Source organism: Spongisporangium articulatum, from assembly GCF_044465595.1.
In the GTDB taxonomy this organism is placed as follows: Bacteria; Actinomycetota; Actinomycetes; order Actinomycetales; family Kineosporiaceae; genus Spongisporangium; species Spongisporangium articulatum.
The window spans coordinates 113,012-340,840 of record NZ_JBITLV010000002.1; the positions used below are offsets into that span (position 1 = coordinate 113,012).

199 protein-coding genes, 4 tRNA genes, 1 pseudogene and 2 riboswitches (2 of these 206 only partly in view) are annotated in these 227,829 nt (G+C 72.4%); of the genes and pseudogenes, 116 read left to right on the forward strand and 88 right to left on the reverse strand.

Annotated elements, in window-relative coordinates:
* Positions 1 to 518: the final stretch of an FAD-binding oxidoreductase gene (locus tag ACIB24_RS06720; RefSeq protein ID WP_398277108.1), read on the forward strand. It extends 850 nt beyond the left edge of the window; only the last 518 of its 1,368 coding nucleotides appear in the window; the start codon falls outside the window, past its left edge; the stop codon is at positions 516 to 518.
* Between the two features lie 10 nt (positions 519 to 528).
* Here the strand turns inward: ACIB24_RS06720 and ACIB24_RS06725 are convergent, their stop codons facing one another.
* From ACIB24_RS06725 to clpS, 4 genes are read right to left on the reverse strand one after another with little or no spacing between them, the layout of a single operon-like run.
* A complete protein-coding gene (locus tag ACIB24_RS06725) occupies positions 529 to 1,089 on the reverse strand; it encodes an isochorismatase family protein (RefSeq protein WP_398277111.1) in 561 nt (186 codons plus the stop codon).
* Positions 1,090 to 1,091: 2 nt separating this feature from the next.
* A complete protein-coding gene (locus ACIB24_RS06730) occupies positions 1,092 to 2,387 on the reverse strand; it encodes a nicotinate phosphoribosyltransferase (RefSeq protein WP_398277114.1) in 1,296 nt (431 codons plus the stop codon).
* Positions 2,388 to 2,981 (reverse strand): DUF2017 family protein, encoded by a 594-nt coding sequence (locus ACIB24_RS06735; RefSeq protein ID WP_398277117.1) that lies wholly within the window; start codon positions 2,979 to 2,981, stop codon positions 2,388 to 2,390.
* Entirely contained in the window at positions 2,981 to 3,271 is a 291-nt protein-coding gene (gene clpS / locus ACIB24_RS06740; RefSeq protein WP_398277120.1) for an ATP-dependent Clp protease adapter ClpS, read from the reverse strand. Before clpS ends, ACIB24_RS06735 begins: the two co-directional genes overlap by 1 nt.
* 157 nt (positions 3,272 to 3,428) lie before the next feature.
* On the opposite strand from clpS, the gene ACIB24_RS06745 reads away from it, so the two are divergent.
* From ACIB24_RS06745 to ACIB24_RS06770, 6 genes are all read left to right on the forward strand, one after another.
* The gene (locus tag ACIB24_RS06745; protein WP_398277123.1) at positions 3,429 to 4,274 is read left to right on the forward strand and encodes an MBL fold metallo-hydrolase; all 846 of its coding nucleotides are present in this window, start codon (positions 3,429 to 3,431) and stop codon (positions 4,272 to 4,274) included.
* A gap of 46 nt (positions 4,275 to 4,320) precedes the next feature.
* Positions 4,321 to 5,076, forward strand: coding sequence for a ribonuclease PH (gene rph / locus ACIB24_RS06750; protein WP_398277126.1), 756 nt, complete (start codon positions 4,321 to 4,323; stop codon positions 5,074 to 5,076).
* The gene (gene rdgB, locus ACIB24_RS06755; protein ID WP_398277129.1) at positions 5,073 to 5,684 is read left to right on the forward strand and encodes an RdgB/HAM1 family non-canonical purine NTP pyrophosphatase; all 612 of its coding nucleotides are present in this window, start codon (positions 5,073 to 5,075) and stop codon (positions 5,682 to 5,684) included. Before rph ends, rdgB begins: the two co-directional genes overlap by 4 nt.
* Positions 5,685 to 5,770: 86 nt before the next feature.
* Positions 5,771 to 7,378, forward strand: coding sequence for a molybdopterin-dependent oxidoreductase (locus ACIB24_RS06760; RefSeq protein ID WP_398277132.1), 1,608 nt, complete (start codon positions 5,771 to 5,773; stop codon positions 7,376 to 7,378).
* A 71-nt stretch (positions 7,379 to 7,449) separates the two neighbouring features.
* A complete protein-coding gene (locus ACIB24_RS06765) occupies positions 7,450 to 9,981 on the forward strand; it encodes a putative bifunctional diguanylate cyclase/phosphodiesterase (RefSeq protein WP_398277135.1) in 2,532 nt (843 codons plus the stop codon).
* 15 nt (positions 9,982 to 9,996) lie between these two features.
* Positions 9,997 to 10,082 (forward strand) — tRNA-Leu (locus ACIB24_RS06770).
* 33 nt (positions 10,083 to 10,115) lie between these two features.
* Here the strand turns inward: ACIB24_RS06770 and ACIB24_RS06775 are convergent.
* On the reverse strand, positions 10,116 to 10,922 hold the full coding sequence (locus ACIB24_RS06775) for a PrsW family intramembrane metalloprotease (RefSeq protein WP_398277138.1): 807 nt from the start codon (positions 10,920 to 10,922) through the stop codon (positions 10,116 to 10,118).
* A gap of 206 nt (positions 10,923 to 11,128) precedes the next feature.
* Between ACIB24_RS06775 and ACIB24_RS06780 the strand changes: the two genes are divergently transcribed.
* The 3 genes from ACIB24_RS06780 (at position 11,129) to ACIB24_RS06790 (ending at position 14,469) form a co-directional block, all read left to right on the forward strand.
* Positions 11,129 to 12,724, forward strand: a complete 1,596-nt coding sequence (locus ACIB24_RS06780; RefSeq protein ID WP_398277141.1) for a carboxylesterase/lipase family protein — start codon at positions 11,129 to 11,131, stop codon at positions 12,722 to 12,724.
* Positions 12,706 to 13,575 carry an SGNH/GDSL hydrolase family protein gene (locus tag ACIB24_RS06785; protein WP_398277144.1) on the forward strand — a complete coding sequence of 290 codons (870 nt, stop codon included), beginning with the start codon at positions 12,706 to 12,708 and terminating at the stop codon, positions 13,573 to 13,575. The genes ACIB24_RS06780 and ACIB24_RS06785 overlap by 19 nt, the downstream gene beginning before the upstream one ends.
* A 120-nt stretch (positions 13,576 to 13,695) precedes the next feature.
* Complete coding sequence (locus ACIB24_RS06790) at positions 13,696 to 14,469, forward strand: alpha/beta fold hydrolase (protein WP_398277147.1); 774 nt, start codon at positions 13,696 to 13,698, stop codon at positions 14,467 to 14,469.
* 3 nt (positions 14,470 to 14,472) lie between these two features.
* Here ACIB24_RS06790 and ACIB24_RS06795 read toward each other — a convergent pair whose 3' ends face one another.
* Both ACIB24_RS06795 and ACIB24_RS06800 read right to left on the reverse strand, forming a co-directional pair.
* On the reverse strand, positions 14,473 to 16,233 hold the full coding sequence (locus ACIB24_RS06795) for a hypothetical protein (RefSeq protein WP_398277150.1): 1,761 nt from the start codon (positions 16,231 to 16,233) through the stop codon (positions 14,473 to 14,475).
* A 39-nt stretch (positions 16,234 to 16,272) separates the two neighbouring features.
* A complete protein-coding gene (locus ACIB24_RS06800; protein WP_398277153.1) occupies positions 16,273 to 17,469 on the reverse strand; it encodes a GNAT family N-acetyltransferase in 1,197 nt (398 codons plus the stop codon).
* A 250-nt stretch (positions 17,470 to 17,719) separates the two neighbouring features.
* On the opposite strand from ACIB24_RS06800, the gene ACIB24_RS06805 reads away from it, so the two are divergent.
* From ACIB24_RS06805 to ACIB24_RS06820, 4 genes are read left to right on the forward strand one after another with little or no spacing between them, the layout of a single operon-like run.
* Positions 17,720 to 19,060, forward strand: a complete 1,341-nt coding sequence (locus ACIB24_RS06805; RefSeq protein ID WP_398277156.1) for a hypothetical protein — start codon at positions 17,720 to 17,722, stop codon at positions 19,058 to 19,060.
* Between the two features lie 52 nt (positions 19,061 to 19,112).
* The gene (bcp, locus tag ACIB24_RS06810; protein WP_398277159.1) at positions 19,113 to 19,577 is read left to right on the forward strand and encodes a thioredoxin-dependent thiol peroxidase; all 465 of its coding nucleotides are present in this window, start codon (positions 19,113 to 19,115) and stop codon (positions 19,575 to 19,577) included.
* Positions 19,578 to 19,588: 11 nt separating this feature from the next.
* On the forward strand, positions 19,589 to 19,852 hold the full coding sequence (locus tag ACIB24_RS06815) for a DUF3618 domain-containing protein (protein ID WP_398277162.1): 264 nt from the start codon (positions 19,589 to 19,591) through the stop codon (positions 19,850 to 19,852).
* Positions 19,853 to 19,902: 50 nt separating this feature from the next.
* A complete protein-coding gene (locus ACIB24_RS06820; protein WP_398278742.1) occupies positions 19,903 to 20,196 on the forward strand; it encodes a GroES family chaperonin in 294 nt (97 codons plus the stop codon).
* Between the two features lie 124 nt (positions 20,197 to 20,320).
* Here the strand turns inward: ACIB24_RS06820 and ACIB24_RS06825 are convergent, their stop codons facing one another.
* Positions 20,321 to 21,367, reverse strand: coding sequence for a PHP domain-containing protein (locus ACIB24_RS06825; RefSeq protein WP_398277164.1), 1,047 nt, complete (start codon positions 21,365 to 21,367; stop codon positions 20,321 to 20,323).
* Positions 21,364 to 22,395, reverse strand: a complete 1,032-nt coding sequence (locus ACIB24_RS06830; RefSeq protein ID WP_398278745.1) for an acetamidase/formamidase family protein — start codon at positions 22,393 to 22,395, stop codon at positions 21,364 to 21,366. Before ACIB24_RS06830 ends, ACIB24_RS06825 begins: the two co-directional genes overlap by 4 nt.
* Positions 22,396 to 22,495: 100 nt before the next feature.
* Here ACIB24_RS06830 and ACIB24_RS06835 point away from each other — a divergent pair, with 100 nt between their 5' ends.
* From ACIB24_RS06835 to ACIB24_RS06850, 4 genes are all read left to right on the forward strand, one after another.
* Positions 22,496 to 23,302, forward strand: coding sequence for a crotonase/enoyl-CoA hydratase family protein (locus tag ACIB24_RS06835; RefSeq protein WP_398278748.1), 807 nt, complete (start codon positions 22,496 to 22,498; stop codon positions 23,300 to 23,302).
* A 30-nt stretch (positions 23,303 to 23,332) separates the two neighbouring features.
* The gene (locus ACIB24_RS06840; protein ID WP_398277167.1) at positions 23,333 to 23,989 is read left to right on the forward strand and encodes an enoyl-CoA hydratase-related protein; all 657 of its coding nucleotides are present in this window, start codon (positions 23,333 to 23,335) and stop codon (positions 23,987 to 23,989) included.
* A 183-nt stretch (positions 23,990 to 24,172) separates the two neighbouring features.
* On the forward strand, positions 24,173 to 25,165 hold the full coding sequence (locus ACIB24_RS06845) for a CAP domain-containing protein (RefSeq protein ID WP_398277170.1): 993 nt from the start codon (positions 24,173 to 24,175) through the stop codon (positions 25,163 to 25,165).
* A gap of 906 nt (positions 25,166 to 26,071) precedes the next feature.
* Positions 26,072 to 27,157, forward strand: a complete 1,086-nt coding sequence (locus ACIB24_RS06850; protein ID WP_398277173.1) for a toll/interleukin-1 receptor domain-containing protein — start codon at positions 26,072 to 26,074, stop codon at positions 27,155 to 27,157.
* A 248-nt stretch (positions 27,158 to 27,405) separates the two neighbouring features.
* On the opposite strand, the gene ACIB24_RS06855 is transcribed toward ACIB24_RS06850, so the two are convergent.
* The 5 genes from ACIB24_RS06855 to orn form a co-directional block, all read right to left on the reverse strand.
* Entirely contained in the window at positions 27,406 to 27,780 is a 375-nt protein-coding gene (locus tag ACIB24_RS06855; protein ID WP_398277175.1) for a DUF5615 family PIN-like protein, read from the reverse strand.
* A complete protein-coding gene (locus tag ACIB24_RS06860) occupies positions 27,777 to 28,007 on the reverse strand; it encodes a DUF433 domain-containing protein (RefSeq protein ID WP_398277178.1) in 231 nt (76 codons plus the stop codon). Before ACIB24_RS06860 ends, ACIB24_RS06855 begins: the two co-directional genes overlap by 4 nt.
* A gap of 37 nt (positions 28,008 to 28,044) precedes the next feature.
* Positions 28,045 to 28,120 (reverse strand) — tRNA-Lys (locus tag ACIB24_RS06865).
* A 75-nt stretch (positions 28,121 to 28,195) separates the two neighbouring features.
* Positions 28,196 to 28,271, reverse strand: a tRNA-His gene (locus ACIB24_RS06870).
* A 69-nt stretch (positions 28,272 to 28,340) separates the two neighbouring features.
* Positions 28,341 to 28,973 (reverse strand): oligoribonuclease, encoded by a 633-nt coding sequence (gene orn / locus ACIB24_RS06875; protein WP_398277181.1) that lies wholly within the window; start codon positions 28,971 to 28,973, stop codon positions 28,341 to 28,343.
* 70 nt (positions 28,974 to 29,043) lie between these two features.
* Here orn and ACIB24_RS06880 point away from each other — a divergent pair, with 70 nt between their 5' ends.
* The 8 genes from ACIB24_RS06880 (at position 29,044) to ACIB24_RS06915 (ending at position 37,575) form a co-directional block, all read left to right on the forward strand.
* Positions 29,044 to 30,210: a PrsW family intramembrane metalloprotease gene (locus tag ACIB24_RS06880; RefSeq protein ID WP_398277184.1), complete on the forward strand. Its 1,167-nt coding sequence runs from the start codon at positions 29,044 to 29,046 to the stop codon at positions 30,208 to 30,210.
* Between the two features lie 212 nt (positions 30,211 to 30,422).
* Entirely contained in the window at positions 30,423 to 30,935 is a 513-nt protein-coding gene (locus tag ACIB24_RS06885) for an ATP-binding protein (protein WP_398277187.1), read from the forward strand.
* Positions 30,936 to 30,989: 54 nt separating this feature from the next.
* The gene (locus ACIB24_RS06890; protein ID WP_398277190.1) at positions 30,990 to 32,237 is read left to right on the forward strand and encodes an MFS transporter; all 1,248 of its coding nucleotides are present in this window, start codon (positions 30,990 to 30,992) and stop codon (positions 32,235 to 32,237) included.
* A gap of 333 nt (positions 32,238 to 32,570) precedes the next feature.
* The gene (locus tag ACIB24_RS06895; RefSeq protein ID WP_398277193.1) at positions 32,571 to 33,839 is read left to right on the forward strand and encodes a GGDEF domain-containing protein; all 1,269 of its coding nucleotides are present in this window, start codon (positions 32,571 to 32,573) and stop codon (positions 33,837 to 33,839) included.
* Between the two features lie 83 nt (positions 33,840 to 33,922).
* On the forward strand, positions 33,923 to 35,386 hold the full coding sequence (locus tag ACIB24_RS06900; protein WP_398277196.1) for an MFS transporter: 1,464 nt from the start codon (positions 33,923 to 33,925) through the stop codon (positions 35,384 to 35,386).
* A 19-nt stretch (positions 35,387 to 35,405) separates the two neighbouring features.
* The gene (locus ACIB24_RS06905) at positions 35,406 to 35,855 is read left to right on the forward strand and encodes a CrcB family protein (protein ID WP_398277199.1); all 450 of its coding nucleotides are present in this window, start codon (positions 35,406 to 35,408) and stop codon (positions 35,853 to 35,855) included.
* Entirely contained in the window at positions 35,852 to 36,211 is a 360-nt protein-coding gene (locus ACIB24_RS06910; RefSeq protein ID WP_398277202.1) for a fluoride efflux transporter FluC, read from the forward strand. Before ACIB24_RS06905 ends, ACIB24_RS06910 begins: the two co-directional genes overlap by 4 nt.
* A gap of 77 nt (positions 36,212 to 36,288) precedes the next feature.
* The gene (locus ACIB24_RS06915; RefSeq protein WP_398277205.1) at positions 36,289 to 37,575 is read left to right on the forward strand and encodes a hypothetical protein; all 1,287 of its coding nucleotides are present in this window, start codon (positions 36,289 to 36,291) and stop codon (positions 37,573 to 37,575) included.
* Positions 37,576 to 37,580: 5 nt separating this feature from the next.
* Here the strand turns inward: ACIB24_RS06915 and ACIB24_RS06920 are convergent, their stop codons facing one another.
* Positions 37,581 to 38,447 (reverse strand): glycosyltransferase, encoded by an 867-nt coding sequence (locus ACIB24_RS06920; RefSeq protein ID WP_398277208.1) that lies wholly within the window; start codon positions 38,445 to 38,447, stop codon positions 37,581 to 37,583.
* Positions 38,444 to 39,604, reverse strand: coding sequence for a DegT/DnrJ/EryC1/StrS family aminotransferase (locus tag ACIB24_RS06925; protein WP_398277211.1), 1,161 nt, complete (start codon positions 39,602 to 39,604; stop codon positions 38,444 to 38,446). The genes ACIB24_RS06920 and ACIB24_RS06925 overlap by 4 nt, the downstream gene beginning before the upstream one ends.
* 311 nt (positions 39,605 to 39,915) lie before the next feature.
* Between ACIB24_RS06925 and betA the strand changes: the two genes are divergently transcribed.
* From betA to ACIB24_RS06945, 4 genes are all read left to right on the forward strand, one after another.
* Positions 39,916 to 41,583 (forward strand): choline dehydrogenase, encoded by a 1,668-nt coding sequence (gene betA, locus ACIB24_RS06930; RefSeq protein WP_398277213.1) that lies wholly within the window; start codon positions 39,916 to 39,918, stop codon positions 41,581 to 41,583.
* 74 nt (positions 41,584 to 41,657) lie between these two features.
* On the forward strand, positions 41,658 to 42,113 hold the full coding sequence (locus tag ACIB24_RS06935; protein WP_398277216.1) for a PPOX class F420-dependent oxidoreductase: 456 nt from the start codon (positions 41,658 to 41,660) through the stop codon (positions 42,111 to 42,113).
* 130 nt (positions 42,114 to 42,243) lie between these two features.
* On the forward strand, positions 42,244 to 43,281 hold the full coding sequence (locus tag ACIB24_RS06940) for an MsnO8 family LLM class oxidoreductase (protein WP_398277219.1): 1,038 nt from the start codon (positions 42,244 to 42,246) through the stop codon (positions 43,279 to 43,281).
* Between the two features lie 130 nt (positions 43,282 to 43,411).
* Positions 43,412 to 45,814 carry a putative bifunctional diguanylate cyclase/phosphodiesterase gene (locus ACIB24_RS06945; protein ID WP_398277222.1) on the forward strand — a complete coding sequence of 801 codons (2,403 nt, stop codon included), beginning with the start codon at positions 43,412 to 43,414 and terminating at the stop codon, positions 45,812 to 45,814.
* A 3-nt stretch (positions 45,815 to 45,817) separates the two neighbouring features.
* On the opposite strand, the gene ACIB24_RS06950 is transcribed toward ACIB24_RS06945, so the two are convergent.
* The gene (locus tag ACIB24_RS06950; RefSeq protein WP_398277225.1) at positions 45,818 to 45,958 is read right to left on the reverse strand and encodes a hypothetical protein; all 141 of its coding nucleotides are present in this window, start codon (positions 45,956 to 45,958) and stop codon (positions 45,818 to 45,820) included.
* A 97-nt stretch (positions 45,959 to 46,055) separates the two neighbouring features.
* On the opposite strand from ACIB24_RS06950, the gene ACIB24_RS06955 reads away from it, so the two are divergent.
* Both ACIB24_RS06955 and ACIB24_RS06960 read left to right on the forward strand, forming a co-directional pair.
* Positions 46,056 to 47,297: a serine hydrolase domain-containing protein gene (locus ACIB24_RS06955; RefSeq protein ID WP_398277228.1), complete on the forward strand. Its 1,242-nt coding sequence runs from the start codon at positions 46,056 to 46,058 to the stop codon at positions 47,295 to 47,297.
* Positions 47,298 to 47,300: 3 nt separating this feature from the next.
* Positions 47,301 to 48,806, forward strand: a complete 1,506-nt coding sequence (locus ACIB24_RS06960; RefSeq protein WP_398277231.1) for a TIGR03560 family F420-dependent LLM class oxidoreductase — start codon at positions 47,301 to 47,303, stop codon at positions 48,804 to 48,806.
* A gap of 12 nt (positions 48,807 to 48,818) precedes the next feature.
* Here the strand turns inward: ACIB24_RS06960 and ACIB24_RS06965 are convergent, their stop codons facing one another.
* Together ACIB24_RS06965 and ACIB24_RS06970 are read right to left on the reverse strand one after the other, a co-directional pair.
* Positions 48,819 to 49,409: a hypothetical protein gene (locus ACIB24_RS06965; protein WP_398277233.1), complete on the reverse strand. Its 591-nt coding sequence runs from the start codon at positions 49,407 to 49,409 to the stop codon at positions 48,819 to 48,821.
* Between the two features lie 314 nt (positions 49,410 to 49,723).
* Positions 49,724 to 50,557, reverse strand: coding sequence for a glycosyltransferase family 2 protein (locus tag ACIB24_RS06970; RefSeq protein ID WP_398277236.1), 834 nt, complete (start codon positions 50,555 to 50,557; stop codon positions 49,724 to 49,726).
* A 132-nt stretch (positions 50,558 to 50,689) separates the two neighbouring features.
* On the opposite strand from ACIB24_RS06970, the gene ACIB24_RS06975 reads away from it, so the two are divergent.
* A complete protein-coding gene (locus tag ACIB24_RS06975; protein WP_398277239.1) occupies positions 50,690 to 52,450 on the forward strand; it encodes a GGDEF domain-containing protein in 1,761 nt (586 codons plus the stop codon).
* A 55-nt stretch (positions 52,451 to 52,505) separates the two neighbouring features.
* On the opposite strand, the gene ACIB24_RS06980 is transcribed toward ACIB24_RS06975, so the two are convergent.
* Positions 52,506 to 53,648: an RNA polymerase sigma factor gene (locus ACIB24_RS06980; protein WP_398277242.1), complete on the reverse strand. Its 1,143-nt coding sequence runs from the start codon at positions 53,646 to 53,648 to the stop codon at positions 52,506 to 52,508.
* Positions 53,648 to 54,058, reverse strand: coding sequence for a YciI family protein (locus tag ACIB24_RS06985; protein WP_398277245.1), 411 nt, complete (start codon positions 54,056 to 54,058; stop codon positions 53,648 to 53,650). Before ACIB24_RS06985 ends, ACIB24_RS06980 begins: the two co-directional genes overlap by 1 nt.
* 131 nt (positions 54,059 to 54,189) lie before the next feature.
* Here ACIB24_RS06985 and ACIB24_RS06990 point away from each other — a divergent pair, with 131 nt between their 5' ends.
* Both ACIB24_RS06990 and ACIB24_RS06995 read left to right on the forward strand, forming a co-directional pair.
* A complete protein-coding gene (locus ACIB24_RS06990; protein ID WP_398277248.1) occupies positions 54,190 to 54,708 on the forward strand; it encodes a helix-turn-helix domain-containing protein in 519 nt (172 codons plus the stop codon).
* Between the two features lie 62 nt (positions 54,709 to 54,770).
* Positions 54,771 to 55,274, forward strand: coding sequence for a DUF6036 family nucleotidyltransferase (locus ACIB24_RS06995; protein ID WP_398277251.1), 504 nt, complete (start codon positions 54,771 to 54,773; stop codon positions 55,272 to 55,274).
* 309 nt (positions 55,275 to 55,583) lie between these two features.
* Here the strand turns inward: ACIB24_RS06995 and ACIB24_RS07000 are convergent, their stop codons facing one another.
* The gene (locus tag ACIB24_RS07000) at positions 55,584 to 55,835 is read right to left on the reverse strand and encodes a CDGSH iron-sulfur domain-containing protein (RefSeq protein WP_398277254.1); all 252 of its coding nucleotides are present in this window, start codon (positions 55,833 to 55,835) and stop codon (positions 55,584 to 55,586) included.
* A 77-nt stretch (positions 55,836 to 55,912) separates the two neighbouring features.
* Here ACIB24_RS07000 and ACIB24_RS07005 point away from each other — a divergent pair, with 77 nt between their 5' ends.
* On the forward strand, positions 55,913 to 57,190 hold the full coding sequence (locus ACIB24_RS07005; protein WP_398277256.1) for an iron-containing redox enzyme family protein: 1,278 nt from the start codon (positions 55,913 to 55,915) through the stop codon (positions 57,188 to 57,190).
* Here ACIB24_RS07005 and ACIB24_RS07010 read toward each other — a convergent pair.
* Positions 57,133 to 58,116 carry a methyltransferase gene (locus ACIB24_RS07010; RefSeq protein WP_398277258.1) on the reverse strand — a complete coding sequence of 328 codons (984 nt, stop codon included), beginning with the start codon at positions 58,114 to 58,116 and terminating at the stop codon, positions 57,133 to 57,135. The genes ACIB24_RS07005 and ACIB24_RS07010 overlap by 58 nt on opposite strands.
* 71 nt (positions 58,117 to 58,187) lie before the next feature.
* Here ACIB24_RS07010 and ACIB24_RS07015 point away from each other — a divergent pair, with 71 nt between their 5' ends.
* The 5 genes from ACIB24_RS07015 (at position 58,188) to ACIB24_RS07035 (ending at position 62,206) form a co-directional block, all read left to right on the forward strand.
* Positions 58,188 to 58,649, forward strand: coding sequence for a MarR family winged helix-turn-helix transcriptional regulator (locus ACIB24_RS07015; protein WP_398277261.1), 462 nt, complete (start codon positions 58,188 to 58,190; stop codon positions 58,647 to 58,649).
* Positions 58,646 to 59,461, forward strand: coding sequence for an NAD-dependent epimerase/dehydratase family protein (locus ACIB24_RS07020; protein WP_398277264.1), 816 nt, complete (start codon positions 58,646 to 58,648; stop codon positions 59,459 to 59,461). Before ACIB24_RS07015 ends, ACIB24_RS07020 begins: the two co-directional genes overlap by 4 nt.
* A 73-nt stretch (positions 59,462 to 59,534) precedes the next feature.
* Entirely contained in the window at positions 59,535 to 60,323 is a 789-nt protein-coding gene (locus ACIB24_RS07025) for an SDR family NAD(P)-dependent oxidoreductase (RefSeq protein ID WP_398277267.1), read from the forward strand.
* Positions 60,324 to 60,420: 97 nt separating this feature from the next.
* Entirely contained in the window at positions 60,421 to 61,398 is a 978-nt protein-coding gene (locus tag ACIB24_RS07030; protein ID WP_398277270.1) for an SDR family oxidoreductase, read from the forward strand.
* Between the two features lie 121 nt (positions 61,399 to 61,519).
* Entirely contained in the window at positions 61,520 to 62,206 is a 687-nt protein-coding gene (locus tag ACIB24_RS07035; protein WP_398277273.1) for a TetR/AcrR family transcriptional regulator, read from the forward strand.
* A 200-nt stretch (positions 62,207 to 62,406) separates the two neighbouring features.
* On the opposite strand, the gene ACIB24_RS07040 is transcribed toward ACIB24_RS07035, so the two are convergent.
* A tRNA-Arg gene (locus tag ACIB24_RS07040) sits at positions 62,407 to 62,479 on the reverse strand.
* Positions 62,480 to 62,770: 291 nt separating this feature from the next.
* Between ACIB24_RS07040 and ACIB24_RS07045 the strand changes: the two genes are divergently transcribed.
* The 12 genes from ACIB24_RS07045 (at position 62,771) to cobA (ending at position 80,133) form a co-directional block, all read left to right on the forward strand.
* Entirely contained in the window at positions 62,771 to 64,741 is a 1,971-nt protein-coding gene (locus ACIB24_RS07045) for a dynamin family protein (RefSeq protein ID WP_398277276.1), read from the forward strand.
* On the forward strand, positions 64,738 to 66,924 hold the full coding sequence (locus ACIB24_RS07050; protein WP_398277279.1) for a GTPase family protein: 2,187 nt from the start codon (positions 64,738 to 64,740) through the stop codon (positions 66,922 to 66,924). Before ACIB24_RS07045 ends, ACIB24_RS07050 begins: the two co-directional genes overlap by 4 nt.
* Positions 66,925 to 67,206: 282 nt before the next feature.
* Positions 67,207 to 67,749 (forward strand): single-stranded DNA-binding protein, encoded by a 543-nt coding sequence (locus ACIB24_RS07055; RefSeq protein WP_398277282.1) that lies wholly within the window; start codon positions 67,207 to 67,209, stop codon positions 67,747 to 67,749.
* A 44-nt stretch (positions 67,750 to 67,793) separates the two neighbouring features.
* Positions 67,794 to 68,840, forward strand: a complete 1,047-nt coding sequence (locus ACIB24_RS07060) for a cobalamin biosynthesis protein (RefSeq protein ID WP_398277285.1) — start codon at positions 67,794 to 67,796, stop codon at positions 68,838 to 68,840.
* A complete protein-coding gene (locus tag ACIB24_RS07065; RefSeq protein WP_398277288.1) occupies positions 68,825 to 70,336 on the forward strand; it encodes a cobyric acid synthase in 1,512 nt (503 codons plus the stop codon). The genes ACIB24_RS07060 and ACIB24_RS07065 overlap by 16 nt, the downstream gene beginning before the upstream one ends.
* Positions 70,336 to 72,003 (forward strand): Eco57I restriction-modification methylase domain-containing protein, encoded by a 1,668-nt coding sequence (locus ACIB24_RS07070; protein ID WP_398277291.1) that lies wholly within the window; start codon positions 70,336 to 70,338, stop codon positions 72,001 to 72,003. Before ACIB24_RS07065 ends, ACIB24_RS07070 begins: the two co-directional genes overlap by 1 nt.
* 107 nt (positions 72,004 to 72,110) lie before the next feature.
* Positions 72,111 to 72,172: riboswitch (cobalamin riboswitch) on the forward strand.
* A gap of 124 nt (positions 72,173 to 72,296) precedes the next feature.
* A complete protein-coding gene (locus ACIB24_RS07075) occupies positions 72,297 to 74,246 on the forward strand; it encodes a magnesium chelatase subunit D family protein (protein WP_398278751.1) in 1,950 nt (649 codons plus the stop codon).
* Positions 74,246 to 74,860: a cob(I)yrinic acid a,c-diamide adenosyltransferase gene (gene cobO / locus ACIB24_RS07080; protein WP_398277294.1), complete on the forward strand. Its 615-nt coding sequence runs from the start codon at positions 74,246 to 74,248 to the stop codon at positions 74,858 to 74,860. Before ACIB24_RS07075 ends, cobO begins: the two co-directional genes overlap by 1 nt.
* Entirely contained in the window at positions 74,854 to 76,296 is a 1,443-nt protein-coding gene (locus tag ACIB24_RS07085; RefSeq protein ID WP_398277297.1) for a cobyrinate a,c-diamide synthase, read from the forward strand. The genes cobO and ACIB24_RS07085 overlap by 7 nt, the downstream gene beginning before the upstream one ends.
* Complete coding sequence (gene cobC, locus ACIB24_RS07090; RefSeq protein WP_398277300.1) at positions 76,293 to 77,720, forward strand: Rv2231c family pyridoxal phosphate-dependent protein CobC; 1,428 nt, start codon at positions 76,293 to 76,295, stop codon at positions 77,718 to 77,720. Before ACIB24_RS07085 ends, cobC begins: the two co-directional genes overlap by 4 nt.
* Positions 77,717 to 78,835: a nicotinate-nucleotide--dimethylbenzimidazole phosphoribosyltransferase gene (gene cobT, locus ACIB24_RS07095; protein WP_398277303.1), complete on the forward strand. Its 1,119-nt coding sequence runs from the start codon at positions 77,717 to 77,719 to the stop codon at positions 78,833 to 78,835. The genes cobC and cobT overlap by 4 nt, the downstream gene beginning before the upstream one ends.
* A 35-nt stretch (positions 78,836 to 78,870) precedes the next feature.
* Positions 78,871 to 80,133 carry a uroporphyrinogen-III C-methyltransferase gene (gene cobA / locus ACIB24_RS07100; protein WP_398277306.1) on the forward strand — a complete coding sequence of 421 codons (1,263 nt, stop codon included), beginning with the start codon at positions 78,871 to 78,873 and terminating at the stop codon, positions 80,131 to 80,133.
* 62 nt (positions 80,134 to 80,195) lie between these two features.
* Here the strand turns inward: cobA and ACIB24_RS07105 are convergent, their stop codons facing one another.
* Positions 80,196 to 80,660, reverse strand: coding sequence for a hypothetical protein (locus tag ACIB24_RS07105; RefSeq protein WP_398277309.1), 465 nt, complete (start codon positions 80,658 to 80,660; stop codon positions 80,196 to 80,198).
* Between the two features lie 179 nt (positions 80,661 to 80,839).
* Here ACIB24_RS07105 and ACIB24_RS07110 point away from each other — a divergent pair, with 179 nt between their 5' ends.
* The gene (locus tag ACIB24_RS07110) at positions 80,840 to 82,861 is read left to right on the forward strand and encodes an ArnT family glycosyltransferase (protein ID WP_398277312.1); all 2,022 of its coding nucleotides are present in this window, start codon (positions 80,840 to 80,842) and stop codon (positions 82,859 to 82,861) included.
* On the opposite strand, the gene ACIB24_RS07115 is transcribed toward ACIB24_RS07110, so the two are convergent.
* The 3 genes from ACIB24_RS07115 to ACIB24_RS07125 form a co-directional block, all read right to left on the reverse strand.
* Positions 82,862 to 83,764: a universal stress protein gene (locus tag ACIB24_RS07115; RefSeq protein WP_398277315.1), complete on the reverse strand. Its 903-nt coding sequence runs from the start codon at positions 83,762 to 83,764 to the stop codon at positions 82,862 to 82,864.
* Positions 83,765 to 83,776: 12 nt separating this feature from the next.
* Entirely contained in the window at positions 83,777 to 85,234 is a 1,458-nt protein-coding gene (locus ACIB24_RS07120; RefSeq protein ID WP_398277318.1) for an amino acid permease, read from the reverse strand.
* A 79-nt stretch (positions 85,235 to 85,313) separates the two neighbouring features.
* Positions 85,314 to 85,940: a TIGR03086 family metal-binding protein gene (locus ACIB24_RS07125; protein WP_398277321.1), complete on the reverse strand. Its 627-nt coding sequence runs from the start codon at positions 85,938 to 85,940 to the stop codon at positions 85,314 to 85,316.
* A 76-nt stretch (positions 85,941 to 86,016) separates the two neighbouring features.
* Here ACIB24_RS07125 and ACIB24_RS07130 point away from each other — a divergent pair, with 76 nt between their 5' ends.
* Both ACIB24_RS07130 and ACIB24_RS07135 read left to right on the forward strand, forming a co-directional pair.
* Positions 86,017 to 86,442 (forward strand): SRPBCC family protein, encoded by a 426-nt coding sequence (locus ACIB24_RS07130; RefSeq protein ID WP_398277324.1) that lies wholly within the window; start codon positions 86,017 to 86,019, stop codon positions 86,440 to 86,442.
* Positions 86,442 to 86,885 (forward strand): MarR family winged helix-turn-helix transcriptional regulator, encoded by a 444-nt coding sequence (locus ACIB24_RS07135; protein ID WP_398277327.1) that lies wholly within the window; start codon positions 86,442 to 86,444, stop codon positions 86,883 to 86,885. The genes ACIB24_RS07130 and ACIB24_RS07135 overlap by 1 nt, the downstream gene beginning before the upstream one ends.
* Here the strand turns inward: ACIB24_RS07135 and cobN are convergent.
* Positions 86,882 to 90,529, reverse strand: a complete 3,648-nt coding sequence (gene cobN / locus ACIB24_RS07140) for a cobaltochelatase subunit CobN (protein ID WP_398277329.1) — start codon at positions 90,527 to 90,529, stop codon at positions 86,882 to 86,884. The genes ACIB24_RS07135 and cobN overlap by 4 nt on opposite strands.
* 179 nt (positions 90,530 to 90,708) lie before the next feature.
* On the opposite strand from cobN, the gene ACIB24_RS07145 reads away from it, so the two are divergent.
* The 3 genes from ACIB24_RS07145 to ACIB24_RS07155 are packed head-to-tail and all read left to right on the forward strand — an operon-like array spanning position 90,709 to position 96,008.
* Entirely contained in the window at positions 90,709 to 91,899 is a 1,191-nt protein-coding gene (locus ACIB24_RS07145; RefSeq protein ID WP_398277332.1) for an MFS transporter, read from the forward strand.
* A 9-nt stretch (positions 91,900 to 91,908) separates the two neighbouring features.
* Positions 91,909 to 95,097 (forward strand): SNF2-related protein, encoded by a 3,189-nt coding sequence (locus tag ACIB24_RS07150; protein ID WP_398277335.1) that lies wholly within the window; start codon positions 91,909 to 91,911, stop codon positions 95,095 to 95,097.
* Positions 95,094 to 96,008, forward strand: coding sequence for an SWIM zinc finger family protein (locus ACIB24_RS07155; protein ID WP_398277338.1), 915 nt, complete (start codon positions 95,094 to 95,096; stop codon positions 96,006 to 96,008). The genes ACIB24_RS07150 and ACIB24_RS07155 overlap by 4 nt, the downstream gene beginning before the upstream one ends.
* A gap of 234 nt (positions 96,009 to 96,242) precedes the next feature.
* Here ACIB24_RS07155 and ACIB24_RS07160 read toward each other — a convergent pair whose 3' ends face one another.
* From ACIB24_RS07160 to ACIB24_RS07185, 6 genes are read right to left on the reverse strand one after another with little or no spacing between them, the layout of a single operon-like run.
* A complete protein-coding gene (locus ACIB24_RS07160; RefSeq protein ID WP_398277341.1) occupies positions 96,243 to 97,265 on the reverse strand; it encodes an aldo/keto reductase in 1,023 nt (340 codons plus the stop codon).
* Between the two features lie 9 nt (positions 97,266 to 97,274).
* A complete protein-coding gene (locus ACIB24_RS07165; RefSeq protein ID WP_398277344.1) occupies positions 97,275 to 98,849 on the reverse strand; it encodes an ABC transporter permease in 1,575 nt (524 codons plus the stop codon).
* Positions 98,846 to 99,649, reverse strand: coding sequence for an ABC transporter ATP-binding protein (locus tag ACIB24_RS07170; RefSeq protein ID WP_398277347.1), 804 nt, complete (start codon positions 99,647 to 99,649; stop codon positions 98,846 to 98,848). The genes ACIB24_RS07165 and ACIB24_RS07170 overlap by 4 nt, the downstream gene beginning before the upstream one ends.
* Positions 99,646 to 100,422, reverse strand: coding sequence for a 5-formyltetrahydrofolate cyclo-ligase (locus ACIB24_RS07175; protein ID WP_398277349.1), 777 nt, complete (start codon positions 100,420 to 100,422; stop codon positions 99,646 to 99,648). Before ACIB24_RS07175 ends, ACIB24_RS07170 begins: the two co-directional genes overlap by 4 nt.
* Before the next feature lies 1 nt (position 100,423).
* On the reverse strand, positions 100,424 to 101,410 hold the full coding sequence (locus ACIB24_RS07180) for a 5-formyltetrahydrofolate cyclo-ligase (protein WP_398277352.1): 987 nt from the start codon (positions 101,408 to 101,410) through the stop codon (positions 100,424 to 100,426).
* A gap of 35 nt (positions 101,411 to 101,445) precedes the next feature.
* Complete coding sequence (locus ACIB24_RS07185; RefSeq protein ID WP_398277355.1) at positions 101,446 to 102,471, reverse strand: ABC transporter substrate-binding protein; 1,026 nt, start codon at positions 102,469 to 102,471, stop codon at positions 101,446 to 101,448.
* A gap of 366 nt (positions 102,472 to 102,837) precedes the next feature.
* On the opposite strand from ACIB24_RS07185, the gene ACIB24_RS07190 reads away from it, so the two are divergent.
* Together ACIB24_RS07190 and ACIB24_RS07195 are read left to right on the forward strand one after the other, a co-directional pair.
* Positions 102,838 to 105,447: an MGH1-like glycoside hydrolase domain-containing protein gene (locus ACIB24_RS07190; RefSeq protein ID WP_398278754.1), complete on the forward strand. Its 2,610-nt coding sequence runs from the start codon at positions 102,838 to 102,840 to the stop codon at positions 105,445 to 105,447.
* 243 nt (positions 105,448 to 105,690) lie between these two features.
* A complete protein-coding gene (locus ACIB24_RS07195; RefSeq protein ID WP_398277358.1) occupies positions 105,691 to 106,827 on the forward strand; it encodes a lipase family protein in 1,137 nt (378 codons plus the stop codon).
* A 1-nt stretch (position 106,828) separates the two neighbouring features.
* On the opposite strand, the gene ACIB24_RS07200 is transcribed toward ACIB24_RS07195, so the two are convergent.
* The 4 genes from ACIB24_RS07200 to ACIB24_RS07215 form a co-directional block, all read right to left on the reverse strand.
* Positions 106,829 to 107,998 carry a hypothetical protein gene (locus ACIB24_RS07200; RefSeq protein ID WP_398277361.1) on the reverse strand — a complete coding sequence of 390 codons (1,170 nt, stop codon included), beginning with the start codon at positions 107,996 to 107,998 and terminating at the stop codon, positions 106,829 to 106,831.
* Positions 107,995 to 109,158 carry a hypothetical protein gene (locus tag ACIB24_RS07205; RefSeq protein ID WP_398277364.1) on the reverse strand — a complete coding sequence of 388 codons (1,164 nt, stop codon included), beginning with the start codon at positions 109,156 to 109,158 and terminating at the stop codon, positions 107,995 to 107,997. The genes ACIB24_RS07200 and ACIB24_RS07205 overlap by 4 nt, the downstream gene beginning before the upstream one ends.
* An 89-nt stretch (positions 109,159 to 109,247) precedes the next feature.
* Positions 109,248 to 110,213 (reverse strand): hypothetical protein, encoded by a 966-nt coding sequence (locus ACIB24_RS07210; protein ID WP_398277367.1) that lies wholly within the window; start codon positions 110,211 to 110,213, stop codon positions 109,248 to 109,250.
* Between the two features lie 169 nt (positions 110,214 to 110,382).
* Positions 110,383 to 113,829: a TM0106 family RecB-like putative nuclease gene (locus tag ACIB24_RS07215; RefSeq protein ID WP_398277370.1), complete on the reverse strand. Its 3,447-nt coding sequence runs from the start codon at positions 113,827 to 113,829 to the stop codon at positions 110,383 to 110,385.
* A gap of 50 nt (positions 113,830 to 113,879) precedes the next feature.
* Here ACIB24_RS07215 and ACIB24_RS07220 point away from each other — a divergent pair, with 50 nt between their 5' ends.
* The 4 genes from ACIB24_RS07220 (at position 113,880) to cobJ (ending at position 118,189) form a co-directional block, all read left to right on the forward strand.
* A complete protein-coding gene (locus tag ACIB24_RS07220; protein WP_398277373.1) occupies positions 113,880 to 114,806 on the forward strand; it encodes a ribokinase in 927 nt (308 codons plus the stop codon).
* A gap of 61 nt (positions 114,807 to 114,867) precedes the next feature.
* Positions 114,868 to 116,037 (forward strand): precorrin-3B synthase, encoded by a 1,170-nt coding sequence (locus tag ACIB24_RS07225; RefSeq protein ID WP_398277376.1) that lies wholly within the window; start codon positions 114,868 to 114,870, stop codon positions 116,035 to 116,037.
* Positions 116,034 to 116,675 carry a precorrin-8X methylmutase gene (locus ACIB24_RS07230; RefSeq protein WP_398277379.1) on the forward strand — a complete coding sequence of 214 codons (642 nt, stop codon included), beginning with the start codon at positions 116,034 to 116,036 and terminating at the stop codon, positions 116,673 to 116,675. Before ACIB24_RS07225 ends, ACIB24_RS07230 begins: the two co-directional genes overlap by 4 nt.
* Before the next feature lie 8 nt (positions 116,676 to 116,683).
* Entirely contained in the window at positions 116,684 to 118,189 is a 1,506-nt protein-coding gene (gene cobJ, locus ACIB24_RS07235) for a precorrin-3B C(17)-methyltransferase (RefSeq protein ID WP_398277382.1), read from the forward strand.
* 1 nt (position 118,190) lies between these two features.
* Here cobJ and ACIB24_RS07240 read toward each other — a convergent pair whose 3' ends face one another.
* Together ACIB24_RS07240 and ACIB24_RS07245 are read right to left on the reverse strand one after the other, a co-directional pair.
* Positions 118,191 to 118,565, reverse strand: coding sequence for a type II toxin-antitoxin system death-on-curing family toxin (locus tag ACIB24_RS07240; protein ID WP_398277385.1), 375 nt, complete (start codon positions 118,563 to 118,565; stop codon positions 118,191 to 118,193).
* On the reverse strand, positions 118,562 to 118,759 hold the full coding sequence (locus ACIB24_RS07245; RefSeq protein ID WP_398278757.1) for a ribbon-helix-helix protein, CopG family: 198 nt from the start codon (positions 118,757 to 118,759) through the stop codon (positions 118,562 to 118,564). The genes ACIB24_RS07240 and ACIB24_RS07245 overlap by 4 nt, the downstream gene beginning before the upstream one ends.
* A gap of 162 nt (positions 118,760 to 118,921) precedes the next feature.
* On the opposite strand from ACIB24_RS07245, the gene ACIB24_RS07250 reads away from it, so the two are divergent.
* Positions 118,922 to 120,223, forward strand: a complete 1,302-nt coding sequence (locus tag ACIB24_RS07250) for a YndJ family transporter (RefSeq protein WP_398277388.1) — start codon at positions 118,922 to 118,924, stop codon at positions 120,221 to 120,223.
* Between the two features lie 6 nt (positions 120,224 to 120,229).
* Here ACIB24_RS07250 and ACIB24_RS07255 read toward each other — a convergent pair whose 3' ends face one another.
* From ACIB24_RS07255 to ACIB24_RS07275, 5 genes are read right to left on the reverse strand one after another with little or no spacing between them, the layout of a single operon-like run.
* The gene (locus ACIB24_RS07255) at positions 120,230 to 121,021 is read right to left on the reverse strand and encodes a cobalt-precorrin-6A reductase (RefSeq protein ID WP_398277391.1); all 792 of its coding nucleotides are present in this window, start codon (positions 121,019 to 121,021) and stop codon (positions 120,230 to 120,232) included.
* A 4-nt stretch (positions 121,022 to 121,025) separates the two neighbouring features.
* On the reverse strand, positions 121,026 to 121,802 hold the full coding sequence (cobF, locus tag ACIB24_RS07260; RefSeq protein ID WP_398277394.1) for a precorrin-6A synthase (deacetylating): 777 nt from the start codon (positions 121,800 to 121,802) through the stop codon (positions 121,026 to 121,028).
* A gap of 10 nt (positions 121,803 to 121,812) precedes the next feature.
* Entirely contained in the window at positions 121,813 to 122,562 is a 750-nt protein-coding gene (gene cobM, locus ACIB24_RS07265) for a precorrin-4 C(11)-methyltransferase (protein ID WP_398277397.1), read from the reverse strand.
* Positions 122,559 to 123,785 (reverse strand): precorrin-6y C5,15-methyltransferase (decarboxylating) subunit CbiE, encoded by a 1,227-nt coding sequence (cbiE, locus tag ACIB24_RS07270; RefSeq protein WP_398277400.1) that lies wholly within the window; start codon positions 123,783 to 123,785, stop codon positions 122,559 to 122,561. The genes cobM and cbiE overlap by 4 nt, the downstream gene beginning before the upstream one ends.
* A gap of 40 nt (positions 123,786 to 123,825) precedes the next feature.
* Positions 123,826 to 125,466 carry a glycoside hydrolase family 13 protein gene (locus tag ACIB24_RS07275; RefSeq protein ID WP_398277403.1) on the reverse strand — a complete coding sequence of 547 codons (1,641 nt, stop codon included), beginning with the start codon at positions 125,464 to 125,466 and terminating at the stop codon, positions 123,826 to 123,828.
* A 166-nt stretch (positions 125,467 to 125,632) separates the two neighbouring features.
* Here ACIB24_RS07275 and ACIB24_RS07280 point away from each other — a divergent pair, with 166 nt between their 5' ends.
* Positions 125,633 to 126,853 carry a hypothetical protein gene (locus ACIB24_RS07280; RefSeq protein ID WP_398277406.1) on the forward strand — a complete coding sequence of 407 codons (1,221 nt, stop codon included), beginning with the start codon at positions 125,633 to 125,635 and terminating at the stop codon, positions 126,851 to 126,853.
* Position 126,854: 1 nt separating this feature from the next.
* Here the strand turns inward: ACIB24_RS07280 and ACIB24_RS07285 are convergent, their stop codons facing one another.
* Positions 126,855 to 128,135: an acetyl-CoA C-acetyltransferase gene (locus tag ACIB24_RS07285; RefSeq protein WP_398277409.1), complete on the reverse strand. Its 1,281-nt coding sequence runs from the start codon at positions 128,133 to 128,135 to the stop codon at positions 126,855 to 126,857.
* A gap of 85 nt (positions 128,136 to 128,220) precedes the next feature.
* On the opposite strand from ACIB24_RS07285, the gene ACIB24_RS07290 reads away from it, so the two are divergent.
* The gene (locus ACIB24_RS07290) at positions 128,221 to 129,600 is read left to right on the forward strand and encodes a 3-oxoacyl-ACP reductase (RefSeq protein WP_398278760.1); all 1,380 of its coding nucleotides are present in this window, start codon (positions 128,221 to 128,223) and stop codon (positions 129,598 to 129,600) included.
* Positions 129,601 to 129,605: 5 nt separating this feature from the next.
* The gene (locus ACIB24_RS07295) at positions 129,606 to 130,520 is read left to right on the forward strand and encodes a MaoC family dehydratase (protein WP_398277412.1); all 915 of its coding nucleotides are present in this window, start codon (positions 129,606 to 129,608) and stop codon (positions 130,518 to 130,520) included.
* Between the two features lie 28 nt (positions 130,521 to 130,548).
* On the opposite strand, the gene ACIB24_RS07300 is transcribed toward ACIB24_RS07295, so the two are convergent.
* Positions 130,549 to 131,067, reverse strand: coding sequence for a DUF2505 domain-containing protein (locus tag ACIB24_RS07300; protein ID WP_398277415.1), 519 nt, complete (start codon positions 131,065 to 131,067; stop codon positions 130,549 to 130,551).
* Positions 131,068 to 131,247: 180 nt separating this feature from the next.
* Here ACIB24_RS07300 and ettA point away from each other — a divergent pair, with 180 nt between their 5' ends.
* Positions 131,248 to 132,924 carry an energy-dependent translational throttle protein EttA gene (gene ettA, locus ACIB24_RS07305; protein ID WP_398277418.1) on the forward strand — a complete coding sequence of 559 codons (1,677 nt, stop codon included), beginning with the start codon at positions 131,248 to 131,250 and terminating at the stop codon, positions 132,922 to 132,924.
* Positions 132,925 to 132,991: 67 nt separating this feature from the next.
* Here the strand turns inward: ettA and ACIB24_RS07310 are convergent, their stop codons facing one another.
* The 3 genes from ACIB24_RS07310 to ACIB24_RS07320 form a co-directional block, all read right to left on the reverse strand.
* On the reverse strand, positions 132,992 to 133,744 hold the full coding sequence (locus ACIB24_RS07310) for an ABC transporter permease (RefSeq protein WP_398277421.1): 753 nt from the start codon (positions 133,742 to 133,744) through the stop codon (positions 132,992 to 132,994).
* A gap of 33 nt (positions 133,745 to 133,777) precedes the next feature.
* Positions 133,778 to 134,659: an acyl-CoA thioesterase gene (locus tag ACIB24_RS07315; protein WP_398278763.1), complete on the reverse strand. Its 882-nt coding sequence runs from the start codon at positions 134,657 to 134,659 to the stop codon at positions 133,778 to 133,780.
* Positions 134,660 to 134,742: 83 nt separating this feature from the next.
* On the reverse strand, positions 134,743 to 135,360 hold the full coding sequence (locus ACIB24_RS07320; RefSeq protein WP_398277424.1) for a TetR/AcrR family transcriptional regulator: 618 nt from the start codon (positions 135,358 to 135,360) through the stop codon (positions 134,743 to 134,745).
* A 171-nt stretch (positions 135,361 to 135,531) separates the two neighbouring features.
* Here ACIB24_RS07320 and ACIB24_RS07325 point away from each other — a divergent pair, with 171 nt between their 5' ends.
* The 5 genes from ACIB24_RS07325 (at position 135,532) to ACIB24_RS07345 (ending at position 139,529) form a co-directional block, all read left to right on the forward strand.
* Entirely contained in the window at positions 135,532 to 136,677 is a 1,146-nt protein-coding gene (locus ACIB24_RS07325; protein WP_398277427.1) for an acyl-CoA dehydrogenase family protein, read from the forward strand.
* A 38-nt stretch (positions 136,678 to 136,715) separates the two neighbouring features.
* On the forward strand, positions 136,716 to 137,522 hold the full coding sequence (locus tag ACIB24_RS07330) for an SDR family oxidoreductase (protein ID WP_398277430.1): 807 nt from the start codon (positions 136,716 to 136,718) through the stop codon (positions 137,520 to 137,522).
* A gap of 47 nt (positions 137,523 to 137,569) precedes the next feature.
* Complete coding sequence (locus tag ACIB24_RS07335; protein ID WP_398277433.1) at positions 137,570 to 138,046, forward strand: NUDIX domain-containing protein; 477 nt, start codon at positions 137,570 to 137,572, stop codon at positions 138,044 to 138,046.
* A gap of 311 nt (positions 138,047 to 138,357) precedes the next feature.
* Entirely contained in the window at positions 138,358 to 138,876 is a 519-nt protein-coding gene (locus tag ACIB24_RS07340) for an acyl-CoA thioesterase (protein WP_398277436.1), read from the forward strand.
* Positions 138,873 to 139,529 carry a hypothetical protein gene (locus tag ACIB24_RS07345; RefSeq protein WP_398277439.1) on the forward strand — a complete coding sequence of 219 codons (657 nt, stop codon included), beginning with the start codon at positions 138,873 to 138,875 and terminating at the stop codon, positions 139,527 to 139,529. Before ACIB24_RS07340 ends, ACIB24_RS07345 begins: the two co-directional genes overlap by 4 nt.
* Positions 139,530 to 139,606: 77 nt before the next feature.
* On the opposite strand, the gene ACIB24_RS07350 is transcribed toward ACIB24_RS07345, so the two are convergent.
* Together ACIB24_RS07350 and ACIB24_RS07355 are read right to left on the reverse strand one after the other, a co-directional pair.
* Positions 139,607 to 139,933: a hypothetical protein gene (locus tag ACIB24_RS07350; RefSeq protein WP_398277442.1), complete on the reverse strand. Its 327-nt coding sequence runs from the start codon at positions 139,931 to 139,933 to the stop codon at positions 139,607 to 139,609.
* A 150-nt stretch (positions 139,934 to 140,083) separates the two neighbouring features.
* Complete coding sequence (locus ACIB24_RS07355) at positions 140,084 to 140,473, reverse strand: globin (RefSeq protein ID WP_398277445.1); 390 nt, start codon at positions 140,471 to 140,473, stop codon at positions 140,084 to 140,086.
* A 37-nt stretch (positions 140,474 to 140,510) separates the two neighbouring features.
* On the opposite strand from ACIB24_RS07355, the gene ACIB24_RS07360 reads away from it, so the two are divergent.
* Positions 140,511 to 140,969 carry a hotdog fold domain-containing protein gene (locus tag ACIB24_RS07360; RefSeq protein ID WP_398277448.1) on the forward strand — a complete coding sequence of 153 codons (459 nt, stop codon included), beginning with the start codon at positions 140,511 to 140,513 and terminating at the stop codon, positions 140,967 to 140,969.
* Here the strand turns inward: ACIB24_RS07360 and ACIB24_RS07365 are convergent.
* Together ACIB24_RS07365 and ACIB24_RS07370 are read right to left on the reverse strand one after the other, a co-directional pair.
* On the reverse strand, positions 140,966 to 141,883 hold the full coding sequence (locus ACIB24_RS07365) for a mechanosensitive ion channel family protein (RefSeq protein ID WP_398277451.1): 918 nt from the start codon (positions 141,881 to 141,883) through the stop codon (positions 140,966 to 140,968). The two genes, ACIB24_RS07360 and ACIB24_RS07365, sit on opposite strands and share 4 nt — an antisense overlap.
* Before the next feature lie 53 nt (positions 141,884 to 141,936).
* A complete protein-coding gene (locus tag ACIB24_RS07370; protein ID WP_398277454.1) occupies positions 141,937 to 143,121 on the reverse strand; it encodes an agmatinase family protein in 1,185 nt (394 codons plus the stop codon).
* Between the two features lie 281 nt (positions 143,122 to 143,402).
* A riboswitch (guanidine-I (ykkC/yxkD leader) is annotated at positions 143,403 to 143,516 on the forward strand.
* A 56-nt stretch (positions 143,517 to 143,572) separates the two neighbouring features.
* Here ACIB24_RS07370 and ACIB24_RS07375 point away from each other — a divergent pair.
* Positions 143,573 to 145,153: an amino acid permease gene (locus ACIB24_RS07375; protein ID WP_398277457.1), complete on the forward strand. Its 1,581-nt coding sequence runs from the start codon at positions 143,573 to 143,575 to the stop codon at positions 145,151 to 145,153.
* Between the two features lie 33 nt (positions 145,154 to 145,186).
* Here ACIB24_RS07375 and ACIB24_RS07380 read toward each other — a convergent pair whose 3' ends face one another.
* Together ACIB24_RS07380 and ACIB24_RS07385 are read right to left on the reverse strand one after the other, a co-directional pair.
* On the reverse strand, positions 145,187 to 146,140 hold the full coding sequence (locus ACIB24_RS07380; RefSeq protein WP_398277460.1) for a type IV toxin-antitoxin system AbiEi family antitoxin: 954 nt from the start codon (positions 146,138 to 146,140) through the stop codon (positions 145,187 to 145,189).
* 84 nt (positions 146,141 to 146,224) lie between these two features.
* Entirely contained in the window at positions 146,225 to 148,387 is a 2,163-nt protein-coding gene (locus tag ACIB24_RS07385; RefSeq protein ID WP_398277463.1) for a prolyl oligopeptidase family protein, read from the reverse strand.
* A 251-nt stretch (positions 148,388 to 148,638) separates the two neighbouring features.
* On the opposite strand from ACIB24_RS07385, the gene ACIB24_RS07390 reads away from it, so the two are divergent.
* The 8 genes from ACIB24_RS07390 (at position 148,639) to malQ (ending at position 160,246) form a co-directional block, all read left to right on the forward strand.
* Positions 148,639 to 149,100, forward strand: a complete 462-nt coding sequence (locus ACIB24_RS07390) for a chemotaxis protein CheW (RefSeq protein ID WP_398277466.1) — start codon at positions 148,639 to 148,641, stop codon at positions 149,098 to 149,100.
* Positions 149,097 to 150,671 carry a CheR family methyltransferase gene (locus ACIB24_RS07395; RefSeq protein ID WP_398277468.1) on the forward strand — a complete coding sequence of 525 codons (1,575 nt, stop codon included), beginning with the start codon at positions 149,097 to 149,099 and terminating at the stop codon, positions 150,669 to 150,671. The genes ACIB24_RS07390 and ACIB24_RS07395 overlap by 4 nt, the downstream gene beginning before the upstream one ends.
* Positions 150,668 to 151,156 (forward strand): chemotaxis protein CheW, encoded by a 489-nt coding sequence (locus ACIB24_RS07400; protein ID WP_398277471.1) that lies wholly within the window; start codon positions 150,668 to 150,670, stop codon positions 151,154 to 151,156. Before ACIB24_RS07395 ends, ACIB24_RS07400 begins: the two co-directional genes overlap by 4 nt.
* Positions 151,143 to 152,735 carry a methyl-accepting chemotaxis protein gene (locus ACIB24_RS07405; protein ID WP_398277474.1) on the forward strand — a complete coding sequence of 531 codons (1,593 nt, stop codon included), beginning with the start codon at positions 151,143 to 151,145 and terminating at the stop codon, positions 152,733 to 152,735. Before ACIB24_RS07400 ends, ACIB24_RS07405 begins: the two co-directional genes overlap by 14 nt.
* Entirely contained in the window at positions 152,725 to 154,764 is a 2,040-nt protein-coding gene (locus ACIB24_RS07410) for a hybrid sensor histidine kinase/response regulator (protein ID WP_398277476.1), read from the forward strand. Before ACIB24_RS07405 ends, ACIB24_RS07410 begins: the two co-directional genes overlap by 11 nt.
* On the forward strand, positions 154,761 to 155,948 hold the full coding sequence (gene cheB / locus ACIB24_RS07415) for a chemotaxis-specific protein-glutamate methyltransferase CheB (protein ID WP_398277478.1): 1,188 nt from the start codon (positions 154,761 to 154,763) through the stop codon (positions 155,946 to 155,948). Before ACIB24_RS07410 ends, cheB begins: the two co-directional genes overlap by 4 nt.
* Positions 155,948 to 157,921 carry a response regulator gene (locus ACIB24_RS07420; RefSeq protein ID WP_398277481.1) on the forward strand — a complete coding sequence of 658 codons (1,974 nt, stop codon included), beginning with the start codon at positions 155,948 to 155,950 and terminating at the stop codon, positions 157,919 to 157,921. The genes cheB and ACIB24_RS07420 overlap by 1 nt, the downstream gene beginning before the upstream one ends.
* Positions 157,922 to 158,098: 177 nt before the next feature.
* On the forward strand, positions 158,099 to 160,246 hold the full coding sequence (malQ, locus tag ACIB24_RS07425; RefSeq protein WP_398277484.1) for a 4-alpha-glucanotransferase: 2,148 nt from the start codon (positions 158,099 to 158,101) through the stop codon (positions 160,244 to 160,246).
* Here the strand turns inward: malQ and ACIB24_RS07430 are convergent.
* The 3 genes from ACIB24_RS07430 to pepN all read right to left on the reverse strand — a co-directional run bounded on the left by ACIB24_RS07430 (position 160,243) and on the right by pepN (position 165,614).
* A complete protein-coding gene (locus ACIB24_RS07430; protein WP_398277487.1) occupies positions 160,243 to 161,196 on the reverse strand; it encodes a hypothetical protein in 954 nt (317 codons plus the stop codon). The two genes, malQ and ACIB24_RS07430, sit on opposite strands and share 4 nt — an antisense overlap.
* Before the next feature lie 214 nt (positions 161,197 to 161,410).
* Positions 161,411 to 162,979, reverse strand: a complete 1,569-nt coding sequence (locus ACIB24_RS07435) for a trypsin-like serine protease (protein ID WP_398277490.1) — start codon at positions 162,977 to 162,979, stop codon at positions 161,411 to 161,413.
* Positions 162,980 to 163,058: 79 nt separating this feature from the next.
* A complete protein-coding gene (gene pepN / locus ACIB24_RS07440) occupies positions 163,059 to 165,614 on the reverse strand; it encodes an aminopeptidase N (protein WP_398277493.1) in 2,556 nt (851 codons plus the stop codon).
* 182 nt (positions 165,615 to 165,796) lie between these two features.
* Between pepN and ACIB24_RS07445 the strand changes: the two genes are divergently transcribed.
* Positions 165,797 to 166,408, forward strand: a complete 612-nt coding sequence (locus ACIB24_RS07445; protein ID WP_398277496.1) for a mycothiol-dependent nitroreductase Rv2466c family protein — start codon at positions 165,797 to 165,799, stop codon at positions 166,406 to 166,408.
* Here ACIB24_RS07445 and ACIB24_RS07450 read toward each other — a convergent pair.
* Both ACIB24_RS07450 and ACIB24_RS07455 read right to left on the reverse strand, forming a co-directional pair.
* A complete protein-coding gene (locus tag ACIB24_RS07450) occupies positions 166,399 to 167,535 on the reverse strand; it encodes a fatty acid desaturase family protein (protein WP_398277499.1) in 1,137 nt (378 codons plus the stop codon). The genes ACIB24_RS07445 and ACIB24_RS07450 overlap by 10 nt on opposite strands.
* A gap of 24 nt (positions 167,536 to 167,559) precedes the next feature.
* Positions 167,560 to 168,696 (reverse strand): ferredoxin reductase, encoded by a 1,137-nt coding sequence (locus ACIB24_RS07455; protein WP_398277502.1) that lies wholly within the window; start codon positions 168,694 to 168,696, stop codon positions 167,560 to 167,562.
* Positions 168,697 to 168,853: 157 nt separating this feature from the next.
* Here ACIB24_RS07455 and ACIB24_RS07460 point away from each other — a divergent pair, with 157 nt between their 5' ends.
* Positions 168,854 to 169,330: a ribose-5-phosphate isomerase gene (locus ACIB24_RS07460; protein ID WP_398277505.1), complete on the forward strand. Its 477-nt coding sequence runs from the start codon at positions 168,854 to 168,856 to the stop codon at positions 169,328 to 169,330.
* A gap of 159 nt (positions 169,331 to 169,489) precedes the next feature.
* On the opposite strand, the gene ACIB24_RS07465 is transcribed toward ACIB24_RS07460, so the two are convergent.
* A complete protein-coding gene (locus tag ACIB24_RS07465) occupies positions 169,490 to 169,666 on the reverse strand; it encodes an isocitrate lyase/phosphoenolpyruvate mutase family protein (protein ID WP_398277508.1) in 177 nt (58 codons plus the stop codon).
* Positions 169,647 to 170,306: a TetR/AcrR family transcriptional regulator gene (locus tag ACIB24_RS07470; RefSeq protein WP_398277511.1), complete on the reverse strand. Its 660-nt coding sequence runs from the start codon at positions 170,304 to 170,306 to the stop codon at positions 169,647 to 169,649. The genes ACIB24_RS07465 and ACIB24_RS07470 overlap by 20 nt, the downstream gene beginning before the upstream one ends.
* A gap of 62 nt (positions 170,307 to 170,368) precedes the next feature.
* On the opposite strand from ACIB24_RS07470, the gene ACIB24_RS07475 reads away from it, so the two are divergent.
* Positions 170,369 to 171,325, forward strand: coding sequence for a DAPG hydrolase family protein (locus tag ACIB24_RS07475; RefSeq protein ID WP_398277514.1), 957 nt, complete (start codon positions 170,369 to 170,371; stop codon positions 171,323 to 171,325).
* A gap of 61 nt (positions 171,326 to 171,386) precedes the next feature.
* Here ACIB24_RS07475 and ACIB24_RS07480 read toward each other — a convergent pair whose 3' ends face one another.
* The 3 genes from ACIB24_RS07480 to ACIB24_RS07490 form a co-directional block, all read right to left on the reverse strand.
* A complete protein-coding gene (locus ACIB24_RS07480) occupies positions 171,387 to 172,484 on the reverse strand; it encodes a putative zinc-binding metallopeptidase (protein WP_398277517.1) in 1,098 nt (365 codons plus the stop codon).
* Between the two features lie 18 nt (positions 172,485 to 172,502).
* A complete protein-coding gene (locus ACIB24_RS07485) occupies positions 172,503 to 176,033 on the reverse strand; it encodes a DUF2126 domain-containing protein (protein ID WP_398277520.1) in 3,531 nt (1,176 codons plus the stop codon).
* Positions 176,034 to 176,144: 111 nt separating this feature from the next.
* The gene (locus ACIB24_RS07490; RefSeq protein WP_398278766.1) at positions 176,145 to 176,672 is read right to left on the reverse strand and encodes a YbaK/EbsC family protein; all 528 of its coding nucleotides are present in this window, start codon (positions 176,670 to 176,672) and stop codon (positions 176,145 to 176,147) included.
* Between the two features lie 78 nt (positions 176,673 to 176,750).
* Here ACIB24_RS07490 and ACIB24_RS07495 point away from each other — a divergent pair, with 78 nt between their 5' ends.
* The 5 genes from ACIB24_RS07495 (at position 176,751) to ACIB24_RS07515 (ending at position 181,650) form a co-directional block, all read left to right on the forward strand.
* Positions 176,751 to 177,923, forward strand: coding sequence for a PP2C family protein-serine/threonine phosphatase (locus ACIB24_RS07495; RefSeq protein ID WP_398277523.1), 1,173 nt, complete (start codon positions 176,751 to 176,753; stop codon positions 177,921 to 177,923).
* A gap of 81 nt (positions 177,924 to 178,004) precedes the next feature.
* Positions 178,005 to 178,382 carry a YciI family protein gene (locus ACIB24_RS07500; protein ID WP_398277526.1) on the forward strand — a complete coding sequence of 126 codons (378 nt, stop codon included), beginning with the start codon at positions 178,005 to 178,007 and terminating at the stop codon, positions 178,380 to 178,382.
* On the forward strand, positions 178,382 to 179,629 hold the full coding sequence (locus ACIB24_RS07505) for an RNA polymerase sigma factor (RefSeq protein WP_398277529.1): 1,248 nt from the start codon (positions 178,382 to 178,384) through the stop codon (positions 179,627 to 179,629). Before ACIB24_RS07500 ends, ACIB24_RS07505 begins: the two co-directional genes overlap by 1 nt.
* Positions 179,630 to 179,647: 18 nt before the next feature.
* Positions 179,648 to 180,658 (forward strand): hypothetical protein, encoded by a 1,011-nt coding sequence (locus ACIB24_RS07510; protein ID WP_398277532.1) that lies wholly within the window; start codon positions 179,648 to 179,650, stop codon positions 180,656 to 180,658.
* 35 nt (positions 180,659 to 180,693) lie between these two features.
* On the forward strand, positions 180,694 to 181,650 hold the full coding sequence (locus ACIB24_RS07515; protein ID WP_398277535.1) for a cation diffusion facilitator family transporter: 957 nt from the start codon (positions 180,694 to 180,696) through the stop codon (positions 181,648 to 181,650).
* A gap of 13 nt (positions 181,651 to 181,663) precedes the next feature.
* Here ACIB24_RS07515 and ACIB24_RS07520 read toward each other — a convergent pair whose 3' ends face one another.
* Positions 181,664 to 182,995 carry a lipase family protein gene (locus ACIB24_RS07520; protein WP_398277538.1) on the reverse strand — a complete coding sequence of 444 codons (1,332 nt, stop codon included), beginning with the start codon at positions 182,993 to 182,995 and terminating at the stop codon, positions 181,664 to 181,666.
* Between the two features lie 142 nt (positions 182,996 to 183,137).
* Between ACIB24_RS07520 and ACIB24_RS07525 the strand changes: the two genes are divergently transcribed.
* Entirely contained in the window at positions 183,138 to 183,695 is a 558-nt protein-coding gene (locus ACIB24_RS07525; protein WP_398277541.1) for a TetR/AcrR family transcriptional regulator, read from the forward strand.
* Positions 183,696 to 183,776: 81 nt separating this feature from the next.
* Positions 183,777 to 185,369, forward strand: a complete 1,593-nt coding sequence (locus ACIB24_RS07530) for a GMC oxidoreductase (protein WP_398277544.1) — start codon at positions 183,777 to 183,779, stop codon at positions 185,367 to 185,369.
* 35 nt (positions 185,370 to 185,404) lie between these two features.
* On the opposite strand, the gene ACIB24_RS07535 is transcribed toward ACIB24_RS07530, so the two are convergent.
* From ACIB24_RS07535 to ACIB24_RS07580, 10 genes and pseudogenes are all read right to left on the reverse strand, one after another.
* A complete protein-coding gene (locus ACIB24_RS07535) occupies positions 185,405 to 188,908 on the reverse strand; it encodes a BTAD domain-containing putative transcriptional regulator (RefSeq protein WP_398277547.1) in 3,504 nt (1,167 codons plus the stop codon).
* Positions 188,905 to 189,354 (reverse strand): pilus assembly protein TadG-related protein, encoded by a 450-nt coding sequence (locus tag ACIB24_RS07540; RefSeq protein WP_398277551.1) that lies wholly within the window; start codon positions 189,352 to 189,354, stop codon positions 188,905 to 188,907. Before ACIB24_RS07540 ends, ACIB24_RS07535 begins: the two co-directional genes overlap by 4 nt.
* Positions 189,351 to 189,755, reverse strand: coding sequence for a TadE/TadG family type IV pilus assembly protein (locus ACIB24_RS07545; protein WP_398277554.1), 405 nt, complete (start codon positions 189,753 to 189,755; stop codon positions 189,351 to 189,353). The genes ACIB24_RS07540 and ACIB24_RS07545 overlap by 4 nt, the downstream gene beginning before the upstream one ends.
* Positions 189,752 to 190,114 (reverse strand): annotated as a pseudogene (locus ACIB24_RS07550) (TadE/TadG family type IV pilus assembly protein); the annotation flags it as partial. The pseudogene ACIB24_RS07550 and the gene ACIB24_RS07545, both read right to left, overlap by 4 nt.
* A 35-nt stretch (positions 190,115 to 190,149) precedes the next feature.
* Positions 190,150 to 190,446 carry a hypothetical protein gene (locus ACIB24_RS07555; RefSeq protein WP_398277557.1) on the reverse strand — a complete coding sequence of 99 codons (297 nt, stop codon included), beginning with the start codon at positions 190,444 to 190,446 and terminating at the stop codon, positions 190,150 to 190,152.
* 45 nt (positions 190,447 to 190,491) lie between these two features.
* Positions 190,492 to 191,412, reverse strand: coding sequence for a type II secretion system F family protein (locus ACIB24_RS07560; protein ID WP_398277560.1), 921 nt, complete (start codon positions 191,410 to 191,412; stop codon positions 190,492 to 190,494).
* A complete protein-coding gene (locus ACIB24_RS07565; protein WP_398277563.1) occupies positions 191,409 to 192,356 on the reverse strand; it encodes a type II secretion system F family protein in 948 nt (315 codons plus the stop codon). The genes ACIB24_RS07560 and ACIB24_RS07565 overlap by 4 nt, the downstream gene beginning before the upstream one ends.
* Entirely contained in the window at positions 192,356 to 193,741 is a 1,386-nt protein-coding gene (locus tag ACIB24_RS07570) for a CpaF family protein (protein WP_398278769.1), read from the reverse strand. The genes ACIB24_RS07565 and ACIB24_RS07570 overlap by 1 nt, the downstream gene beginning before the upstream one ends.
* A complete protein-coding gene (locus ACIB24_RS07575) occupies positions 193,741 to 194,703 on the reverse strand; it encodes a hypothetical protein (protein ID WP_398277566.1) in 963 nt (320 codons plus the stop codon). Before ACIB24_RS07575 ends, ACIB24_RS07570 begins: the two co-directional genes overlap by 1 nt.
* Positions 194,703 to 195,479 (reverse strand): SAF domain-containing protein, encoded by a 777-nt coding sequence (locus ACIB24_RS07580; protein ID WP_398277569.1) that lies wholly within the window; start codon positions 195,477 to 195,479, stop codon positions 194,703 to 194,705. The genes ACIB24_RS07575 and ACIB24_RS07580 overlap by 1 nt, the downstream gene beginning before the upstream one ends.
* A 169-nt stretch (positions 195,480 to 195,648) precedes the next feature.
* Here ACIB24_RS07580 and ACIB24_RS07585 point away from each other — a divergent pair, with 169 nt between their 5' ends.
* From ACIB24_RS07585 to ACIB24_RS07595, 3 genes are read left to right on the forward strand one after another with little or no spacing between them, the layout of a single operon-like run.
* Positions 195,649 to 196,356 (forward strand): hypothetical protein, encoded by a 708-nt coding sequence (locus ACIB24_RS07585; RefSeq protein WP_398277572.1) that lies wholly within the window; start codon positions 195,649 to 195,651, stop codon positions 196,354 to 196,356.
* Positions 196,353 to 197,375: a hypothetical protein gene (locus tag ACIB24_RS07590; protein ID WP_398277575.1), complete on the forward strand. Its 1,023-nt coding sequence runs from the start codon at positions 196,353 to 196,355 to the stop codon at positions 197,373 to 197,375. Before ACIB24_RS07585 ends, ACIB24_RS07590 begins: the two co-directional genes overlap by 4 nt.
* 27 nt (positions 197,376 to 197,402) lie before the next feature.
* A complete protein-coding gene (locus tag ACIB24_RS07595) occupies positions 197,403 to 198,440 on the forward strand; it encodes an adenosine deaminase (protein WP_398277578.1) in 1,038 nt (345 codons plus the stop codon).
* Positions 198,441 to 198,511: 71 nt separating this feature from the next.
* Here ACIB24_RS07595 and ACIB24_RS07600 read toward each other — a convergent pair whose 3' ends face one another.
* Positions 198,512 to 198,976, reverse strand: a complete 465-nt coding sequence (locus ACIB24_RS07600) for a winged helix-turn-helix transcriptional regulator (protein ID WP_398277581.1) — start codon at positions 198,974 to 198,976, stop codon at positions 198,512 to 198,514.
* A 101-nt stretch (positions 198,977 to 199,077) separates the two neighbouring features.
* On the opposite strand from ACIB24_RS07600, the gene ACIB24_RS07605 reads away from it, so the two are divergent.
* Positions 199,078 to 199,800, forward strand: coding sequence for an SDR family oxidoreductase (locus ACIB24_RS07605; RefSeq protein ID WP_398277584.1), 723 nt, complete (start codon positions 199,078 to 199,080; stop codon positions 199,798 to 199,800).
* A gap of 15 nt (positions 199,801 to 199,815) precedes the next feature.
* Here ACIB24_RS07605 and ACIB24_RS07610 read toward each other — a convergent pair whose 3' ends face one another.
* The 5 genes from ACIB24_RS07610 to ACIB24_RS07630 are packed head-to-tail and all read right to left on the reverse strand — an operon-like array spanning position 199,816 to position 205,414.
* A complete protein-coding gene (locus tag ACIB24_RS07610) occupies positions 199,816 to 200,253 on the reverse strand; it encodes a nitroreductase family deazaflavin-dependent oxidoreductase (RefSeq protein ID WP_398277587.1) in 438 nt (145 codons plus the stop codon).
* 25 nt (positions 200,254 to 200,278) lie between these two features.
* Positions 200,279 to 200,893: a TetR/AcrR family transcriptional regulator gene (locus ACIB24_RS07615; RefSeq protein WP_398277590.1), complete on the reverse strand. Its 615-nt coding sequence runs from the start codon at positions 200,891 to 200,893 to the stop codon at positions 200,279 to 200,281.
* A complete protein-coding gene (locus ACIB24_RS07620) occupies positions 200,890 to 202,035 on the reverse strand; it encodes a CaiB/BaiF CoA transferase family protein (protein WP_398277593.1) in 1,146 nt (381 codons plus the stop codon). The genes ACIB24_RS07615 and ACIB24_RS07620 overlap by 4 nt, the downstream gene beginning before the upstream one ends.
* Positions 202,032 to 204,203: a 3-hydroxyacyl-CoA dehydrogenase NAD-binding domain-containing protein gene (locus tag ACIB24_RS07625; RefSeq protein WP_398277595.1), complete on the reverse strand. Its 2,172-nt coding sequence runs from the start codon at positions 204,201 to 204,203 to the stop codon at positions 202,032 to 202,034. Before ACIB24_RS07625 ends, ACIB24_RS07620 begins: the two co-directional genes overlap by 4 nt.
* Positions 204,200 to 205,414, reverse strand: a complete 1,215-nt coding sequence (locus ACIB24_RS07630; protein WP_398277598.1) for an acetyl-CoA C-acetyltransferase — start codon at positions 205,412 to 205,414, stop codon at positions 204,200 to 204,202. The genes ACIB24_RS07625 and ACIB24_RS07630 overlap by 4 nt, the downstream gene beginning before the upstream one ends.
* A gap of 311 nt (positions 205,415 to 205,725) precedes the next feature.
* On the opposite strand from ACIB24_RS07630, the gene ACIB24_RS07635 reads away from it, so the two are divergent.
* Positions 205,726 to 206,769 (forward strand): zinc-binding dehydrogenase, encoded by a 1,044-nt coding sequence (locus ACIB24_RS07635; protein ID WP_398277601.1) that lies wholly within the window; start codon positions 205,726 to 205,728, stop codon positions 206,767 to 206,769.
* A gap of 3 nt (positions 206,770 to 206,772) precedes the next feature.
* Here ACIB24_RS07635 and ACIB24_RS07640 read toward each other — a convergent pair whose 3' ends face one another.
* The gene (locus ACIB24_RS07640) at positions 206,773 to 207,558 is read right to left on the reverse strand and encodes an ABC transporter permease (protein ID WP_398277604.1); all 786 of its coding nucleotides are present in this window, start codon (positions 207,556 to 207,558) and stop codon (positions 206,773 to 206,775) included.
* Positions 207,555 to 208,424, reverse strand: coding sequence for an ATP-binding cassette domain-containing protein (locus tag ACIB24_RS07645; protein WP_398277607.1), 870 nt, complete (start codon positions 208,422 to 208,424; stop codon positions 207,555 to 207,557). Before ACIB24_RS07645 ends, ACIB24_RS07640 begins: the two co-directional genes overlap by 4 nt.
* Positions 208,425 to 208,618: 194 nt before the next feature.
* Between ACIB24_RS07645 and ACIB24_RS07650 the strand changes: the two genes are divergently transcribed.
* The 4 genes from ACIB24_RS07650 to ACIB24_RS07665 all read left to right on the forward strand — a co-directional run bounded on the left by ACIB24_RS07650 (position 208,619) and on the right by ACIB24_RS07665 (position 212,321).
* Positions 208,619 to 209,860: a sensor histidine kinase gene (locus ACIB24_RS07650; RefSeq protein WP_398277610.1), complete on the forward strand. Its 1,242-nt coding sequence runs from the start codon at positions 208,619 to 208,621 to the stop codon at positions 209,858 to 209,860.
* Positions 209,821 to 210,534 (forward strand): response regulator transcription factor, encoded by a 714-nt coding sequence (locus tag ACIB24_RS07655; RefSeq protein WP_398278772.1) that lies wholly within the window; start codon positions 209,821 to 209,823, stop codon positions 210,532 to 210,534. The genes ACIB24_RS07650 and ACIB24_RS07655 overlap by 40 nt, the downstream gene beginning before the upstream one ends.
* Positions 210,535 to 210,643: 109 nt before the next feature.
* The gene (locus tag ACIB24_RS07660) at positions 210,644 to 211,435 is read left to right on the forward strand and encodes a CDP-alcohol phosphatidyltransferase family protein (protein ID WP_398277613.1); all 792 of its coding nucleotides are present in this window, start codon (positions 210,644 to 210,646) and stop codon (positions 211,433 to 211,435) included.
* Between the two features lie 7 nt (positions 211,436 to 211,442).
* A complete protein-coding gene (locus tag ACIB24_RS07665; RefSeq protein WP_398277616.1) occupies positions 211,443 to 212,321 on the forward strand; it encodes a hypothetical protein in 879 nt (292 codons plus the stop codon).
* 120 nt (positions 212,322 to 212,441) lie between these two features.
* On the opposite strand, the gene ACIB24_RS07670 is transcribed toward ACIB24_RS07665, so the two are convergent.
* Positions 212,442 to 213,632 carry an MFS transporter gene (locus tag ACIB24_RS07670; RefSeq protein ID WP_398277619.1) on the reverse strand — a complete coding sequence of 397 codons (1,191 nt, stop codon included), beginning with the start codon at positions 213,630 to 213,632 and terminating at the stop codon, positions 212,442 to 212,444.
* An 82-nt stretch (positions 213,633 to 213,714) separates the two neighbouring features.
* Between ACIB24_RS07670 and ACIB24_RS07675 the strand changes: the two genes are divergently transcribed.
* Complete coding sequence (locus ACIB24_RS07675; RefSeq protein WP_398277622.1) at positions 213,715 to 215,403, forward strand: sensor histidine kinase; 1,689 nt, start codon at positions 213,715 to 213,717, stop codon at positions 215,401 to 215,403.
* Between the two features lie 138 nt (positions 215,404 to 215,541).
* On the opposite strand, the gene ACIB24_RS07680 is transcribed toward ACIB24_RS07675, so the two are convergent.
* Complete coding sequence (locus ACIB24_RS07680; protein ID WP_398277625.1) at positions 215,542 to 217,089, reverse strand: GAF domain-containing protein; 1,548 nt, start codon at positions 217,087 to 217,089, stop codon at positions 215,542 to 215,544.
* A gap of 340 nt (positions 217,090 to 217,429) precedes the next feature.
* On the opposite strand from ACIB24_RS07680, the gene ACIB24_RS07685 reads away from it, so the two are divergent.
* The 11 genes from ACIB24_RS07685 to ACIB24_RS07735 all read left to right on the forward strand — a co-directional run.
* Complete coding sequence (locus ACIB24_RS07685) at positions 217,430 to 219,871, forward strand: chemotaxis protein CheW (RefSeq protein ID WP_398277628.1); 2,442 nt, start codon at positions 217,430 to 217,432, stop codon at positions 219,869 to 219,871.
* Positions 219,872 to 219,873: 2 nt separating this feature from the next.
* Positions 219,874 to 220,245, forward strand: a complete 372-nt coding sequence (locus ACIB24_RS07690; protein ID WP_398278775.1) for a response regulator — start codon at positions 219,874 to 219,876, stop codon at positions 220,243 to 220,245.
* On the forward strand, positions 220,242 to 221,345 hold the full coding sequence (locus ACIB24_RS07695; protein WP_398277631.1) for a chemotaxis response regulator protein-glutamate methylesterase: 1,104 nt from the start codon (positions 220,242 to 220,244) through the stop codon (positions 221,343 to 221,345). The genes ACIB24_RS07690 and ACIB24_RS07695 overlap by 4 nt, the downstream gene beginning before the upstream one ends.
* Positions 221,342 to 222,163 (forward strand): CheR family methyltransferase, encoded by an 822-nt coding sequence (locus ACIB24_RS07700; protein WP_398277634.1) that lies wholly within the window; start codon positions 221,342 to 221,344, stop codon positions 222,161 to 222,163. Before ACIB24_RS07695 ends, ACIB24_RS07700 begins: the two co-directional genes overlap by 4 nt.
* On the forward strand, positions 222,160 to 222,690 hold the full coding sequence (locus ACIB24_RS07705) for a chemotaxis protein CheX (protein WP_398277637.1): 531 nt from the start codon (positions 222,160 to 222,162) through the stop codon (positions 222,688 to 222,690). Before ACIB24_RS07700 ends, ACIB24_RS07705 begins: the two co-directional genes overlap by 4 nt.
* The gene (locus ACIB24_RS07710; protein ID WP_398277640.1) at positions 222,687 to 223,052 is read left to right on the forward strand and encodes a response regulator; all 366 of its coding nucleotides are present in this window, start codon (positions 222,687 to 222,689) and stop codon (positions 223,050 to 223,052) included. Before ACIB24_RS07705 ends, ACIB24_RS07710 begins: the two co-directional genes overlap by 4 nt.
* Positions 223,049 to 223,531, forward strand: coding sequence for a hypothetical protein (locus ACIB24_RS07715; protein ID WP_398277643.1), 483 nt, complete (start codon positions 223,049 to 223,051; stop codon positions 223,529 to 223,531). The genes ACIB24_RS07710 and ACIB24_RS07715 overlap by 4 nt, the downstream gene beginning before the upstream one ends.
* Before the next feature lie 32 nt (positions 223,532 to 223,563).
* Positions 223,564 to 224,007 carry a chemotaxis protein CheW gene (locus ACIB24_RS07720; protein WP_398277646.1) on the forward strand — a complete coding sequence of 148 codons (444 nt, stop codon included), beginning with the start codon at positions 223,564 to 223,566 and terminating at the stop codon, positions 224,005 to 224,007.
* Positions 224,008 to 224,077: 70 nt separating this feature from the next.
* A complete protein-coding gene (locus ACIB24_RS07725) occupies positions 224,078 to 225,742 on the forward strand; it encodes a methyl-accepting chemotaxis protein (RefSeq protein ID WP_398277649.1) in 1,665 nt (554 codons plus the stop codon).
* A 136-nt stretch (positions 225,743 to 225,878) separates the two neighbouring features.
* On the forward strand, positions 225,879 to 227,129 hold the full coding sequence (locus tag ACIB24_RS07730; RefSeq protein WP_398277652.1) for an EAL and HDOD domain-containing protein: 1,251 nt from the start codon (positions 225,879 to 225,881) through the stop codon (positions 227,127 to 227,129).
* A 159-nt stretch (positions 227,130 to 227,288) separates the two neighbouring features.
* On the forward strand, positions 227,289 to 227,829 hold the 5' end (the start) of the coding sequence (locus ACIB24_RS07735) for a helix-turn-helix transcriptional regulator (protein WP_398277655.1). 557 nt of this gene lie beyond the right edge of the window; the window shows 541 of its 1,098 coding nt (coding positions 1-541); the start codon lies at positions 227,289 to 227,291; its stop codon lies beyond the right edge, outside the window.

Here is a 227,829-nt window from a genome sequence, read left to right on the forward strand (position 1 = left end):
ACGCGGGCCGGGCCGAGGTGGCGCGGATCGCGGCGCTGGCTACGCAGGCCGGGGCGACCGACGTGATCGAGGCCGACGACCCCGCCGAGGGGGAGCTGCTGATGGCCGCGCGCCGCTGCGTGCTGCTGGCCTTCGAGGCGCTCGGGACGACGATGATCGACGACGTCTGCGTGCCGCGTTCGCGGCTGGCCGAGCTGATGGACGGCGTCGCGAAGGTGGCCCGCGAGACCGGCCTGACGATCGGCGTCCCGGGTCACGCCGGGGACGGGAACATGCACCCGACGGTCGTTTTCGACGCGGCGGACCCCGAGCAGGCGCGCCGCGCGCAGTGGTCGTTCGACGAGATCATGCGGCTGGGGCTGGACCTGGGCGGCACGATCACCGGTGAGCACGGGGTCGGGGTGCTGAAGAAGGAGTGGCTGGCCCGCGAGATCGGCCCGGTGTCACTGAACCTGCACCGCGAGGTGAAACGCGCCTTCGACCCTCAGGGCATCCTCAACCCCGGCAAGGTGTTCTGAGCGCGATCCTTCAGGCGATCGTGACCCCGGCGGCGCGCATCGCTTCGAGCGCGGCCTCGGTCGTGTCCGGGGCGACCCCGGCCGTCAGGTCGAGCAGCACCGTGGTGTCGAAACCCTCGCGGGCGGCGTCCAGCGCGGTGGCCCGGACACAGTGGTCGGTCGCGATGCCGACCACGTCGACCGCGTCGACCGACCGGGCCCGCAACCAGTCGGCCAGGCCGACGGGCGTGCCGTCCGGGCCGTCGGCGGCCCCCTCGAAACCCGAGTACGCCGCCTCGTGCCGGCCCTTGCGGAAGTACGTCTCGACCAGCGACTGGTCGATCGCCGGGTGCGGCTGCGAACCGGACGTGCCGACCACGCAGTGCGCGGGCCAGGAGTCGACGTAGTCGGGGTGGTCACTGAAGTGGGTGCCGGGGTCGACGTGCCAGTCGAGGGTGCCGACCACCGCGTCGTAGCCGCTCGCGCGCACGTGCGCGGTGATGGACGAGGCGACGGCCGCCCCTCCGGCCACGGCCAGGGAACCGCCCTCGCAGAAGTCGTTCTGGACGTCGACGATGATCAGTGCTCGCATGGTCAACCCTCCGGGAGGAACGTGGTCGGGATCGCGGGTTCGCCCCGCGACAGCTGCCGGGCCGACGCGGGCAACGCCGCCACTGCAGTCTCGTGCCGGGCCCGGCTCTCGGCCAGGGTCGGTCGCTCCAGGACGGAACCGCCCTCGACGAGCGGCCCCTGCAACGGGCGGTCCGTGCCTCGCGGTTCGAAAGGTCCCACCGCGAGGAGCTCCTCGACCGCGGCCCCCGATTCGTCGTGCCGCCGCCACGCGCCCTTGCGCCCGCCGTGCCCGACCTTGCCGTCGGAGCGTTTCGCCACGGGCCGCAGCTCGCCCGACGCGTCCTCCCGCTCGACCAGCTTGTAGACCATCCCGGCGGTCGGGGCCCCGGACCCCGTGACCAGCGACGTGCCCACGCCGTAGCTGTCGACGGGCGCCGCGGCCAGCGCCGCGATCGCGAACTCGTCGAGGTCGCTGGTCACCACGATCTTCGTGGCCGGGTTGCCCAGAGCGTCCAGCTGGGCCCGGACGGCCTGCGCCTGCTCGAGCAGGTCACCCGAGTCCAGCCGTACGGCACCGAGTTCCGGCCCGGCCACCTTCACCGCGGTCTCCACGCCCAGGGCCACGTCGTACGTGTCGACCAGCAACGTCGTCGACCGCCCCAGCGACGCGACCTGCGCCGCGAACGCCGCCTCCTCGCTGTCGTGCAGCAGGGTGAAGGCGTGCGCCGCGGTGCCGATGGTCGGCACGCCGTAGCGGGCCCCGGCGGCGAGGTTCGACGTCCCGGCGAAGCCGACCAGGTACGCGGCCCGGGCCGCGGCCACCGCGGCCTCCTCGTGCGTGCGCCGCGACCCCATCTCCAGGCACGGCCGCCCAGCCGCGGCCCCCACCATCCGGGCGGCGGCCGCGGCGACCGCGCTGTCGTGGTTCAGCACGGACAGCACCAGCGTCTCCAGCAGCACCGCCTCGGCGAACGACCCCTCGACGGTGAGTACGGGGGAGTCCGGCAGGTACACGTCGCCCTCGGCGTAACCCCAGATGTTCCCGGTGAACCGGAAACCCTCCAGCCAGCGCAGGGTCTCGGCGTCCACCACTGAATCCCGCGCCAGCACAGCGAGTTCGGCGTCGCCGAAGCGGAAGTCGGTCAGCTCGTCGAGCAGCCGGCCCGTCCCGGCGACCACGCCGTAACGGCGCCCGGCCGGCAGGCGCCGGGCGAAGACCTCGAACGTGCAGCGCCGGTGCGCGGCCCCGCTGCGCAGCGCCGCCTGCAGCATGGTCAGTTCGTACCGGTCGGTGAAGAGCGCTGCGGGGGAGGACATTCAGCGCGCCTGGCTGACGGCTTCGACCAGGTACTCCTGCCAGACGGTGAGCAGCTCGTACTGGGCGGCGGCGCTCAGCCACTCCTCGGTCTCCGGCTCGTCGCCCCAGCCCATCAGCCGCTGGTGCAGCGCCTCGGCGTCCTCGTCGGTCTTCAGGTGCAGCCGCTCACCGAACACCAGGCGCAGGTCGGTCATCGACTTCAGCAGGCACTGCGCCTCGTCCGGGGCCAGGACGACGGGTGCGGACCGGTGCAGCGCCTCCGCCGCGGTCGCGGCCGCCGACCGCTTCCGGGCCCGCAACCCGAACTCCGTCAGCCGCCGGTACTCCTGCGCGAGCTCCGGGTCGTCGCGGTTGCCGTCGGGCAGCAGCCGGGCCAGCGCCGGGTCCTCCGGAGGGGCGACCGGACCCTCGACGCCGCTCATCCCGGTCAGTTCGGCCAGCGGGTCGACGGGAGTGTCGGACGACCCGTCGTCCAGCAGCTCCTGCAGTTCCTCGAGGAGGCGCAGCAGCAGCTCACGCTCGGGTGCACCCAGGGAGACGAGGACGGCCTTCGGACCCCGCCGGCCGGCCCGCTCGGCGCTGAACGGCAGCATCAGTCGTCCTTGCTGAACGTGGCCCACAGGCCGTACTCGTGCATGGCCTGGGTGTCGCGCTCCATCTCCTCGCGCGAACCGTTCGAGACCGCCGCCTGACCCTTCTCGTGCACGTCGCGCATGAGCCTCTCGGCCTTCGACTTGGAGTAGCCGAAGTAGCTCTGGAAGACGTAGGTGACGTACGACATCGTGTTCACCGGATCGTTCCACACGATTGTGACCCAGGGCACATCGGGAGCCAGGCGTTCTTCGACGTCAGGCTGTTCCAGCTCGACCGGGGCGACCGACACCCCCACAGCTTAAGCGTGTCCGGCGGGGAAGGGCGCGTCGCCTGTGGGCAACCGGTTCCAAGATCGCTGGAAGAGGCGGGACTCACGTCCCCTCGGCGCGCCGAACAGCAGCTTTTCGCCCTACCCTCGAGGCGTGGCGGCGAGGAGGAGCGAGGCGATGAGACTCACGATCATCGGGTGCAGCGGCTCGTTCCCCGGCCCGGAGAGCCCCGCGTCCAGCTACCTGGTGGAGGCCACCGGCCCCGGTCCCGACGGGTCCCCGCGCACGTGGCGCGTGCTGCTCGACCTGGGCAGCGGCGCGCTGGGCGCCCTGCAGCGCTACGCCGACCCGTTGTCCCTGGACGCGGTCGTCATCTCGCACCTGCACCCGGACCACTTCATGGACCTGTGCGGGCTGTACGTCGCGCGCCGCTACGCCCCCTCGCTGAACCGCCCCGCGCCCGCGCTGCCGGTGTACGGCCCGGCCGGCACCTTCGACCGGGTGCTGCAGGCCTACGGCCCCGATGCGGCCGGCGAGTTGGAGAACGTCTACGACGTCCGCGAACTGGCCGACGGCGGCACCTTCCGGGTCGGCCCGTTCACCATCACCCCGCGCCTGGTCCGGCATCCCGTCACCGCGTTCGCGCTGCGGGTGGAGGCGCGCAGCGGAGACCGGACGGCGGTCCTCGCCTACTCGGGCGACACCGACGCCTGCGCGGGGCTGACCGAGGTCGCCCGCGACGCCGACGTCTTCCTCTGCGAGGCCTCCTTCACCGAGGGCCGGGACGACGACGCGCACGGCATCCACCTGACCGGCCGGCGCGCGGGACAGACCGCGACCGAGGCCGGGGTCGGGCGGCTGGTCCTCACCCACCTGCCGGTCTGGACCGACCCCGGCGTGGCCCGCGGCGAGGCCGTCGAGACGTACGCGGGGCCGATCGAGGTCGCGCACAGCGGGCTGCAGCTCGACGTGGGCGTCCCGGTGACCGCGCCGAAGAAGGCCCGCAAGCCCGTCCGCGCGTAGCGCCTCGTTTAGGGCGGGCCCAGGTGGCGCGCCTAAGCTGAACCCCGTGCCGATCACCATCATCGACGAGACCACCACGGCCCGCACCGACGGGCGGGCGCCCGGCGACCTGCGCGACGTGAAGATCACCCGCAACTGGCTCGACCACGCCGAGGGCAGCGTCCTGGTCGAGTTCGGCCGCACCCGCGTCCTGTGCGCCGCCTCGCTGACCGAGGGCGTGCCGCGCTGGCGCCGCGGGTCCGGTGAGGGGTGGGTCACCGCCGAGTACGCGATGCTGCCGCGCTCCACCAACACCCGCAGCGACCGCGAGTCCGTGAAGGGCAAGATCGGGGGCCGCACGCACGAGATCTCCCGGCTGATCGGGCGCAGCCTGCGGGCCGTCGTCGACACCAAGCAGCTGGGCGAGAACACGATCGTGCTCGACTGCGACGTCCTGCAGGCCGACGGCGGTACCCGGACCGCGGCCATCACCGGCGCCTACGTCGCCCTGGCCGACGCCGTCGCGTTCGCCACCCGCAAGGGCTGGGTGAAGGCGAGCGCCCAGCCGCTGATCCAGTCGGTCAGCGCCGTCAGCGTCGGCGTCGTGGGCGGCCGCCCGGTGCTCGACCTCTGCTACGACGAGGACGTCACCGCCGACACCGACATGAACGTCGTGTGCACCGCCGACGGCCGGTTCGTCGAGGTGCAGGGCACCGCCGAGGGCGTGCCGTTCGACCGTTCCGAGCTCGACGCCCTGCTCGACCTGGCCGTCGCCGGCTGCGGCCGGCTGGCCCAGCTGCAGGCGGAGGCGCTGGCCCGATGAGGGTCGTGCTGGCGACCCGCAACGCGCACAAGGTCGGCGAGCTGCGCAGGATCCTGGGTGGGCTCGACGGCGCGCGGGACCTCGAGGTGGTCGGCCTGCCGGACGACGCCCCCGACGTCGTCGAGGACGGCGTCACGTTCGCCGAGAACGCGCTCCTGAAGGCCCGTTCCGCGGCCACGGCCACCGGGCTGCCGGCCATCGCCGACGACTCGGGGATCTCCGTCGACGTGCTCGGCGGGGCGCCCGGGGTGTTCTCGGCCCGCTGGGCCGGGACGCACGGGGACGACGCCGCGAACCTCGCGCTCCTGCTCGCCCAGTTGGGTGACGTCCCCGACGCGCACCGCGGCGCCCGCTTCGTCTGCGCCGCCGCGCTCGCCCTGCCCGCCGGCCCGGAGCACGTCGTGATCGGCGAGATGACGGGGCGCCTCACGCGGGAACCGTTCGGCGGCGGCGGTTTCGGGTACGACCCGATCTTCGTGGCCGACGGCGGGCGGCGCACCAACGCCGAGCTGAGCGCCGAGGAGAAGGACGCCATCAGCCACCGCGGCAAGGCCTTCCGTGAACTGGCCGCCCAGCTGCCGGAGCTGCTGGCCGCCACCGGGGCCTGAGCGCCGGTTCTGACGATCCGGTGACACCTCGCCGCTGAGCGCTCCCCGAACCTTCAGCTCGGCCGCCGGGGGGCGATGATGAGGTCGTGACCGAAGCCTCCGTCGTCCAGGAATCCCCGCCATCGCCCGGGGCGCAGCGGCGCCGGACGACGACGGGCGCGCTCGTCGGGGCCGCCGCCGGGATCGGCGGGCTGGGGGCCGCGCAGCTGGTCGCGGGCCTCGTGGCTCAGACCAGCGCCCCGCTGATCGTCCTGGGTGACGCCCTGATCGACTTCAGCCCGCACTGGCTCGTCACCTTCGCCAAGAACACCTTCGGCGTCCACGACAAGCAGGTCCTGCTCGGCGGGGCCCTGGTCGTGGCGCTCCTGCTCTCGGCGTTCGCGGGCGTTCTCGCGGTCCGCGACTCGAAGCTGGCGCCGTGGGTGGTGCTCGGTCTCGGGGCGCTCGCCGCGCTGGCGGCCGCCACCCGGCCGGACGCCGGGATGCTGGCCGTCGCGCCCAGCCTGCTCGGCGGCCTCGTGGGGTTCTTCGTCCTGAACTGGCTGGCCCGCATCGCCCGCGAGTGGCTGGACGTGGCGGCCTACGTGCGCGACGAGGGAGATGCCGTCCAGGCCCCCTACGAGCAGGCGCTGCGCCGTCGGGCCTTCACCGGCCTCGGCGTCGTGGGCGTCGGCGGGGTCCTGCTGGGTGGCCTCGGCCAGGTGCTCGGCGGCCGGTTGCGCGGGGCCCAGGACTCGCGCTCCGCCGTCCGGCTGCCCGCCCCGAGCAGCCCCGCACCCGCCGTCCCGGCCGGTGCCGACCTGAAGATCGACGGGCTCGAACCCTTCGTGACGTCGAACGCCGATTTCTACCGGATCGACACCGCCTTGGTGACCCCGCTGCTGACCGCCGAGGACTGGTCGCTGCGCATCCACGGCCTGGTGCGCCGCGAGATCACGCTCACCTGGGACCAGCTGCTGGCCGGTCGGCTCGTGGAGCGGGACATCACGCTGATGTGCGTCTCCAACCCCGTCGGCGGGGACCTGACCAGCAACGCGCGCTGGCTGGGCCTGCCGATCAAGGGGCTCCTGGAGCAGGCCGGGCCGAGCGCCGAGGCCGACATGGTGCTGTCGACGTCCAGCGACGGGTTCACCGCCGGGACGCCGCTCGACGTGCTCACCGACGGGCGCGACGCCCTGCTCGCGATCGGCATGAACGGCGAACCCCTGCCCTTCGAGCACGGGTTCCCGGTGCGGATCGTCGTGCCCGGGTTGTACGGGTACGTGTCGGCCACCAAGTGGGTCGTCGACCTGGAGGTCACCCGCTTCGACCGGGCCGAGGGCTACTGGACGCCGCGTGGCTGGTCGGCGAAGGGGCCGGTGAAGACCGGCTCGCGCATCGACGTGCCGAAGGACGGCGCCACCGTGAAGGCCGGGCCCGTGACCGTGGCGGGGCTGGCCTGGCAGGAGCACGTGGGCATCGCCAAGGTCGAGGTCCAGGTGGACGACGGGGCCTGGCAGGCCGCGGTCCTCGCCGCCCAGGACACGGCGGACACCTGGCGACAGTGGCGTTACGACTGGACGGCGAGTCCCGGGCGGCACCGGCTGCGGGTCCGGGCCACCAACGCGGACCTGGTCACCCAGACCGAGGCGGCGGCCCAGCCCGCCCCGGACGGAGCAACGGGCTGGCACACGATCGACGTCACCGTGGAGTAGGCCTCCGGCCCCGCGGGTGATCATGCGCCGTGGGGCTCAGGCCGGGGTCCTGACCTGCCGATCCCCCGCGCATGGGTGAACCTGGTCACGGACGGCATGCGTCGTCCGACGCGGCCGGGACACCCGCGCCTGCCGAGCCGTTGCCCGTGCGCGCGGTGCCGGGCCCCCCGATCCTGCCGCGGCGCTGGCCGTGGGCCCAGCTCGTCATGCTGGGCACGATCGCGATGGTCCTGCTGACGCTGCGCGGTCAGGTCGGCGAGGCCGGTACGAACCGGCTGGAGAGCTTCGCCGTGCACCTGCGCGACGGTCTGCGCCAGGGCCGCGAGGTCCTCGTCCTGTTCGCCGGGGTAGAGACGGTGCTGGCCGGGATCTTCCTGCTCGGGGCCATCTGGTTGCAGCGCCGCCCGGGGGCCGACTCGGTCCGCGTCCGGTTCGCGATGGGGGTCACCCTGTCCGGCAGCGCCATGCTGATCACGGGAGCGGGCCAGGAGGGTCTCGATCCGGGGCCCTGGACGGCGGCCGGCGTCGTCGTGAGCCTGATCGGCACGGTCGTGGTGCTGAGCGCGGTCCTGGGCAACGACCACGGCTCCGAGAGCCAGTCCCTGCCCCGGCTGCGCGTCGTCCTGGACGCGGCCGCCTTCGGTGGGGCCTCCGGCTTCGCCGCCTGGCAGCTGGTGCTCAGCGACGGTTCGGGGGACTGGACGTCGGACCAGCTGGCGTCCGTCTTCCTGGTCTTCGTCGACGCGAGCTTCTTCGCGCTGGTCCTGCTGGCCACCCTCCGGCAGCCCCGGACGAGGCTGTGGCCGGCGGTGATCGGGCTGGGCCTGCACACGGCCGCCGACATCGTCGTCGTCTTCTCGTCGCCGCGCCCCGCGCAGCTCCAGATCGAGGTGCTGCCCGCGCTGCTGTGGTGCGCCGCGGTTCCGCTGGTCGCCTTCGGCGTGCTGCGCTACCGGCGGCCCGCGGAGAACCCGTCGGTGCGCGACGCCCGCGACGCCGCGTCGTCGCAGCTGTCGGCGGGCCTGGTCGTCGCGCTGATCCTGGTCGGCATGACCGGCCGCACGGACGTCGACCCCGACGCCATCTCGATTCTGCTGCTGGCCGAGGTGCTGGTCCTGCTCGGTCTCCGGGAGGGTATCGACGCGCTGCTGCAGCTGTGGCTGACCCGGGGTCTGCGCGAGCAGGCCCTGCGCGACCTGCTGACCGGGCTGCCGAACCGGCGGGCGCTGATCGAGCGGATCGCCGACGTCGAGACCCGGTCCGGCGACTGGGTGGTGCTCACCCTCGACCTGGACGGGTTCAAGGAGATCAACGACCTGTACGGGCACCGTGCCGCGGACGACCTGCTGATCGCGGTCGGCCGGGTGCTGCGGACGTCGTGCCCGCCCTATGCGATGCCGGCCCGCATCGGGGGCGACGAGTTCGCCGTCCTGGCCCCCGGCGGGGTCGAGGAGGGCCGGGCCCTGGCCTACCTCCTCCAGTCGCGGCTGCGCGGGGTCCTGGACGACGTGTTGCCCGGGCTGGTCACCTCCGCCTGTGTCGGGGTGGGGCGCCTGGTCAGCGGCGCCGCGCGACCGGGTGAGGACGACGGCGAGCTGGCCGCCCAGGAGGCCGGCCGGCACGAGCTGACGGCCCTCGTCGAGTCCGGGGCGGCCCTGCGGGCGGCCAAGGCCGAGGGGCCGGACTCCGTCGAGGTCTACGCGGGCCAGGTGGCCGCCGACCGGGAGCGACGGCTGGCGCTCGAGGGCCGGCTGCGGGCGGCGATCCCGGCCCGGCGGATCCGCACCGTCGCGCAGCCGATCGTCGACCTGAAGACGCGCCGGATCACGGGTTTCGAAGTGCTGGCCCGCTGGCGGGACGACGAGCTCGGCGAGATCTCGCCCGTGGAGTTCATCGCGATCGCCGAGGAGACGGGGCTGGTCGTCGAGCTGGGCGCCATGGTGCTGATCGACGCCGTCGAGCAGGCGGCCGCCGCCGGGGTGTTCGCGGCCGGGGCCACCGTGGCGGTCAACGTCTCGCCGATCCAGCTGCGGGTGCCGGGCTTCGCCGACCTGGTCCGCGATCAGCTCGCGCGCCACGGCGTCCCGCCCTACCAGCTGGTGATCGAGGTGACCGAGGCCGTCCTGGTGACCGAGGACGACCCCGCCCTGCGGGCCCTGAAGGAACTGAACGGCCGCGGCGTGAAGGTGGCCATCGACGACTTCGGCACCGGCTACTCGGCGCTGGGCTACCTGCGCCGGCTGCCCGTCCAGGTGCTGAAGATCGACAAGTCGCTGACCTCCAGCCTGCTGCACGAGCCGAAGACGACGGCCATCGTGTCGGGCGTCGTGGCGATGGCCCACAAGATGGGGATCAGCGTCGTGATGGAGGGCATCGAGGAGGAGCTCGAAGCCGAGTCCTGCCTCGCGATCGAGGCCGACCGGGGCCAGGGCTGGTTGTACGGCCGGCCCGCCGAGTGGTTCCAGATCGCCGACGCGCTGCGGCTGGAGAGGGCGACCGTCGGGGCGGGCGCCGGGTCCGCGGCCGTCGCGGACATCCCGGCCCCGCGCTCGGCTCCCGCGCCCGCCCTCGAGCAGGCCACCGCCGGGGACGACGTCGCCTAGTCTGTGGGGGTTCCCGCGGGAGTGGTGGAACTGGCAGACACGCAGGATTTAGGTTCCTGTGCCCATTGGGCGTGAGGGTTCGAGTCCCTTCTCCCGCACCAGGACAGCGCCGTCGTCGGCCGGGCGAGGGCCGCTCAGGCCACCGCCGGCTCGTCGTGGCGCGAGCGGTGGATCAGTACGAGCAGGGCGACGAGGCCGACCCCGGCGACCACCGCGTGCACCGGCACCGACTGCGACCCGTCCCAGGTGGCGTGCAGACCGACCGCCACGAGGTAGGTGGCGACGAACAGCGCACGGGCGCGGCCCGGTCGAGGGCTGGTGTGGATGCGCCACAGCATCGCCACCGTCATGCCGGTCCAGGCGATGTGGCAGGCGGGGGAGAGCAGCCCGCGCAGGAGCAGCGTGTCGTCCACGGCCGCGATGCTGTGGGCCGACAGCAGCGCCTGGAAGCCGTACCCCATGGTCTCCAGGGTGGCGAAGCCCATGCCGGACGCGACGCCGACGATGACCCCACCGCGCGGGTCGCGCGGGCGGAGGGCCAGGTAGAGCGCCAGGGGGACGACGAGCTTGGCGGCTTCCTCGATGATCCCGACCAGCACCATCGGGACCGTGCCGAGCCGGCGCAGGGTGTCGTACTCGAGGACGCCCGCGGTGACGGTGCCGATGACCCCACCGACGATGGCCGTCGTGACCACGATCCAGGGTGCCACCGCGGCGATCCGGCGGCCGCTGACCTCGGCGAACACGAGGACGGCCATGGGGACCGTGATCGCCCCGATCAGCAGCAGGGAGGGGAAGAAGTTCACGTTCTCGGTGGAGACCATGACCTGCAGGACGACCACGTAGGCCGCGGCGCCACCCACCAGGACGGCCAGCCAGGCTCCCCGGCGGCCGGCCGCCGCCAGACGGCCGGAGGGGGCGCCGAGGGTTTCGATGGCCATGACGGGCTCCTGCCACTGGTGGTCCGGAACGGCCCCGGACTGCTCGCCGGGCTCGCGATCGTTTTCTACCAGGCGCTTCCCGCCACCGAGGCGGCCCCTTCCGCGGCCGACGCCGATCCGCTAGCGTGCGACGGCCCGTGGACAGCTGTCCACCAGTTGTCCAGGTCGAGCCGGGCGTCCTGACGGTCCAGCCGACGGAGGCTCTCGTGCCCACGCCCCGCCCACGTGTCACCGGCCGGCGGGCGGTGCTGTTCGCCGTCCTGCTCGGCCTGGCGGCCGCCCTCCTGGGCAGCGCGCCCGCCCAGGCGTTCTCGCTGATCCCGGGGGAGAACGTGACGACGGAGTCGGGGGTCGTCCAGGGCGTCGTCTCGCTGGACCACCGGGAGTTCCGGGGCATCCCGTTCGCCGCGCCTCCGGTCGGGAACCGGCGCTTCGCCGCCCCACAACCGGCCGCGTCGTGGAAGGGGGAGCGGTCCGCGCGGTCGTTCGGACCGGCCTGCCCCCAGGCCGTGCCGTTCCTGGGGATCAGGTACCCCACGTCCAGCGAGGACTGCCTGTACCTCGACGTGCGCACGCCGCCGCAGGCGAAGTCCAAGAACCTCCCCGTGATGGTCTGGTTCTACGGCGGTGCCTACCTGCTCGGGTCCACCGATCAGTACGACCCGACGCCCCTGGTCACGCAGGGGAACGTGATCGTCGTGTCGGTGTCCTACCGGGTCGGGCCGTTCGGGTTCCTGTCGGTGCCGGGCGGCACGGCCAACGCCGGGCTGCTCGACCAGCAGGCGGGCCTGCGCTGGGTGCAGCGCAACATCGCCGCCTTCGGCGGGAACCCGGGCAACGTGACGATCTTCGGGGAGTCGGCCGGCGGCAACAGCGTCTGCCAGCAGCTGGCCTCACCCACCTCGGCCGGCCTGTTCCACAAGGCGATCGTGGAGAGCGGGGCTTGCGGCTCGTCCACCCTGGACGGCGAGAACCTCGCCGCCGCCCAAGCCAAGAGCGCCGACTACGCGGCCTCGGTCGGCTGCCCGGACGCCGCCGCGGTGCTCACCTGCCTGCGCGGGCGCAGCGTCGCCCAGCTGCTCGCCTCGCCGTCGGCCCGGTTCGAGTCGATGACGGTCGGTTGGCGTCCCGTCGTCGACGGGGTCACCGAGACCTCCGGCACCGGAACGGCTTTCGCGGCCGGGGCGCAGCATCAGGTGCCGGTGCTGATCGGCGGCAACCACGACGAGGGGCGGCTGTTCGTCGCGCTCTTCCACCACCTGAAGGGGCTGGGGCGGGTCGACCGGGCCGGCTACGAAGCCGACGTCCGGGAGGTGTTCGGCGACCGGACCGACGCGATCCTGGCCCGCTACGCCGACATCGCCTCGCCGGACCTGGCCCTGGGCACCGTCTGGACCGACGGCCTGTTCGCCTGCAGCACGTCGCTGGCCATGCAGTCCCTGGCCCGTACGGCCCCCGCGGCCTACGCCTACGAGTTCGACGACACCGACGTGCCGCTGCAGAACCTCGACCCGCTCATGCCGCTGCGCAGCTACCACGGCTCCGAGCTCTTCTACCTGATGGACAAGGCGCTGGCGCTGCCGACGCCGATCCTCAACGCCAAGCAGAAAGCGCTCTCCCGGCAGATGATCGGCTACTGGACGACGTTCGCCCGCACCGGTGACCCCAACGGAGGTGGGCGGCCCACCTGGCCGCAGGCGTCGTCCGGGAACCTGCTCAAGCTGACGACGCAGGGGGCCGGTCCCGCGCCGTCGTCCCTGGCCGCGTTCGCGGCCGACCACCGGTGCGACGCCTGGACCTGACCCTGACCGCCCGCCCCACCCTGACAAGGAGCATCACCATGCACGGACGACGACGTCTGGGCCTGCTCGCCGCAGCCCTCCTACCGGTGACCGTCCTGGCCGCCACGACCCTGGCCGGGGGCCCCGCGCAGGCCGCGCCGACCAACCCGGCCCCGATCAAGTACGTCGCGCTCGGCGACTCGTACTCCTCCGGCAGCGGAGCCTCGGGCGCGACGGGCCCCTGCACCAAGAGCCCGAACTCGTACCCGCCGCTGTGGGCCAAGGCGCACGCCGTGGCCTCGTTCACGAACATGACCTGCGGTGGCGCCACCATGGACACCGTCACGCTCACGCAGCTGAGCGGGCTGAAGACCGACACCACCATGGTCACCATGACCGTCGGCGGCAACGACGTCGGCTTCGTCAGCATCGTCGCCCAGTGCCTGGCGCGGGGGGACGCCGCCTGCCAGCGCGCCGTCAACGAGCAGATCGCCAAGAAGGCGCAGTACGTGAAGAAGGCCGGGGAACTCGCGGCCAAGATCAAGGCGAAGGCGCCGAACGCGAAGCTGTACCTGCTGGGCTACCCCTACCTGTTCGAGACGGGCCCGACCTGCCCGACCGGGCCGAGCCTGAACCAGAAGCAGCGCCAGATCCTGCACGGCGGCGTGGACTTCCTCGACGACAGCCTGGCCGAGGTGGCCGCTGCGAACGGCTTCACCTACGTCGACGTGCGGGCGGCCTTCGCCGGGCACAGCTCGTGCGGGACGCCGCCGTGGATCACCGGTCTCGGCGCGCCCCCGGTGCCGCTGCACCCGAACGACGCCGGTTACCTGGGCGGTTACCTCCCCGCGCTGACGGCGGTCACCGGCTGAGTTAACGCTTCCTGTCCCCGAATCGGTTGCCATGATGCTTGGGAACGCGCGCATGGCAACCGATTCGGGCGCACCTGGCCCCGATTGCGGGCCAGTGACGGCGGAGGCAGACTCCGTTTCATGTCTTCTGAGCACACGCTCGCCGTACCGGGCGCGACGTTGTCCTACGAGGAGAACGGGAGCGGGCCGGTCGTCGTCCAGGCGCACGGCATGCTCTCCAGCCGCGCCGCCGAACTCGACCTGGGGCTCGACTTCTCGCCCCTGGCGGCGACGCACACCCTGGTCCGCTACGACGCTCGAGGCCATGGAGCCTCGACCGGGCGCCCGGAACCCGACGACTACCGGTGGTCGAACCTGGCCACCGACCTCTTGGCGCTCGTCGACACGGTCGACGGGCCGGTCGACGCGATCGGCGCCTCCATGGGCACCGCCACCATCCTCACCGCCGCCGTCCGCCGTCCCGAGGCGTTCCGGCGGCTCGTGCTGGTCATCCCGCCGACCGCCTGGGAGGGGCGGGCCGCGCAGCGGGACGCCTACGAGGCCGGCGCGGACGTCGTCGAGCAGCAGGGGCTCGCCGCCTTCGCCGAGGGCATGCAGGGTCTCGAGCTGCCGCCCGTGGTGGCCGAACTCGGCGCGACGCCCGCCGTGGAGGTGCCCGAGACGCTTCTGCCCAGCCTGATGCGCGGCGCGGCCCGCTCGAACCTGCCCGACCTTCAAACCCTGGCCGGGCTGCAGCATCCAGTGCTCCTGCTGCCCTGGATCGACGACCCGGTGCACCCGCTCAGCACCGCCGAGAAGCTCGCCGCCACCCTCCCCGACGCCCGGTTGCACATGGCCACGAGCGCGGCCGACGTCAGGGCCTGGCCGCAGCTCGTGGCCGACTTCCTGCGCTGAAGGTCAGTGCGCCAGGACGTACTTCGTGAGCGCCGCGGCACCCGGCTCGCGGCGACCGTCGTTCTGGACCTTCGCCGCGGTCAGCACGTCGAGATGCTGGTAGCCGGGCAGCACCAGGGTGTCCTTCGGCGTCCGCCCCTTCAGGAAGGGCACGACGAGACCGTCGGCGCCCAGGATCGTGAAGGTCGGCCGGCTGCCGATCTCGTCGAGGTGGACGGCGGTGGGCACGACGCCGCGGTCGCCCGCGGCCCACAGGAGCGTGTCGGTGAACATCGCGGTCGGGAAGTAGTGCTCGGTGAAGTCGAGCGGGTACTCGGCCATGTCGCGGGCCAGGTCACCGATGTCGGTCACCTCGGAAGCCGGTGTGGTCCAGGGCTTCCCGTGGGCGGAGGTGACCTGGTCGTAGTTCAACCACCGGTAGACGGGCCCGGTGCCGCGCGCCCACAGCGGGCCCGGGTCGTCGGGGATGACCTTGCGGGCCGTGCCGAGCACCGGCTGGGTGAGGCCGGTCAGCTGCGGGATGCGCAGGAGGTCGTTGCCCGTCGGGAACGACTTCGCGGCCAGCCGGCCGCCGGTCGCGAACCCGACACTCGCCTGCAGCGCGGCGATCGGCTGCGAGTTGTCGTCCATCAGTGCGCCGAGCGCGGCCTCGTTGGTGAACCGGAAGTCGTAGGCCGACGGGAGGCCGGTGAGGAAGGCCCCCGCATCCTTGGAGATCAGGAAGCGCATGGCCGTGGTGACGTTGCGGTTGCCCTTGAAGAAGGTCGCCACCGGCGAGACCTCCTGGGGCCGCAGCTGGGCGAACACGGCGGTGATGGCCAGCGAGTTGAGCGTCTCGGCGTTCACCACCGGGATGTCCAGTGACCGGGGCAGCACCCCGGAGGCGTAGGCGCCGTCGACCGCCCTCCGGCCGGCCCTGACCAGAGCCGGGACGGCGGCCGGTGCGGGCAGGGTGCCGTCGATGGACGTCGCCACCTGGCTGTCGAGGGCGAAGAAGCCGGCGCACTGGTTGTACCCGGCGTCCGCCGTGGTGGCCGGGTTCCCGTCGAAGTCGCTGGCCGCGAAGAAGCCGGTCACCAGCCCGCCGAGGGAGTGCCCGCCGCACCAGACCTTCGAGGCCCGGAAGGCGGGGTCGGGCAGTTCGTGCAGGAGCAGCGTGTGCCAGTCCAGGACCGACTGCTGCACGCCCATCTTGGACAGCCAGCCGAGCTGTTTCTGCGGGACGAAGCCGGCGAACCGGCGGCCGTTCACGACCGCACCCCTGTAGTAGTAGTCCAGCGCCACCTGCGGGTCGTTCGCGGCGACCGCGGCGGTCAGGCCGGTCGTGTCGTCGAGGCAGTTGGCCCGCCGGTCGAGTGCCCAGAACTCGACGGACCTTCCCTGGGCGGCGGCGTTCTCGACGGTGTGCCGGGCGATGCCGTCGAGCGAGGCGGCCCCCGCCAGCGCGCCGGGCTGGGCCACGAGCACCCGGTCGGCCGCGGTCGGGGCGGCGGGGCCGCGCACCGAGCGGTACCGCAGGTAGGAGAGGGTGTCGCAGGCCGCCGGGTGGGCCCCGAAGCCCTTCGGCAGCGGGGCGGCGAGGGTGACCTGCGAGACGGCCACGTCGTCGTCCGGGGAGTGCGTGACGAGCGGGGTCTCGGTGCGGCCGGCGGGGGCCGCCTCGGCGCCGGACTGCGGCAGGGCGACGAGTGCGGCGGCGGCCAGGGCGACCGCGGTGGCGCCGGTCAGGGTGCGGGCACGCCGACGGGAACGGTTCTGCGGCATCGCTCTTCCTCGTCCCTCCGGCGTCAGGGGTGGAGCGGCTCAGTCGTTGCCGAGGCGCCCGATGTGCTGCCGGATCTGGCGCACCTCGCGGGCGTCCTTGGCGAGCAGGAACGTCGCGTAGCGGCTGGCGGCGCCCCGCTGGGCGCCGCTGTAGGCGAACTCGTCGATGCCCAGGAGCGTTTCGCTCCAGCGCAGCTTGCCCTCGTTGGGCCCCGGCGAGAAGTTCACCCAGCGGTCGCCGTGCTCGATGGCCCGCTCGATGGCCGCTCCCTGCAGGGCCGTGACCGCGGAGAACTGCCAGACCTCAGGGGTGAAGCCGGAGGAGTGGAAGTAGATGGTGTTCGGCCCGTGCAGCACCAGCTGGGCCGCCTGCACGGAGCCGTCGAAGTGCAGCTCGACGATGGAGGCCTGGTGCTCGGCGCCCAGCTTCGGCAGCAGACGCCGCATGAAGGCGCGCAGGTGAGGGTCGGCGTAGGCGTCACCGTGCTTGGACCAGGTGTCGGTCTGCTCGGCCCGGGCGCGGTGCAGGTCGAGCCAGCCGTCGACGACCTCACGGGTCAGGTCGGTCCCGGTGCGGTGCTCGATCCGCCAGGGCCGGCCGTCCTTGGTGAGTCGGTTCCGGGCCCGCCGCAGGCTCTCCTTGACGTTTCGCTTCAGCCGCGACCGCGTCTCGTCCCACGTCGGGCTGAGTTCCAGGACCACGCAGGCGCGGGCGCCCTGGTGCCGGTGGAACGTCGCCGACGGACCGTCCCCGTCGCCGATCGCCGGGTCGAACCAGCACTGCTCGCGGGTCAGGACCATCTCCGACCAGGAGACGTCGAGCCCGACGGTGTGCCGGACGATCGCCTTCTGCACGGTCCGGTCGCGGCCCGGGGCGGCCAGCATGAAGGGAATCTCCAGCGGCGTCGTCTGACCGGCCCCGACGGGCAGGAGCCGACGGGCCAGGGGCAGGCCGCCGATCTTGACCTGGCCCAGATACATCGGGGAAACACCGATCAGAGCGTCGCGTTCCGTGACCATGAATATCCGGGCGTCGCCGCGCGGGACGAAGTGCCGGAGCCATTCCGTCGCCCACACCGGGGAGGCGAAGGGGTTGGCCACGCCTGATTGCGTTGCGTAGAGCTTCTGCCACTCTTCGTAGAGACGGGGGCTGAGCTCATGCAGGCCCACCGTCAGCACCGCGATCTCCCCGCCCAGGCGGCTGATCTGCGGTGCGTTGGTTCGCCCGGTCAACATGTCTCGTAACGTACATTTTTCACGCCCGACGTGACAGTCGAACCGTGTCTCTCTTACGTATCGTCACCCGATCCGGGCATGCCAACCCCGGCCCAATGGGGTCGTAGCCGTCACCGTTTTCCGTGATCTGGCGTCGGGCGCCCCCCTCGGACGGTTACTGTGAGTCGCATTCCCGCCCGGGGGCGCGCGGGGCTTTCTCGGGCCGTGCCGACGACGGGGCGGCGATCTTCCACGAAGGGTTGAGTGAGACGTGACGCAGGCCGACGCCGAACCGCAGGCGCCTCCGCGCGGGGGGCGCAGCCTCGCGGGTCTTCTCGGGCGGGCCAGCTGGAACGTCATCGACCAGGTGCTGTCCTCGCTGACCAACGTCGTGCTCGGCATCGTGGTCGCGCAGAAGACCAGCGCCGAGGGCTACGGCGCGTTCGGCGTCGCCTTCCTGATCTTCATGATCCTGATCGGGGTGGCGCGGGCCATCGCCGGGCAGACGATGGGCATCCGCTACAGCGACAAGACGCCGGCCCAGATGCGGGTCGCCGCGGCCCGTGCGCTGGGCACGATCGCGGCGCTCGGCGTCCCGGCCGGGCTGATCACGCTGGTCGTCGGCATCGCGCTCGGGGGGCAGATCGGCCCGCCGTTGATCGCGGTCGGTCTGACGATGCCGTTCCTGCTCATGCAGGACGCCGCCCGGATGATCTTCTTCGCCGACGGCCGCGCCAAGCTGGCCGCCGTCAACGACGGCCTGTGGGCGGTCATCCAGTTCACCGTCATCGGCCTGCTGATCGCGTTCGACGCGGCCGAGACCTGGAACCTCGTGCTGGCCTGGGGCGGCGCGGCCGCGGTCTGCGTGGTGGTGGCCTGCGTGCAGATGCGCGTCGTGCCCAAGCCCTCCGCGGCGGCCGGGTGGGTCAGCCAGCACCGGGACCTGATCGTCTACCAGCTGCCGCAGACGCTGCTGACCAGCGGTGCGATGCAGGGTTCGGTGCTGATCGTCGGGAAGATCATCGGCCTGGCCGGGGTCGGGGCCATCCGGGCCGCGACCGTCCTGTTCGGACCGCTGCCGATCATGCAGACCGCCGTGATGACGTTCGCCGTCCCCGAGGTCTCCCGTCGCAAGGGGCTGGCGCCGCGCTCGCTGATGCTGATCGGCGCCGCGATCTCCGTGCTGCTGGTGGCCATGAACGGCGTGTACCTGAGCATCCTGCTGCTCCTGCCGGACGGCTTCGGCCATGCCCTCTTCCAGGACAGCTGGGAGGGCGGGCGCTCGATCATCCTGCCGATGGGGATGTTCTACTTCGCCGCCTGCGCGTGCGTCGGACCGGCCGCCGTGATCATCGGCCGCGGGCACGCTCGCAAGACCTTCTTCCTGACCATGTTCGAGGGTGCGCTGTTCATCGCCCTGATGGCGGCCGGCGCCGTGCTCTGGGGCCTGGAGGGCGCGATCTGGGGCCAGGTCGTCGTCCAGGCGCTCGAGGTCCCGCTGTGGTTCTGGATGATGTGGCAGGTCGCGCACCTGCCCTTCAAGGAGGGCCGCGACGACCTCGACGAGGCCTTCGAGCAGGCCGAGGAGCAGGCCGTCACGCCGACCGTCTGAACCCCCTCTAGACTGGCCGACCTCGGACGATCCAGCCCCTCAGGAGGACGGCGTGCCCAGGCTCGAAACCGGTGAGAAGGCCCCCGCCTTCACTCTGACGGCGCACGACGGCACCGAGGTCTCGCTCGGGGACTACGCCGGCCGGCACGTCGTCGTCTACTTCTACCCGGCCGCCATGACGCCGGGCTGCACGACGCAGGCCTGCGACTTCCGCGACAGCCTCGACGCGCTGAACGCGCAGGGGTACGCGGTGCTCGGCGTCTCGCCCGACAAGCCCGAGAAGCTCGCGAAGTTCGTCGAGCGCGACCACATCACGTTCCCCCTGCTGTCCGACCCCGACCACGAGGTGCTCGAGGCCTGGGGTGCGTGGGGCGAGAAGCAGAACTACGGCAAGACCTACGTCGGGGTCATCCGCTCCACCGTGGTCGTCGCGCCGGACGGCTCGGTCGAACTGGCCAAGTACAACGTCAAGGCCACGGGTCACGTGGCCTCGCTGCGCAAGCAGCTCGGGATCTGAGGGAGCGCGCGATGGCGAGCGACGCGGAGACGCTGGAGCAGGAGATCAAGGCCCGGCGCGAGCACCTGGCCGCGACCATCGACGAGCTGGCGGCGCGCACCAAGCCGCAGGCACTGGTCAAGAGCGGCCTGAGCGGTGTCGGGCAGAAGGCGAAGACCGTCACCCACGGGCCCGACGGTCAGCTGCGGATCGAACGGGTCGTCGTCTCGGTCGCGGCCTCGTTGATCGTGACCGGCGTCGTCGTGTGGCTGCGCCGCCGAGCGAACGGTCGGTGACCGACCAGCGCCTCGGCGGCTCGCTCACGGGCGAGAAGCTGCCGATCCGCATGCTGCACGACCGCGTGCTGGCCGAGTTGGACGCCGACGCCGAACGGCGCTCGGCCGCCGGGATCGTCATCCCGGCCACCGCCTCCGTGGGGCGCCGGCTGGTCTGGTCGGCCGTCGTGGCCACTGGTTCCAACGTGCGCCAGGTGCAGCCCGGGGACCGGGTCCTGCACGACCCGGAGGACCTGGCCGAGGTCGAGATCCAGGGTGCGGCCTACGTGCTGCTGCGTGAGCGGGACATCCACGCCGTCGCGGCGCCCCGGGTCGAGGACGGCGGCACCGGGCTCTACCTCTAGCCCGCCCCGGCGTTGATCATGCGCAAAAGCAGCATCTAAACGTTGATCATGTGCAAACGCAGCCTGCGTTTGCGCATGATCAATGCCTGTTTCATGCGTTCGTGCATGATCAACGGGGAGGAGGTCAGGTGCGGGCGTCGAGGTGGGCCAGGAGGGTGTCGAGGTCCCACGCCGTCAGGATCCGTTCCGCCGGAACCCCGCAGGCGCTGGCCCGGGACGCTCCCGTCTGCCGCCAGTCCAGCTGACCGGGGGCGTGCGCGTCGGTGTCGATCGAGAACAGGCAACCCGCCGAGAGGGCTTGCGTGACAAGCCTTCTCGGCGGGTCGAGCCGTTCCGGACGACTGTTGATCTCGACCGCCACCCCGCTGCTCGCGCACGCCTCGAACACGGCCGCCGCGTCGAACTCCGACTCCGGTCGGCCCTGCGGGTTGCGCCCCGCCCGCGGCTTCACCATCCGGCCGGTGCAGTGCCCGAGAACGTCGACCAGCGGGTTCTGCACGGCGGTCACCATCCGCCGGGTCATGGCCTTGGGCGGCATGGCCAGCTTCGAGTGCACGCTGGCCACCACCACGTCGAGCTCGGCCAGCAGCTCCGGGTCCTGGTCGAGCGAGCCGTCGTCCAGGATGTCCACCTCGATGCCGGTCAGCACCCGGAACGGCGCCAACCGCTCGTTGATCACCCGGACGACGTCGAGCTGCTTGCGCAGCCGGGCGGCGGTCAGGCCGTTCGCCACCTTCAGGCGCGGTGAGTGGTCGGTCAGGGCGATGTACTCGCGGCCCAGTTCCCTTGCGGTCCAGGCCATCTCGACCGGCGGTGAACCGCCGTCCGACCAGTCCGAGTGGGTGTGCAGGTCACCCTTCAACTCGGCCAGCAGGGCGGTGGCGGCGTCGTCCAGCGGGACGTCGGCGAACGAGACGTCGTCGGCCTCCAGCTTGCGCAGGTACTCGGGTTCCTCACCGGCGACGGACGCCGCGATCACCCCGGCGGTCGAGTCGCCGACCCCGCTCAGCTCCTTCAGCGTGCCGGCCTCGACCCGACCCGCGATCTCGACGGGGTCGAGGGCGATGACCGCCGCGGCCGCCGTCCGGAACGCCTTGACCTTGTACGTGGAGGCGTTCGCCCGTTCCAGCAGGAACGCGATGCGGCGCAGGTCGGCCGCCGGCTCCCTCACGCCGCACGCTCCCGCGTCCATTGATGGGCGCGGCCCCGTAACGTCTCGTGCACGCCGCCGTAGGCGGCCGCCGGGGCCAGCGCGCCCAGCAACGACTTCCGCACCCCGGCGAGCATCGTGTAGTTCGTGTCGACCACATTGGCGACCGGAGCCGTCGCGACCTGCGACAGCAGCTGGTAGGCGTCGAGCTCGTCCAGGCCGGTCAGCCCGGCCACCCAGCCGACCAGCTCCCGCTGGGCGATGCGGAAGGCGTCCTCCAGCGGTTTCGTCGAGCCCGTGGTGAACAGCTCGTCGTCCGTCTCCAGGCGCGGCCAGACCGGCCCCGGTGAGGTGACGAGGTCGACCAGCAGTACGACGTCCATCGGGCACTCGATGCCCGTCCCGCAGGTCTCGCCCTCGCCCTGCCGGGCGTGGCCGTCGCCGAAGGCCAGCAGTGCGCCGGGTACGTTCACGCGGAAGTAGGCGGTGGTGCCCACGCGCAGGGTGGGGGTGTCGAGGTTCCCGCCCCATTCGCCGGGGGTGAGCGATGAGCGGGCCTCGCCGTTCGGTGGGGCGACGCCCATCGTGCCCAGCATCGGGTCGAGCGGGAGGTCGACGTGGGCGCCGGAGCCGGCGACGAACCGGGTCGTCCAGGCGTCGAGGTCGAACTCGTAGATCCAGACGCGTTCCGGCAGAGGCGGGTTCAGTGTGGGGGTGAAGTAGGAACCGGTCAGGGCGCCGAAGTGCGGGAACGTGGTGCTCACCCCCTGGCCGCGCGGTCGCAGGTGCACGACGTGCACGGCAAGGGTGTCGCCGACCTGCGCGCCCTCGACGTGGAACGGGCCGGTGAGGGGGTTGGAGACCCGGTCGGGCGGCAGGCGGCTGGGTAGGTCGTCGGGCGAGCGGATCAGCCCGCCGAAGCAGTCGACCGTGCGGGTCCGGAGCACGGTGCCCGGCGTGATGGTGGCGACCGGCCCGACCCCGCCGAACGTTCCCGGCAGGCCGCGCGCCCCGTCGCGTTCGTCGGGGGCCCACGTGCAGACCGGCAGTGTGCTCACACCGGCCAGTCTGCCGCACCCCTACGATGCTCGCGTGAGCGACGAACGCGCGTGGGAGCCGTACGAGCTGTCCGATGAGAAGCTCGTCGCGATGGCCGTCGACCGGTCGGGCGCGGTCGCCCGGGTCACGCTGCTCGGGCCGGGCAAGGGCAACGCGATGGGGCCGGACTTCTGGCGCGAGCTGCCGGTGGTCTTCAAGGCCCTGGACGGTGACGAGTCGGTGCGCGCCGTCGTGCTGGCCGCCTCGGGCGACAACTTCAGCTACGGGCTCGACCTGCCCGCGATGGCCGGCCAGATCGGGCCGATCCTCGCCGAGGACCAGGGCCTGGCCCGACCCCGCACGAAGCTGCTGGACTGGATCAAGGAGCTGCAGGCCTCGGTGACCGCCGTGGCCGACTGCCGCAAGCCCGTCGCGGCCGCCGTGCAGGGCTGGTGCATCGGCGGCGGCGTCGACCTCATCGCGGCCTGCGACGTCCGGTACGCCGGCGCCGACGCACAGTTCAGCGTGCGCGAGGTGCGGGTCGGGATGGTCGCCGACATCGGCAGCCTGCAGCGGCTGCCCGCCATCATCGGGGCCGGGCACGTCCGTGAGCTGGCGCTCACGGGCAAGGACATCACCGCGGCCCGGGCGGCCGAGATCGGTCTCGTCAACGAGGTTCTGGACGACGGGAGCGCGGCGCTGGGGGCCGCGCTCGACTTCGCCGACGCCGTCGCGGCCAACCCGCCCCTCGTCGTCCAGGGCATCAAGCAGGTGCTGGACGCCGTCGACGGTCCGACCGTCGCCGAGGGTCTGCGGTACGTGGCCACGTGGAACGCGGCGTTCCTGCCCTCGATGGACCTCGGCGAGGCCATGGCCGCGTTCATGCAGCGCCGCCCGCCGGACTTCACCGGCCGCTAACCCCTCCGCACCCACTCGAAAGGCACTGACATGCCCAAGCTCTCGCGTACCGACGACGTGTTCGTGCTGGACATCGGCGATACCGAGAACCGCTTCCACCCCGACTGGGTGGCCGAGGTGAACGCCGCGCTCGACGAGGTCGAGGCCGCTGACGGCCCCAAGGCGCTCGTGACGTCGGCGACCGGCAAGTTCTGGTCCAACGGCCTCGACCTGGACTGGGTGATGGCCAACGGGGACCGGTTCATGGAGTACGCCGCGCTGGTGCAGAAGCTGCTGGCCCGCTACCTGGAACTGCCCGTGCCGACCGTGGCCGCCGTCCAGGGCCATGCGTTCGCCGCCGGCGCGATGCTGACGCTGGCCCACGACCTGCGGGTGATGCGCGCCGACCGGGGCTTCTGGTGCCTGCCGGAGGTCGACATCCACATCCCGTTCACGGAGGGGATGTCGTCGCTCATCGCGGCCCGGCTGACGCCGCAGACCGCGCACGTGGCGATGACCACGGGGCAGCGGTTCGGCGGGCAGGACGCGGTGAAGGCGGGCATCGTCGACCGGGCGGTGGGCGAGGACGACGTGCTGCTCGTGGCCGTCGAGCTGGCCGCGTCGCTGGCCCCCAAGGCGGGGGAGACCCTCGGCACGATCAAGTCCCGGCTCTACGCGCCGACGCTGACGGCTCTGCGCTCGCTCTGACCCTCCGTTCCCACCGGCCCCGACCGGCGGGCGCCCGCTCGGCGGTTCATCGCACGCTCAGACGTTTCCTAAGCTTGCGCGAAGAGTGCCCCGCGCTGCCCCAACCGCCGTGATCACCCTGTTAGCGTCTGGCGGGCCGGTCGCCGCGCGGCCGGTGACCGTCGACCTTGGAGCCCGCAGGCGATGCCCGACACGATCACGCCCGTCCCGACGCGCGAAGACCTGCGCCGGCGCCCCCGGGAACGGTCCGGACGGCGGGGGCGCGTCGTCGCGTCGATCCTCGCCGCCCTGGTGGTGATCGGGGTGGTCGCCGTCCTGGCCCGGTCTGTCCTCGCGCCGGACCTGCTGTCCAGCACCGACCAGTCCCTGCTGCGCCCGGCGACCACCCCGTCCCCGAGCGCCGGCGCCCGGGCCGGGACCGTCGTCCAGGCCGGCACCGGGGCCGCGGGCACGCCGGCCGACCTCGGCACGGTGAAGGGGAAGTACACCCTGCGCGGCCCCTCGTCGGCTCCGAAGGGGTCGTGGGCGGCCTTCGCGCTGACCGGCCCCAAGAAGATGCTCAAGTACGACCTGACGGCGCCGTTCCGCTACACCATCGACACGACGAAGTTCCCCAACGGCACCTACACGCTGAGCGTCATGGTGGTGACCGAGGGAAGTGAGGCCACCACCGCCAGCCGCACCCTGACCATCAAGAACCCGTCGAAGTCCTCGACGGACCAGGACACGAAGACCGGCTCCGGGTCGGGTGGTTCGTCGTCGGGTGGCGGCACCACGACGTCCGGCGGCTCGTCGGTCGCCGCGCAGGTGGTGAGCCTGACCAACAAGGAGCGGGCCAAGGCAGGCTGCGGCGCGCTCAGCACCAACGCCAAGCTGACGTCGGTCGCCCAGGCCCACAGCGTGGACATGGCGAAGAACAACTACTTCGACCACAACAGCCAGAACGGGGACACCCCGTTCGACCGGATGAAGGCCGCGGGCTACAGCTACCGGACGGCCGCCGAGAACATCGCCAAGGGCCAGCGCACCGCCGCCGACGTGATGGACGCCTGGATGAACAGCGAAGGGCACAGGGCCAACATCCTGAACTGCGGGCTGACCCAGATCGGCGTGGGCTACACGAAGGACGCCGGCGGAACCCCCTACTGGACGCAGGACTTCGGCACCCCGATGTAGTCGGGGCCCATGCCGACTTCCCAAGATCATGCGCTTGTGAGCGGCGACCGCCTACCAACGGACGTCAGGCGTTGTACGCCAACAGCAGAGCCACTCCTGCAAGGGCTAGTACAGCCACGACCAAGACGAGGCGGTCGGTGCGGCTCGATGAGTCGAGCGTTCGCTCTAGCAGCTTCAGTAGCAGGTGAAATAGACGCACCGCTTCCCCTTTGACGTGGCCCCATGGATGGACACGGCGCCAGCCTGAGGCGACCGCCGACGCGCCATTAGCTTGTCATGGTGGACACCTCAGTGTCCACTTGGCCAGAAGTGTGTCCATCCGTTATCCTTCCGGCACGGGGTGCTCTGGCTTGTGGAAGCTGGGGTGTCAGAGTTGATCGGCTAGGCTGGATTTGCGCGACACATATCGGCATGCGTTGCCGAAGGGTGTTGCATGCTGAGCTGCGCTTCTTATTAGGAGGTCGACGCACGTTGGTAGCGTCCGACGATCTGCAACGAGAACTTAAGGCGTTGGCTCCTGGCAGAGGGCTCGGGTCTCGAGATTTGAGTACTCGCGTGGGTCCGACCCTCCGCGAGCTAGCCGGTGTCGATCGAGCAGATGAAACCGGGATAGCCAGAAAGAAGCTTGAGAAGTTTCTGAAACAGTATATAAATGACTTGAGCGAGCATAATCGGAATGCGATCAACATCGCTCTTGGGATCGGTACTGGATCTCGCACCGAGACCTTATCTGAGCGAATTTCTCGGATGTCTCAGGATGCGAACAAGTCTACGCGGACGTCTCGACGGCGCATTGACATAGCCTTCAATGAACTTGCGAAATCGATTGCCAGAGTCTCGGCCTCATCCTTAGGGTCGGACGAGAGGCGTAGATCAGAGGTAGGAAGCCTTCCCGAGGCTCCTATTGTGGCTTTCCTTAGCTACTCCCGGGGTGACGACGAACAATTCCGCTTTGTTGACCCACTTATTAATGGACTGAAAGCTTTTGTGCATATTAAGTCCGGGCGAACGATTGACATCTTTGTCGATCGGGAGTCGATCGGCTGGGGGGAGGACTGGCAGCAGGCGATTAGCCGAAGCGTTGATGCTGCGACTGTGTTTCTTCCCATTGTCACTGCCAATTATCTTCGTCGACCTCATTGTCGCGAAGAATTCCTTGACTTTATAGCCAAGGCGCAGGTTATGGGTGTAACGGAGCTGCTTCTGCCAATTGTTCCATTTAGCTCTGCTGTCATCTCTGTTGATAGCCAAGATGAGATTGCCGCCCATACGGCGAAGACGCAGTATCACCTGCTGGAATCAGCGATCTTGAAAGGTTACCACTCTCCAGAGTGGATGACGGAGATGTCGGGATTGGCGGATGATTTGCTCACTGCGGTAGCTCAGGCGGAAGTGCGGTTGGCAAGCGCTACGAAGACGGATATCGAGGAGACTGCACTTGGCCTAGCGGGGCGTGAAGTTAGCGCAGCGGAAGACGGTCAGGCATTCGTTGAATTGACTAGCGCCCTGAATCAGAACATTGAAGCTATGGCTGAGCATGCCACTCGGGTTGGTCCTCACTTTGAAGATCTAGCCGAGGCTGCAAACTCGCTGGCTGCTCCGAGCAACCCGACCCCGGCGCAGGCGCAGATGTGGGCAACTAATGTGGCGCGGCAACTTACAGGGCCATCCAAGAGTATTGAAGCGGACGGGATCGCAATGTATAAGGCTGCTATGGAGGCCACGCGGAATCTAGAGGCCCTTAGAACTCTCGCGCAGGAATATGCAGATACAGAGTTTGGCCCGGGCATTAGTGAAGGAGTTGGCGGGCTGCTGGATCAGCTCGAAAACTTGACTGAAGTCGAATCAAGTATGAATGAGCTGCTAACAAGCATGCGACAACTGGAAGCTTTTTCTATGCCGGTTCGTAAGGCTGTTGCCCCACTTCGGCGGGGGGTTACTGCTGTTCGCGACACGATCCGGCTGACGGCAGGCTGGGATTCATTGCGGTGACCCGAGTCAGAGCTGGTTCGTCCAGAGGCGGCGTGTTCGCCATGCGGTGACGACCTTTGTCTGAGACATGGCTATGCATGCTGGCGCTGTTCGCAGGATCTGGCGTCCGCCATGTGAGCACCGCAAGACGAACCCTCTAGCTGAGTTCATGAGACCAAATGTGGGTCGGGCGTGGTCATTGGCGACAATCGATGATCGTTTCGACAGGTGAAACGATAGTGATAGGCCCGCCGCCGAGGCGAAGCACGTCAATTTCGTCCGGACATGGGTAGTTGGCGTATTCGAATGCGGTCATCGGTGATCACTATGAACGAGCCAGCTTCCAGCGCTTCCTCAATATCGTCGAGGTGTGCGACTAGCACCGAGACAATCCTTTTCGCGGTTCGATCTGAGCGTCTGAAGAGGACGACACTCGGGACCGAGTCACCTGAGCGAGCCAGGATCTCGCCGAAGTCGGTGTCGGCGGAGAGGAGTATGCGCTGTTGCTGGGCGGCTTTGGCCATCACCTGCTCGTCATGCTGGCCTGCGAGTCCGACGTCTAACGCATGGACAGCGTCGTGCCCTTCGGTGTTCAGGAGGCCGGCCAGCAGGACCGACAGACATTCGTCGACCAGGAACCTCATGCCGAGGGGCGCAGCGGGAGTTCGCGTTCGTCAACGGCATTGGCGGCGAAGCGCAGCCCGGCCAGGATGCCGGCTTCCGACAGGGTGGGGTACTCGGCCAGAACGTCTTGGAACGAAAGCCCGCGGCCAAGAAGTGCGACCACGGTGGCCACGGGGATACGGGTCCCCTCGATGCAGGGAACTCCGCCCATGACTCGATGATCGATGGAAACACCGTCGAGGGCCATGTGCTCTCCCGGGATGGGAACTGCGACTTACAAGTACTGGTGCGCCATCAGGGACTCGAACCCCAAACCCGCTGATTAAGAGTCAGCTGCTCTGCCAATTGAGCTAATGGCGCGTGACGGGGACCGAGGCTAGCAGTCGATCACCGTCGGAACGAAACTCGCGGGTCAGGCCCGGTTCGTGTCGTACCTGGGGTGAGTGACGGGACTTGAACCCGCGGCATCCTGGACCACAACCAGGTGCTCTACCAGCTGAGCTACACCCACCATGCCTACCGGTGGGACCGGTCAGCGACGACGAGTGTACCGGTTCCCGGGAGTGCCCAGCACCACGGTTTACCGAGGGGCCGGGAGCACGTACTTGGCGGCGATGGCCTTCGCGGTCTCACTGTCGGGGCCCGGCTGGGGCACGAACAGGGCCTCCCGGTAGTACTTCAGTTCCTCGATGCTCTCCCGGATGTCGGCCAGGGCCCGGTGCCCGCCCGTCTTGGCGGGGGAGGCGAAGTAGACCCGGGGGTACCAGCGCCGGGCCAGCTCCTTGATCGAGGAGACGTCGACGATCCGGTAGTGCAGGTGGTTCTCCAGCTCGGGCATGTCCCGGGCCAGGAAACCCCGGTCGGTACCCACCGAGTTGCCGGCCAGGGGCGCCTTCCGCGCGTCCGGGACGTGCTTCTTCACGTACGCCAGGACGGCGGCCTCGGCCTCCGCCATCGTCGTCCCGCCGTTCAACTCCTCCAGCAGGCCCGACGTCGTGTGCATCTCCCGCACGACGTCGACCATCTGGTCCACGGCCTCCTGGGGCGGCTTGATGATCACGTCGAGTCCGTCGTCCAGGACGTTCAGCTGTGAGTCGGTGATCAGGACGGCGACCTCGACGAGCGCGTCGCGCTCGAGGTCCAGCCCGGTCATCTCGCAGTCGATCCAGACGATCCTGTCCTGCCCTGCGCGTTCTGAGGAGTCGGAGGCCACGCGCGTACTTTACGACCGCCTTCCGCCGTGGGCGACAACCTGCACAGTGCGCGCCGGTAACCTCACCGGCATGGCCCAGGAGGTTCCGTACCAACCGAGGAGGCCTGCGGGGGTCCCGGCGGACGCCGTGCTGCCGGCGCCACGTCGCCCGCGGGTGCGCTCGGTCCTGCTCTGGATCGGACTGGGCGTGCTGCTGCTGGGCTGCGGACTGCTGTCCCTGCTGCTGATCACCACCGAGACCGGGTTCCTCGGGCTCGTCACCGGGCTGGTGCTGGCGGCCGTGCCGGTCTTCCCGGTCGTGGCCACCTTCCTGTGGCTCGACCGCTATGAGGCCGAACCGCCCGCCCTGCTCGCGCTGACCTTCGCGTGGGGGGCGGCGGTGGCCACGTTCGGAGCGCTCGTGGTCAACACGGCCTCGAACGCCGCGATCAAGGCGGCCGGCGGCGACGTCAGCACGACGGCGGTGTTCGTGGCGCCGTTCGTCGAGGAGGCGATGAAGGGCAGCGCGGTACTGCTCATCCTCCTGGTCCGCCGGCGCGAGTTCGACGGTGTCGTCGACGGCATCGTCTACGCCGGGATGGCCGGGATCGGCTTCGCGTTCGTCGAGAACGTCCTGTACCTCGGGCGCACCCTGTCCGAGTCCGGCGGCACGGGTGTCGTCTTCGTGTTCGTCCTGCGGTGCCTGGTCTCGCCGTTCGCGCACCCGCTCTTCACCGCGGCCACGGGGGTCGGCCTGGGGATCGCGGCCACGACCCGCAACCCGCTGCTGAAGGTCTTCGCGCCGGTCGCGGGCTACGCCACGGCCGTCGTCCTGCACGGCGCCTGGAACCTCTCGGCCGCCTCGGGTTTCGCCGGCTTCGCCACCGCCTACGTGCTCTTCCAGCTCCCGGTCTTCGCGGCCGTGGCCACGCTCGCGCTCTACGCCCGACGGCGCGAAGGTCGGCTCGTGGCCAGACATCTCGCCGTCTACGGGGGGACCGGCTGGCTGACCCCGGCCGAGGTCTCGATGCTCGCGTCCCTGCCCGCCCGGCGGGACGCGCGCCACTGGGCCGGCCGCACCGGTGGCCCCGCCGCCCGCCGGGCGATGCGTGACTTCCAGGAACTGGCGAGTGAACTCGCCTTCCTGCGCGAGCGGATGGCGCACGGCACCGCCCCGGGGGACGCGCGGCAGCAGGAGTACTCGATGCTGGCGTCGCTCTCGTCGCTGCGCGGAGCGTTCCTGCCGCGCTGGACGTGACTCCGACGTCGGCGAGGTCTCGGGACGAGACCCCACCCGGTTGCCTTTCGTATCAGCATTCCCCGATCTGACCTGCGTAAACCAGTCCTTTCTGAGGATGTCTCCGGCCCCCGCGGCGGGTTAGTCTGAAGATCGAATCCAGCTGTGGCACGCCTGCCCGGTGGAACGGTCGAGACGGCGCCGGCGAGATCTGGTGCGGACGGGGGTGGCCTGTGTCCGAGGAGGCCGCCCTGTCCCTCGCCCCTGCGCTGGCGCCCCAGCTCGCCGTCCCGCGGGCCGCGGTCCCGCGCGCCGACTGGCAGGTCGAGTCCCGGGAGGTCCCGGCCGATCTCGCGGCCCTGGCCGACGTCCGGGTCGCCGTCCGGGAGGTCCTCGACGGCTGGCAGGCTCACGAGGTGGCCGACGACGTGGTGCTCGTGGCCTCCGAACTGGTGGCGAACGCCGTCCAGCACGGCTGCCGGCCGGGGGAGGTGGTCGAGCCCCCCACCGTGCACGTCGGGGTCTGCCGCGGCCGGGCGCGCATCCTGCTGTTCGTCACCGACCCCAGCCCGTCGGCCCCCCTGCGCGGCCGGCGCGACCCGATGGGCGTGGCCGGGCGCGGGCTCGACATCGTGACCGCCCTGAGCACCGCCTGCGGGTGGACGCCGGGGCGGCGCGACGGCCGCGGGAAGACCGTGTGGGCGACGTTCCGGTTCCGGCCGTTGCGGGCGACGCCGTCGACCTGAACGTCACGTCGTGACGTGAAAGCATGATCACGTCACCGCCGGCCCGGACGGCCGGTGCCAATCACCGGACAGGGAAAGCCGACGACACCGCAGCCTCCGACCTCGGGGCGGACCAGCTTCGCCGACGTCTTCGCCGTGCCCGAGTTCCGCGTGGTGTGGGTGGCGCAGCTCCTCTCCCTGATCGGTGACCAGCTCGCCGTCGTCGCCCTGACCTGGCTGGTCTACGACCGCAGCGGCTCGTCGCTCTTCGCGGCGGCGACGTTCGCGATCGGCTTCGTCCCGTGGCTCGTCGGCGCCCCCCTGCTGGCCGGTCTGGCCGACCGGTTCCCGCGCCGCGAGGTGATGGTGGTCTGCGACCTGCTGCGGGCGGGGCTCGTCGCCCTGATGCTGCTGCCCGTCCCGTTGTGGGTCGCGTGTCTGCTGCTGTTCGCCACCGAGACGGTCGCGGCTCCCTTCGCCTCGGCCCGGGCCGCCATCCTGCCCGACATCCTGCCGGGGGAGCGGTACGTGGTCGGGACGGCCATCGGGAACGTCACGAGCCAGGTCGGCCAGCTGATCGGGTTCGCGCTGGGCGGCGCCCTGGTGGCGGCCCTTGGGGCCCGAACAGCCTTGGCGGTGGACGCCGTGTCCTTCCTGGTCAGCGCCGTCCTGCTCGGCCACGGGTTGTCCCGTCGCCCCGCTTCGGCTGCGGAGCCGCTGCGGGTGGGGTCGGGGCAGGTTCTGGCGGGCGTTCGGCTGATCGTGCGCGATCCGCAGCTGCGGGTGCTGACCGCGATCGCGCTCCTGTGCGTCTTCTACGTCGTGCCCGAAGGGCTGGCCGCACCGTACGCGGCGGAGCTCGGACAGGGCCCGCTGGCCGTCGGAACCTTGCTGGCCGCCGGCCCGGCCGGGTCGGTGCTCGGCATGCTGCTCGTCGCTCGCCTCGTCGGCGCGCAGCGTGGGCTGCCGTGGTTGGGACACGCGGCCGTTCTGACGGTCCTACCCCTTCCCCTTCTTCTCGTGGAGCAAGAGATCGCCTGGGCGGTGGTCGTCCTGGCTGTCTCCGGAGTCGCGTCGTCCTACCAGGTCCTGGCCAACGCGGCGTTCGTGAGCGCGGTGCCGGCGCCGATGCGCGGACGCGCGTTCGGCGCCGTTCAGGGTGCGCTCAACGCGGGGCAAGGCTCGTCGATCGTGGCGGCCGGTGCGTTGGCCCACTGGTGGGCACCGTCGAGCGTCGTGGCCGCCTCGGGGATGGTCGGGGCGGTGGTAGCCGTCTGGTTGGCCCTGCTCTGGAGAAGGCAGCCGCTGGCCGCCGGTCACTGATCAGCTCCACTTGGTGCTGCGCATGGCGGCCTCCTGGGTTGGGGTGCGGGCGTGGGTGGGTGGTGGTGGGGTCAGCTCCACTTGGTGCTGCGCATGGCGGCCTCCTGAGGAAAATTCGTTGTTCGTCGGATGAATTGGACACTTCTGTCCCGTCAGTGTCCTCGCGCTGTGAAAAATGAGTACAGAGGGCTACGAGTGATCACATGATGCGAATTGCACCACAGAGGGAAACCTCGCCCTGGACGTCCGACTTGTGCGACACTCCGTAAAGTGTCCGTTGCGTACCGCTGAGCGCGACCGGGCGAGATGCCCGACTTTAGGGGGAGGTGTCCAGTGATCCCGCGGGGTGAGGCCTCAGCCCGGCCGGGGCCTGGACAACCGGCGCCGAGCAGCCTCACGTCCTGGCTCGGGGGCTGGGACTACTGGACCCTGCCGACCTCGTTGCGCTGCTACATCGCCGCAGTCGGCGGCATCTGGGCGCTCGGGTTGCTGTGGGGCATGGTCGTCATGCCCTACCGACTGAGCGACGTCGGGATCTTCCTCCTGTTGACCACCTGCGGGATCGTGGCGGTCGAGGCACAGCGGGTCCAGGGCGAACCGTCCGGCATGACGAAAGATCTCCTGTCGGCCTGGTGGCTGCCCATCGCCCTCGTCCTGCCGCCGGCCTACTCGCTGGTCGCGCCCATCCTGCTGATGGTGCAGTTCCAGGTCCGGGTGCGGCGCAGCCCCGTCTACCGGCGGGTCTTCAGTGTGTTCGCCATCGGTCTGGCGCACGCCGTGGCCTCCCTGGCCTTCACCGCCACGATCCGGGCCCTGGGCGACCCGGTCGTCGCCCGCGGCTGGGCTGTGCTCGGCTGGGCCGGGGCCGGTCTGCTGGCAGCCGCGATCGCCACGTTGCTGGCCGGCGTGGTCGTGGCCGCCGCCGTCAAACTCTCGTCGCCCGAGGAGTCGTGGTGGGATCTCCTGTCGCGGGAGAACATGACCATCGACGTCGGGGAACTGTGTCTCGGCGTCATGCTCTCCATCCTCGCGATGCTCAACCCTCTGCTGCTGCTGATCGCCGTGGTGCCGGTCGTCCTGCTCCAACGGGTCCTCGTGCACGACCAGCTCACGGCGGCGGCGCGCACCGACCCCAAGACCGGGCTGCTCAACGCGCTGGCCTGGGAGCGCGAGGCCACGGTGGAGATCTCCCGCGCCTCGCGTTCGAGGACCCCTCTGTCCGTGATGCTCCTGGACCTCGACCACTTCAAGCAGGTCAACGACCAGCACGGTCACCTGGTCGGCGACGAGGTGCTGCGCAAGGTCGCGACCGTGATGCGCGAGCAGACCCGCGAGTACGACAGCTGCGCCCGGTTCGGCGGTGACGAGTTCGCCGTCCTGCTGCCCAATTCCGACCTGGCCGAGGCCCGGGCCACGGCCACCCGCATCCTGCGCAACGTCGACGAGATCCGCGTGGTGGTCGGCTCCGACGTCGTCGGCACGTCGGTCTCGATCGGCGTCGCCGACCTGACTCATCGCGGCGAGGGGGTCACGGACCTGCTCGCAGCCGCCGACCTCGCGCTGTACCGGGCGAAGTCGGCGGGCCGTCACCAGCTGGGCTGACCGCCCGCCGCAGTCGTGGCTGATCGCGAGCCGTGAGGTGCGCTCGAGGTGCGCGCGGCCCGCGTCGGCGTGACCCTGCAGGCATGCCGACGTCGTCCGCAGGCCTGATCCGTACCGACATCCCGGCCCGGCTGGACCGGTTGCCGTGGGCCCGCTGGCACGTGATGGTGCTGGTCGGGCTGGGCAGCGTCTGGATCCTCGACGGTCTCGAGGTCACGATCGTCGGCTCGCTCGGCGACCGGTTGACCGAGAAGGGCAGCGGGCTCGAACTCACCGCCTCCCAGGTCGGCGTGGCCGCCGCCATGTACGTGACCGGGGCCTGCATCGGCGCCCTGATCTTCGGGGACCTGACCGAACGCTACGGCCGGAGAAGGCTTTTCATGGTCACGCTCGGCCTGTACCTGGCGGCCACCGTGCTCACGGCGTTCTCCACGACGGCGCTGTGGTTCTATGCCTGCCGGTTCCTGACCGGCGCGGGGATCGGCGGCGAGTACTCGGCCATCAACTCGGCCATCGACGAACTGATGCCGGCCCGGCTGCGCGGCCGGCTCGACCTGATCATCAACGGGTCGTACTGGCTCGGGGCCGCCGCCGGGGCCGCGCTCACGCTGGTCCTCCTGGACAAGGACCTCTTCGCCGAGAACGTCGGCTGGCGCATCGCTTTCGGGCTCGGAGCGGTGCTCGGCCTGCTGATCCTCGTGGTCCGCCGCAACGTGCCGGAGAGCCCGCGCTGGCTGAGCATCCACGGCCGGCACGATGTCGCCGAGGACGTCGTGCGCGGCGTCGAGGACGACGTCGAACGCGAGCTCGGCCGCGACCGCCTGCCGCGACTGGACGAACCACCGATCGAACTGCGGCAACGCGGCCCGGTGACCATACGCGAGATCCTCGGCGTGATGCTGCGCGACCACCGGTCCCGGTCGGTGCTCGGGCTGAGTCTCTTCGTGGGGCAGGCGTTTCTGTACAACGCCGTGTTCTTCACCCAGGGTCTCGTCCTGTCCACGTTCTTCGACGTCGACTCCGGTTCCGTCGGTCTCTACGTCGTGCCGCTGGCGCTGGGCAACTTCCTCGGCCCGGTGCTGTTGGGCCGGTACTTCGACACGGTCGGTCGCCGCACGATGATCACCGCCAGCTACGTGCTCAGCGGGCTGTTCCTGCTCGGCACCGCGTGGCTGTTCCACGCCGAGGTGGTGGGGGCGACCGGCATCACGATCGCCTGGTGCGTGGTGTTCTTCTTCGCCTCCGCGGGCGCCAGCGCCGCGTACCTCACGGTCAGCGAGATCTTCCCGATGGAGACCCGCGCGATGGCCATCGCGGTCTTCTACGCGGTCGGTACCGGGCTCGGCGGCATCATCGGTCCCCTGCTCTTCGGCAAGCTCGTCGACACCGAGAAGCTCGGGCCGGTGACGTACGGGTACGTCCTCGGGGCGGCGCTGATGCTCGCCGCCGGGGTGGTCGAGTGGTTCCTGGGCGTGGACGCCGAGGGCAAGCGGCTGGAGGACGTCGCCGCGCCCCTGTCGGCCCGACCGGCCGAGGCCGCGGGCTGAGCGCCGTACGCTGCCGGGTGTGACCCTCCCGCTCGACCCGGACGCCGACGAGCCCGGCCCCTCGAGCCCGCGGGCGTCGTCCGTGCTCGTGTTCCTCGGCGGAGCCGCCGGGACGACGGTCCGCCACCTCCTGGAGAAGGCCCACCCCGTCGCCGTGGGCGGGTGGCCGACGGCCACCTTCGCGATCAACGTCGCCGGCTCGTTCCTGCTCGGCCTGCTGCTGGAGGGGCTGCTGCGCAACGGGCCGGACGTCGGGCGGCGCCACCGGCTGCGGATGCTGCTCGGCACGGGGTTCTGCGGCGGGTTCACGACTTACTCGACCATGGCCCTGGAGGTCGACCACCTGGGCCGGGCGGGGGCGTGGACGACGGTCGTCACCTATCCGGTGATCAGCCTCCTGCTCGGCGTCCTGGCCGCCGGGCTCGGCGTCGTCATGGCGAAACGGGTCGTCCCGGGTCGGGTCTCGTGACCGTCCTGCTGGTCGCCCTGGGCGGCGCCGCCGGTTCGGTCGCCCGGTTCCTCGTCGACACGGCCCTGCGCCGGCGCTGGTCCGTGCCCTGGCCGACGCTGGCGATCAACGCGTCCGCCTCGCTGCTGCTCGGCCTGCTGGCCGGGCTGGCGGCCGCCGGTCACCTGGGCGGGTCGGCGCTGGCCGTGGCCGGGACCGGATTCTGCGGCGGCTACAGCACGTTCAGTACGGCCGCGTTCGAGCTGTACCGGCTGCTGGAGACCGGTGAGCGCGGGACGGCGCTGCGCTACGGGGTGGCGAGCCTGCTCCTGCCGGTGCTGGCCGCCACGGCGGGGATGAGTCTGACGGCCGGCTGAGAGCCCGGTCGGGTGACCGCCCGGCGGTGACCCCCGCCGTCCCGATACCGTTCAGGGCCGATCGGGATGAGGTGGAGATGGCAGGCGATCCGGACGTCGTGCTCGCGGAGACGGCGAACGAGGGGGGCGGCAACGGCCGGCGGGTGCTGTGGACGTTCGCCGACCAGGCCCTGTCGAGCCTGACCAACTTCGCGGTGACCATCGTCGTCGCCCGCGAGGTCGGCGCCGACGCCTTCGGCGCGTTCGCCCTGGCCCTGCTGACCTTCAGCTTCGTGATCGGGCTCGGGCGGGCGATCATCGGCGACCCGTACGTCATCCGGTTCAGCGCCTCCGACCCCGCCGAGGCGCACGAGGCGACCCGCCAGGCCACCGGCGGGGCGTTCCTGTACGGCCTGGTCGCGGGACTCGTCTGCCTGGTCGCCGCGCTCGTCGTCCCCGACGCCGACACCAGCGGCGGCCTGCTCGCCCTGGCCTTCTGCCTGCCCGGGATGCTCGTGCAGGACACCTGGCGGTTCGTCTTCTTCGCGGCCCGCCGCCCGGCCGCCGCGACCATGAGCGACCTGCTCTGGGCGGTGCTGCAGTTCACGCTGCTGGGCGTCCTGATCCGCGGCGGCCACGAGTCGGTGTTCCTGCTGACCCTGAGCTGGGGCCTGTCGGCCACGGCGTCCGCGGTGCTCGGCATCTGGCAGGCCCGGGCCGTCCCGGCGGTCGGTTCGGGGTTCACCTGGTTCCGGCGCACCAGCGACCTCAACGTCCGGATGGGCGCCGACTTCGCGTTCAACCAGGGATTCGTGAACCTGGCCATGTACGCGGTGACCGGCATCCTCGGCCTGGTCGCCACGGGCGCCCTGCGCGGCGCCCAGACGCTGCTCGGGCCGCTGAACCTGTTCCGCTCCGGGCTCGACTCGTTCGTGCTGCCGATGATGGCGCGGCGGGCCGCGCAGGGGCGCAGTCTGCTGGGCCTGGTCACCGCGACCAGCGCACCCGCCACGGCCGTGACGGCCGCCTGGGTCGTCATCCTGTTCGTGCTGCCCGACCGGTGGGGCCGGGAGCTGTTCGGCGCCAGCTGGGACGGCGCACACACCGTCATGCTCGGGATCGGCGTCGTGTCGCTGGCCCAGGGCGTCGTGCTCGGCGCCAGCCTCGGGCTCAAGGCCCTGCGCCGGGCCGATCTCCTGCTCAAGGTCACCACCTGGCAGGCCCCCGGCATCCTGCTGGCCGGTGTCGTCGGGGCGTGGGGTTGGGGGGCCCTCGGTGCGGCCTACGGGTTCGGCATCGCGCAGGCGTGCGGTTCGGTGCTGTGCTGGTACTGGTTCTACCGGGCCGACACCGCGCCGCGGGACTGGGCCTCCGAAACCGCGTAGCGGTTCTAGAGGTAGAGCGTCCGGTACCGGACGCTTCCCTCGACGCGCCCGAGCAGCTTGCCTGCGGTGGTGGCCAGGCGCGCCGGCCCCTCGGTGCGGCGCACGCCGACGAGCGCGCGCAGCAGCCGGAAGAGGTCGCCCAGCGTCTGCCGGGGCGAGCGGCGTGGCATGCCCAGCGGCCGGAACTTGCGGTAGAGGACGACCTCGCCCTCGCCGTAACCGCGCTCCTGGCTGAAGATTTCGCGTGTGCCGACGCGGTACCGGTAGTGCAGCAGGGCGCCGGGCACGAACGTCGCCTCGACGCCCATGTCGGCCAGCCGCCACGAGATGTCCAGGTCGTGCTGGGTCGGCAGTGACTCGTCGAACCCGCCGACCTTCTCGACGACCTCGCGGCGGGCGCCCATGGATGCGCCGATCACCGCTTCCTTCCAGCCGATCACGTCGATCCGGTTCTGCTGCAACGGGTCCCGGCGGCCACGGATCTCCGGCGGGTTCAGCCGCTCGATGTCCATGGCGCCCCCCACGAACGGGGCCGTGGCCAGCGCCGCGCCGAGCGCGGTCAGGTAGCCGGGGGCGACCAGGTCGTCGCTGTCCAGGAAGGCGATGGCCTCGCCGGTGCTCTGCGCGATGCCGTGGTTCAGCCCCGCCGCCTGGTAGCCCGGGTTCGGCACCCCGAGCACCCGCAGGTTCGGCAGGCGGCCCGCGAATCCGTTGGCGACGGTGACGGTCTCGTCGGTCGAGGCATTGTCCACGACGACGACCTCCCACCACCCGTCGTACGTCTGCGCGGCGATGGACTCGAGGGTGTCGGCCAGCGTCGAGGCGCTGTTCTTGCAGGTGACCAGGACGCTGAGCGTGGGCAGGGCGGTCATGGCAGGAAGAAGCTCCGAACGGCCGTCGTGATCCGGTCCAGGGTGCCCGCGTCCATGTACGGGTGCAGGGGCAGGGTGAGCACCTGCTGGGTGGCCAGCTCGGTCACGGGCAGCGGCCCGCGGCGCGAGTCGGCGTAGAAGCTGAACTCGTGGGCGCCCAGGAAGTGGATGCCGGAGGCGACCCCGGCCTCCTTCAGGTGCTCGATGAGGGCGGGGCGCCGGGCCGGATCACTGACCCGCAGCACGTAGATGTAGGGCGCGACGTCCTTCCAGTCCGTGCCGAACAACTGCACGTCGCCGCGTGCGGCCAGGTCGGCGAAGGCGGCGTCGAACTGGCGGCAGTAGTCCTGCCGGTTGCGCACGAACTCCTCGACCATCTCCAGCTGGGCCAGCCCGATCGCCGAGGGCACGGACCCGAGGTGGCAGCGGTAGCCCTGGCGGACGACGTCGAAGTCCCAGTTCCGCTGGTTCTTGTAGCGGGCGTCGGTGTCGGAGTCGATGCCGAGGTGGCGCAGCTCGTGCAGGGTGGAGACGTCGCCCGGGTCGGACGTGACGATCGCGCCGCCCTCCAGCGTGGTGATCATCTTCACCGGGCCGAAGCTGAAGCAGGTGATGTCGCCGAACGAGCCCACCGGCCGGCCGTCGCTCAGGGTGCCGAAGGCGTGTGCGGCGTCCTCGATCACCCGCAGGCCGTGGCGCCGCGCGATCCAGAGGATCTCGTCCAGGTGGCAGGGCAGCCCGAGGTAGTCGACCGCCAGGATCGCCCGGGTGCGGTCGGTGATCAGTTCCTCGATGCGGGCCGGGTCGATGCTCAGCCCGGCGTCCTCGACGTCGCAGAACACGATCTTCGCGCCGGTCCGGGTCAGCGCCTGGTGCCCGGCGACGTAGGTGAAGGACGGCGCGATCACCTCGTCGCCCGGCTGCAGGTCGATCAGCCGGGCCGCCAGGTGCAGGGCCTCGGTGCAGGAGTTGGTGGAGACCGCGCGGCGGCCGTCCAGCCCCAGGTAGCGCTCGATCGCGTGCTCGAAGTCCTGGCTGAGCTTGCCCATGCCGAGCCAACCCGCTTCGAGGGCCGACGTGGCCGCCGCGGTGACTTCGGGCCCCAGATAGGGGCGGTAGACCGGGATGCGCTCGGTGGGCGCGATCGGGCCGTACATGGGCCTCCTTGCCTCGTGTCAGCCTCAGGGACAGGACGTCGTGCTTCTCCGGTCTCCGGTGACCGTCACAGGAATCCTGTGACGGTACCAAGCCAGCGCGCCAACCCGGCAAAAACCGTGCGCCTGTGGTAAATCGCACGACCCAGTTGTGCCCTGGAGTGCTCAACGGGGCAGGTGGGGCATGAGTTCCGGCTGGTCCCGGTCTACGGGATCTCGCCCCGATTCCGGACGACAGGGCGTCGATCCGGCCCGGCGGCCCCTCCAGCCAGGGCAGAATGCCCAGCCGGGGACCGGTGAGCTGGGAGAGGGCTGTGCAGGAACGGTACGACTACGTGATCGTCGGGGGCGGCTCCGCCGGTTCGGTGCTGGCCAACCGGTTGTCCGCCGACCCCGGCACGACGGTGCTCGTGCTGGAGGCCGGCCGCCCCGACTACGTGTGGGACGTCCTCACCCACATGCCGGCCGCGCTGCCCCTGGCCATCGGCAACCCGCTCTACGACTGGTCGTACTACAGCGAGCCCGAACCCCACCTGCACGACCGCCGGGTCCAGCACCCCCGCGGCCGGCTCCTGGGCGGCTCCAGCAGCATCAACGGCATGGTCTTCCAGCGGGGCAACCCGCTGGACTACGAACGCTGGGCCACCGAACCCGGCCTGCAGAACTGGGACTACGCCCACTGCCTGCCCTACTTCAAGCGCCTGGAGACCTGCCTCGGCGGCGTCGACGACTGGCGCGGTGGTGACGGCCCGCTGGTCCTGGAGCGCGGCGCGGCCGCCAACCCGCTCTACGACGCCTTCTTCGCCGCGGCCCAGCAGGCCGGGTACGCGCTGAACGACGACGTCAACGGCTACCGGCAGGAGGGCTTCTCCCGCTTCGACCAGACCATCCACCGGGGCCGGCGGCTCTCGGCGGCCCGGGCCTACCTGCACCCGGTCAAGCGGCGCCGGAACCTCACGGTCAAGACGTTCAAGCTGGTGCACCGGGTGCTGTTCGAGGGCGAGCGGGCGGTCGGCGTCGAGTACTCGACGTACCTCGGGCGCGGGCGGACGACGTCCGCCCGTACCGTGCGCGCCGGCGAGGTGATCCTGTGCGGGGGAGCGTTCAACACCCCGCAACTGCTGCAGCTGTCGGGCGTCGGCAACGCCGACGAGCTGAAGGCGCTCGGTATCGACGTGGTGGCCGACCTGCCCGGCGTCGGCGAGAACCTCCAGGACCACCTGGAGTCGTTCGTCCAGTACGCCTGCACCCAGGAGGTGTCGCTGACCCCGCTGCTGCGGATGCGTCGCAAGCCGCAGATCGGGCTGCAGTGGCTGCTGCGGCGCAGCGGGCCCGGCGCCTCGAACCACTTCGAGGGCGGCGGGTTCGTCCGCACCAACGACACGGTCGACCGGCCGAACCTGATGTTCCACTTCCTCCCCCTGGCCGTGACCCGCGAGGGCACCAGCCTGACCAACGGCCACGGGTACCAGGTGCACATCGGGCCGATGTTCTCCGACGCCCGCGGCACCGTGAAGATCCGCAGCACCGACCCGCGTGAGTACCCGCAGCTGCGGTTCAACTACCTGTCCACCGAACAGGACCGGCGCGAGTGGGTCGAGTGCGTCGCCGCGGCCCGGCACCTGCTCAACCAGCCCGCGTTCGCGCCCTTCAACGGCGGAGAACTGGCGCCCGGCCCCGACATCCAGTCGGACGAGGACGTGCTGGAGTGGGTCAAGGACAACACCGAGACCGGCCTGCACCCCTCGTGCACCGCCCGGATGGGCACCGGCCCGATGGACGTGCTCGACCCCGACAGCATGCGCGTGCACGGCGTCCAGGGGCTGCGCGTCGTCGACGCCTCGGCCCTGCCGCACGTGCCGAACGGCAACCTCTACGCGCCGGTCATGATGATCGCCGAGAAGGCCGCCGACCTGATCGCCGGGCACACCCCGTTGCCGCCGTCCGACGCGCCCTTCTACCGGCACGTGCCCACCGCTTGACTCTCGTGAGCACCTTCATGGGCGCGGTGTGACACCTCGCCCACCCGGTGGGCACTGTGTGGCACCGTGCTCACATGAGCGAAGAGCTGTTCCCGGACGACGTCCGCACCTTCCTGACGGAGGGTCACCGCACCGGCATGCTGGCCTGGGTGGCGCGCGACGGGCGCCCGCTCGCCGTCCCGGTGTGGTTCGTGATGGACGGCGACGACCTCGTCTTCAACACGGGCGACCACTCGGCCAAGGCGCACGCCATGCAGCGCGATCCGCGGGTCTGCCTGACCGTCGACCTGCCCGAGCCGCCCTACAAGTTCGTCCAGGTCCAGGGCACGGTGACGATCTCCGACGACCTGGCGGAGATGCTGCCGTTCTCGACCGCGATCGGCGGCCGCTACATGGGCGCCGACCGGGCCGAGGAGTTCGGCCGGCGCAACGCCGTCCCCGGTGAGCTGCTGGTGCGCCTGCGCCCGAGCAAGGTCAACTTCTCGATGGACATGACCGGCGGCACCCCCGGCGAGGGCGCGGCGGCCTGAGGGTCGTTGCTGCGTTTGCGCATGATCAACGCACAGGCTGACGCGGTGATCATGCGCAAACGCAGCACCGCAGGGTCGAGGGTGGCCCCGGATCGGGAAGCGGACCGCCGCTGCCGGGGTTGCGGCAGAGGTGAAGCTCTCCGTTCTCGACCTGATCAGCGTCCGCACCGGCCAGAGCACGTCCGACGCGCTGGCGGCCACGCTGGCCCTGGCCCGCCGCGCCGACGACCTCGGCGTCCACCGGTACTGGGTGGCCGAGCACCACAACATGCCGGCCGTGGCCTCGACCAACCCGCCGGTGATCATCGCCATGATCGCCGGCGCCACCCGCAACCTGCGGGTCGGCTCGGGCGGGGTGATGCTGCCCAACCACCCGCCGCTGGTGATCGCCGAGCAGTTCGCGCTGCTCGAGGCGATGGCCCCGGGCCGCATCGACCTGGGCATCGGCCGGGCGCCCGGCAGCGACCCGGTGGTGACCGCCGTCCTCGGCGCCTCCGGGCGGGCCGGTCAGGTGGACACGTTCCCCCGGGACGTCCGGCTCGTCGCCGAGGCGATGAGTGCCGCCGGGGCCCCCGTGCAGCTGGCCGACGGGCGCGAGTACACGTTGCGGGCCACCCCGGCCGCCACCGGCGTCCCGCAGATCTGGCTGCTCGGCTCCAGCGACTACTCGGCCCGCCTGGCCGGGACGCTCGGCCTGCCCTACGTGTTCGCCTCGCACTTCTTCGCCGGGGCCGGCACCGCCGACGCGCTGAGCATCTACCGCGACACCTTCGAGCCGTCGGAGGCCTACCCCGAGCCGACCGTGCTGGTCACGGTCAACGCGGTGACCGCCGACAGCGCGGAGGAGGCGCAACAGCTGGCCCTGCCGGCCCTGCGGCAGATGGCCCGCATCCGCACCGGCGGCCCGATGCGCCCGGTCGAGACCGTCGAGGAGGCCGCCGCCGCCCCGACCACCCCGGCCGAGGCCCGGATGATCGAGGAGATGGGCCGGGCCTGGGTGATCGACGAGCCGTCCGCAGCTGCTTCCCGCATCCGTGACCTGGCGGGTACCTTCGGGGCCGACGAGGTGATGATCTCCCAGGTCGCGGGCGGTCGGGAGGCGGACGATCCCCAGCGCTACCCGGCCCGCGAACGCAGCCTGGAGCTTCTGGTCAAAGCGCTGGCCTGACCTCCTGATCGGCGAGCTGTCCGCGAAACGCCTGCAAAGCGTGAAGACGCACCCCGCGGCGGCCGACACATAGGACGTGGAGCCGATGCGTGGATCGAGACGATCTCCGGCCTGGCTCCACGCCGTCCCGGTGCGGGCATTCGCGGCTTTCAGCCTGGTCTGGTTCGTCTGGTCCTACGCCGTGTCGCCCCACGTCGGCGACTTCGCAGCCGCCCTCGGCGGTTCGCTGCTCTACTCGGGACTCGGCTTCGTGGTCCTCGGTTACGCCGTTCGGGCGGCGGTCCGCCCCGGGGCCGACCGGGTGTGGCTGCCGCTGGTCGTGGGCCTGGGCGGGTCGGTCCTCGGGGACGCGACGTGGGACCTCGTCGACCGCGGGCTGCTGCCGGGCGGGAACTCCACGCCGTCGCTGGTCGACCTGCTCTACCTGCCCTCGTACGTGGCGCTCCTGGGGACGGTGGCCTGGCTGATCCGCCGCTACCACCAGCCCGGCGCGGGCTCCCTGCTCGACACCTTCGTGGTCGGTGTCGGGCCCGTGGCCGCGGTCTTCCCGTGGCTCATCCACCCCTATGTCGACGCCGTGCAGAGCGGTTCGCTCGCCGCTCGCGTGCTGTCCGTCTTCTACCCGACGGGCGACATCCTCATCGCGGCCTCGCTGGCCGCGGCCGCGCTCGGCGCCGGCCGCCTCGACAGCCTGCGGATCCTCACGATCGCGTTCGGTGCCGGGCTGGTCGCCGATCACGTCTACCTGGCGCAGTCGGCCGCGGGCACCTACACCGGCGGCGGCTGGCTCGACTGGTTGTGGATGGTCCAGTACTTCCTGATCGCGCTCGCCGTCCAGCGCCCGCTGCCCGAGCGCCTGCCGCCGCGGACCGCGCGTACGGACGCCGTCTACCTCGCCGGGCTGCTGGGCTGCGCCGCGCTCGCCCCGGCGGTCCTGGTCGGCCGGCTCATCTGGTCGATCGACACCACTGCCGACAACCTTGTCTACGCCGTCGCGACGCTGCTGCTGGTCGCCGCCGTCACGGTGCGGCTGGTCGGCCTGGTCCGCGAGAACCAGCGCACGGTCGCGGAGCTGAGCGCGGCCGTGGCCGACGCGGAACTCCTCGGGGCCGAGCTGCGCCGGCAGGCCACCCACGACGGCGTGACCGGCCTGCCCAACCGGCAGAACCTGGCCGACCGGATCGCCCGCCTCGATCAGGCGGGCCCGCGGCGGCACAGCCTGATCTTCGTGGATCTCGACGACTTCAAAGCCGTCAACGACACGTTCGGACACACGGTCGGCGACAACCTGCTGCGCTCCTTGGCCCAGCGGTTGCGGGCGCTGGCCCGGCGCGAGGACCTGGTGGTGCGGTTGGGCGGTGACGAGTTCGCCGTCCTGATGCCCGACACCGAACCCGAGGACGCCGCTCAGGTCGCCCGCCGGATCCTCGGCGCGCTGAAGGTCGGTCTCGAGGTCGGTGGTCACCAGGTGACGGTGGCCGCGACCGCCGGGGTCGCCGCCATGACGGGCGGTGGCGCGGACCGCCCGGTGACCGGGGACGACCGGTCGGTGGACGACCGCTCGGAGGACGTGCTGGCGCGCGCCGACCTCGCCATGTACGCCGCGAAGCGGGCCGGCAAGGACCAGGTGCTCGTCTACAACGACCAGATGCGCGCTCAGGTGCTCGGCGAGGCCGAGATCGCGCAGGAACTGGCCCGAGCCCTGAAGCACGGCCTGCTCACCGCCGCCTACCAGCCGATCGTCGACCTCGAGACCGGCCGGATGCGCGGTGTCGAGGCCCTCGCCCGATGGCAGCACCTCGGCAACGACATCCCGCCCGACGTGTTCCTCCCGATCGCCGAGCAGCGCGGTCTGATCGCCGCCATCGACCTGCACGTGCTCGAGCTGGCGCTGCAGCAGGCCGTGCACTGGCGCAGCCAGGCTCCCGACCTGCGGGTCGGGTTCAACATGTCGGCCGCCACCCTGGCGCGCGACGACCTGGTCGAGTCGGTGCTGGCCGCGCTGGAGCGGTACGGGCTGCCCGGGGACGCGCTGGTCGTCGAGATCACCGAACAGGTACTCGTCCGCAACGCCGACCGGGCCGCCGAACAGCTCGCCGCCCTGCGCGGGCACGGGGTCGAGGTCGCCCTCGACGACTTCGGCACCGGCTACAGCAGCCTCTCCTACCTGCAACGTTTCCCGATCGACGTGATGAAGCTGGACCGCAGTTTCGTGGCCGAGGGCATCGTGGACGGCGAGGCCACGCCGTTGCTGCGGATGGTCATCGAGCTCGGCCAGCGGCTCGGGCTGGGGGTCCTGGTCGAGGGTCTCGAGACCGTGGAGCAGGCGCAGGCCGTGATCGCCGCCGGGGCCCGCAGCGGTCAGGGTTGGCTGTTCGCCCGGGCCGTACCGGCCGACGACCTGCCGGGCCTGCTCGGCGCGCAGTTGGCACCGCAGGACCTGCTGGAGGACGACGGGAGCCCGGACGGTGTGCGCCCTCCCACGCCGGCGGTCCCGGCGCAGGAGGGCGCGGCGCAGTTGTCCTCGCGCTGAGGGCTAGCGGCTGCCGATGTAGACGCCGCCGTTCACGAGCACCAGGATCAGCACGGCGAGCACGAGGCCCGCGACGGGCGCCTTGAAGGCCAGCCAGGCGATGAGGAACACGATCAGGGCCAGTGCCGCGGTTCCGATGTACATGTCTCCACCTCGTCGACGTCCATGATTTTCTTCGGGTAGATCACGAGTGTGGTGCCCGAAGCTGATCACCGCACGGCGAGAAACTATGCTCGCCCGGATGCGGACCAGGCGCTGGCAACGAGGGGCGGCACTGCCGGCGGTCGCCCGGGCGGCCGTCGCCGTCGTGGTCCCGGCGCTGGTGCTGACCGGCTGCACCGGCTCCACGTCCGGTGGGGCCACCCCGTCGTCCGACCCGAGCGTGAGTTCCGTCGGCCCCGAACCGGTCTCCGCGTTGGCCGACGTCGAGCTCCCGCTGCCCGCCGCCTCGAGCGCGAAGCTGGGCGGGGCGAAGGCGCTGCAGGCGGTCATCGATGGGGTCGTCGCCGACTCCGCGACGCTGAACTCCGGAGTGCTCGGCGTGACCGCCGCAGTGGTCTCCGCCGAAGGCACCTGGGCCGGGGCGGCCGGGAAGGACGGCGCGGGCCAGGCCCTACGTCCGGACACCGTGCTGGCGCTCGGGTCGATCACCAAGACCGCGGTCGCCGCCGAGGTGGTGCACCTCGCCGCGACCGGCCGGCTGGACCTCGACAAGCCGGCCTCGAACTACCTCTCCAGCCCGCTGCTGAAGAAGAAACCGACTGTCCGGCAACTGCTCTCGATGCGCTCGGGGATCCCTGAGTTCGACGGCCGGTTGCTCTCGGACGCCCGGCGCCGGCCCACGAAGGTGTGGTCCGCGCGGGAGGCGCTCGGCTACGTCCCGGACGGCGACCTCCAGCCCCCGGGCGGCGCCTACCAGTACGCGACGTCGAACTACTGGCTGCTCGGGCTCCTCATCGAGAAGGTCACCGGGAAGGCGTGGGCGGCCGCGGTGGGCGCCGACGTCCTCGGCGCCTCGTCCGGGCTGGCGCTGCAGGCCCGGGACGGCGAACGTCCGAGTGGTCGGCTGGCCGCGCCGTCCCCCGCGCTCGGTGACAGGCCCGACGGGGAGTACGTGCCCAACGCGGGCCTCGCCTCGATCGCCGGGGCCGGTGGGGCCATGGCCGGGACGGCGCTGGCCACCGCCCGCTACGGGTACGGGTTGTACGGCGGGCGCACCCTGCCGGTGAAGCAGGTGCGGGAGCTGGCCACCGCGCCCGACGACACCGCGGGGTACGGGCTCGGCACGGGCATCAAGGACCGTGACGGGGACGTGTCGGTCGGGCATCAGGGCGACATCCCCACCTTCCTGAACGACCTCGAGGTGATCCCGCAGCGCAAGCTGTCGGTCGCCCTGCTGATGGTCGTCGATCCGACCGTCACCCCCGAGCCCGACCCCTCGGTCTACACCGCGGAGCTGGTGCGCGCGCTGGGCGCGGGGTGACCCGTGCTGCGGCTGCCCGACCCGGTGCTGCTGGTCCTCGTCGGGGCGTCGGGGTCGGGCAAGAGCCACTGGGCGGGTGAGCACTTCCGGCCCGAGCAGGTCGTCTCCTCCGACCGGTTGCGCGCCGTCGTCGGCGAGGGCCCGCGTGATCTCGAGGCCAGCGCCGACGCCTTCGACCTGCTCGAGCGGATCGTCGCGGCCCGGCTCGGGCGGCGGCTGACCACCGTCGTCGACACGCTGGGCTTCGACGACGAGCGCCGCGCCGCCTGGCTGCGGCTGGCCGTCGCGCACGGGATGCCCTGTGTGGCGGTCGCTTTCGACACCGAACCGGCCGAATGCCGGCGGCGGAACGCGGCCCGCGGGCCGGCCGACCGCCTGTCGCAGGCCGTGCTCACCGCTCAGCTGAAGCGGTACACGCAGGTGCGGGTGGGGCTGGCCGTCGAGGGGTTCACGGACGTCGTCACGCCCCAGCCGGTGCGCGTGGTCCCCGCCGCGTTCACCCCCGCCGCCGCGCCCGCCGCCGCGCCCGCCCCGGGGCCTGCGGGGCGGGCGTCCGAGCCCTCCGTCATCCGGTTCGGGCTGCAGCTGTCCCGCTGGGACGTGCCCGGCGGGCCGGCCGAACTCGGCCCGCGACTGGCCGACGTCGCCGCCCGTGCGGAGGCGGCGGGGTTCGACTCGATCTGGGTGATGGACCACTTCCGGCAGATCCCGCAGCTGGGCCGTGCCTGGGAGGACATGCCGGAGAGCGTCGCGACCCTCGGCTACCTGGCCGCCGCGACCCGGCGGGCGACGATCGGGGCGCTGGTGCACGGGATCACGTACCGCAACGTCGCCCACCTGGCCAAGGTCGTCGCCACCCTCGACGTGCTCAGCGGCGGCCGGGCCCGCTGCGGCCTCGGCGCCGCCTGGTTCGAGGCCGAGCACACCGCCTACGGCTGGCCCTTCCCGCCCGCGGCCGAACGGCTCGACCTGCTCGAGGACGCGTTGCAGCTGCTGCCCCTCCTGTGGGGGCCGGGCGCGAAACCCTTCACGGGCCGCGTCCTCCAGGTGCCGGACACGACGTGCTACCCGCGGCCGCTGCAGGCCCACGTCCCCGTCCTGGTCGGCGGCTCGGGGGAGCGGCGCACCCTGCGGCTGGTGGCGCGCTACGCCGACGCCTGCAACCTCACCGGTGACGTGCCCACCGTCCGGCGCAAGCTGGCCGTGCTGGCCGAGCACTGCGCCACCGTCGGCCGCGACCCGGCCGACGTCGAGACCACCCACCTGTCGACGGTCCTGGTCGCCCGCCACACGGCCGAGCTGGACGCCGAACTGGCGGCCCGCCGTCCGGCCCGCGGTCACGCCCGGTGGGCGGCGGCCACCAACCCCGGCACGGTCGAGGACCACGTGCTCCGGGCCCGGTCGTACGTGGACGCCGGGGTCCAGCACCTCATCGTCAGCCCGGTCGGGGTGTGGGACTCCCCGGCGCTGGAACGCTACGGCGAGGTCATCGCCGCCGTGCGCGGCTGAGTGCTCCCGGGCTCAGTCCCACCAGGCGCGGTCGCGGCGGTGGCGGTCGAGCAGCACCTGCGTGCGGTCGGGTTCGGCGACGACGGCGGTCACGGGCGAGCCGCCCGGGCTGACGAAGGTCAGGTAGCCCGCCGGCGGCAGGCCCGGGCCCCAGGAGCGCGTCACCGTAGGAGTCAGGACGTCGCCGGAGCGCCAGCTGACCGACCCGATGCCGGGGTTCACCAGCCGGTTGGCGTGCCAGCGCCATTCGTCACCGGCCACGGTCAGGAAGCCGGGCACGAGGACGTCGCTGTCGGGCAGTCGTTGCCCGGGGACCAGCCGCGGCCGGGTGGGCCTCTCGACGACCGCGCGGGGGAGCGCGGCCCGGATGCGGGGATTGCCCCGGCGGTCGCACCGGTCGGCCCACGTCCGCCACCAGCACCACTCGGCCGTCAGGTAGAACCCGACCGGGACCACCACGAGCAGCGGCAGGTAGAGCAGCGCATCGACGCACAGTGCCCCGAGCCCGGAGAGGGCCACCGACGCCGTGAGGGCACGCAGACGGGCCCGGCGCCGCTGCTCCCGGCGCGTGACCCAGGTGGACAGCTGCGGTGCGAGCGCCACGATGACTTCCTTCCCCCTGTCCGTTGCCGCCCAGGATGGCGCGTCCGGGTCGATGTGCGAAGCAGAACGGGAAAGCAAAGTCCGTGTCGCGCAACGACTGCCACATGCGCCGCAGAAGTGGGCCGGTGATTCGTGACGGGTGTGGTTCGGGTGACCGGCGCCGTTCGTCGGTGGGCGCGGTGTGACACCGCGACCGCCTGGTGAGCACTGTGTGACACCGTGCTCATGCGCGGCGGCCGGCGCCGAGCCGGTCGTCGCCGACCCCGTGTGCTGGCGCGGGCCCGGGGTTCCGGTTCTCCGCTAACAGTTTCCGGCTAGCGGAACAGCCCGTCGCGCACGGCGGTGGCCCGCTCGCGCAGCTTCTCCTTCGCCTGGCCGGGGCTCTTCAGACAGCCGACCACCGTCCGGACGAACGTGTCGGCCAGCAGCAGGAGCACCGCCGTCCACTGCTGGTGCTTGCGCTGCAGGCGCAGCCGGCCGGACGTGTCGATGTACGGGGTCAGGTCCTCGTTCGGCACCTTGGTGGCGCTCAGGTCGGTGCGCACGACGATGCGCTTGTGCAGGTCCCGGATCACCCGCAGCCCGAAGTCGACGTCCTGGTAGTAGTGGAACCAGGCCTCGTCGAAACCGCCCAGCGCGCGGAAGTCGGTGCGGCGCATGACCGCGACCGCCGCGTCCAGCCACAGCGGCGGGCCCGGGTAGTCCCGCTCGGGACGCAGGTGGTGGGGGTTGTTGCCCCGGTCGGCCATCGTGCCGCCGTGCGACCAGAGCGACCCGTCCCGCGAGTCGAACAGGGCCGGCCCGACCAGCGCGACCTGCGGGTCGTCGAGTTCCGCGGCCAGGGCGGGCAGGAGGCCGGGGGAGAGGGTCACGTCGTCGGCCAGCATGGCGACCACGTCGACACCCTCGGGCAGGGTGGCGACGGCCGCGTTCACGGCGCCGCCGTAGCCGGGGTTCGGCAGGTGCAGCCAGGTGCCCTCGCTCCACAGCTTCTCCGCGGTGGCCTGCCGGTCGGGCTGCTCGCCGTTGTTCACGATCACGACGTCGTGCGGGTCGACACCCTGCCCGGCCAGGCTCTGGGCTAGCACGGCGGCCTGCGGGGAGGCGTTGTAGGCGACGATCACGACGCCGATCCGGGGGCTGGTCACGGCCGTAGCCTAGAGACGCCTGTCGTCGACCGTGACGCAGGTGCGGAGAAATCATCCCCATCCGACGCATCGTCGTCACCCTCGGCAAAGCCGGCCGCTCAAGACCGGACGCCGTCAGGCCGAGTACAGGATGTGAGGTCTCTGAGCGGGGTCGGGGTCGCCACGCGCCTGTGGTGTGCGATCGCCGTTCCGCTCCTGGTGGCCGGAGCCGTCCTGGGGTCGCAGTTCCTCAGTGCCCGCGGCGCGGCCGAGGCGGCCCGTGACGAACTCGTGGAACTCCACGTGATCGGCGCCATGATGCAGTTGCAGGCCGGCCCGGTGCAGCCCGAGGTCCTGGCCCTCGGCCCGTTCCCACCCCCCGGCGGCGGGTCACGGACCCGCTTGCGGGACGCCACGGTGCGGCAGATCTGGTCGTTGGCGATCCAGAACGAGCACGGTCGGATCGCCATCTACCAGCGCGCCCTGGCCCGCTACCCGGACGCCGTGCCCGCGGCCCTGGTCACGACCTTCGACCAGGAGGTCGCTCTCCTGCAGGGCCTGCTCGCGCAGCGCTCGTGGCCCACGGCCGACCAGATCGCCACGTACACCGAGCTGCGGGCTCGGGCCGACACCCAGTTGGCCGACCTCGGGATGAGCCTGGCCACCTCGGGGTGGGTGACCTACCAGGAGGGCATCGACGTCGACCGGACGAGCACCCGGGAGTTCTTCACCGCGTTCGCCGTCCTGGCCGATCTGCGCAACCCCGGCCCCAACCTGGTGAGCATGTTGAGCGGCGCACGAGCCAACGCGGTCGCCGGTCTGGGCCTCGGTTCGGGCGTCGCGACCCGGCAACGCGCCCTCGACCTCACCCGGACCCCGCAGTTCCTCCGCTTCGAGACCGACATGGCCCGCGCGGTGCAGGTGGCGGCCGGAGCCAAGCCTCCGGACGATCCGTGGCAGCTCTCGCGGACCGCCGTCAACGCCAACGGTCTGCACGACGAGATCACAGAGGTGGCGAACGCCGGGCGGGCTCTCGTCGAGGACGGCGTGCGCACCCGGCTGCGCGTCGCTCAGGAGAACGAGCGGCGGGCCGCGGTCCTGTCCCTGCTCGTGCTGCTCGCCACCGCGGCCGTCGGGGCCGCGGTCCTGCGCTCCGTCCTGCGACCGCTGCGGGCCCTGACCGTGCGGGCCGCCGACCTGGCCGGGGGCGCCCTCGACGGGCCACCGGTCACCATCGCCGGCCGGCACGAGCTGTCCGAGCTGGCCGTCGCGCTCGAGGGTGGCGCGCGCACGCTGCACAAGATCCGGGAGCAGTCCGAGGCGATCGCCGGTGGACGGCTCGACGACCCCTGTCTGGACGAGTCGGCGCCGGGCCCCCTCGGCGCGATGATGCACCGCAGCGTCGAGGCGGTCCGCGGGATGGCGTATCAGTTGCGGCAACAGGCCGACCTGGATGCTCTGACGGGGCTCATGAACCGCAACGCGCTGGAGAAGTGGGCGGCCGCCATGCAGGTGCCGCACGTCCTCTTCTACCTCGATCTCGACGGCTTCAAGCGGGTCAACGACACGCAGGGCCACCAGGCGGGCGACCAGGTGCTGAGCGTCGTCGCCGATCGGCTCCAGGGCGAGGTCGGGCCCGCGGACGCCGTCGCACGCCTCGGTGGGGACGAGTTCCTGATCGTGGCCCGCCTGGACACCGACGGGGCCGAGGAGCCCGCCCCGGGTCGGGTCGCCGCGCTGGTCGAGAGGTTCCGGGCCACCCTCAGCCGCCCGGTGGCCGAGGGCATGCAGGTCGGGGTCAGCATCGGCTGGACCCTCTGGACGCCCGGAGAGTCCTTCGAGGCGGCCCTTACCCGGGCCGATCTGGCCATGTACGAGCGGAAGCGGATCGCGCGCACGAGCGCGTCGCGCTAGGCGACCCGGGACGACCCGGCACGACCCGGCACACTGCGTCTCGACGCCTCCGGGCTCACCTCGAGCTCGTGTTGATCCGGGCCGCCTGCCGGGTGAGGTGGTCGCGTTCGGCCAGGTTGAGGGCCTGGCGGGCTGCCTGGGCGTACAGCCGGGCGGCGAGGACGAGGTTGCCGTCCTTCTCGTGCAGGTGGGCGGCCACCGCGGCGTACCGGGGCAGGTCGTCGTCCAGCTCGTGCAGGGCGGCGAGGCCGGCGCGGGGCCCGTCGGCCTCCCCGACGGCCACCGCGCGATTGAGCTGGACCACGGGAGAGTCGTTGAGCCGCAGCAGTTCGTCGTACCACTCGACGATCTGGACCCAGTCGGTCTCGTGGGTGGTCGGGGCGTCGGCGTGCAGGGCCGCGATCGCGGCCTGGGCCTGGAACTCACCCAGGCGGTCCCGGGCCAGCGCGGCCTGCAGGACGTCCACCCCTTCGGCGATCAGCGCTGTGTCCCAACGGTTCCGGTCCTGGTCGACGAGGGCCACGAGACTTCCGTCGGGCGCCGTACGGGCCGGTCGGCGGGCGTGGTGCAGGAGCATCAGGGCCAGCAGGCCGGCCACCTCGGGGTGGTCGATCGCCGCCGCGAGCCGGCGGGTCAGCCGGATCGCCTCCGCGGCGAGGTCGACGTCGCCGCTGTAGCCCTCGTTGAAGACGAGGTACAGCACCCGCAGCACCGTGGCGACGTCGCCCGGCTGGTCGAGACGCACCGTGGAGACGGTGCGCTTGGCCCGGCTGATGCGTTGCGCCATGGTCGCTTCCGGTACCAGGTACGCCTGGGCGATCTGGCGTGTGGTCAGGCCGGCGACCGCCCGCAAGGTCAACGCCACCGCCGACGACGGCGTGAGCGACGGGTGCGTACAGAGGAAGTACAGCTGCAGCGAGTCGTCCGTGTCGGGGACGGGCCCGGGGGACGGCTCCTCGTCCAGCCGGTCCTCCCGACGGCGCCGGGCGGCGTCCGAACGGGAGGCGTCGAGGAACCGGCGCCAGGCGACGGTGACGAGCCACGCCTTCGGATTCCGAGGCGCATCCTTCGGCCACGTGCGGACGGCTTCGAGCAGGGCGTCCTGGACGGCGTCCTCGCCCGCCGCGAAGTCGGCTCCGCGGCGGACGAGGATCCCGATGACGTCCGGGACGAGACTCCGGAAGAGGAGCTCGTCCATCAGTGGCAGTCGGCGGCGGGCGGCATGCTCAGGAACGGCCGCAGCTCGAGCCACTCGTTGATCGGCCTCCCGCCCGCGCCCGGCGCCGCCGACAGCGACCCGGCCAGTTCGAGGGCGCGCTCGTAGCTGTCGACGTCGATGATCATCCAGCCCGCGATCAGGTCCTTGGTCTCCGCGAACGGCCCGTCGGTGACCGGCGGTCGGCCCTCGCCGTCGTGGCGCACCCACGTGCCCTCCGGGGCCAGCGCTTGGCCGTCGACGTACTCACCGGTCTTCTCCAGGTCGGCCGCCCAGTCGCGCATGAACTGCACGTGGGCGTCGACCTCCTCGGGCGTCCAGTGCTCCATGGGGACGTCGTTGCTCGGGGTCGGGGCGCCGCGGTAGTGCTTCAGCAGCAGGTACTTGGCCATGTCGTGTCTCCTCGCGCTGAGTGCAACCCATTGTGGTCGCGTTACACAGCGGGGACGGAGCCGGGCGGTCGTTTTCGACATGATCCCGGGAGCAGTCTTGCATCTATAGCAGAATTTGCTATATTGCTCACATGAGCGGGCGTGGTGGAGTGCTGCGGGACGTGATGCGGGAGACCGGCACCACGCAGTCCGACCTGTCCCGGTTGAGTGGCGTTCGGCAGCCGAGCATCAGTCAGTTCCTGTCCGGGAAGGTCGAGTTCAGCGACGACCAGCTGGAGCGACTGCTGTCGTGCATGGGCTACCGCTTGGAAGTCGTCCGGCGCCCTGTCCCGCCCGACCTCACCCGGTCGGAGCGGCGGTCCTGGCGCCTGAATCGCGAGCTCTCGCGAGAGTTGAATCAGGACCGGCTGCAGGAGTGGCTGCCCACGATCGAACGGAACCTGCAACGGCTCCGGAGGGACGTTCGCGGTCAACCTCATCTGCGGAACCTCGAGGCTTGGCAGTCCTTGATTGACAACCGCGATGTCTTGGGTCTGCATCGCGTGTTGACGGGTCTGGACCGCATGTCGATCGAGATGCGTGAGGTGTCCCCGTTGGGTGGGCTGCTTTCGGCGGAGCAACGATCGCAGGTCCTCGGTCTGGCCGGCTGATGCGGCGCGACCAACTCGAGCACGCGATTCGTACTGCGTGTCAGATCATTGGCCGACCCGAGGTGATCGTTGTTGGCTCGCAGGCCATCCTTGGAACCTATCGAGAGGATGAGCTACCGCTCGCGGCAACGTTTTCCGTCGAGGTGGACATTCTCCCGATCGGTGATGACGACGCCGAGACCGAGGAGTTGGCGGACCTCATCGAGGGTGTTGCAGGTGAGTACTCACCGTTCGAAAACCTGCACGGTTTCAGCATCGACGGCGTCGACTTGCACACGGCGGTGCTTCCACTCGGGTGGAGGGAACGACTCGTAAGAGTTCAGAACCGGAACACGGCGTCGCCGGCCGGGGAACCGCAATTCGTCGGCTGGTGTCTCGACAAGGAAGACCTCTGCGTGGCGAAACTCTGCGCGTTCCGCGAGAAGGACCGCAACTTTGTGGCCGCACTTCTCGAGGCGGACTTGGTGGACGCGAGTGTCATCGCGGGCCGGCTCCACGAACTCGAATCTGAGAGAGCCGTTCTCGCCGAGACTGCCCTCAAGTGGTTGGTCACGGCGAGGCAGTGAGCGTGCCGGGCGAACCGGAAACGCACCTGAGACGTTGCCACACGATCACCACGTGATCGCGGACGAGCGGGCGCCTTGGACGCGCGAGATCCGGGTCGACGACCGGCGCCGGAGGCGGTGGCTTCAGGCGGGGGCTTTCGTGGTGGTCCTTCGCCCTGCCGGCGCCCGTCGTCCCGTCCGGCGACAGCCGGGTCTTGGCGACGTTCGACGTCTCGCGCCTCGACCGGGCCACGACCTGGATCTACGTGCTGCGGACCCGCGACCTCTCGCAGCGGTTGGGTTGTCTGCAGCCGTTCTGTCGGCGTCCGGTCACCGGCGTCCCGTTGCCGCGGACGTAGCCGGTGACGGCCCGTCGGTTGCGGGCGGCCGCTTCGCGGCCTCCAGCTTGTGCGTCCCGTCGCAGAACGGGGCGATCCCCGAGCGACCGCACCGGCACAACGCGACGACGCGGCGGCGGCGCGGGATCGGGGCGCCGTTCTCATCCAGCAGCTCGACATCGCCGCGCACGAGGAAGGGCCCCCCGGGGTAGGCGCGGATCTCGCCCGTCGGTTCCTGCGTCATGGTCGCACTCTGCGTCACGGCGGGCGAGGGGGCGACTCGACTGGTCCGAAGGCGATGGCCGGGGGTAGATGGGGCACATGACGACGAGCGCCTCGATGCCACTGCCCGCCCCGCGCGGATCGTTGAGCCACGCCCTGATCACGCTGCTGCGCGGGGCGCCGGACGGCGGGGTGCGGCTGGGTGGGGACGATCTGCCGTCGCTGATCCGCCTCGTCGGGATCGCCGAGGACGCCGCCGCCGTCACGGACGGGCCGGTGGAGGACGACGACGTCCAGCTGTCGCTGGCCTTGCTCTACGAGCTGCACTACCGCGGTCTGGACGGCGTCGACCCGCGCTGGGAGTGGCAGCCGCAGCTGACGGCCGTGGCCGCCGTCCTGGAACGGGTGCTGCTGGCCGAGCTGCGCGACCGGGCCGCGGCCCGGCTGGCGGGAGCCGCGACGGCCGAGGTCACCGCCGAGACCCTGCCCGAGAACCTCTCGGAGCTCATCGCGGCTGACGACACCCCTTCGCTGTCGACGTATCTGGCCCGCACGGCGACCAGTGAGCAGTACGCCGAGTTCCTCGCGCACCGCTCGGTCTACCACCTGCGTGAGGCCGACCCGCACACCTTCGCCATTCCGCGGCTGGCCGGCCGGCCGAAGGCGGCGCTGGTCGAGGTCCAGTCCGACGAGTACGGCGGCGGGGCCGCCGAACGGATGCACAGTGCCCTCTTCGCGCAGACCATGCGCACCCTCGGCGTCAACGACCGCTACGGCGCCCACGTGGACGTCGTCCCGGCCGTGACGCTGGCGTGGAGCAACGCCATGACGCTGTTCGGCCTTCACCGCCACCTGCGGGGCGCCGTGGCCGGTCACCTGGCCGTCCTGGAGATGACGTCGTCGCTGCCGAACCGGCTCTACGGCAACGGGTTACGCCGGTTGGGATTCGACGCTGAGGCGACCCTGTTCTTCGACGAGCACGTGGAGGCCGACGCCGTGCACGAGCAGATCGCGGCCCACGACCTGGCCGCGGCGCTGGCGGCCGACGAACCGGCCCTGCTCCCCGACGTCCTGCTCGGCGCCGCCACCGCGCTCGAGCTGGACGGTCTCGTGGTGCGGCACCTGCTCGACTCGTGGGCGGTGGGCGGGTCGTCGCTGCGCGGTCGGACGGCGGTGGTCCGCTCTGCCGCTCAGCGTGGGCCGGGCGAGGTCGTCCAGGAGGGGCCGCAGGTCGCCCCCGAGGTGAACGGCGCGCCGGTGAGCGGTGCCGTGACCGTCCCGGCGCAGGCGGGTGGGGCCGTCGACCACGGACGCAATGCTCAGGCCGACCACTCAACGGTCAGGACGGCCAGGGCGATGCGCTCGGCGTCCCGGTAGGCCGGGGTGTCGAGCTCCTCGTCGTACACGTCGGGGTCGACCTCCGTGTAGGACCAGTCGAGATCCTTTCCCGAGAGGCGTTGCTCGAGCTCGCGACGCAGCGGGTCGACGCCGTCGACGACGCCCGTCCCGCTGAACATCACCAGTGACCCGCCCGGTCGCAGCCGGGCGACGGCCGCCTCCGCGACGCGGACGGGCAGCCCGTACCCGGGCGCTCCACCGTCGCGGTAGCGGCGGCCCAAGGGGTCGATCATGAACGGTGGGTTGGAGACGATCAGGTCGAAGTCCCCGTCGACGTCCCGCAGCAGGTCGCTGCGCACGGCCGCCGACCGTCCGTCCAGGCCCGCCACGGCGGCGTTGACCCGGGCGAACCGCAGTGCGGCCTCGTTGACGTCGACCAGCACCAGCTCGGCGCCCGGGCAACGGGCCGCCACCGTGAGGCCGATCGCCCCTGTGCCGCAACCGATGTCGGCGATCCGCCGGACGGGTCGCGATCCGTACGCGAGGTGCGCGACGTGCGTGAGGCAGGCGGACGTCGTCCGGTAGGTGTCGGGGCCGAAGAAGACGGCGGCCGGGTCGAGGGTCGGGAAGGCCGAGTGCACGAACAGCCGGCCACCGAGTCCGGAGACCCGCACCCGGCTGCGGAGGGTGCCACCGTCGCGGTCGAGCACCCCGGCGGCGTCCATCAGTCGCAGCAGCTCGGCGGGCACCAGCCCGGGTCGGAAGCGCCGGCTCCAGCCGAACACCCCACGCAGGTCGCGGGCCCAGGCGTTGCCCGGACGCCGGTTGACGCGGGCGTGGGTCTCGGGGGAGACGGTGACGAAGGAGTAGCCGTGATCGCCCAGGGCGCAGAGCAATTCGCAGAGCGGCCCGTCGGGCGCAGCCCGGCCGGACGCATCCTCGGCCGGTGTCGTCACGTACGTCATATGCCCACGAACCGGCCGCCCATACGTCTCCCGCACTTGACAGTTCGTTAGGCGCCTGACAAGTTTGTGAGGTGCCTAACGAACTGCCGGCCCACGAGTTCGACCCTCCGGGCGCCTGGGCGAAGAAGTACTTTCTCGCCAGCCGGGCGCTGATGGAAGCCGTGCTCCGCCCCTACGACCTCGGGAACACGCAGTGGTACGTGCTGTACCGGCTGAGCGGAGGCGCCCCTGTGGGGCAGCGCACCCTCACGCGGGAGCTCGAGGTCGAGCGGGCCACCCTCAGCGCGGTGATCGCCGCGCTCGTGCGCAAGGGGTTGGTCGATCAGCTTCCCGACCCGGACGACCAGCGTCAGAAGCTGCTGCACGTCACGCCCGCCGGCCTGGAGCTGTGGAACGCACTCCCCGACCCGATGGCGTTGATCGCCGAGGTCGCCTTCGACGGGGTCGACCCCGCCGAGATCGAGACGATGAATCGCGTGCTCAGCAACGCCACCCGACGACTCGTCGACTACCGGAAGGAGCACGGCGCATGACGATTCTCGTGACCGGCGCGACGGGCCTGGTCGGTCCCCGCCTGCTCGGTCGACTCACCGCGGCGGGCGTCGAGTGCCGCGCCCTCGTGCGACCCGGAAAGGAGGTGCCGGGCGGTGTGGAGCGGGTCGAGGGAGACATCCTCAGCCCCGACTCCCTGCCGGCGGCCGTGCAGGGTGTCACCGCCGTCGTCCACCTGGCCGCCGTCTTCCGGACCCGCGACGAGGACCAGATCTGGGCCGTAAACCGCGAGGGCACCCGCAACCTGATCGCCGCGGTGGGACAGCACGCACCGGAGGCCCGGTTCCTGCTGGCCAGCACCTCCAACGTCTACGACGCCGACAGTCCGCACCCCGGGCGGGAGGACGACCCCGTCGCGCCGACGCTCGCCTACCCGGCCAGCAAGATCGAAGCCGAGCAGCTGCTGCGCGCCAGCGCACTGACGTGGGGCATCCTGCGGCTGCCCTTCATCTACGGCGACGGGGACGGGCACCTGGAGTCGTTGCCCGAACTCGCCGCCGGCATGGGGTGGCACCCGGCGCAGCGGCTGAGCGTCGTCCACCACGCCGACATCGCCACGGCGTTCAGGCTCGCCCTCACCGGGGCGTTCGACCACCGCACGGTCAACATCGCCGACGAGTCGGCCCCGAGCATCTACGAGCTGGCCCAGATCGTCGGGTACCCCTACGGCTCCTCGGCCGAACCGCTCCCTCAGCCGTGGAAGGGGCAGATGGACGTCGGCCTCGCCCGCCGTCTGGGCTTCACCCCGACGATCAGCACCGTCCATCAGGCGGTCCGCCACGGCGCGCTCTGACTCGCGTCGCACTGGATATTTCGGCGACTGACAGTCATTGACTAGCAGTCAGTGAAGTCGTAGGTTCCGGTACGTGACCTTCCTGCCTTCACGGGCCCTCGTGACCGGCGCCAGCTCGGGCATCGGTCTGGCCTTCGCGCGTCGCCTGGCCGCCCGGGACTGCGACCTGGTGCTCGTGGCTCGTCGCGGGGAGCGGCTGGAGGCCCTGGCCGACGAGCTGACGGCCGCCCACGGGGTCAGGTGCCAGGTGATCGCCTTCGATCTGTCGGTCGAGCACCCGGGCCACCGGTTGCTCGAGCAGGTCGGGGGCGAGGTCGACCTGGTCGTCAACAACGCGGGATTCGCGGTCCAGGGCCCCTTCGTCGAGGGGGAGCCCGGCGAGCTGGTCCGGGTGATCGCGGTGGATGTGCGGGCCGTCGTCGACATCTGCCGCGCGTTCCTGCCCGGGATGGTCGAACGCGGCGGGGGTTCCATCCTCAACGTGTCGAGCACCACGGCCTTTCAGCCGGTGCCTTCGCTGGCGGTCTACGCGGCCGCCAAGGCGTTCGTCGTGAGCTTCAGCCAGGCCCTGTGGGAGGAGACCCGGCGGCACGGCGTCACGGTCCTGTCGCTGGCGCCCGGGCCGACCCGCACCGAGTTCTTCGACGTGATCGGCGACGAGGCGTCTGTGTTCGGCCGGTTCCAGACGCCCGACCAGGTCGCGGCGGCCGGCCTGCGTGCCCTCGACCGGCGCCGCACTCCTCCGTCCGTGGTCTCCGGGGCCGGGAACGCGGTCGTCGCCCGTCTGGTGCGTGTCGTTCCGGCGCGAGTGCTGACCCCGGTGCTGGCCGGGATGCTGCGCCGTGCGAAGGCTTCCTCGTGAACCGGTCTCACGGTCACCACGGCAGAACATCCACTGATCAAAGGAGTCTCGTGATGAGGAATGCGTCCTGCGGGTGTGTCCGGGAGGTTCGGCGCTCATGATCCTGATCACCAGCGCCGCCGGCGGGGTGGGTCGACCCCTGGTGCGGGACCTCTCCCAACGGGGGCTACCGGTAAGGGCTTTCGTCAAGAACGAGCAGCAGGCTCGGCTGGTCCGGAACGCCGGAGCCACCGAGGTCGTGGTGGGGGACCTGAAGCGGCCCGGGGATCTCGAGGCGGCCGTGGCGGGCGCCCGGCAGCTCTACCACGCCGCTCCGACGCAGATCATCGACGAGGTGCCGATCGCCCGGCGGCTCATCGCCGCGGCCGGCGAGAACGGCGTGGAACACCTGCTCTTCCACTCGGTGATCCACCCTGAGATCCCCGAGCTCACCCACCACCATCAGAAGCTCCTCGTGGAGGGCCTCCTCAAGGAGTCGGGGCTACCCGTCACCGTTCTGCGCCCCTCCCACTACATGCAGAACTACCTGGACTTCTGGGACCTCCTGCAGGCCGGCATCCTGACCTACCCCTTCTCGCCCGACCGGATCATGGGCGTCGTCGACGTCGAGGACGTCGCGCAGGCGGCCCTCGAGGTCCTGCTCGCTCCCGAATCGCACCTCGGCCAGACCTACGACCTGTCGACCCAGGCGCTCGACCGGCACCAGATGGCCCGGATCTGGAGCCGGGTCCTGGGGCATCCGGTCACCGCGATCAGACTCCCGCCCGACGCCCTGAACAATCCGCTGGCCGCGGCCGGCGCGCTCGGCCCGGCCGTGGTCCGATCGCTGGCCCGGACCGGGCTGCGCTCGACGCCGGCGTTGGCCCGAGGGCTCGTGCGGGCGCCCAACGCGCGGGGGGTCCGCGGCTGGCCCGAGGATGCGCGTGAGGCCTACGTGCGCATGCTCACGTACTACGACGGGCACGGCCTGCCGCCCGGCGACCTGACCCACCTGCCCGCGCTCCTGGGCCGCGCCCCCACCGAGTACGCGGACTTCGCCCGGCGTGAAGCCGCCGTCCGGGGCGCCGTCCGATGAGTGCGAGAGGTCCGCGGCGCGCCCGCCCGGGAGCGTGGGCCGGGCGGGCGGCTACCTAGGATTGCCGACGGGCGAGTGTCGCCCCTTCGCCGTCCGGGAGGAGCTGTGCATGGTGCCGTCGGTGTCCGCCGGTGAGGAGCCCGCGTCGGCCCGCCCCGTGGGGGTCCGCGCGGCTCAGGCGGCCCAGACCCGCCAGCAACTGGTGCTGGCCGCCATCGAGCTGTTCTCGGACCGGGCCTACGACGAGGTCACCGTCGCCGACATCGCTCGCTCGGCCGGTGTCGCCCACGGGCTGCTCTTCCACCATTTCGGCACCAAGCGCGGCATCTACCTGGCCGCGCTGGAAGAGACCGTCGCGCGCATGAACGCCTCCTTCGCCGTCCCGGAAAGCGGCCCGGCGGAGCAGATCCGGGCCGCGCTGGTCCACCGTCTGCGCTACCTGGCCGAGCATCGGGGCCTGGCGCTGCGGGCCGTGCAGGCCGGCCGGGGCGAGGACCCGCAGGCCTGGGACGTCTTCGAGGGCGCCCGGTGGAACGAGCTGGCCCTGGTTGCCAGCCTGCTAGGCCTCGACGGAGACAACCCCACCCTGCGCATGGTCGGGCGCACCATCGCCGCGGTCTTCGATGAGATGACTGTTCAGTGGCTGGGCAACGATCAGCAGCCGAGCGTCGAGCGCGTGGTCGACTGGATCATGGCCGCGGCGGTCGGTTGCCTGAGGTCGGCCAGCCTTCTGGACCCGGACCTGCACCTGGAACCGGCCCTCGAGGTGCTGGACGCCGCGTCCAAAGCTCAGGGTGCCTCGCGGTAGACGGGAGCCAAGACGCGATAGCCCGGACCGGTATCCGCAGGTCCGGGCTATGCCGATGTCCCGAGACATCACAGGTGCGCCCGGCAGGAGCCGCCGTCGCGGTCGAGGTCTCCTTCGTCGGCCTCGTCCGCTCCGTCTCCCGTCATCATGCCGGGCCGCACTTTCCGCCCTGGCGCGCTGGCGCGGCCAGGGCCACAAAGTGCGCCCGGCAGGATTCGAACCTGCGACCGATGGATTAGAAGTCCATTGCTCTATCCACTGAGCTACGAGCGCGTGCTGCCGCGGGCCGCCCGGCGGTGGAACTGGCGGAGTCAGGCCGGCGCGCCGCACCAGAGTAGGCGACCCCGAACGCGGGTGGAATCACATCGCGCAAAAGAGTAGCCACGCTCAGTAGTGGGAACTATACGGAGAGCGGTCGGACGTTTGCGGACAGTACCGGCAGTCCGGAAAGCCGTTACCGGCCAATCGTGGTTTTGTCGTGTACCGGGCCACACATGCACCATGGAACCGCGACGATGGACACGCATGGTGACGGGGCCTGGATCGTTGAGAAGGGAGATGGTGGTGAGCCACGACGCGCTGACGCACAACGGCGAGCCTTCCGTCGTCCCCGAGAACGGATCGGAGCCCGGCGCCCCGGCTCCGATCATCGGCGCCCGGGCCCGCTCGGGTCCGCGCCCCCAGCCCGCGCTGCGCCCGAACCGCGTGCGCCGCACGATCCCGATCCCGGAGCAGCAGGACGAGGCCGCGCCCGACGTCCTGGTGGCTGCGCAGCAGCTGCGCACCCACGTCGCCCAGCTGACCCTTCACCTCGAGGTCGACGGCATCGCCGACGCCCGGCGCGAGCGTGAGGGCCTGCTGAACCAGCTCGACGACTACGTCCTGCCGCGGCTGCGTCGCCCCGACTCGCCGCTGCTGGCGGTGATCGGCGGTTCGACCGGGGCCGGCAAGAGCACGCTGACCAACAGCCTGGTGCGGCGGGAGGTGAGCCGGTCCGGCATCCTGCGGCCGACCACGCGCTCGCCGGTGCTGGTGCACCACCCTGACGACTCGGGCCACTTCCTGACGCCGCGCATCCTGCCGCGCCTGACCCGGGTCACCTCCGAGGCGCCCGAGCCGGCGCAGCCGATCGACCCGTACGCGCCGCGCATCACGGGTCTGCGGCTGGTGCCCCACGACGGGCTGACGCCGGGGCTGGGCATCATCGACGCCCCCGACATCGACAGCCTGGTCGAGACCAACCGCGACCTCGCCGTCCAGCTGCTGGCCGCCGCCGATCTCTGGATCTTCGTGACGACGGCCGCCCGCTACTCGGACGCGATCCCGTGGCAGATGCTCCACCAGGCCAGCGAACGCGGGGTCGCGGTGGCCGTCGTGCTGAACCGCGTCCCGCCGGAGTCGTTGGCGGAACTGCGGGTCGACCTGGCCAGCCGGCTGCGGGACCGTGGGCTCGGTGGTGCGCCGCTGTTCACGATCCCGGAGACGGAGACCGAGGACGGCTTCCTCCCGGTCGAGGTCGTCCAGCAGCTGCAGGCCTGGCTGAAGCGCATCGCGGGCAGCGACCGGCACCGCGGCGTGATCGCCGACCGGTCGGTTCTCGGTGTGCTGGGCAGCATCCCGCCCCGCGCCCGGGCGCTGGCCGCTGCGGCCGACGTCCAGGCTGCGGGCTGGGTGGAGCTGCGCGACGACCTCGAGGCCGTGCTCGCCGAGGCGCAGCCCCGGCTGCTCGCCTCGCTCGCCGACGGCTCGCTGCTCGGCGGCGAGGTCCAGGCGCGGTGGCAGGAGTTCGTGGCGGACGGCGAATTCATCCGCCGGGTGGACACTTCCGGCAAGCCGGGGGCGGACGACGACCCGACCGTCGGTCTCGACGGTCCGGTCGGCGACGCGGTCATCGCGACCATCCGGACGGCGGTCCGCGCCGTCCGTGACGAGGTCCTGTCCCGCTGGTCGACCCGCCCGGCCGGGGCCCGGCTCGTGACGGCCCGATCCGGTGAGTTGCAGCCGCTGGGGCGCCAGATCGAGGTCGAGCGAGCCGTGCACGACTGGCGGGACGAACTGGAGGACCGGGTCGGCTTCGCGGTCGAGGCGGCCGAAAGGCGCGGTGCGACGGTCGATCTGGACACGGCCCGCGACGTCATGTTCGTCGTTTCGATCGACGAGAAGGCCGACCGGGCGCAGGGTTCCGGCCAGAAGGGCCGTTCGCCCTCCACGGTCATCGCGGCTCGGCGCATCCTCGCGAAGTTCCTCGGCGAGGACCGGATCCGGCACCTGACCGGTGAGGCGCGCGCCGACCTGGCCCAGAAGGCCACGAGTCTCCTCGCCGTGGAGGCCGACCGGCTCGCCGAGCTGCTCGACCTGGCCGCCATCGACCCCGCCCGGGCCGCCGGCCTGCGCGCCGGGGCCGACGCCGTCGAGTTCGCCCTCACGGGTGAGGAAGCCGACGAGGGCCCCGAGAGCCAGGACCACCCGACGAACGGTGCCAACGGCGGCACCCCGGTCGACCCCGAACCCACCTCCGGGCAGGCAACGACATGAGCACCCACGCCGTGAACTCACACGCCGGCCGGGTCTACGACCTGGCGGCCCTGGCCACCTCCCTCGACGCCGCGGTCACCGCCGGCGGCGCGTGCCTCGACCCGGACGGGGTCGTTGCGGCGCGGGAAGTGATGGAGCGTGGCCTGCAGCGCCTGGAACTGGGTGCGCAGCACACCGTGGTCGCGCTCGTCGGGGCCACCGGCAGCGGGAAGTCGACCCTGTTCAACGCGCTCGCCGAGATGGAGATCGCCGAGGTCGGGGCCCGCCGCCCGCTGACCAAGGAGCCGATGGCCTGCATCTGGGGCGAGGACGGTTCCACCGGCCTGCTCGACTGGCTCGCGGTGCCCGAAAGTCGACGCCTGCGCAGGGAATCGGTGCTGGACGCCGACCGCCAGGCCCCCCTGCACGGTCTCGTCCTGCTCGACCTCCCCGACCACGACTCGACCGAGGTCTCACACCGCTTCGAGGTCGACCGGCTCGTCGGCAAGGTCGACCTGCTGGTCTGGGTGGTCGACCCGCAGAAGTACGCGGACGACGCCCTGCACTCGCGCTACCTGCAGCAGCTGACCGACCACGAGACCGTCATGGTGGTCGTGCTCAACCAGGTCGACAAGCTGCGCCCCGAGGAGATCGAGCAGTGCTTGGCCGACCTGCGCCGCCTGCTGGTCGCCGACGGGCTGCCCGCCATCCGGTTGCTGGCGGTCTCGGCCCGGTCCCGGTACGGCGTCGAGGACCTGCGCAACCTGATCGTGGACGCCGTCCGGACCCGCACGGCCGTGATCGACCGGTCGTCGGCCGACCTCGTCGCGGTCACGCACCGACTGCGCGCCGGGGTCGCCGACCGCGAGCCGGGGGACGGCGGGCCGCTGCCGGGCACCGAGGCCCTCACGAACGAATTGTCCGACGCGGCAGGAGTTCCCGCGGTGCTCGACGCGATCACCGGCGAGTACCGGCGGCGCGGGGCGCAGTACGGCCGCTGGCTCGTCGGGCGGATGGTCCAGGGCCTGCGTTCGGACGCCGTCGGCCGGTTGGGCGGGCAGGTGGACCAGGACGACCTGCAGGTCATCGTCAACACCCTGCAACCGTTCGCGGCGCCCACCCAGCGCGCGCAGGTGCAGGTCGCGGTCGACTCGTTCGCGTCGTCCATCGCTGCCGAGCTGCCGCCGCGGTGGGGCGCGGCCGTCCGCAACTCCGTCCGTGGTGCGACGGAAAACCTTGTGCACGAACTGGATTCGGCGGTCTCGCAGGTCGACCTGCAGATCGACACGCCCTGGCGGTGGCGGTTCCTCCGCCTGGCCCAGTGGGCGCTGGCCCTCGTCGCGCTCGCCGGGGCGGCCTGGCTGTTCGCCACCGGCGCCTACCAGCTCGCGGGCCGGTACCTGCCGTACCCGCCGGAGTTCGGCGGGGTGCCGCTGCCGGTCATCCTGCTGGGCGCCGGGCTGCTGCTCGGGGCCCTGATCGCGCCGCTGGGCGGTTGGTCGGTGAAGCGCCGGGCGATCGAGTACCGGGACGCCGTGGACCGGCGCCTGCACGACGTCGTCGCCAAGGTGGCCCGCGAGCTCGTGGTCGAACCGGTCGACGCGGTGCTGGCCCGGCACCGGACCGTGCGCCAGGCGCTGAACGGCGAGCTGCAGATCGTCCAGCCCGAGCTCACCACGGCGATGGAGGCGGCCGTCACGGTGCCCACGCCGGAGCCCGTGGTGGCGCCGACGCCGAAGTCCGAGCCGAAGTCGGCGCCGGAGGTCGGGGGGCCGGTTGCCGCCGAGATCCCCCAGCCCGAGCCTCTTGTCGCGCCTGAAACCGTCGTCGAGGCCGAGTCGGTCGGGGTCGCCGCCGCCGAGGAAGCGCCTGAGGTCACCGCGCCGGTTGCTGCCGAGCCGGTTGCTGCCGAGCCGGTTGCTGCCGAGCCGGTTGCTCAGGAGCCGGCCGGCCAGCCGGAGACCGCGACCGCCGAACCGGACGAGCCGCTGGGCGGCCCCTCCGAACAGGCCCCCGAACCGGTGGCTCAGTCGGAGGCCGACCTGGAGGTCTCGTCGTCCGAGCCGGTCGCGGGCGAGCAGCGGGTCATCCGTCTCCCGGACGACGACGACCTCGACCTGGGCGTCGTCGACCCGGAGCCCCGCCCGGAGCCGGTCGCCGAACAGCCCGCCGAGGACTCCGGCGACTCCCGCGTCGCCGTCTGACGCGTCGCCTCTTCAAGATCACCGCCTTCCAGTCGTTTCGTCGGGTCACGCCCGATGAAACGACGCGAGTCTGGTGACCATGGTCAGGGTTCGGCACGCTCGGGCTGAGTCCTGCACCCCGTCGACGGTGGCCCGCACACCGCGTCGTCCACAGCGGGCAGGAACGGCCCGTCGTCCACAACCCCGGCGCTGAACGCGGCGGGCGTCATCGTCGGCGCTCATGCTGGTTCACGTCCCGGTTCTCGCCGGGTCTTCGAGAATCGACTGGGGAGTGGGATTTTCATGCATGACGTGCGAGTCACGGTCCGGGGCAACATCACCAACGACCTGACGATCCGGCAACTGGACGAGAACCGGCAGGTGGCGAACTTCGGCATCGCCTGCAACGTGCGCCGGTGGGACGGGCCGACCCGGCGCTTCGTCGACCAGCAGACGCTTTACTACCGGGTCAGCTGCTGGGGGCGCCTGGCCGACAACGCGGCGGCCAGCTTCGCCAAGGGCGAGCCGGTCCTGGTGCACGGCAAGGTCAAGCAGGAGTCGTGGGAGAAGGACGGCCAGCGGTTCGAGGCCACCACGATCGTCGCGGAGTACATCGGGCACGACCTGAACTGGGGCACCTCGTCCTTCCGCAAGATCGCCCGGGCCGTCCCGGTCGAGGCGCCGGAGGACGCGATGGACCGGGAGATCGCCGAGCAGGCGGCCCGGGAGCGTGAGCAGGCCGGTCTCGTCGTCGACGAGCTGACGGGTGAGGTGCTGCCCGCGGACCTGCCCGACGAACTGCCCGACGACGCCTGGGCGCAGGTGAGCGAGACGGTCCCGGCCTGAGCCGGACTCGGGATCGCGATGGCAGGCCTGCCAGGATGGCGCAGGTGAGCGTGCGGGACGAGCGGCGGCGAGCGGGTCGGGTGACCGGCCGGCTCGCCGTCCCCGGCCGGCTCGAACGGCCGGAACGGTCCGGGGCGGCCCGGGCGGCGGGCATCCTGCTGGGGGCGGCCGCCGACGCGGTGTTCGCCGACCCGCGCCGTGGGCACCCGGTCGCCGGGTTCGGCGCCTACGCGCTGGCCCTGGAGAACCGGCTCTACGCGCCGTCCCGGCCGCGGGGAGCCTTGTTCGCCGCCCTGGCCGTCGCGGCTCCCGTCGCGGGGGCCGCGGTGGCCGAGCGGGCGGCCCGGGGGCGACCCCTGCTGCAGCTCGGCGTCACGGCGGTCGCGACCTGGGCCTGCCTCGGCGGCACCAGCCTGGCCCGGGAGGGGGCGCTGATGGAGCGAGCCCTGGCCGCCGGCGACCTGGCGGCGGCTCGCGAGCGGCTCTCGCACCTGTGCGCCCGTGACCCGTCGGGCCTGCAGGCGCCCGAGCTGGCCCGCGCCACGGTGGAGTCCTTGGCCGAGAACTCGTCCGACGCGACAGTCGCCCCGCTCGTGTGGGCCGCCGTCGCCGGAGCGCCCGGGGTCGTGGCCTACCGCGTGGTGAACACGTTGGACGCGATGGTCGGGTACCGCTCGCGCCGCTACGAGCAGTTCGGCTGGGCCTCGGCCCGGCTGGACGACGCCGCGAACCTGGTCCCGGCCCGGCTGACCGCCGGCCTCACCGTGGCGCTCGCCCCGTTGGTCGGCGGATCGCGGGGCGCCACCTGGGCGACGCTGCGCCGGGACGGGGCGCACCACCCGAGCCCCAACGCGGGGCCCGTGGAGGCGGCGGCGGCCGGGGCGCTCGGCGTCCGGTTGGGCGGGGCGAACGTGTACGCGGGGGAGCAGGAGCAGCGACCGGTGCTCGGCGGGGACGGCCGGTCGCCGCAGGTCGCGGACATCCCACGCGCCGTGCGGCTGGGGCGCGCCGTGAGCCTGTCGGCGGTCGCAGTGGCGGCCGCGACCGCGCTCGCCCTGGGACGGAGGAGGCGGTCGTGCGGGGTGCGCTGATGGTCGCCGGGACGACCTCCGACGCGGGCAAGAGCGTCCTGGTCGCGGGCCTGTGCCGGTGGCTGGCCCGGCAGGGCGTGAGCGTCGCGCCCTTCAAGGCGCAGAACATGTCGCTCAACTCGTACGTCACGTCCGACGGCGGCGAGATCGGCCGGGCCCAGGCCATGCAGGCCCGGGCCGCCGGGATCGAACCGGAGACGGCGATGAACCCGGTGCTGCTGAAACCGGGTACCGACCGAACCAGCCAGGTCGTGGTGCGCGGCAAACCGTTCGCCGATGCCGGCGCCCTCGACTACGGCGACCTCACCCCGCAGCTGCTGCCGGTCGTGCTCGACTCGCTGGCCGAGCTGCGGGCGCGGTTCGACGTGGTGATCTGCGAGGGGGCGGGCAGCCCCGCCGAGATCAACCTCCGGCACCGCGACATCACGAACCTGGGGCTGGCGCGCCCGGCGAACCTGCCGGTCGTGGTCGTCGGCGACATCGACCGCGGTGGGGTGTTCGCGGCCCTGCACGGTACGGTCGCCCTGCTGGCCCCCGAGGACCAGCGCCTGATCAGCGGTTTCGTGGTGAACAAGTTCCGCGGCGACCCGGCCCTGCTCGAACCGGGGCTGCGGATGATCGGCGAGATCACGGGCCGGCCCGTGCTCGGCACGCTGCCCTACCTGACCGGGATGTGGCTCGACGTCGAGGACTCGCTCGACCTGGAGCACGACCGGGGTGAGCTGCGCCCACCGCTCGGGTCGGACGTCCTGCAGGTCGCCGTGCCCCGGCTGCCGCGGCTGTCGAACGTCACCGACATCGACGCGCTGGCCGCCGAACCCGGAGTGGTGGTGCGGTTCGTGCACCACGGGGCCGAACTGGCCGGGGCCGACCTCGTCCTCCTGCCCGGCACGCGCGCCACCGCCCACGACCTGGCCTGGCTGCGGGCCCGCGGTTTCGACGCGGCGGTCCTCGCCCACGCCGCGGCCGGGAAGCCGGTGCTCGGCATCTGCGGCGGCCACCAGATGCTCGGACGCACGGTCGTCGACGACGTCGAGGGCAAGGTCGGTGAGTTCCCCGGCCTCGGGTTGCTGCCGACCCGCACGCGGTTCGGGGCCGAGAAGGTGCTGGCCCGGCCGGTGGGAGAGGGGTACGGGCAGCGGGTCGAGGGGTACGAGATCCACCACGGGGTGGTCACTCTCGACGAGTCCGCCCCGGGCGCCGCGGCCGCCGAACCGTTCCTCGACGGCTGGCGCCTCGGGTCCGTGTGGGGCACCACGTGGCACGGCTGCCTGGAGAACGACGGGTTCCGTCGGGCGTTCCTGCGCGAGGTGGCGGCGGTCGCGGGTAAACCCGGGTTCGAACCGGCCCCCGACACGTCGTTCGCGGCGCTGCGCGAGGCCCGCCTCGACAGCCTGGCCGACGCCGTCGCCGAGCATCTCGACACGGCCGCGGTGGAGAAGCTGATCGTCGACGGCCCCACCCCGGGCCTGCCGGTCCTGCCCGGGCGCGGCTGATGACCGTCGCGGGGGAGGTCGAGCGGCAGGTCAAACGGCAGGTCAAACGGCAGGTCAAACGGCAGGTCAAACGGCACGGGAAGCACTACACGCCGCCCGCCTTGGCGAACTTTCTCGCGGGGCGGCTGCTGGCTCAGGTGGAGGGGCCCCGGCTGCGCGTGCTCGACCCGGCCTGCGGGGACGGCGAACTGCTGCTGGCCCTGGCCCGCACGGCCGGTGGTTCGGGCCCACCGCTGGAACTCGTCGGCTACGACCTCGACCCGGCCGCGCTGGAACTGGCCCGCCGGCGGGCGGCCGCGGACGGCGTCCCGGTCGACCTGCACCTGGGTGACTTCCTCGACCTGGCCCGCGACCTCGAACCCGGTTCGTTCGACGCGGTGATCAGCAACCCGCCCTACGTCCGCACCCAGCAGCTCGGGCGAGAGGCGGCGCAGGTGCTGGCGTCCCGGTTCGGGTTGAGCGGGCGGATCGACCTGACCCACCCCTTCGTGACTCTGATGCCCGCGCTCCTGCGCCACGGCGGGGCGCTGGCCCTGCTCTGCTCGAACCGGTTCCTGAGTACCCGGTCCGGGGCGAACGTCCGGGCCGTGCTGGAGGCGGACCTGCCGGTCGCCGAGCTCTACGACCTGGGTGACACCCGGCTGTTCGCCGCCTCCGTCCTGCCCGCCGTCGTCATCGCCCGCAAGGGAGCCCGCCCACCGGAACCGACCTTCGTCACCGCCTACGCCGACCCGACCGCCACGCCCACCACGGAGCGGTCCCTGTACGAGGCGCTCGCGACCGGCGACGCGACGGTGGCGCAGGAGGGCCGGGCGGTCGTCGTCCGGCACGGCGTCCTGGCCGTGCAGGGCCCCGGTGCGCCGTGGCGGCAGTCCCGTCCCGGCGAGGACGCCTGGCTGGAACGGCTGGGCGCCGCGACGTGGAAGACCTTCGGCGAGGTGGCCAGGATCCGGGTCGGCATCAAGACCACCGCCGACCCGGTCTTCATCGCCGACGACTGGTCCGGCCCCGACGCTCCCGAGCGGGCCCTGCTGCGCCCCCTGATCACCCACGAGGACGTCACGCCGTGGCGGGTCTCCACCGACCTGCCCCGCCGCGTGCTCTACCCGTACGACCTGAGCGCACCCACCCGGCGTCCCGTCGACCTGGCCGCCTACCCGCGCGCGGCCGCCTATCTGGAGTCGCACGCCGACCGGTTACGCGCCCGCCGGTACGTCACCGCCGCCGGCCGGGAGTGGTTCGAGCTGTGGGTGCCGCACCGCCCGGCGGGTTGGGCCGCACCCAAGATCGTCTTCCCGGACATCTCCGTCGAGCCGCGGTTCGCCCTCGACACCTCGGGGGCAGTCGTGAACGGCGACTGCTACTGGATCTCGACCGACGACCTCGCCCCCGGGCCGGACGGCGAGAACCTGGCCTACCTGATGCTCGCGGTCGCCAACTCCCGGCTGGCGGTCCGGTTCTACGACGGGGTGTGCGGCAACCGGCTCTACGCGGGGCGCCGCCGCTGGATGACCCAGTACGTCGCCCGGTTCCCGCTGCCCGACCCGGCGCGCCCGGCGTCCCGCGCCCTGACCGACGCCGTCCGGGACCGGCTCGCCCAGGGCGGGCTCCCGTCGTCCCCGGCCCTGGAGCCCCTGGTCGAAGCGGCCTTCGAACTCAGGGCGTGACACCCGGCTCCGCGCGTCACGCCCAGGCCTGAGGAGACGGCCGCCACGCGGCGCCCGGCCCGGACGCCCGGGTGGGTGTGGCAGGATCGCGAGCGACGAGCGTGGAGGAACCCGGCGTGAATCCGGGGCGGTCCCGCCACTGTGACCGGGGAGACCCGGGAGCCAGACAGTCCGCCTCGTCCGCCGCGCCCGCCGGGCCGGCGACTCGGCCGGTGGGCGTGGAGACCCCCGACGACGAAGGAGCGCGTGTGCCCCCCGCAACGCAGGCCTACCCGCTGTCGGCGGTGGTCGGCATGGACGACCTCGTCCTGTCCCTGCTGCTGACCAGCGTCGCGCCCGAGATCGGCGGGGTGCTGGTCCGGGGCGAGAAGGGCACCGCCAAGTCGACCGCCGTCCGGGCGCTGGCCGCGATCCTGCCCGCCGTGGCCGTGGTGCCCGGCTGCCGGTTCTCGTGCGACCCGGCCCGCCCCGACCCGAACTGTCCCGACGGCCCCCACGAGGCGCACGGGGTCGGGACGCAGCGCGACGCCCGCCTGGTCGAACTGCCCGTCGGAGCCACCGAGGACCGGCTGCTCGGCGCCCTCGACCTCGAACGTGCGCTGGCCGAGGGCGTGCGCGCCTACGAACCCGGGCTGCTGGCCGCCGCCCACCGGGGCGTCCTGTACGTCGACGAGGTCAACCTGCTGCACGACCACCTGGTCGACGTCCTGCTCGACGCCGCCGCCATGGGCCGCGCCCACGTCGAGCGCGAGTCGGTGTCGGTCACCCACGCCTCCCGGTTCGTGCTGGTCGGCACGATGAACCCCGAGGAGGGCGAGCTGCGCCCGCAGCTGCTCGACCGGTTCGGGTTGACCGTCGAGGTGAGGGCCAGCCGGGATCCCGATGAGCGGGCCGAGGTCGTGCGCCGCCGCCTGGCCTTCGACGACGACCCGGCCAAGTTCGCCGCGGCCTGGCAGCAGGCCGAGACCGACCTGGCCGAGCGCATCGTGACCGCCCGCGCGCTGCTGCCCGCCGTCGTCCTGCCCGACGCGGTGCTCCGCCAGATCAGCGGTGTGTGTGCGGCTTTCGAGGTGGACGGGATGCGCGCCGACCTGGTGGTGGCCCGGGCCGCGCGGGCCCACGCCGCGTGGGCGGGGCGCACGGTGGTGACCGAGGACGACGTCCGCGTCGCCGCCCGTTTCGCCCTCCCGCACCGCCGGCGCCGGGACCCGTTCGACGCGCCCGGGATGGACGACGAACGTCTCGAGCAGGCGCTGGAGGACTCGCGACCGGAGGACGAGCCGGAACCCGAGCCGGACGGCGAGGGCCCGCCCGAGGGCGGCGGCACGCCGCAGCCGCAGGACCGGGGAACGTCCGAGTCGCCCGACGACGCGGACGTTCCGCAGCCGGCTCCCGCCCCGGGTTCGGGCGGTACGAGCCAGGCCCGGGCGGGGGCCACGTTCCGGGTGAAGGCGCTGAAGGTGCCGGGTCTCGGGCAGGGCGCGTCCGGACGACGGTCGCGGGCGCTGACCTCGACCGGCCGGACCGTCGGGGCCCGGTCGTCCGGACCTCGGGGAGCGCTGCACCTGCCGGCCACCGTCGCCGCCGCGGCACCGCACCAGAAGGCCCGGGGCCGAAGCGGTCCCGGGTTGCAGCTGCGGTCCGGTGACCTGCGCACCGCGGTCCGCGAGGGCCGGGAGGGCAACCTGGTGCTGTTCTGCGTCGACGCCTCCGGGTCGATGGCGGCCCGGCAGCGGATGGCCGCGGTCAAGGGGGCCGTGATGAGTCTGCTGCTCGACGCCTACCAGCGTCGCGACCGGGTCGGTCTGGTGACGTTCCGCGGGGCGGAGGCCGAGCTCGCGCTGCACCCGACGGGCGCGGTCGAGGCGGCCCGGCACCGGCTCGACGGGTTGCGCACCGGGGGCCGGACGCCGCTGTACGCGGGCCTGCGCGAGGCGCACCGGATCATCGGCATCGAGCGGTTGCGCGACGCCCGGCGCCGCCCGCTGCTGGTCGTGGTCACGGACGGGCGGCACACGTCCGGCGCGGCGCCGTGGCCCGTCGCCGCGCGACTGGCCGCCGAGGGAGTGCGCAGCGTGGTCGTCGACTGCGAGGCGGGCGTCGTCCGGCTCGGGATGGCGGCCGAGCTGGCCGGGCACCTGAACGGCGAGCTGGTCCGGCTCGATGAGCTGCGCGCCGAGGGACTGGCCGGGATCGTCCGGGAGAGAACCGGTTCCGGGCGCCGCGAAGGGCGGGTGGCCTGATGCCGCAGGGACAGCCGCTCGTCGTCCCCCAGGACGGGCTCACCACCCGGCAGCGCCGCAACCGGCCGCTCGTCGTCGTCCACACGGGCGCGATGAAGGGCAAGTCGACCGCCGCGTTCGGGCTCGCCCTGCGGGGTTGGGCGCAGGGCTGGGACATCGGCGTCTTCCAGTTCGTGAAGTCGGCCAAGTGGAAGGTGGGGGAGGAGAACGCCTTCCGCGCGCTGGGCCGGGTGCACGACGAGACCGGCGAGGGCGGCCCGGTCGAGTGGCACAAGATGGGCGAGGGCTGGTCGTGGAGCCGTAAGCAGGGTTCCGACGACGACCACGCGGCCGCCGCGGCCGAGGGCTGGCTGGAGATCAAGCGCCGCCTCGAGACCGAACGGCACGACGTCTACGTGCTCGACGAGTTCACCTACCCGATGAAGTGGGGTTGGGTCGACGTCGACGACGTCGTGAAGACGCTCGTCGAACGCCCCGGCCACCAGCACGTGATCATCACCGGGCGCGACGCCGACCTGCGGCTGATCGAGGCCGCCGACCTGGTGATGGAGACCGGCAAGATCAAGCACCCGATGGACGCAGGGCAAAAGGGTCAGCGAGGCATCGAGTGGTAGCGCGGCTCGTCGTCGCGGCGCCGGCCAGCGGCCACGGGAAGACCAGTGTCGCAACGGGTCTGCTCGCCGCGTTCGCCGCCCGGGGTTTGACCGTCAGCCCGCACAAGATCGGCCCCGACTACATCGACCCCGGCTACCACGCACTGGCCGCCGGGCGCCCGGGCCGGACGCTCGACCCGTGGCTGGTCGGTGAGGAGCGCATCGTCGGGCTGTTCCGGCACGGCGCCGCGACCCCGGTGCCCGCCGACCTCGCCGTCGTCGAGGGGGTGATGGGCCTGCACGACGGGGCGGCCGGGCGCGGCGAGTTCTCCTCCACCGCGCACGTCGCCCGCCTGCTCGACGCGCCCGTCCTGCTGGTCGTCGACTGCACCGCGATGGGCCGCTCGGCCGCGGCGATCGTCGCCGGGCTGGCCGGTTTCGACCCGCGGGTGCGGGTGGGCGGGGTGGTGTTGAACCGGGTGGGCTCGGACCGGCACGAGATGATCCTCCGGGAGGCGTTGGCGGAGATCGGGATCCCCGTCCTCGGGGCGCTGCGCCGGCACGACGAACTGGCCACCCCGTCGCGACATCTCGGTCTGGTCCCGGTCGCCGAGCGGGCCGCCGAGGCGGTGCGGACGGTGCGGGCGCTGGGCGAGGTGGTCGCCGAGGCCGTCGACCTGGATGCCGTCCTGGCCCTGGCCCGGTCGGCGCCCGAGCTGAGCGAACCGGCCTGGTCGCCGTCGGAAGCCGTGCGGTATGCCCCGCCAGTGGGGGTGAATTTCCCGGAACCCGGCCCGGATCACCCCCACAAGCAGGGCACACGGCCGGTGGTCGCGGTGGCGGGGGGTGCCGCGTTCACCTTCTCCTATGCCGAGACCGCGGAGCTGCTCACGGCGGCGGGGGCGGAGGTCGTCACCGTCGACCCGCTGCACGACGAGACCTTGCCGCCGGGCACCGCCGGACTGGTGATCGGCGGCGGGTTCCCTGAGGTCTACGCCGAGCAGCTGTCCTCCAATGCCGCTCTGCGGCGTGCGGTCTCGCAGCTGGCCGCCTCGGGGGCGCCGGTCGCGGCCGAGTGCGCCGGGCTGCTCTACCTGGCCCGGGAGCTCGACGGCCGCCCGATGTGCGGGGTGCTCGACGTCGAGGCCACCATGACCCGCCGGCTGACCCTCGGGTACCGCGAGGCCACCGCCGTCGGCGGCTCGGCCCTGCTGCCGGCGGGAGCCGTGGTGCGGGGGCACGAGTTCCACCGGACGACGACCAGCCCGGGGGCCGGGGTCGGCTCGGCGGCCGCCTGGCGCTGGTCGGGCCCCGACGGCCGCGAACGGACGGAGGGGTTCGTCACGGGCAACGTGCATGCCTCGTACCTGCACCTGCACTGGGCCGGGAACCCGCAGATCGCGGTCTCTTTCGTGGCCGCCGCCCGGGCTGCGGCGCTGAGCGGGACCCGACCGTGACCGAGCGCCTGGTCGTGGGGGTCGGGCTGCGGCCCTCGGCCACCCCGGAGGCGTTGCGGAAGGCCGTCGAGACCGGGTTGCGGATCGCCCGCGTCCGGGCCGGCGACGACGCCGTCGTCACCACGCTCGCGACCCTGGATGTCCGGGTCGAGCACGACGCGGTGGTCGAGGTGGTGGCGCTGCTGCAGGTCGACGTGCGCGGGTTCGCCCCGGAACTGCTGGCCGCGCAACCCGTCTCGCAACGCAGCCCGCAGGCCGAGGAGGCGTTGGGGACGCCGGCCGTCGCCGAGGCCGCGGTGCTCGCCCTGGGGGGCGACGTCGTGGTGCCCAAGACCGTCGGGGACGGGGTGACCGTCGCGGTCGGCCGCCTCCCCGACCTGCACCACCACGGTGACGTCGAGGCCCGGGCGGCGGCGAACCTCGTCGACCTGGCCGTGAACGTGCGGCCCGGCGGACCGCCCGAGTGGCTGCGGGACCGGATCGTCACGTCGCTGGCCGACCTGGGCACCTATCCCGATCCGGCGCACGCCGTCGCGGCCGTCGCCGAACGGCACGGGCGCCGCCTCGACGAGGTGCTGCTGACCGCCGGCGGGGCGGAGGCCTTCACCCTGGTCGCCCGCGCGCTCGACCCGGCGCTGGCCGCCGTCGTCCATCCGCAGTTCACCGAACCCGAGGCCGCACTGCGGGCCGCGAACCGGCCCGTGACCCGCGTCCCGCTCACTCCGCCGTACACGTTCGACCCGGCCCTCGTCCCCGAGTCGGCCGACCTGGTCATGATCGGCAACCCGACCAACCCGACCTCCGTGCTGCATCCGCGCGACGCGATCGCCGAGTTGGCCCGCCCCGGAAGGGTTCTCGTCGTCGACGAGGCGTTCATGGACGCCGTGCCGGGCGAGCCGGAGACGCTCACCGGTGAGCGGTTGCCCGGCCTCGTCGTCGTCCGGAGCCTGACCAAGACCTGGGCGCTGGCCGGGCTGCGTGTCGGCTACGTGGTGGGGGACCCGGCGGTTCTCGCCAAACTGGCGGCCGCCCAACCCATGTGGTCGGTCAGCGGCCCCGCCCTGGCCGCCGCCGCGGCGACCGCCGGGGAACGCGCCGTCGCCGAGGCCCAGCGCCGGGCCGTGGACCTCGAGGCTCAACGCGAGTATCTGATCGAGCGGCTGGCCCGGATCGACGGGCTGGCCGTCGTCCCCGGGTCACGTGCCCCGTTCGTGCTGCTGCGTGGCCCGATCGGCACCGGACCGCACGCCCTCTACGACGGCCTGCGCGCCCGCGGCTGGCTGGCCCGCCGCGGCGACACGTTCCCCGGGCTCGGCCACGGCTGGGTGCGGGTGGCCGTGCGCGACCGCGACACCACCGACCGGTTCACCCACGACCTCGCCACCCTGCTGCACCCGCCTGCCGACACCCCGGAGAGACCATGAGCACCCTGACCGAGACCCTCGTCGCCGTCCGCCCCGCCGACCCGGCCGCCACCCGGGCCGCCCTCGACCGGCAGGACCGCCTGACCAAGCCGCGCGGCGCCCTCGGGCAGCTGGAGGCCGTGTCCGTGCGGCTGGCCGGCCTGGCCGGGACCTGCCCGCCGCCGATGCCGGAGCCCGCCGCCGTGGCCGTGTTCGCTGCCGACCACGGCGTCCACGCCCAGGGCGTCTCGCCGTGGCCGCAGGAGGTCACCGGGCAGATGGTGGCCAACTTCCTGGCCGGGGGCGCCGCCATCAACGCCTTCGCCCGGCGGTCCGGTGCGGCGGTCGTCGTCGTGGACGCGGGCGTCGCCACGTCGCTGGACGGACTGGTCCCCGACGGAGCCGTGGCCGAGGATGCGACGCAGGTCGACGCCGACGCGCCGAAGCTGCTGGCTCGCAAGGTCCGGCCCGGCACGGGCGACCTCTCCACGGGCCCGGCCATGACCCGCGACGAGGCCGTCGCCGCGCTGGAACTCGGCATCGAGGTCGCGAACGGCCTGGTCGACGCCGGCTACCGGTGCCTGATCACCGGTGACATGGGGATCGCCAACACCACCGCCAGCGCCGCCCTGATCGCCGCCTTCACCGGTGCCTCCGCCGACGTCGTCACGGGCCGCGGCACGGGCATCGACGACGAGACGCTGAACCGCAAGGTCGCCGTCGTGCAGCGCGCGCTCGACCTGCACTCCGCAGTGGTGCAGGAGGGCGACGGGGTCGAGATCGTCGCCGCGCTGGGCGGTCTCGAGCACGCCGCGATCGCCGGGTTCGTGCTGGGCGCCGCGGCCCGCCGGGTGCCGGTGATCCTGGACGGCGTGATCGCCGGGTCCGCCGCGCTGGTCGCCCAGGCCCTGGCCCCCGCCGCCGTCGACGCCTGCGTGGCCGGCCACCGCTCCGCCGAGCCCGGTCACGCCGTCGCCCTGGCCGCGCTGGGCCTGACGCCCATGGTCGATCTCGAGCTGCGGCTCGGTGAGGGCACCGGGGCCGCGCTGGCCCTGCCGCTGGTGCAGGCCGCCGTCGCCGCGCTGGGCGAGATGGCCACCTTCGACTCGGCCGGGGTGGCCGACAAGGGCGAGTGAGGGCGGCTCCGCACGCACCTGGGAGAATCGCCGACGTGGACACCCCCTACCTGGCCGGTCTGGACCTGCGCGGACGCCGCGTCGTCGTGGTCGGCGGCGGGCGCGTCGCCCAGCGCCGCCTGCCGGTGCTGCTGGAGGCGGGGGCCCGGGTCGAGCTGGTGTCGCCGCAGGTCACCGCCGCTATCGAGGGAATGGCGGGGGCCGACGAGATCGTCTGGACGGCCCGCCCCTTCGCCCCCGGCGACCTGAGCGGCGCCTGGTACGCGATGGCCCTGACCGACGACGCCGCCGTGAACGCGCAGGTGGTCGAGGAGGCGAGCGCGGCCCGGATCTTCTGCGTGCGCGCGGACGACGCGGTGGCCGGCACCGCCGCGACCCCCGCCACCGGCGGGTGGAGCGGCCTGCGCCTGGCCGTGACCAGCGGGCGCCTGGCGCCCGGGGGAGCGGGACCCGCGGGCGGGCACGACCCGCTGCGGGCCGCGGCGGTGCGGGACGCCGTCCTCGAGTGGTTGCGGTCCGGTGCGGCCGACCGCCCCTCGGCTCGGGAGGCCCGGACGGCGGGACGCGAGCTCGGGTCGCTGCCGGGGGTCGCGCTGGTCGGCGGCGGCCCGGGCGACCCGGAGCTGATCACGGTGCGCGGTCGGCGGCTGCTGGCCCAGGCCGACGTCGTCGTCACGGACCGGCTGGCGCCGTTGGCCCTGCTCGACGAGCTCGACCCCGACGTCGAGATCGTCGACGCCACCAAGCTGCCGCGGGGCCGGTTCATGGCTCAGGAGGCGATCAACGCCTGCCTGGTGGAGAAGGCGCTCGAGGGGAAGTTCGTCGTCCGGCTGAAGGGCGGCGACCCCTATGTGTTCGGGCGGGGGTCCGAGGAGCTCGACGCCTGCGTGGCGGCGGGGGTGCCGGTGACCGTCGTCCCGGGGTTGAGCAGTTCGATCGCCGTGCCGGGGCTGGCGGGCATCCCGCTGACGCACCGCGGGGTGGCGCACGAGGCGGTGATCGTGTCGGGGCACTTGCCGCCCGGGCACGCGGAGTCGCTGGTCGACTGGGCTGCGCTCGGCCGGCTGCGCGGGACGGTCGTCGTGCTGATGGGGGTGCAGAACCTCGGCGCCATCGCGCAGGCCCTGGTGGACGGCGGGCGCGAGCCCGGCACCCCGGTCGCCGTGGTGCAGGACGGGTCGATGCCCGGGGAGCAGGTCACCCGCGGCACCCTGGCCACCATCGAGAAGGTCGCCGTCGAGTCGGGGGTGCGCGCCCCGGCGATCATCGTGGTGGGCGGGGTCGTCGCGCCCCGCTGACCACCGACGGGGCTGCCGGAGATCCCGGCAGCCCCGCGCCTCCGTCATCCCTCGCGCGGTGGTCAGAGGTTGGTGGTGGCGATGCACGCCCCGGACTTGGTGTGGACGATCAGCTGGGCCTTGTTCCACTTGGGCGTGTCCAGCAGGCCGGAGTCGCGCACCTTGTCGGCCACCTGGTAGTTCCGGAACGTCACCGGGACGCCGCCCCGCGGGGCCCAGCGCAGCCACGGGTCGACCGCGCCCGTCGCCGGGTTGATCAGACCGACCTCGACGCTGGTCGCCTTGTAGCCGCCCCCGGTGCCGCCCGCCGTCCAGTCCACCCCGCTGGTGTGCGCTCGTTCCTTCAGCGGGTAGCCGCCGCGGGTGTCGGTGAAGTTGTTCAGGTGCAGCGCCGCGGTCGCGGTCCGGTTGATCCGGCAGTTCAGCGAGATCAGCTTGCCGGTGGCGGCATCGGCGCTGGCCGGCACGGCCACCAGCGTGGACGCGACGACGGCCGCCGTCACGAAAACCTTCTTGAACCGGTTCATTTCGTTCTCCTTGATCGTCGATCAGCCCCCCTTGAGCTGACCCTGTAGACCTCGGGACGGGCGGGACAGGTTGCCCCGTTCGCGAAACTTCTCCAGAAACGCGGGCGGGCGCGACCGCTCACAGGACGTGTCCAGGGAAGCCACAGGCCCCGGCCACCTCGGCGTTCGACAGTCCTGGCATGACGACCACGGCCGACTCCGGACCCCTGATCAGGCAACGGTCACCGCATGCGGAGACCTTCGAGCTCGACCACGCCTCGGGCGGAGGCGCGGGACCCACGCGCCGCGGTCACCGCACCGACCCGCCGGGGCCTGCGCTGGGCGCCGACCCGCGCTGGGTGCGGCCCGGCCTCGTGCTGCTGCTGGCTGCGACGGCGCTGTTCTACATCTGGGACCTGTCCGCGTCCGGCTACGCCAACTCCTTCTATGCCGCGGCCGCCCAGGCGGGCTCGCAGAGCTGGAAGGCGTGGTTCTTCGGGGCCATCGACAGCTCGAACTTCATCACCGTGGACAAGCCACCGGCCTCGCTGTGGGTGATGGGCCTGTCGGGGCGGATCTTCGGGTTCAACTCCTGGAGCCTGCTGGTGCCGCAGGCGATCGAGGGTGTGCTGGCGGTGTGGTTGCTGTTCGCGACCGTGCGCCGCTGGTTCGGGAGCGCGGCCGGGCTGGCCGCGGGGGCGATGCTCGCGCTGACCCCGGCCGCGGTACTGATGTTCCGGTTCGACAACCCCGACGCCCTGCTCGTGCTGCTCATGGTCGCGGCCGCGTACTGCCTGACCCGGGCCCTGGAGACGGCGTCGACCCGGTGGATCGCGCTGGCGGGGCTGGCACTCGGGTTCGCGTTCCTCGCCAAGATGCTCCAGGGCTGGCTGGTGGTGCCGGCTTTCGCGCTCGCCTACCTGATCTGCGCGCCGGCCGGTCTGTGGAGGCGGTTGGGGCAGCTGGTCGTCGCGCTCGTGTCGATGGTGGTCGGGGCCGGCTGGTGGGTTGCGATCGTGCAGGTGTGGCCGGCGTCGTCGCGGCCCTACATCGGTGGTTCCGGGGACAACTCGGCGCTGGGCCTGGCGCTGGGCTACAACGGTCTGGGCCGGATCTTCGGCGGGGACGGCAACGGTGGGGGCGGCGGGATGGGCGGTGGCGCAGCCGGTTCGAGCTTCGGCGGGGCCACGGGGTTGAACCGGTTGTTCTCCTCCGAGATGGGCAACGAGATCTCCTGGCTGCTGCCGGCGGCGCTGATCGCGCTCGTCCTCGGGCTGGCCGCGACGGCCCGGCGCCCGCGCACCGACCGGACGCGGGCCGCGCTGATCATCTGGGGCGGCTGGCTTCTCGTCACCGCGGCGACCTTCAGTTACATGGAGGGCACGATCCACCCGTACTACACGGTCGCCCTGGCTCCCGCCGTCGCCGCGCTGGTGGCCATCGGCGGCAAGCTGATGTGGGACCACCGGGCCCAGTTCGCCGCCCGGGCCGGGCTTTCCGCGATGGTGATCGCGACGGCGACCTGGAGCTACGTGTTGCTGAACCGCAACCCCGACTGGTACCCCGCGCTGCGGTACGCGGTGCTGATGGCCGGACTGTCGATCGGTCTCGGCCTGCTGGCCGGCCCGGTGCTCGGGTTCGGACGACGGGCGCTCGCCGCGCTGCTGCTGGCGGGCGTTCTGGTCGGAGGTGTCGGCACAGCCTCCTACGCGGTCGCGACGGCCGGACAGCCGCACTCCGGTTCGATCCCGTCGGTCGGTCCGAGCAGTGCCCAGACCGGCGGCATGGGCGGCGGTTTCGGCGGTGGCGGGACCCGCGGCGGGTCGGGAGGCTCGAGCAGCACGAGTTCGGACGGGACGTCGTCCAGCAGCTCGAGCACCTACAGCTCGGTCTCGGAGGCGCTGCAGGCGACGAGCACCACGTGGTCGGCGGCGACCGTCGGCTCGAACAGTGCGGCCTCGCTGGAACTCGACAGCGGCACCGCGGTGATGGCGATCGGCGGGTTCAGCGGTACCGACGACGCCCCGACGCTGGCCCAGTTCGAGCAGTACGTGGCCGACGGCCGGATCACGTACTTCGTCGCCTCCGGCGGGATGGGCGGCGGAGGTGGGATGGGCGGTCAGGGCTCGGGTTCCGAGATCACCGCCTGGGTCGAGGCCAACTACACCGCCGTCACGATCGGTGGACAGACGGTCTACGACCTCACGCAGGCCCTGAGCTGATCACTCCGGTCGGGGCGTGACCAGCAGCGGCATGGTGGCTCGGCGGACGAGTCGGGAGGACAGTCCGCCGAGCAGCACCAGCCGCACCGGCCCGTAACCTCGTGACCCGACCACCATCAGGTCGGCCTCGGCCTCCGCGAGCCGGTCGACGACGTCGCCGACCAAGAGGCGGGTCGCGGGAGTGGTGCCGAGCTCGGGGGCCAGGCGTTGCGCGGCGGCCTCGAGCGCCGCGGTGAAACTCTCCCTGGCCGTCGCGGCGAAGGCGTTCTGGGCGTCCACGCCGACCAGCCAGGGCACAGTGCTGTTCTCCTCGGCGAGGGCCGTCAGCAGAGTGAGCTCGCCGCGGGCGCGTCGGGTCAGGTCGGCGGCGACCTCGGCGGCCAGCCGGCCCTCCTCGGTGTCCTGGTAGGCGACGGCGACCCGCAGGACGGGTGCGGGGGGCTGCCCGGCGTAACCCCGCGGCGCGACGGCCACCGGGGTCTCGGCGCCCGACAGCAGGCGGCTGGCGGTACTGCCGGCCAGCACCCGGCCACCCGCGTACCCCTCGGTCTCGGCGGAGCCGACCACGATCACCGAAGCGTCCAGCTCGCGGGCCAGCTCGGACAGGCCGCGGGCGGCCGACGGCGCCGGGACGAGCCGGAACTCGACCCCGTGCTCAGGGGACTGCGACCCCAGCCGCGCACGGGCGTCGTCCAGCGTGCGCTGCGACTCGGCCCGGCGGTCGGAGACCCACTCGGCGTCGACCCGGCCGATGCCGAGTTCGGCCGGGGCGGCATAGATCTTGGCCACCACGAGCGGCACCTGCAGGGTCGCGGCCAGGAGCCGGCCGAGCGCGAGCGCGTCGTGGCCGGAGGCGTCGGCGTGGTAGCCGACGACCACGGGGCCCGAGAGTTCGCTCGACATCGCCATCCCTCCTCAGCCGCGGGCGGACGGCTCGGTGCGCAGCCGTGAATGGGAGTAGCCGTAGAAGACGTAGATCGCCAGACCCACCACGAGCCAGACGACGAACCGCACCCAGGTGTCGAACGGCAGGTCCTTCATCAGGTACAACGCGAACAGGATGCCGAGGCCTGGGAACACCGGCGACAGCGGGACCCGGTAGGGGCGCGGCATGTCGGGCCGCGTCCGGCGCAGGACGATGACGCCGATGTTGACGAGGATGAAGGCGAACAGGGTGCCGATGTTGACCAGTTTCACGATCTCCCCGAGCGGGACGAGCGCGGCGAGAATCGCGATCAGAACACCCATGCCGATGGTCAGTCGGGCCGGAGTGCCATAGCGCGGGTGCACGGTCGCCAGCCCGCGGGGCAGCAGCCCGTCGCGGCACATGGCGAAGAAGATGCGGGTCTGGCCGTACATGATGACGAGCACCACGCTGGTGATGGCCACCAGGGCGCCGAAGGCGAGAATGCCCGCGGCCCAGGAGATCCCGGCGCCGTCGCGCAGGGCGGCGGCCAGCGGCGCGTCGCTGCCGCCCAGCGTCTGCGGGCTGGCGATGCCGATGGCGCCGGCCGCGACCAGCACGTAGAAGATGGTGCAGATCACCAGTGAGCCGATGATCGCCAGCGGCAGGTCGCGCTTGGGGTTGTTCGCCTCCTCGCTACCGGTCGAGACCGCGTCGAACCCGATGAACGCGAAGAAGATGACGGAGGCGGCCGTGGTGATGCCGTCGACGCCCTTCGGGCTGAAGTCGTCGAAGTGCGACGGGTTGAAGTTCAGGAAGGCGATCACGATGAAGAAGACGAGGATCAGCAGCTTGATGCCGACCATGATCAGGTTGGCGCGGGCGCTCTCCCGGGTGCCGCGTACGAGCAGGAACGTGATCACCGCGACGATGAAGACGGCGGGCAGGTTGAAGACGCCACCGTCGGAGGGGGACATGGAGATCGCGTCGGGAAGCTGCCATCCGAAGGCGGACTGGAGGAATTCGTTGACGTTGCCGCCCCAACCGACCGCGACCGCAGCCACGCTGACTCCGTACTCGAGGATGAGGTCCCAACCGATGATCCAGGCGACCAGTTCGCCCAGGGTCGCGTAGCTGTAGGTGTACGCACTGCCCGACACCGGTATGGACGAGGCGAGTTCGGCGTAGGACAACGCCGAGAAGACGCAGGCGACGGCGGCCAGCACGAACGAGATGACGACCGCGGGGCCGGCGGTCAGCGCGCCCTCGCCGATCACGACGAAGATGCCCGTGCCGATGATGGCGCCGACGCCGAAGGCCGTGAGCTGGCCGGCCCCGACGGACTTCTTCAGCCCCTCGCCCTCGTGTTCGGTCGAGGCGACGAGGTCGGCGACGTCCCGGACGGCGAAGATGCGGGAGCGGACGTCGCCCGTTCCGTTGGTTGACCCGCCGGTGGATGCAGTGCTCACGGGAACCTCCGATCGTCACATTTCGGACGATCGTAAGTCGGTGGGATTCGAAGCGCCCGCCGACATCATCGGGCCGCGCTCAGACGACCTGCGGCGCCCAGTCGGGGTCGCGCCCCGAGAAGCCGAGCAACCGGTCGAGCGCCGGCGCGTCCTCAGGCACCTCCACGACCGGCCCGAAATCCTTTCCCTCGCCGCGATACTCGTCGCTCAGCATGTTCGGGGCGAAGGCGAGGGAGGCCTCGCTCGCGGCCGCCGGCGGGTTCCACGGCCGGTTCGCGCCCCGCGCGAGGTCCCAGCCGTGCATCTGGTACTCCCACACCATCATTCCCAGCACGGCCGAACCGGGCAGCTCGGACGACAGTTTCACGGGGCCGTCCGCGTGCCCGGCCGCGACCGACGTACGGATGGAGTCGGCCGCCTCCCGCACCTTCGCGGCCGCCTCGGTCGGGTCCTCGGGCGCCCGGGTCTCCTTCGGGTCGACCCGCGGCTGCTCGCCGGACGGGTCGGCGAGGGCCTGGGCGAAGTAGGTGAGCCAGCCGACGATGTGGTTGCGCACGTCGCCGACCGACATGCCCGGGCACGGGGTGGGCTGGTCGTAGGCCTCCGGTGGCACGCTCGCGACCAGGTTCGACAGGTCGGCGAGCACGGGCTGGATCAGCTCGGCCGCGTCGGGGGTGGCTTCCTGGGTCTCCGGCTCCGTCGTCATGCCCCGTCACGCTAGTGCGGAGCCCTCGGCCCGCAAGCTTGACGGACAAGTAGTAAGCGCGCTTAGTATATCGGTCATGAAGCTGGTCACCGCGCAGATCGTCTCGTCCGCCCCGCCGTCCGCCTTCTTCGCGAAGTGGGCCGACATGGCCACCTGGCCCGAGTGGAACGCCGACACCGAGTGGGTCCGCCTCGACGGCCCGTTCGTCGAAGGGGCCACCGGGAAGCTGAAGCCGAAGGGTGGCCCCGTGGTGCCGTTCGTCGTGCAGAAGCTGGTCGCCGGGCGGGAGTTCGTCGACGTCTCGACGCTGCTCGGCGCCCGGCTGACGTTCGACCACCAGGTCGCGGTCGAGCCGCAGGGCACCGTCGTGACCGTCACGGTCACCCTGACGGGCCCTCTCGCGCGGGTCTGGAACCTGATCCTCGGCAAGGGCATCCGCACCACGGCCGACCGCGACCTCGCGGCGTTGGCCGAGGCGGCCGCGCAGGTGCCCGCGGCCTGATGGCGGGGCTGGACACCCGCCACTCCTCGGCGGAGGAGAGCCCGGGCCTCCTGCTCTGGCAGGTCACGAACCGGTGGCAGGCCGCTCAGCGCGCCGCGCTCAAGCCGTTCGGCCTGACGCACGTGCAGTTCGTGCTGCTCGCCTCGTTGACCTACCTGGAACCCGCGCTCGACGGGCCGGTCAGCCAGCGGCGCCTGGCCGACCATGCCGCGACCGACCCGATGATGACCTCACAGGTGCTGCGGGTGCTCGAGCAGCGGGGGCTCGTCGTCCGGCACCCCGACCCCGCCGACGCGCGGGCCCGGGCCCTCCGGGTCACGTCCGCCGGGGCGGAGCTCGCCAACCGGGCCGTGGTGGCCGTGGAGGCCTGCGACGTCGAGTTCTTCGGCCCGCTCGCCGGCGACCTCGCCGGTCTCCTCCGCCGGCTGCGAGACCTGGCCTAGTCCTCCAGGTCGCCTTCGGTCTCGAGGAACACCTGCTTCAGTGCGGCCAGCTGTTCCGGATCGGGTTCGGCCCACAGGCCGCGCTCGGCCGCCTCGAGCAACCGCTCGGTCATGCCGTGCAGCGCCCACGGGTTCGACTCGCTGAGGAACTTCTTCATCGCCTCGTCGAGCACGTAGGTCTCGGCGAGCTTGCCGTACATCCAGTCCGCCACCACCCCGGTCGTGGCGTCGTAACCGAACAGGTAGTCGACCGTGGCGGCCATCTCGAAGGCGCCCTTGTACCCGTGCCGCTGCATCGCGGCCAGCCAGCGCGGGTTGACCACGCGGGACCGGAAGACCCGCGAGACCTCCTCGTGCAGGCTGCGGGTGCGGACGGCGGTGGGCTGGGTCGAGTCGCCGATGTACGCCTTGGGCGCGCGGCCCGTGAGCGCACGGACCATCGTGACCATGCCGCCGTGGTACTGGAAGTAGTCGTCGGAGTCGGCGATGTCGTGCTCGGCGGAGTCGTAGTTCTTCGCGGCGACGTTGATCCGCTTGTAGCTGGCCTCCATGTCGGAACGCGCCTCACGTCCGTCGAGCCCACGCCCGTAGGCGTACCCGCCCCACACGGCGTACACCTCGGCCAGGTCGGCGTCGTCCCGCCAGGTCTTGGTGTCGATCAGCGGCAGGAGCCCCGCACCGTACGCGCCGGGCTTGGAGCCGAAGATCCTTGTGGTGGCCCGCCTCTCGTCACCGTGGGCGGCGAGGTCGGCCTGCACGTGCTCGCGTACGTAGTTGTCCGGCTCGTCCTGCGCGGCGGCCAGCTGTACGGCGTCGTCGAGCATGGTGACGACGTGCGGGAAGGCGTCCCGGAAGAAGCCGGAGATGCGCACGGTGACGTCCACCCGCGGGCGGCCGAGCTCCGCCCGGGGGATCGGCTCCAGCGACGTGATGCGCCGCGACGCGTCGTCCCACACCGGGCGCACGCCGAGCAGCGCGAGCACCTCGGCCACGTCGTCCCCGCTGGTCCGCATCGCGCTGGTGCCCCACACCGAAAGCCCGACCGAGCGGGGCCATTCGCCCTCGTCCGAGCGGTACCGCTCGAGCAACGAGTCGGCCATCGCGCGACCCGTCTCCCAGGCCAACCGGCTCGGCACGGCCCGCGGGTCGACCGAGTAGAAGTTGCGCCCGGTCGGCAGCACGTTGACCAACCCGCGCAGCGGCGACCCGGACGGCCCGGGCGCCACGAACCCGCCCTCCAGGGCGTGCAGGACGGCGGTCAGCTCGTCGGTCGTCGCGTCCAGCCGGGGCGCGACCTCGGTCGCCGCGAAGGTCAGCACGCGCCAGACCGCGTTCGCGTCGGCCTCGGCCGGCAAATCGGTGACCAGACCGTCCACGGCGTCGGGGTTCCACGCGGCGTCGGCCAGCGCCTGGACCAGTGAGCGGCCCAGGTCCTCCGCGGCGTCCACCTCGGCGGTGCCCTCCGCGTCGGCCGCCAACCCCAGCGCCTCGCGCAGGCCCGGCAGCGACTGCGCGCCGCCCCACAGCTGGCGTGCCCGCAGCATCGAGTTCACCAGGTTGACCTTCGTCGGCCCGGCCGGCGGGTCGCCGAGAATGTGCAGCCCGTCGCGGATCTGAGCGTCCTTGACCTGGCAGAGCCACCCGTCCAGGTGCAGGATCATGTCGTCGAACTCGGCCTCGTGCGGGCGCTCCGCCAGCCCCAGGTCGTGGTCCAGCTGGGCGGCCCGCATCAGCGTCCAGATCTGGCTCTGCACCGCGGGCGCCTTCGACGGGTCGAGGGCCTGGACGGCCGCGTACTCGTCGAGAAGCTGTTCCAGCCGGGCGATGTCGCCGTAGCTGTCGGCGCGCGCCATGGGCGGCACGAGGTGGTCGACGAGTGTCGCGTGGGCCCGGCGCTTGGCCTGCGTGCCCTCGCCCGGGTCGTTCACCAGGAACGGGTAGATCAGGGGCAGGTTGCCCAGCGCCACGTCGGGCGTGCACGTCGCCGACATCGCCATGTTCTTGCCCGGCGTCCACTCCAGGGTGCCGTGCTTGCCCAGGTGGACGACCGCGTCGGCGCCGAAACCGCCGTCCGCGACGGGCCGGTTCAGCCAGTGGTAGGCGGCCAGGTAGTGGTGCGAGGGCGGCATGTCCGGGTCGTGGTAGATCGCCACCGGGTTGTCGCCGAACCCGCGCGGGGGCTGCAGCAGCAGCACCAGGTTGCCCCGGGCGATCGCGGCCAGCACGAGGTCGCCGTCGGGGTCCCCGGAGCGTTCGGGCCCGGGCTCGGTGTCGAGGAACAGCGTGCCCGGTGCGTCCCCCCAGGCCGTCGTGACGTCGTCCCGGAACTCCTGCGGGAGGCCGGCGAACCACGACCGGTAGGCGGCGGCCGGCACCCGGATCGTGTTGGCCGACAGCTGCTCCTGCGTCAGCCAGTCGAGGTCCAGGCCGCCGGCGTCGATCAGCCCGTGCACCAGGGCGTCGCCGTCCATGGCCTCCAGACCCGGCAGCGCGTCGGGGCCCTCCAGGGGCCCGACGTCGTAGCCGGCGCCGTGCAGGGCCCGCAGCAGCCGCAACGCCGAGGCCGGGGTGTCCAGCCCCACCGCGTTGCCGATCCTGGCGTGCTTCGTGGGGTAGGCGGTCAGCACCAGCGCCACCCGCTTGTCGGCGTTCGGCAGGTGCCGCAGCCGGGCGTGCGCGATGGCGATACCCGCCGCCCGCCGGGCCCTCTCGGGGTCGGCGACGTACCGGGTGAGCCCGTCGGTGCCCAGCTCCTTGAACGAGAACGGGACCGTGATGATGCGCCCGTCGAACTCCGGGATCGCCACCTGGTTCGCCGCGTCCAACGGGGTCAGGCCGTCGGTGGACCCCAGCCACGTCTCGCGCGACGAGAGCGTCGAGATCGCCTGCAGGATCGGGACGTCCAGCGCGGCCAGGGCCCCGATGTCCCAGCTCGACTCGTCGCCGCCCGCCGTGGCGTTGGCCGGCCGGTTGCCCCCCGCGGCGAGCACGGTGACCAGCAGCGCGTCGGCCGTGCCGAGCAGGCCCAGCAGCTCGTCGTCCGCACCCCGCAGGCTGGCGCAGAAGATCGGCAGCGGCGTGCCGCCCTCCGTCTCGATCGCGGTGCACAGCGCCTCGACGAACGCGGTGTTCCCGGCGACCTGGTGGGCCCGGTAGTAGAGGACGGCGATCGTCGGCGCACCGGGTGCGGCCGGGGCCGCCTCCCGGGCCAGCACACCCCACGCCGGGGTGACCGCGGGCGGTTCGAAGCCGAACCCGGTCAGCAGCAGGGTGTCGCAGAGGAAGGCGTGCAGCTGGGTCAGGTTCTCGGCGCCGCCCTCGACCAGGTACCCGTGCGCCTGCGTGGCCACCCCGACGGGCACGCTCGACAGCTGCATCAGGTCGGCGTCCGGCAGCGCCTCGCCCGACAGGACGACGGTCGGCACCCCGGACGCCAGCACGGCGTCCAGCCCCGACTCCCACGCCCGGCGGCCGCCGAGCAGGCGCACCACGGCCAGGCTCACGCCGTCCAGCAGCGCGTCGAGGTCCTCGACCCGGTTCGGGTTCGCGAGCCGGTACGGGGCGCCCGAGGCCTGCGCGGAGAGCAGGTCGGTGTCGGACGTCGAGACGAGCAGGACGGTGGGGACGGTGTCGAGGTCGGGCACCCGGCCATGCTGTCATGCGCGACGGCGGGCCCGGCCGACCCGACCGGTGGTGGAGACCACGCCTCCAAGATCACGGAAAACCCGTCGTTCCGTCCGGTCTGCGCCAGAGGAACGACGGGTTTCCGGTGATCATGGCCGCCGGGAAGTGGATGTCCGTGGGCCGGGTTAGCGTCGTCCCCGTGTTGGAGGCCACCCCGCAACCCCGGGCCGTCGCCGCGGCCGTGGCCCTGGCGCTGGCCACCTTCGCGTTCGTCACGACCGAGCTCCTGCCCGTCGGCCTGCTCACCGTGATGGCCGCCGACCTGGGGCGATCGCGCTCGGAGGTCGGCTTCCTGGTCTCCGGGTACGCGGTCGTGGTGATCCTGGCGTCGATCCCGCTGACCCGGCTGACCTCGCACCTGCCGCGGCGCACCGTGCTGGCGGGCACGCTCGCCGTGTTCACCGCGGCATCGGTGCTCACGGCGGCGGCGCCGTCGTACGAACTGCTGTTCGCCGCCCGCCTGGTGACCGCGCTGGCCCAGGCCCTGTTCTGGTCGGTGGTCATCCCCGCGGCGGCCGGCCTGTTCGCGCCGGTGGTGCGGGGCCGGGTCGTCGCCCGCCTGCAGCTGGGCACCACGATGGCCCCGCTGCTCGGCGTCCCGGTCGGCACCTGGCTGGGGCAGCAGGTCGGCTGGCGCATCCCGTTCCTCGTGCTCGCCGGGGTGGGGCTGCTGATCGGCTCGGCGGTGCTCGGGCTGATGCCGAGCGAGGCGCCCGATGCCACGAGCGCCTCCCGCGGGGCCGTCCCCGACCGGCGCCGCTACGTCGTGATCGTGCTCGTGACGTCGTTGGCGGCGATGGCCGCCTTCACCTTCTTCACCTACGTGACCCCGTTCCTGCTCGACGTGACCGGTGTCGCGGCGGGCGCGCTGGGCGCGTTCCTGCTGCTCGGCGGGCTGTCCGGGGCCGTGACGGCCGCGGTGCTCGGACCGCTGCTCGACCGCTACCCGTACGGTGCCGTCCTGCTGCCCGTGGCCCTGCTCTGCGTCACGCTGGCCCTGCTCACGGCGGCCGGCGGTGTGACGGTCGCCGTGGTCGTGGCCCTGCTGCTGTTCGGCACGGTGATGACGGCGCTGTCGAGCTCCGTCGGGACGGCCAGCCTGCACGTCGCCCCGGGGGCGACGGACCTCGCCGGGGCGGGCACCAGCACCGCGTTCAACATCGGGATCGCCGGGGGCTCCGCGCTGGGTGGGGCCCTGGTCGGCGGCGTCGGGATCGAGGCCGTCGCCCCGGTCGCCCTCGGTCTGGCGGTGCTGGCGCTGGCGCTGCTCCCGCTCGGTCTGCGTCCGAGCCCCTCCGCGGCCGTCGGCCCTGTCGGTCCCGTCGCCTAGGGTCGAAACGTGACGGGTTGCGTGGTGCACGGCTGGTGGGCGCTGCCCGCGCACGCCGCCGACCCCGGTCACCTGGTGCTCTGGGCGGAGGACGCCACGGGCCCGGCCCCGGTGCCGCGCCGCCGGTCCCAGCGGGCGCGGGTGCAGTCGCACCCGTTCGCGCTCGAGGCCGACGAGCTGCGGGGCGCACTCGGTCTGGACCGGACGGTGCCGGCGGGTGAGGCCGTGCTCGACCTGCCGGGGTTCACGCACACCCCGCTGGCGTCACCGCAGCTGAGCGACCTGGGCGTCGGGCTGGGGGCGGCCGCCGCCGAGGGCGAGCAACCGCGGCGGCGCGACGACGTCCGCTGGTCGGTCCCGACGCTGCAGGTCCCGCCCGCCGAGGCGCTGCTCTTCCTCGCCCGTGCTGCCGAAATGCACCCTGACGAGGCTCCGGACGGGCTCGAAGGTGTGCATTTCGGCAGCATGAGCGCGCTGTGGGGGGCGGAGCTGCGGTCCCTGGCCCTGCTGGCCGGGTTCGCGGGTGACCTGGCCCGGCGCGGGCGGGTGCTGCCGGTCGCCCTGCCGCCCCCGCCGGGCGAGACCGGCGGCCTGCCGAGCGCCCGGTGGCGGCCGGTCGTGTCGGGACCCGACGCCGACTGGCTGCGCTCGGCGGTGGCCGCCCTTCCGCCGTCCTACGGGGCCGGGCTCCAGCCGGGTGAGCACCTCGCATCCGCAGCGGCAGCGGTCGACGCGCTGACCGACGAACTGGTCCGGCTGCGGTTGGAGGACGAGCGCCCGCGGAACGTGACGCTGTCCGGGCTGGCCGGGTGGCGCGCGGCGTTGCGCCGGCCGGACGCGCGGTTCCGGGCCTCGCCCGATCAGCTGGCCGCCCTGGTGCGGGCGCTCGACCGCTGGCAGTCCGATGCGCTCGGGAACGCCATCGTCCGTGCGGTGTTCCGGCTCGTCGAACCGCGCGACGACGACGAGGAGTCGGTGCTGCGCCGCGCCGACGAGGCCGAGTGGCGCAGCGCTGAGGAGTCGCAGTTCTGGCGGGTCGACCTGGGCCTGCAACTGGCCGACGAGCCGAGCCGGTTCATCCCGGCCCGCGCAGTGTGGGACGGCGTCGACCTGCCGGCCGCCCTGACCGCCGAGGGGGCCCCCTGGCCGCAGGAGGTGTTCCTGGCCGAGCTGGGTCGCGCCGTGCGGTTGTACCCCGGGCTGTCGGCGGCGCTGTCGGGGCCGCGCCCGGTGGAGCTGCTGCTCGACACGGTGGAGGCGCACGAGTTCCTCGCCGAGGCGGCACCTCTGCTGCTGGGGGCCGGGTTCGGGGTCCAGCTGCCGGGCTGGTGGGGGTCGGCGCGGGCCCGGGTCGGGGCGCGGTTGCGGGCCGGGACGTCGACCCAGCCGGGCCGCGTCGACGGGACGCCGCGGTTCGGCCAGGAACACCTGGTCGACTTCGACTGGCAGCTCAGCCTGGGCGACCACGTGCTGACCGGCGCCGAGATCGACGACCTGCTCGAGGCCAACCGCCCGCTCGTCCGGCTGCGCGGTCAGTGGATGCAGGTCGACCCCGAGAAGCTCCGCGCCGCAAGGGATTTCCTGCGCCGTCAGGCCAAGGCCCGGATGACGGTCGGCGACGTCCTGCGGGTCATCGGTGCGGGTGACGAGGCGCCCGGCGGGCTGACCGTCACCGGCGTCGACGCCGAGGGCTGGCTGGCGCACCTGCTGTCGCCCGACGGTGGGCGCTCGATCGAACCCGTGGCCGCGCCCGACGCGTTCACCGGGACGCTGCGGCCCTACCAGGAGCGCGGGCTGGCGTGGCTGTCGTTCCTGGAGTCCGTCGGGCTCGGTGGGGTACTGGCCGACGACATGGGGCTGGGCAAGACGGTGCAGCTGCTGGCGCTGTTCGCGTCGGACCTCGGTGCGGGCGAAGGAGGCGGACCCACGTTGCTGGTCTGCCCGATGTCGCTGCTCGGCACCTGGGAGCGGGAGGCGGCGAGGTTCGCGCCGCAGCTGCGCGTACACGTGCACCACGGGGCCGGCCGGTTGTCCGGCGACGACTTCGAGAAGGCTTGCGCCGAGGCCGATCTCGTGGTCACGACCTACTCACTGCTGGCCCGCGACGCGGCCCTGCTGCGCGGCCGCGAGTGGCGCCGGGTGGTGCTCGACGAGGCGCAGGCCGTGAAGAACGCGGCCACGCAGGCCAGCGTCGCCGCGCGCACCCTCACCGCGCGCAGCCGGTTCGCGGTCACCGGCACCCCGGTCGAGAACCGGCTGGCCGACCTCTGGTCGCTGATGGAGTTCGCCAACCCGCGGCTGCTCGGTGACGCAGCGGCGTTCAAGAAGCGGTTCGCGCTGCCGATCGAGCGGGTCGGCGACGCGGAGGCGGCGGCCCGGCTCAAGGCGCTCACCCAGCCGTTCGTGCTGCGCCGGCTGAAGACCGACAGCTCGATCATCGACGACCTGCCGCCGAAGCTGGAGATGGAGATCCCGTGCCCGCTCACGGGGGAGCAGGCCGCGCTCTACCAGGGTGTGGTCGACGAGATGCTCGAGCGCATCGACCGCAAGGACGGGATCGAGCGCCGCGGGCTGGTCCTCGCCGCCATGACCAAGCTGAAGCAGGTCTGCAACCACCCGGCGCTGCTGCTGCACGACGGGTCGAGGGTGCCGGGCCGGTCGGGCAAGATCGCGCGGTTGGAGGCGATCGTCGAGGAGATCCTCGAGGCCGGTGAGAAGGCGCTGCTGTTCACCCAGTTCGCCAGTTTCGGCGCCACGCTGCAGACCCACCTGGCGGCCCGGTTCGGCCGGGAGGTCGCGTTCCTGCACGGCGGGGTCGACCGGCGCGGGCGGGACGAGCTGGTGCAGCGCTTCCAGCAGAAGGGTTCCGGCCCGCCTCTTTTCGTGCTGTCCCTGAAGGCCGGTGGCACCGGGCTCACCCTGACCGAGGCCAACCACGTGATCCATGTCGACCGGTGGTGGAACCCGGCCGTGGAGGACCAGGCCACCGACCGGGCCTTCCGGATCGGGCAGTCCCGCACCGTGCAGGTCCGCACGTTCGTCTGTGCGGGCACGCTGGAGGAGAAGATCGCCGCGATGATCCGGGACAAGCGCGCACTGGCCGAGACCGTGGTCGGCACCGGCGAGCAGTGGCTGACCGAACTGTCCACCGACCAGCTGCGCGACCTGGTCACGCTCGACCGGGCGGTGGTGGGATGAACGACGAGGAGCCGGAGAAGGCCGACCGGTTCGCCGACTTCGGGCCGCCCATCCCGGTCGAGGGAGGACTGGTGGCCCGGTCGACGCGGGGGTTCATCGGCGAGGAGTGGTGGTCGCGCCGGTTCATCGACGTGCTCGAGTCGTTCTCGCTGGGCGGGCGCCTGACCCGCGGCCGGGCCTACGCCCGCAAGGGCCAGGTGATCTCGCTCGATGTCGCACCCGGTGAGGTGCGCGCCGAGGTGCAGGGCTCGCGCGTGCGGCCCTACCAGGTGCGCATCGGGCTGCCCGTGTTCACCGAACTGCTGTGGGCCAAGGCGGAGGTGGCGATCGCCGAGCAGGCCATCCACGCGGCCCGGTTGCTGGCCGGGCAGTTCCCGCCCGAGCTGGAACCGGTGTTCGCGAAGGCCGGGGCGCCGTTCTTCCCGGCCCGGCTGTCGGACCTGTCGCTGTCCTGCTCGTGCCCCGACGGCGCCATCCCGTGCAAGCACCTGGCCGCCGTGTTCTACCTGCTGGCCGAGCGGTTCGACGACGACCCGTTCCAGATCCTCCTGCTCCGCGGGCGGTCCCGCGGCGAACTGCTGGCCCGGGTCCGCCGGCTGCGGGGCGAGGAGGAACCCGACCCCCGGGCGGACGACGTCCCGCCCGTCGCGCCCGTCGGTGCGGCCGCCGCGCTGGTCGGGTTGGTCCCCGTCGGGGTGACGGGTTCGTCGGTGAGTGACGTACCGGGGCGCGGGGCGTCGTCCGACCCGATGCGGTTCTGGACGGCAGGTGAGCCGCTGCCCGTGCCGAAGCACCCGGCCCTGCCGCCCGACCTGTTGTTGCGCTCGCTGCCGACGCCGGGGTCGGCGCTCGGTGGAAGCCGCCTGCTCGCCCAGCTGGCCCCGCTCTATGAGGGCCTGGCCGACTCGTAGTCCAGGATGTGCAGCCACCACCGCTGTAGCCCGACGTCGCAGCCCGCACCCTGACCCTCTACGGCGCCTGGCCCTCCACGACGCTTGACGTGACCGCCCGAGGGCGAGGACACCGGGTACGAGCGTTGCACTGCTTTGCGGTGAACGCCCATTGGCGTTCGGGCTCGATAGCCAATCGGCCTTCACCGCAAAGCTGGCAACACCTGGCCGCTCTCACCCTCGTCCAGGACTGAGTCAGGTGGGCTGGTGCGCCAGCTTCGCCGCGAACGATCCTTCCGGGTACCGGGCGCCCGCCGGTCGTAGGGTGTCGAGCCGGGCCAGGTCGCTGTCGGTCAGGGCGAGCGTGGCCGCGGCCGCGTTCTCCTCGACGTATTTCACCCGCTTGGTGCCCGGGATCGGGACGACGTCGGCGCCCTGGGCCAGCAGCCAGGCCAGGGCGACCTGGCCGGCGGTCGCGTCGTGCTCGCCGGCGATGGACTGCACCTCGGCGACCAGCGCCAGGTTCGCGTCCAGGTTGCCGTCGGCGAAGCGCGGCATGCTCTTGCGCATGTCGTTCTCGGGCAGGTCGGCGACGCTGGTCACCGTGCCGGTCAGCAGGCCCCGCCCGAGCGGGCTGAACGGCACGACCGTGATGCCCAGCTCGCGGCAGACCGGCACGACGTCGACCTCGAGGCCGCGTGTGAACAGCGACCACTCGCTCTGCAGGGCGCTGATCGGGTAGGTGGCGTGTGCTCGACGCAGGTTCTCGGGGGAGGCCTCGGAGATGCCGACGTGACCGATCAGGCCCTCCCGGACGAGTTCGCCGAAGGCCCCGATGGTCTCCTCGACCGGCACGTCCGGGTCGACGCGGTGCAGGTAGTACAGGTCGACGTGCTCGACGCCCAGCCGCCGCAGTGACGCCCGGATCGCTTCGCGCACGTGCTCGGGCCGGCCGTCCACGCCGCCGGGCGCGCTGCCCGGGTCGGTGTCGGCGACGAAACCGCACTTGGTGGCCAGCACGATCTCCTCCCGCCGCCGCGACACGACGGGGCCGATCAGCCGTTCGTTGGCACCGGCGCCGTACACGTCGGCCGTGTCGATCAGCGTGACCCCGAGGTCGATGGCCCGGTTCAGGGCGGCCAGCGACTCCGTGTCGTCGGGCGACCCGTACGACTGGCTCATCCCCATGCAGCCCAGCCCGACCGCGCCGACCAGCGGGCCGCCGGTCCCGAGCTGCCGTTGGGGGAAGGGGGTCTGTCCCAGCGCGTGCTCCGTCATACCGGAACGCTACGTCCGGCGGCGGAGGACCTGCCATTCCAGGGCCTCGGCCAGCATGTAGACCACGACGGAGACCAGCGCGACCGTCGCGGCGATCACCCACATCATCCGGTAGTCGAGGAAGCCGCGGGCGTGACCGAGCAGCCCCCCGAGGCCGGTGCCGGTGACGAACTGCTCGGCGAGCAGGACGCCGGTCAGCGCCCGGGGCGCGGCCAGCCGCACCGCGGTGAGCAGGTGCGGCAGCGCGTTGGGCACGGTCACCAGCCGCAGCGTGGTGAACGGGCCGGCGGCCACGGAGTCGAGGACGGCCAGCGGTCCGGTCGGGGCCCGCTCCAGGCCGCCGAGCACGGTCACCAGGGCGGGGAAGAAGGTCACGCTGACCGTGACGACGGTGATGGTCAGCGTGCCCCGGCCGAAGACCAGCGCGATCAGCGGCGTCAGCGCGACGATCGGCATGGTCTGGCTGAGGAATGCGAACGGCATCACGGCGCGGCCGGCGGCAGGCAGGAGGCTGAGACCGACGGCCAGAACGAACGCCGTCCCGATGCCGGCCAGCGACCCGAGCGCGGCGTCGAGCAGGCTGGCGCGTAGGGTGGGCAGCAGGTCGGCCCGGACGTCGGCTGCGTGCGGCCCGGTGACGAGGGAGCGCCAGACGTCGGCGGGAGAGTTCATCAGCATCGACGGCAGGCCGGTGGCGCGGATGAAGGCGTACCAGGCGCCCACCACGACGGCCAGGGACACCGCCGTCCACGCCAGTACGCGCAGACCGCTCAACGCGGCCTGGCCGGCGTTCTGCGGGCGGGCGCGGACCTCGGTGGCGAACACCTGCAGCGCCTCGGCCTGGCCGGTCGACAGGGCCCGTCGCAGCAGCCCGAACAGCCCGTAGGCGGTGGCCGAGATCGCGGTCGCGACCAGCCCGATCGCCCACAGGGTCGGCGGGTCGGCCCGCCCGAGCGAGCCCAGCAGGTAGACGCCCAGCCCGGCGTTGCTACCCATGAACTCGCCGAGCAGCGCACCCAGCATGGCGGCCGGGGCGGCGACCTGGAGACCGGACAGCAGGTCGGGGACGGCGGCCCGCACCCGCACCAGCCACAGCTGCCGGAGGAACCCGCCACCAGCCGAGGTGACCACCCCCAGCGCATCGCCGGGGGCGTGCCGCAGACCCTGCACGGTGCTGACCAGCGTCGGGAAGAACACCGACAGCGCGGCCAGGGTGATCTTCGGCCAGTCGCCGGGCAGTGCGATGGCCAGGATCGGCGCGACCACGACGACCGGCAGGCAGAACAGCGCGACCATCAGCGAGCGCCCGGCCCGTTCCACCCCGGGCACCAGGACGTAGAGGACGGCGAGCGCGACGGCGACGAGGTTGCCCAGCACGAATCCGGCCCCGGCGGCCTCGACGGTGGCCAGCACGTGTTGCGGGTAGTCGCTGCGGCTGCGCCAGAACGCCGCCACGATCGCGGTCGGGGCGGGCAGGGCGCCGTCGCCGATCAGCGCCAGCCGTCCGACCACCTCCCAGACCCCGAGGACGACCAGCGCGGTCAGCCCGTTGCGGCCCGCCTTGGCGAGCGTGCCCGAGGTCATCGCGCGGCCTGAATCGCGTCGGCCAGGGTCAACGACACCTGGTCGACGAGGCGGTGGAACGCCTCGGTGCGCATCAGCTCGGCGGGGCGGGGCCGCTCGAACGGCACGTCGACCACGTCGATGACCCGGCCGGGGCGGGCGCCCATCACGACCACCCGGTCGGCCAGGAACACCGCCTCGGGGATGGAGTGGGTGACCATCACACAGGTGCTGCGCCGCTGCAGCCACAGGCGCTGCAGCTCGAGGTTCATCGACGTGCGCAGTAGCTCGTCGAGCGCTCCGAACGGTTCGTCGAGCAGTAGCAGGTCGGGGTCCAGCGCCAGCGATCGGGCGATCGCGACCCGCTGCCGCATGCCCCCGGACAGCTGCGCCGGCCGCGCCTTCTCGAAGCCGGTCAGGCCGACCAGGGCGATCAGCTCGTCGATCCGCTCCCAGTCCACCCGGCGGCCCGCGGCCTGCAGGGTGAGCGCGATGTTGCGGCGCACCGAGCGCCAGGGCAGCAGCGACGCGTCCTGGAAGGCGACGCCGATCCGGCCGGCCCGGCGCAGCGCGCGCGACGGCTGACCGTCCACGGTGATCACCCCCGCGGTCGGGGCGTCGAGGTCGGCGATCAGCCGCAGCAGGGTGGACTTCCCGCAGCCCGAGGCGCCGATCAGCGCCGTGAACGAGCCGGGTGCGAGGTCGAGGCTGACGTCGTCCAGGGCGAGCACCCCGCCCGACCCGCCGTAGCGCCGGCTGACTCCCTCCACGAGGATCCGGCCCCGCTGCGCGACCTCCGGGGTCTCGGCGACGGCGGTCACGACGCCACCCCCTCCCGGCGGGCCTGCAGCTCCAGGATCGGCGGCAGGTGCTCGTGCTCGGTGCCGGGGATCAGGTCCCAGAACACGCGCCCGGGGGCGCGGTCGACCCCGGCGACCCGGATGGTCCGGGTCGGGGTGACCACCCAGTCGACCGGGACGTCGTGCGCCTCGCCGACCAGCACGTCGTCGACGAACTGCTCGTCGTGCACGATGTCGACCACCTCGGAATCCGTTCCGGTGAGGCCGATCTCGGACAGCATGGCCCATTCGAGGTCGAAGTAGCCGTGCCCCTTGCCGAACCGGATGCCGTTGGCGCTGACCGCCGAGCCGCCGGTGACGAGCAGCCGCAGCGGCGGGCCGCCGGTCAGTTCGGCCAGCGTGACCGGGGTGGCGTAGCGGTCGAGCCCGTCGAGGGTGGCCGCGTAGCTGATCTCGGCCTCGGGCACGGTGCCGGGTTCGACCCGCAGGAACCCGCGGCGGATGCCGTAGGTGGTGACCAGCAGCCGCTTCCCGGCCCCCAGCGCCTCGCGGCGCAGCAGTTCGGTGGAGTTGTCCGGGGTGATGAACACCTCGGACGCCTCCCGCCAGGCGGGCAGGTCGAGGACGCGGGCGGTGGCCACGTCGTTGCCCTCGAAGTCGGCGATGAACGACGAGAAGTCCCAGTGGAAGCGGGAGTCCGGGCGGCCGACGCGGCGCAACGCGGCCCAGATCCGTTCCCGGTGGTGCTGCACCACGTCGAGGGTCGGTTCGGTCAGGTCGCTCAGCTCGGTCATGTCAGGCTCGCTTTCCTCGCAGCGGAAGGACGATCTCGGCCGGGGCGCGGGTGCGCAGCTCGGCCAGGTACGCGATGTCGGCGAGCCGGGCCATGTCCAGCGCGTCCCACGCGATGCCCGCGGGGCGCCGGTTCTGGCCGGGCGTCGGCCGCACGCCCTCGGGGGTGACGATCAGGTCGGCGACCACGTCGAGCCGGTCCGGCACGACCTCGGCCTCGAGTACCTGGTCGGCGTGCACGACGCCGACGATCGACGTGCTGTCCGTGACGAGCCCGAGTTCGGCGAGGATGCCCCACTCCAGGTCGAGGTAGGCCCGCCCGGTGCCGACGTGCACCCCGGACGTGGTGAAGGCGATCCCGCCGGTGACCATCAGGTCGACGCGCTCCAGGGCCGAGAGCGCCTCGAGGTCGAGAACCGTTCCGTACCGCTCCATCCCGTCGAGGGTGGAGGCGAACTCATGGTGCTCGGGGGCGATGGTCGCCGGGTCGAGCAGCACCAGCCCGCGGCGCATCCCGTAGGTCGGCACCAGTACCCGCTTCCCGGCCCCCAGGCAGGCCAGCGTGAATCGCTGGAGGCTGTTGTCGGGGGCGACGAACAGCAGCCGGGCGGCGGCGTACTCAGGCCGGGCGGTGAGCAGTGCGTGACACCGGGCGGACCCGGTGAAATCGGGGACGAAGGCGCTGAAGTCGAGGTGGAACCGGCTGTCCGGCAGGCCGATCCGGGTGAGCACGTCGCGCATCAGCAGCCGTACCTGCGCCTGCTTGACCACGAACGTGCCGCGCCCGGGTTCGCTGGAGAGCAGGCCCTCGCGGACGACGTCCTCGGTCGCCCGGCGCACCGTGCCCCGGCTGACGCCGAACCTGCGCATCAGCTCGCCCTCGGGGGGCAGCGGATCGGGCGAGTTCAGCGGCTGGGCCAGGGCCAGGGCGCGCAGCGCGTCGCGCACCTGGACGTACGCCGGGGTGTGACCGGAGGTCGACGGAGTCATCCGCGAGGGCCTCTCTTCCTACGAGACAGGGTTTCTCAGTCGGACAGCAGCGTGGTGTCGAACATCGCCGGGGTGGCCTTGATGCCGACCAGGCCGAGGGTGTCGATGGTCTCCTGCACCGTCTGCGGGGTCATCGAGAAGATCCCCGCGTCCGACTCGATCAGCGGCTTCTGGGCCTTGTTGAAGTACACCTCGTTGGCCTCGGTGCGGCCGTTGCCCTTGAAGTAGGAGGACATGAAGGTGGGCGGGTAGACGGTCGGGTCCTTCAGGTTCTCCGTCCAGCCCTCCTGGCTGGCCTGCAGGAAGGCCTTGACCTCGGCGCGGTGCTCGGCCAGGAAGTCCTTGGTGACGACGACCGTGTCGTTGGGGATCTTGTACCCGTAGTCGTACATCAGGAAGGACGACGCCTTCTGGCCGGCCTGCTCGATGGTGAACGGCACGTTGGTGGTGAAGTCGACGGTGGCGTCGACCTCGCCCTTGATCAACGGCGTCGGGTCGTAGGCGTAGGGCACGACCTTCACGGCCTTCGGGTCGACCTTGTTGATCTTCAACATGGCCTCGAAGGCCAGCTTGTTCACGTCGGGCACGGCCACGGTCCTGCCGACCAGGTCGGCGGGGCTCTTGATGCCGGAACTCGTCAGGCTCACCACGCCCAGCGGGTTGCGCTGGTACTGGGTGCCGACGATGACCAGCGGCGCGTCCTGGTCGACGATCGCGTTGATCGTCGTGTCGGGGCTGGTCAGGGCGATGTCGGCCTTGTTGGAGATCAGCGTGCTCTCGGGGATGACGTTCGGGCCGCCCTTGACGTAGTCCACGTCGAGCCCGGCCTTCGTGTAGTAGCCCTTGTCGAGGCCGACGAAGTAGCCGGTGAACTCGGCGTCGTTGACCCAGGAGGCCTGGAAGGTCAGCTTCGTCGGGCCTGTGCTGGACGACGAGCCGGACGAGCCGCCGCCGCAGGCGGCGAGCAGCAGGGCCGCGGCGGTGACCGCCGCGGTGGTGAGCAGGGCGCGGGAGCGGGCGGGACGTCGTCCCGCGGCTCGAGCGGTTCGGGTCAGCTTCACGGGGGGCTCCAGGGAGGTCGGCGGATACGGGAACGCTAGGAACCGCCTGTGTCGTGCTGCCTGCCCTGTCCGTTTCCAAGGTGTAAACGTCTAGACGTTTGAATGCTCGTTGGATGCTTCAGCCGCATGGCGAACCGGTCGATCCGTCACCGTGCCGCCGTCCTGTCCGAATCGACCCGCCCCCGTAACCACGGAGCGGCACACGTTCGGCACTATCAGGTGGTGAGCATCCCGCCCGAGCCGGACGAGACCCAGCCGTCGACCCGAGCCGAAGCCTTCCCGCCTCCGGGCGGGGCGTCGTCCCACCCGCAGACCGCGGAGCACGCGCGGCTCGCGGAGTCGCCCGGCTCGACCGGGCCCTGGCGGATGTGGGGCCCTTACCTGGCCGGTCGCCAGTGGGGGACCGTGCGGGAGGACTACACCGCCGACGGCGACGCCTGGTCGGCGTTCCCGTTCGACCACGCGCACGCCCGGGCCTACCGGTGGGGCGAGGACGGGCTGGGCGGCATCTGCGACCTGTACGGCTTCCTCAACCTGGCCGTCGCGATGTGGAACCGGCAGGACTACCTGCTCAAGGAGCGCCTGTTCGGGCTGACCAACGGCGAGGGCAACCACGGCGAGGACGTCAAGGAGTACTGGTGGGCCGTCGACGGGACGCCGTCGCACAGCTGGATGCAGTGGCTGTACCGGTACCCGCAGACCGCCTACCCGTACGAGCAGCTGCGGGCCGAGAACGCCCGGCGCGGGCGGGACCAGCGCGAGTACGAGCTGGCCGACACGGGCATCCTGGACGACGACCGCTTCTTCGACGTGATGGTCACCTACGCCAAGGCCGCCCCCGACGACATCTGCATGACGGTCACGGCGACCAACCACGGGCCCGATCCGGCGCCCCTGGACCTGTTGCCGCAGATGTGGTTCCGCAACACGTGGGCCTGGGGCCGGGACGCGCGGCGCGGTTCGATGAACCAGCTGCTACCGCCCACGCTGGCCATCGGCGGCGTCGAAGCGGTCGAGGTCGAACACGGCTACCTGGGTCGTTACTACCTGGCCGCGGAGGGCGCGCCGGTGCTGCTGTTCTGCGACAACGAAACCAACGCGGTCGCGCTGTTCGGCGCCGACCGGAACAACAGCGCCTACCCGAAAGACGGTGTGAACCGGCGCATCGTGCACGGCGACGAGTCGGGGATCAACCCGTTCGACGAGGGGACGAAGGTCGCCGTCTGGTACTCGTTCGACGAGGTCGCGCCCGGCGAGTCGGTGACCGTGCGGCTGCGGCTGTCGCCGAACCCGCCGTCGGAGAGCACGTTCGGGCCCGGTTTCGACGCCGTCCTGCGCGACCGGCGGTCGGAGGCGGACGAGTTCTACGACCAGGTCGTGCACACCGACCTGCCCGACGCCGACCGGCACGTCGCGCGCCGCGCCTACGCCGGGCTGCTGTGGGGCAAGCAGCTGTACCGCTACGACGTGGAGCAGTGGCTGGACGGCGACCCGGCCGTGGCGCCGTCACCGGACTCGCGTTCGGGGCCGGGCGGGCGCAACGTGGGCTGGCGGCACGTCGCGCTCGCGGACGTCATCTCGATGCCCGACGAGTGGGAGTACCCGTGGTTCGCCGCGTGGGACCTGGCTTTTCACGCCATTCCGCTGGCCCACGTCGACCCCGACTTCGCCAAGGAACAGCTCGTGCTGATGTGTCGCGAGTGGGCGATGCATCCCAACGGCCAGCTGCCCGCTTACGAGTGGGCGTTCGGCGACGTGAACCCGCCGGTGCACGCCTGGGCCGCCTGGCACGTGTACCGGATCGATGGGTACCGCGATCAGGGGTTCCTGATCCGGGTGTTCAGCAAGCTGCTGCTCAACTTCTCGTGGTGGGTCAACCGCAAGGACGCCTTCGACTCGAACCTGTTCGAGGGCGGCTTCCTCGGGATGGACAACATCGGCCTGTTCGACCGGTCGGCGCCCTTGCCGCCCGGGTACCGGCTGGAGCAGTCCGACGCCACGTCGTGGATGGCCTTCTACACCCAGCAGATGTTCAAGATCGCCCTGGAGCTGAGCCGGCACGACTCGGCCTGGGACGACACCGCCACCAAGTTCCTCGAACACTTCCTCGCCATCGCCCGGTCGATGAACACCTTCGGCACGCAGGGCAAGTCGTTGTGGCACGAGGAGGACGGCTTCTTCTACGACGTCCTCGTCGGGCCGGACGGTTCCGCGGAGCCGATGCGGGTGCCGTCCATGGTGGGGTTGTTGCCGATTCTCGGGGCGACCGAGGTGCCCTCGTGGATCTCCGACGAGTGCCCCGACGTGACGGCCCGGCTGCGCTGGCTGCAGCGGCGGCGCCCCGAGACCGTCGGGCCGCTCCTGTTCAACAAGGGCAAGGGTGAGCGGCGGATGTTGCTGTCGCTGCTCGACCAGACGAAGCTGCGGCGCATCCTGGAGCGGATGTTCGACCCCGACCAGTTCCTGTCGCCCTACGGCATCCGGTCGCTGTCGGCCGCGGTGAAGGACCGGATCACCGCGCAGGTCGGCGGGCGGGACTCCTCGATCGAGTACGAACCGGGTGAATCCCGCACCGGGCTGTTCGGCGGCAACTCGAACTGGCGCGGCCCCGTGTGGTTCCCGGTCAACGTGCTGCTGGCCGACAAGTTGCGCGCCTACGGGCGGCACTTCGGCGACTCGTTCACCATCGAGATCCCCACCGGCTCGGGCAACGTGTGCACGCTGCAGCAGGCGGCCGACGTCATCGACAACGGGCTGACCGCGTTGTTCCGCCCCGTCAACGGCCGCCGACCCGCGGACGGTGACCGGATCGAGGCGTCCGACAACCCGTTGTGGGCCGAGCACCCGACGTTCAGCGAGTTCTTCGACGGCGACACCGGTGAGGGCCTGGGTGCCACCCACCAGACCGGCTGGACGGCGCTCGTCGCGCACCTGCTCAACCCGCGCCTGCCCCCCGACCCGCGTGGTCTGACCTGACCCGCCGTAGCGGTCGGTCTCGCTACGAGGCACATCAACGATCGTTGATGCGGATGGACGGATGCGCCGCCGCGTCGCACTACGTCCCGCCGAGTAACACTGCCCGGTAGGACTTTTCGGTAACACCTGTGGGTAAGTTGCCATGCCGGAATCGCGATCGCACCGTGGATCTCAGGTCCTCGTTGCGAGGTGGTTCCTGTGTACAAAGGCGTACGCACACGCGTCCAGATCATCCTTGTTACCGTGCTTCTCGTGGGATTCCAGCCCGGGAACGCAGCCGGGGCGGCCGCCGCGCCGCCCGTCGGTCCGGCCGGCACGGCCTTCTACGATCCGCCTGATCGTTCGCCCGCCGGGCGGCCCGGTGACGTGATCCGGTACCGGCGGGTGGCGGCGCTGCCCGGCACCCGGGCCTGGCGCATCCTCTACGTCTCGCGCAGCGCGCTCGACCGGCCGATCGCCGTGTCGGGGCTGGTCATCGTGCCCACCCGACGCATGGACGGTCCCCGGCCGATCGTCGGGTACGGGCACGGCACAGCGGGTCTCGCCGACTCGTGCGCGGGGTCGCTGTCCCCACTGTCGGTCGCCGGGCAGGTCGTCGGCGCGCTGGTCAGGGGCTGGGCGGTCGCCTTCACCGACTACGAGGGGCTCGGCACTCCGGGGCTGCACACGTACCAGGTCGGCCGCAGCGAGGGGCGGTCGGTGCTGGACGCCGTGCGCGCGGCCCAGCGGCTACCCGCGGCCGGCCTCGGGTCGTCGAATCCGGTCGGTTTGTGGGGTTATTCGCAGGGCGGGGGAGCGGTGGCCTGGGCGGCCGAGCTGCAACCGGCCTATGCGCCGGAGCTGAACCTGGTCGGGGTGGCGGCCGGCGGCACTCCCGCCGACCTGCGCGCGGTGGCGGACAAACTGAAGGACACGCTGATCGGCCCGATCCCGCTGGCCATGACCGCGCTCGGGTTCGACGCCGCCTACCCGGACTTCCACTTGGACGAGCTGCTCAGCGACCGCGGTCGTGAGGTGCTCGGCAAGGTGAAGGTCGACTGCATGGCCGCCATCGCGGCCCGGCTGGCCGGCCGCTCGCTCGCCGGCCTGACGAGACGGGACCCGTTGCAGGACGAGGTCTTCCTGCGCCGCCTCGACGAGAACCGGCTCGGGCAGCACCCACCGAATGTGCCGGTCCTGCTCGTACATGGGCGCAGCGACGAGGCGTCGCCGATCGGGCAGGCCCACCAGCTCGCGAAGGAGTACTGCGCGGCCGGGGTCGACGTCACGTGGAAGACGTTCTGGGGTGATCACCTCGTGGCCGGGGTGACGAGCCAGCCGACGGTGCTGCGCTTCCTGGCCGACCGGTTCGAGGGAAGACCGGTCACCACCACCTGCTGAGTCAGCCCAGGTGGGCGAGATCGAACAACCGGCCGTCGGCGGTCTGTCCATTTCCAGAGGCCGGCCGGCAGTTCTGGCCACCCCATACGAACAGTTGGCCGCGACCCATCGCCGCGGCGGAGCCGGACCCGCACTGGTCGGCGGGTAACGAGAGCCGGTGCAGTTCGCCGCGGGCACTCGAGTAGGCCCAGGCACCGGTGGCCGTCACCGCGTAGACGCCGTTCGCGTCCGCGTCGACCCAGCCGGGGTATTCGAGGACGGGCCCGTTGGGCACCGACATGTCCGAGGGATTGAATGAGGACGCCTTTGTCCAGGCGCCGTTGCGGGACGACATCGTGTACACGTCGGTGCTCTGCGTCGTGCCCACTCCGAGCCAGAGGGCGTCGCCGACGAAGGCCGACCAGAGACCGGTGAAGTCGCGGTCCGCGGCAAGTCGGGGCCCGGGCAGGGCAGTGATCTCCTCACCCGTGCAACCGTCGAGGACGTGCGTGACCAGTCCGGAAGCGCTCCTGACCGTGGCGGCCACGCCCCAGGGGCCGACGGTCAGCGAATAGACCGGAGCGCCGAGATGCAGTGCTTCCCAGGGTTTTTCACTCAACGAACCGATGATCACGGCGTCGGTCTTGGCCGGCCCCTGGCCTGTGCCCCCGGCGCCGAAAAAGAGTCGTCCGCAGCTGCTCACTCCGGTGGCGTAGGACAGGCCGGGCAGGTCACCTCGCGGAGTGAGTGGTTCCCAGGTCCGGTCTGCAAGTGAGTACACCGCGCCGTCGGTGCGGCTGGCGCAGGTGGAGGCGGCGCAGTTCTGCTGCCCACCCCAGACGACGAGTTTCGAGCCGACCACCAGCGCGGACGCCCCCGAACGGTTGCCCACGGTGGTGGGCGGCAGGGCCTTCCATGCGGCGGCGCCCGGGTCGAAGGCTGCGCTGCCACCGGTGTCGACGGTCGTCTCCTTCCACCCGGACTGCCCACCCAGCACGATGTATTCGGTGCCGGTCCACACGGCGACGGCTCGTTCCCGGGGCGTGAGCGGCGCCGGAGGCAGTGCGACTCCCGCTACCGTGTCGACGTGGCTTCCGGGCAGCAACGACCCGGAGGGGCCGCCGCAGGCCGACAGGAACACCGCGAGCAGGACCGCCGCGGTGACGAGGGGTCGGACGGGACGGGATGTCATCGCGCTGCGCATTGGTTCAGATCCCCCATGTCCTGATGATCCGCGTCATCGTAGACGAGGTGGTCAGCCCGTTCGACCAGGTCGGAACCCTTCAGCAGCGCCCGGGGGACCACCGCGTCGGTGCGTGAGACGACGACGCAGGTGGCGCGGACGGTGGGAACGGGCACCGGACCGGCCGCCGTGGTCCGGCGGGCTTGCATGACGTCGGAACAGATCTCGTGGTAGGTGCCCATCAGACCCGTGCGCGCCCGTGACGACTCGACACCGGGCCAGTCCTGCAGCGCCGGGCACATCTCGTCGTAGTAGGCCAGGATCGCCGGCGAGACCGAGGCGGTCCCGAAGACCTGCCACAGTCCGTCGCTGAGGGTGCGGAGCCGTTCGTGGCGCGCGGACGACCTCAGGGTGGACAGTGAGGCGATCTCCTTCGCGGGCAGGTAGGCGGCCGCCAGGATCGCACTTTGATCCGTGAAAGTACGCGGCAGAGGTTGTTTCGCTTCATAAGCTCGCGCCCAGTGGTGTTCCGCGGCCAGTTGGCGTGCACCCAGGTACCGAGCCGCGTCGAGCCCGGTGGGGAATGGATGGCTGAGCCAGATGCCCTGCAGCCGCCCGAGCCCGCTCAGGTAGCTGAGGCGCTGGGACGCGAAAGATGCCCCTACGAAGGAGGTCACGCGGCTGCCTGTGCGCTTCTCGACGGCACCGACCGCTGCGGCGTACTCGTCGGGTCTGAACCCCCACCCGCCCGGCGTCCCCAGACCGCAGGCTTCGACGACCGGAAGCGGTTCGTCGCGCCGTCCGCCCCGGATCCGTTCGTATCGCGCGGACAGGGCGTCGGCGCAGCGAGCGTCTACCTCACGGGTGACCCACGGCTCCTCTAGCGCGATCAGGCGATTCGACCGGATGCTGCTGGGCAGCCGGCTGCGCATCGCCCCCAACTGGGTCGCCGTCGGGGCGGGCACGCCCGGCCCGCCGAGGTCGACCAGTGTGGCGGTGGCTCCCGGCGCCCCCGGACTGGTGACGAACCGAATGGTGCGCGTGCCGACCGTGACGCTGCGGCAGGCGGTCCGCACCTGGTCGGCGCAGGTCGGCCCGGTCGCCTCGGTCGCGTCCTCGCCGCGCCCAGGCCCGGGGTCCGCGGGAGCCGAACAGGCGGCCAGGCCCATCGTCGTCGCGGTGAGAACGGCCGCCAGCGTGCTGATCCGGGAGGGGCGGGAGGCCCGGTGCCGGGCCCCCCACCCGCCCGTGACGATTCCTACCATCCGGGATCGGTGTACTTGTCGTTGTCGTACTGGCAGGCGTTGCCGCACAGCCGGGTGGTGAGCCAGGCGTAGTCCGCGTAGGTCAGCTCCTGCGAGGAGTTGTAGGTGCGGGCAGCCATGGCGAAGTCAATCTGGAGCTGATCGCTGGTCGAGCCGTACCAGCCCGTCCCCATCGAGTTGCTGTTCGAGTCGGGGTAGATCTCGATCTTCGACGAGCAGTAGATGTACGGCACGGTCACCGACGCACCGCCGTAGCCGAGGGTCGCCGAAGCGCCGTTGTTACAGCTCTGGGATGGCTTCGGAGCCCAGTTGTCCAGCGTGTCCATGCGTCCTTCCGTCCCCGACCAGGGGCGCGAACGGATGGTGAAGTCCGTGATGTTGCCCTTGGCCGGGTCAGCCAACGCCCACCGGTTGTAGACCCAGTTGCGGGTGCCGGGAGCCTGCCACTTCTCGTAGCAGGTCACCAGCTTGTTGTCGTTGGCGCTCCACGGGTTGTCCCACCAGACTGTTCGGCAGCCGCCGCCACGCTTGGTCATGCCGCTCGAGCTGACCACGGCGTCGGCCGGTAGCCCGCCGGTGCTGGACGTGACGTCGTCGGAGTCGGTACCGCCCACGACCACACCGAAGCCCGCCGGTTCGGTACTCGTGGCCGGACGGCTGAGGAACTGGACCTCAGCCGGCTCACCCTTGGTGACGAGCATCGCCTGGCCCGCCCCGTCAGGCAGGTCGGTCCTGACCACGGTGACGTCCTTGGTCCGGACCAGTCGCCCACGCCGGGCCTCGTCGTCCAGGAACGTCTTGACGCGGTCCTTCGACCTGCCGACGGCCTTGTCTCCCCGGACGAAGTCCGCCGTGTCGGTCGAGGCCTTGACCACGGTTCGCGTCACCGGTGCCTGGACCTGTGCGGCGGATGCCGAACCGGCCTGGCCCGCAAGGGCCACCGCCGCCAGGACGCACATGGTCGAAAGCGCAGAAAAATGGCTGCGCAGAGCTGTTTTCATGTTCCCCCACCCTCTATCGGTTGACATGCCGAACGAGGGCTCGCCCAATGCTTGCAACCCCCCCCGGGCGGCTTGCAGAACGTAGCAGGCGGGATCAAAAGGCGGCAAGGGTTCGATTCGGACACTGCTACGGAAAGGTCGCGATCTCCGTCAGCCTGATGAAGGCGCCGAGCTCGAGCAGGCCCTTCGTCGAGGTCGGCATGTAGGCGGTCAGCGCGCTCGAGCGGATCAGCACGGTCAGCCACTGCGCGCGCGACGCGGCCACGTTCACCCGGTTGCGGTCGAGCAGGAAGCCCATGCCGCGGGGCACGTCCCCCTGCGACGACGCGGTCATCGAGATGATGGTCACCGGTGCCTCGCGGCCCTGGAACTTGTCCACCGTGCCGACCTGTACCGCGCCGAACCCGGCCGCGGCCAGGCGTTTCCGGATCAGGTGCACCTGGGCGTTGTACGGCGCAACCACGAGAACGTCGGCCAGGGTCAGCGGTCGCGGGGCGGCCGGCGGGGCGTGCCACGTCGTCCCGACCAGCCGGCGCACCTGGGCGACGACCTCGTCGGCCTCCTCGGGTGACTCCGACCCGCGCTGGGTGTGCTCCAGCCGGACCACCTGCAGCCCGGGCTCGACGCCCTCCAGACGCCGTTCCGCCGTGCACGGGTGAGCCGACAGGCGGCCCTCGTACGACAGGGCCGAAACGCGCTCCGCCAGCGCGGGATGCATCCGGTACGTGTCGGCGAGGAAGTACCCGAGCTCGGGTGGCATCGTGTCGTGGGAGTCCATCAGCCAGCCGAGCGCCGAGGCGTCCACCGGCTCTGCGTGTACGCCCTTGCTGACCTGCGGCAGTTGCTGCGGGTCGCCGAGCAGCAGCAACCGCTTCGCCGCGGCGGAGGCCGCCATCGTCGGGGCCAGCGCGAACTGGCCGGCCTCGTCGACGACCAGCAGGTCGAGCTCGGCGTCGGCCAGGTCCCGGCTCGCGTAGGCCCACACGGTGCCCCCGAACACGCACCCGCCGCTCGACGAGGAGTCGTCCACGAACGCCCGGGCGGCAGCGTTGTCCCGCAACGAGATCCGGCCCGCCCCGGGCGTCTCCGGGCGGATCTTGCCCACCCGGCCCGGCTCGAGCCCGGCCTCGATCACGCCGTCCAGCAGGTGCTCGATCACCGAGTGGGACTGCGCGACCACCCCGATCCGCCAGCCGTGCTCCTCGACCAGCCGCCGGATCACCCGGGCCCCGGTCCAGGTCTTGCCCGTCCCCGGCGGGCCCTGCACGGCGACGTACGAGTCGTCCATGCCGAGCAGCGCCGCCACGGCGTCGTCGACCACGGAACCGGTGTGCGGGAGCGCACTCCCGGGACGCAGCCGGGGCGGGCGGCGCAGCAGCAGGTCGATCGCGGCCCGGTCGGGCAGGACGCCGTCCGCGGCCTCGGCGGTGAGGGCGGCCATCGCCGCCTCGATCACCTCGGTGGACGGCGGGCGCGCCGGTACCAGCGCCTGCGGCAGTGCGTCGTGGCGGGCGTCGGCCGGCGCGGTCTCCACCAGTTCCACCTGCGACTCGTCGTCCCCTACGACGATCTCGAAGTCCCGGGTGGTGCCGAGCATCGAGCGTTCGGGCACGTCCACCCCGGGCGGCACGGGCTCCCCGTACACGGCCGCGGCCTTCGTCTTCGGCGTGCTGCCGGGCCCCCACTCGCCGGTCAGGCGGACCCGGCGGAAGTGGTTCCGCTTGCCCGCCGGGACGTTCCAGTCCTCGACCACCTCGGCGTCGAGCACCTGGAACACGTCGCGCTGGGGTCGCCAGTACTCCACCGGCAACCCCAGGCGTTCGAAATGCTCCCAGTAGAACGGGGCGTTCTCGCGCCGGTAGTAGCCGCGCGCCTCGGCCAGCATGGCGAAAGCCTGCTGCCCGCCGGTGCGTTCGGCCCGCACGAGCGGGCCGGCAAAGCTCATCAGGCGCGTGAACACTTCGTCCGGCGGGGTGACCTCGGGTTCGCCGGGCACGGCCGGCGGCCCGGAGAACGTCGGTGCGTCGGGCTGGTCCAGCAGCCAGTCGCGCAGCAGTCGGGTCGACACGCAGTCCAGCCGGTTGTACTCGGTGATCGCCTCCCGCCGGGCCTGTGCCTCGGCCAGCTCGCCGCGGTCCCGGTGCTCGCGGTACTCGTGGTACGCCACGATCGATGCGTCGCCGGCCGTCACGTCGGAGCCGGAGCGCTTCGGCATGTAGAACGGCTCGAGTTTCTTGATGCTGTAGGACGGTTGGGAGATGCGCACCGCCCCCCGCACGGTTGCGTACAGGTCGACGAGGACGCCGTCGCGCAGCAGGTCGTCGAGCTCGTCCTCGAACCGGTGGTACCGGCGGGTCAGCCGCAGCAGCGCGCTGCGCTCGTAGGCCGCGTAGTGGTAGACGTGCAGGTCCGGGTATGCGCGCCGGCGCTCGAGCAGGTAGCGCATGAAGCTCTCCAGCGCCTCCCGTTCACCGTCGCGGTCGTCGGCCCACCAGGGGCGGAACGTGCCGTCGACCTCCAGTGCGCCCCACAGATATTCGAGCCCCCAGAGGGTGAGGTCGCGTTCGACGTAGAGCGGGTCGCCCTCGAAGTCGAAGAAGACGTCACCGGCGGACGGTGCCGGCAGGGTCGACAGCACGGCCCCCGCCATGGGCGTCGGTTCCACGAAAACCGCTCGCGGCTGGCCGTTCTCGTCGACGCCGGCGTCCAGTTGGCGCTGCTGCAGGGCGGCCTGGGCGACGAGCTTCTCGAACGTCGCGGGCGCCATCCCGGGTGGACGGTGGCCGGCGCCGGCCGCCGCCAGGTCCGCGACCGTGCTCAGCCCCTGCTCGCGCAGCTTCAACCGCTGGTCGACCCGGACCCCGGCCACCAGCAACAGGTCCCGCCGGTCCGCGATGGCCGCCGCGCACTCCGCGCACCGCCCGCACGACGCGAACCGCGGGTCGTCGAACTCCAGCGGACCGTCGTCCGCCCGGTGCTCCTCGAGCATGGCCAGCAACCGGGCCCGCCGTTCGACGAACACCGGCAGCACGTCGTCCAGCGCGAACGTCTGCCGCTCGCCGCTGCCGAGTTCCAGCGCCCCCTCGGGCGCGACCGGCAGCCCGGCCCGGGCCAGCTGCTCCGCGTACGCCGCGACCTGCAGCAACGCCTTCGGCCGAGCCTGGCGGGCCAGCTTCGCGTCGCTGACCAGCCACGTGTCACCCACCCGCTCCACGAAGTCGGCGTACCCCAGGAACGACCCGTCGAAGAACCCGGCCTGGAAGACCACGTCAGGTTTCTCGTCGAAGGCGGCCAGCGTGCGCGCGTGCATCGCCAGCAGTTCCGCCCGGCGGTTCGCCTCCGCCCGGGGGAGGACCGTGACCGACCGCCCCGCGCGCCGCATCGCCGTCAGCACCGCGGCCTCGTGCCGGTCGCCCAAGTCGGCGATGTGGGCCAGCAAGGGGTCGTCGTCCGCGGCCAGGGCGTCGATCCGCCCGAGCCCCTTGTCCAGGGCGCGGAGCACGCCGTACTCGCACTGCGACGCCGCAGTCAGGTCCGAGGCGCTCCAGACGACGTCCCCGTCGACCACGAGCATGCGTGCGTACCTCCCAGCGTCGCCTGCGGGGCAACGGTACCGTCGCGCGCGTGGACGTCGTCGTGGTCGGTGCGATCAACGTGGACTTCGTCGTCGAGGCCGAGCGGCTGCCCGGACCCGGGGAGACGGTGGTCGGCGGGGACGTGTCCCGGCACGGCGGCGGCAAGGGGGCGAACGCAGCCGTGGCCGCCGCCCGCGTCGGTGCCCGGGTCAAGTTGGTCGGCGCCGTCGGGGCGGACCCGACCGGTGTCGAGGCGCTCGCCGAACTGCAGGCCGAGGGCGTCGACACGGCCCAGGTCGCCGTCCTGCCCGGCACCCCGACCGGGGTCGCCCTGATCTCCGTCGCCGCCGACGGCGAGAACCAGATCACCGTCGGCGCCGGGGCCAACGGCGCGCTGACCGCCCTGCACGTCGAGGCCGCGCTCACCGACGCGTTGTCCGGAGCCCTCCCCACCGGCACGTGTGTGCTGGTCAGCACCGAGATCCCGCTCCCCGCGGTCGCTGCCGCCCTGCGCGGCGCCCGGCACGCCGGGGTGACCTGCGTGCTCAACCCGGCCCCCGTCGTCCCGGGGCTCGCCGGCCTGCTCGAGCACGAGCCGCTGATCACGCCGAACCGGTCGGAGGCCCTCGCCCTGGCGGGCGAGCTGGAGATCCCGGTGGACGACGTCCGCCGCCTGTCCGCGCTGCTCGCCCACCGCACGGGGTCGCCCGTGGCGATCACGCTCGGCGCCGACGGGGTGGCCGTGTTCGTCGAGCACGAACCCGAGGTCGTCCTGGCCCCGCGGGCGACGGCCCGGGACACCACCGGTGCCGGCGACACCTTCAACGGGGTCTTCGCGGCCCGCCTCGCGGCGGGGGACCCCCTGTCGGTCGCGGCACGTTACGGGGTCGTCGCCGCGAGCCTGTCCGTCGAAGAGGTCGGCGCCCGCAGCGGGATGCCGTCGGCCGCGGCCGTCGAGGCCGCCCTGCGCCGCTGAGGCGTGGGCCACCTCCGGGCGGCCCGGGACGGTCTGTGGATTCCGTACTATCGCCGGTGTGATGGACCGGCTGCCCGTGGCGCGCACCGCGCCCGACGCCTGTCCGGGGGTGCTGCGACCGTTCCATGCCTCGGACGGGGAGATCGTGCGGGTGCGGGTGCCCGGGGGGTTGCTGACCGTAGCCGGGCTCCGGGAGCTGTCACGGTTGTCGGCAGCCCACGGCGACGGCCGGGTCGGGCTGACCTCCCGCGGGAACGTGCAGCTCAGAGGCCTGTCGGCGGGGTCGCTGACCGCGGTCGAGGCCGGCTGCACGGCCGCCGGGCTGCTGCCGCACCCCACGCACGAGCTGGTCCGCAACATCGTCGCCTCCGCCCTGTCGGGGCAGGGGGCGGGCGGGCTCGCCGACACCGATGGGCTGGCCGCGGCCGTGGACGCGGCCATCTGCGCGTCCGCCCGGTTCGCCCAGCTGCCCGGCCGGTTCCTGTTCGCTGTGGACGACGGAAGCGGGGACACCGCGTCGGTGGCCGCGGACGTCCGGGCCGTGGCCGCCGGGCCTGACGAGTTCGCGCTCTTCCTGGGGGGTGAACCGGGCCCGGTCGTGGCCCGGGCTTCGGTGGTCGTGCTCATGCTGGCCGCCGCGGAGGCCTTCCTGGACGTGCGCGGCGACGCCTGGCGGGTTCGCGAGCTGCCCGCGGGTGCCCTGGCCGACCAAGATCACCGACTGTGCCCGGTTTCTGCGAGTGAGACTGCTGATAACCGGGCACTACCGGTGATCTTGGAACCGGGCGTCGTGGACCAGGCCGACGGGCGGGTGGCCCTGGTGGCGATCGCTCCCCTCGGCCTGTTGGACGCCGGGCAGGTCGAGGCGCTGGCGGCGTGCGCCGAACTGGCCTCGCCCGAGGCAGCCACGGTGCGGCTCACGCCGTCCCGGCGGGTCGTCGTCCGGGACCTCGACCTGCCGGCCGCGCTCGCGGCCCGGGAACTGTTGGACGCCGTCGGCCTGGTCGTGCGCGCCGGTACCGGCTGGGACCGGCTCACCGCGTGCGCGGGGCGGCCCGGGTGTGCGAAGTCGCTGGCCGACGTGCACGCCGACGCGCGGGCCCTCGTCGACGGACTGGCCGCGGACGGGCCGGCGCTGCACCTGTCCGGCTGCGACCGGGCGTGCGGGGCGCCCGCGGGCGCGACGCGGCTGGTCGCCACCGGTACCGGCTACACCGAGGTAGCGCCGTGAACGACTGGCCGGGCGGGTACGAGACGTCGGGGCCGCAGATCTACGTGGAGTCGTTCGCGACGATCCGGCGCGAGGCCGACCTCAGCGCGTTCGCGCCGGACCTCGCGCAGGTCGTGGTGCGGATGATCCATTCCAGCGGAATGGTCGACCTCACCACGGATCTGGACGCCAGCCCCAACGCCGTCAAGGCGGCCCGGACGGCGCTGCAGGGCGGCGCGGCGATCTTCTGCGACGCGCAGATGGTGGCCAGCGGGGTGACCCGGTCGCGGCTGCCCGCCGACAACGAGGTGATCTGCACGTTGAACGACCCGGCGGTACCCGCGCTCGCGGCGTCGTTGCAGACCACGCGCAGCGCGGCCGCGATCGATCTGTGGGGTGACCGGCTCGAGGGCGCGGTGGTGGCGATCGGCAACGCGCCGACCGCGTTGTTCCGGTTGCTGGAGCTGCTGCGCGACGGGGCGGTGCCCCGGCCGGCGGCGATCCTCGGCATCCCGGTGGGTTTCATCGGGGCGGCCGAGTCGAAGCGCGCCCTGGCCGAGAACCCGCTCGGGTTGGACTATCTCGTCGTGCACGGGCGTCGCGGGGGCAGCGCGATGGCGGCCGGGGCCGTGAACGCGATCGCGAGCGAACGCGAATGACAACGCGAATGACCGGGACCCTCTACGGCGTCGGCGTCGGCCCGGGTGACCCGGAGCTGGTCAGTCTCAAGGCGGCCCGACTGATCGGGTCGGCCGACGTGATCGCCTACCACTCGGCGCGGCACGGACGCAGCATCGCCCGCAGCATCGCCGCGCCCCATCTGCGCGAAAGCCTCGGTGGGGAGCCACAATTCGAAGAGGCGCTGGTCTACCCGGTGACCACCGAGGGCACCGACCACCCGGGTGGCTACCAGGCCGCCATGGACGAGTTCTACGAGTCGGCGGCGGCCCGGCTGGCCGCGCACCTCGAAGCCGGGCGGGATGTCGTGGTGCTGGCCGAGGGCGACCCGTTCTTCTACGGCTCGTACATGCACATGCACAAGCGGCTGAGCCCGCGGTTCCCTGCCGTGGTGGTCCCGGGCATCACGTCGGTCAGCGCCGCCGCGGCCGCCGCCGGGCGCCCGCTGGTCGAGCGCGACGAGGTGCTGACCGTGCTGCCCGGCACGCTGCCGCCCGCCGAGCTGGCCCGGCGGCTGGCCTCGACCGATGCGGCCGTGGTGATGAAGCTCGGTCGCACGACGACCTCCGTCCGAACGGCTTTCGAACAGGCCGGGGTGCTGGACGACGCGGTGTACGTCGAGCGGGCCAGTCACCCCGATGAGCGCACCGCGCCCCTGGCCGACGTCGACTCGGGGCCGTACATGTCGCTGGCCCTGCTGCCCGGCCCGTTGAACCGGGAGGCGGTCGCGCCGGCCGAGTCGTCGGCGCCGGGCCGGGTGACCGTCGTCGGGTTGGGCCCCGGCCCCGACCGGTGGACGACGCCCGAGGTCTCGGCGGCGCTCGCGGAGGCCGACGACCTGGTCGGCTACCTGACCTACGTGAACCGCGTGCCGGTGAACGCGCGACAGCAGCGGCACGCCAGCGACAACAAGGTCGAGTCGGAGCGCGCCGCCTTCGCCCTCGACCTTGCGCTGCGCGGGCGCAACGTGGTGGTCGTCTCCTCCGGCGACCCGGGCGTCTTCGCGATGGCCTCCGCCGTGCTCGAGGTGGCGGCCGAGCCCGCGTACAAGGCGGTCGACGTCCGCGTGCTGCCGGGAGTCTCGGCGGCGCAGGCGGTCGCGGCGGCGGCGGGGGCGCCGTTGGGGCACGACTTCGCCATCGTCTCGCTGTCCGACCGGCTCAAGCCCTGGTCGATCGTCGAATCCCGGCTCGAGGCCCTGGCCGCCGCCGACATGGTGATCGCGATCTACAACCCGGCCTCGAAGGAGCGCCGCCACCAGGTGGCCGCCGCCCGGGACCTGTTGCTGCGCCACCGTTCCCCGGACACCCCGGTCGTGATCGGCCGGGCGGTGGGCTCGGAGCAGGAGGCGCTGAGCGTCGTCCGGCTCGGTGACCTCGACCCCGAGGTGGTGGACATGCGCACCCTGCTGATCATCGGGTCGTCGCAGACCCAGGTGACCGCCCGCGCCGACGGCACACCCTCGGTCTGGACCCCACGCCGTTACCCCGACTGAGTCATCGACGACGGGGGATCAGCACCAGCCGGGAAGCGATCTCGTCCAGGTCTGCCAGCCCGTCGGCCACGTCCATGATGAGTTCATACGCCTCATCATTCGTGAGGTCGAGGCGGTAGCCGTTCATTCCGGCGAAGGCGAAGCCTCCCGCGAGTGACAGTCGCTTGTTGCGGTCGACCAGCGGATGGTTGGTGCACAGCGAGTGCACCAGCGATGCAACCTTCAGATCGAGAGTCGCGTAGGCGTCCTTGCCGAACAAGGTGGTGGCGGGTCGGGCCAGGGCCGAGTCCAGCAGGCCGAGGTCACGGACGACCGGGGGCGCCCCGATGGCTCGTTCGGCGACGTACAGGGCCTCCTCGAGCGTCAGGTAGATCATTCGCCGAGACGGTCGAGCGCCTCGCGGAACCGGGGAATCTCCTCGTCGAGGACTCGGTCCAGCAACTCTGCCCGGCTTGTCGTCTCCACGTATGACCGGATGGCCTGCCGGGCCACCTCCTGCATCGAACGCCCCTCCAGTTCGGCACGCCTGCGCAGTGCCTCGGTCTCGGAGTCGGACAGCCGTAGGGTCATGGCCATGAGGCGACGGTATCACCGTCGGTATCATGCCGTCGACTGCATTCCTCCGAGCCGTCAGCCTGGGCTGCCTGGTCTGAGTGTGCCTCAGGACACGGCGCCCTCAGCGGTGAACGGGTTTAGCGTGAGTGGTCCGGAACGGTCTGGAGGCTCAGGGTCATGGACGACTCGCTCGGCAAGACGGCACTTTTCGCGATCGCGGTGGTCAACGTGCTGGCCATGGTCGTGCTCGTGCCGATCGGGCTGAGCCTGGCGCCCGGCGACGAGCGCCGGGTGTGGTTCGCCCGGCACTGGTCGTGGGTCTCGGCCCCGGCGGCCCTGTCGCTGCTGCTGCCGGCCGGGAAGCTCGCCGTCCTCCTCGCGGTGCCCTACCTGGTGGCCGCGATCGCCCTCTGGTTGAGCACGCCGATCCGCGACAAGGTGCTGCAGGCCGCCACCTGGTCGCTGGCCGTGGCCGCCCTGGCCCTGGTCGCCAACCGGGACGACTGGGAGCTCTTCGGTTTCTCCACGGGCCTGCTCGCGCTCACGGTCGCGCACTTCCATGTCGCCGGGTTCGGCGCGCTCCTGCTGCTCGCGCTGCTGGCGCGGGCCGAGCCGGGGCCGCTCGCGACCGCCGCCGGGCGGGTCGCGATCGGTGGCGTGGTGCTGGTCGCGGCCGGGTTCCTCGCCGGGGCGTGGTTCGACCAGCGGTTCGGGGACGCCGTCGAGCTGGTCGGGGCGGCGCTGCTCACCGCCGCGCTGTGGTCGGCCCTGGCGCTCCTGGTGCACCGGTCGTCGGGGCCGGACCGGCGCGCGGCCCTGGGTCTTTCGGGGCTGGCCGCGGTCACCCTCGTGCTGGCGCTGACCTACGCGGCCGGCTCGGCGTTCGGGTTCTCGCACCCGACCCTCGACTGGATGGTCGCCACCCATGGCCTGCTCAATGCGAGCGCGGTGCTGGTCACCGTCCTCGTGCTGTGGGTCGCCCGGCCGCGCGAGTTCACGACCGGGCGGCAACTGGTGCCGCTCGGGATCGGCCCGGAGCGCTACGAGGCGGCCGCCGACGCCCTGCTGCGCTGGGACATGCACCGCGGCGCGGGTGCTTTCGTCGACCCGGCTACCCCCGTCGCCACGCCCGGCCTGCGCATGATGTCGCGCCTCGGTCCACCCCTCGTGGGCCTGACGGCGCCCTGCGAGGTGCTGGCGGCGGCGCACGAACCGGCCGGGCCGTCCGGTGCCTCCACGGTGATGCACTACGAGACGCGGCCGGGGCATCCGTTCGAGGGCGACGAGCGGTTCGAGGTGCGCCTCGACCTGCCCGGCCCGGACGGGCAGCAGCCGGTCTGGCTCGACGTCGCCGTCCGCAGCCGCCCGGTCCGGGTGCTGCCGAAGCTGGGCGGCCCCGTCGTCCCGCTGGCGCAGCGCACCTTCGTGCGCCTCTGCGCCCGTACCCTGCGTCGAACCCCCGCACCGAGCCGCACGTAGCCACAGTCAGCAGGGTTGTTCAGGGCCCTTTCCGGCCGGAACATCCCGCTGACTGCGGCCGAGCGCGAGGAGGGCGGTGCTGACCGAGTCGGCGGTGGTCAGGCCGTCGGGCAGCGGGGGGCGGTCGACCATCACGACCGGAAGGCCGAGCTGGTTCGCGGCGGTCAGCTTGGCCGCTGTCATCGGCCCGCCGCTGTTCTTGGTGACCAGCACGTCGATGCCCTTGCGGCGCAGGAGGTCCCGCTCACCATCGAGCGTGAACGGGCCGCGGTCGAGGACGACGTCGCAGCGCAGCGGCAGGTCGGCCGCGTCGGGTACGTGCACGGCGCGCAGCCAGAAGTGGTGCGGCAGGTCCCGGAACGCCTTCACGCCCTGCCGGCCGGTCGTGAGGAAGACCGTGGACTCCGCGTCGAACGCCTTGAGCGCCGAGGCCGCGCCGAGCAGGTCGGGCACGTGCTGCCAGCGGTCGCCGCTCACCGCCGTCCAGGCCGGGCGGCGCAGCACCAGCAGGTCGACCCCGGCGGCGGCGCACGCCTCCGCGGCGTTGCGGGTGATCTGCGCGGCGAACGGGTGCGTCGCGTCGACCACCGTCGAGATGCCGTGCGCGGTGAGGTATTCCGCGAGCCCGTCGGCGCCGCCGAACCCGCCGATCCGGACCTCGCCACCCGGCAGCCGGGGGTCGGGTACCCGCCCGGCCAGCGACGACACCACCTCCGCCCCGCGCGCGAGCAGGGCGTCCGCGAGTTCTCGGCCCTCCGCCGTCCCGCCGAGTACCAGCACCGTCCCCGGATCGGCCACGTGCTCAGCCCCGGCGCAGGAGGTAGGTGTCCATGATCCAGCCCTTGCGCGCGCGGGCCTCGGCCCGGACGGACTCGATCTCGCCCGCCACCTTCAGAACCGGCCCGGCCACCAGGATCTCGTCGGCCGTGCCCAGGTAGGCGCCCCAGTAGATCGTCACGTCCGGCTCGCTCAGCTTCGTGAACGTCAGGTCGCCGTCGAGCATCACCACGATGTTGTCGAACCCCTCGGGCAGGGCGCCGTCGACGAGCGCGGCGCCCAACCGGCGTCCCGTGGTGATGTGGATGGGTTCCCCGATCCGGTTCAGCGGAATGCGATGTCCCGCAGTCAGGGCCGAGATCGCCGACACCCCCGGGATCACCTCGGTCTCGAACGCCACCGAACCGCGCGCGGTCACCCGGTCGAGGATGCGCATCGTCCCGTCGTACAGCGCCGGGTCGCCCCACACCAGGAACGCGCCCACCTCGCCGTCGCCGAGGCCGCCCACGAGGCGCTCGTAGATGTCGGTGCGGTCCTCGTGCCACTGCTCGATCGTCGCCCGGTACGCCACCCCGTCGAGCCCGACCCGCTCGCGTTCCGGGTCGCGCGCCTCGACCACGCGGTAACCGCCCCCGGGCACGTGGTCGGAGAGGATGCGCCGCCGCAGCTCGATCAGGTCGTCCTTCTCCGCGCCCTTCTCGATCACGAAGAACACGTCGACCCGGTTCAGCGCCTTGACCGCCTGGACGGTCACGTAGTCCGGGTCGCCGGCGCCCACGCCGATCAGCAGAACGGTTCGCACGAAAGGCCTTTCAGTGTGTGTCGCGGCAGCGGTCGGGGGAGTAGAGATGGCTGCCGGGGAACTGCTCGGCGGTCAGCACGCGGCCGACCACGATCACCGCCGTGCGCTTCACGCCGCTCTCCGCAACGAGACCCGAGATCGTGGCGAGCGTGCCGCGCAGGACGAGTTCGTCGTCCCGACTGGCGTACGCGACCACGGCGACCGGACAGTCCGCGCCGTAGTGCGGTTCCAGCTCGGAGACGACCTCGCCGATGGCCTGCACGGCGAGGTGCAGCACGAGCGTGGCGCCCGTGGCGCCGAACGCGGCCAGCGTCTCCCCGGGGGGCATCGGCGTGGCCCGGCGGGCGATGCGGGTCAGCACGACGCTCTGCCCGACGCCGGGCACGGTCAGCTCGCGCCCCAGGGTCGCGGCGGCCGCGGCGAAAGCGGGCACCCCGGGGACGATCTCGTAGGGGATGCCGTGCGCGTCGAGCCGTCGCACCTGCTCCGCCACGGCCGAGAACACCGACGGGTCGCCCGAGTGCAGCCGCACCACGTCCAGACCGTCGGCGTGCGCGCGCACCATCTCGGCGACGATCGCGTCGAGGTCCAGGTCCTGGCTGTCCACCAGCCGGGCTCCCGACGGCGCCTCGACGAGCAGCTCCTTGGGCACCAGCGCTCCGGCGTAGATCACCACCGACGCGCCCTGGAGTAGCCGCAACCCGCGCACGGTCAACAGGTCGGCCGCGCCCGGCCCGGCCCCCACGATGTAGACCGTCATCGCCGGTCACCCGGCTTGTGAGTCACCCACTGGGTGATCGGCATCGCCGCGCGCCAGCCGGTGTACCGGCCGACGCTCGTGGTCCGCGCGATCTCCACCCGGGTCAGCTCCCCGCCGTACTGCTCGTAGGCGTCGAGCACGGCGCGTTCCGACTCCAGCGTCGTCACGTTGGCCACCAGCCGCCCACCCGGCCGCAGGGCGTCCCAGCAGGCCGACACCAGCCCCGGTGCCGTCGCCCCGCCCCCGATGAACACGGCGTCCGGCGCCTCGAGGCCGGCCAACGCCGCGGGCGCCTCACCCACCACGACCGCCAACCCGGGCACGCCCAGGGACACCGCGTTGCGCCCGATCCGCTTGGCCCGCACCTCGTCCCGCTCCACCGCCACCGCGCGGCACGACGGGTGCGCGCGCATCCACTCGATGCCGATCGACCCGGCGCCGCCCCCGACGTCCCACAGCAGCTCGCCCGGCGCGGGGCCCAGCGCCGACACGGTGACCGCCCGGACGTGCCGCTTGGTCAGCTGCCCGTCGTGCTCGTAGGCGTCGTCGGGCAGCCCCGGCGTGAGCGGCAGGCGCAGCGCGGCGGGCCCCGGCACGCACGAGACCCCCACGACGGTCAGCGGTTCCGGCCGCGCGGAACCGGGCCACCCGTCGTCCGGCCACTCGTCGGCCGTCGCGACGACCCGCTGCTCCGAGGGAGCCCCGAGGTCGCTCAGCACGGTCAGCACCGACGGCCCGAAGCCCCGTTCGCGCAGCAACCGCGCCACCTCCGCGGGCGTCGCGGCGCCGGCGGCCAGCACCAGCACCCGCCGCCCCGGATGCACGTGCGGGTGCAGCAGCGCGACCGGTCGGCCGACGGCGCTGACGACGGCGACGTCCTGCTGCGCCCAGGCGAGCCGGGCGCAGGCCAGGGACAGCGACGAGACGTGCGGGACGACGTCCAGCGGCTCGTCCGGCAGCAGCCGGGCCAGCGTGGTCGCGATGCCGAAGAACGTCGGATCACCGCTGGCCAGCACGGCCCTCCGCCCGGTCCGCGACTCGAGGGTGGACAGCAGCGTGGGCAGCAACGGCATCGGCCACTCGACCCGCTCGGCCGCCACGGAGGCGGGCAGCAGGGCGAGCTGGCGCGACGACCCGAACACCACGTCCGCGCTGGTCAGGGCGTCCCGGGCCGGTGAGCCGAGACCGGCCCAGCCGTCCACGCCGATACCCACCACCTGCATGCCTACGACCGTAGCCGAGCCGCGGACGGCTCCGAACCAGCTACGTGGTGATCCACGCCGCGGCGTCGGAGGGCAACAGGTCGCCCTCCAGCGGCAGGCTGGACAGCACGACCCGGCCGGGCGGCAGGGGGATGGGTGCCGACGACGTGTTCACCATGCAGATGAACCCCTGACCGCGGGTGAACCCCAGCACCTCGGGCTCGTCGCCCGTCCAGACCAGCGGCCCCTCGCCCGCGCCGAGCTGCGGCAGCGACCGGCGCAGGGCCAGCGCCTCCCGGTACAACCACAGCATCGACCCACGGTCGGCCAGCTGCGCCTCGACGGAGAGGCCGGCCCAGTGCGCGGGTTGCGGCAGCCACGCGCCACCGGTGCCGAAGCCCAGCGACGGGCCGTCCGACGTCCAGGGCAGCGGCACCCGGCAGCCGTCACGGCCGCGCACGGTGTGCCCGGACCGCTCCCAGGTCGGGTCCTGCAGGACGTCCTCGGGCAGGTCGTTGACCTCCTCCAGGCCCAGCTCCTCACCCTGGTAGAGGTACGCGCTGCCCGGCAGGGCCAGCATCAGCATGATCATCGCCCGGGCCCGGCGCCGGCCGAGCACCAGATCGACGGGCTCGGTGGGGTCGGCGTGCAGGGACGCCTCCCCGCCGTGGGTCCGGGTCAGGCCGAAACGGCTGACGGCCCGGGTGATGTCGTGGTTCGACATGACCCACACGACGGGCGCGCCGATCGACTCGTGCGCGTCCAGCGAGATGCTCGCCAGCTCGCGCATCTCCTTCGCGTCCCACGCCGTGCGCACGAACGAGAAGTCGAAGGCCGTGTTCAGCTGCCCGGGCCGCAGGTAGTGGGCCAGCCGGTCGGCCGTGGCCACCCACGCCTCGGCGACGAACGCCTTCGGCGGGTCGTACGAGTCGGCCAGAGCCCGCCAACCACGGTAGATCTCGTGCACCTCCGGCCGGTCCCAGAACGGGTGGCCCTCGAACCAGGGGGTGCTCAGCAGTTCACCGCTGCTGGTCCCGAGGTCGGGCAGGGTGACGTCCTTGGCCAGGCCGTGCGCGACGTCGATGCGGAAACCGTCGGCCCCGCGGTCGAACCAGAACTTCAGGACGTCGAGGAACTCGGCCACGACGTCGGGGTGCGCCCAGTTGAGGTCGGGCTGCTTGACGTCGAACAGGTGCAGGTACCACTCGCCGGGCTCGCCGTCGTCCAGCACGCGCGTCCAGGCGGACCCGCCGAACATCGAGCGCCAGTCGTTCGGGGGCTCGTCACCGCCCGGCCCCCGCCCCGGCCGGAAGTGGTAGCGCGCCCGCTCGGCGGAACCCGGCCCGGCGGCCAGCGCGGCCACGAACCACGGGTGCTCGTCGGAGGTGTGGTTCGGGACGACGTCCAGCAGCACCTTCAGCCCCGCGGCGTGCGCCTCGTCGATCAGCGCCTGGCCGTCGGCGAGGGTGCCGAAGGCCGGGTCGACGGACCGGTAGTCGGCCACGTCGTAGCCCGCGTCGGCCTGTGGCGAGGGGTACCAGGGGTTGATCCAGATCGCGTCGACGCCCAGCTCGGCGATGTACGGCAGCTTCGAGCGGACCCCGGCCACGTCGCCGAGACCGTCGCCGTCGCCGTCCTTGAACGAGCGGATGTACAGCTGGTAGGTGACGGCGGAGCGCCACCAGGCAGAGGTGGAAGGCACCCGCACGACGATACGAACTCCCGCGCCGGGGCGCCTGTCCGGACCACTCGTCGACCGGTCCGGGTGAACGGGCGACGAACGGTCCATTCCGTGATCGTCCGTTCGGCGGCAGGTCGCTCGGGAAACCTCTAGAGTCGCACCCCATGAACGGGCCCTGGGGGACGACGTGAGTCGCCGGGCCCTGCTCTGGGTGGCGGGCATGCTGGCCGTGGCCGTCGGCGTGAACGTCGTCGACGTCCCGGGGGCGTTCCCCGCCCGGGTCGACGAACTGCTGGTGGAGCTGGCCCGCGGCCCGCGCTGGGTCGAGCTGCTGTTCCGGGCCGGGCTCGTGGTCGAACTGCTGGCTCTCCTGGCGGTCGCGACGGCCCTGATGATCAGCGTGCACGAGGCCGGCCACGCGCTCGCGGCACGGGGCGCACGGGGGCGCGCGTCCGTCGTCCTGCTCGGCGGTTCGGCCGCCAACCTGCTGTGCGCCGCGCTGGCCGCGCTGGCCCTGGCGCTGGGCGGGTTCACCGCCCTCGCCGGTCATCTGGCGAGCGTCTTCCCGGACCCGCTGTTCGCCCTGCTCGTGGCCGGGGTCTGGGTGGGTGCGAACAACCTCCTGCCGGTCGCGGACGACGGGCACCCGCGGGACGGGCTGCAGCTGCGGCACCTGCCACCGGCGGAGCCGGCGCCCGCGGCCGAGGCGGGTGCGGCGTCCATGCAGCCGGCCATGGTCCGGGCCGAACTGGCCCAGGCCCTGGCCGTCGGCGACGCGACTCGCGCCCGCGCCGCGGCCGAGGCCTTGCTGGGCCTGGTGGCCCGGCTCCCGCTCACGGCCGAGGACGCCGCCCACCAGCTGTCCCTCAGCGTGCCGCTCCTGCAGCAGTACTCCGGTGCGCCGGACTGCCCGCCCGAGCTCGCGGGGCGGATCGCCGTCCGGCTGGGGTTCTTGGAGCTGCGCTCGGTGCTGCACCCCGGCCCGGAGCCGGTCCCGGGCCTGCCGCGCGCCGAGGGCGCCGGAGCGGCGACGGACGACGAGCGGCTGGACGACGTCGCGCGGCTCATGCAGCTCGGCGCCCGGCTCGCACCGGGGGACCTGGACGCGCGGCTCGGCCTGGCCTGGACCCGCTCGGCCCAGCGCCGGGACGACGAGGCGCAGAAGCTGGCCCGCGCCGTCCGGTTGAAGCTGGACGCCGAACCCCGCGTCCCGGGGGACTACCGGGCCGACCTGGCCGACGTGCTGCGGGCGGTGAGTGCCGCCCGGCTCGGGGCCGCGGAGCAGGCCGAGCGGCTGCTGGCCCGGGTGGCCCGCAACCACTCCCGCAACCAGAACGGCGGCCGGCTCCCGCAGGAGCTGGCCGCCGCCCTGGACTACGCGCAGCGGGTACCCGCCGCCGCTGTCTAGCTCAGCGCTCGACGATCGCCACGACGCCGGCGCCGCCCGCCGCGCAGATGGAGATCAGGCCGCGGCCCGAGCCCTTCTCCGCCAGGAGCTTGGCCAGGTTGGGGACGATCCGGCCGCCGGTCGCGGCGAACGGGTGGCCCGCCGCGAGCGAGCCGCCCTTCACGTTCAGCTTCGAGCGGTCGATCGAGCCCAGCGGCGCGTCGAGGCCCAGGCGCTCCTTGCAGAAGATCGGGTCCTCCCAGGCGTGCAGCGTGGCCAGGACCTGGGCGGCGAACGCCTCGTGGATCTCGTAGTAGTCGAAGTCCTGCAGCGTGATGCCCTTGCGCTTGAGGAGCTTCGGCACCGCGTAGGCCGGGGCCATCAGCAGACCCTCGCCGCCGTGCACGTAGTCGACGGCCGCCTCGGCGGAGATGTCGAAGTAGGCCAGCACCGGCAGGTTGTGCTCGGCGGCCCACTCCTCGCTGGCCAGCAGGACGGTGGAGGCGCCGTCGGACAGCGGCGTGCTGTTACCCGCGGTCATCGTGGCGGTCTCGCCCTTGCCGAAGACGGGCTTCAGCTTGGCCAGCTTCTCGATGGTGAGGTCGGGGCGCAGGTTCTGGTCGCGCTCCAGGCCGAGGAACGGCGTGATCAGGTCGTCCTCCCAGCCTGCCTCGTAGGCGGCGGCCAGGTTCTTGTGGGAGGCGAGGGTGAGCTCGTCCTGCTCCTCGCGGGTCAGGTTCCACTCGGCGGCGGTCAGGGCGGTGTGCTCACCCATCGAGCGGCCGGTGCGCGGCTCGGAGTTCTTGGGGATCTCCGGGGCGAGGTGGGTCGGGCGCAGGCCGGTGATGGCCTTGAGCTTGCCCATCGTCGTCTTCTGCCGGTTGGCCTCCATCAGCACCGCGCGGGCCTTCGGGTTGACGGCCAGCGGGGCGTCGGACGTCGTGTCCGAGCCACCGGCGATGCCCGAGTCGATCTGGCCCAGGGCGATCTTGTTCGCCACCTGGATGACGGCCTGCAGACCGGTGCCGCACGCCTGCTGGATGTCGTAGGCGGTCGTGGTGGGGGCCAGGCGCGAGCCGAGGACGACCTCGCGGGCGAGGTTCCAGTCCTTGCTGTGCTTCAACACGGCGCCGGCCACGAAGGCGCCGATCTCGACACCCTCGAGGTTGTAGCGCTTGACCAGGCCGTCCAGGGCGGCGGACAGCATGTCCGCGTTGGAGGCCCGGAAGTAGTTGGTGTTCGAGCGGGCGAACGGGATGCGGTTGCCGCCGATGATGGCGACGCGGCGCGGGAAGTCGGTCACGGGAGGTCTCCTGTCCGGGCGAGTGCCGGTTTCCGCGGGTTGGGCGGAAGTAACGTGGACACTCAGTTACACATGAGGTTACATTATTCCCGTGGACCGCTTCCAGACTCTCGCGCACTCGACCGTCGGCAAGGCCCTGTTCCCCCGGGTCGGCCTCCCGCAGCCCCCTCTGCTGCGCCGCTACGAGCCGGGGCAGCCCCTGCTCACCGGCCCGGCCGTGGTGGGTGCCGCCCCGGGCGGCACGCTGCTGGAGACGGTCACCGGCATCCTGAAGAACGCCGGCGCCGAGCTGGCCGACGCCGCCGCGGTGGCCGAGACCACGGCCCGCGGCTTCAAGGGCGAGAAGATCAAGACCGGTGCGCTGGTCTTCGACGCCACGGGCATCGCGAACAGCGAGCAGCTCGAGGAGCTGTGGAAGTTCTTCAGCCCGCTGGTCCGCAGCGTGAAGGGCTCCGGCCGCGTCGTCGTCCTCGGCACCACGCCCGAGCTGCTGACCGACGCGCAGGCCGCCGTCGCGCAGCGCGGCCTCGAGGGCTTCACCCGCTCGCTGGGCAAGGAGATCGGCAAGGGCTCGACCGTGCAGCTCGTCCTGGTCGCCCCGGGCGCCGAGGGCCGCCTCGAGTCCACCCTGCGGTTCCTGCTCTCCAGCAAGTCCGCATTCGTCTCCGGCCAGGTCGTCCGCATCAGCACGACGACCCCGGGCGCCGACTCCCTGGCCGACTGGGCCGCGCCGCTGTCCGACCAGGTCGTCGTCGTCACCGGCGCCTCGCGCGGCATCGGTGAGGCCATCGCCCGCACTCTGGCCCGCGACGGCGCGAAGGTGATCGGCGTCGACGTCCCGCCGCTGGCCGACGACCTGAAGAAGGTCACCGACTCCATCGGCGGCTCGAGCATCGTCCTCGACGTGACGGCGCCCGACGCGGCCGCGAAGATCGCCCGGCACGCGCGGGACACCTACGGCAAGCTCGACGGCATCGTGCACAACGCCGGCATCACGCGCGACAAGAAGCTGGCCAACATGAAGGAGGACGGCTGGAAGCTGGCCGTCGCCGTCAACCTCACCGCGCCCGAGCAGATCACCAAGGCGCTCGTGGAGGACGGCATCCTCGGGGCCGGCGGCCGGGTCGTCGTCACGTCGTCCATCGCCGGGATCTCCGGCAACGGCGGCCAGACCAACTACGCCACCTCGAAGGCCGGCCTGATCGGTCTGGTCAACGTGCTCGCGCCGCAGCTGGCCGAGAAGGGCATCACCATCAACGCGGTGGCCCCCGGCTTCATCGAGACCGCGATGACCGCGGCCATCCCGTTCACCATCCGGGAGGGCGGCCGCCGTCTCTCCTCGATGCTGCAGGGCGGCCAGCCGGTCGACGTGGCCGAGACCGAGTCGTGGTTCCTGTCCCCGGCCTCCTCCGGCGTGACCGGCAACGTCGTGCGGGTCTGCGGCCAGGCCCTGATCGGGGCCTGAGTCCGGTGGCCGACGCGAGCGAGGGCAAGAAGGTCGTCGAGCTGAGCTCGGCCCCCGGTGCGCTGACCACGTACCGGCGGGCCGTGCTGCAGCGGGCGCACGGCAAGGACCGGGTGCCGGACAAGGTCCTGAAGCTGACCGGGGTCACGCCCGAGCTCGACCACGTCAAGGCCTACCTCGACGTCTGTGGCGGGCGGCTCACCGACACGCTGCCGCTGCTGTACCCGCACATGCTCGGGTTCCCGCTGCAGATGTCGTTGCTGACCGACGGCGACTCGCCGTTCGCGGCGATGGGCCTGGTGCACGTGCTCAACTCGGCGACGCAGCTGAAGCCGCTGCCGCTGAGCGCCGCGCTCGACGTCGAGGCCGAGATGGCCGCCCCGCAGCTGCACCGCCGCGGGCGCACCATCGACCTGCTGGTCCGGGTGTCGATCGACGGCGAGCTCGTGTGGCACTCGTCGTCCACGTACCTCAAGCGCGAGTCGACCAAGGGTCGCTCGGAAGAGGTCGCTGGTGAGGGGAAGGCCGAGAAGGCCGTCCCCGAGGCGCTCCTGACCAAGCCCGGCCCGCTGTGGCGGCTACCGTCCGACCTGGGCCGGCAGTACGGCGAGGTGTCGGGCGACCGCAACCCGATCCACATGTACGGGCTGAGCGCGAAGCTGTTCGGCTTCAACTCGGCCATCGCCCACGGCATGTGGACGGCGGCCCGCTCGCTGGCCGCGCTCGAGGGCCGGGTGCCCGACGCCGTGCGCAACGACGTCGAGTTCAAGCAGCCCATCCCGCTGCCGGGCACCGTCGAGTTCGCCGACGACGGGGGCATCGCCGGGGCCAAGGAGATCGACTACGTGGTGCGGGCCCGCAAGCCGCGCAAGGACGGCAGCGCGAAACTGCACCTCGTGGGCTCGGTCACCGCCCTCTGAGGTTTCGCCGGGGTTTCCCGGTCGGCGTTCAGTAGGCGCGCTGGGTGTGCTGCTGCAGCCAGCGCAGCCGGAACTCGTGCTCGTCGTTCAGGGTCTCCTCGACCCGCTCCGCGACGAAGCTGCGGATCTTCGGCCCGATCAGGAACGCCTTCGAGTCGACCTCGAGGTGCACGCGGTACTCGGTGCGGTACCACTCCATCGGGAGCAGGCGCCCGTACCCGCGGATGGTGACGGGAACCTTGGTCACCTCGACGGTCGTGTCGTAGAACCGGCTGCCGTCCCACTCCGACGGGTGCCACTTCTGCGTCTGCCGGAACTTGTTGCGCGGCACGAACAACGCCGGGGCGTACCAGGGAAGGTTGACGTCGATCTGGCGCTCGGTGCTGGACCAGAAGAAGCCCTGGCGCTCGCGCAGCTCGACCACGGCGTGGTTGGTGTGCCGCAGCGCCTTGGCCTTGGCCTGCAGGTGGTCGAGGCGGGTGACCATGCGGAAAACCTCGTACGGCGGGATGTCGTACACCCACCGGAAGTCCAGTGTTCGCATCATTGCGAGCCCTCCTCTGACCGTTTCCCCCTCCGGCAGAGTAAGTCGAGTTTCCCGTTTCGGGAAGATCCCAATGAAGTCCGTAAGGGATCATGGGCCTGTGCGCTGGCTCAACCGTTGCGCTGAGTGATAAAGGGCACGGCCCTGTCACTGGCACTGCCGAACGTTGGATAGATTCGGTGCGTGGCTGAGTACATCTACACGATGCGGAAGGCGCGCAAGGCGCACGGTGACAAGGTCATCCTCGACGACGTCACCCTGAACTTCCTGCACGGCGCCAAGATCGGCGTCCTGGGTCCGAACGGCGCGGGTAAGTCGAGCGTCCTGAAGATCATGGCCGGGCTGGACACGCCCTCGAACGGCGACGCGTTCAAGGACCCGGAGGCCACGGTCGGCATCCTGATGCAGGAGCCGGAGCTGGACGAGACCAAGAACGTCCTGGAGAACGTGCAGGAGGGGCTCGGGCAGATCAAGCGCGACCTCGACCGGTACAACGAGATCGCCGAGCAGATGGCCACCGACTACAGCGACGAGCTGATGGAGGAGATGGGCAAGCTGCAGGAGCGGATCGACGCCGCCGACGCCTGGGACCTCGACTCCCAGCTCGAGCAGGCGATGGACGCGTTGCGCTGCCCGCCGCCGGACGCCGACGTCTCCGTGCTCTCCGGTGGTGAGCGCCGTCGCGTCGCCCTCTGCAAGCTGCTGCTGAGCAAGCCCGACCTGCTGCTGCTCGACGAGCCCACCAACCACCTGGACGCCGAGAGCGTGCTCTGGTTGGAGCAGCACCTCGCGAAATACGAGGGCGCCGTCCTGGCCGTCACGCACGACCGGTACTTCCTCGACAACGTCGCGCAGTGGATCCTCGAGCTCGACCGCGGCCGCGCCTACCCCTACGAGGGCAACTACTCCACCTACCTGGAGAAGAAGCAGGAGCGCCTCGAGGTCCAGGGCCGCAAGGACGCGAAGCTGGCCAAGCGGCTGAAGGAAGAGCTCGAGTGGGTCCGGCAGAACGCCAAGGGCCGCCAGACCAAGAGCAAGTCCCGCCTGGCCCGGTACGAGGAGATGGCGGCCGAGGCCGAGCGCACCCGCAAGCTCGACTTCGAGGAGATCCAGATCCCGCCGGGCCCGCGCCTGGGCACCAACGTGATCGAGGTGAAGAACCTCGACAAGGGCTTCGACGGCCGGGTGCTGATCAAGGACCTGTCGTTCTCCCTGCCGCGCAACGGCATCGTCGGCGTGATCGGCCCCAACGGGGTCGGCAAGACCACGCTGTTCAAGACGATCGTCGGGTTCGAGCAGCCGGACAGCGGTGAGGTGAAGGTCGGCGAGACGGTGAAGGTCTCCTACGTCGACCAGAACCGCGGCGGCATCGACCCCAAGAAGACGCTCTGGGAGGTCGTGTCCGACGGGCTCGACCACATCAAGGTCGGCCAGGTCGAGATGCCCTCACGCGCGTACGTGTCGGCGTTCGGGTTCAAGGGGCCCGACCAGCAGAAGCCGGCGGGCGTGCTGTCGGGTGGTGAGCGCAACCGGCTGAACCTGGCCCTGACGCTCAAGGAGGGCGGCAACCTGCTGCTGCTCGACGAGCCGACCAACGACCTCGACACCGAGACGCTCGGCTCGCTGGAGAACGCTCTGCTGGAGTTCCCCGGCTGCGCCGTGGTCATCTCCCACGACCGCTGGTTCCTCGACCGGGTCGCGACGCACATCCTGGCCTACGAGGGCACGGAGGATAACCCGGCCAACTGGTACTGGTTCGAGGGCAACTTCGAGTCGTACGAGAAGAACAAGGTCGACCGCCTCGGCGAGGACGCGGCGCGCCCGCACCGGGTCACGTACCGCAAGCTCACCCGCGACTGACGGGGCGGCCCTCCGCCGCGCCCCACACATCGACGAGTGAGTCTCGGCTGCCATTTCCAGCTGAGATTCACTCGTCGATGGTTGTCTCCGGGTTCGGAAGGTCTCGCGGGGCGCCGAGGAACTGCATCAGGACGACGACCGCCACGGCTTGGGTGCACAGCAGGCCGGCCAGCACCACGAGCTGGAACCGGGCGGCGTCGGTCGGTGAGGCGCCGCCCAGCAGGGCGCCGATGAACGCGCCGGGCAGGGTGACGAGGCCGGTCGTCCGGGTCTGGTCGGTGACCGGGACGAGCGCTTCGGCGGCGGCGCGGCGGCTCAGCCGGGCGGCGGCCTGCCGCGGCGTCGCACCGAGCGCCAGCCACGCCTCCACCTCGTCGCGCTGCTCCGCCAGCGAGCGGGCCAGGGTGCGCCCGGCGATCGTCACGCCGAGCATCGTGCCGCCGATCAGGATGCCGCCCAACGCGACGAGGTAGCGCGGCGAGACGGCGAGCATCCCGGCTCCGAACACGATTGCGAAGGTCACGACCAGCCCGGCCAGGATCGAGACCGGCACCGCGAGTGCGGCGCCGTCCGTGCCGGACAACCGGCGGACCGCCGTCCAGGCCGCAACCGAGAACATGAGGGTCAACGCGACGACGACCAGCGGGGGAGCGGTGAACACCCCGCGCAGCAGCAGGCCGACCGCCACCAGTTGGGTCGCCCCGCGGGCCACCGCGTAGGCGGGCGCCCAGCCGCTCGGCACGCGACCGGCCCGCAGCACCCCGTAGGTGACGGCGACGAGAAGCACGACGCCGCTCGCCAGCCGGACGTCGTGCGTCATCCGCCTGATTCCATGATCACGCTTGATTCCATATCAGCGCGGGGGACGCATCATGCCCTCCTGCGTGGTGGTGGCCACCAGGGTGCCGTCGCGGGTGAACAGCTTGCCCTGGGCCAGCCCGCGCCCACCCTGAGCGGTCGGCGAGTGCTGGACGTAGAGCAGCCACTCGTCCGCGCGGGCCGGCCGGTGGAACCACATCGCGTGGTCGAGGCTGGCCGTCTTCAGACCGCTGTTCCAGGCCAGGCCGTGCCGGCGCAGCACGCTCTCCAGCAGCGAGTAGTCGCTGGCGAACGCCAGCATCGCCGTGTGTAGCACCGGGTCGTCGGGCAGCGCGGCCGTGGTGCGCATCCACACCGCCTGCGACGCGACCCGTTCCGGGCCCGGCTCGATGAACAGCGGGCCCTCGACGTGGCGCAGGTCGACGGGCCGGGTGCGCAGCATGTGCTGGACCTCGGGCACCTCGATGTGACCGAACCGGTCGACCAGCGACGGGAGCTCGTCGGGCCCCGGGACGTCGGGCATCTCGTCGGCGTGCTCCAGGCCCTCGGCGGGCACCTGGAACGAGCTGATCATCGACAGGATCGGCTTGCCGTTCTGCAGGGCCTGGGTGCGCCGGGCGCTGAACGAGCGCCCGTCGCGCAGCCGGTCGACCTGCAGGACGATCGGGACGTCGGGGTCGCCGGGGCGCAGGAAATAGCCGTGCAGCGAATGCACGGGACGGTCCTCGGGGGCCGTGCGGATCGCGGCCAGCAGCGACTGCGCGAGCACCTGACCACCGAACACGCGCCCCCACGGCGGCCGGTAGCTGGAGGCGACGAAGGTGTCGGGCTCCGACTCGTCCGGGGTCAGGGTGAGCACGTCGAGGATGTGCTTGACCGCCTCCTGCGCGTCCGCCGCGTCGGGGATCGTGTCCATCAGTGCGAGGCCTCCGATGTATTGGCCGCTGATCGGGTCCTTCTGGGCGAACCACGCGGGGAATCTGAACGAGCGCTGCGCGCTCATGGGCGACGCACCATGCGCACGGCGAGCTCCGCGTAGAGGGTGCCGATCTCCAGCGGGGTCTGCGCACCCTTGGGGTCGAACCAGCGGGCCACGTCGACGCACAACGAGAGGATCGCGCGCGCGACCGCGCGTTCGTCGTCCACCGCCATCACCCCGGCGGCGACGCCGGAGCGCAGCTGGGCCTCGACCAGCCGTTCGATCTTCTGCCGGACGGCGAAGATCTCCTGGCGGTCGCCGTCGGGCAGCGCGGCGAGCTCGTACTGGACCACCCGCGCGACTCGGTGGTACTGGGCGTGCCAGGCGGCGAAGTCACGGATCACCTCGCGCAGGCCGTCGATCGGGTCGGTGCTGCTGGCCAGGGTCTCCTCGACCAGCCGCAGCGCGGCCTCGTGGCCGAGCCGGCTGATCTGGGCCAGCAGGGCGCCCTTGGACGGGAAGTGCACGTACAGGGCGGCGGGGGACAGGCCGGCCCGGGTCGCGATGTCCCGGGTGGTGGTGGCGTGGAACCCGTGGTCGGCGAAGGCGTCGACGGCGGCCTCGAGCATCCGCCGGGACGACTCGGGCAGCTCGGACACCCACGGCAGGTTGTGGCCGTCCAGGTGCTCCACAGTCATCGCCTCACCTCACCGGCCGCGTCGGGGACGGCCTTGTGCGCAACCCGTAGCCAGGAGCCTACGGGCAGGGTCGACCGATGACTTGACACACCCGTCCTCGGGCGGAACCCTGGACGAAGAATCCTGGTAAGCAAGCGCTTAGTCAAGTCGGATCGGCCGGTTGGGGAGATCATGGAACGACACGTGTACAACGAGGACCACGAGGCGCTGCGGCTGGTCGCCCGGGAGTTCGTCGACCGGCACGTGCGTCCCAACGAGGAGCAGTTCATCGCCGACAAGGCGATCCCTCGCGAGGTCTGGCTCGAGGCCGGCAAGCAGGGCCTGCTCGGCCTGCAGGTGCCCGAGGAGTTCGGCGGCGCGGGCGTCGACGACTGGCGCTTCTCCGCCGTCGTCACCGAGGAGCTGGCCGGGTTCTCCGTGGCGCTGGGCTCCTGCTGGGGCATCAACTCCGACATCAACGCGCCCTACCTGGTGGGCCTCACCAACGACGAGCAGAAGGCCCGCTGGCTGCCGAAGTACGCCACCGGTGAGCTGTGGACGGCGATCGGGATGACCGAGCCGGGCGGCGGCTCCGACCTGGCGGCGCTGAAGACCACCGCGGTGCGCGACGGCGACGACTGGATCCTCAACGGGTCGAAGACCTTCATCACCAACGGCTACAGCGCCGACCTGGTGATCGTCGCGGCCCGCACCGACCCGAGCAAGGGCGCCAAGGGCATCTCGCTGTTCGGCGTCGAGGCGGGCATGGCGGGCTTCTCCCGCGGCCGCAAGCTCGACAAGGTCGGCCAGCCCGAGAGCGACACCGCCGAGCTGTTCTTCGAGAACGTGCGCGTCCCGAACGCGAACCTGATCGGCACCGAGAACCTCGGCTTCATCCACATGATGAAGCACCTGGCCCAGGAGCGGATCGGCTCGGCCGTCTGCAACATCGCGCTCGCGACGTCGATCCTCAAGGAGACGATCGAGTACACGAAGGAGCGCAAGGCCTTCGGCGCCCCGATCGGCACCTTCCAGCACAACAAGTTCAAGCTCGCCGAGCTGACCGCCAAGGTCGAGGTCACCCAGGCCTTCGTCGACCAGGCCATCACCGCGCACGCCGAGCACAAGCTCAGCGCCGTGGACGCGGCCAAGGCGAAGCTGATCACCGCCTCGATCCAGGGCGAGGTGCTGGACGCCTGCGTGCAGCTCTTCGGTGGCTACGGCTACATGAACGAGTACCGTGTGGCCCGCGCCTGGAAGGACGCCCGGGTCACCCGCATCTGGGCCGGTTCCGAGGAGATCATGAAGGAGCTCATCGGCCGCGACCTGGGCCTGTAGCTCTTCGCACGACTCCTCGCACGGACGACGGGAGCTCGATGACGAGCGAAGTGGTCGACGAGGGCGTGGTCGCCCACGGGCAGCCCGGCCGGCGGTTCGAGGGCCGGGTCGCCCTGGTGACCGGCGCCAGCCGGGGCATCGGGCTGGCCATCGCCCAGCGGTTGGTCGCCGAAGGGGCCCGGGTGTGCGTCACCGCGCGCAAACCCGACCCGCTGGCCGCCGCCGTGGAGCTGCTGGGCGGCCCCGAGGTGGCTGTGGCCGCCGCCGGGCGGGCCGACGACCCGGAACACCGGGCGGCCGCCGTGGCGGCGACCGTCGCGGCCTTCGGGCGGGTCGACGTCCTGGTCAACAACACCGGCATCAACCCGGTCTACGGGCCGCTCAGCCACGTCGACCCGAGCGCCGCGGCCAAGGTGTTCGACGTCAACGTGCTGTCGGCGCTGGCCTGGACCGACGAGATGCGCGCCGCCGGGATGGGGTCCGCCCCCGGGGCGGCGATCGTGAACGTGGCCTCGATGGCCGGGCTCGGCCCGGCGGTCGGCATCGGCGTGTACGGGGCCAGCAAGGCGGCGCTGCTGCACGTGACCGCGCAGCTGGCGCTCGAGCTGGCCCCGGCGATCCGGGTGAACGCCGTGGCCCCGGCCGTCGTCAAGACCCGGTTCGCGACCGCGCTCTACGAGGGGCGCGAGGAGGCCGTGACGGCCACGTATCCGTTGGGCCGGCTCGGCCGCCCCGAGGACGTCGCCGCCGCGGTCGCCTTCCTGGCCAGCGACGAGGCCGCCTGGATCACCGGGCAGACCCTCACCCTGGACGGCGGGGTCGGGCTCGCCGGGGGGATCGGGTAGGCGTCGGCTCAGTCCCGCCCGGCCGCCGACGGGGTACGTTGCTGACCGTGGGTCGGGTTCAGTTCTTCGACGGCTCGGGCGACGAACCGTCCCCGCCGCCGGGCAGTTTCCGGGTCGGGGCCAGTGCCCTGGTGCTGGACGACGCGGGCCGGGTGCTGCTGCAGCAGCGCCGGGACAACGGGCTCTGGGCGCTTCCGGGGGGTGCCGTCGACCCGGGGGAGAGCGTCGGGGCGGCGGCCGCGCGGGAGGCGTGCGAGGAGACCGGCTACGACGTCGAACCGCTCTACGTGGTGGGCGTGTACTCCGACCCGCGGCACGTGTTCGTCTACCCGGGGGGCGAGGCCCGTCAGGAGTTCGTGGTCTGCGTGGCCTGCCGCCTGGTGGGGGGCGCGCTCGCGGTCTCGGAGGAGTCGCGGGAGGTCGGCTGGTTCACCCCGTCGGAGCTCGAGGCGCTGACCATGCACCCGCGGGTCCGGGCCCGGATCGAGGACCACCTGGCCGGCCGACGCGCCCTCCTGGGCTGATCCTTCCACTCGTGATCATGCAGAAACCTCGCGCCGATCATGCAGAAACCTCGCGTCCCAGGTGTGGGACGCGAGGTTTCTGCATGATCACGAGTGGTGGGGTGCCGGTGGACCCCTCCGCCCACCGGCACCCCGGTCACGAGCTGCGAAGCTGCGGATCCGACGCGCGCGCGTCCCGGTGGGCTTCGCGGCCACCGGCGCCTTCGCGTCAGGGGGACCGGTCGACCGGGGCCCGCGGCTGTTGACCCGCCGTCCGGGTGATTGGCCGGCCGGGCTGCGTCGGGCGGGGCGGATGAGACAGCATGTGGGGCATGCCCCGTCATCGCGTACTCACGCCGCTGCGCTGGTCGGACATGGACGTCTACGGCCACGTGAACAATGTCCAGTTCCTCCGGATCATGGAGGAGGCCCGCGTGATCGCCTTCAACTCCGGCGGGAACGCGGCGGCGGCGCTGCCGGCGACGGGCCTGGTCGTGGCCCGCACCGAGATCGAGTACCTGACCCCGCTCGTCTACCGGACGGCGCCGATCGCGGTCGACCTGTGGGTGACCCGGGTCGGGGCGGCCGACTTCGACATGGCCTACGAGATCCTCGACCGGGACGCGTCGGGGGGCGGCACCGGCGCCGTCTACGCGCGGGCCGAGACGATGCTCGTCGCGTTCGACCTGACCACCCAGCGTCCCCGCCGGATCGACGAGAAGGACCGGGAGATCCTGGCCGAGTGGGCCGACTCGCCGGTCCGGTGGAAGCGCCGCCGGGGCGACCGGGGCGCCGCGCGGGTCGCGGGCGGGGCGCGATCGGGGGCGCGATCGGTGGCGCGGCCAGCGTGAGCTCGTTGCAGCTGGCGGACGACGGCGCCTCCGCCGACCTGCGCACGTTCGCCTCGAGGGCCCGGCGGTTGGACGCCGGGGCGGCTCTGCGGCTGGTCGCCGCGGGCGGGGTGCTGGCCGTCTACGCCTGCGCGTTGCACGGCGGGGGCGGGCCCACCGTCCTCGGCCTGCGCACGCACGCCCTGGCCGAGCGGGCGGACCTCGACGTCACGGTCCCGGCCGCGGCGGTACTCGACCGGCTCGCGCTCAAGCCCGCGGGCGACGTCCCGGCGGTGCTGTCCGTGCCCGAGACCTCGGCGCCGCAGGCGGCGTGGGCCGGCGTCCTGCCGCCGCGGTCCGGCTGGTCGTTCGAGGGGCTGGTGTCGCCGGACCTGTTGCGGGCGGCCGCGTCGGCCGGCATCGCCGAGGTGGCCGCCGGGACGCCGGACGTCGCCGGGGCCTCGGCCGTCGCCCGGTTGCGGGCCCTGGTGTGGGGTCGGGCGCTCGACGGGCTGACGGTGCCGGCCGGGGCGGCGTTCGCGGCCGACGCCTTCGGGTTCCTGGGTGGCGCCACGTCCGAGGGGGCCGACGCGATCACCCTGCACCGGGCCGGGCCGTGGTGGCGACTGAGCACGACCCGCGGGCACATTCTGACCCGGGCGTCCCTGCTCTGACGGAATCGTGTGGGATCGGCAGCGTCATCAGGTGCGGATCCCCACACGGTCCGCTCAGTGTGCCTCTCGACAGGCCACTAGGCCGTCCCCACCAACGCGTGCGGCACGTCGCAGGTGGCCGCGTCGACCGGGTCGGCGACCAGGTAGACGTAGTAGACGGAGGTTCCGGCGGGCAGATGGTGCCACTGGGCGACGGGGCCCACGGCTAGTTGCAGCGTGTGCTCGCCAGCCACGGACTTGGTCAAGCAGAGCGGGACCTGCGCGGTCGTCGGACGCTCGGTGCCCCAGTCCTCCTGCCGTGCCGCACGCCGATAGGCGGCCACCACGAACTCGATCGGGTGCTCGCTGCGGTAGTCGACCTGGGCCGTGGTCAGGCCCGGCCGGTAGTAGCGCCGGCACTTCACACCGGATTCTCCGGTGCAGATCGACTCGGCGCTGGGGGGCGACGAGCAGGCCGATCACCAGGAACAGGGCGGCGAAGGACCCCGTGACGTACGCGACCACCCGCCCCCGGCTGTACGGCACCGGCTCAGGGTAGCCAGCAGGCGGGCGGGTCAGTCGGGGGTGTTCGTCATGCTCCAGGCGGCGCGTTCCAGGTAGTCCCACAGCACCGACTCGTAGGCCGGGGCCAGGTTCAGCGACTGGACGGCGACCCGCATGTGCTTCAGCCAGCGGTCCCGGGCGTCGGCGTTCACCACGAACGGAGCGTGCCGCATCCGCAGCCGGGGATGCCCGCGCTGGTCGCTGTACGTCGTCGGGCCGCCCCAGTACTGCTCGAGGAACAGGGTGAGCCGCTCGATGGCCGGGCCGAGGTCCTCCTCGGGGTACATCGGCCGCAGCACCTCGTCCTGCGCCACGCCCTCGTAGAACTTCTCGACCAGGGCGTGGAACGCCTCGTGGCCGCCGAAGGCCTCGAAGAACGTGACCTGCTGCTCCTCACTCACGTCGTCATCCTCTCAGGCGCCGGACTACGGTTTGCGGGTGGTCGACGTCCTCCCGCTGTACCGGCGGCTGTCCTGGCTGCCCGGTGGGCGGCGGCTGTTCTCGTGGGGCTACGCGCGCGCCGCGCCGTACTTCCGGACGATCAGCCCGTACGTGGCCCGGCTGGAGCCGCACCGCGCCGACGTGGTGATGGCCGACCGGAAGGCCGTGCACAACCACATCGGCACGGTGCACGCGATCGCGCTGTGCAACGGGCTCGAGGCGGCCATGGGGGCGCTGGCCGAGGCCACCGTGCCGACGGGGATGCGCTGGCTGCCCAAGGGGATGACGGTCGAGTACCTCGCGCCGGCCCGCGGCCCGGTCACCTGCATCGCCCGGACGACGGGCGCCGACTGGGCGGGCGCCCCCGACGTCCCGGTGGCGGTCGAGGCGGTGCTGGACGACGGCACGGTCGCCGTGCGCGGGACGATCCGGCTCTGGGTCACGCCGCGGCGCTAACCCTGGTCGATGCCCTCGGCCTCGAGGCGCGTCGTGATCCGCCGGCGCAGCTCGCGCGCCACCGGCCACTGCTTCAACGGCCTGGTCTTCACGACCACCCGGATGGTCAGGCCGTCCTTGGTCATCGTCTCGACGCCCCAGACCTCCGGATCGCCCAGCAGGGCGTTGGTGAAAGCCGGGTCCTGGCGCATCTTCTCGCCCTCCTGGCGGAGGAGTTCCTCGACGTGCGAGACGTCCACCCCGTGGGCGACGCCGACGTCGACGACCGCGCGGGCCCAGCCCTGGGACTTGTTGCCGACGCGCAGGATCTCGCCGTTGCGCACGATCCACATCGTGCCGTCGACCGCGCGGATCCGGGTGACCCGCAGGCCGACGGCCTCGACGGTCCCGTCGACGTCGTTGCCGACATCGATCACGTCACCGACCCCGTACTGGTCCTCGACGATCATGAAGAGTCCGGCGAGTACGTCCTTGACCAGCGACTGCGCCCCGAAGCCCAGCGCGACGCCGACGACGCTGACGCTGGCCAGCAGGGGAGCCACCGACCAGAAGATCTGCAGGATCATCAGGGCCGCGAGGCCGAACACGAGGGCGGAGGTGACCGACTGCAGCACCGAGGCCAGCGTGCGGGCGCGCAGGATTCGCCGGTTGATCAGTTCGGCGGTGGTGGCCGGGTCGCCGTTGGTGATCCGGTTGACCGTGCGGTTGATCAGCTTGTGCAGCCAGCGGCGCACCAGGATCGCGATGGCCAGGATGACGACGACCTGGATGATCGGGCCGAGGATCACGTCGGCGGCCTGGGCCCAGTTCGCATTGTTGGTGACCTTGTGCACGAATCCGCACAGACTGGCCTCGTCCTTGTCGCACGAGTTGGCGGACAGCAGGGCGGACACCGACGACACAGGGTGGAGCACGACGAACCTTCCTCACGAGGACTGCGGTCGCGCTCCACCCTCTCACCGTCGGCTCACGACGCGGGGTAGGGCCCCCAGGCGTCCTTGCGCGCCACGGACGGCTTCTTCCCCAGCTGTCCGGTACGCACCAGGCTGGCCAGCGTGTCCATCACGACGCGCGCGCTGATCAGCGAGGTCTGCTCGGCCCAGTCGTAGGGCGGGGAGCACTCGACGATCTCCATCCCCGAGATGCCGCCCTCGGCGATGCCGCGCACCAGGGCCAGCGCCTCACGGGGGAGCAGGCCGCCGGGCTCGGGCCAGCCGGTACCGGGGACGAAGCCGGAGTCGATCACGTCGATGTCGAACGAGAGGTAGACCGCCTTGGCGCCCTGCCAGGCCAGCTCGAGCGCGGTCTCGATGATCTTCTCGACGCCGACCCGCTCGACGTCGCCGACGGTCATGACCGTCGTCCCGCGGGCCCGCCCGACCTTCACCCCCGCCCGCGGCGCCTGCCAGCCGCCGATGCCGATCTGCACGAGGTTGGTCGGCGGCGCGTTCTTGATGTCGGTCGCGTGGAACCACGGCGTGGTGTGCATCCGCTCGTCGAGGTCGAGCTCCTGGGTGTCGACGTGCCGGTCGAAGTGGATGATGCCGATGTTGCCGTCGACGTAGGGCGCCAGGCCCCGGATCGTCGGGTAGCCGATCGAGTGGTCCCCGCCCAGCACGACGGGAAAGACGTTCTGGGACATGACGTGCGCCATGCCCTTCGAGATCTGGTCGAAGCTCTTCTCCAGGTTTCCCGGGATGGCGAAGATGTCGCCGATGTCGACCATGTTCAACTGCTCGCGCAGGTCGACACCGAGTTCGTAGTTGTAGGTGCCGAAAAGGTTCGTCGCGCGCCGGATTCCCTGCGGGCCGAAGCGGGTGCCCGGCCGGTAGGTGGTGCCGGCGTCGAGCGGGGCGCCGAAGATGGCCACCTCGGCGTCGCCGATCTGGTGCACGTCCTCGACGTAGGGGCACTTCAGGAACGTGCCGCGCTCGCCCGAGAAGTGCGGGATCTCGCCCCGGGCGAACGTCGGGATGTTCTTGTCGGTCAGGGAGTCCGCGCCCGGCAGTCCGTAGGCCAGGGCGCGCTCGACCTCCTCCTGCCAGCGCCGGTCGGACAGCTTCTCCTCGGCCTGCTGGGCCCAGTGGCCCTGCTGGTCGACGCGCTCCTCCAGCGCCTCGGGGGAGTAGTCGGGGCCGGTGGGTTCGCTCATGGTGGGTGCCTCTCGGGACGGGCGCGCACGGGCGCGCCGAGGTGGTCGGCAGATGCGCGCGCACGCGCGCGACCATGCCCTGATTCGACGGCCCGCGGGGCCGCAGAACCACGACGTACACCGGGGGTGGACGTCGGGTATCCCGCGGAAACAGTTGCCGGGCAGAGGATTGCACCTCGGCACCGAATTTGGCGAGCCCCGGCCGACGTCACGACATCGATACGGCCGCGACCCGAAACCGAAACCTGGGGCTGGCTCACTCGTACGTGATCCGTCTGACGACGGAGCGCGTCTAGGGTTCCGCCGCCCGGCCTCGGGGGCCGGGCGGGCTGGTCCGAGAGATGCACACGGTGTGTCGCAGCGCCGTGCCACGGCGGGACAAAAGCCCGGGAGGCCCATCTTCGGATCGGTGGCCCCCGCGCCGCCGGAGTCAGGCCAGGTGAGTCCGACCATGAGTCTTGATCCGGATCTTCAGCACCACCAGATCTCCAACCCGGTCGAGGCGCACGACCTCCACGACCTGGGCTACGAGCAGGAACTCGAGCGCAACATCGGTACGTACGAGTCGTTCGCCGCCGGGTTCAGCTTCGTCTCCATCCTCACCACGGTCTTCCAGCTCTTCGCGTTCGGCTTCTCGTTCGCCGGCCCGGGGTTCTTCTGGACCTGGCCCGCGGTGTTCCTCGGCCAGCTCTTCGTGGCCTTCCAGTTCGCGGAACTGTCTGCGCGGTGGCCGATCTCGGGAGCGATCTACCAGTGGTCGACCCGGCTCGGCGGCCGGATCTGGGGTTGGGTGGCCGGCTGGGTGATGCTGGTCGCGCAGGTCGTGACGGTGGCCGTGGCCGCCATCGCCCTCCAGGTCGTCCTGCCCGCGCTCTGGTCGGGGTTCCAGTTCATCGGTGACGACCCCAGTCTCACCTCGAAGTCGGGCTCCACGAACGCCGCCGTCCTGGGGATGATCCTGCTGGCGATCACCACGACGATCAACGCGATCAGCGTGAAGCTGATGGCCGTGATCAACAGTGTCGGGGTCACCTGCGAACTGGTCGGCGTCACCCTGCTCATCGTCGCGCTGCTGTCGAAGTCCGAGCGCGGGCCCGGAATCGTCTTCAACACGGGCGGTCTCGGCACCGCCGGCTACCTGCCCGCGCTGCTCGTGGCCAGCTTGATGGCCGGTTACGTGCTGGTCGGGTTCGACAGCGCGGCCGAGCTGTCCGAGGAGACCAAGGACGCCCGAGGGACGGCGCCCCGCACCATCCTGCGGGCGCTCAGCTTCTCCGGGTTGTTCGGTGGGCTGCTCCTGCTCGCGGCCCTGATGGCCTCGCCGTCCACGAAGGTCGACAGCGACGTCTCGGTCGGGGGCATGGCCTACATCGTGACCGCCCGGCTCGGCGACGTGCTGGGCCGGGTGTTCATCGCCGACGTCGTGATCGCCGCGTGCGTCTGCACTCTCGCCATCCAGGTAGCCACCACGCGGATGATGTTCTCGATGGCCCGCGACCGGGCGCTGCCCTTCTCGACCTACCTGAGCAAGGTCTCGCCGCGCACCCACACACCGATCGGCCCGGCGGTGGTGGTCGGCGTCCTGACCATGGCGGTGCTGGTCCTGAACATCTTCCAGCCGGCCATGTACACGGCCCTGGCCAGCGTCTGCATCATGCTGCTCTACATCGCCTACCTGATGGTGACGGCGCCGCTGCTGCTGCGCCGGTTCCAGGGATGGCCGGAAGTCGGTGCCCCGCAGGCGAAGACCGCCACCGGCAAGGAGCTGTTCCGCCTCGGCCGGTGGGCGCTGCCGCTGAACGTGCTGGCGGTCGTGTGGGGTGTCGCGATGACGATCAACCTCGCCTGGCCGCGCCGCGACGTCTACAACCCCGACTTCGTCGGTCCGGAACACTGGTACCTGCAGTACTTCGCCTTCGTGTTCCTCGGCTTCACCCTGCTGCTCGGGGCCGTGGCCTACCAGGTGGTGAAGGTCCAGAACCAGCAGGTCCTGGACGCCCTCGACCCCGACCTCAACCCCGAACCCGCCTGACCCAACCCTCTTCGTGATCATGGAAACTTCTAGTCACCAGAGCCGGGTGTGAATCTTCGGTGCCATGCCGAGGGCTTCTCCGACGCCGCGTTCGAAGGCGAGGGAGGGTCCGAGGATGAGGGCTTTGCCGACGGGGGCGATCTGCCATTTCCAGTCGCGGTAAATGTGCTCGCGGCGTTTCGCGTCTCGGGTGCGGTCCGGGCGTTCGGTGTGGAATTCCTCGCCGTCGTACTCGTAGGCCTGGCGGATGTGGCGGTAGCCCATGTCGAGGCGATAGATCTCGCGGCCGTGTGAGTCGTAGAGCTTGATCTGGGGTTCGGGGGGTGGGAAGCCGGCGTCGGCGATGCGGAGTTTCGTCCAGGATTCGCCGATGGATTCGGTGCGGGGGTCGACGAGGGTGGCCAGGCGCCTGGCTTGGGCGACTCCGCGTGAGCCGCGGAAGCGTTCGATCTCGTCGCCGAGGTGGGCGGGTACGAGGAGGCCGGCGTGGGCGAGGGCATCGGCGGCGCCGAGACCCATGTGGGGAGGTAGCCAGCGCAGCAGGTCGACCGCCGTGCGCAGGGGTGTCGTGACCGGAACCCTGCCGATATCGGTCAGATCCTCGTCGTCGAGCGGTGCGACGTAGCAGCGCAGGCCGGGTCGGCGGACGGGTTCCCTTCCCACGGGCACGGTGCACTCCAGCGCCAGGGACCTGGTGTGTTCTCCGGGGGCTCGGGCGTCGACGCCCCACAGCCAGGCAGCGGTGCGACGCGAGGCTGCGGCCCCCGACGGCAGGGCCAGCGCGAGGCAGGCGGCCTTGTCCTCGACGGTCTCAGGGTGTGCCCCCACGACGTAAACCCCGAACAGGACCTGGCTGACCAGACCTCGTCGGACCAGCGTGCCCAGCCAGTGCGCAGGCAGCCCGTGAGCTTCAGCCTGCGCTCGAGTGAACGGCCCGTTGCTGAGTCGCAGCAACGCCTGTGTCTGGAACGCCTCCCCGAGAACCACTCATCGATAATCCCGGCCCGCAGAGGCGACGAGAGAAGTTATCCACAGCCCGCGGCTCTATCGCCAGACTAGAAGTTTCCATGATCACGAGGAGGGGGTGGGGAGGGGGGAGAAGGGGAGGCCGGTGCGGGCGGCCATGAAGGTCATCGTGTCGGTCGAGAGGGCCACGGTGCGGGAGAGGGCCCGGGCGCCGTGGCCGACGTCCTTCTCCCGCCGCACCAGGATCGGCGCCGCGTCCACCGGGGCGGACGTCGCGTGCTGCAACGCCGCCGCCAGCTTGCGGGCGTGCAGCGGGTCGACCCGGCTGTCGCCGTCGAAGATCGTGAAGAGAACCGCCGGATAGGCGGTTCCGGACACCGTTCGGTGGTACGGCGAGTACGCGTACAGCCAGCCGAACTCCTCGGCCACCTCGGCCGAGCCGTACTCCACGTTCCAGGTCGCGCCCAGGCCGAACCGCTCGTAGCGCACCATGTCGAGCAGGGGCGCCGAACACACCACGGCGGTGAAGAGCTCGGGCCGCTGCGTCACCGCCGCCCCGACCAGCAACCCGCCGTTCGAGCCCCCGGAGATCGCCAGCCGGTCGCTCGTGGTCCAGCCTGACGCGACGAGATACTCAGCCGCGCAGTGGAAGTCGTCGAAGACATTCTGCTTGTTCCCGAGCATCCCGGCGCGGTGCCACTCCTCACCCTCCTCGGACCCGCCGCGCAGGTTGGCCACGGCGTAGGCGCCGCCCGCCTCGGTCCAGGCCAGGATCGTCGCCGAGTAGCCCGGCGTCATCGGCACGCCGAACCCGCCGTACCCGTAGAGCACCGTCGGCATCGGGGCCAGCGGCGAACCGTCGTCGGCGAGCAGGTCGGCGCGGGCCGTGACGAACATCCGCACCGTCGTGCCGTCGAGCGACTCGTACGAGACCTGCCGCGTCACGACGTCCGGCACCGAGACCGTCCCGGGTGGCGACGAGTACAACGACACCTCACCCGTCCGCCCGTCGAGCCGGTACACATGCGGCGGCGTCACGTGGTCGGTGTAGCTGAACCACACCTCGTGACCACCCTCCGGGCGGCCGACCAACCCGCCCACGGAGCCGAGCCCGGGCAGCGTGACCGACCCGCGGTCGCCGTCCAGGCGCGAACCGTCGGAGGCGCGGTGCACCGAGATCTCCGACACCGCGTGCCGGGTCCACCCCGCCATCAGCAGAGGCGTTTCCAGCTGCGGGCCGTCGAGCACCGCGTAGTCCTCGAGCACCGCGGTCGCGTCGTGCGGGATCAGGTCCACCCAGTGCTCGCGCCCGGGTGTCGCGGGCGACGTCACGCACAGCCGGCCGCGCGGCGCGTCGAGGTCGGTGAACACGTACAGCCGCCCGTCGCGCCCGACGTGCGCGCCCACCTGCGCGTCGAGACCCACCGCCACCGGCACGAACGGGGGCGACTCCGGGGAACTGTCGCGCAGGTCGGCGAGCCACACGTCGTTGCGGGGCGCCGTCCCGACCGCCGCCGAGACCACCAGCCACCGCCCGTCGCGCGACAGCCCGACCCCGAAGTACGTGCGCGGGTCGTGCCCGTCGCCGAACACCTGCACGTCGGACTCCGGGTCGGTGCCCAGCCGGTGCAGCCACACCCGCCGGTGGTACTGCTTCTCGTCCTCGGGCAAACCCTCGGGCGGCAGGCGCCGGACGTAGAAGAAGGCGTCCTGCCCCGGCAACCACGACACGGGCGAGTACCGCGCCCGGTCGATCGGCCCGTCCACCACCTCACCGGTCACGACGTCCAGCACCCGCAGCACGCTCTCCTCGGTGCCGCCCTCCGACACCTGGTAGGCCAGCAGGGTGCCCTCGCGGTTCGGCTGCCAGGCGTCGAGGGTGGTCAGCCCGCCCGGGTCGAGCGTGATCGGGTCGAGCAGCACCCGCGGCTCGGCGTCCGGGGTGTCGCTGACGTGCAGGACGCCGTGCTCCTGCTCGCCGGTGCGCCGCACGAAGAACCGCCGCTCGCCGCGCCAGACCGGCACGCCCACCACGCCGCCGCTCAGCAGTTCGGTCAACCGGGCCGACACGCGCTCCCGCCCGGGCCAGGACGAGGCGAACGACGTGAACAGCTCGTCCTGCGCGCTCGACCACGCCTCCGTGACCGGATCGCCCGCGTCCTCTAACCAGCGGTACGGGTCCGCGACGCTCACACCGTGTAGCGTCTCGGTCAGGTCGAGGCGCGCCGCGGTGGGGTACAGCCGGGGGGCGGGGTCGGGTGCGGTCATGGTCGGTGACCCTAACCCGGCCGTGTCCGCCTCGGCCTCTCGCGCGCAGGAGTCGGCGAGTGCCAGCCAAAGGGTTCTCTTGGGGGGTGGGCCGCCGGGGCGCTCAAGCCGCGGCCGGCCAGGTCCGATCTCACCCCTGACCGCGTGGGGGTTTCACCATCGCCGCAACCACCGGGCCCGATGCCGGGTCCATCACCGTCACGACCCGTCCCGCCGGAGCGGGGCCCGGCCGGCGGGCGGTGCTGTGCCGGGTGGGGGTGGTCGGCGCCGGGGACGACGGGTTCCTGGTCGCCCTCCCGCTGGAGCACGTCCGCGAGACGATGCGACCCCTGCCCGTCCGGGCGCTGCCGGGCCTGCCCCGGTTCGTCCCCGGGCTGGCGATGGTCCGCGGCCAGGCCACCCCGGTCGTCGACGCAGGTGCTCTGCTCGGCGTCCGGTCGCCGCGCGCGGGACGGTTCGTGAGCCTGGACGTCGGGAGCCGCACCGTGGCGCTCGCGGTCACCGAGGTCCTCGGCGTGCGCGACCTCGACGGCCTCGCCCCCCACCTCGGTGCCGACGGCCTCCCGCCCCTGCTGCGCACCCTGGACAACTCGGTGGTCGAGGCCGTCCGTGCCGTCGACAGTGACCTGCTGCTGGTACTGACCGCATCCGCGCTCGTGCCCGAGGAGACCTGGGCGGCCGTCTCGTCCGCCCCGGCGGGGGCCGCCTCGTGAAGGCGACCGCCGCGGCCCGGCCGGACGTCTACCGCCCGCTGGTCACCGAACTGCTCGGGCTGCGCCTGGACGACGACCTCGGCACCGAGCGCCTCGACCGTGCGCTGCGGCGCCGGTTCGCGGTCACCGGGACGACGGGCGCCACCTACCGCCGGCTGCTCACCGACGCCGGTGGGGACGAACTGCGGGCCCTGGGGCGCGAACTGACCGTCGGCGAGACGTACTTCCTGCGGCACGTCGAACAGTTCCGGGCCTTCGTCGACGAGGTGGTTCCCGACCGGGTGCGGGCTCACGCCGGGGTCGCGGGCGTGCCGAGGCTGCGGTTGCTGTCGGCCGCCTGCTCGACCGGTGAGGAGGCCTACTCGCTGGCGATCGCGATGCGTGAGAACCACCCCGACGTGGCCGCCGACATCACCGCGTGCGACCTGAACACCGACTCGCTGGCCAAGGCGCGTGCGGCCCGGTACACGCCGTGGTCGCTGCGCGCCGTCCCCGCGCAGACCCGGGAACGCTGGTTCCGCGGCCAGGGGCCGGACGTCGTCCTGGTCCCGGAGATCACCTCGGCCGTGACGTTCCGGTGGGCGAACCTGGCCGACGGCGGCGGGAGCGACCGGGACGACCCGGCCGACGTCTGGCGACCCTCCTGCTACGACGTGGTGTTCTGCCGCAACGTGATCATGTACTTCACGCCCGACGTGATGGTGCGCGTCCTGGCCCGGATCGCGCGCGCCCTGGCCCCGGGTGGCTACCTCTTCCTCGGGTCGGCCGAGACGCTGCGGGGGATCTCCTCGGAGTTCGAGCTGCGGGAGAGTCACGGCGCCTTCTACTACCAGCGGCCCGTGCACCGGCGGCCCGGCGGCCCGGCGCCGCTCACGGTCCCCGGCCGGGACCGCGACAGGGCCCGCGCCGCCGGCGGTCCCGGGGCGGCGGGCTGGTACGACTCGATCCGTACCGCGGCCGATCGGGTCACCCGGCTGACCGTGCTGCCGGCTGCGCGGCAAGCGGTCGAGGCGCCGCAGGGGGCGGGCCCGGCCTCGCCCGCCATCCCGCGGGGCCTCGAGAGTCCGAGCCTGGACATCGTCTTCGACCTGCTGCGTGAGGAGCGCTTCGGCGACGCGCTCACCGCCCTCGACCGGATGCCGGCGGACGGGGCGCCCGACGGGGTGGCCGACGAGGTGGTGCTGCTGCGCGCCGTGGTCCTGATGCACCTGGGCCGGTTCGCGGCCGCCGAACCCACCTGTCACCGCCTGCTCGGGGCCGGAATCCACACGGCCGGAGCCGAACTCGTGCTCGCGCTGTGCCGGGAGGCGGCCGGGGACCTGCCGGCGGCGGTCGCGCACTGCCGCGCCGCCCTGGCCGCCGACCCGGCCTTCGCGCTGCCCCACGTCCACCTGGCCCGCCTGAGGCGGGCCGTCGATCCCACGGACACCCGGGCCGCGGCCGAGCACCATGCCGCCGCCGCCCGCCTGCTGGCCTCCGAGGCCGAACGCCGGATCGTGCTGTTCGGAGGCGGTTTCGACCGGGAGGCGCTGACCGCGATCAGCCGGACGCAAGCGGGTGACCTGCCGTGAACGCCGGCGTCGGCGACGAGCCCGCCGCGGAGGCGTTCGGCCCGGGCGGCATCCTCACCCTGGCCGGCCAGCTGCGCGACGACTTCGACCGGACCTTCTCCCGGCCCGTCGTCCCGCCCCCGTCCGGGCTGGTCGACCTGCTCGCCCTGCAGGTCGGCACCGAACGCCTCGACATCCGCGTCGACGAGTTGTGCCGGGTCGTCACGGGGCCCGTGATCACCCGGTTGCCCAGCCCCGTCGCCGCCGTCCGTGGGGTGGCGCTGGTCGAGGACACGCTCGTCACGGTCTACGACCTGGGCGTGCTCCTCGGCCTGCCGGCCACCGCCGGCGGCCACCTGCTCACGTTCGCCGGCGAACCGGCCGTGGGCGTCACCGTCGATGCGGTGATCGCCCATCGGCGGATCGGTCCCCGGGTCGCCGCCCACGCTCCCATGGTCACCACCGAAGACCTGATCGAAAGGGTGAGATCCCTTGTCCACCGATGACATCGGCACTCCTGTCCAGGACTCCGCCCGCTCCGCGGGAGCCGGCGGGACGGGTCGCCTGCCGCACCCGCGCGGCCCGCTGTCCGACCCCGTGGCCGAGCCGGCGGGCCGCCCCGGCTGGACGTTCGGCCGGGCCCTGACCGCGGGATTCGCCGCCGTGGTGGCCATCAACCTGCTGGTGGGCCTGGTCAGCATCGGCGCGCTGCGTGACACGGTCGCCGAGAAGGACAAGGTGATCAACGTCGACACCCAGCTCGTCCTCGACGTGCAGAACCTGATCCGGATCCGCAACGAGCGGGCGGCCGCCAACCGGGCCTACCTGATCTCCGGTCAGCAGACGTACCTCGACGCCCAGTACGCGATGGACGCGCAGTTCGACGCGGAGATCGACGGTATCCGGAAGCTGGTGCACACCGACCAGACCCGGCAGCTGGTCGACGACATCGCCCGGCTGGAGGACCAGTTCCTGGTGGCCGACCGCCGGCCCGTCGCGCTGAAACAGGCCGGTGCCTCGCCGAAGGCCGTCGCCGCGGCCTGGAATGCGCTGACGGGCGACCGGGACACCCTCTTCGACAAGCTGAGCGAGCTCCAGCGGATCGAACAACGGCTGGCCGACGAGGGGAAGGCCGAGGCCACCCGCCGGGCCGACCGGGCGGCCTGGTTGCTGGCGGGCCTGTTGGTGCTGGGGATCGTGGCCGCGACCGCGCTGGCCGGCTGGCTGACCCGCCGGTTGCGGCGCCGGATCGGCGCCACGGTCAACGAGGTGCAGAGCGCCTCGGCCGAGCTGCAGGCCACGGCCAACCAGCAGGCCGTCGGGGCCCGCGAGCAGGCCACCGCGATGAACGAGATCTCCACCACCGTCACGGAACTGCTGGCCACCTCACAGCAGATCTCCGAGAGCGCCCAACGGGTCACCGGGGTCGCCGACCGGACGGCGCAGGCCGGTCGGGAGGGGCGGGCGACGGTGGGGAACGCGCGCGAGTCGATGGTCGAGATCCAGCGCCAGGTCGACGCGATCGTGCGGCACATGCTGGAACTGGGCGACAAGTCGCAGCGCATCGGCGCGGTCCTCGACATCGTCTCCGAACTGGCCGAGCAGACGAACATCCTGGCCATCAACTCCACGATCGAGGCGGCCGGCGCGGGGGAGTCGGGACGCCGGTTCGCCGTGGTGGCCGACGAGATCCGCAAGCTGGCCGACCGGGTCGGCGAGTCCACCAAGGAGATCCGCGAGCTGATCGACGTCGTCCGCGGGGCCGTCAACACCACGGTGATGGCCACCGAGATCGGTTCCAAGGCGGTCGCGTCCGGAGCCGCCCAGGTCGCGGACGTGTCGGTCTCGTTCGAGCAGATCGTCGGGCTGGTCGACACCACCACCGAGGCGGCCCGCGAGATCGAGCTGTCCACCAAGCAGCAGACCACCGCCGTCGAGCAGGTGAACCTGGCCGTCGCCAACGTCGCGCAGACCACGCGCGAGACCGAGGCGAGCTCCACGCAGACGCTGCAGACGGCGTCCCAGCTGCGGGTGCTGTCCACCCGGCTGAGCGCCCTCGTGGAGGCCGGTGCCCATGACCGGTAGCCCCCTCGCCCAACCGCCCCGCGACCGGTACCGCTACTTCCGGGTCGAGGCGCGGGAGCTGACGGACGCGCTCGCCACCGGCCTCGGCCAGCTGCGCGACCCGGCCAACGACCCCGAACCGGTGGTGCAGGCCCTGCTGCGCCACGCCCACACGCTGAAGGGCGCGGCGCGGGTGGTCGACGAGGCCGGCATCGCCGACGAGGCGCACGCGCTGGAGGAGCTGCTCGGGCCCTACCGGGAGGGCGGCCGGCAGGCGGCGGCGGTGGTGGAGGACGGCCTCGACCTGGTCGACCGGATGGTGCACCTGGTCGACGCGCTCGGCTCACCGGCGGCCGAGACGCCCTCCGCGGCCACCGGACCCGAGGTGCCGGAGACCGCAGAGCCCGTCGTCGAACGGGTCACGGTCCGGGCCGACCTGGTCGACGTGGACGAGGTGATCCGGACCGCCGGCCGGGGTGGTGACCAGGTGACGGTGCTGCGCTCGGTCGAGGCCCGCCTGGCCGGCTTGCGGGACCTGCCGGGGGCCGGTCCCGACCTGCTGGCCGGACTGGCCGCGGTGCGGCGCATCGTGTCGGGGGCCGCCGACCGGATGGAACGTGACCTGCGCCAGATCCACGACGGTGCGCAGAGGCTCCGGCTGGTAGCCGTCTCCGCGATCGCCCCGGACCTCGAGCGCGCCGCCCGCGACGTGGCCGGCGCCCAGGGCAAGCGCGTGGCCGTCGACGTGGTCGGCGGCCGGGTACGGCTGGACGCGCCCCTGCTGAGCGTCGTCCAGCCGGCCCTGCAGCAGATGGTCCGCAACGCCGTCGCCCACGGCATCGAGACCCCCGACCAGCGGCTGGCCGCCGGTAAACCGGTCGAGGGCCGGATCCGGGTCGAGGTCACGCTGGACGGGGCGCGGGCCCGCTTCCGGTGCCGGGACGACGGTCGCGGCGTCGATCTCGACGCCGTGCGGAACGCCTTGGCGGGCAAGGGGATCGCGGTACCGTCCGGGGCCTCGAGCGCGCAGCTGCTGGACCTGCTGCTGCGGGCCGGGGTGAGCACGGCCGAACGCGTCACCGAGGTGAGCGGCCGCGGGATCGGGCTCGACGTCGTCCGGGAGGCCGCGGACCGGCTCGGCGGACGGGCCCACCTGAGCACGGATCCCGGCCGCGGCACCACGGTCGAGCTGGTCACGCCGCTGTCCCTGACCGCGCGCGACCTGGTGGTGGTCGACGCGGGCCAGCCCGTCGGCGTGCCGCTCGACGCCGTGCGCCAGGTGGCCCGGGTGCCCGCGGCCGACGTGGTCGAGGGCCCGAACGGAGCCACCTGGATGTGCGAGGACGAGCCGCTGCCCTTCCTCTCGTTGAGCGCGGCCCTGGCCACCGCCGCGGGCGTCGCCGCGCCCACCCGCCGGGAGGCGCCGCCCGCCTGGTCGGTACTCGTCATGGAAGCGCCCGGCACAGAAGGCTTTCCGGGCGCCCGGGTGGCCGCCGCCGTGCCCCGCCTGCTCGGCACGGCCGAACCCGCCGTCCGTCCGTTGCCGCTGCTGACCCCGGCGACGGCGCTGGTCGCCGGCGTGTGGCTGGACGGCGACACGCCCCGGCTCGTGCTCGACCCGGCCGCCGTGGTCGCGGCGGCCACCCGGCGCGGCCCGACCCCCGCCGTCCCCGCGCCCCGCGCCCCCGTGCTGGTCATCGACGACTCGCTCACCACCCGGATGCTCGAGCAGAGCATCCTGGAGTCCGCCGGCTACCGGGTTGAGGTCGCGTCGTCCGCCGAGGAGGGCCTGGCCCGGGCCTCCCGGACCCGCTACTCCGTCGTCCTGTGCGACGTCGAGATGCCGGGGATGGACGGCTTCGGCTTCCTGGAGCAGGTCCGCTCCCGGCCCGAACTGCGTGACCTGCCCTGCATCCTCGTCACCTCCCGGGCATCGGCGGCCGACCGGCAGCGTGGCCTCGACGCCGGCGCCGACGCCCACATCGACAAGGGGCAGTTCCACCAGGGCGTGCTGCTCGAGACCATCCACCGGCTCCTGGAGGCGTCGTGACGCGCCCCTTCGGCGCGCCCTTCGGCGCGCCTGCCGCCGAGCGCGTCGTCCGGGCCCTGGTCGTCGACGACTCCGCCAGCGTGCGGGCCCGGATCGTCGAGGTGCTCGAGGCCGACCCGGGCGTCGAGGTGGTCGGCGTCGCCTCCGACGGGCAGACCGCGATCACGATGTGCGAGCAGCTGCGCCCGGACGTCGTGACCATGGACATGGTGCTGCCGGGGGTCACCGGGCTGGCCGCGACCGAGTACCTGATGGAGCACTGCCCGACGCCGATCCTCGTCCTCTCCTCCGCGGAGAACCGGGGCGAGCTGATCAGCACGGCGGCCGCCCTCGCGGCGGGGGCGGTCGACGTCCTGGACAAGCCGGACGGCAGCGTCCCGATGGAGGAGTGGGAGCGCAAGCTGCTCGAGGCCGTGAAGCTGGTCGCGAGGATCAAGGTGATCACCCACCTCGGCCTGCGCGATCCGCGGCACCACCCGCGGCCTCGGGTGCCGGCGCAGGGCTCGGCGGCCGGGCTCGACCCGGCGCTGCCGGGCCCGGGCTCCGGACCCGGCCGCCTCGACGGGCTGGCCGTGGTCGGGATCGGTGCCTCCACCGGTGGCCCCGGGGCGGTCGCCGCCGTCCTCGCCGCGCTGCCGCGCCCCTTCCCGGTGCCCGTGCTGATCACGCTGCACGTGAACGCCGCCTTCGTCGAGTCGCTGACCGACTGGTTGCGCACGGCGACCGGGCACGACGTGCGGATCGCCCACGGCGGCGAGGTCCTCGCAGGCCCGTCGGCCCGCGGGCTGGTCCTGGTCGCGCCCGCGGACAAGCACCTCGTCGTCCACCGCGGTCGCTCGATGCTCACCCACACCCCGCCCCGGCAGTCCTGCCGGCCGTCGGTGGACGAACTGTTCGAGTCGCTCGCGACCGAGTACGGACCGCACACGGCGGCCTGCCTGCTGACCGGGATGGGCCGGGACGGTGCGGCCGGGCTGCTCGCGATCCGCAGGGCCGGCGGGGCGACGGTCGCGCAGGACGAGGAGACGTCGGTGGTCTACGGGATGCCCCGGGAGGCCGTGCTGCGCGGTGCCGCCCGGTACGTGCTGCCGGTCGAGCGGGTCGGCGCCGCCCTGGCGTCGTTCGCCGGGCTGAACCTCACCGGTCCGCCTGCCGCGGCCCGGCCCGGGGAGGAGGTGCGCTGATGCGGGTGCTGATCCTGGACGACAGCCTGACCGTGCGGATGGACCTGCTCGAGGCCTTCGACGGCGCGGGCTGGTCGAGCTCACCCTGCGAGACGGTCGCCGAGGCCCGGAAGTTGTTGTCGCAGGAGGCTTTCGACGTCATCGTCCTCGACGTCGTGCTGCCCGACGGTGACGGGGTCGACGTCCTCGCGGAGGTGCGGGCGTCGCCGCTCAACTCAGGGGCCGTCGTCCTGATGCTGTCGGGTGAGGCCGAGGTGAAGGACCGGGTACGCGGCCTGCGCACCGGGGCCGACGCCTACGTCGCCAAGCCCTACGAGATCGGGTACGTGCTGGCCCGGGCGCGTGAGCTGGTGACCGCGAGGGCGCCGGCCGGGGTGGAGACCGGGGCCGCGCCGATCCTGGTGATCGACGACAGTCCCACCGTGTGCGCCCAGCTGGTCGAGGTGCTGGAGCGGGAGGGCTACCGGGTCGAGGTCGCCCACACCGGTGAGGAGGGGCTGCGGCTGGCCGCGGCCCGCCGTCCGCAGGCGATGCTGGTGGACGGCGTGCTGCCCGACATCGACGGGGCGACGGTGATCCGGCGGATGCGGCTCGACGCCGCGTTGCGCTCGGTGCCCTGTCTGATGCTGACCGGTTCGCAGCAGCGCAACGCCGAACTGCTCGCGCTGGACGCCGGGGCCGACGCCTTCGTGCGGAAGGAGCAGGACCTGACCGTCGCGGTGGCCAAGCTGTCGGCCCTGCTGCGCCGGGGGCAGGCCGACTCCGGGGTCGAGGAGCCGAGCAGCCTGCTCGCTCCGAAGAAGATCCTGATCGTCTCCGACGGCCATGCGCCCTTCTCGAAGTTGTTGCGGGGTGAGGGTTTCGAGGTCGTGACGGCCCGCTCGGGCGACGAGGCGCTGGAGCTGATCGGGATCGAGGCGGTCGACTGCATCCTGGTCGAGGAGGCACTGCCCGGCCCGGTCGACGGTCACGAGACCTGCCGCCGGGTCAAGGCCGTGCCCAGCGTCCGGGACGTGCCGATGATCATGCTCGCCGGGGCGGTCGGGCGCACCGAGCGGGAGGACCGGCAGGCGCTGGTCGAGGCGCTGGCCGCCGGGGCGGACGACTACCTGGTGGCGTCCGAGGAGTTCGGGGTGGTCGCCGCCCGGATCCGCGCCCAGCTGCGCCGCCGGCAGGTCGAGGACGAGAGCCGGCGCATCCGGGAGGAGCTGCTCTACCGGGAGATCGAGGCCGCCGAGGCGCGCGCCGACGCCCGGATCGCCCAGTCGCGCGCCGCCATGGTCGAGGAGCTGGAACGCAAGAACCGCGAGCTGGAGGCGTTCAGCTACTCGGTCTCGCACGACCTGCGCGCCCCGCTGCGCAGCGTCGACGGCTTCACCCACATCCTGCTGGAGAGCGTCGCCGAGCACCTGGACGACGACGGCCGGCACTACGCCGACCGGGTCCGGGCCGGGGTGGCCCGCATGTCGGAGATGATCGACGACATGCTGCAGCTGTCCCGGGTGGGCCGCGCGCAGCTGGAGCGGCAGGACGTCGACCTCGCGACGGTCGCCGACTCGGTGCTGGCCGAGCTGGCCGAACGCGAGCCGTCCCGCTCGGTGGCCGTGACGGTCGCCCGTCCGCTGCCCGTCAGCGCCGACCCGCGGCTGCTGCGGCACGTGCTGGAGAACCTGCTCGGAAACGCCTGGAAGTTCACCTCCCGCCGCAGCGACGCCCGGATCGAGGTCGGGGCCGAGGACCTGCCCGAGGGGCGCGCCTACTTCGTGCGCGACAACGGGGGCGGCTTCGACATGAACCACGCCGAGAAGCTGTTCGTGCCGTTCCAGCGGTTGCACAGCGAGTCCGAGTATCCGGGTACGGGCGTCGGGCTGGCCACGGTGAACCGGGTGATCGAACGGCACGGTGGCCGGATCTGGGCCGACTCCGTGCTCGGCGAGGGCGCCACCTTCCGCTTCACCCTCCCCACGCCCTGAGTTGATCATGCGCAAACGCATGACTCCCGCGTCGATCATGCGCAAACGCATGATGCGTTTGCGCATGATCAACGGAGGAATGCTGTGTTTGCGCATGATCACGACGGACGAGTCGGGCGTGTTACGGGTGCGGGCTGCGGGACGGCCGGGGCGGCGACTTCTGGCAGGATTCGACCCATGCTCGACCTGGACGCGCCGGTATCCGGTGACCTGGCCCGGCTGGCCGAGGCCTACCGGGTGTCGACCACGTTCGAGGACTGGCGCGGCGACGAGGTCACGGTGCTCACCCGCACCGTCGTCGCCGTGCTCGACGCGCTCGGCGTCCGCCTGGAGGTCGAGGACGACATAGCCGTCGAGCTCGAGCGCGTGCGGCTCGCGCCCTGGCGTCGGCTGCTGCCCGACGTCGTGGTGACGGTCCAGGGCGAGAAGGACGACGTCGCGGTGCACGTCGGGCAGGACGCCGCGGACGACGTCCGGGTGTGGCTCGAGCTCGAGACGGGTGGCCACACCGACGTCACCCGCGGCGAACCCCAGGCGAGCGAGGAGCTCGAGGGGGCGACCGTCGTCCGGGTGCCGTTCACCCCGCCCGCCGACCTCCCGCTCGGCTGGCACCGGCTGTGCGCCCGGGTCGGGGACGGCGAGCTCGTCGAGCGGCCCTACGTCGTCACGCCGGCCCGCCTGGAACCTCCCGCGCCCGGCCACCCGTCGTGGGGTTTCATGACCCAGCTCTACTCGGTGCGCTCGCAGGCGTCCTGGGGGCTGGGCGACCTGGGCGACCTCGGTGACCTGGCCTGGTGGAGCGCGGCCGAGCTCGGCGCCGACTTCGTGCTGGTCAACCCGCTGCACGCGGCCGAGCCGATCGCCCCCATGGAGCCCTCGCCCTACCTGCCCACCACGCGCCGGTTCTTCAACCCCGTCTACCTGCGGGTCGAGGACATCCGCGAGGTGGCGTACCTGCCTTCCACGGACCGTGCGGTGATCGAGTGGCAGGCCGAGGCGGTCCGGCCGCTGAACGCCGACCCGGCCCTGCTCGACCGCGACGAGGTGTGGGCGGCCAAGCTCGTCGCCCTCGAGGCGGTCTTCGAGCAGCCACGAAGCTCTGTGCGGGAGAGGGAGTTCCAGGCCTACAAGGCGCGGGAGGGGCAGGGTCTGCTCGACTTCGCGACCTGGTGCACGCTGGCCGAGCGCTACGGGCTGCCGACCACCCGCTGGCCACGGTCCCTGCTCGACGCGCGGGGCGCCGAGATCGAGTCCCTGCGCGGCGAGCTGGCCGGGCGCGTCGAGTTCCACTGCTGGCTGCAGTGGTGCCTCGACCAGCAGCTGGAGGAGGCGGCCCGGCGCGCGGCGGCCGGGGGCATGCGGCTGGGCGTCGTGCACGACCTCGCGGTCGGGGTGCACCCGGACGGCGCCGACGCCTGGGGCCTGGGACCGGCGCTGGCCACGGGCGTGACCGTCGGGGCCCCGCCGGACGCGTTCAACCAGCAGGGGCAGGACTGGTCGCAGCCGCCGTGGCGCCCCGACGGGCTGTCCGCGAGCGGCTACGCACCGTTCCGGGACATGCTGCGCACCGTGCTGCGGCACGCCGGCGGGCTGCGCGTGGACCACATCATCGGGCTGTTCCGGCTCTGGTGGGTGCCGCAGGGGGCGCACCCGTCGCAGGGCACCTACGTCTACTACGACCACGAGGCGATGCTCGGCATCCTCGCGCTCGAGGCGCACCGCGCCGGGGCCGTCGTGATCGGCGAGGACCTCGGCAACGTCGAACCCTGGGCCCGTGAGTACCTCACCAGCCGAGGCATTCTCGGGACGTCGATCCTCTGGTTCGAGCGCGATTACGAGGCCGGGAAACCCAAGCCGCCGCAGGACTGGCGCGAGCTGTCGCTGGCCAGCGTCACCACCCACGACCTGCCGCCCACCGCCGGTTACCTGACCGGCGAGCACATCGAGCTGCGTGACCGGCTCGGCCTGCTGACCCGCTCGGTGGCCGAGGAGCGCGAGGTCGACGAGGCCGAGCGCCGGTCGGTGCGCCACCAGCTGGAGGACCTGGGCCTCCTCGTGCGCGAGGGAGGCCCGACCGAACGCGAACAGGTCGAGGCCCTGCACCGGTTCCTCACGCTGACCCCGGCGCGGCTGATCGGGGTGTCGCTGGCCGACGCGGTGGGGGAGCGGCGGGCCATGAACCAGCCCGGCACCTCCGACGAGTACCCGAACTGGCGGCTGCCGCTGGCCGACGGTTCCGGGCGGCCGGTCCTGCTGGAGGAGATCGTGACCTCGCCGCGGGTCCGGGATCTCGCGAAAGCGGTCCGCCCCGAGGACTCGCGCTAGAGCAGTTCGTTGCGCCGCGCCACCGCTGCGGCCAGGGACGTCGTGCTCGCGGTCCGGTCCGCCTCGACCCTGCGGACCGCGTCCTGCAGACGGCCCTGGAGGACGGCGAGGGCGCGGGACTGCTCGCGGATCCGGCCCTGGACATGGATGTCGGTGAAGATGTTGTCGAACCAGATGTCCAGGGCGCGCGCCGTCGAGCCCACCGTCGGCCCCGCCCCCTCGACCGTCATGCCGACGTCGGCCAGCTCCTGACGAGCCTGCTCGAGCGAGGCGACCACGGCGCGGGTGGCCCGGTCGGCGTCATCGATGCGGTCGTGCTTGATGGCGCTGGAGATCAGCCCGCCACCGAAGAACGTGTCGTAGGTGCCCCAGCTCCCGGCCGAACGCAGCCGCTCCAGGGCGTGCCCGACGTGCGAGAGGGCCTGGTGCAGCGCGTGGTCGGCCTCGGCGAGTTCGCCCAGCCGGGCCCGGAGCCCCTCGGTCTCGGCCTCGAGCGCCTGGAACCGGTCGAGCAGTTCGCGGGCGGCCGGGTCGTCGGACGTGCGCAGTTCCGCCATCCGCTGCCTGGCCTCCAGTGCCGGCAGTTCGTCGGCGAGGGACGTCGCCCGTTCGAGGGCGCGGTTGGCCTCCTGCAGGCGGGTGCGGGCGTCGAGCACCCCCTGGACGGCGGCGTCGGAGGCCTGTTCCGCGAGCTGAGCCGCAGCGGCCGCGGCGTTCCGCTCCCGGCGGTAACGGCCGCCCAGCAACAGCTTCCACGCGTGCAGGGCGGGCAATCGGGTCCGCGACCGCTCACGCAGCGAGCTGCGATAGGCGGCGGCCTTCCCCTCGTACTGCGCCTGGGTCCGTTCCAGCGCCCGGTTCAGCCGCGCGATGTCCTCGCGCAGCTGCGGGATCCCGTCCCTGGCCTCGCGCGCCGTGCCGATCCGCCCGGCGAGCCCCCCGTCCGTCATGCCGCAGATCATGACACGGTCCTGATGACAGGGGTGATGGCAGCTTTCGTCGTCCCTTTCGACGCGTTCGCTGCCACCATCCCTGTCATCACGTACGAGACGGGCGCGGCGGCACCCCCGTGCCACCGCCGCGCCCGCCGTCCCGGCCCCTCCTCACCACCGACCGTACGGAGGCGCGGGGCACGCGGCTGATACGTGCGATCCCGTCGTCGATCTACCAGCCGTTGCCGATCTTCACCGGCTGGATCTGCGAATAACCGCGCACGCTCTGGCCGGGGTACAGCCACAGGTCCCGGGTGGCGTCGTTGCGTTCCACGATGTCGACATGCCCGTCCCGGTCCCAGTCGGTCAGGCCGAAGAACGTCACGCCGGTCCAGCCGTTGCCGATCTTGTACCGCGTGGTGAGCGTGTTCAGCGTGCCGTTGCCCGGGTAGAGGAACAGGTCGCCGGAGTCGTTGTCGCGTACGACGATGTCGGCCTTGCCGTCCCTGTCGTAGTCGGCCACGCCGGCCGGGGTGAACTTGTTCGCGCCCTCCAGCAGCAGGGTGCCCGGGACGATCGTGCTCTTCGTGCGGGCGCCGTTGCCGTACAGCGCCCAGACGCGCCCGGAGGTGTTGTCCCGCAACAGGATGTCGACCTTGCCGTCGCGGTCCCAGTCGGACGTACCGATCGGCGAGTAGTTGAGGAACCCGAGCCCGTTGTTGTCGTTCAACACGATCGGGGTGGCCGTGGAGTAGCCGCGTTTGGCCTGCCCCGGGTACAGCCACAGGACCCCGGTGGTGTCGTTGCGCTCGACGATGTCCTTGTAGCCGTCGCGGTCCCAGTCGACGGCCGCGAAGAACGTCGTCCCGTTCCACCCGTTGCCGATCTTCACGGGGGTCGCCGTGGAGTAGCCCCGCTTGCTCTGGCCCGGGTAGAGGAACAGGTCACCGGTGGTGTCGTAGCGCGTGATGATGTCCTGGTGGCCGTCGTTGTCCCAGTCGGTCGCGCCGAAGGGCGTGTAGTACATGGGGGCCTTGTTCGCGTCGATGAACGACCGGGCCTGGGTGCCGACCGCCACCGAGCTGTAGGAGCCGCCCGACCCGCAGCCGGCGGCCTTCAGCACCCCGGCGATCACCGGGGTGTTGTTCGACGAGACGAGCAGCGGGCCGCCACTGTCGCCCTGGCACGGGCCCTTGTCCACCGGGAGCCGCTTGACGTCGGGGGCGTCGGTGATCGTGTTCTGGATGAAGGCGTAGGTGTACTGGAGGTTGCTCGGGAGCGTGCCGTCGGCCAGCCGTCCCCAGCCGGTGACGGTGCCCTGGTCCCAGGCTCCCGCGATGCCGCCGGGCCCGGGACCGTCGAACAGCGGCCACTCGTTCGAGTTCACCAGTCGGGCCGGGGTGATGTTGGTGATCGGCTCACTCAGCTGCCACAGGGCCACGTCGTTGAAACCGCTGACGTAGGAAGGGTTCACGACGACCCGTGAGACGCGCCGCAGCTGGCCGCCCTGCTCGTAGCGGGTGTTGCCGACTCGCACCCAGGTGTCACCCGTCGACTGCAGGGCCGGGTTGGGCACGAAGCAGTGGGTCGCGGTCAGCACCCAGCTCGGGTGGATCAGCGTCCCCGTGCAGAGGCCGGTGCCGTTGCTGTTGCGTACGCTCACCTGCGCGACGTACGGGAAGTCACCCGCCGCTGCCGGGTAACCCCCCACGACGGCGTGGGCCTCGGATGACGTGAGCGTGACGCCCGCGACCGCCAGGACGGCCGCCGTGGTTGCGGCGAACAACCGGTGGAACCTCATGTGAACCCCTCCCGCGAGGTGGCGGACCGTCCGCCATCCCGACATCAGGAGGTGTCACGCGAGGTGCTGATACGTCCACTCAGTGCGTGGCGTCGTACTGCTGCGCCCGCAACGCCCGGGCCACGGTGTCGCGACCCTCGACGACCAGCCGCTTGAGGGCCGCCTCGGCGTTCGCGCCCGCCCCGGACAACCAGCGGTCGGTCGCCTCGAGCACGAGTTGCGGCGGCTGGCTGTGCGGGTACAGCCCGACCACGATCTGGCTGGCCATCTCGTTGGTCCGCTGCGCCCAGACGTCGGTCAGCGCGGCGAAGTACGGCTCGACGTACGGCGCCAGCAGGCCCCGGTCGTGGACCCGGGTGAACCCGCCGATCACCGCGCCCTGCACCGTGTTCGGCAGTGAACCGTCCTCGACGACCTGCTGCCAGGCGTTGCGCTTGGCCTCTGCGGTCGGGACGGCGGCGCGCGCGGACGCGGCGTTCACCGAACCGCTCGCGGTGGCGTCCCGGTTCAGCTCGGCCGCGATCTCCGGCTCGCCGGCGCGGCCGCCGGCGACCAGCGAACCGAGCACCGACCAGCGCAGGTCGGTGTCGACGGCCAGCCCGGCCGGCACCTGCGAACCGTCGAGGAGGCCCGCCACGGCGTCGAGCTGACCGGGGGTGGTCGCGTGTCCGAGGAACGAGCGGGCCAGCAGCAGCTGCCGGTCACTGCCGGGTTCGGCCTCGCGCAGCAGCAGGAGCAGCCGGTCGGCGGCCGCCTCGGTGGTCACCTCGCGGTGGGTCGGCGCCACGTAGGCGTCGAGCGCCGCGCTCAGCTGGCGCAGCAGAGTCTGCGCGACGCTCGGGTCGGTGACGGAGTCGAGGTTGGCCAGCACCAGGTCGACGAACGCGCGGGCCGGCATCTCCGCGTCGCGGGTCATGTCCCAGGACGCACCCCAGACCAGGGTGGGCGGCAGGGAGTCCTCGAAGTGCCCGAGGTGGGCGTGGGCCGTGTCCAGGGAGACGTCGTCGAGCCGGATCTTCCCGTACGCGAGGTCGTCGTCGTTCACGAGAAGCAGCGCGGGCCGGGGCTTCCCGACCAGTTCCGGGACGTCGGTGGAGGCGCCGGCGACGTCGATCTCGACGCGCGACGTGCGTTGCAGCCGCCCCTCGACGACGTCGTACCCGCCGACCGCGAGCCGGTGCGGGCGCAGCCGCGGGTACTCGGCGGGTGCCTCCTGCTCGATGGCCGCCGCGGTGATCACCCCGGCGTCGTCGACCGAGAGGACCGGCCGCAGGGTGGTGACCCCCGCCGTCCGCAGCCACTCGTCGGCCCAGCCGGCCAGGTCCCGGCCGCTCGACTCCTCGAGGTGGCCGAGCAGGTCGGCCAGGGTCGTGTTGCCCCAGGCGTGCTGCTTGAAGTACTCGCGCAGCCCGGCGTCGAACGCGTCCTGCCCCACCCAGTGCACGAGCTGCTTCAGCACGGAAGCGCCCTTGGCGTAGGTGATCCCGTCGAAGTTGACCTCGACGTCCTCCAGGTCGCGGATGTCGGCGACGATCGGGTGGGTCGAGACGAGCTGGTCCTGCCGGTAGGCCCAGGACTTCTCGGACGACAGGAACGTGGTCCACGAGCTGGACCACTGGGTGGCCTCGGCCTGGCACCGGGTCGAGGCGTACTCGGCGAACGACTCGTTCAGCCACAGGTCGTCCCACCAGCGCATGGTCACCAGGTCGCCGAACCACATGTGGGCCAGCTCGTGCAGGATCGTCAGGGCCCGTCGCTCGATCAGGGCCTCGGTGACCTTCGAGCGGAACACGTAGACCTCGGTGATGGTCACCGCGCCCGCGTTCTCCATGGCGCCCGCGTTGAACTCGGGGACGAACAGCTGGTCGTACTTGGCGAACGGGTAGTCGCAGTCGAAGGTCTTCTCGAACCAGGCGAACCCGGCCCGCGTGACGTCCACGATGTTGTGCGCGTCGACATACTCCGCCAACGACTTCCGGCAGTAGACGCCGAGCGGGATCGTCCGCCCGTCGCGCACGGTCAGCTCGTCGTGCACCGTGTGGTAGGGGCCCGCGATCAGCGACGTCACGTACGTCGACAGCACCGGGGTGGGCGCGAACCGCCAGACCGAGCGCTCGTCGTCCAGCGGTTCGGGCTCGGGGGTGGGCGAGGTGGAGACGAGCTGCCAGCCGGACGGCGCGGTCACGGTGAACGCGTACGTCGCCTTCAGGTCGGGCTGGTCGAAGCAGGTGAAAACCCTTCGGGCGTCGGCCACCTCGAACTGGCTGTACAGGTAGACCTCGTCGTCGACCGGGTCGACGAACCGGTGCAGGCCCTCGCCCGTGTGCATGTACTCCCCGTCGGCCACGACCCGCAGCTCGTTGCTCGCCGCCAGGCCCGGCAGCGCGATGCGCGCCGTGCTGACGACCGCGTCGAGCGGGAGCGACGTCCCGTTCAGGACCACCTCATGCACCGTCGGCGCGATGAGGTCGATGAACGTGTCGGTGCCCGGGGTGCTGCAGTCGAAGCGCACCGTCGTGGTGCTGCGGAACGTCTCGGCCCCGGTGGTCAGGTCGAGCTCGACCGCGTAGTCGTGCACGGTGAGGAGGGCGGCGCGGGCGGCCGCCTCGTCGCGGGTCAGGTTCGTACCGGGCACGGTGCTCCTTCAGGACGACTGCTCGGACGGCGTCGGCCGCCCGATTCTGTCACCTCACCCCGGCCTCGGCTCGGCCGATCGGGGCGGGCCGGGGGATGGAATCGCGGAGTTTTGGTGTTGTGGTCAACCATTGCTGTGGGCGAACTTGTCTGCCCAGCTCAGAGTGCCGAGGAGACCACCTGATGACCGACCGCGCTGATCGTGCCGACTTCTGGTTCGACCCGCTCTGCCCGTTCGCCTGGGCCACGTCGCGATGGATCCTGGAGGTCGAGAAGGTCCGACCGGTCGCGGTGACCTGGCACGTGATGAGCCTGTCGGTGCTCAACGAGGGGCGCGACCTGAACCCCGAGTACCGGGACCTGATGGACCGCGGCTGGGGCCCGGTCCGGGTGATCACCGCGGCCCAGGAACTGCACGGGTACGAGGTCGTCAAGCCGCTCTACGACGCGATGGGCGCGGCCATCCACCGCGACAAGGTCAAGGACTACGACGTCGTGATCGAGCGCGCGCTCGCCGAGGTCGGGCTGCCGGCCGAACTCGCGCGCTTCGCCCACGACGACGAGTACGACAAGCAGCTGCGGGCCAGCCACGACGAGGGCATCACGCAGGTGGGCCAGGAGGTCGGCACCCCGATCGTGGCCTTCAACGGCGCCGCGTTCTTCGGCCCCGTGATCACGCAGATCCCGAAGGGCGAGGACGCCGGGCGCATGTGGGACGCGAGCGTCACCCTCGCCGGCTTCCCGTACTTCTTCGAGATCAAGCGCACCCGGACGGAAACGCCCGCCTACGAGTGACGCCGGCGCGGCGGTAACGCCAACCGCACGAGGTGCTTGCTCACGCTGGCCACCTGGCGCCACATCGGGCCCGTCTTGTACGGCACTCCGTACCGCGCGCAGATCTCCTGCAGCTCGGCGCTGAGCATCCGGTAGCGACGCGCGGGCAGGTCGGGGAACAGGTGGTGCTCGACGTGCAGGCTGAGGTTGCCCGTCATCAGGTGCATGAGCCGCCCGCCCGAGATGTTGGACGACGACACGATCTGCCGCACGTACCAGGCGGCCCGCGTCTCGCCCTCGACGTCCTCGGCCCGGAACACGACCGAGCCGTCCGGGAAGTGCCCGCAGGCGATCACGGCGAAGGCCCACACGTTGCGCACGCCGTTCGCGGCCAGGTTGCCCAGCGCCGTGGAGACGAACAGCGGCCCGGTCAGGGCCGGGAACAGGATGTAGTCCTTCAGCACCTGGCGGGCCGCCTTGCGGCGGGTCTGGCGCAGGAGCGGGCGGTTCTCCTCCCAGGTGCGCCGGCCCGCGTGCGTGTTGTCCAGCTCGAGGGCGTGCAGCGCGACGCCCCACTCGAACATCGAGCCCAGCACCAGGGCGTACAGCGGGTTGCCGAGGTAGTAGGGCCGCCAGCGCTGTTCGTCGGTGACCCGGATGACGGCGTAGCCCAGGTCCCGGTCCTTGCGCAGCACGTTGGTGTACGTGTGGTGCACGACGTTGTGGGTGTACTTCCACTGCGCCGAGGGGCACACGTTGTCCCACTCGAACGTGCGCGAGTTGAGGGTGGGGTCACGCATCCAGTCGTACTGGCCGTGCATGACGTTGTGCCCGATCTCCATGTTGTCGATGATCTTCGCGGCGCCCAGGGCGAGGACGCCGGCCACCCACGCGGGGGGCAGGAAACCCACGAAGAAGAGGCCGCGCCCGCCGATCTCCAGCCAGCGACGGATCTTGAGGACGCGGCGGATGTAGGCGGCGTCCTCGGCGCCGAGATCGGCCTGGTGCCGGTGCCGGAGGGCGTCGATCTCGCGGCCGAAGGCCTCCACCTCCGCGGCGGACAGGGAACGCTCCAGGTGGTAGACGCCTGCGTCGAGGTCACGGCCGGCCACGGCCGGGGCGCCGGGGGTCAGGGGTTGCGCGGTCATCACGGGTCCTCTCGTGGGTCGGGGTCAAAGGTCGACGGTGACGTCGCCGACCGGGACGCAGACGCACGCCTGCACCTCCTGGTCGGGTTCGGTCCCGATCTCGTCCGTGAGCACGTTGCGCACCACGCCCGTGTGCTTCACCTGCAGGCAGCCGTGGCAGATGCCCATCCGGCACCCGGACTCGGGGTGCAACCCGGCGGCCTCGGCCTGGGCGAGCAGCGGGCGGCCGTCGTTGGGCCGCGCCACCCCGCTGCGGGTGAAGGTGAGCGTCCCGCCCGCGACGGCGTCCCTCACCTGGAGCCCCTCGCCCTCCAGCCGGTACCGCTCCACGTGCAGCAGGTCGCCCAGGTCCTCCGCCTGGTAGGCGCGTTCGACCGCCTCCCTCAGCCCGCGGGGACCGCACAGGTAGGTGGGCGCGTCGGCCCACCAGGGCGCCGCGGCCAGGAGGTGGTCGAGCTGGAAGTGGCCGCGCAGCCGGCTCGTCGCGCCGGGACCGGTGTGGACGATCACCAGGCGCAGGCGGGGCCAGGCCGCCGCCAGCCGGGCGAGCTCGCCCGCGTACGGCACGTGCTCGGCGTCGCGCGCGTAGTGCAGGAACGCGACCTCGCCGACGTGCCCCTCGTCGTGCAGCGTGCGCAGCATCGACATCACCGGTGTGATGCCGCAGCCGGCGCTGATCATCGTCAGGCGCAGCGGCCTCGGGTCCGGCAGGACGAACTCGCCCTCGGCCCGGGACAGGTGGACGACGGTGCCCACCGCGCCCGGGTGCGTCAGCACGGGGGACACCACTCCGTCCGGCCGGTGCCGGACGGTCAGCTCCAACCGCCGCCCACGGGCGTGCTCCGACAGCACCGGGGAGAAGCACCGGCTGCGCAGCACGCCGTCGATCTCGACGGCGACGCGAACGTACTGTCCGGCCCGGTGTCCCCGCCAGGCGCGGTTCGTCTTCAGGCTGAGCGTCGTGGTGTCGGCCGTCTGCGGCCGGACCCGGGTCACCACCGCCCGCCCCTCGTGCAGCAGGTTGAGCGAGGTGCCCAGTTCCAGGTAGCGGTCCGGGTCCGCCGGGTACGTCAGCGCCTGGGCGAGGCCGGCCACCGCCCGCCGGCTGACCTCGGCCGGGGTGAGCCATGCACGGGTTCCGCCGGTCGTCGAAGCCTTCATCGTCGCCTCCTGCTGTCGTCGTCGGCCAGCAGGCTAGGCGCGGAAACCTACGGTTCCGTAGGTGCGGAGAGTCCCCTTCCGCGGGACCTACGGCCTCTTGCTCCGCGGTGCGGTGGTGTGCGTCGACCGGGCGGCGCCGGATGCCACACTGTGCGCCATGCGCGTTCACCTCGGCTCCGACCACGCCGGTCTGGAACTCAAGCAGCACCTGGCCGCCACGCTGGCCGCCGATGGGCACGAGATCGTCGACCACGGCCCGCACGTCTACGACGCGCTGGACGACTACCCGCCCTTCTGCCTGCGCGCCGGTGAGGCGGTCGCCGCCGACCCGGGCGCGCTGTGCATCGTGATCGGCGGGTCCGGCAACGGCGAGCAGATCGCGGCCAACAAGGTGAAGGGCGTGCGTGCCGCCCTGGCCTGGTCGCTCGACACGGCGAAGCTGGCCCGCCAGCACAACGACGCCAACGTGCTCGCCATCGGGGCCCGCCAGCACAGCCTCGACGAGGCCACCACGTTCGCCCGGGCCTACGTCGCCGAGCCCTTCAGCCACGACCCGCGGCATCAGCGGCGGATCGACATGCTCAGCGCCTACGAGGCCGACGGCACCCTGCCGCCGCTGCCCGGCTCAGCCTGAGTAACGCTCCAGCCGCTCCTGCATCGCGGCGTAGGGCGTCGCCGCCGTCGGCGTCCCGCAGCCCGGTGACCGACGCGACCGCCGCGTCGATCGCGGCCCGGTAGGGCAGCGACCCGGAACTCACCCGGCGGACGCCGAGCGCCCCCAGGTCGGCCAGGGTCAGGCCCCGTCGGGCTGGCCACCGGCGGCACCGACCCCGAAGCTGGTGGTCGCGACCGCGCGAAAACCCGCGTCCACGAACGCGATCACCGAACCCAGGTCCCAGGCGTCGGGCAGCAGCAGGGGGCCGTCGCCGTCGTGCAGGTCCCGAAGGTCGTCACGGCGTCCCGTCCTCACGCACGCGGAGGTAGGCGATCGCCAGGTCGACGAGTTCGTCGGCCAGACGCGACCATTCGATCGGCAACCCCGAGATGAACGTGGCCGACTCCACCCGTCGTTCCAGCGTCGCGAAGAGCATCCGGTAGAGGACGTCGAGCGCCGTGGCCGGGTCGGGGTGCTCGATCCGGTCGTGGAAGGGACCGGTCGCGGTCAGCACCTCGGCGAACACCTGACTGGCGGCGGCCTCGGCGCGCTTCTCCAGTTCGGGATGGGTGCGGGCGCCGGCGCTGAACGCCCGGATCAGGGCCTCGTGCTGGGCGAAGGCGTCCACGGCGGCGGTGATGACGACGCGCACGACCCGGCGGGCGGCGTCCCCCCGCCCCTCAGCCCCCTCCGCGCCCGCCTCGGGCGCGAGGGCCTGCACGACCCGGCTGCCGACGGCCAGCGAGACCGTGGCCAGGAAGCGTTCCTGGGCGGCGAGCACCAGCGCGGTCTTGTCCCCGAACCGGCCGTAGATGGCGCCGACCGAGACGCCCGCGCGGCTCGCCACGGCCCCCACGGTCACCGCGTCGAGCGACCCCTCGGCCGCCAGGTCCAGCACGGCGGCCAGCACGCGTTCCGTCGACGCGCGGCTGCGTTCCTGTCGGGGGGTGCGCATGGACGCGGTCGTCATCTAGTATCCGAACCCTCGTTCGCATTCTGGATGGAGCAAGGACGCCCATGGTGACACCAGAACCGCCCGGACCGCAGGTGTCCCGGCGCGGCGCCTTCCAGATGGCCGGTCTCGCGGGGGTCGGACTGCTCGGCGGGTCGAAGCCGGCGGGCATCCAGCCGAAGGACTCGGCGCCCTTCAGCTGCATCCCGCGCTACCTGGGCTACCGCGAGGCCGACCTGGCCAAGCCGTACGCGAGCTTCTTCACGGGAAAGACCGCACCGGTGCAACCGCAGGTCACGCAGGCGCTCGCGGCCGGGCCGTTCGACCCGGCCCTGGGCGTCCCGCTCGGCAGGCTGGACGACGAGCTGTCGATCTCGGGGTACTCGGCGGTCGAGACCGGGTACACGATCCTCGGCAACGGGCAGGCGCTCGTGGCGTGCCTGACGGACATGCCGGGCGTGCGACCCGAGATGTGGGACTGGTGGTTCGGGTGGCACAGCTGGGAGAGCGCCCGCTACAAGCTGTGGCACCCCGACGCCCACGAGGTCGCGGTGATGCGCGAGGACCGCTCCGGAGACCGGACGCTCAGCGACCGCGAGCGCTACGTCGGGAACACGTCCTTCGTCGACGAGTACATCGGGCCGCATCTGGAGCAGCTGGCCATCCGGTTCCGTGACCCGGCCGCCGCCGGGTTCTCGGCGAAGGCCCGCGCCGGCGCGCTGATCTACGCGCGCGTCGGCAGCAGCATGGCCCCCGTCGACCTCGGCTGGGTGGTGCACCAGGTGCGGGCCACGCCCACCGGGTCCGAGATGCGTTCGCGGTTCTACCTCAACGTGCCGGGGGTCGCGTCGGTGCTCGACCTGAACACCGGCTGCGGGCTGGTGCGAGGCCTGGCTCCGCTGCCGAACCTGCCGTTCGGCAAGGACTTCGCGGCCCACCTGATGCAGCACTGCGGCGCCGAGATGAACCACCTGTCGCGGTTCCTGCCCGACCTCTACGCGAGGTTCAAGGACACTCCCTGACCGGACCCCGGGGGTCAGGGCCCGGGGTCCCGGTCAGGGAGGCTCGCTCAGGCGGGCTCGCTCAGGCGGCGGCGGTCGCGTCCGCGGCCGCCAGCACGGCCTCGTGCACGAAACCCAGCTTCCCGATCACGGTGGGGGACAGCACGAACGGGTAGAGGTCGTCCTTGCCCATGCTCCGGTTCACGGCGTTCAGCGCGTAGGTCAACGGCAACCAGGTGTCGATCTGCTGCTGGATGTCGCTGACCTTCTCCGTCGGCACGGCCACCAGCGGGTCCGACGGGGTGCGCAGCCCCTTCGAGGTCGCCGCGCGCGGACCGACCACGACGATCCCCGCGGCCGCCGCCGTCTGCAGGGTGTCGCGCTGGTGCAGGTAGTGGGCGAACGTCTCGGCCCAGTCCTCCCACGGGTGCATGGTCGCGTAGGCGGAGACGTAGCTCTCCTCCCAGCCCGCCGGCGCGCCCTCCTCGTAGTGCCGTTCGATCGCGTCGGCGTAGCTGGCCTCCTCGTCGCCGAAGAGTTCCCGGAACCTCTCGAGCCGCTCGGTCCCCTCGACCAGGACCGTCCAGTAGTAGTGCCCGGTCTCGTGCCGCAGGTGGCCGAGCATCGTGCGGTACGGCTCGTCGAGCTGCACCCGCAGCGCCTCCCGGTGCGGGTCGTCGCCCTCGGCCAGGTCGATGGTGACCACGCCGTCCGCGTGCCCGGTGGTGACCTGCTCGCCCTGCGCGCTGGAGAGCAGGTCGAACGTGAGACCGTGCTCCGGGTCCTGCTCCAGCGGGACGACGGGCAGCTGCAGGTCGATCAGCTGGTACACGAGCCGGCGCTTGGCCTGCTCGGTCACCGCCCACTGCTCCATCCCGACCGCGTCCGAGTCGGCCGGCCGGGTCCGGGTCAGCTCGCAGCTACGGCACAGCGGACCGTCGGCGCTGGCCTCGACGCCCGCCTCGACCAGCCAATTGCAGCCCACCGCAAGGAGATTGGCGCACTGGACCTCGGTCTCGCCGTCGGGGTTGACCCAGACCAGCGACCCGTCGTCCGCCTCGGTGAGGGCCACGATCCGCATGGCCGAGGTCGAGAACCCCAACGGGGTGTCGCTGGCCAGGCAGACCGAGTTCTCGAAGAAGACGAGGGCGTCACAGACGTCGCAGGTGAAAGTTCGCACAACTGGGGATCTTATGTCTCAGACGTGACGGCGCAGGTCGAGTGTCGTCGGGTACTCCCCGAAGCCCGCGTACCCACCCCGCGGGTCGACGGCCGCCAGTCCCACCGGGGCCAACGTGCCGGCGGGCCGGTGGGACAGGTCGATCCGCCCCGGCGTGTGCGCCGTCGTCTCGAACCGCGAGACCCGCCGCGTCTCCGCCTCGGCCGCGTTCACGGGGTACGTGTCGTAGGCCAGGCCGCCCGGGTGTGAGACGTGGTACCGGAAACCCCCCAGCGATCGGCCGTTCCACCGGTCGACCACGTCGAAGGTCAACGGGGCCTGGACGGGGATGGTCGGGTGCAGCTTGGACGGCGGCTGCCAGGCGGTGAACCGGACGCCGGCCGCGGCCTCGCCCACCGTCCCGGTCGAGCCGAGCGGCACCGGCACCCCGTTCACGGTGATCACGTGCCGCTCCGGGACGACGCCCCGGGCCCGCAGCTCGACCCGCTCCACCGACGAGTCGACGAACCGTGAGGTGCCCGAGCCGGTGGCCTCCTCGCCCAGCACGTGCCAGGGCTCGATCGCCTGGCGCAGCTCGAGCTCGACCCCGCCCACCTCGACGGAACCCAGCCGGGGGAAGCGGAAGTCGATGAACGGGTCGAGCCAGTCGCTCTCGAAGTCGATGCCGTGGGCGTTCAGGTCGTCGACCACGTCGGCGATGTCGCGGGCCGCCCCGCCCGGCAGCAGGAACCGGTCGTGCAGCTGGGTGCCCCAGCGCACCAGCGGCCCGCGGTACGGCTCGTTCCAGAACCGGGCCACCAGGGAACGCACGAGCAGCTGCTGCACCAGGGACATCTGCGGGTGCGGCGGCATCTCGAACGCGCGCAGTTCCAGCAGGCCGAGTCGGCCGCGCTGGGAGTCGGGGGAGTAGAGCTTGTCGATGCAGAACTCGGCCCGGTGCGTGTTGCCGGTCAGGTCGGTGAGCAGGTGGCGCAGCGCCCGGTCGACGACCCACGGCGGGGCCGGCGCGTCGCCGCGGGCGGCCGCGTCCAGCTCGGCGAAGGCGACCTCCAGCTCGTAGACCGCCTCGTGCCGGGCCTCGTCGACCCGCGGCGCCTGGCTGGTCGGGCCGACGAACCGCCCCGAGAACAGGTACGACAGCGACGGGTGGTGCTGCCAGTAGGTGAGCATGCTGCGCAGCAGGTCGGGCCGGCGCAGCAGGGGTGAGTCGGCCGGGGTGGCGCCGCCCAGGGTCAGGTGCGAGCCGCCCCCGGTGCCGGTGTGCAGGCCGTCGACGTCGAACTTCTCGGTGGCCAGGCCGGACGCGCGGGCGTCGGCGTCGAGCCCCTCGGTGATCTCCACGACCTCCGCCCACGACGAGGCGGGTTGCACGTTGACCTCGATCACGCCCGGGTCGGGGGTGACCGTCAGGGACGACGTGCGCGGGTCGGAGGGGATCGGATACCCCTCGAGGACGACGCGCTGCCCGCTGGCGCGGGCCGCCGACTCGACGGCGGCGAGCAGGTCGAGCGCGTGTTCGAGGTGCGTCAGCGGCGGCAGGAACACGTGCAGGTGGCCGTCGCGCTCCTCGACGCACAGGGCCGTCCGCTCGGAGCCGTCCCCGCCCAGCCACGCCTCGGGAGTACTTGCGACGGAGTCGGTTTCGTCAGTGTCGGCCGGGGTGGCGGAGCCGCTGAGCCCGGTGCGCCCGGCGGCGCCCCGTTTCCCGGCCTTCGGTGCGCGGGTCGGGTCCGCGTCGTCGGAGGCACCGCTCAACCGGCCCTGGAGCCGCGGGCCGTAACGCGTCAGGTAGGACTCGGCCAGCGGCCCCCGGGGCTCCAGCGGCGAACGTTCGGCCGGCGGCGGGGGCGGCGACCAGGAGAGCCCCTGCAGCGGCAGGCGCAGCCCCAGCGGCGAGGTGCCCGGGGTGAGGATGAGCTTGCCGCGCCGGAACTCCCACTTCGCGGTGCCCCACCCGTTGCCGGTGTGGTGCAGCGGCAGCACCCAACCCCGCGGGTGGCCGGGGTCGGCGTCGAGCTCGTTCAGCAGCTTGCGGACCTTCTCGGCCCGCTCGTCGGGATCGGCCAGGGCGGGGTCCGCCGGGTCGACGTCCACCTCCGGCTCGGGCCCGCGGGGCAGCAGGTTCTCCTGCCAGATCGCGTAGAGCGCGTCCTCGTAGGCCGGCAGCAACGCGGTGTTCGGCAGGCCGAGCAGTTGGGTCAACTCGACGGCCAGCGACCGGGCGGCGGCCCGGGACTCGGCGGACGACGGGGTCAGCGTCGCCTCGTCACCCGGGCTGTCGAGCAGCCCGTGGTCGCTCCACATCGCGCCGCCGTCCTTGCGCCAGGTCACGGCCATCTGCCAGCGCGGCAACGGTTCTCCGGGATACCACTTGCCCTGCCCGTGCTGCACCACGCCGCGGGGGGCCCAACGCTTCAGGGACCGGCGGGTGAGCTCGGCGGCCCGGCGCCGCTTGTCCGGGCCGTCGGCCGCCAGCGTCCACTCCGGGGACTCCATGTCGTCGACCGCCACGTAGGTGGGTTCACCCCCGGTGGTCAGCCGCACGTCGCCCTCCTCCAGCAGGGCGTCGACCTTGGCCCCCAGTGCGTTCACCCGGGCCCACTGGTCGAGGTCGTACGGCCGGGTCACCCGCGGGTCCTCGTGCACCCGGCGGACGGTGTTGGAGAACTCGAACTCGACCTCCGCCTTGCCGGTCGCCCCGGAGATGGGTGCGGCACTGACCGGGTGCGGGGTCGCGGCCAGCGGGATGTGCCCCTCGCCGGCGAACAGCCCCGAGGTGGAGTCCAGCCCGATCCACCCTGCGCCCGGCACGTAGACCTCGGTCCAGGCGTGCAGGTCGGTGAAGTCCTCGAACGGCCCGTCGACCGGGCGGTCGTGGCCGGGCGGCGGGTCGGGGGTGAGCTGGACCAGGTAGCCGGAGACGAACCGGGCGGCGAGGCCCAGCTTGCGTAGGGCGGAAACCAGCAGCCAGGCCGAGTCCCGGCACGAACCGATACCGCGGCGCAGGGTCTGGTCGGGCGACTGGACCCCGTGCTCCATCCGCACGGTGTACGCCACGTCGTTCGCGACCCGACTGTTGAGCTGGACCAGGAAGTCGACGATGCGCAGACCGTCGTCCGGCAGTTCCACGCCGTGCAGCCAGTCCAGTAGCAGCGGGCCCGGGCCGCTGCCCGGGCCGTACTCGTCGACCGACGCGAGGTAGGGGGTCAGCTCGGCCCGCAGTTGCGGCGGGTAGTGGAACGGGAAGGTCTCTGCGTAGTCCTCGACGAAGAAGTCGAACGGGTTGATCACGCTGAGGTCGGCGACGAGGTCGACCGTGAACGACAACTCGCGGGTCGGCTGGGGGAAGACCAGGCGGGCCAGGTAGTTGCCGAACGGGTCCTGCTGCCAGTTCAGGAAGTGCTCGGCGGGCTCGACCGTGAGGGAGTAGGCGCTGATCGGCGTGCGGCTGTGCGCGGCCGGGCGCAGCCGGACCACGTGCGGGTGCACCGTCGTGGGCCGGTCGAACCGGTAGACGGTGCGGTGCTCGAGCGCGACGCGGATGGTCAACGAGGCTCCTGGGGCGTGCCGGGGTGCTGCCGAATTGCTGTATCCCCATGACCTTCGCACGCTCGTGTTACACGAGGTGTGCGACCTTGCTCACCCCCAGGCAAATCGGCTTCACCCCATGAGGTCGGGCAGCACCTCGGCGGCCGCGACGGCCTCCAGCAGGAGCGGGCCCGGCAGCCGCAGCTTGGAGTGCCGCACCCCGCTGCCGATCACGATCGCCGGGTGCTCGGCCACGACCGGCGCGACCAGCAGGGGCCACCCGTCCGGCAGGCCGAGCGGGGTGATCCCCCCGTAGGCCATGCCCGTGGCCGCCTCGACCTCGGCCAGCGGGGCGAACGACGCCTTCCGTGCGTCCAGTCGACGCCGGACGGCGCCGTTGACGTCGGCCCGCCCGGTCGACATCACCAGGCAGGCGGCGTACCGGGTCTCGCCGCCGCGGCGCCCGGCCACGACCACGCAGTTCGCGGACTGCCCGGCGGTCACGTCGGTGGCCTCGACGAGGGCGGCGGTGTCGGCCAGCTCGGGGTCGATCGCGGTCACCTCGACCGCCGCCAGGCGCGGGTCGGCCGTCAGGGCCTCGAGGACGGCGGGGGCCAGCAGGTCCGGCCGCTCCAGGGCCGGGCTCCAGGTCAGGGCGATGCTCACGGCCGACATCTTTGCGCACCTCCCTCGTAACTCTTTGCACCTGAATAGTCACCTTGCGATACGGTCTAGGGCATGGTGAAGGTCCACGACCGGGCCGCCCCAGCCACCTCCGCCGGGGTGATCAAGCAGCGCAGCGTGCCACGGGCCGCGGCGCCCCCACGTCCCGCGCCGACCCGGCGGCGCCTCCTCGCCTACCGCGGGCCCGCGCGTCTCGAGATGGACGACGCCACCTGGTGGTCGGTCCTGGCCGGCTTCGGGGCCTCGTTCGCCCTGATCGCCACCCTCCGACCCGAACTCCTGCCCCTGGCCGGAGCCCTGCTCCTGCTGCTCGTAGGCCTGCTCCTCACCTCACCCGCCTACCTGCTGCTCGACGCGACCGTGGTGGGCGCCGTCGTCCTGGTGGCCATCACGCTGGCCAACCGCGACGTCCAGTGGCTGCCCACGCTCGAGCTCGTGATGATCGGCGCCCTCGTGCTCAGCTGCGCCCGGCAGCGCGAACGCCGCGGGGTGGCCGAGAAGATCGGCGGCGTCGACGAGGCCGACACGGTGCTGATCGACCTGCGCGACCGGCTGCGGGCCCGCACCGCCATCCCGCCGCTGCCCCGCGACTGGCACCTCGACGTCGAGCTGCGGCAGGCGGGCGGTGACCGGTTCGGCGGCGACTTCGTCCTGGCCGCCACCCCCGAACCCGGCCGGCTCGACGTCGTCGTCGTCGACGTGTCGGGCAAGGGCCGGACGGCGGGGGGCCGGGCCCTGCTCCTGGCCGGCGCCTTCGCGGCGCTGCTGGACTCCGTGCCGCAGGACCGGTTCCTGCCCATGGCCAACCAGCACGTGCTGCGGCACGGGGACGACGACGGGTTCGCGACCGCCGTCCACTTCAGTCTCGACCTGCTCACCGGCATCTTCGTGATCTCCGCCGCCGGGCACCCACCGGCCGCGCAGCACCACGCCGGGTCGGGCCGCTGGACGCTGCTCGAACCGCAGCAGGGCCTGCCGCTGGGGATCCTGCCCGACGCCGCCTACCCGGTCACGGCCGGACACCTGGCGCCCGGCGACGCGCTGATGCTCTACACCGACGGGCTGGTCGAGGCCGAGGGCGTCGACGTCAGCCGCGGCATCGACCGGTTGCTCGGCGCCGCCGAGGCCGTGCTGCTGCGCGGCGACGCCGGCAGCGCGCAACGGCTCGTCGACGCCATCGGCGGCACCGGCGACGACCGGGGCCTGGTCCTCCTGCACCGGCACTAGTACCCGCGTCACTAGGGTCCGTGTCGAAAACGGGGCCTCCCGTTCGACGTGACAGGTGAGACCCCACCGAGGAGGACCCCCATGAAGGTCATGGTGTTCGTGCAGATCGAGCCCAAGGACGAGACCGGCGAGATGCCCAGCGCGGAGCTGCTCGCCGCGATGGGCGCCTACAACGAGGAGCTCGTCGCGGCGGGCGTCATGCTCGACATGGGCGGGCTGAGCGCGACGTCGCAGAGCGTTCGCGTCGCCTTCCAGGGCGGCACGACGTCGGTCGTCGACGGGCCGTTCACGGAGTCCAAGGAGATCGTCGTCGGCTACTGGGTGTGGGAGGTCGGGTCCCTGGAGGAGGCCGTCGAGTGGGCCCGTCGCTGCCCGAGCGACCCGCACGACACCACGACCTCCTGGCTGGAGATCCGCCCCTGCATCTCGCTCGAGGAGTTCCGCGAGGCGCAGGGCTAGTGGACGTCCGGCGCTCGATCGAGGCGGTCTGGCGGATCGAGGGCCCGCGCCTGGTCGCCTCGCTCACGCGCCTGCTGGGGGACGTCGGGTGGGCCGAGGAGGTCGCGCAGGACGCCTTCGTCGCCGCGCTCGAGCAGTGGCCGCGCGACGGCGTCCCCGACCGGCCGGGCGCCTGGTTGACGGCCGTCGCGCGTAACCGGGCGGTCGACCGCGTCCGCCGCGAGCGTGGGCGCGACGCGCGCTACGCCCTGCTGGCCGAGCCGGCCGTCGAGGAGGCCCCCGCGCCCGAGGCGATCGGCGACGACCTGCTCGCGCTCGTGTTCGTCACCTGCCATCCGGTGCTGCCGCGCGAGTCGCGCGTGGCGCTGACGCTGCGGCTGCTCGGCGGGCTGAGCACCGAGGAGGTCGCGCGGGCGTTCCTCGTGCCGGCCACGACGATCGGGCAGCGGATCTCGCGGGCCAAGCGCACGTTGGCGGAGGCGCGGGTGCCGTTCGAGGTGCCGCAGGAGGACGAGCTGCCCGAGCGGCTGTCCGCGGTGCTCGAGGTCGTCTACCTCGTGTTCAACGAGGGCTACTCGGCCTCGAGCGGCGAGGCGTGGATCCGGCGCGACCTCGCGCGCGAGGCGATGCGGCTGGGGCGCGTGCTGGCCGGGCTGCTGCCTCGCGCGCCCGAGGTGCACGGCGTGGTGGCGCTGATGGAGCTGCAGGCATCCCGGTTCGGGGCCCGCACCGCGCCCGACGGTTCTGCGGTGCCGCTGCCCGAGCAGGACCGCACCCGCTGGGACCGGACCCTGATCGCGCACGGCCTCGCGGCCCTGGAGCGCGCGGTGGCCGTGCGGCGGCCGTTGGGCCCCTATGCCGTCCAGGCCGCGATCGCCGCCTGCCACGCGCGGGCCCGCTCGTTCGGGGAGACCGACTGGGAGGCGATCGTCGCCCTCTACGACGCGCTCGCCCAGCTGGCGCCGTCCCCGGTCGTCGAACTCAACCGTGCGGTCGCGGTCCTGTACGCCGACGGGCCCGAGGCCGCGCTGGCGGCACTCGACGCGGTCGCCCAGGACCCGCGGCTCGCCCGCTACCACCTGCTCGGTGCCACCCGGGCCGACGTCCTGCGGCGCCTGGGCCGGGACACCGAGGCGGACGACGAGCTGCGGCGGGCCGCGGCGCTCGCGCCCACCGGGCACGAACGCGACCTGCTGCGGTCGCGGATCCGCGACGAGAACACCGTGTCGCTCAAGTGGGGGACGTGACCGGACGACGGGCAAGGGGTGGCTCGCCGTACCTGGTTCCCCGTCCTGACCGTCGCCCTCGTCCTGGTGGCGCTCGTTCCGGTGCCCGCCCGGGCGGCGACCCGCACGGTGGCCGCCGCCGACCTGGCCGACGCCGTGCGCAGCGCTCGACCGGGTGACACGGTCGTCGTCCGCGGGGGCACCTACACCGGGACCGTCGGCTGGGGCATCACGCCCGGACGGCGGGACGCCCGGATCACGGTCAAGGCCGCCCCCGGGGCCCGGGTCCTGATCCGCGGCACCCTGCAGCTGGAGAACGCCGACTACTGGACGGTCGACGGGATCGACGTCACCACCGGCGCGGCCCGCACCCAGCTGCTGGTGAAGTTCGACGGCGGCACGGGCTGGCGGTTCCAGAACTCCGAGGTCTGGGGCAGCCAGGGGGTCTCGAACGTCATGGTCACCGGGTCGGCGCGCAACGGCCTGCCGCGCGACTACCGGATCTCGGGCAACTGCATCCACGACAACGACGCCCGCGGCGACGCGTTCATGAACGACCACGGCATCTACCTGATGCCCGGCGCCGGGTCGGGCCCGGGCCTGATCACCCGCAACCTGATCTACGGCATCCCCAACGGGGCCGCCGTGAAGGCCGCCGGCCCCAACGCCACCGACGGCGCCGCGAGCCGGGTGACGATCACCCGCAACACGATGGCCCGCGTCGCGGCCGGCGTGATCCTCGGCCACGGCACCCACCACGTGACCGTCAGCCGCAACCTGGTCGGTTCGCAGGTGGTGGCCCAGCGCGACGCCCGCTGGGCCCGGAACTACGACGCCGCCGTGGTCGGCAACCACGTGTCCGGGGTCGGCAACGCCGTGCGCTCCAACGCGCTGTGGAGCTTCGAGCGGGCGCTGCACGCCACGGACGACAGCCGCGCGATCGCCCGGTCCGGCAACGTGCGCGTCGCGCCGCGGCTGACGGGCGGCTACTCGTGCGACGGCCTGCGCGCCACGGGCGCCACCGCGCGGAACTACGGTCGCTGGTCGTAGCGCCCCTCCGACGAGCCCGTGGTAGCAAGTGACCCATGGCGATCGACGTCCCCGGGGTTCCGGCGGAGCAGAACGAGAGCGCCCTCACCGTCGCGGTGGCCTTCGTCGCCAACCTGGTGATCGCCCTGGCCAAGACCGGGGCCGCGGTCGTCACGGGGTCGGCGTCCCTGGTCGCGGAGGCCGCGCACTCGTGGGCCGACGCGGGCAACGAGGTCTTCCTGGTCGTCGCCAACCGGCGGGCGCACCGGCCGCCGGACGACGCCCACCCGCACGGGTACGGCCGCGAGGCCTACGTGTGGTCGCTGTTCGCGGCGCTCGGCCTCTTCGTCGCGGGCGCCGCGGTGTCCGTGCAGCACGGCATCTCCGAGCTGTTCCACCCCGAGCCCGCCACGGACTACCTGATCGGTTACATCGTGCTCGCGGTCTCGTTCGTGCTGGAGGGGACGTCGTTCCTCCAGTCGATCCGCCAGGCCGGCCCCGAGGCGCGCACGCTCGAGCGTGACCTGATCGAGCACGTCTTGGTCACGTCGGACCCGACCCTGCGGGCGGTGTTCGCGGAGGACTCGGCCGCCCTGGTCGGGATCGTCCTGGCCGCCGGCGGGCTCGGCCTGCACCAGTTGACCGGATCACCCGTGCCGGACGCGATCGGCTCGATCCTCGTCGGGCTGGTGCTGGCGGTCGTGGCCGTCGTCCTGATCCGGCGCAACCGCGACTTCCTCATCGGTCAGGAGCCCGACGCGCGGATCCGCTCGGCGGTGCTGCGGGCGATCCTCGACCAGCCCGAGGTCGCCCGCGTGACCTACCTGCGCCTCGAGGTGACCGGCCCCCGGGTGGTCAGCATCGTCGGCGACGTCGACCTGACCGGCGACGACACCGAGTCGCACGTCGCCGTCCGGCTCCGCGCGCTGGAGGCGAAACTGACGGCCTCCCCGGCCGTCTCGGGCGCCGTCCTCAGCCTCTCGGCTCCCGACGAGCAATCCCTCGAACCGTAGGTCGGGCCGGGCTTCATCTCGTCGTCGGGATGGCCGCGCAGTTCGATGCCGGTGCGCTGCTGCCTCGGAGTTGGCTGCTGATCCAGGTCACGGCGGGGGCCTGGTCGAGGATCAACGGGGCGAAGTGGTTGACCGTCCCGCTGGGGGTGCGGGGGCCCTTCACCGGGACGTAGGTCACGTTGCCGCCGAGGCGGCACCAGCTCTCGGCCATCGTCCGGACCTGGGCGTGCGTCACCAGGTTGTCGTTCACCCCGGTCGCCACCCGAACGTTCCCGGCCGGGCGCATGGTCCCGATCACCTGTTGGGCGAAGACCTCCCGCAGGAGCGGTTCGGTCTTGGCGATCTCGTTGAGGGTGCGACCGTCCTTGGTCCAGGTGGACGTGTGCCCGCCTGCGTACCGGGCGAAGGTGTCGGCGATGCATGTGGTGGCGACGTCCTTGAGGGCGGCTTTGCCGGCGTCGTTGGTGTAGCGGTCGAGGACGGGCTGCAACCGCGGGTTCTCGGACACGAAACCGTTCACCGCGTACCCGATCACGGCGAAGATCTCGGTGCCCTCGGTGGCGGCGGTGACGGCGGCGAGATCGGCCGGCGGGGCGCCGGCATAGGTGGCCGTCAGTGGCACGTCCGGTGCGTAGGTCGGCTGCAGTTCGGCGGCCGATGCCGAGGCGCCGCCGCCCTGGCTGTACCCGTACGCGCCGACCTTCGAGTCGCGCGTGATCGACACGCCCGGCAGGGCCCGAGCGGCCCGGGCGGCGTCGAGCACGGCGTGCCCCTCGTCGATCCGCTGGACGTAGGTGTGGACCCGGTCCGGCGTGCCCAGACCGATGTAGTCGGTCTCGACCACGGCCATGCCCTGCGCCAGCAGCCGGTAGATCGCCGGCAGTTCCAGCCCGCCGGAGAACGAGGGACCGGGAGTGAGGATGAAGGGCGAGGACAGCGCGCGGGACGGCGCGCACTGATCACCCTGGCCCACCGTGCCGGAGGCGACCACGACGAGCGGGCGCGGGCCGGCGCCGGGCCAGGGCTTCGTCGGCTCGAAGTAGGCCCCGGTCACCGCGACCGGGGTGCCGTTCGCATCCGTCGAGCGGTACATGAGGCGGGTGGCGTAACGGGGGAAGACGCGGGGCACGACCGGCCCGCTCAGCGCCAACTTGACCTGCTCGGTCCGGATCACGGCGCCGTTCGTCGCGGGCAGTCTCGTCGGTGGGACGTAGAACGCCGGCACCGGGCCCCCACGCTTGGGCGCGGCGGCTGCGTGGGCCGGAGCCTGAACGGCGACCCCGACGGTCGCCGTGACGACCGCCGCGCCCATCACCAACCTCAACCACTGAGTGTGCAGGCGCATCCGCCGACCCTCCATCATCCTTGACGTCTCGCGAGCTACTGGACAGTAGCAGCCAATGTGTCCACTGGGTAGGAAATCGGATGCCAGGGTGGATCACTGCCGACGAACGCCGGTCCAGGCGCGTGATTGCGATACTCCGGGGATGAGATCAGCCCAGCGCATCCTCGACGCCGCGGTCCGCATGATCGAGGAGGACGGGTTCGAGAACGTCAACGTGGTGGCGGTCGCCAAGGCGGCCGGGGTCTCCCGGCAGACCGTCTACACGATCTTCGGCAGTCGGGAGGACCTGGTCGGCCAGGCCATGGCGGTCGTGGCCTTCGATCTCTTCAAGGATGTCCGGGCCGGCCTGCCGTCCGACCTTCCGCCCGGCGAACTGCTCATCGAGCTGGTGGTGATGGCCCGACGAGTGGTCCGGGGACATCCCGCCCTGTCGCGCCTGCTGACTCCCGGGGCGGACAGCCCGTTCTTCGAGCCCCGGGCGATCGAGCGCGCACTGCCCCTGGCCGGCGCGTTCTTCCGCGAGGCCCTGGACGGACTGCCCGGCCTCGACGAGGCGGACGCCCTGGAACTGATCGTCCGCATCGTGTTCTCGGTGCTCCTGATGGACAGCCCCGCCGTGCACGAGGACGACGACCTGCGCACCTCCCTGCGGCGCTGGGTACTTCCGCTGCTGGTCCCCGTGCTGGGGTCGCGTCGCTGACGTCGCATCTCGTGGTGGACAGTTGGCGCAGAACTGTCTAGATTCCGTCCACTACTCATCGGTAGCGACAACGGAGTCCGGATGCCCACCATTGACCGCCGCACTCTCCTGACCGGGGCCGCGGCCTCCCTCGGCCTCGGCCTAGCCGGCTCCCGGCCCGCGGCGGCGGCTCCCGTCGCCGCCCGGGTGAACGCGGTGCCCGTCCGGCGCGAACAGCACCGGGTGGTCGTCGTCGGTTCGGGCTTCGGCGGTGGCGTGACGGCCCTGCGGCTGGCCCAGGCCGGCGTCCCCGTGACCCTGCTGGAGCAGGGGATCCGCTGGCCCACCGGGCCCAACTCCGACACGTTCCCGCACGTCACCGCCCCGGACAAGCGGCTCCTGTGGTTCGGGGCCAACCCGAGGATCATTGGCCAGAAGCGTGTGTTCGCCCCGTATCCCGGGCTGGTGGACGCGGTGCACGGTGACAACATCACGTCCCTGTACGGCGTGGGGGTGGGGGGCGGATCCCTCATCTACCAGGGGATGACTCTCCAGCCGGCCGAGCACGTGTTCCGCGCCCTGCTGCCCGACGGCCTGAACTGGGACCTGATGAACCGGGTGTACTACCCGCGGGTCGCGCGGATGCTGCATGCCGCGACCGCACCGGACGCGCTGATCAACAGCCGGACCTACCGGCCGCCGAGGATCTTCAAGCGGTACGCGGAGCGGGCCGGCTACTCCGTCGAGAAGATCCCCATGCCGATCGACTGGAACGTCGCGCTGGCCGAACTACGGGGCGAACTGCGCCCCTCGTACATCAACAGCGACCTCTTCGGGGCGCGCAACGGCGGCAAGTTCAGCGTCGACGTCACCTACGTCAAGCAGGCCGAGGCGACCGGCAACTGCACGGTCCACGTGCTGCACCAGGTCACCGACGTGGCCCGGGCCAAGGACGGGCGGTGGGAGGTCCACGTCGACCGGCTGAACATGACCGGGGACGTCGTGGAGAAGAAGATCCTGACCACCAGGGCGCTGGTGCTGGGCGCCGGCAGCGGGAACACGTCCAAATTGCTGGTCCGCGCGGCCGGCACCGGCCAGATCACCGACCTGCCCGAAGCGCTCGGCACCGGGTGGGGCACCAACGGCGACCGGATCTACGTCTGGACCAACCTCGAGGACGACTTCGGTACCCCACAGGGCGGCCCGGTCATCTACGGCACCAAGGACTGGGCCGACCCGGCCAGGGCGAACACCGTCATCCAGGCCTCCCTGCCCTTCCCGGCGGGCGTGAACCCGCGCTCGACCATGATGGTCGGCTTCGGAGTCAGCACCGGGCGGGGGAGGTTCGTCTACGACGGTGCGTCGGACAAGGTGAAGCTGCACTGGCCCAAGAACGGCGACGCCGCCATCTGGAAGACCATCGCCGCCCGCGCGAACCGGATCGTCGGGAGATGCGGTTTCCTGACCGACACCAACGCCCTGGCCAACACCACCTGGCACCCGCTCGGCGGCGCCGCCATGGGGTCGGTCTGCGACCTCGACGGTCGCGTCCTCGGTCAGAAGGGCCTCTACGTGCTGGACGGCGCACTCATCCCCGGCACCACCGGTGCCTGCAACCCCTCGATGACCATCGCCGCGGTCGCCGAACGGGCCCTCGACAACCTGGTCCGTGCGGACGTCGGAAGCCTCATCTGACGCCTCGCCCGGTGCGGTCTCACGCAACCGAGGGCCTACGCCCAGCGACGGGTCGGCGGCTCGTCGCCCAGATGCTCGATCAGGGCGTTGGTCCGGGCGTCGACGTCCACCCCGAAAGCGCCCAGCGTGAGCCGCATCTGGTCGACCACGGCGACCAGCCGGGCCTGCCCGCCCAGGTTGTGCTCGGCCCGGATCACGTGCCGCCACAACTCCTGGTCGGTCGGCACGGCGCGCAACCCGGCCGCGGCCGCCTGCGCGGCGGCCACGTGGTCGCCGTCCTCCGCGCAGAGCGTGGCCAGGCGGCCCGCCGCCCGCAGCACCAGGCCGTCGGCCTGCCGCTGCACCCCGGTGCGGGGCAGCCAGCTGTAGCCGCCGGTCACCACGCCCCCGGCCACCGGGCCGCGGACGAGATGCAGGGCACGCAGCAGCAGTTCGTGCTCCATCTGGCGCGGTAGCCCGTGCTCGGCCCGGGAGACGAGGGAGCGCAGCACGTCCCAGTCGCACGGCAGCTGCGGCGACAGCCGCAGCCGACTGTCGTGGCCCTCGCGCAGCATGGGCACCCCGTCGGAGTCGGTGCCCAGCCAGTCCCGGACCAGCTCGATGGTCTCCTGCCGGACGTCCGGCGTGACCCCGAGCGGCCACACCGCGGCCCCGAGCACGCTCGGGTGCACTCCCGCCCGGTGCAGGGCCAGGTAGGCCACGACCTCCTCGGCCACGGCCCGTCGCGCCTCGTCGAGGGGGCCGGGTGCCCGGACCTCGACGGTGCCCAGCACCGAGACTCGGGCCGACGCCGAGGCCCAGGCCGCGTCGTCGGCGTCGGTGACGAGCTCCGGCCGGGGCCGGGTCGAGGGGGCTCCGGCCTCCCCGGCGGGGCGCGGGCCGCCGGCCCGTCGCCCGCGGTTCGACGGCCGGAACACCGGCTCGTCGTGCGCCTCGATCACCACGTCTCCCCCCGCGTCCGGTCCGGCGTCGGGGACCGCGGTGATCAGGGCGTGCGACCCGGTGCCCGGGTCGAACGGGTGCTGAGCCGGGCGGGCCGGGCGGGACGGCGGCCCGTCGGGCCGGTCGGCCGGGCGGGTCAGGCCGTGCGGCGGCGTCAGCAGCGGGACGACGACCGTCCCGCCCGCGTCCCCGTCGCCGAGGCTCGGCGGTGGGGTGGTCGACCCCGGCGGCCGGAACAGGCCGTCGCTGTCGTACCGGTCGTCGAGCGGTTCGCCCTCGTACCCGGCGGGCGGTCGGGTCGCGGTCGTGAACAGCGCGTGCAGCTGCTTGACGGTGGCGTCGGCCAGGCGGTGCGCGGTGACGTCGAGACCCAGCTGCTCACAGGTGATCCGCCCGCCCGGCTCCGCGACGATCTCCCACCGCGCACCGGCCATCCCGCCGACCACGACGACGGCCAGGTCGCCCCGGTGCATGGTCGCGACACGGGCCCGTTCCGCCGTGACCGGGTCGATCCCGGCCCCGTAGAGGGCCACCCGTTCCGGCCGGGAGCCGGGCAGCGGCCCGCCGCCGAGGAGCTGGGCGGTGGTGCGCGGGGGCGGGGCCCCGCCGTCCTGGGTCAGCCGGTCGGTCAGCTCGGTCGGGTCGAGGCACAGCGTCACCCGGCCCGCCGACAGCAGCGGCAGCTCGGCCGGCAACCCGGTGCCGTACACGTCGATTCCCCGCGACCACGGGTTCGCGGCCAGTCCCAGCGTGATCGCCCGGACCAGGCCGGTGGCCGTGGCCGGGTCGCCGGTGACCGCGATCGGACCGGCGGCCGCGCCGAGGTTCAGCAGGACGTCGCGGCCGCGCCCGTCGCGCCCGACCCCGACCAGCATCGGGAAGGCGCTCTCGCCGTCGCCGTTCAGGCCGCCGGCCACGTCGCGGGCCAGGCGCCAGGTGGCGCCGTCGTCGACGGTCTGCCAGGGCAGCGGCGGGTCGGGCTGCGGCACGGTCAGCCGCAACTCGATCGCGTCGTCCTCCGCGACCGCCGAATGGGCCTGCGGCAGCGGGCGTCCCGTGCCGTGGCACAGGCCGGGCAGGGACCGGACGGCCAGCTCCAGCAGGGCGCCCCGGTCGCCCGAGGCCGCGACGCGCAGGTCGACCTCGGTCTCCACGGCGCCGTTGTCCGGTTCGCCGCCCCCGCCCCGACGGCGGCGGACCAGGCCGACGAGCCCGAGCAGCGCCGCGGCCAGCAGGCCTGCACCGATCAGCTCCCACCGCGCGCCCGACAGGGTGGCCCGGGCCGCCTCGGCGATCTCCGCGGGAGTCGTTGCACCATCGGGGTTCTCGTCACGGGCCGCGTCGACCTGCGACGGGTCCGACCTGCCGCCCGACCCGCCGCCAGGCCCTCCGGTCGGGACCCCGCTGGGCCCGGACGACGGGGGCGCGCTGTGGGGCGCGACCGCGGCGGGGTGGGAGGGGGACTGCGTGGGGGACTGGGTTGGGCTCGCCGTGGCCGAGGCGCTCGCCGAGGCGGTGGTCGGGGCCTGCAGGTCGGTGGGCAGCGGGAAGTCGACCGGCGGCGGGATGCTGGCCGGCGGGGAGCTGGTCGGCGCGATCCTGACCGTCGGCTGCGCGCTCTGGTCCGGCGGTGACTGCGTGGGCCCGGAGTGCGTCGGGGACGCCGCGTGCGTGGGCGACGCCGAGGGACTGGCCGAGGGACTGGCCGAGGGACTGGCCGAGGGACTGGCCGACGGGCCGGACGACGGCTGCGGCTCGGGCTCCGGGACGCTGGGCGTACCGACCTGGTAACGCGGGACGCCGGTCGCGTCCTCCGGCATGACCAGGTGCCAGCCCGGCTGGATCAGCCGGGCCAGGTGCAGGTGACGACCGTCGGGCTGACGACGGCCCTCGTTGAGCCCGAAGATCTCCCGGTACCGGCGGCCGTCGCCGAGGTGCTTGTCGGCGATCTCCCACAGCGACTCGTGGTGGCGGCCCTTCGGCGGTTTCACGGTGTAGACGCGTTTGCCGACCAGGTCCGCGTCGGGGTCGGCCTTCGCCTCGCGCACCGCCGGGGCCGGCGCGACGGCCTGCTGCGGGGTCGCGACGGACCGCGAGACACCTTGCTGGGCAGAGACATTCACTCCGGAGGACGGTGCGACGGCCGCCTGCGCCTGACCGGTGGTGACGGCCAGGGTCGTGACCACCAGCACCGAGCCGACGAGCGTGCGGGCCAGACGCTGGCTGGGCCCGGACCACGGCACGGGCGCGGCCAGCAGCCCCCCGCGCAGCGCGGCCACGACCTCGACGACGGTGCAGACCGCGAACTGCAGCCAGGCCAGCCAGGCCACCAGCACCAGGACGGCGACCACCTGCTCGGTGCCCAGGCGCCCGTCGACGCTGGTGAAGGAGTCGCCGAGGACGCCTCCGTCCAGGCCGCCGAACCCGGGCGGCCCGGCCAGGACGAGCAGGAGCGCGGGTACGCCCACCAGCAGGGCCAGCAGGGCCACGGCCGCGGCGACACGTTCGAACGGCCCCCGCGGCGGTTCGTCGTCCAGCCCGTAACCCGGATGGAAACGCGCCGGGTCACGTGAGGTCCGCGTGCTGGGACTGGTCACGGTGCCACCTCCTGGATGATCCCTACCGCCGGGCGTGCGGTCCCGGTCGCGGTGATGGTGAAGTCGTCGACGAAGATCAGGGAGAGCAGAGCGGTCTTCTGCTGCAGGGTCGCCGCAACGGTGACCTGGTTCGGGGTGGCCTGTACCCGGATGCCGCCGGCCGGGTAGCCGCGGGCGCGCAGGAACCGGGTGGTCGCGGCGCGGGCGGCGACCGGGTCGATCCGGACCAGCCCGTCGGCGCGCAGTTCGTCCTCGTCGAGGTGCGCCGAACCGGCGCGGGCGGCCTGCTCGACGTCGTCGGCGACCCGCTGGCGCGCGTTGATGGCCAGCCCGCCGTCGACCACCAGCCCGGCCAGCACGAGCAGCACGACCGCGAAGCCGACCAGGAAGACCGTCGCCGCGCCACGGTCGTCACGGTCGTCCGAGCTGATCGAGGGGCCCTTCATACGACCCTCCGGTACACGTCCAGCGGCGCCGAGCTGGTGGCCGTGACCGACACGCTGCCCGGCAGCCCGAGCAACCCCAGCTGGTCGAAGGAGACCTTGCAGCGCAGCGTCGTGGTGATCGTGCCGCCCGCCACGAACGCCCCGCCCAGCCCCACCGCGGTGCAGTCGCGCCCGTCGAGGGTGGCGGCCGCCGTCCGGTTCGCCTCCCGGCGCGCGGCGGCGGGGGAGCGTTCCAGCGAGGCCGCGCGCACGGCGTCCCGGGTCGCGGCCTCGACCTCGCCACGGATGGCCACGTACCGGCCGAAGGCGACCACGAGCAGCAGGAAGGCCACGAGAACCGGTGCCACCAGCACCGTCTCGACGGCCATCGAGCCGCGGTCGGGACCTCGCCGGCGGATCATGCGTCCGGCCTGAACTGCTCGACCGGCCCCTGGGCGGCCTGTGCGATGCCGGGCATCGGCAGACCGGGGACCACCTGCAGGCCGCGCCCGGTCACCGTGGCCCGCACCTGGTCGCCACCCGCGGGCCGCACCACGACGACGACGTCGGTGAGCACCCCGCGCCCGACGCCCGCCGCGTACTCGCGGCCGCGGACCGTCCCGTCGTGCAGCGCCTGCGCCGACCCGCCGCCGGAGCGGGCCACCCGGGCCGCCTCCCGCGCGGCCGCCGACGCCGCCTGGTTGCCCAGGTAGAGCAACGACGCCTGCACCACGGCGAAGATGACGAAGAACAGGATGGGCAGGTAGAGCGCCAGCTCGACCGTGGTCGCGCCGCGCTCGCGACGGCCCTCCCGACCTAGGGCGTGCCGCCGCCGTTCCCGCCACCGTTGCCCCCGCCACCGGTCCCGCCGCCGGTGTCGAAGTCGATGCTGTTCGCCTTGTCCCGCAACCGGTTCAGCAGGATGCCACCGACCACCACCGCGATGCCCACGGCCAGCGCCGAGATGATCACCCACTCCACGACGGATGCACCGCGGTCGCCGCGGCGCGCCAGCTCGCGGGCGTGGTCGGCCCGGGCCCGCAGCAGCATCTCCGTGAAGCCCGCGGGCGTCGTCGGGTCGAACACCAGGGGACCCGAGGGGCGGGTTCTCATGCGTACTCCTCCGTGAGCTGGACATCGAGGTGGTCATCGAGGTGGTCATGCGGTCAGCACCCGGGTGATCGCCGGGTAGATCAGGAAGATCAGGAAGCCCACCGCCAGGAGCAGCTGGGCGACGAGCATCGACTGCGAGCGCGCCTGCGCACGGCCCTCGGCGTCGGCCAGCTCGCTGCGGCGCAGGGACGCGGCCCGGGCGGTGAGCGACTCGCGGACCTTCGCGCCGTCGTCGGCGACGAGTTCCAGGGCGGCGGCCAGGTCGCGTAGCTGCGGGATGCCGGTCTCCTCGCCCAGCTCGCCGAGCGCCGTCCACTGCGTGACGCCCCGCCAACGCGCGGCCTCCAGGGTCTCGCGCAGCCGCAGCATCACCCAGCCGTCGCTCACGGCGGCCGCGGAGTTCAGCGCCTCGGGGACGCCGCGCCCGCCCGAGAGGTTCAGCGCGACCAGGTCGAGGAAGGACCCGACGACGTGCCGGAAGTCGCGCCGCCGGGCCCCGGCCCGGGACATCACGCGCGCGGTCGGCAGCAGGCCGCCGACCAGGGCGCCGAGCACGGCCCCCCACAGTGGGGTGGTCAGGGGCAGCTCGGTCAGGACGACGACCAGCGGGGTGAGCGCGAGCAGCGCGACCGCGGCCCCGGCCACCGCACCGACCAGGCTGGCGGCCAGATGGGTCTCGACCGGACGCCCGGTCAGGGCCAGGTCGGAGCGCAGTCGCCACGGCAGGCTCACCCCCGACTCGGCCAGCGAGCGGGCGATCCGCCGGCCGAGGCGTTCCGCCGGGGCGGTACGGGCCCCGGTCGGGTGGTGGGCCGCACCGTCGTCGAGGAGTTCGCGCCGGGCGCGGTCGAGCCCGGCCAGCGCCCCGGCGGCGGACGCGCCCCGGGTGGCGGGCGGCTGCAGGACCAGGACGAGCAGCAGGACCCCCAGACCCGCGACCGCGCCGGCCAGCAGGACGGCGGTCACCGGACACCCTCCACGGCCCGCTCCTGCCCCAGGAACCGCGCGGGCAGGTCGTACTCGGACAGCCGGCGCAGCCAGAAGAACCCGGCGCCGAAGAACGCGACGACGATCGCCAGCACGAGCTGCCCGGCCGGGTGCCGGTACGGCTCCACGTAGCCGGGGTTGCCCAGCACCAGCAGCAGCACGAACAGCACGGTCACCCCGACGACGATCTGCACGCTGCGCCGGGTCGCCGCGCGCCCGGCGCTGACCCGGCCGCGCATCTCCAGTTCGGCGCGGGCCGACTCCGACAGCGACGTCAGCACCTGCCGCAGGCCCGGACCGCGCAGCCGCGAGTTGAGGATCAGGGCGGCCACGATCAGGTCGGCGCTGGTGTCGTCGAGGTCCTCGGCGAGGCGGCGCAACGCCGTCTCCAGCGGCACCCGCACGCGCAGCCGGTCGGCCAGCAGCCGCAGCTGCGGCGCGATCGGGGCCGGGGCGCTGCGGGCGGTCGCGATGATCGCCTGCTCCAGGCCGACCGCCCCGGCGATCGTGTCGCGCAACGACTCCGTCCAGATCGCCAGCGCCTCCAGCCGGGCCGCGGCCCGGCGTTCCGCTCGGCCCCCGCCCAGCAGGCTCGGCCAGGCCAGCGTCAGGGCCCCCGCCGCGACCGCCGCGACCGGCCAGCGGGTGACGACCAGGGTGAGCAGTGCCGCCCCGGCGGCCACCCCGACCCGGCGCCGGTGCCGCAGCAGCGGCGCGAACCAGGCGGACGTCGTCCGGCCGGGTTCCGCGGCACCGGTTCCGGAAGGCCCTGCGCCGGAGGCGTTCTCGGGTCGACGCCGGAGCGCCGAGACCAGCAGCAGGACGCCGCCCACGACCAGGGCCCCGGCGAGGGCGAACCCGGCCGTCTCGGCCAGCGGCGCGAGCGTGGCCCCCGCGGCCGCCTCGACAGGGAGCGGGCCCATCAGCCACCCCACCCCGGCTGCGCGAAACCGCCGCTGGTGAAGCCCTGCGGGTACCCGTTCGCGGGGGTGTGGCCCGGGTTCCCGTACCCCGCCCCGAGCTCGCCCGGCCGGTAACCGGCGGCGACCAGCTCGGGCAGGCACGCGACCGGTGCCGAGGGCGTCGCCCGGCCGTCGGGCCCCGGCGCGAACACCTCCGACGACAGCACCCGCCCGTCCACGCCGTTCACCTCGCGCACCGACGTGACCATCCGGCGCAGGGTGCCGCCGCGCTCGTAGTCGTTGCGCCGCTCCAGGAACACGACGAAGTCGATCGCGCCGGCGATCAGCATCATCGTCGCCTCCGTCGGCAGGCGTTCGGCGGACTGGATGGCGTACGTGCAGATCCGGTTGAAGACCTCCAGCGACGAGTTCGCGTGAATGGTCGACAGCGAGCCGTCGTTGCCCTGGCTCATCGCGTTCAGCATCGTGACGATCTCGTCGCCGAGCACCTCGCCGACGATCACCCGGCTCGGGTTCATGCGCAGCGAGCGGCGCACCAGCTCGGCCATCCCGATCGCGCCCTGGCCCTCGGAGTTGGCCAGCCGCTCCTCCATCGAGACCACGTTCGGGTGCAGGTCCTCGAACTCGCCGAGGCCCAGCTCGAGGGCGCGCTCGACGGTGATCAGCCGCTCGGAGGGCTCGATCTCGTGCGCGAGGGCCCGCAGCAGCGTGGTCTTCCCGGCGTTCGTCGCGCCCGCGATCATCACGTTCTTGCGGGCCCGGACGCAGGCCGACAGGAACGCGGCCAGTTCCGGCAGCAACGACCCCGACGCGACCAGGTCGTCGAGCGTCACGCGCGACAGCCGCGACCGCCGGATCGAGACCGCCGGGCGTGGGCAGACCCCCATCAGCGCGCTCAGCCGGGAGCCGTCGGGCAGGCGCAGGTCGAGCTGCGGGTTGGCCGTGTCGAACGACCGGCTGGTCAGGCCCGAGTAGGCGCCGAGCAGCTGGATGAGTTCGACCAGTTCCTCGTCGGAGTCGGCGACCGGGTCGACGAGCTGTTCGCGTCCGTCGGCATACCCGACGAAAACCCGGTCGCAGCCGTTGATGTCGATGTTCTCGATGGCCGGGTCGTCGAGCAGCGGCTGCAGCCGGCCGACGCCGTAGAGGGCCGCGTGGATGCCCTCGGCGAGTTCCAGCTCCTCCTCGGGTTCGGGGGGACGGCGGCCCGCCGCCAGCTCCGCGCGGGCGTGGGTGTCGAGCACCTGCCCGATCACCGCCCGGGCGTACTGCCGCTCGTCCTCCGGTGACATGGGCAGGACGCCGGCCGCCGCGTCCTCCTGGCGCTGCCGGGTCAGCTGGTCGGCCACCTGGCCGCGCAGGCTGCGCACCACCGACTGGTCGATCACGGCCGCACCACGGGGATCTCCGCCGTCTCCGGCCCGCGCTGGGGGTGTGGTTGCTGCCCCGCCGGTTGCTGGCCGGCCGGTTGGTGCGCGGCCGGCGGTTGCATCGAATAGGGCTGCGGGGCAAGCGGTCCCGGGACTCCAGCGGTGAGTTCGGTGGTGGCCGTCGCCCCGACCAGCTCGTGCACGGCGGGCAGCAGGGTCCGCACCGACCGGACCAGCGTCGTCCGACCGGCCCGGCCACCGCCGCCCAGCAGCGCCGCACCCCTGGCGTCGTCCGCCACCGTGCCCAGCACCCGCACCGGCAACCCGCCCGAGCGCAGCAGCTGCTCGGTGCGGGCGGCCACCGCGCGCTCGTTGCTGACCAGCACGACGCCGACCCGCCGGGCCGCGCCGGGCCCCAGCTCGCCGCTGTCGGTCTCGCCGCCGATCAGCCGCCGGACCCGCTCCCGCAGGTGGGCCAGCCCCTCGAGCTCGGCGCGGGCCAGCAGCAGCACGGCGTCGGCCGCCCGCAGCAGCGGGGTGAGGGAGCGCGTGGGACCCAGACGCCCGACGTCCGCCACCACCGGACGTCCGGTGCCGCTCAGCGTGGCCGCCAGCTGCGGCCACAGCGCCTCCACGCCGGCGGCCTGCTCCGGGCCGCTGACCCCGACCAGCACGGGCAGCCCCCCGGCCACCCGCTGGCTGTGCCGTTCGACCAGCGCCGCCGGTTGCTGCGGCATCCCGCCGCCGCGGATCGCCGCCGTCAGCGAGAGCAGGCCCACCCCCGGGTCGAGGGGCTTGCCGTCGTCGGTGCGGTAGCGCAGCGCCACGTCGCCGCCGTGCGGGTCGAGGTCGGCCAGCAGCGGTTCACCGCCTGCGCCGAGGCCGCCGGGAGCGCTGCCGAACAGGGCGGCCAGGGCGACCGAGAAGGTCGTCACGCCGGGCGCGCCCTTGGCCGAGGCCACCGCGACGAGGCTCATCAGGAACCCACCGGCCGGCCGCGGGTCAGCAGCACGAGGCTCACCTGGTCCGCCCCCGCCGCCGCCGCGACGTCGGGCGCGTCCGCGCGCGGCACGATCACCGTGACCACGGTGGTGTCGCCGCCGTCGGCGCCGAACACGCTGTCGCTGGGGGTCTGGACCGACCCGACGACGCCGCCCGGCGAGAGCACCTGGCCCTCGCCGTCCACCGTGCGCACGACCTGGACGACGTCGCCCGACTGCAGCCCGCTGGCCGGGAACCGCCCGGCGGCCAGGGCCATGCCGACGGCGGCCTTGTCGGACGTCAGCAGGCCGGTGGTGCCGAGCATGCCGGGGTCGAGGAGCCGGCCGGCCGCGATCTGCGTGGTCGCATAGCGGCCGATCACCTGGTCGGCCTGGTCGGCGGCGATCAGTGGGACGCCGTCGGCCGCCACCCGCGCGACCGCCAGGTCGTCCTGCTCGATCCGGCTGCCCACCGCGATGTCGTGCCGGGCGACGAGCACCTGCGAACGGGTGTCGAGCCGCAGCGCCAGCAGGCCCGCGGTGGCGGCGCCGAGCACGATCAGCAGGACGGCGAGCAGGGCCACGCCGGGACGGCGCCGGCCGGGGGGCCGGGGGAGTCGCTCGGCCGGGCCGCGGGTCTCGAACCGCGCGGAGCCGGCGAGTGGGCCGGGGTTCGCGCCCGGCTGTGCCTTCTGACCGGCCTTCTGACCGGCCTTCTGACCGGCGGGGCCGTCGGCCGGTGGGGAGGGGGCGGTGCGTCCGGAGATCGTCATCCCGAGGTGGTCATCCTGATCATGGTGACTGCTTCCTTTGCGCAACTTTTCTTAGCGCAGGGGTTCGCCCCGACCGCACAGAGTGACAACATATTGCCACTTCGGCGATGGTATGCACTATTCGAACAGATTCGAACAGATTCGAACAGGAAACAGTCGGTTAGCCCTGATGAGTCGTGAAGGTCGTGGTCGGTGGTCGGCCGGGGTGCTCGCCCCCGTGCTGGTGGGGCTCCTCGTGGGCTGTGGCGCGCCCGAGGCCAACCCGCTCGACCTGCCGACGATGAGCGGGGCCGGCTCCTCGGCCGTGGCGTTGAACGAACCCTCCGCCTCCGCGGGAGGCGCGGGTTCGACGGCCACGGGCGCGGCGTCGTCCACGTCGGCCGGCTGGAACGGCGGGGTGTTCGGCAAGGGCGCGTCGGCGCAGCTGGGCGTCCTGACCGGCAGCGCGCGCGCCCACCCGAGCCTGGTCCGGCTGGTGGTCGACTACTGGGACACGCGGGTCAAGATCGGCAACACCTGGCGGATCGATGAGAGCGCGCTGCAGCAGGTCGCCTCGGGGCGGGCGGCCTCGCAGGCCCGCAAGCGCGCCGACACGCTGTCCACCGGGCAGCGGCACGTGGTCGGGAAGTTCGTCGTGAACGCCTCGCAGGTCAAGGTCTCGGGAAGCACGGCCACGGTGACGGGGTGCATGCAGGACTGGACGTCGGAGGTCGACCCGGCCGGTCAGATCGTGATCGACGCCCCGGGAGGCCGGGTCACCACCCTGCAGCTCACCCGCACCGGCTCCACGTGGCGGGTCAGCGACGTCCCGCACGACGTCCCGCCGTTCTGCAGCCAGGACGGCACCAAGGTCGAGGTCTTCGGGAGTCCCTCATGAGGCGACGGGCTGCGGTCCTGGCCGCCGCGCTGGTCGGCGCGTTGCTCGCGGCCGGGGCGACCCCCGCGGCCGGGGACGAGGTCGACCCGGGCGGTGCGGCCACCCGGGCCGGCTACACCGTGGGCGTGACCGTGCACTTCAGCGGCGACGCGGCGCCCGCCGCGAGCCGCACGGTGCGGGTGCGCCCGACCTGCTGGTGGATGCCCGCCGACGGGCCGTACACCGACGCCGCCGCGATGCTGAAGTGGTACGACGGCCGGGTCGGCGCGTCCTTCAACCGCGACGACCTCACCACGTACGGGCCGCGCAACCAGTGGGTCGCCGCCCGTGACAAGGAGAAGGCCGGCGGCGACATCAGCTGGTACAAGGCCTACTGCACCAAGCCCGAGTACTACGCCAAGTACCACATGGGTTCGTACGCCTCGACGCTCGACCAGGACTTCGGCGGCGCCACCCAGACCTGGTTGGTCAACTACTACAAGGCCTTCAACGTGGGTGAGGCCGTCCCGCCGCCCGTGATCGACCCGGCCGAGCTGGCCCGCGCGGCCCGCGACGAGATGGTGATCCCGGTGCCGGTGACCGACCGGAACCCCAAGGTGAAGGCGGCCGGGGCGCCCACGCTCGTCGGGCTGCCCACCTGGTTCTGGGTGACGAACCCGGCGGCCGTCGGCGGGCCGGCCGGCACCCGGACCATCCGCGCCGAGGTCGGCGGCGTCTGGGCCGAGGTCACCGCGAAGACGGCCGGCCTCAAACTGGCCTCGCCCGCCGGGGGTGTCACCTGCCCGCCGGCCCGGGCCACCGTGAAGTACGGCCCGGGGGTGAACGTCGACGCGGCCTGCACCGTGTCGTTCGACCGGGCGTCCGTGGCCTATCCGAAGGGCTACCCGGTGGTGGCGTCCACGGGGTGGCAGGCGACGTGGGTCGGGTCCGACGGCGGGGACGGCGTGCTGGTCCCGCTGGCCCGGCAGGCGGTGGCGAACGTGCCCGTGGCCGAGGTCCAGAACGTCGTCACGCGGTAGAAACCAGCCGGTGGCAGGCTGCGCGGCATGACCTCCCCCACCTCGACCGCACCCGCCTGGCTGTCCCTGCCCACCCCGCCCACGGCGGAGCTGCACCTGCACATCGAGGGCACGATCGAGGCCGACCTGCTGGTCGCCGCCGCGAAGCGCAACGGGGTGGAGCTGCCCTCGTACGACCCGGCGGTGCTGACGGAGCGGTACGAGCACTTCGCCGACCTCCAGGCCTTCCTCGACGTGCACTACGCGAACCTGGCGGTGCTGCGCACGGAGCAGGACTTCTACGAGCTGGCGTCCGGGTACCTGACCCGGGCGGCCGCGGCCGGGGTGCGCCGGGTGGAGGCGTTCTTCGACCCGCAGACCCACGTGAACCACGGCGTCCCCCTGGGCGAGGTGATCGGCGGGCTGTCGGCCGCCTTCTCGAAGGCGGAGGAGACGCACGGGATCTCGGCGGTGCTGCTGCTGTCGTTCCTGCGTGACCTCGGGGCGCAGGCGGCGGAGGAGATCTTCCGGGCGGCGATGCCGTACCGCGAGCACTTCGTGGGCGTGGCGCTGGACTCGACCGAGGTCGGCTACCCGCCGTCCCTGTTCGAGAAGGTCTACGGGATGGCCGCTTCCGAGGGTCTGCACCGGGTCGCGCACGCCGGTGAGGAGGGCGGCCCCGACTACGTGGTCGAGGCGCTCGACCTGCTCGGCGTGGAGCGTGTCGACCACGGCAACCGGGCCCTGGAGGACGACGACCTGGTGCGGCGCCTGGCCGAGGACGGCACGCCCTTGACCGTGTGCCCGTTGTCGAACGTCTACCTGAAGGGCGTCCCGTCGATGGCCGAGCACCCGCTGCCGCGCATGCTCGAGGCGGGCCTGACGGTCACGATCAACAGTGACGACCCGGCCTACTTCGGCGGGTACGTCGACGCGAACTATGCCGCCGTGGCGGCCCAGTTCGAACTGTCCCGCGACGGGCTGGCCCAGTTGGCGGCCAATTCGTTCGAGGCGACCTTCTCGACGCCGGAGCAGCGCACGCAGTGGCTCGGCGAGGTCGAGGTCTGGCGGGTCGCCGCTTCATGATCACCGCGAGGCTGTCACTTCGTCGGGTTGGACCCGACGGAGTGACCCGATTCCGGTGATCTTGGTCTGGGTCAGCCCGGTATCGGGGTGAGCGACTCCGGTGCCGCTGCGCGCCCACACGCCCGGCACGTCGAGACGACGTCGAGCGCCTCCCCGCAGTCGTGCCGGTAGGCCAGCGCCGGCCGGTCGACCACCCACTTGTCGCCCCACTGCTGCAGCGTCAGCAGCACCGGGAACAGGTCCCGCCCGGCGTCGGTGAGGTGGTACTCGAACCGGGGCGGGCGCTCGCTGTACTGCCGCTTCTCCACGACCCCGGCCGCGACGAGCTTCTTCAGTCGGTCCGTGAGCACGTCGCGCGGCGCCCCGGTGAATCCGACGATCCGGTCGAAACGGGTCACGCCGTATGCGATCTCGCGCACGGCCAGGAGGGCCCAGCGTTCGCCGACCACGCTCAGGGCCGCCGCGGCCGAGCAGGGGCGCGGGGCCACGGGCAGTTCCGCGAGGGCTCCCAGGTTGGCGTTCCACGCATCGCTCATGCCGTCGAGTGTAGTGGGTTTGCTTTTCCAACGCACCCTGCTAGCGTCCCGATCACTGGAGGGTTGGAAAAACCAACTCACTCGGCAGATGGGGCATGACCATGGAGATCTCGGGATCCGTCGCACTCGTCACCGGCGCCAACCGCGGCCTGGGGGCGGAGTTCGTGAAGGCGCTACTCGCGGCGGGCGCCGCGAAGGTCTACGCGGCCAGCCGGGCCGGCGCCGACCCGAACCTGCCCGGCGTCGTCCCGGTGAAGCTCGACGTCACCGACACCGCCTCGGTCGCCGCCCTGGCCGAGGAGCTGCGCGACGTCTCGATCGTCGTGAACAACGCAGGCACCCTGGCCGCCACGCAGCTGACCGGCACCGACCTCGAGAGCACGCTCGGCGCCGTCCGGGAGAACGTCGAGACCAACACGCTCGCCCCGCTCGCGCTGACGCAGGCGTTCGCGCCGGTGCTCGCGGCCAACGGCGGTGGCGCGGTGGTGAACGTGCTGTCGGTGCTGTCGTGGTTCGTGCTCAGCCCCGAGGGGGCGGGGTACTCGGCGTCCAAGGCGGCCGCCTGGCAGCTGACCAACGCCCAGCGGATCCTCCTGCGCGGCAACGGAACCCAGGTGCTCGCCGTCCACGTCGGGTTCATGGACACCGACATGGCCCGCAACGCGCCCGGCCCGAAGCTGCCGCCCGCACAGGCGGCCGAGCTGGTGCTGGCCGCGCTGCGCGACGGCCGCGAGGAGGTACTGCTGGACGACGTGAGCCGACACGTGCAGGCCGGCCTGGCCCACGGGGTGGCCGGGCTCTACCCGAGCACCGGCGCCGCCTGAGGCGGCCGGGAAGGGTCAGTCGACGGGGTCGAGCACGAACACCGGGATGACCCGGTCGGTCTTCTTCTGGTACTCCGCATAGTCGGGCCACGACTGCACAGCCCGCTCCCACCACGCCGAACGCTCCTCGCCGTCCACCTCGCGGGCGACGTAGTCCTTCTTCACCGGGCCGTCCTGCAGTTCGACCTTCGGGTTGGCGACGAGGTTGTGGTACCAGACCGGGTGCTCGGGGGCGCCGCCCTTGGACGCGACGACGGCGTAGTGGCCCTCGTGCTCGACCCGCTGCAGCGGCGTCTTGCGCAGCTTCCCGGACTTCGCGCCGACCGAGGTCAGGATGATCACCGGGCGGCCCCGGTTCAGCGTCCCCTCGGTGCCGCCGGAGCTCTCGTAGAGCTCGACCTGGGTGGCGGCGCGTTCGGACGGGCTGGGCACGTACTCACCGGTCAGTGGCATGTGAGCATTGAACAACGAGAACCGGTCAGGTGCGCGGCCGGCCCACCAGGTCGGTCACGATCCGCACCCAGTCGTCGACCAGGACGTCCTCGCCGCGCGCCGCCCGCACCGGTCGGCTCAGGGCGTACCCGCGCATCGACGTCAGCAGCAACCGGTAGGCCGGTTCGAAACCGGCCTCGTCGACCAGCGCCGGCCCGAGCATGTCGCGCAGCAGCACCCGCAGCTGACGGCCCAGCTCCCGCTCGTGCGGGCCGAGCGCCTCGCGCAGCGCCGCGTCGGTGCGGGCCGCCGTCCACAGCTCCATCGCGGCCGGGAACAGGGGCCCCTCGAACGTGCTCCACAGCAGTTCGACGGCGTGCCGGACCCGCTCCGGGCCGCTCGGCAGGTTCTGCTGCTGGGCGCGCATCCGGTCGTCCAGCTCGGCGTACAGGTCGTCCATCGCGGCCAGCATCAGGTCGGCCTTCGACGCGAAGTGGTGGCTCATGGCGCCCTTCGAGACACCCGCCCGGGCCAGCACCTCGGCCGTCGTCGTGCGCGCGTAGCCGAGCTCGACGAGGCAGTCGATGGTGGCCTGACGCAACGCCGAACGCGTCTGCGCGCGGCGCTCCTCCTGGGTGCGCCGGGTGGCCTGGACGGTCACGGCACCACTCCTTGGTCCCTGAGGGTCGCGAGGTCGAGACCCAGCTCGTCGAGCACGCTCTCGGTGTCGGCGTCCGCGGCCCGCGGGGGCCGCACCGCCGGGGCCGGGGTCCGGCTGAAGCGCGGGGCCGGGGCGGGCTGGGGGACGCCGCCGGTCTCGGTGAACGTCGCCCGCTCGGCCAGGTGCGGGTGGGCCGGGGCTTCGGACCACTCGAGCACGGGCGCGACGCAGGCGTCGGTGCCGGCGAAGACCGCGGCCCACTCGTCCCGGGCCCGCGTACGGAACAGCGCGGCCAGCGTCTCGCGCTGCTGGGGCCACGTGCGCGCGTCGTACTGCTGTGCGGGGTCGAGCTCGGCGCCGGAGTGCTTCACCAGCTCCGCGTAGAACCGCTGTTCCAGCGCGCCGACCGCCAGATGACCGCCGTCCGCGCATTCGTACACGTCGTAGAACGGCGCCCCGCCGTCGAGCAGGTTCGTCGCCGGTTCGTCCCGCCACAGCCCCTGGTCGCGCAGCGACCAGATCATGGTGGCGAGCACCGCCGTCCCGTCGACGATGGCCGCGTCCACCACCTGTCCCTGCCCGCTGCCGCGGGCCTCGAGCACGGCGGCCAGGACGCCGAACGCCAGGAACAGGGCGCCGCCGCCGAAGTCACCCAGCAGGTTCAGCGGGGGAGTGGGGCGCTGGCCGGGTCGGGCCGTCGCGTGCAGGGCGCCGGTGAGCGCGATGTAGTCGATGTCGTGTCCGGCGCGCTGCGCGAGCGGGCCGTCCTGCCCCCACCCCGTCATCCGGCCGTAGACCAGGCGCGGGTTCACGGCCGCGCAGTCGTCCGGGCCGAGGCCCAGCCGTTCGGTGACCCCCGGCCGGAAACCCTCGATCAGGACGTCGGCCCGGCGCACCAGGTCGAGCACGACGTCGCGCCCCGCGGGCTGCTTCAGGTCGACGCTCAGACAGCGCCGGTTGCGGTTCAGCAGGTCGCGGGCCGGGTCACCCGACAGGGGTTGCGCGCCGGGCCGGTCCACCCGGACCACGTCAGCACCCAGGTCGGCCAGCAGCATGCACGCCAGCGGCGCCGGCCCCAGACCCGCGAGCTCGACGACGCGCAGCCCCGCCAGCGGGCCCGTCCCGGTTCTCGGTGTGGTCACGAAGGCGGAGTCTCCCGCAAGGAGGTCAGTTCGCGGAGCATCCGCGGCGGCCGGAACCGCTCACCGTGGGCGTCGGCGAGGGCGTCGGCGTGGGCCACGAAAGCCGGCACCCCGCGTCCCGACGGCCCTTGGTACTGCTCGATGTACTGCAGCGCACCGCCGTACATCGCCGGGAACCCGATGCCGAGGATGGAACCGACGTTGGCATCCTCGACCGACAGCACGACCCCCTCGGCCAGGCAGCGGGTGGACTCGACGGCCATCACCGTCAGCATCCGCTCCGCCGCCTGGCCGATCGGGACGGCGCCCGGATCCTCCGGGTAGAGGTCGGACAGGCCGGGCCAGACCCGCTTGCCTCCCTCACCCTCCGGGCGCCAGTCGAAAAAGCCTCCCCCCGAGGCTTTCCCGCGTCGACCGGCCCCCCCGTGACCGGCCAGCGCCTCGACCACGGCGAACCCCGGATGGCGCCCGCCGGACCGTTCCTGAACATCCCCGTCCTCGGTGGCCGCGATGGCGAGCATCAGGCTGAGGCTGACCTCGTCCATCAGGGTCAACGGACCGGCGGGGAACCCGACCTGCAGCGCGGCCCGCTCGACGCTCATGGGCGGCATGCCCTCGCCGAGCAGTGCGGCGCCCTCCAGGACGAGCGTGGTGAACACCCGGCTGGTGAAGAAGCCGCGTGAGTCGTTGACGACGATCGGGGTCTTGCCGAGCGCGCGCACCACGTCGTAGGCGCGGGCCAGGGCGACCTTCCCGGTCTTCTCCCCGACGATGATCTCGACCAGCGGCATCCGCTCCACGGGCGAGAAGAAGTGCAGGCCGATGAAGTCCTCGGGGCGCGAGACCGACTGCGCCAGGCCGGTGATCGGCAACGTGGACGTGTTCGAGGCGAGCAGTGCGTCGGGCGCCACCACGCCGTCCAGCGCGGTGAACACGTCATGCTTCAGCGACGGGTCCTCGAACACCGCCTCGATCACCAGGTCGCACCCCGCCAGGTCGGCGTAGTCGCCCGTCGGCGTGAGGCGACCCAGGACGGCGGACGCCCCCTCCGACGCCCGCCGTCCCCTGGCCACCTCCCGCTCCAACTGCGCTGCGGTGCGGTCCTTGGCACGCTGCGCCGCTGCAGCGTCTACGTCTTTGAGAACCACCGGGACGCCGGCCTCGGCCAGCACGTGGGCGATGCCGCCGCCCATCATCCCGGCGCCGATCACGGCCGCCTTCGTCACCGGCCGCTGCGGCACGTCGGCCGGCCGCCGGGCCCCGGAGTTCACGGTGTTGAGGTCGAACCACAACGCCTGCACCATGTTCGAGCTGATCTGCCCGCAGGCCAGCTCGACGAAGTACCGGTGCTCGATCTCGAACGCGGTGTCGACGTCGACCTGAAGCCCCTCGACCGCGGCGGCCACGATGCTGCGCGGCGCCGGGTAGGCGGCGCCCTTCAGCTGCTTCACCAGCGTGGCCGGGAACACCGGCAGCATCGCCGCGAGCGCCGGGGACGACGGGGTGCCGCCCGGCACCTTGTACCCGGGCCGGTCGAAGGGCTGTGCTGCGTCGGGGTTCTCGGCGATCCACTTCTCGGCCTTGGCCAGCAGGTCCTCGGGGTCGGTCGCGACCTCGTCGACCAGGCCCAGCTTGAGGGCCACCCCGGCCCGGAGCCGCTTGCCGGACAGCAGCAGTTCCGTGAGTGCCGTGGCCAGGCCGAGCAGGCGCACCGACCGGACGACGCCGCCCGCCCCGGGCAGCAACCCGAGCGTGACCTCGGGGAACCCGAGTCGCAGGGCGTCGTCGTCCAGCACCACCCGGTGGTGGCAGGCGAGGGTCAGTTCGAGGCCGCCGCCCAGCGCCGTGCCGTTGACCGCCGCCACCACAGGGCGGCCCAGCCTCTCGAGACGGCGCAGGAGAGCTGCGATGCGACGGACCTCGGCGAGCACGTCGGCCCGGTCGTCGGGGCCCTGCCGGACGAGTTCCTCGAGGTTGCCACCCGCGAAGAACGTCTTCTTGGCGCTGGTCAGGACGACGCCCGCGATGCCGTCGCGCTCGGCCTCGAGCCGGTCGACGGTCGCGGCCAGCGCGGCGACGAAGGCCTCGCTCATCGTGTTCGCGGAAGCGCCCGGGTCGTCGAGGGTCAGGACGACGACGCCGTTCTCGCGCTGGTTCCAGGTGATCACAGCCGCTCCACCACCGTCGCGATGCCCATCCCGCCGCCCACGCACAGGGTGACCAGGCCGAACTGCTGGTCGCGGCGCTCCAACTCGTCGATCACCGTGCCGAGCAGCATCGCGCCGGTCGCACCGAGCGGGTGGCCCATGGCGATCGCGCCGCCGTTCACGTTGACCTGGTCGGGCTCGAAGCCCGTGTCGGCCATGAACCGGAGGACGACGGCCGCGAACGCCTCGTTCATCTCGACCAGGTCGATGTCGCGGCGCGAGAGGCCGGCCAGATCGAGGGCCTTGAACGTCGCGGGAGCGGGCCCGGTCAGCATGATCACCGGGTCCGAGCCGGACACCGCCGCCGAGACGATGCGGGCCCGGGGTTTCAGCCCCAGCCGCTCGCCGGCCTCGGCGCTGCCCACGGCGACGAGCGCGGCGCCGTCCACCACGCCGCTGGAGTTGCCGGCCGTGTGCACGTGCTCGACCTTCTCGACCCAGTGGTACTTCTGCAGGGCGACGGCATCGAAACCGCCCTGCTCGCCGACCCCGGCGAACGACGCCTTCAGCGCGCCGAGCGTCTCGACGGTCGTGCCCGGGCGGACCAGTTCGTCGTGGTCGAGGACCGTCTCCCCGGTGCGCCGGTCTACGACCGGGACGACGGAGCGCGCGAACCGCCCGTCGGCCCACGCCTTCGCCGCACGCTCCTGCGAGCCGGCGGCGTAGGTGTCGACGTCGGTGCGTGACCAGCCGCCGAGCGTGGCGATCAGGTCGGCGCCGATGCCCTGCGGGGCGAAACCCATCGCGAAGGCGGTCTCGGGGTCGGACGCCCACGCGCCGCCGTCGCTGCCCATCGGCACGCGCGACATCGACTCGACGCCGCCCGCCAGTACGAGCTGCTCCCACCCCGACCGGACCTTCTGGGCCGCCAGGTTCACGGCCTCGAGACCGCTCGCGCAGAACCGGTTCACCTGCAGACCGGCGACGCTCTCGGGCATCCCCGCCAGCAGCGCCGCGGCGCGCGGCAGGTCACCGCCCTGGTCACCGACCGGCGTGACGATGCCGAGCACGACGTCGTCCACCAGCTTCTCGTCGAACCCGGGGGCGCGGTGGCGCAGCTCCTCGACCAGGCCGGCCACCAGCGAGATGGGTTTGACCGAGTGCAGCCCACCGGTCTGCTTGCCGCGCCCCCGCGGGGTCCGGAGCGTCTCGTAGACGTAAGCCTCGGTCACGAAAAGAAAGATACAGGGCGGTCGGTCTGTTTTTCAAGCGGAACGGCCCGGTGCGGCGACAGTGCTTTGCGGTGAACGCCGATCGGCGTTCACGGTCAGGCGGTCAGGCGGTCAGGCGGTCAGGCGGTCAGGCGGTCAGGCGGCCAGGCGGCCAGGCGGCCAGGCGGCCAGGCGGCCAGGCGACCGGGCGACCGGGACGACGGCGGCGCACACCGAACGCCGATCGGCGTTCACCGCAAAGCAACCCGGCGCAGGGATGCCGAGTCCCGTCCTGTCCCGTCCTGTCCCGACCGGCAGGGAGAATCACCGCCATGAGAGCCCTCGTGATCGACGCCTTCGGTGCCGTGCCGGCCGTCCGGGACCTGCCGGACCCGACGGCCCCGCCGGGCGGGGTGGTCGTGCGGGTGGGCGCGACCGGGTTGTGCCGCAGCGACCACCACGCGATCGCCGGTCACGACTCCGACGTCACGCTGCCGCACGTGCCCGGGCACGAATTCGCCGGCACCGTCGAGGCCGTCGGTGAGGGTGTCGACGTACCGCTCGGGGCGCGGGTGACGGCGCCCTTCGTCCAGGCCTGCGGCCGCTGCGCGCAGTGCCTGGCCGGCGATCACCAGGTCTGCGCCCACCAGGTCCAGCCCGGGTTCACGACGGCGGGGGCCTTCGCCGAGTACGTCGTGGTCGTGAACGCCGCGGTGAACCTGGTCCGGCTGCCCGACGCCGTGACCGACGAGGCTGCGGCGCTGCTCGGCTGCCGGGTCGGGACGGCGTTCCGCGCCGTCACCGCCGTCGGTCGCCTGCGCGCGGGGGAGTGGGTCGCCGTGCACGGCTGCGGTGGGGTCGGGCTCGCGGCGGTCGAGATCGCGGCCGCCGCCGGGGCGCGGGTCGTCGCCGTCGACCTCAACCCCGCAGCCCTCGACCTGGCGAAGGAACTCGGCGCCGAGGCGGCGCTCGACGCGACCGGGCTCGAACCGGACGGCGCCGGGCACGTCGTGCGCGACCTCACCCGGGGCGGGGCGCACCTGAGCCTCGACGCGCTCGGCAGCCCGGCCACGTGCACCGCGAGTGTCACCGGGTTACGGCCCCGCGGCCGGCACGTGCAGGTCGGCCTGCTCCTCGACGGGCCGACCCCCGTCCCGATGGACCTCGTCGTGGCCCGCGAGCTCGAGGTGCTCGGCAGCCACGGGATGGCCGCCCACTCCTACCCCGAACTGCTGGCCCTGGTCGCCACCGGCCGGCTCCGCCCCGAACGCGCCGTGACCGCGCGGGTCGGGCTGGCCGAGGCCGGGGTAAGGCTGCACGGGATGGGCGACGGGTCGCCCACCGGCGTCACCGTCGCCCACCCCGGCCGCCCCTGACCCTCAGGCGATCTCGCGATGCAGCACCCGCCAGGTGCCGAACGCGATCGGCAGCAGGACCCAGATCGAGCCCGCCACCACGACCTGACCCCACAACTCGCCCGTCATGTGACCGTCGAGCAGCGGACTGGTCGCCCAGTTGATGTCGAACCAGTGCCAGGCCTCGGCGATCCGCGGCACGGTCTCGGACACGATCGACGACGCCGTCGGCAGCACGAAGAACAACACGATCGCGAACGGGGTGTTGAGCAGCGCCAGGCCGAACCCGACGCCGAGCAACGTCCCGATGATCTGGTTCAGCACCGATCCGCCGAGCGCACCCGCGGTCAGCGTGTAGTCGCCCGAGCCCAGGTCGAAGGCGTTCACGAGCGCGGTGGCCACCAGCGCCACGGCGATCGCGAACACCACCGTCACCAGCGCCCAGCCGGTCGCGGCGATGAGCTTGGCGGCCACCACCCGGCCCCGGGACGGCACCAGGCTGAACGTCGTCAACGCCGTGCGCTGGGACCACTCGGTCGTCACGGTCAGGATGCCCAGCACGGGCAGCAGCAGGCTCGACGGGACGAGCGTGATCTGCAGCAGCTGCGCGGCCCGCAACGAATCGTCGGGCGAGAAGGCCAGCATGAGGACGTTCACGGCGACCGAGAGCAGCAGGATCGCCGCCACCAGCCAGCGGCCCGACCGGGTGTCCACGAGCTTCCGGATCTCCACGGAGACCAGCAGCGGCAGAGACGGTTTCGTCGGCGCGGGCACTCCGGTCAGGGGCGGTGCGTAGGTGACGGTGCTCATCGGGTGACCTCCAGGAAGAACTCCTCCAGGCCGGCGCCGTCGGCGGCGCGCAGCTCGGTGACGACGACCCCGGCCTTCGCCGCGGCCAGCCCGACCGTCTCGATGTCGCCCTCGGCGAGGAGCGAACCGTCGGCCCGGCGGGTGGTGGGGATCCCCGCCCGCCGGAGGGCGTCGTCCAGCTCGAGCGGTTCGAGCCCGCGCACCACCACGCCGACCCCCGCGAGCAGCTCGCGGGTGCCGCCCGCGGCGCGAACCTGGCCACCGCCGATCATCACGAGATCGTCGGCGACGGCCTCGACCTCGCGCAGCAGGTGTGACGACAGCAGCACCGTGCCCCCGCGGTCGGCGAAGTCGCGCAGCAGTCCGCGCATCCAGAAGATGCCCTCCGGGTCGAGCCCGTTGGCCGGCTCGTCGAGGATCAGGGTGTGCGGGTCGCCGAGCAGCGCGTGGGCCAGGCCGAGTCGCTGTCGCATGCCCAGCGAGTAGGTGCCGACCCGCTTGCGCTCCGCCTGGCCCAGCTGCACCAGGTCCAGCAGGTCACCGACCCGCGCGTCCGGTACGCCGAGAACCTTCGCCGACAACCGCAGGATCTCGCGGCCGGTGCGGCCCGGATGCTGGGCCGAGGCGTCGAGCAGCACGCCCACCGAGCGGCCCGGGTTGACCAGGTCACGGTAGGGGAGTCCGTCGATCGTGGCGGTGCCCGAGGTGGGGCGGGTCAGGCCGCAGACCATCCGCAGTGTGGTCGACTTCCCCGCGCCGTTGGGGCCGAGGAAGCCGGTGACGGTGCCGGTCTCGCAGACGAAGGAGACGTCGCGCACGGCGGCGTGCTCGCCGTAGCGCCTGGTCAGGTTCTGCACTGTGATCATGCGTTCCAGGCTGGCCGCGCCCGCCGCCCGGCGGCAGCCGCCGTCGGTCGAGAACCGATGGCCGAAGGTCGATGACCCGCCCGGCTCACCCCCTACCCAGGTAGCTGGTGGGCCCGGATCGGCCCGCCTAGGCTCGACTGGTGCTGGACGTCAGGCCTGGAGAGCGGCCCCTGGAGCCGCCTGGGCGGCCGCCTGTGGAGCTGCCCGGGTTATTGCCCGGGTCCCTGCTCGGCGAGGGCACGGGACGCCGGTCGGGCCGCGACTGGGTGGTCGACCTGATCGCCTTCTGGGCGGCCGTCGGAGTCGGCCTGGCCGTGTTCGTCGGCTCGCCCGACCTGCACGAGAAACCCCGCTGGTTCCTGGCCCTCGACCTGGTCGGCGGCATCGCGCTGTGCCTCGCCCTGTGGTGGCGTCGCGCGTATCCCACGCAGATCGCATGGGCCGCGGCCCTGCTGGGGGCTTTCTCGGCGATGTCCGCCGGGGCGGCACTCGTCGCCCTGTTCAGCGTGGCCGTGCACCGCCGGGCCGGGGTCTGTCTGCCCATCGCGGGGGTGGGGCTGGCCCTGACCGTGCCGTACGAGTTCCTGCGCGGCGGTGACGAGTTGCCCTGGCCGGTCACCCTCGTGATCGTCGCGCTGCTCCTGCTGGTCGTCGTCGGCTGGGGGATGCTCGTGCGGGCCCGCCGCCAGCTCGTCGTCTCGTTGCGCGACCGCGCGGGGCGCGCCGAGGCCGAGCAGCAGCTGCGCGTCGAGCAGGCCCGCCAGACCGAGCGGGCCCGGATCGCTCGCGAGATGCACGACGTCCTGGCCCACCGGATCTCCCTGGTCAGCCTCCACGCCGGGGCGCTGGAGTACCGGGCCGACGCGTCGCCGGACGACGTGGCCCGCTCCGCCGCGGTGATCCGGCAGAGCGCGCACGAGGCGCTGCAGGACCTGCGCGAGATCCTCGGCGTGCTGCGTACCTACGACAGCACCGACGACGCCTCGCCCGACGACCAGGTGGCGCGCCCCGTCCCCACGCTGGCCGACGTCCCGCGGCTGGTCGAGGAGTCGCGGGCGGCCGGGATGCGGGTCGACCTCGGGGGCCTGCCCGTCGACGTCCCGGTGCCCGCCGGGTCCGGCCGGACCGCGTACCGCGTGGTGCAGGAGGGCCTGACCAACGCCCGCAAGCACGCAGCCGGGGCGCGGGTCACGGTCACGCTGTCCGGCGGCCCGGGAGCCGGTCTGAGCGTGGACGTCCGCAACGCGCGTCCGGTCGGCCCGCCGCCCGCCCCGGCCGACGCCATCCCGGGCGCCGGGCAGGGCCTGGCCGGGTTGGCCGAACGGGTCGGCGTCGCCGGTGGCCGGCTCGCCTACGGGTACGACGGTCCGACCTGGCGCCTGACCGCGTGGGTGCCGTGGCCGGGGCCGGGGCCGGGGCCGGGGCCGGTCGCGTGAGCGGGACCGGAGTGGGCGTCCGGGTGCTCGTGGTGGACGACGACGCCCTCGTCCGCGCGGGCCTCGCCATGATCCTCGGCGGGGCCGACGGGATCACCGTGGTCGGTGAGGCCGCGGACGGTGCCGAGGTGCCGGCGGCCGTCGAGCGCACGGCGCCCGACGTCGTCCTGATGGACATCCGGATGCCGGGCGTCGACGGCCTGACCGCCACCGAGCGGCTCCGGGCCCGGCCCGAGGCGCCGCAGGTCGTCGTCCTGACCACGTTCGACGCCGACTCCGACGTGCTGCGGGCGCTGCGGGCCGGCGCCGCCGGGTTCCTCCTGAAGGACACCCCGCCCGCGGAGATCGTGCGGGCCGTGCACCTGGTCGCGGCCGGGGAGGCGATGCTGTCCCCGACCGTGACCCGGCGGCTGCTCGACCACGTCTCCGACGCCGGCCCGGCCGGGGCCGACGACCGGCGCGGCCGGGCGCGCACGCTGGTGGAACGGCTGTCCGCGCGGGAGCGGGAGGTCGCGCTGGCGGTGGGCCGGGGCAGCTCGAACGCGGAGATCGCGGCCGAGCTGTACATGAGCGTGGCCACGGTGAAGGCCCACGTGTCGCGGCTGCTGGCCAAGCTCGAGGCCGCCAACCGGGTGCAGATAGCGCTGACCGTGCACGACGCCGACCTGCTGTGACCGGATCGGCAGGAATTCGGGGTGTCCCGTGGATCCCCACCGATGTGAGAGTATCGGCGGCTACGACCAAACCCGCCGGCCACGCATAGCTGCGGGCCTGGCCCGAACCTTGGGGGTTCCGCTGACGACACCAGATGTCGCGAGCGATGCCTTCGACTTCTCCAGGCCGTTCCGCCTGGCGGGGCTGGGTGTGCACCTCTACACGGCCAGCGGCACCGTCCTGGCCTTCCTCGTCGTCACTGCCGCCATCGACGGCGACGCCAAGCGGGCCCTGTGGGTCAGCTTCGCCGCGCTGATCATCGACGGCACCGACGGCATGCTGGCCCGGCGGTTCCGGGTCAAGGAGACGATCCCGTCGTTCGACGGGGCGATGCTCGACAACATCGTCGACTACATCACCTACGTCTTCGCGCCCGTGGTGCTGCTCTGGACCGGCGGCTACCTGCCCTCGGGCACCGCCGGGGCCGCGCTGGCCTTCGCGCCGCTGCTGGCCTCCAGCTACCAGTTCTGCCGGGTCGACGCCAAGACGGAGGACCACTTCTTCCTCGGCTTCCCGAGCTACTGGAACGTGGTCGCGTTCTACGTGGTCGTGATGGACCTGTCGGTCGCCACGACCGCGACGATCCTCGTGGTCTGCTCGGCGCTGGTGTTCGTCCCCCTGAAGTACATCTACCCGTCCCGGACGGCGGCCCTGCGGCGCACCAACATCGCCGCCACCGCGGTCTGGCTGGTCACCTACGCCGTGCTGCTGGCCCAGGTGCCCGACCCGAACGGCATCGTGCTGGGCATCTCGTTCGCCTACCTCGCGTACTACGTGGGGGCGAGCCTGTGGCTGACGATGCAGCGGCGTCGCGCCCCCGAGGCGACCCCGCGCGAACTGGAGCCGGCCGGCCAGCAATGAGGTTCTGATGCTGCTGGGTGTCGCCTGCGCTCTGGGCGCGGCGCTCGTCTACGGCGTGGCCTCGATCCTCCAGGCGATCGGTGCGCGCCAGGTGGAGCACACCCATCGGATGGACCCGTTCGTCCTGTTCGCCCTGCTTCGCCGGCCCTTGTACGCCCTGGCGCTCGGCCTGACGCTGGCCGGTTTCGTGCTGCACCTGATCGCGTTGCGCACCCTGCCGCTGTACCTGGCCCAGTCCGCGATCGCCGCCAGCCTGGCCGTCACGGCGGTGCTGGCGGTGTTCACGTACGGCGAGCCGTTGGCCCGCCGCGAGTGGGGCGCCGTCGGCTGCGTGGTCGGGGGGCTGGTGCTGCTCACCCTGGCCGGGGGCGACGTGGGGGAGTCGGAGGCCTCCGGTGCCCTGGAGCTCGGCCTGCTGGGGACGCTGGCGGTGCTCGTGGTCGGCGGGGCCGCCGCCTGGCGGGTGCACAGCCGGGGTGCGACGGCCGCTCTGGGCGCGTTCGCCGGTCTGGGCTACGCGGTGGTCGGGGTGTGCGGCCGGGTGCTGCCGGACATCGGGCTCGACCTGGTCACGTCGCCGGTGGCCTACGTGATGGCGGCCGCCGCGGGCCTGGCGTTCCTGCTCTACTCGATCGCCCTGCAGCGGGGGGCGGTGACGACGGTGACCGGGCCGATGATCGCCTTGCAGACGGCGGGACCGTCGTTGGTCGGGCTGCTGTTCCTCGGTGACACCGTACGTTCCGGGTGGGCGGTCGGGGCCGTGGCGGGGTTCGCCCTGACGGCGTTCGGGACGTTGGTGCTGGTCCGGTTCGAGGGCGGGCCGGACGCGGGCACGTCCGACGTCAGCCCAGCAGCCGCTGCACCGACACCGCCAGCAGCGCCGTAGCGCCGGTCACGAGGGCGAGCAGCCCGAACGACGCCACCCAGTAGTCGACCCGATGTCTCACCCGCAGGTCATCGGCAGGTCACTCCTCCCACTTGCTCGTGATCACGCCTAATTCCATGATCACGAGGAGGCGAGGTGCTCGGCGCGGGCGAAGACCGGGGCGAGGGCCGATACGCCCAGGGCCATCAGCAGGGCCACGACGAGACCGACGCGCAGCGACGCCAACGCCCCGACGGCGCCCACCGCGGCGGCCCCGATCAACGACCCGGCGTAGTTGAAGACGTTGAGCCGGGCGATGGCCGTGTCGACGGCGACGCTGTCGTAGCGGCCGTCCCCGGCCGACGCCAGCTGGGCGACGGCGGTGAAACACAACGGCGCGACGACCGGCAGGCCCACGCCGATCAGCGTGAACCCGGCCACCGCGACCGCGGCGTTCGGGGCCAGCACCACCACGAGCGCGCCGAGCGTGCCGATCGCGGCGGCCGCGCGCACGGTGCTCGCCGCGCCGAACCGGTTCGCGGCCCGGTCGCCGCCGAGCCGGGACAGCAGCGCGGTGACCTGGTAACCGGCGTAGCCCAGCGCCGTCCAGGTCCCGGCGTGCAGGTCCTCCAGGTACAGCGCACTCCAGTTCGAGACCGACGAGTCCACCGCCCAGAACGCCGTCAGGGCCAGACCGACCAGCAGGACGGGTCGGGCCGCCGACATGCCCCCGGCGGCCGGCGCGGCCACCTCGGGGGCCGAGCGGTCGTCGTCCACCGGCTCCTCCGGGGTCACGACGTGGCCCTCGCCGGGCGGCACGAGCCGGGGCCCCAGCCGCCAGCCGGCCAGCAGCGCGACCACGGCGACCGGGGCGAGCGAGGCCGACAGGTCGAGGTCGACCTGTTCGCCGAGCGCCACGTACAACGCCCCGGCGATCGCGGCGGCGCTCCACGACGCATGGAACGAGGCGATCAGGCTGCGCCCGTAGCGGGCCTGGACGGCGACGCCCTGCATGTTCGAGGTCGCGTCGACGCCGCCGACGGCCAGCCCGTAGAAGGCGAAGCCGACCGCGGCCACGCCGAAGCCGGCGTTCAGCGTCAGCAGCGCCAGGCTCACCCCGACGAGCAGGAGGCTGACCTGCAGGGCCACCCGGCTGGAGGCCCGGGCGGCGAGGGCCTCCGACGCGACGCTGCCCACCCCGGCCAGCACCGTGACCATCAGGACGACGGCGGTCACGGCGCCGTCGCCGAGGGCGTAGCGGTCGCTGAACTGGGGGAGGTGGGTGACGAGCACGGAGAAGCCGAGGCCCTGCACGGCGAAGGCCAGGCTCACGGCGATTCGTGACTGACGGTCATCGAAAGTTCCCCTGCGTGGCGGAACGCTGGGCGGGGGCATGGTGCCTACCGTAGAACGTATGCAGTCGGAGCCGTCGGTCGTGCTGCTGGTACACGACGACCTGGTGGCCAAGCAGATCGACCTCGCGCTGCAGCGGGCCGTGCCCGACGTCGTGATCCGCCGCCCCGCGGTGGTCGGTTCCTCCACGGTGCTCGCCCAGCAGGTGTTCGCCGGCGCCGACCTCGTGGTCTGCGACGGCGTCCAACCCGGGTCCGAGGGGCTGCGGGCCTTCCACCAGGCGCGTCTCGTCGCGCCCAGCGTGGCCTGCGCCCTGGTCGTCGACCCGACCCGTCCGCACGAGCCGGGCGAGGACGACGTCGCCGGGCTCGAGGCCATCGGCGTCACCCCCGTCGGGGGAGCCCCCGATCAGATCGGCGATCAGGTCGCCGATCTGATCGTGACCCAGGGCCGGAGGACCGCTGATCAGGAAGCGGCGCTGCGCGTCACCGGACGGCGGTCCTCGGCGGCTGCTCAGGCCGCCGGGTACGAGCTGCTCGTCGGGGTGGTCCAGCAGTTGTCACTGGCCCCGGACATCGCGTCGATCATGGCGGTCGTGCGGGGTGCGGCCCGGCAGCTCAGCGGCGCCGACGGGGCCACGTTCGTGCTGCGCGACCGCGGGTTCTGCTACTACGCCGACGAGGACGCGATCGGCCCGCTGTGGAAGGGGCAGCGGTTCCCGATGGAGGCCTGCGTCAGCGGCTGGGCGATGACGCACCGGCAGCCCGCGGTGCTGCCGGACATCCACGTCGACGCGCGCATCCCGCGGGCGACGTACGAGCCCACCTTCGTGCGCTCGATGGTGATGGTGCCGATCCGGGCGGTGGATCCGATCGGGGCCATCGGCACCTACTGGTCGCAGCCCCGCGAGTTCGACGCGGATCTGGTGCGGCTGCTGCAGGCGCTGGCCGACAGCACCGCCGTGGCGATCGAGAACGTGCGCGTGCAGAACGACCTCGAGCGCCGGGTGGCCGAGCGGACCGAGGAGCTGGAGGCGTTCACCTACGCGGTGTCGCACGACCTGCGGGCGCCGATCCGGCACCTGTCGGGGTATGCGGCGATCGGCCTCGACGGGATCGAGAAGGCGCTCGCCGCAGGCGATCCCGAGCAGCTGGCCGAGGTGGCCCGGACGGCGTTGGACCGGGTGGGCAACTCGGCCGCGAGCATGCGGGACATGGTGAACGGGTTGCTCGAGCTGTCCCGGGTGACCCGGGCCGAGGTGCGCCACGTGCGGGTCGACCTGGCCGAGCTGGCGCGCGACGTCGCGGCCGAGTGCTCGATGGACGGCGACACCGGCCGTCGGGTGGAGTTCGTCGCCCCCGAGCACGCCTGGGTGCTGGGCGACCCGGCGCTGCTGCGGCTGGTGCTGCAGAACCTGCTCGGCAACGCCTGGAAGTTCACCGCCCAGGTACCCCGGCCCCGGGTCGAGTTCGGCGTCGAGCCCGAGGCCGACCCGCTGGCGCACCCGCCGCGGTTCTATGTCCAGGACAACGGCGTCGGCTTCGACGAGCGATACGCCGGAAAGCTCTTCGGGGTGTTCCAACGCCTGCACGAGCAGTCCTCGTTCCCCGGGACCGGGGTCGGCCTGGCCTCGGTGCGACGCATCGTGCAGCGCCACGGCGGCGGCGTGGAGGCGAGCGGAAAACCCGGCGAGGGGGCCCGGTTCGCCTTCACCCTCCAGCCCGACCTGGAGCACCAACTCACCTCGTGATCATGCACAAACGCGGCAACCAGTCGTTGATCATGCGCAAACGCATGATGCGGTTGCGCATGATCAACGCTCAAATCCTGCGTTTGCGCATGATCACGGCGGAAGTCCTGCGTTCGTGCATGATCACGAGCAGGGGAGTCAGCGGGTGTTGCGCTCGAACGCCGCGGCCATCTGGGCCTGACGCTCCAGCACCTCGCCGATGCTGGCCTGGACGGAGTCCATCCGGCCGATGATCTCGCTGGTCGCGTGGATGCCCGACGCCACGGACTTCGTGTTGGTCTGGATCGCCGCGATCTGCCCGGCCACCTGCCCGGTCGCCTCCGACGTCTCGCGGGCCAGCTCCTTCACCTCGCTGGCCACGACCGCGAACCCCTTGCCGACGTCCCCCGCGCGCGCCGCCTCGATGGTCGCGTTCAGAGCCAGCAGGTTGGTCTGGGCCGCGATGCTCGAGATGATCTTGATGACGTTGCCGATCGCCTCCGAGGCCGACCCCAGGCTCTCGACGTCCCCCGACATGGTGCCCGCGCGGCTGACCGCCTCGTTCGCCACCTCCGCCGCGTCGTTCGTGGCGGCCCGCAACTGGGAGACCGTGTCGAGCAGCGCCCGCGCGTTCTCCTGCTCCGTCTCCTCGCGGTTCAGCACGTCGATCCGCTGCGAGACCAGCTGCTGCACGTTGCGCAGCGCGGACGCCCGCGACTCGGACAGCTCGATCTTCTCGGTCGTGAAGAAGTCCATCGTGCCGAGCACCCGGTCACCGCTCATGATCGGGAAGCAGACGCCCGACCGGACGCCGGCCCGCCCGGCGGCGGGGGCCCGCACGCAGTCGGTCAGGTCGGCCAGGTTCTGCACGAACACCAGATCGCGCTGGCGCCAGGCCCGACCCGAAAGCCCCACCCCCTCGGCGAAACTCGCGGCCAGGGTGACCTGCCGGAACTCCTCCCCGGCGCTGCCGGACTCGACCTCGAAACGCAGCACGTTCTGGGTCTCGTCGAGCTTCCAGTAGGAGCCGTAGGCCCAGCCGAACGCCTCCCGCACCGTGGCCAGGGCGATCTGGGCGGCGGTCTGCGCATCGCGGGCCTTGCCGACCTCTCCCACCACCGACGTCACGGCGAGCCGGTCGTCGGCGACCTCGCGCAGCTGGTCCTTGGCGATGGCGTGCGAGACCGACAGGTCGGCGATCTTCGACAGGGCGTTGATCTTCGCGATCCGGGCGTCGTCGTACCCGAGCGGGGTGGCGCAGAAGTACTCGAACACGGCGACGGTGCGGCCGCGCTGCACGATCGGGTGGTAGAAAGCGGCCACCATTCCCGCGCCCACGGCGGCCCGCGTCCGCGGCGAGTTGGCCTCGGTGGGCAGCTCGTCGGTGAAGACGGCCTCCTGGCTGCGGACGGCCCGCATCAACAACGGCTCGGACTCCAGCGAGCTCGTGGCGGGCGCGTTCAGCGGTGCCACGGTGCCGACCTCGTCCAGCCCGCCGGGCCGGCCCTCGTGGTCGATCATCCAGGCTCGGCCGTAGCCGAAGCCGGCCGCCTTGACCATGGCGGCGACGCCGAGGTTGTACCCGGAACGTTCGTCGTGGGCCAGACCGATGGCCTCCACCAGCTTGCTGAAGTTCTCGACGTCCTGAGGGACCTGGCCGGGGGCGTTCCCGGGGGTGGCGCTCTGGGTGTGGGTGCTGCCGCGCATGGCGGTTCTCCTGAGATGTGCTCGGTCCGCTCGCTCGCCTCGCGCCGGGGGTTCGACTGGCCGAGACCAAATGGGGGGAGCGACCCCGTGGCTTGTCGCCTTCGGGCAGCACCATCGGCACCGGCTCCCGTCTCCTTGACGGTTGCGGATCCCATCGCGTCGATCTTCACCGGACGCCGGGGCCGCGCCGCCCGCACGCTCCGAAAGGGTGAGTGCGGGACGCCTCAAGTCGCCCGACCGGCGGCCGAAACAACGGTGACGTGTTGATCGGCCGAACAGTGCGCGCCGGAAACCGATACCTAATTCCCGGCGCCCGACCGGTGAGACGCGGAGGTCCCAGATGGAGGCGGTCGACGAGATCGTCGCTGAGTTCCTGGTCGAGTCCCACGAGAACCTCGACCAGCTGGACACAGACCTGCTCGCCCTCGAGCAGGAGCCCGGCTCGCGTGAGCTCCTGGGGAGCGTCTTCCGGACGATCCACACCATCAAGGGCACGAGCGGCTTCCTCGCCTTTCACCAGTTGGAGCAGCTCACCCATGTGGGTGAGAACCTGCTCAGCCGGCTGCGCGACGGCAAGATCCAGCTCACCGAGGAGCGCTCCACGGCGCTGCTGTCCATGGTCGACGCCGTGCGCGGCCTGCTGGCCACGATCGAGCAGACCGGCGGCGAGGGGGACGGCGACCACTCGGCGCTGACCGCCCAGCTCGGGGCCCTGCTGGAGGACGACGACAGCGCGGCTCCCGCGGCCGCCTCGCCGGCCGCGCCGGCGCCAGGTGCGGAAGGTGCGGCGGACGTCGTCCCCGAGCCTGCGCCCGAGGCGCAGTCGGAGCCCGAACCGGCCCCGCTGATCCCCGCGCAGGCCACCGGCCCCACTCCGGCGGCCGAGAAGAAGCCGGAGGCCCAGCCGGCCCCCAAGCCCGACGCGAAGCCCGACGCCAAGGCCCCCGCGGCCGGCGAGGAGGAGCCCGGCGAGGCCCGCCGCTCGGTGGTGGACAGCAGCGTCCGCGTCGACGTCGACCTGCTGGACTCCCTGATGCGGATGGTGGGCGAGCTGGTGCTCGCCCGCAACCAGCTGGTCTCGGAGCTGGACGACGCGAAGGACACCGGCCTCGGCCGGTCCGCGCAGCGACTCAGCCTGGTCACCAGCGAGCTGCAGGAACAGGTCATGAAGACCCGGATGCAGTCCGTCGACGCCGTGTGGAGCAAACTGCCGCGCGTCGTGCGCGACCTGGCCCGCCAGTGCGGCCGCCAGGTTCGCCTCGAGATGCAGGGCCGGGACACCGAGCTCGACCGCAGCGTGCTCGAGGCGATCAAGGACCCGCTGACCCACCTGGTCCGCAACGCCATCGACCACGGCATCGAGTCGCCCGAGGCACGCGTCGCCGCGGGCAAGGGCCCCGAGGGTCAGCTGACCCTGCGCGCCTACCACGAGGCCGGGCAGGTCCATCTCGAGATCATCGACGACGGCAAGGGCATCGATCCGGGGGTGATCGGGGCCAAGGCGCTGGAGCGCGAGCTGGTCACGCAGTCCCAGCTGGACCGGATGACCTCGCGGGAGATCATCCAGTTGATCTTCCTGCCCGGGTTCTCGACGGCGGGTCAGGTCACCAACGTCTCCGGCCGCGGCGTCGGGATGGACGTGGTGAAGACCCGGATCGAGGGCATCGGCGGCTCTGTCGACGTGACGTCCGCGGTGGGCGCCGGGTCGACCTTCCGCCTGACCATCCCGCTGACCCTGGCGATCATCCCGGCGCTGACCATCGGCTGCCACGGGCGCCGGTACGCGGTCCCGCAGGTCAGCGTGCTGGAGCTGGTGCGGCTGGCCGGTGACCACGCTCGCGGCGGGATCGAGATGATCTCCGGCGCGCCCGTGTACCGGCTGCGCGGCACCCTGCTGCCGCTGGTGCGGCTCGACGAGCAGCTCGGCCTGGTGCCGGTCGGCTCGCACGACCAGTCGCACGAGGAGCCGCTCGAGCACGACGAACCGGTCGCGGCCGACGGCGAGGGAGAACCGCTGGACGCGGCCGAGCAGCTGCAGTCCACGGAGGAGCGGGGCGGCTACATCGTCGTCCTCCAGGCCGAGCAGCACCGCTTCGGGCTGGTCGTGGACGACGTCCTGGACACCCAGGAGATCGTGGTCAAGCCGCTCGGCCGTCACCTCAAGGGTCTGCCGCTCTACGCGGGCGCCACGATCCTGGGTGACGGGTCCGTCGTGCTGATCCTGGACGCGACCACGCTGGCGCGGCACGCGAACGTGCTGACCAACGCGGCCAACGCCGAGGCGACCGACGTGGTCGACGGGGTCGAGCAGATCGACCCGGTGCTGGTGGTCGAGGTCGCGGGGGGTCGGCAGGCCGCGATCCCGCTCGACATGGTCACGCGCCTGGAGGAGATCCCGAACGCCGCGGTCGAGCGGGTCGGCGGGCGCGAGGTCACGCAGTACCGCGGCCACATCATGCCGGTGGCCCGGCTGTCCAACGTGCTGGGTGCGTACGGGATGGGCGAGGAGGAGCGGGACACCGTCCCGCTGGTCGTCTACACCCGGGGCGCGCGCAGCGTCGGGTTCGCGGTCGAACGGATCGTGGACATCGCCACCGAGCGCGCCGGCACGCGCAGCGACATCGACGGGGAGGCCCTGCTGGGCAGCGTCGTCGTGGGGGAACGGGTCGTCGAGCTGCTGGACGTCCGGGCCGCCGTACTGGCCGCCGACCCGGGGTTCTACTCCGAGAACGGTGGCGCGCCACTGACCGAACCCGAGCTTCTTGAGGCAGGAGCACTCTGATGATGCAGGCACTCGTCGTCGACGACTCGCGGGCGATGCGCACCATCCTGACCCGGCTGCTGGACGGGCTCGGTTTCGACGTGGCCCAGGCGGAGCACGGTCAGGCGGCGCTCGACGTCCTCGACGCGGGCTTCCGGGCCGACGTCGCCCTCGTCGACTGGAACATGCCGGTGATGGACGGCCTGACCTTCATCAAGACCTGCCGCGCGCGCGAGGACCTGCGCGACCTGACGCTGATGATGGTCACCACCGAGAGCGAGCAGAGCCAGATCGTGCGGGCGCTGGCCGCCGGGGCGCACGAGTACGTGATCAAGCCCTTCACCGAGGAGACGATCGCGCAGAAACTCAGCCTGCTGGGACTGGTGCCTGCATGAGCGCGGAGCGGATCCGGGTGCTCGTCGTCGACGACTCCGCGGTGATCCGGCGGCTCGTCACCGAGATCCTGGACGACGATCCGCGCGTCGAGGTCGCAGGTGTGGCCCGCAACGGCCGGATCGCCCTGGAGAAGATCGCCGAGCTCAAGCCCGACGCGGTCACCATGGACATCGAGATGCCCGAGATGGACGGCATCTCCGCGGTGCGGGAGCTGCGCAAGCAGCACCCGCGCCTGCCCGTGGTGATGTTCTCGACGCTGACCGAACGCGGCGCGTCGTCGACCCTGGACGCGCTCGCGGCCGGGGCCAGCGACTACGTCACGAAGCCGTCGAACGTGGGCAGCGTGACCGAGAGCCGCAAGAACATCCGCGAGCAGCTGGTGCCCAAGCTGATCGCGCTCACCGGGGCCAGCCGGGTGCTGGCCAGCATGCCGGTGCAGGCGGCCAAACCCGTTGCGGCCCAGCCGCGTCCGGGGATGCGCATGACCCCCTTCGAGATCCTGGCGATCGGCAGCTCGACCGGCGGGCCGGATGCCTTGGCCACGGTCCTGCGCGGCCTTCCGGCGTCCCTGCCGGTACCTGTGGTGATTGTCCAGCACATGCCTCCACTGTTCACCGCGACGCTCGCGGCCCGGTTGAACAGTCTGTGCCCGCTGACGGTCAGCGAGGCCAAGGAGGGGGACGCCGTCCGCGCGGGTTCGGTGCTGATCGCGCCGGGAGGGTTCCACCTCGAGGTCCGTCGCACGGCCGGACAGCTGCGCGCGCACCTCACCGAGGACCCGCCGGAGAACTACTGCCGGCCCGCGGTCGACGTCCTGTTCCGTTCCGTCGCCGCCACTTTCGGCAGCGGCGTGCTGGGTCTGGTGCTGACGGGGATGGGGCGCGACGGCGCGTCCGGCGCCGAGGTCATCCGCCGGGCCGGCGGTCACGTGTTCGCCCAGGACCAGGCCACCAGCGTGGTCTGGGGTATGCCCGGGGCTGTGGCCACCGCCGGTCAGGCCGACCGCATCGTGCCCCTGCCGGAGGTCGCGCAGGTGCTGTCCACCACGCTGGCGCGCACGCCCGCCCGCCAGCCCGCCGCGTCCGGAGGTGCTTCGTGAACCTCACCCAGGCTGATTTCTCCTACGTGGCGGGACTGGTCAAGCAGCGCAGTTCGATCGACCTGCAGCCCGGCAAGGAGTACCTGGTCGAGTCGCGGCTGATGCCCGTGGCCCGCAACAGCGGCGAGTCCGACCTGGCCTCGCTCGTGGCCCGGCTGCGCCGCGGCGACGAGAAGCTGACCGCTGCGGTGATCGACGCGATGACCACGAACGAGACGTCGTGGTTCCGGGACTCGCACCCGTTCGAGGCGTTCACTAAAACCCTGCTGCCCCAGGTGGTCCAGGACAACCGGACCGGGCCGATCACGGTCTGGTCCGCCGCCTGCTCCTCCGGGCAGGAGGGGTACTCGCTGGCCATGCTGCTGCAGGAGTGGTTGCCCACGCAGCCCGGTCGCACGGCCCGGATCATCGGCACCGACATCTCGGCGTCGATGGTCGAGCGGGCCCGGGCGGGCCGGTACTCGCAGCTCGAGATCAACCGCGGCCTGCCGGCCCGGTACCTGGTCAAGCACTTCGAGCAGCACGGGCGCGAGTGGCAGGTGCGCGAGTCGTTGCGGTCGATGACCCGCTTCGACGTCGGGAACCTGACCCAGCCGCAGAGCGGCGTCTCGTCATGCGACGTCGTGTTCCTGCGCAACGTGCTCATCTACTTCGACCTGGCCACCAAGCGGCAGGTCATCCAGAACGTCCGGCGGTCGTTGCGGCCGGGTGGGTTCCTCGTGCTGGGCGGCGCCGAGAGCGCGCTCAGCCTCGACGACTCGTTCCGGCGGCTCGAGGTCGACAAGGCAGTCGTGTTCCAGCACGGAGGTGCGAAATGACCGTTCTGACGGACCTTTCCGAATGGGAGGGGCTGGAGACCGATCTCGAGGCGATCCTCACGGACGTGCTCTCCTCTATCCTCGGCGAGGAGGTGCTGCCGGCCTGGGAGCCGGCCCCGCCGGGGGAGCAGGCGCTCACCCGGCTGGCCATCCACGACCTCAGGGGCGACGGCTACGTCGAGATCGAGATCCTCGTCCCGATGGCTCTGGCCAAGGTGGTCGCGGCCCGGATGCTCGGGGTCGCCCAGCCGCTGGACGACGACATCGTCGACGCCGTGGCCGAACTCGGCAACATCGCCGGCGGCAACGTGAAGTCGGTGCTCTTCGAGCACTCCCGGCTGTCGCTGCCGCTGCCCCGGTTCGAGTTGTCCGGCGGCGAGACCGACCGTCACCCCGAGGGTCTGGTCGCCCGGGCCGCGGTGAACGGCCTCGTGGCCGAGCTCGCCGTCTACCCGGTCGCCGCCGCCCTGGGGCTGCAGTGGCCCCCGCACCCCGAGACCGACAGCGATATGGAGAGTGCACAGTGAAGATCCTCGTGACCGACGACAGCAAGGCGATGCGGATGATCGTGATCCGCACGCTGCGTCAGGCGGGTCTCGACCACCACGAGATCCTCGAGGCCGAGAACGGCCGCCAGGGGCTGGAGATGGTGGGCGCGCAGGCGCCCGACCTGATCCTCTCGGACTGGAACATGCCGGAGATGACCGGCATCGAGTTCCTCCGGGCCCTGCGCGGCAGCGGTTCGACCACGCCGTTCTGCTTCGTCACCTCCGAGGGCTCGGAGGAGATGCGGGCGCAGGCCGAGAACGCGGGTGCCCTCGGGTTGATCGTCAAGCCGTTCACGGCCGAGACGTTCACCGAGACGCTCGGTTCGGTGGTGGGGGCATGAGCGAGACCTCGCCCGTGCCGCCGCGCCAGGCGGTGCGCAACGTCATCGAGGGCCTGGTCGGGCGCGACGTCGACTTCTCGGACGGCGAGGCCGTGCATGCCGGTGGCACGTCGGTCACGGCCGTGTTCGTCACCGACAAGCTCTCGACCTCCGCGGTCGCGGTGGTCGACCTGGCCGCCGCGGCCCGTCTCGGGGGCGCCCTCGGGCTGATCCCCAAGGGCGGCGTCGACGACGCGATCGACGACAAGGAACTGCCGGCCACGTTGCGGGACAACTGCTACGAGGTGCTGAACGTGCTCTCGTCGGTCTTCAACGTGCCCGGCGCGCCGCACGTGAAGCTCTACAAGATGTACGGCCCCGGCGACGCGCTGCCGCCCGACGTGCAGTCGCTGACCGCCACGCTCGGCGCCCGCGAGGACGTCCGGATGGACATCTCCGGCTACGGGCCCGGCCTGATGTCCATCGTCTGCCAGCCCTGAAGCACCCGTCCAAACTCTCGAAAGGCATTGTGATGAGCCAGCTGTCGACCTTCGTCGTCGGCCCGTACCTGTTCGGCGTCGAGGTCGAACTGGTGCAGGAGATCGTCCGGCTCGAGTCGATGACCCCGGTGCCCCTGGCCGCGGGTGCGATCGGCGGGCTGATCAACCTCCGTGGTGAGGTGATCACCGCGGTCGACCTGCGCAAGCGCCTGGGCATGCCCCCGGCCAAGCGGGTCCGGCCCGGCACGCTGAACGTCGTCGTCCGGGTGGACGGCGAGCCGACCAGTCTCGTGGTCGACGAGATCGGCGGCGTGGTCACCGTGGACGGCCTGCCGTTCGAGGAGACCCCCTCCACCGTCGACGCGCAGGTGCGTGACCTGATCGGTGGCGCCTTCACGCTGCCCGAGCGGTTGCTGCTGGCGCTCAACGTCCGCTCCGTCCTGACCGGCCTCGAGGCGCCGGCCCTCGCCGGCTGACCCAGCTCCAGGCACCGCACCCGTGAAACAGCCGCGGGGCCCCGTCCGTCCCTTCCGAAAGGTCCACCCGATGTCCACCGTCGCCCTCCCCGCGGCCCGCGCCCAGAAGGCGGCCGGGCGCTCCCCGCTGCGGCTGTTCTCCGACTTGTCCATCAAGTTCAAGATCATCACCATGGCCGTGCTGGCCCTCGTGGTCACCGGGGCCGTCGGGCTCACCGGTCAGCTGGCGGCCAGCAGGATCAACGACGACGGGACCATGATCGCTCAGGTCATGGCCCGGCGGGCGACCGCTGCGCTCGAGGGACGGGCCAACTGGGCCGGTCTGCGGCGTGACATGCTGCTGATGCTGGTCTCGAGCGACCCCGCCACCGTCAAGAGCGCCCAGGCCGACGTCACCGACGGCCTCGGCGATGTCGACAAGGCCATCGCCGAGTTGCAGCAGATCGGCCTCGACTCCGGCGACGCCGCCCTGCTGAGCGATCAGATCGCGCCGAACCTGGCCAAGGCGACCGAGATCTGGCGGACCAAGCTGGAGCCGATCGCTCAGAACGTGGATCTGTCCCAGGCCGACTACGACCGGTTCGTGAAGATCTTCTCGGGCCAGTTCAGCGACGCGGCCGGCCCGGTCAAGGACGGGTTCAGCTCCATCGCCGACAACGCGAAGGCCGAGATGTCGGCGAGCTCGGCGAAGCAGGGCCGGGAGGCCCACTCCGCGATCGTGCGGATCTGGCTGTTCACGGGTGTCGGTGCCCTGGTTCTGCTCCTGCTCGGATTCTGGATCGCCACGATGATCTCCCGTTCGGTGGCGAAGGTCCGCGACGCGCTGCAGGCGCTCGCCCGGGGCGACCTGACGCATCGGGCCGCGGTGGACAGCCGGGACGAGGTCGGTCAGATGGCCCAGGCCCTCAGCGAGGCGCAGGACTCGCTCACGGCGGCGGTCAACGAGATCAACGGCACGTCGGGCACGCTCGCCGGCAGCGCCGAGGAGCTCTCGGCGGTCAGCGCCCAGGTCTCCTCGAACTCCGAGCAGGCCACGGCCCAGGCCACGGCGCTCGGGTCGACCGCCAACGAGGTCTCGAGCAACGTGCAGACGGTCGCGGCGGGCACCGAGCAGATGAGCGCCAGCATCCGCGAGATCGCGCAGTCCTCCTCGGAGGCGTCGCGGGTCGCCGGCTCCGCGGTCAGCGAGGCCGCCACGGCGACCGAGACGGTCGGCAAGCTCGGTGCCTCGAGCGCGGAGATCGGCAACGTGGTCAAGGTGATCACGAGCATCGCCGAACAGACGAACCTGCTGGCGCTGAACGCGACCATCGAGGCGGCACGCGCCGGGGAGGCCGGCAAGGGCTTCGCGGTGGTGGCCGAGGAGGTCAAGCAGCTGGCGCAGGAGACGGCGCGGGCCACGGAGGACATCTCCCAGCGGGTCGAGGCCATCCAGGGCGACACGGAGGCCGCGATGGCGGCGATCGCCCGGATCGCGCAGACCATCGAGGACGTGAACTCCTACCAGACCACGATCGCCTCGGCGGTCGAGGAGCAGTCGGCCACGACCAGCGAGATGGCCCGCACGATCGCCGACACGGCGCGCGGTGCCTCGAGCATCGCCACCGACGTGTCGTCGGTCGCCGAGGTCTCGCGCTCGTCGAGCCAGGGCATCGGCGAGGCGCAGCGCGCGGCGTCCGAGCTGGCCAACCTCGCGGGCAACCTGCAGGAGCTGGTCGGCCGGTTCCGGGTCTGACCCGTTCCGTCCCGGATCCGTCCGGAATCACGTACGCCGCCGCGCGGCCCACTGATCAAGATTGGTGGGCCGCGCGACGCGTGGTCGGCGAATCTTCGGCTTACCCGGCCCGGCCGGGCCTCGACATCCTGAGCGGATGTCGTTCACGAGCCCTCCCGGGCCGGTGTCGAGCGCGGACGGCGAGATCGACGGCGAGGTCACCGGCGGCGTCCAGGTGTGGCGCCAGACCGTGGTGGACGCCGCGCACGAGCCGCGCGCCTACCGGTTCGCCGCCGGACACTCCGGTGACTCCCACCGCGCCCTCGACCCGGTGGTCAGCGATGTCGGCCTGCATGCGCTGACCGACGGGCGGCGCACCTTCGTCGACTTCAGCGGCCGGGACTTCGCCGCCCACGACCGCTACGGCGGGGGAGAGCGGCTCTTCCCACCGGACCAGGTCGTGCTCGAGGTGGACGGTGCCCTCGTCGGGGCCGACGACCTCACCGACCTGGAACGCCTGCAGGACGCCGGGTACCGGATCGCGGTCAGCCAGCCCGCCGCGCTGCCGGTCGAGCCCGCGCTGTTCGGCATCGCCGACTACGTGACCGTCGACGTCGGGGTGTGCGACCCGGACGACGTGACGGACCTGGCCGCGGGCCTGCGGGGCAGCACGGTCGGGCTGGTCGCCACCGGGGTCGACACCCCGGCCCTCTTCGACTGGTGCCTGATCGGCGGGTTCGAGCTCTTCCAGGGCCGGGCGGCCGGCCGCCCGCCCGTGCGGGGGCCCGAGTCCGTCGCGCCGGCGCAGTTCCTCGCGCTGCGGCTGATCCAGGCGCTGGCCGCCGACGCCGACATCGATCAGCTCGAGGAACTGGTCAGCGCCGACCCGGGGTTGTCGGTGCAGCTGATGCACGGGGCCAACTCCGCCGTCTTCTCGGGCACCGACGGCATCACCTCGTTGCACCAGGCCCTGGTGCTCATGGGCCGGGGGGTGCTCAGCGTCTGGGCGACCCGGGCCGCGCTGCTGGGCGGTACGCCGGGGGTGCCGGCCGAGGCGGTGTGGACGGCGGTCGCGCGCGGGTTGAGCTGCCGCCGGCTGGTCGCCGGGAGCGGGGCCACGGCATACACGATCGGCCTGCTGTCCGGGGTCGCCGAAGGTCTGGGACTGCCGTTGCCGCAGTTGCTCGACGTGATCTCGGCGGGGCCGGCCCTGCACGCCGCGGCCGCCGGGACGGACGCCTCGGGAGGGCCGGGCGCCGCAGGTCAGGCGCTGGCCGCCGTCCTCGCCTACGAACGGGCCGACGTGGACGGCGTCCTGGCCAGCGGGCTGGCGCCCGACGAGGTGTGCGACGTGTACCTGCGCGCGCTGGCCGACGCCCTGGTGCGGTTGAAGCGGTTGGGACTCTGACCGAATCCGATCGCACATTCGGATTGGCGGGTCACGCGCCGGACGGCCGTAAACCTGACAGGATTCGCCCAGACCGGCTCCAACCAACGGGCCGGTCCGCCATGAGGTGCCGGGAGAACCCCGTGCGCCCGGGCGGAGTCGGGTGTTGCCGAGGGTGGAATGACCAAGGGCTACGAGCGCGGGCCGGACGACGACGTCCCGCTGACCGCGGGCCAGGCCGGGGGGCGGGCTGCGCCGGACGAGGGGTCCGGCGAGCCACCCGCACAGGCGGGGTGGCATGACATCCCCGAGCCCTGGCGGGCCTTCCTCGATGCCTTCCCCGACTCGATGATCGTCGTGAACCCTTATCGGGTACCGGTTTTCGCCAGCGAGGCGGTCGAGGGGCTGTCCCAGTACGCGCGGGCCCAGCTCGTCGGTCACGACAAGATCCACATGGCCCCCGAGTACCAGCCCGCGGCCCGCGAGGCCTGGCGGATCGCCTCGGCGGGCGGGCGGGCCTCGTTCATCGGCAAGGCCGTCGACGCCGACGGCTCGGACGTGTGGTTGGACATCTCGTTGACCCGGGCCCCGGACCCGGTCAACCCCGGCGGTGTCGTCTACGTGACCACGGTCCGCCCGGCCGAGGAGCAGATGAAGGTCTCGACGGCCCTCGGCGCGGCCAACAGCCGGTTCTACGCCCTGCTGGACGCGATCGACCTGC

Bases quoted from the DNA above. Each gene is read 5' to 3' on its own strand.
- cobT (WP_398277303.1), top strand. From the start codon at position 77,717: ATGAGCACCCTGACCGAGACCCTCGTCGCCGTCCGCCCCGCCGACCCG.
- ACIB24_RS06955 (WP_398277228.1), top strand. From the start codon at position 46,056: ATGCGGACCAGGCGCTGGCAACGAGGGGCGGCACTGCCGGCGGTCGCC.
- ACIB24_RS07675 (WP_398277622.1), top strand. From the start codon at position 213,715: ATGCAGTCGGAGCCGTCGGTCGTGCTGCTGGTACACGACGACCTGGTG.
- ACIB24_RS07175 (WP_398277349.1), bottom strand. From the start codon at position 100,422: ATGACCGAGCTGAGCGACCTGACCGAACCGACCCTCGACGTGGTGCAG.
- ACIB24_RS07705 (WP_398277637.1), top strand. From the start codon at position 222,160: ATGACCGTTCTGACGGACCTTTCCGAATGGGAGGGGCTGGAGACCGAT.
- ACIB24_RS07530 (WP_398277544.1), top strand. From the start codon at position 183,777: ATGCCCACCATTGACCGCCGCACTCTCCTGACCGGGGCCGCGGCCTCC.
- ACIB24_RS07375 (WP_398277457.1), top strand. From the start codon at position 143,573: ATGAGTCTTGATCCGGATCTTCAGCACCACCAGATCTCCAACCCGGTC.
- ACIB24_RS07600 (WP_398277581.1), bottom strand. From the start codon at position 198,976: ATGAGCGATGCGTGGAACGCCAACCTGGGAGCCCTCGCGGAACTGCCC.
- ACIB24_RS06840 (WP_398277167.1), top strand. From the start codon at position 23,333: ATGCCCAAGCTCTCGCGTACCGACGACGTGTTCGTGCTGGACATCGGC.
- ACIB24_RS07575 (WP_398277566.1), bottom strand. From the start codon at position 194,703: ATGAGCCTCGTCGCGGTGGCCTCGGCCAAGGGCGCGCCCGGCGTGACG.
- ACIB24_RS07130 (WP_398277324.1), top strand. From the start codon at position 86,017: ATGAAGCTGGTCACCGCGCAGATCGTCTCGTCCGCCCCGCCGTCCGCC.
- ACIB24_RS07190 (WP_398278754.1), top strand. From the start codon at position 102,838: ATGTGGGGCCCTTACCTGGCCGGTCGCCAGTGGGGGACCGTGCGGGAG.
- ACIB24_RS07075 (WP_398278751.1), top strand. From the start codon at position 72,297: ATGGACGACCTCGTCCTGTCCCTGCTGCTGACCAGCGTCGCGCCCGAG.
- ACIB24_RS06900 (WP_398277196.1), top strand. From the start codon at position 33,923: ATGCCGACGTCGTCCGCAGGCCTGATCCGTACCGACATCCCGGCCCGG.
- malQ (WP_398277484.1), top strand. From the start codon at position 158,099: ATGCTCGACCTGGACGCGCCGGTATCCGGTGACCTGGCCCGGCTGGCC.
- ACIB24_RS07310 (WP_398277421.1), bottom strand. From the start codon at position 133,744: ATGACGCACGACGTCCGGCTGGCGAGCGGCGTCGTGCTTCTCGTCGCC.
- ACIB24_RS07050 (WP_398277279.1), top strand. From the start codon at position 64,738: ATGAGCACCCACGCCGTGAACTCACACGCCGGCCGGGTCTACGACCTG.
- ACIB24_RS07315 (WP_398278763.1), bottom strand. From the start codon at position 134,659: ATGGACACGATCCCCGACGCGGCGGACGCGCAGGAGGCGGTCAAGCAC.
- ACIB24_RS07470 (WP_398277511.1), bottom strand. From the start codon at position 170,306: ATGCGCACCCCCCGACAGGAACGCAGCCGCGCGTCGACGGAACGCGTG.
- ACIB24_RS07215 (WP_398277370.1), bottom strand. From the start codon at position 113,829: ATGCTCGTGGTCGACGGGGACGTCGTCTGGAGCGCCTCGGACCTGACT.
- ACIB24_RS06915 (WP_398277205.1), top strand. From the start codon at position 36,289: ATGGCAGGCGATCCGGACGTCGTGCTCGCGGAGACGGCGAACGAGGGG.
- ACIB24_RS07330 (WP_398277430.1), top strand. From the start codon at position 136,716: ATGACGAGCGAAGTGGTCGACGAGGGCGTGGTCGCCCACGGGCAGCCC.
- ACIB24_RS07020 (WP_398277264.1), top strand. From the start codon at position 58,646: ATGACGATTCTCGTGACCGGCGCGACGGGCCTGGTCGGTCCCCGCCTG.
- ACIB24_RS07565 (WP_398277563.1), bottom strand. From the start codon at position 192,356: ATGGGCCCGCTCCCTGTCGAGGCGGCCGCGGGGGCCACGCTCGCGCCG.
- ACIB24_RS07200 (WP_398277361.1), bottom strand. From the start codon at position 107,998: ATGACATCCCGTCCCGTCCGACCCCTCGTCACCGCGGCGGTCCTGCTC.
- ACIB24_RS07640 (WP_398277604.1), bottom strand. From the start codon at position 207,558: ATGAGCACCGTCACCTACGCACCGCCCCTGACCGGAGTGCCCGCGCCG.
- ACIB24_RS06845 (WP_398277170.1), top strand. From the start codon at position 24,173: ATGCCCGACACGATCACGCCCGTCCCGACGCGCGAAGACCTGCGCCGG.
- ACIB24_RS06775 (WP_398277138.1), bottom strand. From the start codon at position 10,922: ATGGCCATCGAAACCCTCGGCGCCCCCTCCGGCCGTCTGGCGGCGGCC.
- ACIB24_RS07610 (WP_398277587.1), bottom strand. From the start codon at position 200,253: ATGCCACTGACCGGTGAGTACGTGCCCAGCCCGTCCGAACGCGCCGCC.
- ACIB24_RS07155 (WP_398277338.1), top strand. From the start codon at position 95,094: ATGAACGACGAGGAGCCGGAGAAGGCCGACCGGTTCGCCGACTTCGGG.
- ACIB24_RS06795 (WP_398277150.1), bottom strand. From the start codon at position 16,233: ATGCCGCAGAACCGTTCCCGTCGGCGTGCCCGCACCCTGACCGGCGCC.
- ACIB24_RS07210 (WP_398277367.1), bottom strand. From the start codon at position 110,213: ATGTGCGTCCTGGCGGCGGTGGCCCTTGCGGGCCAGGCCGGTTCGGCA.
- ACIB24_RS06980 (WP_398277242.1), bottom strand. From the start codon at position 53,648: ATGGACGAGCTCCTCTTCCGGAGTCTCGTCCCGGACGTCATCGGGATC.
- ACIB24_RS07455 (WP_398277502.1), bottom strand. From the start codon at position 168,696: ATGAAGGCTTCGACGACCGGCGGAACCCGTGCATGGCTCACCCCGGCC.
- ACIB24_RS07340 (WP_398277436.1), top strand. From the start codon at position 138,358: ATGCCCCGTCATCGCGTACTCACGCCGCTGCGCTGGTCGGACATGGAC.
- ACIB24_RS07105 (WP_398277309.1), bottom strand. From the start codon at position 80,660: ATGAACCGGTTCAAGAAGGTTTTCGTGACGGCGGCCGTCGTCGCGTCC.
- ACIB24_RS07450 (WP_398277499.1), bottom strand. From the start codon at position 167,535: ATGACCGCGCAACCCCTGACCCCCGGCGCCCCGGCCGTGGCCGGCCGT.
- ACIB24_RS06935 (WP_398277216.1), top strand. From the start codon at position 41,658: ATGAGCGAAGAGCTGTTCCCGGACGACGTCCGCACCTTCCTGACGGAG.
- ACIB24_RS06800 (WP_398277153.1), bottom strand. From the start codon at position 17,469: ATGTTGACCGGGCGAACCAACGCACCGCAGATCAGCCGCCTGGGCGGG.
- ACIB24_RS06815 (WP_398277162.1), top strand. From the start codon at position 19,589: ATGGCGAGCGACGCGGAGACGCTGGAGCAGGAGATCAAGGCCCGGCGC.
- ACIB24_RS07525 (WP_398277541.1), top strand. From the start codon at position 183,138: ATGAGATCAGCCCAGCGCATCCTCGACGCCGCGGTCCGCATGATCGAG.
- ACIB24_RS07225 (WP_398277376.1), top strand. From the start codon at position 114,868: ATGGACCGGCTGCCCGTGGCGCGCACCGCGCCCGACGCCTGTCCGGGG.
- ACIB24_RS07495 (WP_398277523.1), top strand. From the start codon at position 176,751: ATGGTGAAGGTCCACGACCGGGCCGCCCCAGCCACCTCCGCCGGGGTG.
- ACIB24_RS07540 (WP_398277551.1), bottom strand. From the start codon at position 189,354: ATGAAGGGCCCCTCGATCAGCTCGGACGACCGTGACGACCGTGGCGCG.
- ACIB24_RS07635 (WP_398277601.1), top strand. From the start codon at position 205,726: ATGAGAGCCCTCGTGATCGACGCCTTCGGTGCCGTGCCGGCCGTCCGG.
- ACIB24_RS07730 (WP_398277652.1), top strand. From the start codon at position 225,879: ATGTCGTTCACGAGCCCTCCCGGGCCGGTGTCGAGCGCGGACGGCGAG.
- ACIB24_RS06855 (WP_398277175.1), bottom strand. From the start codon at position 27,780: ATGAGGTTCCTGGTCGACGAATGTCTGTCGGTCCTGCTGGCCGGCCTC.
- ACIB24_RS07545 (WP_398277554.1), bottom strand. From the start codon at position 189,755: ATGATCCGCCGGCGAGGTCCCGACCGCGGCTCGATGGCCGTCGAGACG.
- ACIB24_RS07115 (WP_398277315.1), bottom strand. From the start codon at position 83,764: ATGTCGAGCGAACTCTCGGGCCCCGTGGTCGTCGGCTACCACGCCGAC.
- ACIB24_RS07320 (WP_398277424.1), bottom strand. From the start codon at position 135,360: ATGACTGTGGAGCACCTGGACGGCCACAACCTGCCGTGGGTGTCCGAG.
- ACIB24_RS07590 (WP_398277575.1), top strand. From the start codon at position 196,353: ATGAGGCGACGGGCTGCGGTCCTGGCCGCCGCGCTGGTCGGCGCGTTG.
- ACIB24_RS07725 (WP_398277649.1), top strand. From the start codon at position 224,078: ATGTCCACCGTCGCCCTCCCCGCGGCCCGCGCCCAGAAGGCGGCCGGG.
- ACIB24_RS06735 (WP_398277117.1), bottom strand. From the start codon at position 2,981: ATGCTGCCGTTCAGCGCCGAGCGGGCCGGCCGGCGGGGTCCGAAGGCC.
- ACIB24_RS07000 (WP_398277254.1), bottom strand. From the start codon at position 55,835: ATGACGCAGGAACCGACGGGCGAGATCCGCGCCTACCCCGGGGGGCCC.
- ACIB24_RS06925 (WP_398277211.1), bottom strand. From the start codon at position 39,604: ATGTACGGCCCGATCGCGCCCACCGAGCGCATCCCGGTCTACCGCCCC.
- ACIB24_RS07165 (WP_398277344.1), bottom strand. From the start codon at position 98,849: ATGACCTCGGGCACGCTCGCCAAGGCGGGCCGCAACGGGCTGACCGCG.
- ACIB24_RS07435 (WP_398277490.1), bottom strand. From the start codon at position 162,979: ATGAGGTTCCACCGGTTGTTCGCCGCAACCACGGCGGCCGTCCTGGCG.
- ACIB24_RS07240 (WP_398277385.1), bottom strand. From the start codon at position 118,565: ATGATCTACCTGACGCTCGAGGAGGCCCTGTACGTCGCCGAACGAGCC.
- ACIB24_RS07370 (WP_398277454.1), bottom strand. From the start codon at position 143,121: ATGAGCGAACCCACCGGCCCCGACTACTCCCCCGAGGCGCTGGAGGAG.
- ACIB24_RS07205 (WP_398277364.1), bottom strand. From the start codon at position 109,158: ATGGGCCTGGCCGCCTGTTCGGCTCCCGCGGACCCCGGGCCTGGGCGC.
- ACIB24_RS07445 (WP_398277496.1), top strand. From the start codon at position 165,797: ATGACCGACCGCGCTGATCGTGCCGACTTCTGGTTCGACCCGCTCTGC.
- ACIB24_RS07715 (WP_398277643.1), top strand. From the start codon at position 223,049: ATGAGCGAGACCTCGCCCGTGCCGCCGCGCCAGGCGGTGCGCAACGTC.
- ACIB24_RS06730 (WP_398277114.1), bottom strand. From the start codon at position 2,387: ATGTCCTCCCCCGCAGCGCTCTTCACCGACCGGTACGAACTGACCATG.
- ACIB24_RS07690 (WP_398278775.1), top strand. From the start codon at position 219,874: ATGCAGGCACTCGTCGTCGACGACTCGCGGGCGATGCGCACCATCCTG.
- ACIB24_RS07420 (WP_398277481.1), top strand. From the start codon at position 155,948: ATGCGGGTGCTGATCCTGGACGACAGCCTGACCGTGCGGATGGACCTG.
- ACIB24_RS07695 (WP_398277631.1), top strand. From the start codon at position 220,242: ATGAGCGCGGAGCGGATCCGGGTGCTCGTCGTCGACGACTCCGCGGTG.
- ACIB24_RS06860 (WP_398277178.1), bottom strand. From the start codon at position 28,007: ATGGCCCTCGACGGTGTTTCCATCGATCATCGAGTCATGGGCGGAGTT.
- ACIB24_RS07110 (WP_398277312.1), top strand. From the start codon at position 80,840: ATGACGACCACGGCCGACTCCGGACCCCTGATCAGGCAACGGTCACCG.
- ACIB24_RS06985 (WP_398277245.1), bottom strand. From the start codon at position 54,058: ATGGCCAAGTACCTGCTGCTGAAGCACTACCGCGGCGCCCCGACCCCG.
- ACIB24_RS06990 (WP_398277248.1), top strand. From the start codon at position 54,190: ATGAGCGGGCGTGGTGGAGTGCTGCGGGACGTGATGCGGGAGACCGGC.
- ACIB24_RS07665 (WP_398277616.1), top strand. From the start codon at position 211,443: ATGCTGCTGGGTGTCGCCTGCGCTCTGGGCGCGGCGCTCGTCTACGGC.
- ACIB24_RS07685 (WP_398277628.1), top strand. From the start codon at position 217,430: ATGGAGGCGGTCGACGAGATCGTCGCTGAGTTCCTGGTCGAGTCCCAC.
- ACIB24_RS07300 (WP_398277415.1), bottom strand. From the start codon at position 131,067: ATGATGCGAACACTGGACTTCCGGTGGGTGTACGACATCCCGCCGTAC.
- ACIB24_RS07605 (WP_398277584.1), top strand. From the start codon at position 199,078: ATGGAGATCTCGGGATCCGTCGCACTCGTCACCGGCGCCAACCGCGGC.
- cobO (WP_398277294.1), top strand. From the start codon at position 74,246: ATGCCGCAGGGACAGCCGCTCGTCGTCCCCCAGGACGGGCTCACCACC.
- ACIB24_RS06835 (WP_398278748.1), top strand. From the start codon at position 22,496: ATGGCCGTCGACCGGTCGGGCGCGGTCGCCCGGGTCACGCTGCTCGGG.
- ACIB24_RS07720 (WP_398277646.1), top strand. From the start codon at position 223,564: ATGAGCCAGCTGTCGACCTTCGTCGTCGGCCCGTACCTGTTCGGCGTC.
- ACIB24_RS07645 (WP_398277607.1), bottom strand. From the start codon at position 208,424: ATGATCACAGTGCAGAACCTGACCAGGCGCTACGGCGAGCACGCCGCC.
- ACIB24_RS07030 (WP_398277270.1), top strand. From the start codon at position 60,421: ATGATCCTGATCACCAGCGCCGCCGGCGGGGTGGGTCGACCCCTGGTG.
- ACIB24_RS07585 (WP_398277572.1), top strand. From the start codon at position 195,649: ATGAGTCGTGAAGGTCGTGGTCGGTGGTCGGCCGGGGTGCTCGCCCCC.
- ACIB24_RS06790 (WP_398277147.1), top strand. From the start codon at position 13,696: ATGTCTTCTGAGCACACGCTCGCCGTACCGGGCGCGACGTTGTCCTAC.
- ACIB24_RS07250 (WP_398277388.1), top strand. From the start codon at position 118,922: ATGGACGACTCGCTCGGCAAGACGGCACTTTTCGCGATCGCGGTGGTC.
- ACIB24_RS06725 (WP_398277111.1), bottom strand. From the start codon at position 1,089: ATGCGAGCACTGATCATCGTCGACGTCCAGAACGACTTCTGCGAGGGC.
- ACIB24_RS07475 (WP_398277514.1), top strand. From the start codon at position 170,369: ATGGTGACACCAGAACCGCCCGGACCGCAGGTGTCCCGGCGCGGCGCC.
- cbiE (WP_398277400.1), bottom strand. From the start codon at position 123,785: ATGCAGGTGGTGGGTATCGGCGTGGACGGCTGGGCCGGTCTCGGCTCA.
- rdgB (WP_398277129.1), top strand. From the start codon at position 5,073: ATGAGGGTCGTGCTGGCGACCCGCAACGCGCACAAGGTCGGCGAGCTG.
- ACIB24_RS07430 (WP_398277487.1), bottom strand. From the start codon at position 161,196: ATGACGGACGGGGGGCTCGCCGGGCGGATCGGCACGGCGCGCGAGGCC.
- cobJ (WP_398277382.1), top strand. From the start codon at position 116,684: ATGACCGGGACCCTCTACGGCGTCGGCGTCGGCCCGGGTGACCCGGAG.
- ACIB24_RS07595 (WP_398277578.1), top strand. From the start codon at position 197,403: ATGACCTCCCCCACCTCGACCGCACCCGCCTGGCTGTCCCTGCCCACC.
- ACIB24_RS07460 (WP_398277505.1), top strand. From the start codon at position 168,854: ATGCGCGTTCACCTCGGCTCCGACCACGCCGGTCTGGAACTCAAGCAG.
- ACIB24_RS06880 (WP_398277184.1), top strand. From the start codon at position 29,044: ATGGCCCAGGAGGTTCCGTACCAACCGAGGAGGCCTGCGGGGGTCCCG.
- ACIB24_RS06920 (WP_398277208.1), bottom strand. From the start codon at position 38,447: ATGACCGCCCTGCCCACGCTCAGCGTCCTGGTCACCTGCAAGAACAGC.
- ACIB24_RS07180 (WP_398277352.1), bottom strand. From the start codon at position 101,410: ATGACTCCGTCGACCTCCGGTCACACCCCGGCGTACGTCCAGGTGCGC.
- ACIB24_RS07580 (WP_398277569.1), bottom strand. From the start codon at position 195,479: ATGACGATCTCCGGACGCACCGCCCCCTCCCCACCGGCCGACGGCCCC.
- ACIB24_RS07385 (WP_398277463.1), bottom strand. From the start codon at position 148,387: ATGACCGCACCCGACCCCGCCCCCCGGCTGTACCCCACCGCGGCGCGC.
- ACIB24_RS07135 (WP_398277327.1), top strand. From the start codon at position 86,442: ATGGCGGGGCTGGACACCCGCCACTCCTCGGCGGAGGAGAGCCCGGGC.
- ACIB24_RS06765 (WP_398277135.1), top strand. From the start codon at position 7,450: ATGGGTGAACCTGGTCACGGACGGCATGCGTCGTCCGACGCGGCCGGG.
- ACIB24_RS07680 (WP_398277625.1), bottom strand. From the start codon at position 217,089: ATGCGCGGCAGCACCCACACCCAGAGCGCCACCCCCGGGAACGCCCCC.
- cobM (WP_398277397.1), bottom strand. From the start codon at position 122,562: ATGACGGTCTACATCGTGGGGGCCGGGCCGGGCGCGGCCGACCTGTTG.
- ACIB24_RS07245 (WP_398278757.1), bottom strand. From the start codon at position 118,759: ATGACCCTACGGCTGTCCGACTCCGAGACCGAGGCACTGCGCAGGCGT.
- ACIB24_RS07160 (WP_398277341.1), bottom strand. From the start codon at position 97,265: ATGACGGAGCACGCGCTGGGACAGACCCCCTTCCCCCAACGGCAGCTC.
- ACIB24_RS07005 (WP_398277256.1), top strand. From the start codon at position 55,913: ATGACGACGAGCGCCTCGATGCCACTGCCCGCCCCGCGCGGATCGTTG.
- ACIB24_RS07055 (WP_398277282.1), top strand. From the start codon at position 67,207: ATGCATGACGTGCGAGTCACGGTCCGGGGCAACATCACCAACGACCTG.
- ACIB24_RS07555 (WP_398277557.1), bottom strand. From the start codon at position 190,446: ATGAGAACCCGCCCCTCGGGTCCCCTGGTGTTCGACCCGACGACGCCC.
- ACIB24_RS06745 (WP_398277123.1), top strand. From the start codon at position 3,429: ATGAGACTCACGATCATCGGGTGCAGCGGCTCGTTCCCCGGCCCGGAG.
- ACIB24_RS07500 (WP_398277526.1), top strand. From the start codon at position 178,005: ATGAAGGTCATGGTGTTCGTGCAGATCGAGCCCAAGGACGAGACCGGC.
- ACIB24_RS07410 (WP_398277476.1), top strand. From the start codon at position 152,725: ATGACCGGTAGCCCCCTCGCCCAACCGCCCCGCGACCGGTACCGCTAC.
- ACIB24_RS06820 (WP_398278742.1), top strand. From the start codon at position 19,903: ATGCTGCACGACCGCGTGCTGGCCGAGTTGGACGCCGACGCCGAACGG.
- ACIB24_RS06950 (WP_398277225.1), bottom strand. From the start codon at position 45,958: ATGTACATCGGAACCGCGGCACTGGCCCTGATCGTGTTCCTCATCGCC.
- ACIB24_RS07010 (WP_398277258.1), bottom strand. From the start codon at position 58,116: ATGACGTACGTGACGACACCGGCCGAGGATGCGTCCGGCCGGGCTGCG.
- ACIB24_RS07070 (WP_398277291.1), top strand. From the start codon at position 70,336: ATGACCGTCGCGGGGGAGGTCGAGCGGCAGGTCAAACGGCAGGTCAAA.
- ACIB24_RS07520 (WP_398277538.1), bottom strand. From the start codon at position 182,995: ATGCGCCTGCACACTCAGTGGTTGAGGTTGGTGATGGGCGCGGCGGTC.
- ACIB24_RS07515 (WP_398277535.1), top strand. From the start codon at position 180,694: ATGGCGATCGACGTCCCCGGGGTTCCGGCGGAGCAGAACGAGAGCGCC.
- ACIB24_RS07325 (WP_398277427.1), top strand. From the start codon at position 135,532: ATGGAACGACACGTGTACAACGAGGACCACGAGGCGCTGCGGCTGGTC.
- ACIB24_RS07125 (WP_398277321.1), bottom strand. From the start codon at position 85,940: ATGACGACGGAGCCGGAGACCCAGGAAGCCACCCCCGACGCGGCCGAG.